Raw genomic sequence first — 222,537 nt, 5'->3', positions numbered from 1 at the left:
CCGGCGTGGTTCATCGGCGCGGGCATCAACATGGCCGTGGGCGTGATCAAGGCGGGGTACTCGGTGGCCGAGGAGCTGCCGATCTTCCTGATGATCTTCGCGGTGCCCGCCGTGGTGGCGGGGCTGCTGTGGTGGAAGTTCGGGCGCTAGTTCTTCGGTAGCGGCCTGAATATCCCCGTCCCGGCCCCGACATTCGGCCGGGGCACAATCCGCGGATGCTCATGTATCCGCAGATCAACCCCATCGCCCTGCAACTCGGGCCGGTGGCCATTCACTGGTACGGCCTGACCTACCTGGCCGCGTTTGCGCTCTTCTATTTTCTCGGCACGCGCCGGCTGCGGCATGAGCCGTATCGCTCGCTGGTGGGCGCGGGCGCATGGCAGCGCAGGGACATCGAAGACATTCTTTTCCTCGGCGTGATGGGCGTCATCGTCGGCGGGCGGCTGGGTTATTGCCTGTTCTACAAGCCCGAGTTCTATCTCACGCATCCGCTCGAAATCCTCTACGTGTGGCAGGGCGGCATGAGCTTCCACGGCGGGCTGCTCGGCGTGATTGGCGCAATGGTCTGGTTCTCGCATTCGCGCGCACGGCCGTTCTGGCAGGTGATGGATTTCGTTGCGCCCTGCGTGCCGACAGGTCTGGCTGCCGGTCGCGTGGGCAACTTCATCAACGGCGAGCTGTGGGGCCGCTTCAGCAGCCCCGATCTGCCTTGGGGCATGGTGTTTCCGCAGAGCGGATCGATGCTGCCGCGCCATCCCTCGCAGGTCTACCAGTTCCTGCTCGAAGGGCTGCTGCTCTTCGTGGTGATGTGGCTCTATGCGCGCAAGGAACGCAAGCAGGGGCAGGTGGCCGCGGTGTTCCTGATCGGCTACGGCGTGCTGCGCTTCGTGGCCGAGTACTTCCGCGAGCCTGACGATTTCCTCGGCCTGCGTGCACTCAACTTGAGCCAAGGGCAGTGGCTCAGCGTGCCGATGATGATTGCCGGCATTGCGCTGTGGTTCTGGTTCGGCCGCGCCGGCAGCAAGGCCGCCACCGCGCGCGCTTGAGCCTCTTGAATCGGAAGTTCGCAGGGTAAGTACCAGCCGCGTCGGATCGGGCGCAGGCTCAGAATTACGCGTAATTACAGGAAATTACGTCGCACTTGCTGCCCCGATCCGTATGCGCCTGGTCCCCAACTCCCTGCACGATGAAGTCGCCGCCACGCTGCGCGAGCAGATCTTCGACGGCACGCTGACTCCCGGCAGCTTCCTGGACGAGGCAGCCCTGTGCGAGCGGCTCTCCATCTCGCGCACGCCGCTGCGCGAGGCGCTCAAGGTGCTTACCGCCGAAGGCCTGCTGCGGCACGAGCCGCGGCGCGGCTGCTTCGTCAACGAGGTGACCGAGCGTGACCTCGACGAGATCTTTCCCGTCATCGCGCTGCTCGAAGGCCGTTGCGCCTACGAGGCCGCCCGCAACGCCAGCGACGCCGAGCTGCACGAACTCGACGCGCTGCACGAGCGGCTGGTGCGCCACGCCAAGGCGCGCCGCATCAACGACTACTACGCCACCAATCACATCATTCACGAGGCGATCATCAAGCTCGCTGACAACAAGTGGCTGGCGCAGGTGATCGGCGACCTGCGCAAGATCCTCAAGCTAGCGCGGCTGCAGCAGCTGCATGCGCCGGGGCGGCTCGACCAGAGCCTGTCGGAGCATCTGGCCGTGTTCGCCGCGCTCAAGGCGCGCGACAGCGAAGGCGCCGACGCCGCCATGCGCACGCACATGACCCGCCAGCGCGAGGCGCTGCGCGAAGTCATGAGCCATCAGAAATCAAGGGTGATGCCGTGACGATCACCCCCTCAAGCATTGGAGTCCCCCGATGAGTGCGACCGAATGGTTCCAGGCGCGGCTGCGTTCTGGCGAAAAGTCCAAGGTGCCCGTGGCGCCCGAAGCCGCTGCCAAGAGCGCGCCGAAGAATGCGCCCAAGCCCAGCGCACGCTCGACCGCCGAGCGCCTGCAGGTCACGCTGCGCAAGGCTGACGAAGCCCTGTCGCCGCGCGCGCTGCGCCGCGTGCTGGCCGACTTGCAGGCCGTGATCGACCCGCGCGTGAGCGAGGTCGAGGGCGGCCGCCGCGCCCACGCCATCGCGGATGCCTACCGTACTGCCACGGCCGAAGAGCGCCGCGACTACTGGGCGCTGATGAGCGAGCATTTCGCCGCCGATGCGCAAAAGCTCAAGACTGCCCGCGACCAGCACCAGGCGGCGGTCGGCACGCCCGACGAAGGCCAGGCCGAGCTGCGCCTGCGCCGCGCACTGGTGTCGCCGCGCATGCGCCTGCTGCAGCGCTTTGCGGTCGAGCCTGAAGGCATGCGCTTCCTGGTCGACCTGCGCGCCGACCTGCTTCCGTGCCTGAAGGCCGACAAGCGCCTGCTCGCGCTCGACGCCGAGCTGGAGCACCTCTTCTCCACCTGGTTCGACGTGGCCTTCCTCGAACTGCGCCGCATCGACTGGGATTCGCCCGCCTCGCTGATCGAAAAACTCATTCGCTATGAAGCGGTGCATGACATCAAGAGCTGGTCTGACGTGAAGAACCGGCTCGACGACAGCGACCGCCGCTGCTACGGCTTCTTCCATCCGCGCCTGCCCAACGAGCCGCTGATCTTTGTCGAAGTGGCGCTGGTCGATCGCATCAGCGACGGCATCACGCCGCTGCTCGACGAGGCCGCCGTGCCCGTGCTGCCGGCAAGGGCCACCACCGCGATCTTCTATTCGATCAGCAACACGCAGAACGGTCTGCGCGGCGTGAGCTTCGGCGATTCGCTCATCAAGCGCGTGGTCGAGACCCTGCAGGACGAGCTGCCGCGCCTGAAGACCTTCGCCACGCTCTCGCCGATTCCGGGCTTTCGCACCTGGCTCGCGAAGAACGCCGCCGACCTGCTGCCGCGCCTCGACGAGAAGCGCGAAGCCGAGCTCGGCCGCCTCGTCGGCTCATTGCCGCCGACCGCCGAGCGCCTGCTCGCCGCGGTCGACGCGGCCGCCACCCTCGACGCGAAGTCGCCGCTGCGCCAATGGCTGATGCAGGCCGCCGCCGAGTACCTCGGCCGCGCGCTGGTCGACGGCACGCCGGCCGACCCGGTCGCTCGCTTCCACCTGGGCAACGGCGCCCGCGTGGAGCGCCTGAACTGGGCCGGCGATCCGTCGCCCAAGGGGCACAGGCAGTCTTACGGGCTCATGGTCAACTACCTCTACGACCTCAAGCGCCTGGACAAGCATCGCACCTGGCTGGCGGATGGCAAGGTGGCAGTATCGGGAGACGTCGAAAGCCTGTACTTCAAAAAAGGCTGAAGTCCTTATCGGAAAGTCCCAAGCGCCGGCGCCACAAGCGCCTGCAACAGCCGCATGGTGCGGCAAGATCCACAACGACAGACTGGAGAAGAGACATATGAACCCAAGCTTTCAACGCCGCGACGTCCTGCGCGTGGCTGCCGCCGGTGCGGCCGTTCTCTGCGGCGCAGCGCGGGCCCAGCAGGGCTGGCCGACGAAGCCCGTGACGATGATCGTGCCGTTCCCGGCCGGCGGCGGGACCGACGCGTTCGCGCGGCCGCTGTCGGGGCAGTTCTCGCGGCTGACGAACCAGTCGCTCATCATCGACAACCGCGGCGGCGCTGGCGGCACGCTGGGTGCGAGCGTGGCCTCGAAGGCTTCGGCCGACGGCTACTCGCTGTTCATGGGCGCGGTGCACCATGCCATTGCGCCGTCCGTCTATCCCAGGCTCGACTACGACATCGAGAAAGACTTCGTGCCGCTGATGCTGCTGGCCAACGTGCCGCAGGTGGTGGTGGTCAATCCGCGCCGCGTGGCGGCCAACAACATCAAGGAATTCATCGCGCTTGCCAAGGCCAACCCCGGCAAGCTGAACTACGGCTCGGCCGGCGCCGGCACCTCGCACCACCTGGCCGGCGAGTTGTTCAAGATCCAGACCGGCACCTTCATCACGCACATTCCTTACCGTGGTGCCGGGCCGGCACTGGCGGACCTGATCGCCGGCAATGTCGACCTGATGTTCGATGGCCTCGGCTCCTCGGCCCAGTACATCAAGAGCGGCCGTATCAAGGCACTGATGGTGGCCGGTACCAAGCGCAACCCCGCGTTCCCCGACGTGCCGTGCGCCGCAGAGGTGGGCTTGCCCGACTACACCGTGACCACCTGGTACGGACTGTGGGCACCCCGGCGCACGCCTGCCGACGTGCAGCCGCAGATCGTCGCCGAGATGCAGAAGGTGCTGGCGGCCGACGACATCAAGAACATCTGGGCCCAGAACGGCTCGGAAATCCCGACCCTCACGGGCCCTGCCTACGGCAGCTTCGTGAGTTCCGAGATCAAGCGCTGGGCCACGGTGGTGAAGGCCTCGGGCGCAAAGATCGAATGACAGGCGGCAGCGGCATCTCGTTGCGCCAGGAAGGCGCCATCGCGTTCGTTACGTTGTCGAACGCGGGGCGCCTCAATGCCATGACGCGCGCCATGTGGCGCGAGCTGCGCGCCGTGTTCGACGGCCTGCGCAATGACGATGCTGGCCTGCGCTGCGTGGTCGTGCGCGGCGAGGGCGGGGCCTTCTGCGCGGGCGGCGATATTTCCGAGTACCCGTCGTTCCGCTTCGAAGAGCCCAGCCTGCGCGAGTTTCACGAGAACGAAGTGTGGGCCGCGCTGCAGGCCATGCTCGACTGCGCGCTGCCACTCGTCGCGCAGATCGAGGGTGCCTGCATGGGCGCGGGCATCGAGATCGCGAGCTGCTGCGACATCCGCCTGGCTGGCGCGTCCGCGAAGTTCGGCGCGCCCATCGCAAAGCTCGGTTTTCCGATGGCGCCGCGCGAAGCCGCGCTGGTGCATGGCGCCATTGGCGACGTGCTCGCGCGCGACATGCTGCTCGCCGCTGGCGTGCACGGCGCGCAGCGCCTGTACGACGCGGGCTTCCTGCTGCAGGTGCTGCCCGACAACGAAGTGGCGGCCGCCGTGCAGTTGCACGCCACGCGCATCGCCGCGCTCGCGCCGCAGGCCGCGCGCCTGCACAAGCAGACCTTTGCCGCACTGCGGGCCGGAGCCCCGTCGGCCCACGACCTGCTGGCCACCGCCTACGACTACGCCGACTCCGCCGAACACCGCGAGGGCATCGCCGCCTTTCTCGCCAAGCGCACCCCGAATTTCTGAAGATAAGAAACCGTCAGATGAAGAAGACCGCCAACGCCAACCTGTTCGCCGCCCTGCGCGCGGCTTTCCCCGCCGACCTCGACAGCATCGCCGTCGAAACCGACAACGGTCTGTTCTATTCCTGGCGCGATGTCGAGCGCGCCAGCGCCATGATCGCCAACCTGCTCGATGCGCTGAAGCTGGAGAAGGGCGCGCGCATCGCGGTGCAGGTCGAGAAATCTGTCGAGGCCATGCTGCTGTACCTCGCCACGCTGCGCGCGGGCTATGTGTTCCTGCCGCTCAACACCGCCTACCAGAGCGCCGAGATCGAATACTTCATCGGCAACGCCGAGCCGGCCGTGGTGGTGTGCACCAGCCGCAATGCGTCGTGGGTGGGGCCGATCGCCAACGCGGCGGGCACACAGCACGTCTTCACGCTGGACGACGACCGCACCGGCACGCTGCTCGAAATTGCCGCGCAATGCAGCGACAAGCACACCATGGCCCAGCGCAAGGCCGACGACATGGCCGCCATCCTCTACACCAGCGGCACCACCGGCCGCAGCAAGGGCGCGATGCTCACGCACGGCAACCTGCTGTCGAACGCCCAGGTGCTGAAGGACTACTGGGGCTGGACCGAAGGCGACGTGCTGATCCACGCGCTGCCCATCTTCCACGTACACGGCCTGTTCGTCGCGCTGCACGGCGCGCTGCTCAACGGCAGCAAGATGCTGTGGTTCTCGAAGTTCGACCCGAAGCGCGTCGTGCAGAAGCTGTCCGAAGCCACGGTGTTCATGGGCGTGCCCACCCTGTATGTGCGGCTGTTGGCCGAGCCGGGCCTCACGCGCGAGGCGGTGCGCAACATGCGCCTGTTCGTCGCGGGCTCGGCGCCGCTCTTGATTGAGACTTTCGACGAGTGGCGCGAGCGCACCGGCCACACCATTCTCGAACGCTACGGCATGAGCGAGACGGTCATGCTCACGTCGAACCCCTACACCGCCGCACAGGGCGAACGCCGCGGCGGCACTGTCGGCTTTGCGCTGCCGGGCGTGCAACTGCGCGTGCGCGACGACAGCGGCCGCGACTGCACCACCGACGAGATCGGCAACATCGAGGTCAGCGGCCCCAACGTGTTCGCGGGCTACTGGCGCATGCCCGAGAAGACGAAGGAAGAGTTCACCTCCGACGGCTTCTTCAAGACGGGTGATGTGGGCAAGATCGACGGCCTGGGCTACATCGTCATCGTCGGGCGCAGCAAGGACCTGATCATCAGCGGCGGCTACAACGTGTACCCGGCTGAGATCGAGGGCTACATCAACGAGATGGCCGGCGTGGCCGAGAGTGCCGTGGTCGGCGTGCCGCACCCCGACTTTGGCGAGGTGGGCGTGGCCATCGTCATCGCGAAGGCAGGTGCTTCGCTGGATGCCGAGGCCATCGTGGCCGACCTGAAGGCCAGGCTCGCGAACTTCAAGATTCCGAAGCGCTGCTTCGTCGTGCCGGAACTGCCGCGCAACGCGATGGGCAAGGTGCAGAAGGCGCTGCTGCGCGCGGAGCACAAGGCGCTGTTCGCGGCCTGATCGAATCGGCTCATGCAACGGGCGCCAGCCCGTTCATCAGCCCGCTGCGCGCGTGGCAGTTGATGTACTCGTAGCTCTGCTCATCGGCCTTGAGCACCGACACCTCGTGGTACACGCGCAGCTGCAGCTGAAAGTTCAGCGCCTGCACATAGCGCATGAAGCTGCCGAAGATTGCGACGTGCGTGGGGTGCGATTCGGCCCAGCGCTCCATGTCGGCCAGCGAACGCCAGTAGCTCAGGCCGAAGGACTTCTGCAGCGGTGTGCCTTTCGCGTCGAGGTGGTGCATGTAGCGGTTGCTGTAGCAGCCGATGCCCAAGCCTTGGTCGCGCAGGAAGTCCATGCCCTCGCGCAGCACCGGCTCCATGTCTTCCAGGTAGAGCGTACGCTCCTGCCCGGTGGTCTCGGTCCATTCCTGGCCGGAGCGGATCATCGCGATGTTCTCGTGGCCCGCGATGCGCACGCGCTGGCCCGGAGCCGGCGTGCCGGCGATCACTGCACGCGTGCCCGAAGGCGCCATCGCATCGGTCTGCGAGAGCGGGATGCGGTCGCGCATCGAACCCCAGTAGCCGTGCTCCTGCAGTTCGCCGCTGACCTCGCCCATGACCACGCCGACGCCCTCGAAGCGGTCGGGTGTGTTGAACATGGTTTCGAAGTGCTCGACGCGCGGCGACGCGATCTCGCGGAAGTAGCCGAGGCCTTCGTTGAGCCGATCGTCGGAGCGCCACCAGGCATCGATTGCGGGCGTGGCGCACCAGCGTGCGTAGGCCGCGGCGTCGCTCCAGTAGGCGATGGCGACCATGTTGTCGAAGCCGTCGGCATCGACGTAGTGCGTCAGGTCATGGTGGCCCGGGCCGTCGGGCAGGGCGAAGTCGCGGGCGATCTTCATCAGCGCGGCGCAGGCGCGGCCCTGTATTTCGGGGCCGCGCGATTGCACGCCGAAGTAGCCCATCACGACCTGCTTCACCGATGTTGGCGCACGGGCAGACCACACGGGGTAGGGCGGCGTGTAGTCGTCTTCCACGCGACGGTGCCGCGTGCGAGGGCACTTCAGATGCTCGGCAATGGCGGATTCCATGGCGTGCCTCCTTGGGTTCAGGCCGCGACCGGCTCGGGCACGCTGCTTTCAGGCTCGGGCGTGTGCTGCACCACCACGGGTTCGCGGCGCGTCTTGTTGAGCAGCAGCTGGGTGACGTCAGGCCGCGAGTAGTGGCCGCTGGGATCGGCCGCCGCCTTGGCGAGCGAGATCATGCCGAGGTCGATGTCGGCGATGATCAGACCCTCTTCGTCTTCCGCCAGCGGCGTGCCCAGTGGCGAACCGTCGGGCGCGTAGATGCGCGCAAAGCCGCCGCCAGTGCGCAGCATCTGCTGCTTGCCCGCGTCGGTGCACATCAGCTCGCTCATGGCCTTCGACACGGTGGCGCAGGGCGCGACCACGAAGCACTGGCCCTCGGCCGCATACACCTGGCTCGCGGCGTTGTTGACCTCGGGGCCCAGCGCGTAGGCCGCGCCGCGGTACAGCGAAAAGCTTGGCCATGCGCCGCAGTGGATCTGCTCGTTCTGCGAATACATCGCGTACTTGCTCAGCGGCTGCAGGTGCTCCCAGCATGAGAGCGAGCCGATGTTGCCGAGCGCCGTCTCGACCACGGCGAGGTCGGAGCCGTCGCCTTCGCCGAACACCGTGCGTTCCACGTGTGTGGGCTTGAGCTTGCGCCGCGTCTGCACCGTGTTGCCCTGGTCGTCGATGAGCGCCTGCGCAATGTAGAGACTGCCCGCCGCCTTCTCGCTGTAGCCGAGCGACACCCAGATCTTGAGCTTGCGCGCTGCCTCCCTGATGCGGTCGAACTCGGCCGAGCCTACGACCAGCGAGTTGTCGTGATAGCGCTGCACGAACTGCATGCCCCAGGCCGGCGAATCGAGCCAGATCCACCACGGATAGCCGGGCACCCAGGTTTCGGGAAAGGCGACGAGCTGCACGCCCTGTTTCGCGGCCTGCGCCATCAGGTCGATGGTCTTGTCGATGGTGCCGTCGAGGTCGAGGAACACGGGGGCGGCCTGCACGGCGGCAACGCGCAGCTTGGGGTGGACGGTGGTCGGCATGGTGGTTCTCCAGATGCAATGAAAGTAACGAGGCGTCTTCCGCACCTACGGCGCACCGGGTTTGCGCTGTGGCATGCGGGTTGCTTGAAGCGTAAATTCGCGCCGCCGGAACGCCTTGACCCGGATTGGCGGCGTTCTTGTTCCAGCGTTGCATGCCCTTGTTGCCAAGGCTTTCCGAGGACCCCCGATGACCCAGTTGCTCAGCACCGACGCCGTCCCGCGGGACCAGCGGCTTGCCTACTGGACCGACATGATCTGCAACGTCTACGTGCAACTGGGCTGCGATCCGGTGCGCGAAGGCGATACCTGCGATTTCGAAGGCAGCATCCGCCAGCACGCGCTGCCCGGGCTCGACGTGTCGGTCGTCACCTCGGGCCCGCAGAAGGTGATGCGCACGCCGGGGCACATCTCGCACTCCAGCGACGACTACTTTCTCGTGAGCATCCAGGCGCGCGGCCGTGGCGTGGTGCGGCAGGACGGCCGCGACGCCGTGCTCGCGGCCGGCGACTTCGCGCTGTACGACAGCACGCGGCCGTATCAGCTGCTGTTCGACGAGTCCTTCGAGCAGATCGTGCTCAAGCTGCCCGGCGAACGCCTGCGCAGCGAGCTGCGCGACACCGAGGCGCTGACGGCCACCACGGTGTCGGGGCGCGCGGGCGCGGGGCACCTGCTGCTGGGCATGATCCACACGCTGCGCGAAGACATCGATACGCTGCAGCCCGCGTCGGCGCTTGCGGTGGCCAACGGCGTTCAGAACATCCTGGTGGCGGGGCTGCAGACGCTGCCCGCGGCGAGTGCGCCGTCGCTCAGCAATCTCACGGCGTATCACCTCGCGCGCGTGAAGCGGCTCATCGACGAACAGCTGGCCGATCCCTCGCTGTCGGTGGGCACGCTGGCGGCGGGGCTGGGCGTGTCGGTGAGCCACATCCACCGCGTGTTCAGGAGCGAGCCGCTGACGCCGTCGCAGTACATCTGGGAGCGCAGGCTGGAGGCGTGCAGCCGCGACCTGCTGGAGCCCCGCCTCGCGGGCCGGCCGGTGGCCGAGATTGCCTATGGCCGCGGCTTCAACGACGCGGCGCATTTCAGCCGCGCGTTCCGCGAGCGCTTCGGCTGCTCGCCGCGCGAATGGCGGCAGCAGCGCATGCAGTAAGAAGGGCTACTGGACCAGCATCACCGTCGTGTTGGTTTCGGCGACCACCTTGGTGGCAACCGAGCCCATCAGCGCGCGGCCGAAGATGCCGTGGCCATGGGTGCCGAGCACGATCAGCCCGGCTTGTGCCGCCGCGGCCGACTTGAGGATTTCCTCGGCCACATGGCCGTGGCGCGAGTCGATCGTGTAGTTGCTCACGCCGCTCTCGGCGAACAGCGCCTTCACCGGGTCGAGCACCTTGGCGTTTTCCTCGGCGTAGTAGTCCGTCACCAATTCTTTGCTCAGGTGGCGCGCGACATGGCCCGAGATGCCGGTGCACACGTGCACCACCACCAGTTGGTGCCCGTCCACGAACATGGCGCGATTGGCAAGCAGGTAGTCGAGCGCCTTGCGGGTGTAGGCGCTGCCATCGACGGCGATGAGGATTTTCATGAAACCCTTATACGGCGCGGCTTCGCGCACCGCAACGGGGCGTACCTCAGGCCCGAAGGGCTTTGCCCGGCCAGATCAGCCGTGCAGGCCCTTCCAGAGCATGTAGGCCGCGAGCAGGTAAAGGATGCTCGCGAACACGCGCTTGAGCTTCTTCACCGGCAGGCTGTGCGCCGCCTTCGCGCCCAGCGGTGCAGTGAACACGCTGCACAGCGCGATCACGGCCAGCGCGGGCAGCCAGATGTAGCCGAAGGAGCCGGCCGGCAGGCCTTGCACCGACTGGCCGCTGACCGCATAGCCGAGCACGTTCGCTACCGCGATCGGGAAGCCCAGCGCCGCGCTGGTGGCCACCGCGTTGTGAATGGACACGTTGCACCACGTCATGAACGGCACGCTGATGAAGCCACCGCCCGCGCCCACGAGGCCCGAGATGAAGCCGATCGCGCCGCCCGCCGCGAGCTGGCCGCCCGTGCCCGGCATCTGCCGCGTGGGCGCGGGCTTCTTGTCGAGGAACATCTGCGTGGCCGAGAAGCCCACGAACAGCGCGAAGAAGATGGCCAGCGCCGTGCCCTTGAGCAGCGAGAACACGCCCAGGCTGCCAGCAAGGCTGCCGATGACGATGCCGGGTGCGAGCCGCCGCACGATGTCCCAGCGCACGGCGCCGCGCCGGTGGTGCGCGCGCACGCTGGACACCGAGGTGAAGATGATCGTCGCCATCGAGGTGGCGATTGCCATCTTCACCGCGAGGTCGGCCGGCACGCCGCGATGGCCCATGATGATCGTGATGAACGGCACCATCAGCATGCCGCCGCCGATGCCCAGCAGGCCCGCGAGAAAACCGGTGCCGAGGCCGAGGGCGGCGAGTTCGGCGATCAGGAGAGGGTCGAGCAGGGCAGCGATATTCACGGGAAAGTCACGCAAGAGAAGTGAGAGGCTGGAAAAAGCAACGGCCCCGAGCAATGGATGCAGGGGGCCGTGGCAGGAAAAGGTGTCTGCAGGTGATGTGCCGGACCCGCATCCTGAACCAGGGTTCAGGTGGGCGAGGGCAGCAGGACTTCGGGTTCATCTGACGCGAGATGATCACGCCCGTCGAGCGATGTACCAAGCCCGGCTCCGGAGAGCATTGGAACAAGGAAATATTAAGCCCGACACAGTCTGCAGACGGACTGGATTTTACGCCTCGTCCGTCTTCGTGCCAGCCTTATTCAGAGTAAATGTCCATCGCCAGCCAGGGCCTGATCGAGTTTCTGGATGAGCTGCGTGGCCTTCGCGTCGGTTTCGACGCTGTCTGCAGCCGAAGTGGCAACTGGTGCCGCGGGCGCTGCGACAACAGCGGCCTGCTGCGCGGCGAGGTCGAATGCCAGGTTCAGCGAAGCCAGCACCGCGATGCGGTCACGGGCCTTGACTTTTCCGGCATCGCGGATCTTGCACATGGCTGCGTCCACGCGTTCGACGGCTTCGCGCAGCTGCGCCTCGCCGCCATCGGGACAGCCGAGCAGATAGCTCTGGCCCATGATCTGTACTTCAATCTGCTTCATGCGGGGGAATCTTCGGAGGGTGGTTCAGCCGGCAACCGTTCGAGCAGGGCATCGAGGCGCGTGCGTGCCGCAACGAGCCGCGACTTCAGGGCGTCGCGTTCGCGCGTGAGCGCATCGACCTGCTCCTGCAGCAGCGCATTGGTGCGTTGCACCTCTTCGTGACGCACAAGCAGTCGTTCAACACGCTCGGCGATCTGATCGATAGGGCTGGAGGCGGGCATGGTTGGCGATTGTAGTTTCCCAAGGAAGCGGCCCCCAGGCGGTGCCTGGGCGTGGCATGGATTCTGCTGCCTTCCAGTTGCCTTTCAAACTCCAATAGCCAGTCAATGACCACGAAGAACAACACTTTATTCAGTCGGCGCGACCTGCTTACGCTCATCGGCAAGACCGCAGGGGGCGGCGCGATGTACCAGGCGATGACCTCGCTGGGCTTTGCCGCCGAATCCAACTACAGCGGACCACCGAAGCTCGATGGTGCAAAGAAGGGTGCGTCGGTGCTGGTTCTTGGCGCAGGCCTGGCCGGCATGGCCGCCGCGCTCGAACTGCGCAACGCAGGCTACTCGGTCAAGGTCCTCGAGTTCAGCAATCGCGCGGGCGGCCGGTGCTGGACGCTGCGCGGCGGCGACACCTTCACCGAGCTGGGTGGCGCCGTGCAGCAATGCGGCTTCGCCAAGGGCGAGTACTTCAATCCGGGGCCGTGGCGCATTCCCTATCACCACCATGCGGTGCTGGGCTACTGCAAGCGGCTGGGCGTGGCGCTGGAGCCTTTCATCCAGGTCAACTACAACGCGCTGGTGCATTCGAGCAAGGCCTACGGCGGCAAGCCGCAGCGCTACCGCCATGTGCAGGCCGACTACCAGGGCTACGTCGCCGAGCTGCTCGGCAAGGCCACGACGCAAGGCAACCTCGATGCGGCGCTGACGAAGGAAGACAAGGAGAAACTGCTCGAAGGCCTGCGCCGCTGGGGCGCGCTCGACACGCAGTTCCGCTATCTCGAAGGCACCGTCAGCAGCGACCGCCGCGGCTATGAAGTCGATGCGGGCGGCGGCCTCATGCCGTTGGCCAAACCGTCGAAGCCGCTCGACATGAGCGAGCTGCTGCAATCGAATCTTTGGCGTTACATCGCCAGCGGGCAAGACTACGAATTCCAGAGCGCGATCTTCCAGCCCGTGGGCGGCATGGACATGATCGCCAAGGCCTTCCAGAAAGAAGTGGGCAGTCTGATCCGCTACGGCGCCAAGGTCACGAAGATCGAGCAGAACGACCGCGGCGTAACGGTCACCTACACCGATGCATCAAAGGGCGGCGCGGTCACGCAGGCCAAGGCCGACTGGTGCCTGTGCACCATTCCGCTGTCGGTGCTCAGCCAGATCGACATCCAGGTGGGCTCGGCAATGCAGGAGGCCATCAACGCCGTGCCTTACGGTGCATCGGTGAAGGTGGGCCTGCAGTTCAAGCGCCGCTTCTGGGAAGAAGACGAGCACATCTACGGCGGCATCAGCTACACAGACCTGCCGATCTCGCGCATTTCGTATCCCTCGACGCGCTATGGCGCCAAGGGCAAGTCGGTGGTGCTGGGCGCCTACGTGTTCGACGGCCCGAACTCCTACGAATTCACCGCCATGGCGCCCGAGGAGCGCGTGCGCCGCGCGGTCGAGTTCGGCACGCAGCTGCATCCGCAGTACGCGAGCGAATTCGACAACGGCATTTCCGTGGGCTGGCACCGCGTGCCCGGCACGCACGGCTGCTACGGCATGTGGACCGACGAGACGCGCCAGAAGCACTACAAGAACCTGTGCCAGGTCGATGGCCGCATCGCGCTGGCTGGCGAGCACGCTTCCTACATTCCGGCCTGGCAGGAGGGCGCACTGCTCTCGTCGCTCGACGCCATCCAGCGGCTGCATGCCCGCGCCGTTGCGTGAAAGCCGAGTGAAGGACACACCCACCATGAACAACAACATCACGACCTTCAAGCGCGCGTTGCTCGGCCTTTCGCTGGGCGCGCTGGCCTCGGTGGCCGGCCAGGCTGCTTTCGCGCAGTCGCCGGAGCCCGTCTTTTCCGTCGGCCCCCGATTCCAGGAGAGCTCGGGCGAGGCGATCTACCGCGCGACCTGCCAGGGCTGCCACATGGCGCAGGGACAAGGGGCGAAGGGCGCAGGCGCCTATCCGGCGCTCGCCTCGAACCCGCGGCTCGCAAGCGCGGAATACCCGCTCTACGTGGTGATCAATGGGCAGAAAGGCATGCCCGCCTTTGGCAAGATGCTGAGCGACGAGCAGATCGCTTCCGTGGTCGGCTATGCGCGTACCCATTTCGGCAACCAGTATCCTGACGCCATTGCGGCGGAGAGCGTCAAGAAGCTGCGGCCTTGATCGGCCTTCTTCTTTCGATACCTGGCAGATCCTTTCTTCATCCATCCCAGCAGAGAGACAACACGCATGACCATGACCTCCATCACGAAGAAACTGGCGCTCGTCGCCGCACTGCTCGCAGCCGGCACCGGCGCCGCCCATGCGGCCGATGAAATCATTCGCCACCGCATTCCGAACTCCAGCTTCCCGATTTCGGCGGCGGTGGAAGTGCCATCCTCGTTCACCAACGTCTACCTCTCGGGCCAGGTGCCGCCGCTGCAGGACGCGACCGCGCCCAAGAACAGCGCGGCGGCCTATGGCGGCGACACCAAGGGCCAGACCGTCGGCGTGCTCAAGGCCATCGAGAAGAGCCTCACAGGCCTGGGCCTGACGATGGGCGACGTGGTGAAGATGCAGGTGTTTCTCGTCGGCGATCCGGCCAAGGACAACAAGATGGATTTCGCCGGCTTCATGGAGGGCTACACCCAGTTCTTCGGCACCACCGCCCAGCCCCGACTGCCGGTGCGCTCGGCGATGCAGGTGGCGGCGCTCGCCAACCCGGCCTACCTGGTCGAGATCGAGGTGATGGCGGTGCGTCCCGCCAAGTAAAAAAGCAGTACTGCGCTACTCGCTCAGCCGCACGTAGGTGGCGAGCAGCGCGCTCTTGGCAACAATCCCGAGCAGCACAGGGTTGCCGGCGCTCTCGATCACGGGCAGCCGTTCGCCCAGGTGATCGAGAAAGCGCTGCAGCGCCTCGCCCAGCCCGGTGTCGGCGGTGAGCGGCTGGATGGCCTGCGAGAGCAGGGCGCCCGCGGTCGTTTCCGCTGGCGCCGTGCCGAGCGACGAAAGCGGCACCACGCCGAGGTAGTGGTTGCCTGCATCCACCACGTACAGGTACTTCACCGGGTGCTGCAGGAAGAGCTTGCTCATGGCCTCGCGGTCCGCCTCCGGGCCCACCACCGTTTCGGCCGGCTGCACCAGGTCGCGCATGTGCAGCCCGCGCAGGCGCATCTGCGTGTCGCGCTGCTCGTTGCGGTGCAGGGTGATCTCGTACATCGAGCCGGCATTGGCCGAGCGCGCGACGAAATAAGCGATGACGCTCGCCGCCATCAGCGGCAGCATGACCTGGTAGCTCAGCGTCATCTCGAAGATCATCAGTATGGCCATCAGCGGCGCCTGCGTGGCGCCCGCCAGGAATGCTCCCATGCCGACGATGGCATAGGCGAACGGCGCCGAGGTGGCCGCTGGCCACAGCGCCTGCGCGCCAAGGCCGAACAGCGCACCGACCATGCAGCCGAAGAACAGCGCCGGCGTGAACACGCCGCCCACCGCACCCGAGCCGGCCGTGGCCATCGTGGCGACCGCCTTGGCGACCAGCACCATCGCGATCAGCGTCCATGGCCAGGGCGTGTGCAGCACCGAATTGACCACGCTGTAGCCGTTGCCCCAGACCTCGGGCATGGGCACCGACACTGCACCCATCACGAGCCCGCCCAATGCCAGCCGCCATGGCAACGCAACCGGCAAGCGCGAGAACAGCGCACGGCTGCCCTGCAGCGCGCGCAGGAAGCCGACCGCCGCAAAGCCCAGCAGCACGCCGAGCACGCAGAACAGCACGACCTCGGTGCCGTGGATTTCCGGGAACGCCGGCATCTTGTAAGGAGGCTGGTAGCCGGGCAGGGCGCGCATCGCGACGTTGGCGACCACCGAGGCAATGATGATCGGCCCCACGCTTTCCATCGCGATAGAGCCCAGCACGATCTCGGCGACGAAGAAGGCGCCGGCAATGGGTGCGTTGTAGGCGGCGGTCAGGCCGGCCGCCGCGCCGCAGGCCACCAGCAACCGCAGCCGCTCGACCGGAAAGCGGAACACCCGCCCCAGCAGAGACGACGCCAGCGCCGCCAGCTGCACCATCGAGCCCTCGCGCCCGATGGAACCACCGGTGCCGATGCTCACCAGCGACGAGGCGCTGCGCACCAGCGTCTGCGCCACCGGAATGCGCCCATTGCCGAGCACGATGGCTTCCATGTAGTCGGAGGCGGCGCTGCGCAAGGCGACGCGTTTCGCCAGCACCAGCAGGCTGCCGGCCACCAGTCCACCCAGCGTGGGGCAGGCGATGCGCGCCCACCACGGCAGGTGCTTCGCCATTGCCACCAGCCCTTCGCCGGGACCGAGCACCAGGTGCTCGAAGTGATAGAGCGCCGCGCGAAAGAGTTCGGTCGCCAGCGTGCCGAGCAAACCGGCCACGATGGACCACAGCAGCATCGACTGCCAGCCCGAGACACCGAAGACACGCTGCAGCGCCGAACGAAGATTGAGAACTACCGAGGCGGGCCGCATCATGGGCTGGGATGTTAGCTGCGAGCGCCGCCCAGGCGGGAACACCGAGGAACCGGCTTTGCCGGGCCTCAGGTGTTGCCCCCGGTAGGGGGAAGGAGAAGCGACACGAAGTGCGCGCAGCCTGGGGGCGAGCCAAGTCACTGGCATAAAATCCCGCCCGTTGGTGCCTGCGGCGTGGTTCACGCGCCGCGGTTCAACGGGAAGCAGGAGTGGAAGCCCCCGACCTCATCAGGACGGAACAAGGCCGAAGCCGCCTGCGCTGCCCCCGCAACGGTCAAGCAGACGGCGCCGCAAGGCGCCAACCCCTTTCCATCGAAGCCACTGGGTGCCCTGAAACAGGCGCCTGGGAAGGCGGTGAGGGGCCGTTCTGCCAGCCCGGATACCGGCCAACAAGGCGGCTGCCGCATGCGTGATCTGTGCATGGGGCGGCCATGGCGCCCAGGCGCCGGCGGGGAGGCCGGCGAGGGGTATTGACGTTCGTTCGGCTCATTCATGATTTCCCACGTTTGCTTTTCTCGCGGCCGCGCTCCTGCGCGCCGTCTCCGCCATGCCTGCCTGCCGTTGGCGCTGGCTTCCGCCTTCGGTGGCCTGGCCCATGCACAAGACGCCTCCACGCTGGGCGAAACGGTGGTCACTGCCAACCGCACGCCGCAGGCGCTGTCGGACCTGGTGGGCGACGTGTCCATCATCGACCGCAAGACCATCGAGCGCAGCGGCGCGACCGGCGTGGCCGACGTGCTGGCGCGCCTGCCCGGCATCGAGATCTCGCGCAGCGGCGGCGTGGGCAACACCACCAGCCTGTTCATTCGCGGCGCCGAAACGCGCTTCACGGCCGTGTACCTCGACGGTGTGCGCATCGACTCGCAATCGACCGGCGGCGCCGGCTGGGAAGGCATTCCGCTCTCGCAGATCGACCGCATCGAAGTGCTGCGCGGCCCGGCCGCCGCGGTGTACGGCTCCGACGCCGTGGGCGGCGTGATCCAGCTCTTCACCAAGCGCGGCGAAGAGGGCGTGTCGCCTTACGCGGGCATCGGCTTCGGCAGCAAGGGCCTGCGCAAGATCGAAGGCGGCGTGAGCGGCAAGTCGGGCCTGTTCGACTATTCGTTCGGCGTGGCGCACGAGGAAAGCAAGGGCTACAACGTGCAGCCCGCAAGCAAGCGCAACGTGGTGAAAGACGGCTACACCAGCCCCGACCGCGACGGCTACAACAGCACCTCGGGCAACGTGAAGCTGGGCTTCCAGATCACGCCGGACCAGCGCCTTGAGGCCACGCTGCTCACCAGCGACATCAAGGCTGGCTACGACGCCACCGTCTCTTACAGGACCAAGCCGCCGATCCTGTTCCGCGACGACGTGTCGAACAACACGCTGCGCACCGCCGGCCTGACCTGGTCGGCCAAGTGGAACGACATCTACAGCACCCGCGTGCAGGTGACCGATTCGCAGTCGGTCTACAAGACGCAGCCTTCGTTCTACCGCACTGAAACCAACCTGCGCGGCTACCTGTTCCAGAACGAATTCCGCTTCGGCCCGCACCTGGTGACGGCCACCCTCGAGCGCCGCGAAGACGCGCTCGAAAACGCGCCCACCACCTCGTCGAAGCTGCTGTCGCGCGACCGCTCGCAGGACGCCATTTCGCTCGGCTACGGCTTTGTGCAGGGCCCGCATTCGCTGCAGCTGCATGCACGCCACGACAGGGACAGCGAGTTCGGCGGCAAGACCACCGGCAGCGCGGCCTACGGCTATGCCATCACCCCGTCGCTGCGCTTCACGGCATCGGCTGGCACCGCCTTCCGCGTGCCCACGCTGTACCAGCGCTTCAGCGAGTACGGCGTGTCCACGCTGCGGCCCGAAAGCAGCCAGAACGTCGAGTTGGGCATGAACTACGCCAAGGACGGCACCACCGCCGGCATCGTGGTGTACCGCAACCGCGTGCGCAACCTGATCAACTTCGTCGGCACCGCCACGGGCTGTGCCTCGACGTTCGGCTGCTACACCAACGTGAACCGTGCCACCCTGCAGGGCGCCACGCTGTCGGCCAGCCAGCGCCTGGGCGACGTCACGCTGCGCGCCTCGCTCGACGTACAGGACCCGAAGGATGCCGACACCGGCAACCTGCTCGCGCGCCGCTCCAAGCGCCATGGCACCCTGGGCGCCGACTGGCGCGTGGCCGGCTGGACGCTGGGCGCCGAAGTGCAGTCCTCGAGCAAGCGCTACGACGACGCGGCCAACACCATCAAGCTCGGCGGCTACACCGTGCTGAACCTGTCGGCCAGCACGCAGATCACGCGAGACCTCAACCTCGTGGCCCGCGTCGACAATGTGGGCAACAAGGACTACCAGTTCGCGCGGCTGTACGCCAATGCCGGCCGCACCGCGTACGTCGGTCTCAAGTGGACGCCTCACTAAGCCAAGCTCCCCAACCAGGCGACACCGCCGGTGCCGCGGCAGTCTCGTGCGCCGCGGTGCTGGTGGCTGCCCCGGCTTCGGGGCAGGGCAAGACCACCGTTGCGGCGGCGCTCGCGCGGCTGCATGCGCGCCAGGGGCGGCGCGTGCGCGCCTTCAAGTGCGGGCCCGACTTTCTCGACCCGCACTGGCTGGCGCTGGCCACCGGCGCGCCGGTGCATTCGCTCGACCTCTGGATGACCGGCGAGGCCGATTGCCGCTCGCGCCTGCGCGCCGCAGCGGCCGAGTGCGACCTGGTGATCGTCGAAGGCGTGATGGGCCTGTTCGACGGCACGCCCAGCGCGGCCGACCTGGCAGAACGCTTCAGCCTGCCGGTGCTGGCGGTGATCGATGCGCACGCCATGGCGGGCACCTTCGGCGCGCTGGCCTACGGGCTGCAGAACTTCCGGCCCGGGTTGCCATGGGCCGGCGTGCTGGCGAACCGCGTGGCCAGCGAGAGGCACGCGGGCATGTTGAAAGACGCGCTGCGCGAACCCTCGCAGTGGCTTGGCGCCTTGCCGCGCGACGCGGGGTTTACGCTGCCCGAGCGGCACCTGGGGCTCGTCGCCACTACCGAACTCGGCGATGCGATGGCGCGGCTCGACGCGGCGGCCGACGTGCTGGCCGCCACACCGCTCGGGCAGATGCAGACCAGTCAACTGCCGCAGGTGCGTTTCGAGGCACCCGCATCTGGCGAGGCAGAAGCCGTGCCGCCGCTGCTGGCTGGCCGCACCATTGCCATTGCGCGCGATGCGGCCTTTTCATTCATCTACCCCGCGAACCTCGACGTGCTCACTACGCTGGGAGCGCGGCTGTCTTTTTTCTCGCCGCTCGCAGGCGATGCTTTGCCGGCATGCGACGCGGTCTGGCTGCCCGGCGGCTACCCCGAACTGCACGCCGAAGCGCTGGCCGCCTGCGCGCCGATGCGCGAATCGCTCGCCGCGCATGCCGCTGCGGGCAAGCCGATCTGGGCCGAGTGCGGCGGCATGATGGCGCTGTTCGACGAACTGGCCACGCAAGACGATGCGCAGGTCCACCGCCTCTGGGGCCTGCTGCCGGGCCGCGTGACCATGCAGAAGCGGCTCGCCGGCCTTGGTCCGCAACAGCTCACCCTCGGCAGCCACACCCTGCGCGGACACACCTTCCACTATTCGCGCTGCGAAACGCCACTGGCGCCCGCCGCGCACACTGCCAGGCCCGGCGCGACGCAGCCCGTGGGCGCACGCGGCGGCGAGGCGCTGTACGTGCACGGCCCGGTGCGCGCCAGTTACTTCCACGCGTGGTTTGCCTCCAGCCCGCAAGCCACGGCCCGCCTTTTCGGCGCCATGCCCATCGAGTTGGAGATCCATGCCGCAATCGAATAAGCCGAAGACCGTCGAGCACGAGTTCATCCTGGGCGGCCAGAAGAGCGGCAAGTCGCGCCGCGCCGAGCAGCGCGCGATCGACTGGTTCGCGGCCGATTCCCGCACGCACCGCGCCGTGCTGATCGCCACCGCGCAGGCCTACGACGACGAGATGCTGGAGCGCATCGTGCGCCACCAGGCCGACCGTGCCGAGCGGGTGCCCGGCATGCGCACCATCGAGGAGCCGATCGAACTCGCGCGCGCCGTCGTCACGCAGAGCACGCCCGAGACGCTGGTGGTGGTCGACTGCCTCACGCTGTGGCTCACCAACCTGCTGATGCCCTTGCACTCCGAAGACGCTCGCCCCGTGACGCGCACTCCGGCCACGCACATCGCCATGCTGCTGGTCGCGCTGCGCGAGGCGCGCGGGCCGGTGGTGCTGGTCGGCAACGAGATCGGCCTGGGCGTGATTCCGCTGGGCCGCGAGACGCGCGCTTTCGTCGACGCGCTCGGCCGCCTGAACCAGGACGTGGCCGCCGCCTGCGACCGCGTCACCCTGATGGCCGCAGGCCTGCCGTTGAGCCTGAAAGCGCCTTCTGCATGAAGAAGAAAAAGACGATCCGCACTCCGCTGGCCGCGCTCGGCCTGGCCCTGTTCGCGCTGGCCGCGCACGCCTTCGACGTGGTCGACGAGCGCGGCGTGTCCGTGAGCCTGCCGCAGCCGCCGCAGCGCATCGTCTCGCTGCTGCCGTCGCTTACCGAATCGATTTGTGCGCTCGGTGCCTGCGACCGGCTGGTGGGGGTCGACCGCTATTCCAACTCGCCCGAACAGGTGAAGGCGCTGCCGCAGCTCGGTGGCGGGATCGACCCGAACGTCGAGGCCATCGTCGCGCTCAAGCCCGACGCGGTGCTGCTCGCCAAGTCGTCGCGCGTCACGCAGCGGCTCGAGGCGCTGGGCCTGAAGGTGCTGGTGCTCGAACCCAAGAGCCATGCCGACGTGCAGCGCGTGCTCGACAAGCTCGACCAGGTGCTCGGTACGCACGAAGCGCCGAAGGTCTGGCGCGTGATCGATGCCAGCGTTTCGGCCGCCGCGCAGTCGGTGCCCGCGAACGCCAGGGGCATGCGCGTGTACTTCGAAGTGAACAGCGCGCCGTATGCGGCGGGCGAGTCGTCGTTCATCGGTGAAACGCTCACACGGCTCGGCGTGAGGAACATCGTGCCGGCTTCGCTCGGCCCGTTCCCCAAGCTCAACCCCGAGTACGTGGTGCGCGCGAACCCCGACCTCATCATGGTCAGCGTGCGCAGCGCGCAGGGGCTGGAGCAGCGCCCCGGCTGGGCCGGCATCCGTGCGGTGCGCGAGGGCCGCATCTGCCGCTTCAGCGCGGAACAGTCCGACGTGCTCGTGCGCCCCGGCCCGCGCATGGACGAGGCCGCGCGCCTGATGGCGCAGTGCCTTGCCGACAAGGGAGGCAAACGGTGAACGCAGCGCGAAGGCACACGGTCCATCTGCGCCGCGTCTTGCTGCTTGGCGCAGGCCTGCTGGTGGTGGGCGCTGCGCTGATGGTGCTGGGCCTGGGCATCGGCAGCACCGGTTTCGAAAGCCTGCTCGCGGCGCGGCACGACCCGGTGGCACTGCAGATCGTGTGGGACATCCGCCTGCCGCGCACGCTTGGCGCGTGGCTGGCGGGGGCGCTGCTGGGGCTGGCGGGCGCGGTGGCGCAGGGGCTGTTTCGCAATCCGCTGGCCGATCCGTACCTGCTGGGCAGCGCCTCGGGCGCCTCGCTGGGCGTGGCGCTGGCGCTGCTGATGTTCGGCGGCTCCGCCGCCAGCGCGCAGTGGGTGATGCGGCTCGGGCTCACGGGCGCGGCCTTTCTCGGCGCGGTGCTGGCGGTAATGCTCACGCTGATGCTGGCGCGGGGCGTGCAGCAGACGCTGCGGCTGCTGCTTGCCGGCGTGATCGTCGGCGTGGTGCTCGGCGCGGCGAAAGACCTCATCACCATCGCCTCGGCAGACATCCTGCAAGCCATTCAGGGCTTCATCCTCGGCAGCACCGGCCTCGTCGGCTGGAGCGCCTGCGCGGTGATGGCGATGGTCGGCGCGGTCTGCCTGCTGCTGGCCTGGGCGCTGGCGCCGGTGCTCGACGGGCTCGCGCTCGGCGAGGCCACCGCGCGCAGCCTCGGCCTGCCGCTGGGCGCGATGCGCGCGGCGCTGGTCGTGGTGCTGGCACTGGCTACCGGCGCAGCCGTGGCGCAGACCGGGTTGATCGCCTTCGTTGGCCTTGCGGCGCCGCACCTCGTGCGCTCGGCCATCAAGACCACGCACGCGCGGCTGATCCTGCTGTCGGCGCTGATGGGCGGGCTGCTGCTGATGGCGGCTGACCTGCTGGCGCGCTGGCTGATCGCGCCGCAGGAATTGCCGGTGGGCGTGCTCACGGCCGTGCTGGGCGGCAGCTACCTGCTGTGGCTGATGCACCGGCGCGGCGCGCGGAGTGGCGTGGCATGAGCAGCCGGCAGAACACACCCGCTCTCGAAGCACACAAGGTAAGTGCCACGCTCGGCGCAACCGAGGTGCTGCACGACATCGATCTCGCGTTGTCGTCCGCCCGCTGGACCAGCATCGTCGGCCCGAACGGCGCGGGCAAGTCGACGCTGCTCAAGGCACTCGCGGGACTGCTGGCGCACCGGGGCGAGGTGCGGCTCTTCGGCGAGGCGCAGAACAAGGTGCCGGCGCGCATCCGCGCCCAGCGCCTCTCGTGGCTCGGCCAGAGCGGCACGGGCGAGGGCAGCGCCGACGACCTGATGGTCTATGACGTCGCCATGCTTGGCCGCCTGCCGCACCAGCGCTGGCTGGCCGCCCCCAGCGAGGCTGACCGCGAGGCGGTGGAGCGTGCGCTGCGCAGTACGCAGGCTTGGGACTGGCGCGACCGCCCGCTGGGTCAGCTCTCTGGCGGCGAACGTCAGCGGGTGCTGCTGGCGCGCGCGCTCGCTGTCGAGGCCGAACTGCTGCTGATGGACGAGCCGCTCGCCAACCTCGATCCGCCGCACCAAGCCGACTGGATGCAGACTGCTCGTGCGCTGGTTGCCGAGGGCAAGACCGTGGTCAGTGTGCTGCACGAGCTGCCGATGGCACTGGCGGCCGACGAACTTGTCGTGATGGATCGCGGCCGAGTGGTGCACCACGGCGGCTGCAGCGACCCTGCCACGCACGCGGCGCTGGAACAGGTGTTCGACCATCGCATTCGGGTGCATCGGGTGGCTGAGCAATGGATTGCGCTGCCGTTATGAGATGCGCTGTGTTTTCGGTGCGTTGTTCGGGGCGCGCTCACGCCGACGGGGTACCTTGCTCCGCGAATGTCCCCCGGCCTTCGGCCTCCTCCTTTATTTCGCTGCGCAAGGTACCCCATCGACGTGATCGTCCAGCGCAGCGGTTGATCGGCCGGCACAACAGCCGCGTCCATGTGCGAATGGCATCGGGTGCTCCCCGCAGCGAAATAAAGGAGGAGGCCGCAGGCCGGGGGACATTCGCGGAGGGGAGTACCCGGTGTCATTCGCACGCACCCCGAAACAACAGCCCCGAAACTGAACTGGAAAAGCCATGCAAATAGAGACCCCCCCGAGCGAAAAGCCATACGAGAAACCAGAAGGCGAACGCCGAGGCCTCGTCATCGTCAACACAGGCGACGGCAAGGGCAAGAGCACCGCCGCCTTCGGCCTCGCGCTGCGCGCTCACGGCCGCGGCAAGGCCGTGAAGATCTACCAGTTCATGAAAGTGCCGACCGCGCGCTTCGGCGAACACCGGATGTTCGAGCAGATCGGCATTCCGATCGAAGGGCTCGGCGACGGCTTCAGCTGGAAGAGCCAGGACCTCGAACGCTCCGGGCAACTGGCGCGCGACGGCTGGGAGAAGGCCAAGGCCGCGATCCTGTCGGGCGAGTTCTTCCTGGTGGTGCTCGACGAGATCACTTATCCGCTGATCTACGGTTGGCTGCCTCTGGAAGGCGTGCTCGAAACGCTGCGCGCGCGGCCGAAGCATGTACACGTGGTGCTCACCGGCCGGCGCTGCCCGCCCGAGATCATCGAACTGGCCGACACCGTGACCGAGATGACGCTCGTCAAGCACGCCTTCAAGGCCGGCATTCCTGCACAACGCGGCATCGAAGATTGAGCGTGATGGCACATGCGTTCGCGGTCGACGAGGTGAGGGCGGTCTACCGCGCCATCCACGAGCGGCGCGATATGCGCCACTTCGCGGGCGGGCAGGTCGCGCCCGAGGTGCTGCGCCGGCTGCTCGATGCGGCGCACCACGCGCCCAGCGTCGGTTTCATGCAGCCGTGGCGCTTCATCCGCATTCGCGGTGAGGCGCTGCGCCAGCAACTGCACCGTGTCGTCGAGCACGAGCGCGTGCTGACCGCCCGCGCACTCGGCGAGCGCGAGGACGAGTTCATGCGCCTGAAGGTGCAGGGACTTCTCGATGCGGCTGAGCTGCTGGTGGTGACGCTGGCCGAGGGCCGCGAGAAGCACGTGTTCGGCCGCCGCACGTTGCCGCAGATGGACCTGGCCTCGGCCTCCTGTGCCATCCAGAACCTCTGGCTCGCGGCGCGCGCCGAGGGGCTGGGCATGGGGTGGGTGTCGCTGTTCGATCCGGCCGAGGTGTCGGTGCTGCTCGGCTTGCCTGAAGGCGCGGAGCCCATCGCCTTGCTGTGCCTGGGGCCCGTGCACAGCTTCTACGAAGAGCCGATGCTGCAGCGCGAACGCTGGGCGAAGCGCGAGCCGCTCGCGTCGCTGGTGTTCGACGAGGGCTGGGGTCGGCCTTCGGACCTTTTCGACCATCCGTCTCCCGTGGAGCCCACCTGATGCTGGCTTTCGACACCGTTCTCTTCGAGCTTGCGCGCCTGTTCCTCTGGCCGGTGACGCTGGGCGTGCTGCTGTCTTTCGTCTATGCCGTGTACTGCCTCGGCGCGTTCGGCATCGAATACTTGCAGCGCCGCCGCGACCCCTCGCGCGCGCTGGTGCTGCAGGGCCATGCGCAAGCCAGCCAGGAGCAGATGGAGCTGGTCGTGCTCAAGCAGCTCGAAGGTGTGCGCTTGTGCAGTCGCGTGGCGCCGATGCTGGGGCTGATCGCCACCATGATCCCGATGGGCCCCGCGCTCGTCGCCGTGGCCTCGGGCGAATCGCAGGGCGTGGCGCAGAGCCTGGCGCCCGCGTTCGCGAGCGTGATCGTGGCGCTGGCCTCGGCCTCGATCACCTTCGTGGTCTACACCGTGCGGCGCCGCTGGCTGATGCGCGAGCTGGTGTCGGTGCTCGATGCTCGGGACCGGCTTTCATGAGCCGCCGCCAGTTTTCCATTCTGAGCAGCTTGGACAGCGATGACGACGATCCGGTGCTCTCGACCATCAACCTGATCGACGTGTTCATGGTGGTGATCGGCATGCTGATGATCGCGGTCATAAACAACCCGATGAACCCGTTCGCGCAGGACAAGGTGACGATCATCCGCAACGAGGGCCAGCCGAACATGGAGATCGTCACGCGCGAGGGCCGCAAGATCACGCGCTTCAAGGCCAGCGGCGCGACGGGGCAGGGTGATGGCGAGAAGGCCGGCACTGCCTGGCGGTTGAAAGACGGCACGATGGTCTATGTGCCGGCGGATGCTGTTCCGGCGCAGGGCGGGAAGTGACGCGGGTTTTCTTCTTCTGGCTTTTGGTGGCGGTGCTGGGGTTTCTTGCGCCGGCACAGGCCCAGCCTGCGGGGGGACGTGTCGTTGTTTTGAGCACCTCGCTGGTTTCGCCGGCGCGGGTGGTTCGATTGGAGGCTGCGGCGCGTGAAGCCGGGTTGCCGTTGCAGGTGGTTTCGGCGTCGCAGGACTCGCCCGAGACGCTGACTGCTGCGCTCGAAGGGGCGCGTCTGCTCGTCATCGATGCACCGCACATCAGCGTCGCGCAAGCTGCTGCAGCGCGCTTCGGCGACACGATCTCGCGAAGCACTGCGCCGTATGTGCTGATCGGCGAATTCGCGCTGGTGGCCAAGGGGCAAGCCTCCACTGCCGCGCCGCTGGTGCCCGAGCGCGGCGTCGATGCCGCATGGGCACAGCGGCTGCGCGAGTACTGGCGCTTCTCGGGTGCGGCCAATCTCGGCGCGGCGATGAAGGCCCTGGCGCAACCCGGCAAGCTCGACGGCCTGCCCGACCCGGTGCCGCTGCCACTGGCCGGCCTCTATCACCCAAGCTGGCCGCGCATCGAAACCGACATCGCCGTCGTCGAACGGCTGCCCGGCAGCAGCGGCACGGTTGCCATTGCCATCAACAGCGCCACCGTGACGGGCGACGACACCGGCTGGCTCGATGCGCTGATCGCCTCGCTCGAATGGCGCGGCCTGCGCGCCTATGCCTTCTACGGCCCGCGCCAGCAGAAAGACCTGTTCTTTCGCATGACGCACGCCGACGAGCGGCGCGTGGCCGATGCGATCGTCAATGCCTCGCTGGTCTTCAGCCCGAACGAGCGCAAGGCGGAGCTTGAGCGCATCGGCGTGCCGGTGCTGCAGACATTGCCCTCGCTGGCCATGGACGCGACGCAATGGGCACGGAGTAAAGACGGCCTGTCGCAAACCGACATTGCTGCCTACTACAGCCCGAGCGAGCTGGCCGGCATGACCGACCCGATGCTCGTGAGCGCCCGCGACGCAGCGGCTGGCACGCTGCAGCCGTTGCCCGCGCAGATCGATGCTGTGGCAGACAAGGCGGCTGCGTTGTTGCGGCTTCAACGCACGCCGGCCGCGGACCGCCGTGTGGCGATGCTGGTCTACAACTACCCACCGGGCGAAGCCAACTTCGGCGCATCTTTCCTCAACGTGCCGCGCAGCGTGAGCAACATGCTCGCGGCAATGAAGTCCGCCGGCTACCGCACCGAACTGCCGGGCGCCGACGCGCTCATCGCGCAAGTGCAGGCGACGATGAGGGCCTACTACCCGACGGGGCAGGGCGACGAGCTGCAGCCGCTGCTCGACAAGAACCTGGCCGACGTGATGCCGCTGTCACGGTACCTCGCATGGTTCCGGTCGCTGCCGGTGGAAACGCAGCGCCGCATCGAGAGCTACTGGGGCCAGCCCGAGAAGTCGACCATGCTGCGCCCCGTCGCGGGCGAGTCGGCTTTCGTGATTCCGCGCGTGCAGTTCGGCAACGTCGTCGTGCTGCGCCAGCCGCCGCGCTTCGAGCCCGGCAGGCAGGTGGCGGACAAGGCTGAGCAGGTCTACCACCGCTCGGCCATTCCGCTGAGCCACGGCTACCTCGCCACCTACCTCTGGCTGCGCACGCAGTTCGGCGCGAGCGCCGTGGTGCACGTGGGCACGCATGGCACGGTCGAATGGTCGGCGGGCAAGGAGCGCGGGCTGTCGGTGCAAGACGATCCGCTGCTAGCGCTCGGCGATCTGCCGAATGTCTACCCGTACATCATGGACAACCTAGGCGAGGCCACGACAGCAAAGCGCCGCGGTCGCGCGACCATGGTGAGCCATTCGACGCCGATGTTCGCGCCCGCCGGTTTTCGACCCGGCGTGCAGGCGATGCACGAGCGCATGCACGACTGGGAGACGCTGTCGCCCGGCCCGGTGAAGACGGCGATGGAAAAGCAGCTGACGGCCGAGTTCGTGGAGCAGCACTACGACCGCGACCTGAACTGGACGCCCGCTCGGATTCGAGCGAACTTCGCCGGCTTCATCGCGGTGCTGCATCCGTACTTGGACGAACTCGCGCAGACCGCGCAGCCGCTGGGCCTGGCGACCTTCGGGCAGGCGCCCGATGCGCTGCGCCGGCGCATGACGATCCTGCAGATCCTCGGCAAGCCTTTGGTCGAGGCGCTGGGTGAAGACATCGACGAGGTTTTTCTGATCGATGCGAAGAGCGTTGCCGGCTCGCGGCCCGCGCGCTGGGTCGAACTCGCGCTTACCGATGCGCAGGCAGCGAGTGCCATGGGCAAAACCCCGGCCGAACAGCGGAGTCTGCTGTCGCTGGCCGAACGCGCGCAGAAGCTCGATGCCGTGCTTGCCCACAACGAAGAAATCGAAGGACTGCTCACGGCGCTCGACGGCCGCTACCTGAAGTCGAGTTACGGCGGCGACCCGGTGCGCAACCCCGACAGCCTGCCGACCGGCCGCAATCTTTACGGCTTCGACCCGAGCCGGGTGCCGACGCGTGCGGCCTGGGACGCAGGCGTTGCCGCGATGGACGCCTGGATCGCCGGACACGCGAAGACCCATGCCGGCAAGGCGCCGGAAAAGATCGCCTTCACCCTCTGGGCCGGCGAGGCCTCGCGCCACCAAGGCGTGCTGGAAAGCCAGGCCTTCTACGCCATGGGCGTGAAGCCGCGCTGGGACGAGGGCGGGCGCATGACGGGCATCGAGGTGATTTCCGCGTCGGTGCTGAAGCGGCCGCGCATGGACGCGCTGATCAGCGTCACCGGCTCCTACCGCGACCAGTTTCCCAACGTGATGCGCTGGCTCGACGAGGCGGTGCAGCAGGTGGCTGCCTTGCGAGAGCCCGGCAACGCCGTCGCGCAGCACAGCGAGGCGATGGCGCGCAGGCTGCGTTCGGAGGGCGCGTCGGTGCAGGAGGCGCAGCGCTGGTCCACAGCGCGCGTTTTCTCGAACGAGCAAGGCAGCTATGGCGCCGGGCTCGAGGAAGCCGCGCTCGCGAGCGACGTATGGAAGAACCAGCAACGCGGCGGCGGCGATGCGCAAATGGCGCAGCTCTACATGGATCGCATGGGCCACGCCTACGGCAAAGGCCTCGACGGCGCCGCACGGCCGGGCGCCTATGCGGGCAATCTCATGCAGGTCGATGCGGCGCTGATGGCGCGCAGCTCCAACCTGTATGGCGTGCTGACCAACGACGATCCGTTCCAGTACCTCGGCGGCATCGCGCAGGCCGTGCGCCAGCTCACTGGCAAGGACCCGGCGCTGTACGTGCAGAACCTGCGCGACGGCAGTGCGGTGCGCACCGACACGGCCGCAGGCGCCATTGCACGCGAGATGCAGACGCGCTACCTGCACCCGCAATGGATCGAGGCGCAGAAGGCCGAGGGCTACAGCGGCACGCTGCAGGTGCTCAAGACTGCGCAGTTTCTCTGGGGCTGGCAGGTCACGGCGCCGCAGGCCGTGCGGCAGGACCAGTGGCAGGCGCTGCACGACGTGTATGTGCGCGACAAATACAAGCTGGGCACGCGCGAGTGGCTGGAAGGCGATAACCGGGCGGCCTTCGCGCAGACGCTGGAGCGCATGCTCGACGCGGTGCGGCTGAACTACTGGAAGCCGGATGGCGCCACGCGACGCGAACTGGCACGGGCCTATGCGGAGGCGGTGCGCGGGACCGGGCTGCGCGAGCGGAATGCGGGTGTGCAGCGGTTCGTGCAGGCGGAGTTGTCGCCGCCTGCGCCTACGCACCAGCCGCGCCCGTCGGTCGAGCCCGTGGTCGCGGCAGCGCCCGTGCCACTTCCTACCCCGGCAGCCGAGCCAGCGCCGGACAGCCCCCAGCCCGTCAGCGGCCTCAAGCTCGAACCCACGCCCGCTGACGCCCCATCGCCCAAGGCCGAGACCATCGTCCTTCGGCTCTGGGTGGCGTTGGGGGCCGCGTTGCTTGTCGCACTCGGTGCGCTGATGCAGTGGCGCCGGGGCAGGGCGACTGCCTGATTCGCGAGAATGACGGCTCCCATGCTCCTCCAGAATCTCGAATACGCCATCGCTGTAGCCGCCGCGCTGTGGATCGCACTGGCCATCGACCGCTGGCTGGGTGAGCCGCCTGCGGCGTTGCATCCCGTCGTGTGGATGGGACGCTACCTCGGGCTCGGTTCGCGCATCGCGCCGCCTGCGTACCCCGCGAAGCCGGTGGATCTGCCGATGTTCTTCATTGGCGCGTTGGTGTGGTGCGTGGGGGGCGCGTGCGTCTGGGGCGTCGCCATGGCCTTGCAGACGCTCATGGTGCTGTCGCTGCCTGCATGGGCCGTAGCACTGCTGCTGAGCCTGCTGCTGAAGCCACTCTTTGCCTGGCGCATGCTGCGCGATGAAGTGCTCGCAGTCGAAGCCGCGCTGGCCGTTTCGCTCGATGCCGGCCGCAAGCAACTGGCACGCTTGGTGAGCCGCGATGTCTCCCGGCTCAGCGAGCGCGAAGTGCGCGAAAGCGCCATCGAATCGCTCGCGGAAAACCTCAACGACTCGCTCGTGGCCCCGGTGTTCTGGTTCGTGCTGTTCGGCCTGCCGGGTGCTGCGCTTTATCGTTTTGCCAACACCGCCGACGCGATGTGGGGCTACCGCGGCGAGCGCAACGGCCGTGATTGGACCTGGCTCGGCAAGTGGGCCGCGCGCGCAGACGACGTGCTCTCGTGGGTGCCGGCGCGCATCACCGTGGGGCTGCTGGCGCTGGCGGCGTGCCGCTGGCCCACGGGGCTGTCAGAAGAGGCGCGTCGCACGCCGTCGCCCAACAGCGGCTGGCCGATGGCGGCGATGGCGCTGCTGCTGGGCGTGCGGCTTGCGAAGCCGGGCGTGTATGCGCTGAATGCCGAGGGGCGTGCGCCTTCCGCGTTGGACATGCAACGCACCGCGCAACTGGGTGGCCGGGCCGCGTTGGCGGCGGGCGTGTTTGCGTCGCTGGTCATCGTGGCGACAGCCGGCTGGAGGTGGGTATGAGCACGGTGGTGCATGGCGGTCCTGATGCGGCTGGCGCCGCGCCGCACGACTTCTCGACCAATGCCAATGCCTGTGGCCCATGCCCCGAGGCTCTGGAGAGGGTCGGCGCTGCCGACGTCTCGCGGTATCCCGATCCGGCCTACACGGCATTGCGTGAGCAACTTGCGGTCATGCACGGCGTGGAAGCCTGGCGCATCGTGCTTGCAGCCGGGGCCAGCGAGTTCATCCGGCGCATCACCACCTGGGCGGCCCTGGAAGATCGCGGCGGCCATGGCGAGGTCGCGCTGCCGCCCATGTCTTACGGCGACTATGCGGCGGCCGCGCGAGCCCATGGGTTGCAGGTGGTGCGCGCACCGCATCCGGCGCGCCAATTGCGGCTCGCCTGGTGCTGCGATCCCTCCACGCCGCTGGGTCAGGCGCAGCAGGGCATTCTCGAGACAGTGGATGCCCTGCCCGAGGGCGTGCCCTGCGTGCTCGACCGCGCCTACGAGCCCTTGCGCCTGGAGGGCCGCCTTGCGCTGAGCCAGAGCCGCCTGGATCGCCTCTGGCAGATGTGGTCTCCCAACAAGGCGCTGGGGATGACAGGCGTACGTGCGGCCTATGTAATCGCTCCGTCAAACGCGCAGGATGCGGTGCGCGCCTTGCTGCGCCTGAGCGCCTCGTGGCCGGTGGGCTCGCACGGCGTGGCAATGCTCTCGGCCTGGACGCAGCCTGACGTGCAGGCCTGGCTTCGTGAAAGCCTCGGGACCTTGCGCGACTGGAAGGCGTCGCAGATGGCCATGTGCAGTGAGATCGGTTGGCACGTCTGGCCCAGCGACGCGAACTTTCATGTCGCCCAGCCCATGGTGGACGACTTTGCCGGTCTGCTGAAGCACCTGCGCGCCGAAGGCATCAAGCTGCGCGACTGCGCCTCCTTCGGCCTGCCGGGCCACGTGCGTCTCGGCGTGCTGCCGCCCGCCAGCCAGCAGGCGTTGAAAGAGGCCTGGACAAACGCGTCCTGAACACATACACCCGCACCCACAAGAAAAATGCTCTACGCCATCACCATGCTCTTTCTCTGCCAACTGGCCGGCGAACTGCTCGTGCAGTGGCTCGGCCTGCCCATTCCCGGTCCGCTGATCGGCATGGTGCTGCTGTTCATCGGCCTGCTGGTGCGCGGCGGCGTGCCGCAGGTGCTGACCGACACATCGGGCCATCTGCTGCGCAACCTGATGCTGCTGTTCATTCCGGCCGTGACCGGCGTCATGCTGCATTTCGAGCGGGTGGGGCGCGAGTGGCTGCCGTTTCTTGCGGCGGGCATCGTCGGCGCGGCCTTCACCATGACGGTCACGGCGCTCACGTTCCGCTGGATGATCCGCCTCACCGGCAAGGACGCGCAATGACCGCGCCGGCCAAGCTTTCTGAAATCTGGGTCTTCCTCGCGCAGTCGCCGCTGCTGTGGCTGTCGCTCACGCTGCTGGCCTACCTCGGCGCGTTGTGGGTGCACACACGCAGCGGGCGCAACCCGGTGGTCAACCCGGTGCTGATTTCGGTGATCGTCATCGTCGGCGTGCTGCTGCTCACGCGCACGCCCTACGACACGTATTTCGAAGGCGCGAAATTCGTGCATTTCCTGATCGGCCCCGCCACGGTGGCCCTTGCCGTGCCGCTGTACAGCCAGGTCGGCCGGCTGCGGCGGCTGTGGCTGCCCATCGGTGTGGCGCTGCTGGTGGGTTCGGTTGCGGCCATCGTGTCGGCCATCGGCATTGCTTGGGTGCTGGGCGGCTCGCACGAGTTGATGATGTCGCTTGCGCCCAAGTCGGCCACCATGCCCATCGCGATGGGCGTGGCCGAGAAGATCGGCGGGCTGCCTTCGCTGGCGGCGGTGGCCGCGGCCGTTGCGGGGATCTCGGGCGCGATCATGGCGACCGGGCTGCTGAACCTGCTGCGCATCAGGGAACCCGCGGTGCGCGGCTTTGCGGTCGGCATGGCGGCGCATGGCATCGGCACGGCGCGGGCCATCCAGGTGAATGAGACGGCGGGCGCGTTCTCCGCGCTGGCCATGGGGCTGAACGGCATCGCGACGGCGCTGCTGGTGCCGCTGATCGTCAGGCTGATGGGAGCATGAAACCATCCATGTCCAAGGCCGAGACCCGTCCGATGGAACTGGTCTGGCCCGCCAAGGCCTACCTGCCAAGCTATGTGTCGGCCCTGAACCGGGGCTGGGCGCGCGACGAGACGCGACCCGAATCGGGCTCCGAGGAGCGTGCCGCCATCAAGGCCAATGCCGACCGCTTCCTTGCCAGCCTGGTGGACCGCGAAGCCAAAGGCGGGCGCATCGTGATGCCCGACGGCTCCAAGGTGCGGCGCCTGCCGGGCTACAAGTGCTGGATGTGGGACGGCGAGTTCTGCGGCAGCATCGACCTGCGCTGGCAGCCCGGCACCGACGCCTTGCCTCTCTACTGCCTGGGTCACATCGGCTACAACGTCGTGCCTTGGAAGCAGCGCAAGGGCTATGCGACGCGTGCGCTCGGCGCCATGCTGACGCTGGCCGCAGGCGAGGGGCTGAGCCGCGTCGAGATCACGACCAGCCCGGACAACTTCGCGTCGCAGAAAGTGATCGCGGCCAATGGCGGCGTGCTGATCGAAACCTTCATCACCCTGCCGAGCCAGGGCAGCCTCACCAAGTTTCGCTACCGCATCGATCTCTGAAGGAAAATTGCGCATGGCTCACTACACCGCTGAAATCCTCTGGCTGCGCGGCGAGCAGGACTTTCTCGGCAACACCTACAGCAGAAGGCATTCGCTGCGCTTCGACGGCGGCGCGGAAGTGGCGGGCTCGTCGTCGCCGCACGTGGTGCCGCTGCCGATGTCCGATGCGTCAGCGGTCGATCCCGAAGAGATGTTCGTCGCCTCGCTGTCGAACTGCCACATGCTGTGGTTCCTCACGATGGCCGTGAAGCGCAAGTTCGTCGTCGACCGGTATTTCGATGCAGCCACCGGCGTGATGGAGAAGAACGCCGAGGGAAAGATGGCGATGACGGTGGTCACGCTGCGGCCGGAAGTGACCTTTTCCGGCGAGAACGTGCCGACGCGCGAGCAGATCGAGCAGATGCACCACCGGGCGCATGAAGAATGCTTCATTGCCAATTCGGTGAAGACCGAGGTGCGCTGCGAGCCGGTGTACTGACGCGCTCCCTGCCTTGGCTGCCCGCGCGGGCCGATTCAGCGGCGCTGCAGCCGCGGGTTCTTGGCAAACAGCTCCGCCGCCCAATCAACAAATGCCCGCACTTTCGCGCTCAGGTGCCGGTTGGGCGGGTACACCACGTGAATGGGCAGCGGATCGCGACTCCAGTCCGGCAGCACCTCGACCAGTTCGCCGCTTTCCAGCAGCGGCTCGGCCATGAAGGTGATGCACTGCGAAATGCCGAAGCCGCCGAGCACCGCCGTGATGTGCGCGTTGCTCTCGTTGACCGACACGCGGTAGTGCCCGTTGAGCTCGATGTGCTCGTCGCCCTTCTTGAACTCGTGGGGGTACACGCGTCGCGTGGTGCCCGAGAAATAGCTCACCACCACGTGGCGCTTCTCGATGTCGTTCGGGTGCTGCGGCACGCCGTAGCGCTTGATGTATGCCGGTGACGCCACGGTGACGAAGTGCAGGGTGCCGATGCGCCGTGCCACCAGCGACTGGTCGCTGAGGTCGCCCGCGCGGATCACGCAGTCGACGTTGTCGCTGATCAGGTCGACGGTGCGGTCGCTCACGCCCAGGTCGACCTGGATGTCGGGGTAGCGGTCGCAGAAGGTGGCCAGCGCGGGCAGGATGATCTGCCTCGCCACCGATGTGCCTATGTCGATGCGCAGCCGCCCCGTGGGGTTGGCCTGCGCATTCGTCATGCTCGCTTCCATGTCGTCGAAGTCGTTGAGCAGGCGCGCGGCGCGCTCGTAGTAGGCCGCGCCGTCGGGCGTGACGGTGACGCGGCGCGTGGTGCGGTTGAGCAGCTTCACGCGCAGGCGCGATTCGAGCGCCTGAATCTGCTTGGTGACCGTGCCCTTGGGCAGGGCGAGCGAGTCTGCCGCCCGGGTGAAGGTGCCGGCTTCCACGACGCGGACAAAGATCCGCATGGCCTGGATTTGATCCATCGAATGCCTGTTGTTGGTGCCCGGCCCACACCGGGGGGAGCGGATTCTCACACAAGGCGCCAAACCCTTGCGAAGCGCCGCGATTGTTGTCGGTTTGGAAACAGAGTAGGGGCGGCTTGCCTGTTTAACGTCACACTGGGCGACTTATATTTCAACCATCGCCCAATTCCCTGAGGTCGCCCATGTCACCCGTTCCATCGTCCCGTTCTGCCGAAGCCGCCGCCCGCGCTGCGGCGCAAGGCGTGGAAGCCGATCTGTCGATCGAGCTGCCCGGCCGCGAACCGGTCGGTGCCCGTGTGTACGGCCAGCGCGCCAAGGGTGACGTCGCACCGCTGGTGCTCCACTTCCACGGTGGCACCTTCGTCTGCGGCGACCTCGACAACGGCCGCAATGTGGCCCGGCTGCTGGCCGGCGCGGGTGCGGTGGTGGTGTCGGTGGCTTACCCGCTGGCGCCCCAGTCGCCGTTCCCGGAGCCGATCGAGGTGGGCTATGCCGCCCTCGAATGGCTCTACAAGCAGCGCACCAAGCTCGGCGGCAAGGGTGCGCAGGTGTACCTGGCCGGCGAAGAAGCCGGTGGCAACCTGGCGGCCGCGGTGGCACTCATCGCTCGCGACCGGGCACATCCGCCGGTGGCAGGCCAGATCCTGCTGTCGCCCATGCTCGATCCGTGCGCCGGTACCGCCTCGCTGCGCAACGCCACCAGCGACGAGCCCGAGTGCCGCTGGGCCAGCGGCTGGGAGAAGTACCTGAGCTGCCCCTCGAACGCCACGCACCCCTATGCGGTGCCTAGCGGTTCGCTGCGGCTGTCGTCACTGGCGCCCGCGCTGGTGCTGGTGGGTGCGGACGATGCCATGCGCGACGAGGCGCTGACCTTCGCGGGCCGCCTGCGTGCCGCCGGCATCGAGGTCACGAGCAGCGTGCTGCCCAGCGCCTCGAACTGGCCCAAGGCGCTGTACGACACCGAGAACACGGGTTGCGTGGCCTGTGAGGCCACGGTGCAGCAGCACTTCCGCGAGTTCTTCAGCGCGACCACACCGCCGACCACCGTGCCCACGGGTGCGGCGCCCAACCACCCCAGCTAGCTCCCGGCCAGCCACGGCTGCCTGATCGACACGCTGCCAGCGCGGCAGCGTGCGAGGGCCCTCTTTTTCCTGAATTCCGCCTCCTGGTGCCAAAAGCGCCGGGGTGGCCTGTTGCATCCCCAAAGTCATCGAGAAGGACGAACCATCATGTCGAACAACGAGAAAAAGCTGTCTTCCGTAGCCCGCAAGGGCCTGTGGCCCGCCGTGACCGGCATTACCGCACTGCTGGCGGTGGCCGCCGCGGTGGTTGGCATGTACAGCTTCAAGGCCGAAGCCAACAACGCCCCGGCCGCGCCGCAAGCCACGCCGGTTTCTGTCGCCACCGTGGCGTCGAGCGAGATCAACGCCTGGGACGAGTTCTCGGGCCGGCTCGAAGCCGTCGAGCGCGTCGACGTGCGCTCCCGCGTCGCGGGCGCCGTGCAATCGGTGCATTTCCGCGAAGGCGCGCTGGTGAAGCAGGGTGAGTTGCTGGTCACCATCGACCCCGCACCGTACGCGGCCGAAGTCGAGCGTGCCGAAGCGCAGGTGGCATCCGCGCAGGCCCGCCAGTCGTTCAGCCGCAGCGAGCAGGAGCGTGCCAAGCGCCTGTGGGACGACAAGGCCATTGCCCAGCGTGAATACGACGAGCGTGTGAACGCCGGCCGCGAAGCCGACGCCAACCTGCGTGCGGCGCAAGCCTCGCTGCAGTCGGCGCGCCTGAACCTGGGCTACACCCAGGTGCGGGCTCCGGTGTCGGGCCGCATCGGCCGGATCGAGGTGACGGTGGGCAACCTGGTGGCGGCCGGTCCGGGCGCTCCGGTGCTGACCACGCTGGTCTCGGTGAGCCCGATCTACGCGAGCTTCGATGCAGACGAACAGGTCATCACCCGTGCGCTGAAAGATCTGCCGAGCGGCTCCAGCGCCCGCGGCCAGATCGAGAGCATTCCCGTGCAGATGGGCACCGCCGGCCTCGACGGCACGCCCTTCACCGGCAAGCTGCAGCTGATCGACAACCAGGTCGACGCCCGCAGCGGCACGGTGCGTGTGCGTGCCTCGTTCGACAACAAGGACGGCGCGCTCATCCCCGGCCAGTTCGCCCGCATCCGCATGGGCCAGGCTCGCAACGACACCGCACTGCTGGTGAGCGAGCGTGCCATCGGCACCGACCAGAACAAGAAGTTCGTGATGGTCGTGGGCGAAGACAGCAAGGCCACTTACCGCGAAGTGACCCTGGGCACTTCCATCAACGGCCTGCGTGTCGTGAGCAAGGGCCTGAAGGCGGGCGATCGCGTCATCGTCAACGGCCTGCAGCACATCCGCCCGGGTGCGCTGGTGGCGCCGCAGCAAGTGACCATGGACGCCAAGGCGGACCCCAAGCAACAACAACCGGAACGCGTCGCGGAAGCGGCCAAGTCCTGATTTCGGAGGAGGGCGCACCCGCGCCCACCGGAGAACCATCATGAATCTCTCAAAATTCTTCATCGACCGGCCGATCTTTGCCGGCGTGCTGTCGCTATTGATGCTGATAGCCGGCCTGATCGCGCTGCGCGGGTTGCCGATCTCGGAGTACCCGGAAGTCGCGCCGCCCTCGGTGGTGGTGCGCGCCACGTACCCCGGCGCCAACCCCAAGGTGATCGCCGAAACCGTCGCCACACCGATCGAAGAGCAGATCAACGGCGTCGAGGGCATGCTCTACATGGGCAGCCAGGCAACCACCGACGGCGTGCTGACGCTCACCGTCACGTTCCGCCTCGGCACCGATCCCGACAAGGCACAGCAGCTCGTGCAGAACCGCGTCTCGCAAGCCGAGCCGCGCCTGCCCGAGGAAGTGCGCCGGCTCGGCATCACGACCGTCAAGAGCGCGCCTGACCTGACGATGGTGGTCCACCTCGTCTCGCCGAACAACCGCTACGACATCAACTACCTGCGCAACTACGCGGTGCTGAACGTGAAGGATCCGCTGGCGCGCATCGAAGGCGTGGGCCAGGTCCAGATCTTCGGCGGCGGCGACTACTCGATGCGCGTGTGGCTCGACCCGCAGAAGGTCGCGCAGCGCGGTCTCTCGGCCTCCGACGTGGTGGCCGCCATCCGTGGCCAGAACGTGCAGGCTGCGGCTGGCGTGGTCGGCGCATCGCCGGGCCTGTCGGGCGTGGACATGCAGCTGTCGATCAATGCGCAAGGGCGCCTGCAGAGCGAAGAAGAATTCGGCGACATCATCGTCAAGAGCGGCACCGACGGCGCCGTGACCCGTCTGCGCGACATCGGCCGCCTCGAAATGGGCGCCGCCGACTACTCGCTGCGTTCGCTGCTGAACAACGACCCGGCCGTCGGCATGGGTGTGTTCCAGGCACCGGGCTCCAACGCGCTCGACATCTCGTCGAACGTGCGCAAGACGATGGCCGAGCTCAACAAGAACATGCCCGAGGGCCTGGAATACCGCATCGCTTATGACCCGACGCAGTTCGTGCGCGCATCGATCGAATCGGTGATCCACACGCTGCTCGAAGCCATCATGCTGGTGGTGCTGGTCGTGATCCTGTTCCTGCAGACGTGGCGCGCTTCCATCATTCCGCTGCTGGCCGTGCCGGTGTCGGTGATCGGTACCTTCGCGGTGCTGCACATCCTCGGTTTCTCGATCAACGCGCTGAGCCTGTTCGGGCTGGTGCTGGCCATCGGCATCGTGGTGGACGACGCCATCGTGGTGGTGGAGAACGTCGAGCGCAACATCGAGGCGGGGCTCACGCCGCGTGAAGCAACCTACCGTGCGATGCGCGAAGTGTCGGGGCCCATCATCGCGATCGCGCTGGTGCTGGTGGCCGTGTTCGTGCCGCTGGCCTTCATCAGCGGTCTCACGGGCCAGTTCTACCGCCAGTTCGCGGTGACGATTGCGATCTCGACGGTGATCTCGGCGATCAACTCGCTCACGCTGTCGCCCGCGCTCGCCGCCTTGCTTCTGCGCGGCCACGATGCTCCCAAGGACGCGCTGACGCGCGGCATGGACAAGGCTTTCGGCTGGCTGTTCCGCGGCTTCAACAAGCTGTTCCATCGCGGCTCCGAGGCCTACAGCGGCGGCGTGAAGCGCGTGATCTCGCGCAAGGCGCTGATGCTGGCGATCTACGTCGCGCTCGTCGCGGTGACCTTCGGTCTCTTCAAGGCGGTGCCCGGCGGCTTCGTGCCGGCGCAGGACAAGCAGTACCTGATCGGTTTTGCCCAACTGCCCGACGGCGCCACGCTCGACCGCACGGAAGAGGTGATCACCCGCATGGGCGACATCATGAAGAAGAACCCGAACGTGGAAGACGCCATCGCCTTCCCGGGCCTGTCGATCAACGGCTTCACCAACAGCTCGAACTCGGGCATCGTGTTCGCAACGCTCAAGCCCTTCGACCAGCGCAAGCGCCCCGACCAGAGCGGCGGCGCGGTGGCCGGCCAGCTCAACGGTGCCTTCGCGGGCATCCAGGATGCATTCATCGTGATGTTCCCGCCGCCGCCGGTGGCGGGCCTGGGCACCACGGGCGGCTTCAAGCTGCAGCTGGAAGACCGTGCCTCGGTGGGCTACGACCAGATGGATGCGGCAGTGAAGGCCTTCATGGCCAAGGCACAGCAGGCGCCCGAACTGGCCGGCATGTTCACGAGCTGGCAGGTCAACGTGCCGCAGCTGTATGCCGACATCGACCGCACCAAGGCGCGCCAGCTCGGCGTGCCGGTGACGGACATCTTCGACACCATGCAGATCTACCTCGGCAGCCTGTATGCGAACGACTTCAACAAGTTCGGCCGCACGTACAGCGTGCGAGTGCAGGCCGATGCGCCTTACCGCGCCCGTGCCGAAGACGTGGGCCTGCTGAAGGTGCGCTCGACCACGGGCGAGATGGTGCCGTTGGCTGCGCTGATGAAGGTGAATTCGACCTTCGGCCCTGAACGCGCCATGCGCTACAACGGCTACCTGGCCGCCGACATCAACGGCGGCCCGGCACCGGGCTACTCGTCGGGCCAGGCGCAGGACGCGATCACCAAGATTGCGGCCGAGACGCTGCCCAAGGGCGTGAGCTTCGAGTGGACCGAGCTGACGTACCAGGAAATCCTGGCCGGCAACTCCGCCTTCCTGGTGTTCCCGCTGGCCATCTTGCTGGTGTTCCTGGTGCTGGCCGCCCAGTACGAAAGCCTGACGCTGCCGATCGCGATCATCCTGATCGTGCCCATGGGCATCATGGCTGCGATGACGGGCGTATGGATATCGGGGGGTGACAACAACGTCTTCACGCAGATCGGGTTGATCGTGCTGGTGGGGCTGAGTGCGAAGAACGCGATTCTTATCGTGGAGTTCGCACGGGAGCTCGAATTCGCCGGCCGCACACCGATACAAGCCGCCATCGAAGCCAGCCGCCTGCGCCTGCGCCCGATTCTGATGACCTCGCTGGCCTTCGTGATGGGCGTGCTGCCCCTCGTGCTGTCGACCGGCGCGGGCTCGGAGATGCGCAAGGCCATGGGCGTGGCGGTGTTCGCCGGGATGATCGGCGTGACGGCCTTCGGCCTGTTCCTGACGCCGGTGTTCTACGTGCTGCTGCGCCGCCTCGCGGGCAACCGGCCGCTCAAGCTGCATGGCGAAGTGCCGCATGGCGACGACTTCGTGTCGGCCGAGCATCCGGCTGCGCCGTCGCACGGTGGTTCGGGCGGTGGTGGGCTGCACCCGGTGCCTGCATCGCCGCGTCCCTCGCATGACGACTGATCAATAAGAAAGAGAAAGCTCATCATGAAATTCTCAGTTCAACCGCTGGTGAAGCCTTTTCGTACCGCCTTGCTGCCGCTGATGGCCGCCCTGGTGCTGGCCGGCTGTGCCACCGTGCCTTCGGGCCTGCCCGAGATCACGACCACGGCGCAGTTCAAGGAGCAAGGCCCGACGCCTCCCGCCGGCTTCACGCGCGCCGTGCCTTCCGAGGCACAGGCACGCGGCGCCTGGTGGCTGGCGTTCAATGACCCGACGCTGAATGCGCTGGTCGAGAAGGCCGACGTCAGCAACAACAACATCCAGGCCGCGGCTGCACGGCTGGCCGAGGCCCGCGCGCTGGCGCGCAGCGCCAACGCCGACCGCCTGCCGCAGATCGGCCTGAGCGCCGGCGCCAACCGCGGCGCGGGCCTGGACAAGGCCACGGCCAGCACCACGCCGGCCACGATGACCAACATCGGTGCCACGTTCTCGTACGAAGTCGACCTGTTCGGCCGCCTCTCGGGCGCCAGCAATGCGGCCAAGCTCGACGCGACCGGCCGCGAGGCGCTGCTGCAAAGCACCCGGCTCGCGGTGCAGGCCGAAGTGGCGCAGACCTACCTGCAGCTGCGCGCGCTCGATGCCGAACGCGCGCTGGTGCGCGAGCAGGTCGAGGCTTATCGCGACACGCTGCGCCTGTCGCAGCGCCGCGAACAGGCCGGCGACATCGCCGAGCTCGACGTGGCGCGCGTGCAGACCGAGGTGTCGTCGACCGAGTCGGACGCGCTCGCGCTCGACCGCCAGCGCGCCCAGGTGGAGCATGCGCTGGCAGTGCTGGTGGGCGACTCGGCTTCGAGCTTCGGCCTGCGCAGCGACGAGTGGTCGACCGCCTTGCCGTCGATCCCACCGGGCGTGCCGGCCACGGTGCTCACGCGCCGGCCCGACGTGTCGGCGGCGCAGAACGCTGTGCTCGCCGCGCAGGCCCGTGTCGGCGTGGCGCAGGCCGCGTGGTTCCCGGACATCTCGCTGACCGGCGCCGCCGGCTATGCCTCGCCCGAGGTCGGCGACCTCTTCAAGTGGTCGGCGCGCTCGTGGGGCGTGGGCGCGCTGCTGTCGCTGCCGATCTTCGACGGCGGCCGCCGCGAGGCCGGCGTGCAGGGCGCCAATGCCCAGCTCGATGGCGCGCTCGCGAGCTATCGCACGCAGGTGTTGGTGGCGTTCCAGGAGGTCGAAGACCAGCTGGCTGCCATACGCATCCTGCAGGAGCAATCGGTGGTGCAGGCGCAGGCCGTGACCTCGGCCCAGCGCGCTACCAGCCTGTCGGACACGCGCTACCGCAACGGCTACATCAGCCAGCTTGACCTGCTGGACGCACGCCGCAGCGAACTGCGCAATCGGCGGCAGGCGCTGCAGGTGAAGTCGGCGCAGTACCAGGCGGCCGTGGGGCTGATTCGCGCCATTGGCGGCGGATGGGAAGCTCCGGCGCCCGTGGCTGCGGCCGGCGCACAGACCAAGGTAGCCACGCGCTGAAAAGTGACGACCCAGACGACCCTGGATTGAAATTGACAGCCTGAACGCCGCAAGGCGGTCTTTGCGCCGTCGTGGGCTTAGCCGGCTTTGCCGGCGAGGTTCGCGGCGGCGCTTATTTTTTGCAGCTCCGCCGCGCCCATGGCCAGGGCGCTGGAATAGCTGGCCTGCGGCCTGGCCGCCGTCCGGTAGACCCGGTAGTCGAGGGTCTCGGAGGCTTCGTCGCCATGGCGGGCTTCGAGCAGGGTCCAGAAGAACTGGCCCGGTTCGCGTTCCTCCACGGTGAGCGCCAAATCGTTCAAGGCTGGCATGGGTCCCTGGGGTGCAGTGCGGTGTGTGATGTCGGGTGTACGCAAGAAAGGGACTGTTGGATTCACCGGATGCGTTTGCAACGCCTTGGGTGTGAAAAATGTCTCATTTCGTCGGCTTGGTTCTGTCTCGCTCGGTCTTTTTCGGGCCGGCGCGGTGCTCAACGACAATCCGCCGATGAGTTCAAAGGCGAAAAGCGGGCCGGCGCGGTGCGTCATGGTTCTGGGCACCACCAGCGGAGCCGGCAAGAGCTGGCTGGCCACGGCGCTGTGCCGCTGGTATGCGCGGCAAGGCCTGAAAGTGGCGCCCTTCAAGGCGCAGAACATGAGCAACAACGCCCGCGTGGTCGATGGCGGCGAGATCGGCAGCGCCCAGTATTTCCAGGCCCTGGCCGCGAATGCGCTGCCCGACGTGCGCATGAACCCGCTGCTGCTCAAGCCCGAGCGCGATACCCATAGCCAGGTGGTGCTGATGGGGCAGGTGAGCGAAGAACTCTCGGCCTTGCCCTGGCGTGGCCGCAGCGAGCGCGTCTGGCCGCAGATTGCGCAGGCGCTAGACGAACTGCGCGGCGACAACGACGTGGTCGTGATCGAAGGCGCCGGCTCGCCGGCCGAGATCAACCTGATGGCCAGCGACATCGTCAACATGCGCATCGCCCGGCATGCTGGCGCGCGCTGCCTCCTGGCGACCGACATCGACCGTGGCGGCGCCTTCGCCCACCTGTACGGCACCTGGGCGCTGCTGCCCGAGGCCGACCGGGCGCTGCTGCGCGGCTTCGTGCTCAACAAGTTCCGCGGCGATGCCTCGCTGCTCGCGCCCGCGCCGCAGCAACTGCAGGAACTGACTGGCGTGCCCACCGTGGCCACGCTGCCGATGTGGTGGCAGCACGGCCTGCCCGAGGAAGACGGCGTGTTCGACGACCGCAGCCGCGCCAGCGGCACCGTCACCCGCACCGTGGCGGTGGTGGCGTACCCGCGCATCAGCAACCTCGACGAATTCCAGGCGCTGAAGAACGTGCCGGGCGTGCGGCTGGTCTGGGCCCGCACGCCGGCCGACGTGGCTGGCGCCGACTGGATCGTGCTGCCCGGCTCCAAGCACACCAGCGGCGACCTGGCCTGGCTGCGCGCGCAGGGGCTGGACCGCGCCGTGGCCGCCCACGCCGAACGCGGCGGCGCGGTGCTGGGCATCTGCGGCGGGCTGCAGATGCTGGGCGAGGCGCTGGTCGATCCGCACGGCATCGACGGCAACGCGCCGGGGCTCGGCCTGCTGCCGCTGGTGACGGTGTTCGCGCGCGAGAAGACGGTGCGGCATCGCGCCGCGACCTTCGGCGAGCTGACCGGCATCTGGGGCCCGCTGTCGGGCGTGCCCGTTGTCGGCTACGAAATTCATCACGGCCAGACCGCCGCACACCCGCAGATGGCGCAGGACGGCCACGCCGTGATGCCTGACGGGCTGGCCTGGCAGAACGCGCGCGGCAACGTGCTCGGCATTTACCTTCACGGCCTGTTCGAAGACCCCGGCACGCTGCATGCATTGTTCGGTGCCTCCGTGCCCACGCTGGACGCCACCTTCGACGGCCTGGCCGACTTCATCGACACCCACTTCGACGCCGGCGTGCTCGCCGGACTGATTGCATGACCGAGACCATCCCCACCATTTCCGACATCACCGACGCCCAGCTTGCCGCCCGCCTGCACAGCGCGATCGACAACAAGACCAAGCCGCTCGGTGCGTTGGGCCGGCTCGAAGCGCTGGCCTTGCGCATCGGCAGCATCCTGGGCACTGAGAACCCGGTGCTAGAAGCCCCGCAAATGCTGGTCTGCGCGGGCGACCACGGGCTGGCGGCGCGCGGCGTCTCGGCGTTTCCTGGCGACGTGACCTGGCAGATGGTCGAGAACTTCCTCGCCGGCGGCGCCGCCGTGAGCGTGCTCGCGCGCCAGCACGGGCTGGCGCTGACGGTGGTCGATTGCGGCGTGCGGCGCGACTTCCAGCCCCGCCCGGGACTGGTGTCGCGCCGGATCGCCGAGGGCACGGCCGACGCCTCCACGGGCCCGGCCATGACGGCAGCCCAGTGTGCACAGGCCATCGTCAACGGGCGCGAAGTGGTGCGTGCGCTGCCGGGCAATGCGCTGCTGCTTGGTGAGATGGGCATCGGCAACAGCTCGTCTGCCGCGCTGCTGCTGTCGCGGCTGGGCGGGCTGGGCATCGACGTCTGCATCGGCGTCGGCACGGGCCTGGACGCGGCTGGGCTGGCGCGCAAGCGCGAGGTGCTGCGGCAGGTGCTTGCGTTGCACGCGGGTGCGACGGCGCCGCTGGACGCGCTGGCGGCCTTCGGCGGTTTCGAGATCGCCACGCTGGTCGGCGCGGTGCTGCAGGCGGCCGAGGAGCGGCGCGTGATCGTGGTCGACGGCTTCATTGCCAGCGCGGCGGTGCTGGTGGCACAGGCGCTGCAGCCCTGTGTGGTGCAGCGCTGCGTGGCCGCGCACTGCTCGGCCGAGCCCGGGCATCTGCTGCTGCTGGAGCGGCTGGGGCTGGACCCACTGCTGAATCTCGAACTGCGCCTGGGCGAGGGCTCGGGCGGTGCGTTGGCCTGGCCGCTGCTCGAATCGGCCTGCCGCATCCTGCGCGAGATGGCGAGCTTCGAGTCGGCCGGCGTGTCGCGCAAGGACGCCTGAAGCGGATGAACGGCGTTCGCCACTTCCTGCTCGCGCTGCAGTTCTTCACGCGTGTGCCGGTGACGGGGCCGCTGGCCGCATGGGTCGGCTTCAGCCCTCAGATGCTGCGAGCGAGCGCGGCCCATCTGCCCGGCATCGGATGGCTGGTGGGTGGGGTGGCGGCGCTGGTGTTCACGGGTGTCGGCATGGGGCTGCCCGGCGTCGCGGGCGCGCTGGCAGCGGCTTTGCTGAGCACCGTCGCCACCGTGATGCTGACTGGTGCCTTCCATGAAGACGGACTGGCTGACGTGGCCGATGGCTTGGGCGGTTCGGCCGACCGGGACCGGGCTCTGGAAATCATGAAGGACTCGCGCATCGGCGCCTTCGGTGCGATTGCGCTGGCGCTGGCGCTGGGCCTGAAGTGCGCGCTGCTCGCCGTGCTGGCCGGGCGTGGCCTGCAGACCGTGGCCATTGCCATCGTCGGCGCGCACGTGCTGTCGCGGCTGATGCCGCTGTTCCTGATCCGCTGGCTGCCTTATGTGGGCGACAGCGGGGCGAGCAAGGCCAAGCCGCTGGCGGATGCGATCAGTGGTGGAGCGCTGGTGATTGCGCTGGTGTGGACGGTTCCGGCGGTGGCGCTGCTGCTGTGTGCGAACGACGCCGTGCACGTCGGGGCGGCCGTGCTGGCGGCCGTTCTGGCCGCGGGCTGGATGGCGAGGCTGTTTCTTCGGCGGCTGCAAGGCTTCACCGGCGATGGCCTGGGCGCGACGCAGCAGGTCTGCGAGCTGGCGATCTACCTCGCGCTGGCGTGGCGTGCATGAGCACAAGCCGAAACCTCTGGCTCCAGCGTCATGCGCCCGTGGTGGCCGAGCCCGGCCTTTGCTACGGCGCCACGGACCTCGAAGCCCATGCGGACGCGACGCTCGAAGCCGCGCAGCGCATCGCGCCCTTGCTGCCTGCGGACATCACGTTGATCAGCTCGCCGCTGCGGCGTTGCGCCGGGCTGGCCGATGCCATCGTCACGCTGCGGCCCGATCTCCGGGTACAGCACGACGTCCGGCTCGCCGAAATGAACTTCGGCGGCTGGGAAGGGCGGCCGTGGTCCGCCATTCCGCGCGAAGATTTCGAAGCCTGGACCGGCAACTTCGCCGACGCGCCCGCGGGCGGCCATGGCGAAAGCGTGCGTGCCTTCATGCAGCGCGTGGCGGCCGCGCACGATGAATGGCTGGCGGGCAAGGGCGACGCGCTGTGGGTCACCCACGCTGGCGTGCTGCGCGCGATGACGCTGCTGCACCGGGGTGTGGGCTGTCCTGCAGCTGCTGCCGATTGGCCTGCCGGCGAGATTGCGTTCGGCAGCTGGCTGACTTTCGACAATTCACCCGCCATCTGACAGGCTCCCCGGCCAGTCAGCTCAGTTCTTCTGCCGCCACTGTTCGCGCCAGAGCTTTTCGAGCTGAGGCGCGAGCGCCGCCGGCGGTGAGCCCACGAGGCGGTTGCCGCCGTTGCGCTGCACCAGGCCGTAGATGCGGCCGGAGCCCTGGTCGTAGAGCGCGATCGCGTTGTTGTCGAAGCAGTCGTGCGGCTTGCAGAAGGCGTGCAGCAGGTAGCGCGTGCCCTCGACCGTCACCCATTGCGGCTCGGGTGCAGGGCCTTCGCGGCGCACCAGCCAGCGGTCGTTCTCGCGCACGCCCAGGGCGGCGCGCCAGGCCTTCTGCATGGCCGGGCCCTGCGCCAGCGCCGCCGGGCTGCCCGTGGGCGGGGGAGGCACCTTGGCCTTGGGCTCGGTGGGCGGGGGCTCGGCCCGCGCGGCGCCTTCGCAGCGCCAGTAGCGCTGCTTCATCAATTCGGGGCCCAGCTGGCCGGCGACCGGCTTGTCGGCGTCCAGCGTGATGTACTGGCCGCGCGCCGTGCGGTAGACGAGGAATGTCATCGAGCCGGCCTTGCCCGCGTCGCTCATCAGCGCCACGTCGAAACCTGCCGGCGGCGGACTGTTGCCGAAGAAGCTGTGGGCTGTCTGCGGCTCGCGGGTGACCACGCGGCGCTTGCCGCTCTCGGCGATCAGCTTGTCCTGAAGCACCTGCAGCGTCGGCGCCGAGGCGTCGGCGCAGTTCGTCGACCAGCGGCCGCCGTAGAGCGTCATGGCGTCGGGCGGCAGGCCTGCGGCCGGCTGCTGCGACCAGGCCGCGGCCGGGAGGAGGGCTGCCAGCAGCGCGGTAGCCAGCAGCGTCCGGGTGTCGTTCTTTCGTGTCGTCATTCTTCAGGCCGTTTTCGGGGAGGGCGTCTTTGGTTTATAGGCGCAGAAGGTGGCCACCGCACATTCCCAGCACCGCGGCTTGCGCGCCACGCAGATGTAGCGGCCATGCAGGATCAGCCAGTGGTGCGCATGCAGCCGGTATTCCGGCGGAACGCGCTTCTCGAGCTTGAGCTCCACTTCGAGCGGCGTCTTGCCGGGCGCGAGCCCGGTGCGGTTGCCCACGCGAAAGATGTGCGTGTCGACCGCGATCGTCGCCTCGCCGAAGGCCACGTTGAGCACCACGTTCGCCGTCTTGCGGCCGACGCCGGGCAGCGCCTCCAGCTCGGCGCGGGTGCGCGGCACCTCGCCGCCGTGCAGCTCCACCAGCATGCGGCAGGCCTCGATCAGGTGCTTGGCCTTGCTGCGGTACAGGCCGATGGTCTTGATGTATTCCTCCAGCCCCTCGACCCCCAGGTCGAGGATGGCCTGCGGCGTGTTCGCCACCGGAAACAGTTTGCGCGTGGCCTTGTTCACGCCCACGTCGGTGGCCTGCGCCGACAGCAGTACGGCTGCCAGCAGCTCGAAGGGGCTGTCGTATTCGAGCTCGGTCTCGGGTGTGGGGTTGGCCGCCTGCAGGGTGGCGAAGAAGAGGGGGATGTTGTCTTTTTTCATTGGGCTTCGTGAGAGCGGCTCGCGCAATATATCGTTGAAAGGCGATAGCCTTACGCAGCTTTATTGCCCGAGCTTTGGTGACAATGTCACCCAGAAAGTGAGACTGACCATGCAATTCGCCTCCCGCCTCGACAACGTCGAGACATCCGCCATCCGCGAACTCTTCAAGCTGCTGGGCAAGCCCGGCATCATCAGCTTCGCGGGCGGCTTCCCCGACAGCGCCATGTTCGACGTCGAGGGTCTCAAGGAGGCGAGCCAGAAGGCGCTCACCGAAGAACCCGGCGGCGCGCTGCAATACGGCGCCACCGAAGGCTACGAGCCGCTGCGCACCCAGCTCAGCGCTTTCATGAAGACCAAGGGCGTCGACGTCGACCCGAGCGGCCTGATCGTCACCACCGGCAGCCAGCAGGCGCTGGACCTGCTGGGCAAGACCATGATCTCGCCCGGCGACAAGGTGATCGTCGAGGGCCCGACCTTCCTGGCGACCATCCAGTGCTTTCGCCTTTATGGCGCGCAGCTCATCAGCGCGCCCATCGACGCCAACGGCGTGAAGACCGACGAGCTGGAGAAGCTCATCGCCGAGCACAAGCCCAAGTTCGTCTACCTGATCCCCACCTTCGGCAACCCCAGCGGCGCGATGCTGACGCTGGAGCGCCGCAAGAAGGTGCTCGAACTGGCCGTGAAGTACCAGACGCTGATCGTCGAGGACGACCCCTACGGCGACCTCTACTTCGGCGAAGCCCCGCCGCCGTCGATCCTTGCGCTGAGCAAGGACGTGCCGGGCAGCCGCGAGCTGCTGGCGCACTGCGGCAGCCTGAGCAAGGTGCTGAGCCCCGGCCTGCGCATCGGCTGGATGATTGCTCCGCCCGAGCTGCTGGCCAAGGCAACGATGTGCAAGCAGTTCAGCGACGCGCACACGAGCACCTTCTCGCAGGCCACGGCCGCCCAGTACCTCAAGAGCGGCCGCATGCCCGCCACGCTGGCGCATGTGCGCGAGGTGTACGGCCAGCGTGCGCAAGCCATGGGCGCAGCGCTGAAGCGCGAGCTGGGCGATGCGGTGAGCTTCACGCAGCCCAACGGCGGCCTGTTCTTCTGGGCGCGCCTCACGGGCGCCAACGGCAAGCTGGCCGATGCGAACGAACTGGCGAAGCGCGCGATCGAGAAGCTCGTGGCCTTCGTGCCCGGCGCGCCATTCTTTGCCGAGAAGCCCGATGTGGCGACGCTGCGTCTGAGCTTCGCAACGGCCGATGTGGCGAAGATCGAAGAGGGCGTGAAGCGCCTCGGTCAGGCGCTGTAAAGAGCGTTGCCGATCACGGCGAGCGGTGCAGCCGGGGCGCCGCAAGCAGCTCCAGGTTGTCCGCAATGGCCGCATCCACGTTCGGGTAGCGGCCTTTCATTTTCGAGAGCGTCATGATGGTCTGCAGCGCCTTCAGGTCCTTGACCGAGGGCGCGACCTTGATCTGCGCGATGGCGGCGGTGGGGTTGCCACCATTGATCAATGCCATCACCTTGCTTGCCCAGTCGTTTGCGCGCGCCATGTCTTTACCTGCTTCCATTCGAAGCGCCGACTGTACACAGCGCAGCGGCCGTCGCCGCCAAGACCATCACGCGATATCCGCGAATCCCCCGAAGAAGGCACTTGCATTGGCTTCCAGGCTCTCGAGGTGATAGCCGCCTTCCTGGACGATCAATGTCGGCAAGCCCAGCGCGCCAACAGCCTTGCCCAGGCGCCCGAAGCCCTCGGTCGTCACTGCGACCTGCGACTGCGGATCGTCCTTGTAGATGTCGAAGCCGAGGGCCAGCACCAGCGCGTCGGGCGCGAAGCGCCGCAGCGCCTCCGTGGCCTCGTCGAGCCGCTCGAAGAAGACTGCTTCCGGCGCGCCGTGCGGCATAGGGAAGTTGACGTTGAAGCCTTCGCCCTCGTCGGTCCCGCGCTCGTCTTCGTAGCCGGCCACTGCCGGGTAGAAGTTGGTCGGGTCACCGTGGATCGACACGTACATCACGTCGCTGCGGCCATAGAAGATTTCCTGCACGCCCTGGCCGTGGTGCATGTCGGTGTCGAGCACCGCCACGCGAGCGAAGCGCCCCCGCAGCGCCTGCGCGGCGATGGCGGCGTTGTTGAGGTAGCAGAAGCCGCCGGCGGCATCGACGCGTGCATGGTGGCCGGGAGGGCGGCACAGCGCATAGGCTGCGCGGGCGCCGTCGGTGATGGCCGCCGCGCCGGCCACCGCGCTCTGGGCCGACCAGTACGCCGAGCGCCAGGTCTCGGCCCCGACCGGGCAACTGCCGTCCGCAAGGTAGCGCGCCGCCTTCGCCAGGATGCCGCGCAGGCGATTGGGCTCGCGCACGTAGACGTTCGACATCACCTCGTCGCCCCAGTCGGGCGGCATCTGCTTCCATTCACCGTGTGCTTCTTCGAGAAAGCGCAGGTAGTCGTCGCTGTGCACGGCGGCCAATGGCGCCATGCCGGCATCGGCCGGTGTCTGGAGGTCGAAGCCGAGCGATTGCACGGCGGCGACGAGCCGCAGCGCGCGCTCGGGAATTTCCTGTGGGGTGCGCATCTGTCCGCGCGACAGATAGCTGCGCGGATGGTGCAGCAGCTGTTCCGGATGAAAAAAGGTCAGCATGGGTGGTTCGGCGTGGCCGCCGCGGGATTTGCCTGGCAACCATGGTAGCGAGCAAGATCGGTGCCCATCCAGGGCATCGGGCGGTGCCGGATTCGGTGGCTTTCACATTGGTTACGATCACCCATGAGAAAAACCTTTCAGCTTCAGGTCGAGGGCAAGCACCCCGACCGTCTCCTCGAAGCCATCAAGCACGAGATCCGCAAGTACATCAAGCGCGAGCGGCGGCGCGTATTGCCCGAAGGCGCGGACTTCTGGGACTTCGACTGCAAATTCGGCACCGAGGCCGAGAACGCCGAAGTCGTCCACCTGTCGGCCATCACCGGCCTCATCGACGGCGTGGTGAAAGAGGCCGGCAAGCAGTTCTATGTCGAGATCCTGGCCAAGCCCGGCCAGCGCAAGCCGCGCCCAGCGGGCGAAGCCGCACCGCCCCCCGACGCCGAAGACTGATCCTCGCTCAGACCAGCGCCTGCGCCAGCCGCAGGCCGTGGCGCTGCTCCGCATCGTGCAGCGAGCGCGCAATCGACGGGTGCAGCCGCACCCCGTTCTTCGACTGCGCTTCCCGACGCTTCAACCCGCCTTCGCCCGGCAGCCGCACAGGCTTGGCCGGGTCGATGGGCGTGTTGTCGCGGCACTTGGCCGCCACATGGTCCATCTGGTGCAGGAAGGCGTCCTTGCCGCCGAAGGCGTTCAGGTCGTGCAGCGTGATGTGCACCGTCGCGCCCCAGCCCTCGGGCGGATCGGCACGGCCATGGCCCGCGAGGCCGGCCGTGAGCGTCTCGACCAGCAGCGCCATTCCGTAGCCCTTGTGCCCGTGGCTCAGCCCGCCGACCGGCAGCAGCGTGCCGGGCGGCTGGTCGAACAGCACCTGCGGGTTGTTCGACGGCTTGCCGGTGGCGTCGATCAGCCATTCCTCGGCGAAGGTCTCGCCGGCCGCGCGCTTGCGGTTGCTCATGCCGTTGGTGGTGATGGAGGCCGAAATGTCGACCATCACGCCGCCCTGCGACAGCGGAAAGCCCATGGCCAGCGGGTTCGGCGTGAACACCGCCTGCGTGCCGCCGAAGGGCGCGACGCTGGCGGCATTGGGGTCGGAGCAGGCCAGCAGCATCAGCATGTCTTCCTGCAGCGCGCGCAGCATGTAGACGGCGAGGCAGGCGATGTGGTGGCTGCGGCGGATCACGAGCGAGGCCGTGCCCAGCTCGCGCGCACGCGGCACCAGCAGGTCCATGCCCTGGTCCATGAGCCAGGGGCCGGGCAGGCGCTTGCCGTCCCACAGCACGGCGGCGGGGCGGTCCGACAGCACCTCGGGGGCGCCGTCGCGCGTCATGCCGCCCGACTCGATTTCCTTCACATAGCCGGCCAGCAGTGCGAGGCCGTGCGTGTCATGGCCCAGCAGGTCGCCTTCGACCAGCGTGCGCGCCACGCTGTCGGCCATCGATGCGGCAAGGCCGGCTTTCTGCAGCAGGGCGCTGGCGTAGTCCCTGAGCGCGTCGGCGCCGTAGAGCGGAGCGGTGTCGGTCATTTCAATACCTCCAGCACGCGGTCGAGGCCGCCTTCGTTGATGGCCACCATGGCCTGCTCGCGCACCTTCGGCTTGGCGTGATACGCAACCGAGAGGCCGGCCTCGCCCATCATCGGCAGGTCGTTCGCGCCGTCGCCCACGGCGATGGTTTCCTGCGGCGAGATGCCCATGAGCGACGCCACTTCGAGCAGCGTGCGGCGCTTTTCGGCGCCGTCGCAGATGTCTCCCCAGCTCTGCGTGACCACCTGGCCGGTGAGCTTGCCGCCGGCTTCGTCGAGCAGGTTGGAGCGCGCGAAGTCGATGCCCAGCCGGTCCTTCACGCGGTTCGCGAAGAAGGTGAAGCCGCCCGAAACCAGCAGCACCTTGAGCCCGGCCGCCTTGCAGGCCGCCACCAGCTCGCTCGCGCCGGGGTTGAGCTTGAGCCGCTCGTCGTACACCTGCTGCAGCGCCTCGACCGGCACGCCCTGCAGCAGTGCCACGCGGCGGCGCAGGCTCTCCTTGAAGTCCTTGATCTCGCCGCGCATCGTGGCTTCGGTGATCGCGGCCACCTCGGCCTTCTTGCCGACCGCATCGGCGATCTCGTCGATGCATTCGATGTTGATCAGCGTCGAGTCCATGTCGAACGCGATCAGCTTGAAGTCGGCGAGCTTGAGCGGCGGCTTCACGCGCTGGATGACGAGGCCGGGGGAGATTTCTGTAGCGCTCATGCGGTGACGGTTTCCTTGACGATGGGTTGGCCCAGGCTGCGCAGCACGTCGCGCACCAGCTGGGCCCGGTCTTTGGGCTCTTTCAGTTCGCGCTCGATGCGCAGTTTTTCGTTGCCGGCGAGCTTGATGTGCTTGTTCTTCTGGATCAGCTGGATGATGGCCATGCCATCGACCGGCGCGTCCTTCTTGAAGGTGATGTTGATGATCCCCGGCGCCGCATCGACCTTCACCACGCCGTAGGGCCGTGCCAGCACGCGCAGGCGGTGCGTGTCGATCAGCGTCTGCGCCTGCGGCGGCAGCTTGCCGAAGCGGTCGACGATTTCTTCGAGCAGCGTGTCGATCTGGTCGGGCGTCTTCGCGGTGGCCAGCTTCTTGTAGAACGACAGCCGCAGGTGCACGTCGCCGCAGTAGTCGTCGGGCAGCAGGGCGGGTGCGTGCAGGTTGATTTCTGTCGTCACCGACAGCGGCGACAGCAGGTCGGGCTCCTGCCCGGCCTTGAGCGCACGCACGGCTTCGCTCAGCATCTCGTTGTAGAGCTGGAAGCCGATCTCCATCATGTTGCCGCTCTGGTTCTCGCCCAGCACCTCGCCGGTGCCGCGGATCTCCAGGTCGTGCATGGCCAGGTAGAAGCCGGAGCCCAGCTCTTCCATCTGCTGGATGGCGTCGAGCCGCTGCGCCGCATGCTTGGTCAGGCCTTCGGTGTCGGGCACCATGAGGTAGGCATAGGCTTGGTGGTGCGAGCGGCCGACGCGACCGCGCAGCTGGTGCAGCTGCGCCAGGCCGAACTTGTCGGCGCGGCTCATCACGATGGTGTTGGCGGTCGGCACGTCAATGCCGGTCTCGATGATGGTCGAGCACAGCAGCAGGTTGTAGCGCTGCGCCACGAAGTCGCGCATGACGCGCTCAAGCTCGCGCTCGGGCATCTGGCCGTGGGCCACGGCGATGCGGGCCTCGGGCAATATTTCTTCGAGCTTCTGGCGGCGGTTCTCGATGGTCTCGACCTCGTTGTGCAGGAAGTAGACCTGCCCGCCGCGCTTGAGCTCGCGCAGCACGGCTTCGCGGATCACGCCGGTGCCCTCGTTGCGCACGAATGTCTTGATGGCCAGCCGGCGCTGCGGCGCGGTGGCGATCACGCTCAGGTCGCGCAGGCCTTCGAGCGCCATGCCCAGCGTGCGGGGAATCGGCGTGGCCGTCAGCGTGAGCACGTCGACCTCGGCGCGCATGGCCTTCATCGCCTCTTTGTGGCGCACACCGAAGCGATGCTCCTCGTCGATGATGAGCAGGCCCAGGTTCTTGAACTTGACCGACTGCGAGAGCAGCTTGTGCGTGCCGACCACGATGTCGACCTGGCCCTCGGCCAGCCCCTTGGCTGCGGCGGTGATTTCCTTGGCCGAGCGGAAGCGGCTCATCTCGGCCACCCTCACGGGCCATTTGGCGAAGCGGTCGACCAGCGTCTGGTAGTGCTGCTCGGCCAGCAGCGTGGTGGGCGCGAGAAACGCCACCTGCTTGCCACCAGTCACAGCGATGAAGGCGGCGCGCAACGCAACTTCGGTCTTGCCGAAGCCCACGTCGCCGCACACGAGGCGGTCCATCGGCTGGGGCGAGATCATGTCCTGCACCACGGCGTGGATCGCGGCCTTCTGGTCGGCGGTTTCCTGGAAGCCGAAGTCGTTGGAGAACACCTCGTAGTCGGCCGGCGAGTAACGGAAGGCATGGCCTTCGCGTGCGGCGCGGCGAGCGTAGATGTTGAGCAGCTCGGCTGCCGAGTCGCGCACCTGCTCGGCGGCCTTGCGCTTGGCCTTTTCCCACTGGCCGGAGCCCAGCTTGTGCAGTGGGGCTTCGTCGGCGCTGACGCCGGTGTAGCGGCTGATCTGGTGCAACTGCGACACGGGCACGTAGAGCGTGGCCTTGTCGGCGTACTCCAGGTGCAGCATTTCCTGCAGCAGCGGCTTGCCTTCGGCGTCGGTGCCCTGGCCCAGGTCCATGTGGATCAGGCCGCGGTAACGGCCGATGCCGTGCGCGGTGTGGACCACCGGGTCGCCCACGTTGAGCTCGGACAGGTCCTTGATGAGCGCTTCGACGTCGCTGACCTGTTCCTGCTTCTTGTTGCGCCGGCGCGTGGTGGGCGCGGTGGCGAACAGCTCGGTTTCGGTGACGAGGTCGATGCCCTGTTCGCGCCAGGCGAAGCCCGAGGCCAGCGCCGCGGTGGCGATGCCGATTTTTTCGTCGGCGGAGGCTTCGAACTCGGCCAGCGAGTCGAAGGCCGGCGGGCTCACGCCGCTGGCGCGCAGGAAGTCGAGCAGGCTTTCGCGGCGGCCGTCGCTCTCGGCGATCAGCAGCACGCGGTGCGGCGTGGCGCGGATGTGGGCCTTCAGGCCGACCAGCGGGTCTTCGGCACCGCGCACCACGGCGAAGGGCGGCAGTTTGTCGAACTCGGCGTAGGGCGCGTCGGTAGGCACGTCACCGCGAATTGCGAGCTGCGCATGGGGCTTGGCGCGCTGGTAGAACTGCTCGGCGTTCAGGAACAGCGCCTCGGGCGGCAGGGCCGGGCGCTCGGGGTCGCCGCGCACCAGCCGGTAACGTTCGTTGGTGTCCTGCCAGAAATGCTGGAAGGCCGGTTCGAGATCGCCGTGCAGCACCACGGTGGCATCCGGCCCGAGGTAGTCGAACACCGTGGCCGTCTCGTCGAAGAACAGCGGCAGGTAGTACTCGATGCCGGCGGTGGCCACGCCGTTGCCCATGTCCTTGTAGATGCGGCTCTTGGTCGGGTCGCCTTCGAGCAGTTCGCGCCAGCGGCTGCGAAAGCGCCCGCGCGCGTCGTCGTCCATCGGGAACTCGCGGCCCGGCAGCAGCCGCACTTCGGGCACGGGGTAGAGGCTGCGCTGTGTGTCGGGGTCGAAGGTGCGGATGGAGTCGATCTCGTCGTCGAACAGGTCGACGCGGAAAGGCACCGGCGAGCCCATGGGGAACAGGTCGATCAGGCCGCCGCGCACCGCGTATTCGCCGGGGCTCACCACCTGGGTCACATGGGTGTAGCCGGCCAGCGTGAGCTGGGCCTTGAGCTTCGATTCCTCGAGCTTCTGCTTGGCCTTGAACTGGAAGGTGTAGCCGGCCAGGAAGGCAGGCGGCGCCAGCCGGTAGAGCGCGGTGGTGGCGGGCACCAGCACCACGTCGGCCTCTTTCTGGCTGATGCGCCAGAGGGTGGCGAGGCGCTCGCTGATCAGGTCCTGGTGGGGCGAGAAGCTGTCGTAGGGCAGCGTTTCCCAGTCGGGGAACAGGGCGCAGCGCAGGTCGGGCGCGAAGAAGGCGATCTCGTCGATCAGGCGCTGGGCATCGTTGGCATCGGCCGTGAACATCGCCGTGGCGCGCCCCGCGGCTTTTTCGCGCATGGCCAGCTGCGCCAGCAGCAAGGCATCGGCCGACAACGGGGGGCGCGGCAGCGTGAAACGCTTGCCCGCCGTGAGGTGGGGGAGGTCCATGGAACGCTTGGTGGAAATGCACAACACCCCGCGCCGGCTGGCGAGGGGTGTGCACAGCGGGCAATTCTAGAATGGCGGCCCCTTATTCGCTTGTCGGCCACCGCCGACGCCGGGCCCTCCCTCATGTCCTCTTCCCGACTCTTCGTGCTGATCCCGTGTGCCGGCTCCGGCTATCGCGCGGGGCATGCGCAGTCCACCCAGCCCAAGCAGTACCGGCGGCTGGCCGGCCTGCCGATGGTGGCCCACACGCTGGAGGCCTTCCGCGCGCTGGCGGGGCGCTTCGCCGGGCTGGCGCTGGTGGTGTCGCCGGACGACCGCGATGTGGATGCGGTGCTGCCGCGCTTTCCCGCCGAGAACGAATACCTGCTGCGCGTGGGCGGCGTGACCCGCGCGGCCACGGTGCGCAACGGCCTCGTGGCGCTGCGGCAGAAGGGCGCTGGCGCACACGACTGGGTGCTGGTGCACGACGCGGCGCGCTGCCTCATCACTTCGAGCCAGATCGAGGCGCTGATCGCGGCCTGCGAGCACGACGCCGTCGGTGGCCTGCTGGCGCAGCGGCTTGCGGACACGCTGAAGTCATCGACCACCGAGAGCCGCGTGGCCCAGACCCTGCCACGTGCCGACAAGTGGCTGGCGCAGACGCCGCAGATGTTCCGCATCGGCATGCTGCTCGACGCGCTGGAGCGCACGGGCGACACGGTGACCGACGAGGCCGGCGCCATCGAGGCCGTTGGCCTGTCGCCGCTGCTGGTGCCGGGCAGCGCGCAGAACTTCAAGGTGACCTTTCCCGAAGACTTTGCGCTGGCCGAAGCAGTTCTGCTTGGCCGCAAGAAGGGCCTGGCATGACGAGCGCTTTCAATATCCGCGTGGGCGAGGGCTGGGACGTTCACCAGCTGGTGGCAGGGCGCAAGCTGATCCTGGGCGGCATCGAGGTGCCGCACACCACCGGCCTGCTGGGCCATTCGGATGCCGACGTGCTGCTGCACGCCATTACCGATGCGCTGCTGGGCGGCGCGGGGCTGGGTGACATCGGCCGGCATTTTCCGGATACCGACCCGCAGTTTCGCGGCGCCGATTCGTCGGTGTTGCTGGCCGAGGCGGCACGTCGGGTGCGCGCGGCGGGCTGGGAGATCGGCAACGTCGACAGCACCGTGATCGCGCAGGCGCCCAAGCTCGCGCCGCACATTCCGCTCATGTGCCAGCGCATCGCCGACACGCTGGGTATTGCGATCGAGCAGGTGAACGTGAAGGCGAAGACGGCCGAGAAGCTCGGCCCGGTGGGCGAGGGCCGCGCGATGGAAGCCCGCGCGGCCGTGCTGCTGCACCGCTGACGCGGCCCCGGATCAGGCCGGCTTCTTGCCGCCGCCCTGCGGCTCGCCGGGCTTGGCGCTGCCGGGTGGCATCGCGCGCGGCATCCGGATGTGTGCCGCCAGGCCGCGGCCCGGCGTGCTGGTCAGCGCAAAGGTGCCGCCCATGCGCTCGATGTTCTTCGCCACGATTGACAGGCCCAGGCCTGCACCGGCGGCTGACGTGCGCGCCGCGTCGCCACGGAAGAAAGGCTTCGTCAACTGCGAGAGCAGGGCGGGCTCGACGCCCGCACCATGGTCGCGCACCTTGATCAGCACCGCGTCGTTGTTGGCCTGCGCCTGGATCGTCACGTCGGCCACGCCCGTGGAGGGCGACTTGCCGTAGCGCCGCGCGTTCTCGACCAGGTTGGAGATCACGCGAGTGAGCTCGACCTCGTCGCCCAGCACCCGCAGGTCGGGGGGCACCTCGACCTTGATGTTCATTTCCTCGTAGTCCTGCACGGCGTAGGTACAGGCATCGACCACGTCGCGCAGCAGTACCGGGCGCGGATCGACATGGTCGGGCCGCGCGTAGTCGAGGAACTTGTCGATGATCGCGTCGAGCTGGGCGATGTCGGCGGCCATGTGGTCGCGCGCGTCTTCGTCGGCCACGCTCATTTCGGTTTCGAGCCGCAGCCGGGCCAGCGGCGTGCGCAAGTCGTGCGAGATACCGGCCAGCATGATGGCGCGGTCCTGCTCGATCTTGGCGAGCTGGTCCGCCATCCGGTTGAAGCCGATATTGACCGCGCGAATCTCGTTGGTACGGGCGCGCTCGTCGAGCCGGTGCGCCTCGTACTCGCCCTCGCGCACCTGCATGGTCGCGCGCGACAGCTGCTTGAGCGGCAGGTTGATGAGCCGGGTGATCAGCGCCGCGCCAGCCAGCGACAGTGCCATGGCAGTGCTGAGCCACACCAGCCAGGTGCGCCCGCCCACGCGGCTGAAGCGCGTCGGGTCGAGCAGCAGCCAGTAGGTGTCGCTCTCGATGGTGAAGCCGATCCACAGGCCGGCTTCGTCGTTCACGCGGCTGGCCACCGTGGTGCCTTCGCCCAACTGGTCGATCAGCTCCTCGGTCACGCGCAGATCGAGCGCGCCGCTGGTGTAGGGCTGGAACCGGTCGTTGGGTTCGCGCGGCAGGATGCGCACGCCCTCCTGGTCGGCCAGCGTCTTGATCAGCGACACCCGGGTGATGGCGTCTGAATACACCAGCGCCGCGCGGGTGAGGTTCACGAGCGAGGCGATCTGGTGGGCGGTTTGAATGGCGCGCGGCTCGTATTCGAGCGAGCGGAAGGTCTGCAGCCAGGCGACGGTACAGCCGATCAGCAGCAGCGCCAGCAGGAAGAAAGTGCGCCAGAAAAGGCTGAAGCCCAGCTTGAGGCCGGGGCGTCGGTCACGTTGCGCGCTCGCTTCGAGCGGGCTCGGCATCGTGACCTGTGCGCCGTCCTCCTGAGCGGGGCCTGGTCTGGTGGATTGGCCGATGGCCACCTCTCAACGTGGCGTCAGGCCGTGCCGTCCGGCACGAACACGTAGCCCACGCCCCAGACGGTCTGGATGTAGCGCGGCGCTGCGGCGTCGGACTCGACCAGCTTGCGCAGGCGCGAGATCTGCACGTCCAGGCTGCGGTCGAAGGGCTCGAACTCGCGCCCGCGCGCCAGCTGGGCCAGCTTTTCGCGCGACAGCGGTTGACGCGGATGGCGCACCAGCGCCTTCAGCATCGCGAACTCGCCGGTGGTCAGCGAGAGCTCTTCGCCATCCTTTTTCAAGGTGCGCGAGCCGAGATCGAAGGCGAACGGGCCGAAAGTGACGGTCTCGTTCTCCGTGGAGGGGGCGCCCGGCGCTTCGAGCGGCGGACGGCGGCGCAGCACTGCGTGCACACGGGCCAGCAGTTCGCGCGGGTTGAAAGGCTTGCCGAGGTAGTCGTCTGCGCCGACTTCGAGACCGACGATGCGGTCCACGTCTTCGCCCTTGGCGGTGAGCATGATGATCGGCGTGCGGTCATTGGCGGCGCGCAGGCGTCGGCAGACCGAGAGGCCGTCTTCGCCAGGCATCATCAGGTCGAGCACGATCAGGTCGACCGTGTCGCGCAACAGGATGCGGTTGAGCGCCTTGCCGTCCTCGGCCACGATCACTTCAAAACCTTCCTGGGTCAGATAGCGGCGCAGGAGGTCGCGGATGCGGGCGTCGTCGTCGACGATCACGATCTTGTCGGTGCGAGCGGGAACTTGAGTCATTTCTACAACGATGAATTTGTAACAGGGCCGATTCTGAAGGCGTTGAGTGGTCGTTGAGCCGGATTTACTTATGGTTTGACACTAAGTTACAAAACTTGCGGACGCTCGCCGTCTGGTCATCTGACGTTAGCGCGGAGGTGGCAAAGTCGCTTTTCCTGATGACTTCCACTCAATGAGACGTCCTTTTTCAGCCCTCCCGTTCATCCTGGTTTTCGCCTGCGGCCCGTCGCTGGCGGTGTCTGGCGACTTTTTCAGGGTGGGCGAGGTGCGTCGCAGCGAGGTCCGGGACGCGGTGGCGGCCCATCGGGCCGCGCAGCGCGAGGAGGTCCGCCGCGAACAGGCGATCGCCGGCCGGCGTCTTACCGCCGCCGAACTGTTCGAGCTGCGGCAGCAGGTCCGTGGCCAATGGACCCCGCCCGCGGCGGGTGCTTTGATCAATTCGGCAGAATCGCAGCCGGCCGAGCGGATCGTGCCGGTGCCTCCGGCTGCGGACCGCCAGTCGCTGACCGCGCCGCGCAGCCAGCGCCGCTGACGCGCCGGCTGGCCTGCCTGCGAACGCGGGCCTGTTTTTCACACCAACAAAGGGAGTACTTCGCCTTGAAGAAAAAAATCAAACTGCTCGCGGCCTGCGCCGCCCTGGCTGCTGCCGGCAACGCACTGGCCCAGAATGTCGTCACACCCGCGCCACAGAACGTGCTGCAGCTGACGGCTTCCGGCACGATCGAAGTCCAGCAGGACATGCTGAGCATGACGCTCGTGACCACCCGCGACGCGACCGACGCAGCCACCGTGCAGACGCAACTGAAGGCTGCGCTCGACGCCGCACTGGCCGAAGCGAAGAAGAACGCGCAGGCGGGCCAGCTGGACGTGCGCACCGGTAACTTCAGCCTGTCGCCGCGCTACACGAAGGACGGCAAGATCAACGGCTGGCAGGGCTCGACCGAGCTGGTGCTCGAAGGCCGCGACTTCCCGCGCATCACCCAGACGGCCGGGCGCATCACCACGCTCAGCGTGGGCAACGTGGGCTTCGGCCTGAGCCGCGAACAGCGCGCCAAGACCGAGACCGAGGCGCAGAACATCGCCATCGAGAACTTCAAGCAGAAGGCCGGCGAGCTGGCCAAGGGCTTCGGCTTCGGTGGCTACACGCTGCGCGAGGTGTCGGTGAACGCGAGCGACAACGGCCCGATCCGTCCGCGCATGATGGCGGTGCAGGCCAAGTCGTTCTCGGCCGATTCGGCTGTGCCGGTCGAGGCCGGCAAGACCAGCGTGGTGGTGAGCGTGTCGGGCTCGGTGCAGCTCAAATAAGAGAAACCCGTACCGGCGGGCTACCCTTTACTGGGCAGTCCATCCGCCGTCCATGGCCCAGGCAACGCCCCGTACCTGGTCGGCCGCCGGCGAGCACAGGAAGACGGCGAGGCCACCCAGTTGCTCGACCGTGGTGAACTGCAGCGAAGGCTGCTTTTCGCCCAGCAGGTCGTTTTGCGCCTGCGCGGCCGTGATGCCTTCTCGTGCTGCGCGGTCGTCGATCTGCTTTTGCACCAGCTGGGTCAGCACCCAGCCCGGGCAAATTGCATTGGCGGTGACGCCGGTGGTCGCGGTTTCGAGCGCGACCGACTTGGTCAGGCCGACGATGCCGTGCTTGGCCGCCACATAGGCCGATTTCTGCGCCGACGCCACGAGGCCATGGGCCGACGCGATGTTGATGACGCGGCCCCAGTTGGCCTCGCGCATCGCGGGAATTGCCAGGCGCGTCGTATGAAAGGCGCTGGTGAGGTTGATTGCGATGATGGCGTCCCAACGTTCGGTGGGAAAGTCTTCGACCTTGGCCACATGCTGGATGCCGGCGTTGTTCACGAGGACGTCGACGCGGCCGAATTTCGAAGCGGCGAAGCTCATCATGTCTTCGATCTGGTCGGGCTTGCTCATGTCGGCGCCGTGGTACTCGGCGCGCACGCCGAGCGCTTCGATCTCGGCCTTGGGGACTTGGGCATCGCCGAAGCCGTTGAGCACGATGTTTGCTCCTTGTTGAGCGAGAGCCTTGGCGATGGCGAGGCCAATGCCGCTGGTGGACCCCGTGACAAGCGCGGTTTTGCCTTTGAGCATGAAGATCAATCTCCGGATGAATTAGGATGCGACGAGACAATTATCCGCACCAGGACGACTTCGTTTTCATGACCGAACCGACGCTTCATTACGTGGCGTGCGACGACGCCCAGGGCGGCCATCGCATGGCCTATTGGCAATGGGGCGACGCGCGCAGTACGCATGTCGTGATCTGCGTGCACGGGCTGACCCGGCAGGGTCGCGATTTCGACCTGCTGGCGCAAGCCATCGTGGCGCGCGCCAAAGGCAATGTGCGCGTGGTCTGCCCTGACGTGGTGGGCCGTGGGCGCAGCGACTGGTTGCGTGACCCGGCCTTCTATCAAGTGCCGGTGTATGCGGCCGACATGGTCGCGCTGATTGCGCAACTGCATCGCGAGCAGGCAATCGACACGCTCGACTACCTGGGCACCAGCATGGGCGGGCTGATCGGCTTCGTGCTTGCAGGCCACAAGGAACTGCCGCTGGCGCGGTCCATTCGCCGCTTCATTGCGAACGATGTCGGCCCGACGATCGAGCCGGCCGCGGTGCAGCGCATCGGTGCCTATGTAGGAAAGAACGGCAGCTACGAGAGCGTGCAGGCGGCGGCTGATGCCATGTGGGCGCTGTCGACCACCTTCGGCCCGCACACGCCGGCCCAGTGGCTGGCGCTGTCGCAACACATGGTGGTGCCTGCCTCGCAGCGCACGGCCGACGGTTCGGCCAAGGTCGAAGCGGGCAGTGATGATGAGGGCTCCTGGCTGCTTCACTACGATCCGGCCATCGGCGTGGCGCTGCGCGCCATCACCCCCGAGGCTGCGGCACAGGGTGGCGCGATCATGTGGAGCCTGTACGACGCGATCGAGGCGCGCACGCTCATCACGCGCGGCGCTGTGTCGGATCTGCTCTCTCGCGAAACTGCCCTGGCCATGACGCAGCGCGGCCCGCGTGCCAAGCTGGTCGAGTTCGAGGGCGTGGGCCATGCGCCGACCTTTGTCGACCCCGCACAGATCGCTGCCGTCACCGACTTCCTTTTCGACTGAGTGATTGAGTGAACGAAGCGTGAAGCGCGATTCTTCGAGCCTCCAGACGGCACCCATGTCCGACGCGGCCATGGTCGACTACCCGTTGTCCGCCGCAACGGCCGACCGCACGCCGGTGATGGAGAACATGCTGGCGCGCGCGCGTGCGTTCGCCGAGCCGCTGATCGCCGATGAAAAGCTCGACACGGGCGAGAACACGCTCGCACACGCCGACGCGGTGGCCACCATCGTCGCGAAGATGGGCGGCTCCGAGGCCATGCAGGCGGCGAGCTACCTGGTCTATTCGTGCCAGCACCTGAACCGCCCGCAGGAAGTGATCGCCAAGGTGTTCGGCGACAACTTCGCGGCGCTCGCGGTCGAGACGACCAAGCTGGTGCGTGTGCAGGAGCAGGCCCGCTCGGCTTCGCAGGGGCATCACGTCGAAGGCGCCGGCGCGCAGACCGAGAACGTGCGCAAGATGCTGCTGGCGTTCTCGCGCGACCTGCGCGTGGTGATGCTGCGGCTGGCCTCGCGCCTGCAGACGCTGCGGCATGCGGCTGCGAGCAAGCGGCCCGCACCCGAGGGCGTTGCCCGCGAGTCGCTGCAGGTGTTTGCGCCACTGGCCAACCGGCTGGGCATCTGGCAGGTGAAATGGGAGATCGAAGATCTCTCGTTCCGCTTCCTCGAGCCTGAAACCTACAAGCTGATCGCGCGCCTGCTCGACGAAAAGCGCATCGAGCGCGAAGGGCACGTCGAGCAATTGCGCTCGCAGCTGGAGAGCGAGCTGCAGGCCGAAGGCGTCAAGGCCGCGGTGCAGGGGCGGCCGAAGAACATCTACAGCATCGTCAAGAAGATGCGCGGCAAGTCGCTCGACTTCGAGCAGGTCTTCGACATCCTTGCTTTGCGCGTGGTGGTGCCCGACGTCAAGGACTGCTATGCGGCCCTGGCGTGGGTGCACTCGCATTTCCAGCCGATCGACGAAGAGTTCGACGACTACATCGCGCGGCCCAAGCCCAATGGCTACCAGTCGCTGCACACAGTGGTGCGCGAGCTGGTGGATGGCAAGGCAGGCAAGCCGATCGAGATCCAGATCCGCACCGAAGAGATGCACGACCACGCCGAGCATGGCGTGGCGGCGCACTGGGCCTACAAGGAAGCGGGCCACAAGGGCTATGCGGGCGTGTGGGCCAGCGGCGAGTACGACGCGAAGATCGCGGTGCTGCGGCAACTGCTGGCGTGGGAGCGCGATCTGTCGGGTGGTCTGCAGGGGCAGGGGCTGTTCGATGACCGCATCTATGTGCTGACGCCCGATGCTGCCATCGTCGAACTGCCGCAGGGTGCGACGCCAGTCGACTTTGCCTACACCGTGCACACCACGCTGGGCCATCGCTGCCGCGGGGCGCGTGTCGATGGCGCGATGGTGCCGTTGAACACGCCGCTATCGAACGGGCAGACGGTCGAGATCATCGCGGCCAAGGAGGGCGGGCCCTCGCGCGACTGGCTCAATGCCGAACTGGGCTACCTCGCCAGTCATCGTGCACGTGCGAAGGTGCGTGCATGGTTCAACGCACAGATCACGCACGAGACCGTGGCGCGCGGACGCGAAGCGGTCGAGAAGCTGCTTCAGCGCGAAGGCAAGACGGCCGTGCGGCTCGAAGACCTGGCGTCGCAGCTGGGCTTCAAGTCGGCGGACCATCTGTTCGAAGTGGTGGGCAAGGACGAATTCTCGCTGCGCAACATCGAGACGCTGCTGCGCCCACCGGAGCCCGCGCCGGGGCCCGACGACGGCGTGCTTATCAAGAAGGCGCGCGGCAGCGAGAAGTCGGGCAAGGGCGGCGTGCTCGTGGTGGGCGTGTCTTCGTTGATGACCCAGCTTGCCAAGTGCTGCAAGCCTGCGCCGCCCGATGCCATTCGCGGCTTCGTCACGCGAGGCCATGGTGTCAGCGTGCACCGCAGCGATTGCAGCAACTTCCGCACGATGGCCGCGAAGGATGGCGAGCGCGTCATCGACGTGGAGTGGGGTGTCGCGAAGAAGGGCGCCGACGCGCCCGTGTATGCGGTGGACGTGGCTGTGGAAGCGGCCGACCGCCAGGGCCTGCTGCGCGATATCTCCGATGTGTTCGCACGCGAGAAGATGAACGTGATCGGCGTGCAGACGCAGTCGATCAAGGGCACGGCGTGGATGACGTTCACCGTTGAAATCGCGGATGCCGCGCGGCTCACGCAGGTTCTTGGCATGGTCACGGCAGTGATTGGTGTTCGATCTGCACGTCGTCGCTGAAAAGCACGTTTTCTCCTGCTACAATAGCTGCTTCTCGGACACATCCTTAGGCGCGTAGCTCAGCTGGTTAGAGCACCACCTTGACATGGTGGGGGTCGTTGGTTCGAGTCCAATCGCGCCTACCAATTTCTGCTTCAGTCCCGGCCAACCACCGGATCAGCTGACAGAGCATGCACCGGGTTCCCCGGTGCACATATCGTCCCTAGTGGTGATGCAGGCAAAGACCTTGGCCATGTTGTTGTGCTACCTTGGCTGCTCTGCAATTCCATTCCACTTTTCTTGATAAGCGATCAGATGAATACGCGATCAACGCCTGTTGATCGGGCTCATGCCGACAAGCGCCTGGCCGCACTGTTGAGGCAGGCTCCTCTCGAGTTTGCGCGTGCTGTCTACGGCATCAACGACTATGCAGGTGGGCGCACCGACACCATGGCGGCACGCGAGGTGGTGCGTGCGCAACGCCAGGGCATGCCTCTGACCGAAGAGCGCGCCGAGCAACGCGCTCGCGCATATCTGCCGACCGTGGGACAAGAACATTGCCCGCGCTGCTGGGTGGTCTACGGGCAGAAAACCCCGCTGCGGTTTCGGGAGGCCGACGAAGAGCGACCCGAGACGGCTGCCTGCCATGCATGCGGCGCGGAGTACGCGACATCGCCGGATTGAGGAAAGTGCCGCGTCTGGTCAGGGTAAACCTTGTCGCGGCGCAGCAAAACCGCTCCCTAGAATCATCCGATGACATGGGCGTCCATGTGAAGGAGTCCGCAGTGCAGAGCAAGAAGTCCGGGGTCAAGCCGGTACAGCGTGTGATCAAGAAGTACCCCAACCGAAGGCTCTACGACACCGAGACATCCACGTACATCACGCTGACCGAGGTGAAGCAGCTGGTCATCCAGAGTGCCCAGTTCGTGGTGCGCGATGCCAAGACCGGCGACGACCTCACGCGCAGCATCCTGCTGCAGATCATTCTCGAAGAAGAGGCGGGCGGTGCGCCGATGTTCACCGAGCAGGTGCTGGCCAACATCATCCGTTTCTACGGGCAGGCGATGCAGGGCTACATGGGGCCGTACCTCGAGAAGAACATCCAGGCCATGACAGAGGTGCAGGCGCAACTGGCGGAAAAGGCCGAAGGCCTGACGCCCGAGATGTGGTCGCGCTTCATGACCATGCAGTCGCCGATGCTGCAGGGGCTGATGGGCAATTACGTCGAGCAATCGAAGAACGTTTTCCTGCAAATGCAGGAGCAGATGCAGAAAAACACCGAGCAGGTACTGGGGGCCTTTGGCATTAAGCGGCCCTGAATGTCCTGCCGTCACCGATAGCTGGGACAATAGAGGCATATGAGCGAAGTTGCCTCCCCCGAACGTACGGCCACGCCGACCGCCCCCAAGGTCGGTTTCGTGAGCCTGGGCTGCCCCAAGGCCCTGACCGATTCCGAACTGATCCTGACCCAGCTGAGTGCCGAGGGTTATCAAACCGCCAAGACTTTCGAAGGTGCCGATCTGGTGATCGTCAACACCTGCGGCTTCATCGACGATGCCGTGAAGGAGAGCCTGGACACCATTGGCGAAGCGCTGGCAGAAAATGGCCGTGTGATCGTCACCGGCTGTCTGGGCGCCAAGACCGGCGACCAGGGCGGCAATCTGGTGCGCCAGATGCACCCGAGCGTGCTGGCCGTGACCGGCCCGCACGCCACGCAGGAGGTGATGGATGCGGTGCATGCGAACCTGCCGAAGCCGCACGATCCCTTCATCGACCTGGTGCCGAATACTTTCGGTGTCGCCGGCCTCAAGCTGACGCCGCGCCACTATGCGTACCTGAAGATCAGCGAGGGCTGCAACCACCGCTGCACCTTCTGCATCATTCCCTCGATGCGCGGGGACCTCGTGTCGCGGCCGGTCGGCGATGTGTTGAGCGAGGCCAAGGCCTTGTTCGAAGGCGGCGTGAAAGAACTGCTGGTGATCAGCCAGGACACCTCGGCCTACGGCGTCGACGTGAAATACCGCACCGGGTTCTGGGACGGCAAGCCGGTCAAGACCCGCATGCTCGAACTGGTGCGCACGCTGGGCGAAATCGCCGAGCCATATGGCGCCTGGGTTCGCCTGCACTATGTGTATCCGTACCCGAGCGTTGACGAGATCATTCCGTTGATGGCGAGCGGCCAGGTGCTGCCGTATCTCGACGTGCCCTTGCAGCACAGTCATCCCGATGTGCTGAAGCGCATGAAGCGCCCGGCCAGCGGCGAGAAGAATCTGGAGCGGCTGGCGCGCTGGCGCGAGGTGTGTCCAGAGCTCGTGATTCGCAGCACCTTCATCGCCGGGTTCCCCGGCGAAACGGAGCAGGAATTCGAGCATCTGCTCGACTTCATCCGTGAGGCCGAGATCGACCGCGCCGGTTGCTTTGCCTACAGCCCGGTCCAAGGCGCCACCGCCAACGACATTCCGGGCATGCTGCCCGAAGCCGAGCGCGAGGCGCGTCGCGCGCGTTTCATGGAGGTGGCCGAGGCGGTGTCAATCGCCAAGCTGCAAAGGCGCGTCGGCTCGACGATGCAGGTGCTGGTCGATTCGGCGCCGGGCATGGGCCGCAAGGGCGGGGTGGGGCGCACGTATGCCGATGCGCCGGAAATCGACGGCACGGTTCGCCTGCTGCCGCCCGAGAAGATCAGCAAGACGCTGAAGGTGGGTGAGTTCACCCGCGCGCGCATCGTGGGTGCCGAGGGCCACGACCTGATCGCATTGCCTGTTTGATGCGGATTCGAATGGACAAGAAAAAAGCCACCGGAGGCCGGTGGCTTGAATCGAATGACCTGGTAAGGGTCTGCTTGAATTTGGTGCCCAGAAGAGGACTCGAACCTCCACGATGTTACTCGCTAGTACCTGAAACTAGTGCGTCTACCAATTCCGCCATCTGGGCTTGTTCTGCTTTTCAGCAAAGACCACGAGTATACACAATTTGGCCCGGCAATTCCGTCGTCTCGAAGCGAGTGGAGAAGCTCCAGCGTCTGCTTGGCCTCGCTTGTGAAGGCTGCATCGAGCGTTTGATGCGAATTCAAACGGCCATGAAAAAAGCCACCGGAGGCCGGTGGCTTGAATCGAATGACCTGGTAAAGGTCTGTTTAAACTTGGTGCCCAGAAGAGGACTCGAACCTCCACGATGTTACTCGCTAGTACCTGAAACTAGTGCGTCTACCAATTCCGCCATCTGGGCCCACAGAGCTGCCGAAGCAGCAATGTTTTGAATTTCAGGAAAGAAGGAGATCATATCAAAAATAATGTCACTTCCAGCGGCTTGCTGGATGAATTCGAAGGAACTGTTCAAGGACATCGCGATGGGCACGGCTTCGTGCAGCGCGACGACGGTGAAGCAGACATCTACCTGCCGCCGAACGAAATGCGCGCGGTGTTGCACAAGGACCGCGTCAAGGCGCGCGTCGTGCGCCAGGACCGCCGCGGTCGCCCCGAAGGGCGCGTGGTGGAAATCGTCGAGCGTCCCGAGCAGCCCATCATCGGCCGCCTGTTGCACGAAGGCGGCATCTGGCTCGTTGCACCGGAAGACAAGCGCTACGGCCAGGACGTCCTGATTCCCAAGGGCGCAACCGGTCCCGCGAAGGTGGGGCAGGTGGTTGTCGTGCAACTCACCGAGCCGCCGGCTCTGTTCGGCCAGCCCGTTGGCCGCGTGAAAGAAGTGCTGGGCGAGATCGACGACCCCGGCATGGAGATCGAGATCGCCGTGCGCAAGTACGGCGTGCCGCACGAGTTTTCCGCGGAGTGCCTGGCCGAAGCCAAGGCATTGCCCGAGAAGGTCCGTCCCGCCGACAAGAAGGGGCGCGTCGACCTTACCGACATTCCGCTCGTCACCATCGACGGTGAAGACGCGCGCGACTTCGACGATGCCGTGTACTGCGAACCCGCGAAGGTGGGCCGCGGCAAGGGCTGGCGCCTGCTGGTTGCCATTGCCGACGTCAGCGCCTATGTGCAGACCGGCTCGGGCATCGACATCGACGCCTACGACCGCGCCACCAGCGTGTACTTTCCGCGCCGCGTGATTCCGATGCTGCCTGAGAAGCTGTCGAACGGCCTGTGCTCGCTCAACCCCGAGGTCGAGCGCCTGTGCATGGTGTGCGACATGCTGGTCGCGGCCGACGGCGAGATCTACGCGTACCAGTTCTACCCGGCCGTGATGTTCAGCCATGCGCGCTTCACGTACACCGAGGTGGCTGCCATCCTCGGCAACACGCGTGGCCCCGAAGCTGCCAAGCGCAAGGACCGCATCAAGGACCTGCTGAACCTTGCCGACGTCTACAAGGCGCTGCTCAAGCAGCGCGGCAAGCGTGGCGCGGTCGACTTCGAAACTACCGAGACGCAGATCATCTGCGACGACGCCGGCCGCATCGAAAAGATCGTGCCGCGCACGCGCAACGAGGCGCACCGCCTGATCGAAGAGGCAATGCTCGCGGCCAACGTCTGCAGCGCCGACTTCATCGCCGAAGGCAAGCACCCGGGCCTGTACCGCGTGCACGAAGGCCCGACGCCCGAGAAGAAGGAAATCCTGCGCGGCTACCTGAAGGCGATGGGTGTCGGCCTGAGCATCACCGACGATCCCAAGCCGGGCGAGTTCCAGGCGATCGCCGATGCCACCAAGGAGCGCCCCGACGCGCAGCAGATCCACACCATGCTGCTGCGCTCGATGCAGCAGGCGATCTACACGCCGATCAACAGCGGCCACTTCGGCCTGGCCTACGAGGCCTACACGCACTTCACGAGCCCGATCCGGCGCTATCCGGATCTGCTGGTGCATCGCGTGATCAAGGCGATCCTGTCGAAGACGCGCTACCAGCTGCCGATGCTGCCCACGCCCGGCGAGGCGCATGCCAAGCTGGCCAAGCGGCTCGCGTCGCGCGTGAAAGCGCCAACCAGCAAGCCGCAGAAGGCCACTGTCGCTCCCACCAAGGAAGTGCTGGCATGGGAAGCCGCAGGCCTGCATTGCAGCGCCAACGAACGCCGCGCCGACGAGGCCAGCCGCGACGTCGAGGCCTGGCTCAAGTGCAAGTACATGCGCGAGCACCTCGGCGAGGAATACGGCGGCGTGGTCACCGCGGCCACCACCTTCGGCATCTTCGTCACGCTCGACGCGATGTACGTCGAGGGCCTGGTGCACATCACCGAGCTCGGCGGCGAGTACTTCAAGTTCGACGAGATGCGCCAGGAGCTGCGTGGCGAGCGCACCGGCATCCGCTATGCCATCGGCACGCGGGTGCGGGTGCAGGTGAGCCGCGTCGACCTGGACGGCCGCAAGATCGACTTCCGCCTCGTGCGCGAAGGCGAAGAGCTCACGGCCCGTGCCATGAAGGACAAGGGTGCGGCATCATCTGGCGTGCCGGTCAAGGCCTCGGCCAAGCGCAGCACGCGTCACAAGGCTGAGGCCGGCAACGCCGAGTCGCGCGCAGAGCGCGGCACCTCGGCCACGGCCGGGCCGCAGTCGGCGATGCAGGCCTTCAAGTCGGCGGTCAAGAAGGCCGCCAACAAGATGAAGGGGCGCAAGCCGCGCCGCTGAAGAAAGCCTCGCACGCCGCACGAACCATCGACAAACCGAAAAGAGAAAGAGACAGACAGCATGAGCGCTGAAGACAACAAGGGCCGCATCGCCATCGTCACGGGTGCGGGTTCCGGCATCGGCCGCGCCGCCGCGCTGGCGCTGCTGGGTGACGGCTGGAGCGTGGTTCTGGCGGGGCGCCGCCTGGAGCCGCTGGAGCAGGTGGCGCAAGAATCGGGCGCCGGTGCGCGCGCCTTTGCGGTGTCGACCGACGTGTCCAATGCGGACTCGGTGCAGGCCCTGTTCGCCGCCACCGTCGAGCGCTTCGGCCGCGTCGACCTGCTGTTCAACAACGCCGGCGTGGGCAATCCGCCGGGCCCGTTCGAGGACTGGACGCCCGAGCAATGGCAAGGTGTGGTCGACATCAACCTGACCGGCATGTTCTTCTGTATCCAGCAGGCGTTCCGCACAATGAAGGCGCAGACGCCGATGGGCGGCCGCATCATCAACAACGGCTCCATCTCGGCCACCGCGCCACGGCCGAACTCGGCCGCCTACACGGCGACCAAGCACGCGGTCGAAGGGCTGACCAAGACCGCGTCGCTCGACGGCCGCAAGTACGACATCGCCGTGGGGCAGGTGGACGTGGGCAATGCCATGACCGAACTGGCCGCGCGCATGGCCAAGGGCGTGCCGCAGGCCAACGGCGAACTCGCGATCGAGCCGCTGATCGACGTCAAGATCGTGGGCCAGTCGGTGCTCTACATGGCGAACCTGCCGCTGGAGGCCAACGTGCTGTTCCACACCATCATGGCGACGAAGATGCCCTTCGTCGGGCGCGGCTAAAAAGCTCGCGTCAGGCGGGCGTGCGGCGGGCCAGCGTGCCTGCCGTGAGCGGGGCCGCATCGGCCGGCCATGTGTCGGCGATGTGGCCGTGCTGCCAGACGGCTTCGCGCGCTGCTTCGAAAGCAGGCTGGCGCATGGCCAGCGCTGCGCCGATCATGCCGGCCAGCACGTCGCCGGTGCCTGCAGTCGCGAGGCTGGCATTGCCGGTCAAGTTGATGACTGGCAGGGTTTCGGCGGCGCCTGCAATGACGGTGCCCGAACCCTTGAGCACAACCACGACACCGAAGCGTGCGGCGAGTTGGCGGGCGGCGGTCAGCCTGTCGGCTTGGACATCGCCGACGGTGCAACCCAGCAGGCGTGCAGCCTCCAGCGGATGTGGCGTGATCACGGTGGGCGATCCGCTTTTCCCCCGGGACGTCAGCTGTGCTTGCAGCGCGCCATCGGTTGCGATGGCGTTGAGCGCGTCGGCATCGAGCACCAAAGCGGCCGCCGTCGAGAGCACGCGCGGCAGCAGTTCTTGCACCGCCTCTCCACCGCCGCAGCCGCACACCGCCGTCATGCCTGACAGGTCGAGCGTTCGGGCGTCGCGCAGCATCAGTTCGGGTTGCGCGGTGTCGACGGGGGCCGCGCTCGGGTCGAGCAAGCCGACGAACACGCGTCCCGCGCCGCCATGCAGTGCCGCCGAGCCGGCCAGCAAGGCGGCGCCCGCCATGCCGGACGCTCCGCCGATCACCGCGACATCGCCGTAGCTACCCTTGTGCGAGGCATGGGTGCGCGGCTGTGCATCGGGTGCTCCGGCGATTCGGGCCAGGGGTTGATCCTTGAACGCGCTGCAACCCAGATCGTCGAACCACACCGTGCCCGCCGCATCACGGCCCTGGGCTGTGAACAGGCCAGGCTTCAATGAAAGAAAGGTGATGCAGGTGCGGGCCGATGCTTGCGCGTGGTCGATGCCGTGGGGCAGGGTGCCGGTGTCCGCATTCAACCCCGATGGCACGTCGACGCAGAGCACGGGTTGGCCGCTCGCATGCATCTTCGCCAGCCACTCGGTCATCGTGCCTTCGGGCGGCCGAGTCGATCCGATGCCGAGCAGCGCGTCGATGGCCAGTTCGTAGGCTGAAGGCGGCGTCGATGCAAAGGTGACGCCCGCATCGCGGGCACGCTGCAGTGAAGCCTTGGCGTCCGGTGGCAAGCGGCTTTCATCTCCCAGGAACGTGACGACCGGAAAGAAGCCCCGGTGACGCAGCTGCGCGGCCGCCTCGAAACCATCGCCGCCGTTGTTTCCCGGCCCGCAAGCCACCCAGATCGTCCGCGCATGCGGCGCAATCGCCATCGCGAGCCGCGCTACCGCAAGGCCGGCGCGCCGCATCAGCGTGTGGGCGGGCAGGGCGGCCGCCGCGGCATGCTCGATTCGGCGCGTGGCGGCGATGTCGAACAACTCGGCAGCGGTGGCGGAGGTGATGCGTTGCATCGGCGCATTGTGCCGCCGTGCTGTCTCCCTATCATCCGGGGATGAGCTTCAAAGGCGTCGGTTGGCTGCTTGTCCTGCTTTTCGCAGCGCTTGTCTTTTTCCTCGCTGCGACGATGGCGTGGATTGCAGGGCTGGGATGGGTTCTGGGCCTGTTGTGCGCCGTATGGGGCGTCTTCCTGCTGGCAGAGCTGAAGCGGTGGGTGTCTCTGCGGGACGTGGCCTGGGCCGCCAATGTCGGCTTCGGCTGCAGCGTGATCCGGTGGTTCGACGTCCCGGGTGAAACGGCTTCCGGCCTGATGCGTCTGGCCCTGCTGGGTGCCGCTGCGCTGTGCCTGATTTTCTTTGCGCTGCTCAGCCCCGGACTGCTGGGGTGGATTGCGAGCAGGCTTCGCCCACCGCCGGAGCCCGCGCTGCCTGTAGAGCAGCCGGCGAGCCCCGAGGCCCTGCGCCGATGGGGTCCTAAAGACTGAGCCGTTCGACCCCGAGTCCTTCGAGGTCGATGCCCGGGTCCTGTCCAGCGATCAGGTCGCCCAGTACGCGCGCGCTGCCGCACGACAGCGCCCAGCCGCTCGACCCATGGCCGAGGTTGAGCCACACACCGGGAATGCCGCTGGCACCCAGCACCGGTGGACCGTCCGGCAGCATTGGCCGTGCGCCTTTCCATTGCTGGACGCCGGACTGCAGCGTGGCTGCGCCCGGGAACCAGTCGTGCAGCACCTTGTAGAGCGTTTGCACCGCGGCCGGGTTCATCGTGTCGAGCGAGCCGCCGATCTCGGCGCTGCCAGCCACCCGCACGCGCTGGCCCAGGCGGGAGATGGCGACCTTGTAGCGCTCGTCCATCACCGCGCTGCGCGGCGCGTTGAGCGGCTCGCGGATCGGCGCGCTCACCGAATGGCCGTAGACCGGGGCCATCGGGATGCGCAGGCCCAGCGGCCGCAGCAGCGCGGCCGAAGCCAGGCCGGCGCACACCACGACTGCGTCGTAGCGCACGGGGTCGGAGCCGCTCGCCAGCGACAGCGAGGTGGGTGCCGCGCGGCTCAGCGGCGCGATGTCGCAGTTGAAATGAAACTGCGCGCCGAACGACTCGGCCTCCCATTTGAGCAGCAGCGCGAACTGGCGGCAGTTGGCCACTTCGTCTTCGGGCAGGTGGATGGCGCCTGCCAGCGGGGTGTCGGGGTTGAGGGCAGGCTCGATCAGCCGGGCCTCGTCGGCGTCGATTTCCTTGAAGACGCTGCCCGCCGAGCGCAGCACCTCCAGCCCGGCTTGCGCCAGTTTCTTGTCGCGCTTGGAACGCAGCAGCACCAGGTAGCCGTCGCTGCGTTCGTAGCTGAGCTCGCGCGCCTCGGTCACCTCGTGCAGTCGATTGCGACTGTAGAAGGCCAGGCGCTGCATGCGGGCGCGGTTGGCCAGGTAGGTTTCGAGCTTGCAGGCTTTCTGCCAGCGCGACAGCCAGCCGAGATCGCGCGAGCCCAGCGGCCAGCGCAGCTTGATGGCGCCGTGCGAGGACAGCAGCGAGCGCAGCACCTTGCCGCGCATGCCGGGGGCAGCCCACGGCGTGACGGACCCGGGAGCGACCACGCCGGCGTTGGCGAAGCTGGCTTCTTCTGCGGCGGCGCCCCTGCGCTCGAACACGGTCACTTCATGGCCGTCGGAAACCAGTTCCCAGGCGGTGGTGACGCCAATGATGCCGGCGCCCACGATCGCGATTTTCATTGAATGTTCTGAATAAGAGAGATGGCTGACGCCCGTCAGGTGGGCCGTGTCAGCTGTTAATTTTGCAGCGCGCGCTCGGTCTGGAGTGCTACAGCAAGCACGGCGTCGTCGTGCAGCGCGGCATGCCACAACATCAGGCCAACCGGCAGTTCGCCGTCGGCGTGGCAGGGCAGCGAGATCGCGCAGCCGTCGAGCATATTGATGATCGACGGGTTGCGCAGCAGCAATGCATTGACGCGGAAGAATTCGTCGTCGCGTTGGGTGCCCGGCGCCACGCTGGCGATGGGCGGCGCGGTGATCGGCACTGTCGGCGACAGCACGGCGTCGAACGGGGCGAGCGCGGTTTCGACTCGGGCGATCCAGTCGCGACGGGCATTGATCAGGTCGATGTATTCATGCGCCTTCATCGCGGCGCCGCGCAGGATGCGCTGGGCCACGCGCGGGTCGTAGCCTGCGCCGCTGCGCTCCAGCAGCAGGCGGTGCCAGGCGTGCGACTCGGCGGCGGAGAAGCCGCCGGTGGCGTTGATGGTGGCCAACTCGGCGAGTTCGGGCAGTTCGATTTCCACGATGCGGGCGCCGGCTGCCCGGAGCGCCTTCAGCGAGCGCTCGAAGGCGGCGGCCACGTCGGGCTCGATGCCGTCGAAGAAGATGTTCTTCACCACGGCCAGCCTGTAGGCGGCCAGAGGGGCGTTGCCGGCGGTCACTCGCCGGGCCGCGAGGATCTCGTGCGCGGTGATGGCGTCGCGAACCGAGCGCGTCATGGCGCAGACAGTGTCCAGAGTGGTTGAGAGCGGCAGCGCGCCGTCGGCGGGCGTCAGCCGGGCCGTGTTCTTGAAGCCGACGATGCCGTTCAGCGCCGCCGGGATGCGGATCGAGCCGCCGGTGTCGGAGCCCAGGCCGATGAACGCGGCCCCGCTGGCCACCGAGATCGCGGCGCCGGACGACGAGCCGCCCGGAATGCGCGGCGTAGCGGCGTCGCTCACATTGGCCGGCGTGCCGTGGTGCGGGTTGACGCCGACGCCCGAGAAAGCGAATTCCGTCATGTTGGTGCGGCCGGTCAGCACGCCGCCCGCGGCGCGCAGCCGCACCACGGCAAGGGCATCGGCCCTGGCGACTGGTGCATGGGCCAGGACCACTGAGCCGGCGGGCGTTGGTTGGCCTTCGATGTCGAACAGGTCCTTGGCGGTGAAGGCGAGGCCCGAAAGCCGACTGTCGGAGTTCGACGCAGCGGCCGACTGGCGGGCTTCGTCGAACATGGTGCGGGTGAAGACGTGCGCGCAGACCGGGGACTGGGCGATGCCGATGGCGCGCTCCATTTCGGTGCGTGCATCGGAGCCACCTGCCAGAAGGTCGAGACGGGTGGCGTGAAGGTCGTTCATGAGTGGGGCAGAGGCTGTGCAAGCAGCTCGGGTTCAGGGAGGAGGGGCGACGGCCGTGCTATACTCTTTGGGTTTCGCTGGCTGAGCGACGGCTCCCGTTGCACCCAGTCAAACACATCCGCAAACCGGCCCAATCAAGGTGTTGTGACTCCATTCGAAAAGAGCACAAAACGGGCTGGATTTTAGACCCAACCTTTGGAGTAATTTCAATGTCTACCACCATGCGCGAAATGCTGGAAGCAGGTGTCCATTTCGGTCACCAAACCCGCTTCTGGAACCCCAAGATGGCCCCGTACATCTTTGGCCATCGCAACAAGATTCACATCATCAACCTGGAAAAGTCGCTCCCGATGTTCCAGGATGCGATGAAGTACGCCAAGCAGCTCACCGCCAACCGCGGCACGATCCTGATGGTCGGCACGAAGCGCCAGGCCCGTGAAATCGTGGCGGCAGAAGCCCGTCGCGCCGGCGTGCCCTTCGTCGACACCCGCTGGCTCGGCGGCATGCTGACCAACTTCAAGACCGTCAAGACCTCGATCAAGCGTCTGAAGGACATGAAGGCCCAGCAGGAAGCCGGCCTCGACTCGCTGAGCAAGAAGGAGCAGCTGACCTTCTCGCGCGAAATCGAGAAGCTCGAAAAGGACATCGGCGGCATCCAGGACATGGCCGCGCTGCCCGACGCCATCTTCGTGATCGACGTGGGCTTCCACAAGATCGCCGTGGCCGAAGCCAAGAAGCTCGGCATTCCGCTGATCGGCGTGGTTGACTCCAACCACTCGCCCGAAGGCATCGACTACGTGATCCCTGGCAACGACGACTCGTCGAAGGCTGTCACGCTGTACGCCCGCGGCATCGCCGACGCGATCATCGAAGGCCGCAACAGCGCCACCGGTGACGTGGTCAAGGCCATCGCCGAAGGCAATGGCGACGAATTCGTCGAAGTCGAAGAAGGCGCTTCGGCCTGATTGGCGCGCCTGCGAGCCTGAAGAAGGGGCTTTGGTGCCCCTTTTTTTTAACCTGATTTTTGGATTTACGGAGATACCACAAATGGCTGCAATCACCGCAAGCATGGTCGGCGAACTGCGCGCAAAGACCGACGCGCCGATGATGGAGTGCAAGAAGGCCCTGACGGAGGCCGACGGCAACATGGAAAAGGCCGAAGAGCTGCTGCGCATCAAGCTCGGCAACAAGGCTGGCAAGGCATCGGGTCGCATCACCGCTGAAGGCGTGGTCACGGCTTTTGTCGACGGCGCTGCCGGCGGCATGATCGAAATCAACTGCGAAACCGACTTCGTCACCAAGAACGACAGCTTCCTGGCCCTGGCCAACGCCGCCGCCATGCTGGTCGCGAAGAACAACCCCGCGGACATCGCTGCGCTGGGCGCACTCGCCTATGAGCAAGACGGCTTCGGCCCCACGCTCGAAGACGTGCGCAAGGGCCTGATCGGCAAGATCGGCGAGAACATGAGTTTCCGCCGCTTCAAGCACTTCGCTGGCAACGGCAAGCTGGCTTCGTACCTGCACGGCACGCGCATCGGCGTGATGGTCGAGTTCGAAGGCGACGACACGTCGGCCAAGGACGTGGCGATGCACATCGCCGCCATGAAGCCGGTCGCCATCCAGGCATCGGACGTGCCTGCCGACCTGATCGAAAAAGAGCGCGCAGTTGCCAAGGGCAAGGCCGACGAAGACCGCAAGACCGCCGAAGCCGAGGGCAAGAAGCCGCAGCCGGACGACATCGTTGCCAAGCGCATCGAAGGCGGCGTGCAGAAGTTCCTCAAGGAAGTCTCGCTGCACAACCAGCCGTTCGTGAAGAACGACAAGCAGACCGTCGAGCAGATGCTCAAGGCCGCCAGCACCACGATCAAGGGCTTCACCCTTTACGTGGTCGGCGAAGGCATTGAGAAGAAAGTTGACGACTTCGCAGCCGAGGTGGCCGCGCAAGTTGCAGCGGCCAAGGCTGCTGCTTAAGCCTTTAAGGCTCAACGGCGGTGCGCCCACGCGCGCCGCCGTTTTTTCATCGCTACGTTTTACACTCGTCCCAGTCCAACCAAAGGAAATTGCCCATGTCTGATGCCCGCCCAGCCCACAAGCGAATCTTGTTGAAGCTGTCGGGAGAGGCGTTGATGGGCGATGACGCCTTCGGCATCAACCGCGCGACCATCGTGCGAATGGTGCAGGAGGTGGCCGAGGTCGTGAACATGGGCGTGCAGGTGGCGGTCGTGATCGGTGGCGGCAACATCTTCCGCGGCGTCGCGGGGGGCTCGGTCGGCATGGACCGCGCCACGGCCGACTACATGGGCATGCTGGCCACGGTCATGAACTCGCTGGCGCTGGCCGATGCAATGGACAAACAGGGTCTCGTGGCTCGTGTGATGTCCGCCATTGCCATCGAGCAGGTGGTTGAGCCCTATGTGCGCCCCAAGGCCCTGCAGTACCTCGAAGAGGGCAAGGTCGTGGTGTTCGCAGCCGGCACGGGTAACCCGTTCTTCACCACCGACACGGCCGCTGCGCTGCGCGGTGCCGAGATCGGTGCCGAACTGGTGCTCAAGGCGACCAAGGTCGACGGCGTCTACACCGCCGATCCCAAGACCAACCCCGACGCAACGCGCTATGTCTCGCTCAGCTTCGACGAGGCGATCGCAAAGAATCTCGGCATCATGGACGCCACGGCTTTCGCGCTGTGCCGCGACCAGAAGCTGCCGATCAAGGTGTTCTCGATTCTCAAGAACGGCGCATTCAAGCGCGTCGTCATGGGCGAGGACGAGGGCACGCTGGTGCATGCCTAGGAGTATTTGAGATGACTATTGCAGATATCCGCAATGCGACCGACGCGAAGATGAATCAGTCGCTCGCCGCATTCCAGAACAACCTTACGAAGATCCGTACCGGCCGCGCCAACTCTGCGCTGCTCGACTCGATCCATGTCGAGTACTACGGCTCGCAGGTGCCGTTGAGCCAGGTGGCCAACGTGTCGGTGCTCGATTCGCGCACCATCAGCGTCCAGCCTTGGGAAAAGGGCATGGGCGCCAAGATCGAGAAGGCCATCCGCGAAAGCGACCTGGGCCTGAACCCCGCCTCGATGGGCGACCTGATCCGCGTGCCGCTGCCCGCCATGAGCGAAGAGCGCCGCAAGGAAATGACCAAGCTGGTCCGCAACGAAGGCGAAACCGCCAAGGTCGCCACGCGTAACCTGCGCCGCGATGCGAACGAGTCGGTCAAGAAGCTGGTCAAGGACAAGCTGGCGTCCGAAGACGACCAGAAGCGCGCCGAGGCCGAGATCCAGAAGGTCACCGACCGCCACATCGCGGAAATCGACCGCCTGGTCGCGGCCAAGGAAGCGGAGATCATGGCCGTTTGAGGCCTGTCATGGCCTCTTCAGCGCCACGCATTCCCCACCACGTTGCCATCGTCATGGACGGCAACGGCCGTTGGGCCACGCGGCGCTTCCTGCCCCGCGTCGCGGGGCACAAGCAGGGTGTCGAATCGCTGCGCCGCTGCGTCAGGGCCTGTGCCGACCGCGGCGTGGGCGTGCTCACGGTGTTCGCGTTTTCGTCCGAGAACTGGAACCGTCCCGTCGAGGAAGTCTCCGGCCTCATGGACCTGATGGTCGGTGCACTCGCCCGCGAGGTGCCCAAGCTCAGCGCCGATGGCGTGCGGCTGCATTTCGTCGGCGAACGGGCCGGCCTGTCGCCGAAAATGGTGAAGGGCCTGGTCGACGCCGAGCAGGCCACGGCGCACAACACGCGCATGGTGCTCAACGTCTGCTTCAACTACGGCGGCCGCTGGGACATCGCGCAGGCCGCCGCCAAGCTGGTGGCGCAGGGCGATGCGATCACCGAGGCGAGCCTCGACCGCGCCATGGCGCTGGCCCATGTGCCCGACCCCGACCTGTTCATCCGCACGGGCGGCGAGCAACGGTTGTCCAACTTCCTGCTCTGGCAGAGTGCCTACGCCGAGCTTTTCTTCAGCGACAAGCTGTGGCCCGAATTCGACGAAGCTGCGCTGGACGAGGCCATTGCCGCGTTCCAGGGCCGTGAGCGGCGCTTCGGCCAAACCTCGGCACAGGTCAAGACCGCCACGGCCTGAGGGCCTGACAACTTCCCGCATGCTCAAACAACGCATCCTCACGGCGATCGTGCTGCTCGCGATCCTGCTGCCAGCGCTGTTCTATCGAAACTACATCCCCTTCGCCTGCGTCATGCTGGTGTTGATCGGCGCTGGCGCCTGGGAGTGGGGGCGTCTGAATGGATACGGCCAGCGGCTGTCGGTGTTTCTCGGCGTTGAAACGGTGGTGCTGTGCGCGCTGTCCTGGTGGCTGGGGCTGCTGGAGCAGCCGTTGGTCCTGATGTGGACCCTGGCCAGTGCAGCTTGGGTGCTGGGCGGCGCAGCGCTGCTGCGAGTGGCGGTGCCGGGCTGGCCCCGTATTCCGCGTGGGCTGCGGTTGGTCGGTGGTTTGCTGGCGCTATGGGTGGCATGGCTTGCCGCAGTGCAGGCACGCATGATCGGCATCAACTTCCTGCTGTCGATCCTGGTGCTGGTGTGGGTGGCCGACGTGTTCGCCTATTTCGCCGGCCGCGCCTTCGGCCTGAAATTCACCCGCAACAAGCTCGCGCCCGCGATCAGTCCCGGCAAGAGCTGGGAAGGCGTGTGGGGCGGAATGATCGGCGTGGTGGTGCTGGCCTTTGCCTGGGTCTGGGCCGACAAGGCCACCGGCGCGACCGTGGCCAGCCTCTATACCCGTCTCAACGAGCGGGGCTGGTGGCTTTTGCTGCTCGCCGCGCTGTTCCTCGCGGCCATGAGCGTCGTGGGTGACCTCGTCGAATCTCTCATCAAGCGCAGCGCCGGCGCCAAGGACAGCAGCCGGCTGCTGCCCGGCCACGGCGGCGTCCTCGACCGCGTGGATGCCCTCTTGCCGGCGCTTCCCATTGCCATGATGCTGGCTTTCCTGTGAACACACCCAGAAGACAACGCGTCACGGTGCTCGGCTCGACCGGTTCGGTCGGGGTGAGCACGCTCGACGTCATTTCGCGGCACCCCGAGCGTTTCGAGGTGTTTGCCCTTTCGGCGGCTACCAAGGTCGATGAGTTGCTGGCGCAGTGCGCTCAGTTCTCGCCCCGGTTCGCCGTGATGGCCAGTGCGCCGCATGCTGCGTTGCTGGCTGAAAAATTGAAGCAAAACAGCCTGAAAACGGTTGTTCTGGCGAGCGATGACGCTCTCGAAACGATAGCGTCTCACGACGAAGTCGATGCCGTGATGGCCGCCATCGTCGGTGCGGCGGGCCTTGGCCCTTGCCTGGCTGCTGCGCGCGCTGGCAAGCGGCTGCTGCTGGCCAACAAGGAAGCGCTGGTCGTCGGCGGCGAACTCTTCATGCGTACCGTGCGCGAAGGCGGCGCGACGTTGCTGCCTATCGACAGCGAGCATTCGGCCATCTTCCAGTCGCTGCCTGAAGACCCGTCCACCTGGGCGCGGCGTATCGACAAGATCATCCTGACCGCATCGGGTGGCCCGTTCCGCACTCGTGCGCCGGAAACCCTGGGTACGGTGACGCCCGAACAGGCCTGCGCCCATCCGAACTGGGTCATGGGCCGCAAGATTTCGGTCGACTCGGCCACCATGATGAACAAGGCCCTCGAAGTGATCGAGGCACGTCACCTGTTCGGCGTCGCGCCTGATCAGATCGAGGTCGTCATTCATCCGCAGAGCGTGGTGCACTCGATGGTGCAGTTCACCGATGCTTCGGTCATCGCCCAGCTCGGTACGCCCGACATGCGGGTGCCGATCGCGGTGGGCCTGGCTTGGCCTGAGCGCATCGAGAGCGGTGCTGCGCGGCTCGACTTCCGCCAGATGGCCTCGCTGACCTTCGATGCGCCCGACGCAGCACTCTTTCCCGGACTGAGCCTGGCATGGCATGCACTGCGCGCCGCGCCGGGCACGACGGCGGTGCTCAATGCTGCCAACGAGGTCGCAGTTGAAGCTTTCCTGAACCGCCGCCTGCGTTTTGATTGCATACATGCGGTCAACATGGAAACTTTGGAAAGGGTCGCCCCCTCCAAGCCGGCATCGCTGGCCGACCTGCTGGCGATCGATGCCAGCGCCCGTGCGGCGGCCAATGCCGCGGCGCTGCGTTTCGCAGCCTGACCTGACGACCCTCCGTAGAGACCAAGGACCCCGATGCTGCTCACTGTCATAGCCTTTGTGGTCGCACTCGGTGTCCTGATCGCGGTGCACGAATACGGGCACTACCGCGTGGCTGTTGCCTGTGGAGTCAAAGTCGAGCGTTTCTCCGTGGGATTCGGCAAGGCGCTGCTGCGCTGGCAGCCCAAGCGCCAGCATCCGGGGCAACAGACCGAGTTCGTCATCGGTGCATTCCCGTTCGGCGGCTACGTCAAGATGCTCGACGAGCGCGAGGGGCCGGTCGCACCTGAAGAGCGCCATCGCGCCTTCAACACCCAGCCTTTGCGTTCCCGAGCGGCCATTGTTGCGGCGGGGCCGATCGCCAATCTGCTGCTGGCTGTCGTGCTTTACACGGCCGTCAACTGGATCGGCGTGCAGGAGCCGGTCGCCAAGCTCGCGCGGCCGGTGGCCGCCTCTCTGGCCGAAGTGGCGGGCCTGCGCGGCGGCGAGCACATCACGCAAGCGGGCTTCGATGGCGACCTGTCGCCGGTCCAGTCCTTCGAGGATCTGCGCTGGCGCATGACGCGTGGCGCGCTCGATGGCCATGACCTGACGCTCGAAGTCGCAGGGGAAGCCGGCCGGCCGGCGCGCCAGCTGGTACTGCCGCTGAGCCGCATGGAGACCAAGGACGCCGATCCGCAGATGTTCCGCAAGATCGGCGTGGTGGCACCCCTGACCCGGCCTGAGATCGGCGAAGTCATGGCGGGCAGTGCGGCGGAAAGCGCCGGCCTGCGCAATGGCGACGTGGTGCGCGCCATCGGCGACACGGCCATCGTCGACGGGCAGCAGCTGCGCGAGGTGATCCGGGCGTCGGTCGATGGTGACCAGCCGCGCACCCAGGCCTGGCAGGTCGAGCGCGGCGGCCAGCCGCTCAAGATCGACGTGAAGCCCGAGGTGCGGGAAGAGGGCGGCGTCAAGGTGGGACGCATCGGCGCCTATGTTGGTGCGCCGCCCGAAATGGTGACGGTGCGCCAGGGGCTGGTCGACGGTGTCTGGCGTGGTGTGGTGCGCACCTGGGAGGTGTCCGCCCTGACCGTGCGCATGATGGGCAAGATGGTCATCGGCGAGGCTTCGCTCAAGAACCTGAGCGGTCCACTCACGATTGCCGACTACGCTGGCAAGTCCGCAAGCCTCGGTTTTACTCAGTATCTGGTCTTCCTGGCGCTCATCAGCGTGAGCCTTGGAGTCCTCAATCTCATGCCGCTGCCGGTCCTCGATGGGGGACACCTGATGTATTATCTTTGGGAGGGCCTGACCGGCAAGAGCGTCTCCGACGCTTGGATGGAACGGCTTCAGCGCGGGGGTGTGGCCCTGCTGCTGGTCATGATGTCGGTCGCACTCTTCAACGACGTCACACGGCTCTTTGGTTAACTTTCTGCCCGGCCCTTTCCGTGCCGGCTCAATTCTCAGATGAACAAAAACTTCAGTCGCTTTCGCCTGCGTAGCGTTGCCGCGGTGGTTGCCAGTGCGCTTGCCGCCACGGCAGCCTGGGCCGTAGAGCCTTTCACGGTGCGCGACATTCGCGTCGAAGGTCTGCAACGCGTCGAAGCCGGTACGATCTTCGCGTCGCTGCCGCTGCGCGTGGGCGATACCTACAGCGACGAGCGCGGTTCTGCCGCCATCCGTGCGCTGTTCGACCTGGGGTTGTTCAAGGATGTGCGCATCGACGTGAACGGCAACGTGCTGGTGGTGATCGTCGAAGAGCGACCGACCATTGCAGACGTCGATTTCGTCGGCACCAAGGAATTCGACAAGGCCGCGCTGCAGAAGGCGCTGCGCGAAGTCGGCCTGACCGATGGCCGTCCCTACGACAAGGCACTGGCTGACCGCGCCGAGCAGGAGCTCAAGCGCCAGTACGTGAGCCGCAGTCTCTACAACGCGCAGGTCGTGACCACTGTCACGCCCATCGAGCGCAATCGCGTCAACCTGACCTTCACTGTGACCGAAGGCGAGTCGGCCCGTATCCGGGAAGTGCACGTGGTCGGCAACAAGGCCTTCAGCGAATCGACGCTGCTGAGCCTGTTCGATCAGGACAGCGGCGGCTTCATGAGCTGGTACACCAAGTCGAACCAGTATTCGCGCGCCAAGCTCAACGCCGACCTCGAAACGCTGCGCTCGTACTACATCACCCGCGGCTACCTCGAGTTCCGCATCGACTCGACCCAGGTCGCCATTTCGCCGGACCGCAAGGACCTGACGGTGACCGTGAACATCAGCGAAGGCGAGAAGTTCGTGGTGTCGAGCGTCAAGCTCGACGGCAACTACCTCGGCCGCGACGACGAGTTCAAGTCACTCATCACCATCAAGCCGGGCGAGCCCTACAACGGCGAGCAGGTCACCGAGACCACCAAGGCCTTCAACGACTATTTCGGCACCTTCGGCTATGCGTTCGCACGCGTGCAGGCGCGCCCCGACATCGACCGCGCGAACAACCGCGTGGCGCTCACGCTGCAGGCCGAGCCCTCGCGCCGCGTGTACGTGCGTCGCGTCTCGGTGGGCGGCAACAACAAGACCCGCGACGAAGTCATCCGTCGCGAGTTCCGCCAGTACGAAGCCTCCTGGTACGACGGCGACAAGATCAAGCTGTCGCGCGACCGCGTGGACCGCCTGGGCTTCTTCACTGAAGTGAACGTCGAAACGCAGGAAGTGCCCGGCTCGCCCGACCAGGTGGACCTGACCGTCAACGTGGCTGAAAAGCCCACCGGCAGCCTGCAACTCGGCGCCGGCTACTCGAGCGCCGAAAAGGTCGCGCTGACCTTCGGTATCTCGCAGGAAAACGTGTTCGGCTCGGGTAACTTCCTGGGCGTGCAGGTCAACACCAGCAAGTACAACCGGACGCTATCGGTGACCACGACCGACCCTTACTTCACGCCGGACGGCATCTCGCGCACGATCAGCCTCTACCACACCACGACGCGCCCGTATCAGACCTCCACCGATGGCGACTACAAACTGGTGAATCAGGGCGCTTCCATCCGCTTTGGCGTGCCGTTCAGCGAAGTCGATACCGTCTTCTTCGGCATCGGTCTCGAGCGCTATGCGTTCGATCCCAACAGTTCGACTGCATTCTCCGGCCTGTACACGCCGCCGTCTTACCTTGCCTATTTCCAGTGCCAGAAGGATGCCACGGGCCTGCTGGTGGTCAACTGCGACCAGAAGAGCGTCTGGGGTGTTCCGCTGAGCATCGGCTGGGGCCGTGACAGTCGCGACAGCGCGCTGATCCCGACCACGGGCCGTCTGCAGCGCGCCAACCTCGAAGTGGGCGCGGCCGGGGACATGAAGTACATCAAGACGAACTACCAATACCAGCAGTTCTTCGCGATCAGCAAGCAGTACACCTTCTCGATCAACGGCGAAGTCGGCTATGCCAAGGCGCTCGGCAACAAGGTCTACCCGATCTTCAAGAACTTCTATGCCGGTGGCCTGGGTTCCGTCCGTGGCTTCGAGCAGAACTCGCTGGGGCCGCGCGATGCCCCTCTGTTCCTCCAGAGCGAAGGTGCAGCCCTCGGTGGCACCAAGAAGGCAGTCTTCAATGCCGAACTGAGCACGCCGTTCCCGGGTGCCGGCAACGACCGCACGCTGCGCTTGTACGGCTTCTTCGACGCCGGCAACGTGTTCGGTACGCGTGCCGCTGGCGTGACTGACGAGCAATGGAAGGCCGAGAAGAAGTTGCGCGCGTCGGTCGGCCTGGGCGTCAGCTGGATTTCGCCGCTGGGCCCGCTGCGTCTTGCTTATGCCTTCCCAGTCAGGTCCCAGAAGGAAGTGGGGCAGCCGTTTACAGCCGGGTATATCCCGAAGGATAGAATTCAGCGCCTCCAATTCCAGATCGGAACGTCTTTCTAAATGAAGCATTTGATTCGCGCTGCGGCAGGCGCGTTGTTGATTCCCGCCCTCGCATTCGCTGCGGTGCCCGCCCAGGCGCAGGAAACCTTTCGCATCGGTTTCGTGAACCCGGACCGCGTGCTGCGTGAGGCGCAGCCGGCCAAGACTGCCCAGGCGAAGCTCGAAGCCGAATTCCTGAAGCGCGAGAAGGACCTGACCGCACAAGGCGACGCCCTGAAGGCGGCTTCTGAGAAGTTCGAGCGCGAGGCGCCCACCCTGTCGGAAAGCCAGCGGGTCACGCGCCAGCGCTCGCTGGTCGACCAGGACCGCGACTTCCAGCGCAAGCGCCGTGAATTCCAGGAAGACCTGAACGCGCGCAAGAACGAAGAGCTCCAGCAGGTCTACGAGCGCGCCAACCGCGTGGTGAAGCAGGTGGCCGAGGCCGAGAAGTACGACGCCATCCTGCAGGAAGCGATCTACATCAATCCGAAGCACGACATCACCGACAAGGTGATCAAGGCGCTGAACGCGTCGGTCGGCTCTCCTGCGCCCGCGGCCGGCAAGTAACGCCGCGAACCGGCGTGTCACTGCAGCTCGGAGCCATCGTTGACGCCCTTGGGGGCGAGCTTCATGGCGATGCGGCGCTGTCCATCGAGCGGCTTGCGCCGCTGCAGAATGCACAGCCCGATGCGCTCAGCTTCCTGAGCCATCCCAAATACCAGCAGGAACTGGCGGCCTCGAAGGCCGCCTGCGTGATCGTCTCGCCCGCCATGCGCGAGGCGGCCGCGGCGCGTGGCGCTTTCATCGTCACGCCCGATCCGTACTTCTACTTTGCCCGCCTGACGCAGCTCTGGAAGGCGCATCACGCGCGTCCGGAGGCCGACCGGATCCATCCCAGCGCGGTGATCCACGCCGAGGCGCAGGTCGACGCCACGGCGCGCATCGGTGCGCTGTGCGTGGTGGAGCGGGGCGCACGCATCGGCGCGGGCACGGTGCTGAAGTCGCGCGTGACGGTCAGTGAAGACTGCTTCATCGGCGAGCGCTGCCTGCTGCACCCTGGCGTGGTCATCGGCGCTGACGGCTTCGGCCTCGCGCCGCACGAGGGGCGCTGGGTCAAGATCGAGCAACTGGGTGCGGTGCGCATCGGCAACGACGTCGAAATCGGCGCCAACACCTGCATCGACCGCGGCGCGCTCGACGACACCGTGATCGAAGACGGCGTGAAGCTCGACAACCTGATCCAGATCGGCCACAACGTGCGCGTCGGCAAGAACACCGCCATGGCGGGTTGCGTCGGCGTGGCTGGCAGCGCCACCATTGGTGCCAATTGCACCTTTGGCGGCGGCGCCATCGTGCTGGGCCATCTGACAGTGGCCGACGGCGTGCACATATCCGCCGCGACCGTGGTCACCCGTTCAATTCACAAGGCCGGCCAGTACACCGGTATGTTTCCCATCGATGACAATGCGAGCTGGGAAAAAAATGCGGCAACGCTCAAGCAGTTGCACAGCCTGCGCGAACGACTGAAGGCGCTGGAGAAAGCTCCCTCGAAAAAATGACGACGATGCAGGAACAGAAAATCATGACGACGACGCTCGATATCCATCAAATCCTCAAGCTGCTGCCCCACCGATACCCGTTCCTGCTGGTGGACCGCGTGCTCGACATGGAAAAGGGCAAGCGAATCACCGCGCTCAAGAACGTGACGATGAACGAGCCGTTCTTCAATGGCCATTTCCCGCACCGCCCCGTGATGCCGGGCGTGCTGATGCTCGAAGCCATGGCCCAGGCCGCGGCCCTGCTGTCGTTCCATTCGCTCGACATCGTGCCGGACGACAACACCGTCTACTACTTTGCCGCCATCGACGGCGCGCGCTTCAAGCGCCCGGTGGAACCCGGCGACCAGCTGACGCTCGAAGTCGAAATCGAGCGTATGAAGGCGGGCATTTCCAAGTTCAAGGGCCGGGCCCTGGTGGGCAGCGAACTCGCCTGCGAGGCGACGCTGATGTGCGCCATGCGCCAGATCAGCTGACCCGGCCGCAGCCAGTCGTTTCACAAGGCATGACCCAGGTTCATTCGACAGCACTCGTCGACCCCAAGGCACAACTCGACGCCTCGGTGTCGGTCGGGCCCTATACCGTGATCGGCCCGCACGTGCGGGTGGGCGCGGGTACCACCATCGGTGCGCACTGCGTGATCGAAGGGCGCACGACCATCGGGCGCGACAACCGGATCTTCCAATTCTCGTCTCTCGGCGCCATACCGCAGGACAAGAAGTACGCCGGCGAGCCAACGGAGCTCGTCATCGGCGACCGCAACGTGATCCGCGAGTTCTGCACCTTCAACCTCGGCGTGCCGGGCGCGGGGGGCGTGACGCGCGTGGGCAGCGACAACTGGATCATGGCGTACACGCACATCGCGCACGACTGCCGTGTCGACAACCACACCACGCTGTCCAACAACACCACGCTGGCGGGGCATGTGCACCTGGCCGACTGGGTCACGGTCGGCGGGCTCACGGGCATTCACCAGTTCGTTTCGATCGGTGCCCACGCCATGCTTGGCTTTGCCAGCGCTGTCACGCAAGACGTGCCGCCCTTCATGCTGGTCGACGGTAATCCGCTGGCTGTGCGCGGCTTCAATGTCGTCGGCCTGCGTCGGCGCGACTTTTCCGCCGAGAGGCTCGCGGCGGTGAAGCAGATGCACCGCCTGCTGTATCGCCAGGGCAAGACGCTCGAAGAGGCGCGCGCCGGCATCGCCGCGCTCGCGACGGAAATGCCGGAAGCGGCAGGCGACGTCGCGCTGATGGAAGCCTTCCTCGCCAACTCGACGCGCGGCATCGCGCGCTGACGTGACGGCGATGCAGAAGGACGAACAGCGACGTTTCGCGCTGGTCGCAGGTGAAGCCTCCGGCGACCTGCTAGCGGGTCTGCTGCTCGACGGCCTCCAGGCCCGTTGGCCCGATCTCCAGACCGCCGGCATCGGCGGCCCCCGCATGCTGGCCCACGGCTTCCAGAGCTGGTGGCCCCAGGAAAAGCTCGCGGTGCGCGGCTACATCGAGGTGCTGCGGCATTACGCCGAGATCGCCGGCATTCGCCGCAAGCTCAAGGCCCGACTGCTGCAGGAGCGCCCCGAACTCTTCATCGGCGTCGACGCGCCCGATTTCAACCTCGACCTCGAGGCCGGCCTGCGCAGCCACGGCATGAAGACGGTGCACTTCGTCTGCCCGTCGATCTGGGCCTGGCGGCCGGAGCGCGTCGAGAAGATCCGGGCGGCCGCCGATCACGTCCTGTGCATCTTCCCGTTCGAGCCTGCATTGCTGGCGGAGCACGGCGTGGCCGCGAGCTATGTCGGCCATCCCATCGCCAACGTGATCCCGATGACGCCCGACCGTGCCGCCGCACGCGCCGCACTGGGCCTGGTGCCTGATGCGCAGGTCGTCGCCTTGCTGCCGGGCAGCCGCCGCTCGGAAATTCGCTACCTGGCCGCCCGTTTCTTCGCTGCAGCCGCACTGATGCAGAAGGTGCGCCCGGACCTCCAGTTCGTGGCCCCCATCCTGCCGGGCCTGCGCGCCGAGGTTGAGGCCCTGCTGCAGGCCAGCGGCATGGCCGGGCGCGTGAAGTTGCTCGATGGCCAGTCGCACGCCGCGCTGGCCGCCTGCGACGCCACGTTGATCGCCAGCGGCACCGCCACGCTCGAGGCTGCACTGTTCAAGCGGCCGATGGTCATCGCCTACAACATGAATGCGCTGTCGTGGCGTTTCATGCAACGCAAGCAGTTGCAGCCCTGGGTCGGCTTGCCCAACATCCTGTGTCGCGAGTTCGTGGTGCCGGAGTTGCTGCAGGAAGCCGCCACGCCCGAGGCACTGGCCCAGGCCACGCTGGCCTGGCTCGACGCGCCCGGGAAAACGCAAGCCTTGCAACAAAGATTTTCAGAGCTGCATGTGCAATTGCAGCGCGATACGCCGACACTTTGCGCCGATGCGATCCAGAAAGTTCTTGAAGGCTGAACAGGCCCCGCTGGTGTGGGACGCACCGGGGCTGATGGCGGGCGTCGACGAGGCGGGGCGTGGCCCCCTGGCCGGTCCGGTGGTGGCTGCTGCCGTGATCCTCGACGACCTGCGGCCGATTCGCGGCCTGGCCGATTCCAAGACTCTCACGGCCCTGCAGCGCGAACGCTTGCATGACCAGATCCTGGCGAAGGCGCTGTGCTGTTCCATCGCGCAGGCCACCGTCGAAGAGATCGACACCCACAATATCCTGCAGGCCACCATGCTCGCGATGCGTCGCGCGGTCGAGGGGCTGCGGCTGAAGCCCGTCAAGGTGCTGGTCGACGGCAATCGCCTGCCCACGCTCGACGTGCTGGCCGAAGCCATCGTCAAGGGCGATTCGCGGGTGAAGGCCATTTCCGCTGCGTCGATCCTGGCGAAAGTGCACCGCGACCGGCTGTGCGAGCAGTTGCATGCCGAATTTCCGCACTACGGCTTTGCCGGCCACAAGGGCTATGGCACACCCGAACACCTGGAAGCGCTGCAGCGCCATGGCGCGTGTGTGCACCACCGCAGGTCGTTCAGCCCGGTGGCCGCGGCGCTCGCCCGCACGGGCGGCGTCTTGAATGTGGTGCTGCCGGCCGAATCTGAGCAGCCGGCGATGATGATCGGCGCCGTCGAGGCCGTGCGCCTCGATGATCTCCGCGCTGCCCCCTGAACCTTCAATGACCTCCGACACCGGCGCCAGCCACATCAGCTCGCGCGACAACCCGCTGCTCAAGGATTTGCGCAAGCTCGCGCAGGACCCGGGTGCTTACCGCAAGCTCGGCCGCCTCTGGCTCGAAGGCGATCATCTGTGTCGGGCGGCGCTGGCGCGGGGCGTCAAGCCCGCGATCGCCGTGTTTTCGGAGTCTTTCTGGCCCCAAGCACCTGCTGAATGGGCGAGTAGCGCTATCAAAACCGTAGTGGTCACCGACGACCTGCTGCGTGGCGTCAGCGGGTTGGAATCGCCGGCGCCCATGGGCTTCGTGCTCGACCTGCCGTCCCGCCCGGAACTGATTCCCGACGCCCCCAGCGTCGTGCTCGACCGTCTGCAGGACGCCGGCAATGCGGGTTCCATCCTGCGCAGCGCCGCCGCCTTCGGCTTTACCCAGGTGATCGCGCTCAAGGGCACGGCCGCGCTGTGGGCCCCGAAGGTGCTGCGCGCCGGCATGGGTGCCCATTTCGGCCTGCGGCTGATCGAAGGCGTGGACGCCGACGTGCTCGACGGCCTGAAAGTGCCGCTGGTGGCGACCAGTTCGCACCACGGCGAGTGGCTCCACAAGGCCGAACTGCCGCATCCCTGCGCCTGGCTCATGGGCCACGAGGGGCAGGGCGTGTCGCCCGCGCTGGAAGCCCGGGCGACGCACCACATCCGCATTGCGCAGCCGGGCGGCGAGGAGTCGCTCAACGTGGCCGCTGCCGCCGCAATCTGCCTGCATGCGAGCGGAGCAGCCCTGCAGGCCAGATAACACACTCAGTCCGGGCTACAATCGGGGGCTTACTCGCAAATCAGCGTCGCCCGGCCGCCTTTAACGCCAAAATCCCCTTAAGCAGCAGCTCGCAGGCAACGCGCCTGGGGCTCCGGGCGACCGTAACCATCCGGAGAACCCAGTGCTTTTGTCTCTCAAGGGAAGTTTCCCGCCCGCCATCCTGGCGCTCGCAGACGGCACGGTCTTTCAAGGCAATTCGATCGGAGCCGCCGGCTCCACGACCGGTGAAGTGGTGTTCAACACCGCCATGACCGGTTACCAGGAAATCCTCACCGACCCGAGCTACTGCCAGCAGATCGTGACGCTCACGTATCCGCACATCGGCAACTACGGCGTCAACGGGGAAGACATCGAAGCCGACAAGATCCATGCCGCGGGCCTGATCATCAAGGACCTGCCCCTCGTCGCCTCCAACTTCCGCAAGACCGCCACGCTGACCGAATACCTCGTGTCCGGCAAGACGGTGGCCATCGCGAACATCGATACCCGCAAGCTCACGCGCCACCTGCGCACCCACGGCGCGCAGAACGGCTGCATCCTGGGCCTGGCCGAAGGCGAAGCCGTCACCCAGGCGCTGATCGACAAGGCCATCGCCGCCGCCAAGGCCGCGCCGAGCATGTCGGGCCTCGACCTCGCCAAGGTGGTGTCGGTCAAGCAGACCTACGAATGGACCGAAACCGAGTGGAAGCTGGGTGCGGGCTACGGCGTGCAGATCACGCCGAAGTTCCACGTCGTCGCCTTCGACTACGGCGTCAAGAAGAACATCCTGCGCATGATCGCCCAGCGCGGCGCGCGCATCACCGTGGTGCCGGCGCAGACGCCCGCGGCCGACGTGCTCAAGCTCAAGCCAGACGGCATCTTCCTGGCCAACGGCCCCGGCGACCCGGAGCCCTGCGACTACGCCATCAGCGCCGTCAAGGAACTGATCGAGACCGGCATTCCCACCTTCGGCATTTGCCTGGGCCACCAGATCATGGCGCTGGCCTCCGGCGCGAAGACCTTCAAGATGAAGTTCGGCCACCACGGCGCGAACCATCCGGTGAAGGACCTCGACAACGGCCGCGTGAGCATCACCAGCCAGAACCACGGCTTCGCGGTCGACGAGAAGTCGCTGCCGGCCAACCTGCGTCCCACGCACATCAGCCTGTTCGACAACACGCTGCAGGGCCTGGCGCGCACCGACAAGCCCGCGTTCTGCTTCCAGGGTCACCCTGAAGCCTCGCCGGGTCCGCACGACATCGGCTACCTGTTCGATCGCTTCACGGCACTCATGGAAAAGAACAAGACGGAAAAGACGGAGAAAGAGAATGCCTAAGCGCACAGACCTCAAATCGATCCTCATCATCGGCGCCGGCCCGATCATCATCGGCCAGGCCTGCGAGTTCGACTACTCCGGCGTGCAAGCCTGCAAGGCGCTGCGCGAAGAGGGCTACAAGGTCATCCTGATCAACAGCAACCCCGCGACGATCATGACCGACCCGGCCACGGCCGACGTCACCTACATCGAGCCCATCACCTGGCAGACGGTCGAGAAAATCATCGCCAAGGAGCGCCCCGACGCGATCCTGCCGACCATGGGCGGTCAGACCGCGCTGAACTGCGCGCTCGACCTCTGGCGCAACGGCGTGCTCGACAAGTACACCGGCGCGGCCACCAACAAGCCGGTCGAGCTGATCGGCGCCACGCCTGAAGCCATCGACAAGGCCGAAGACCGCCTGAAGTTCAAGGACGCGATGACCAAGATCGGACTGGGCTCGGCCCGCTCCGGCATCGCGCACTCGATGGACGAAGCCTGGGCCGTGCAGAAGTCGGTCGGCTTCCCGACCGTGATCCGCCCCAGCTTCACGCTCGGCGGCACCGGCGGCGGCATCGCCTACAACCCGGAAGAATTCGAGACCATCTGCAAGCGCGGCATCGAAGCCTCGCCGACCAACGAGCTGCTGATCGAAGAATCGCTGCTCGGCTGGAAAGAGTACGAGATGGAAGTCGTGCGCGACAAGGCCGACAACTGCATCATCGTCTGCTCGATCGAAAACCTCGACCCGATGGGCGTGCACACCGGCGACTCGATCACCGTGGCTCCCGCGCAGACGCTGAGCGACAAGGAATACCAGATCCTGCGCAACGCCTCGCTGGCTGTGCTGCGCGAGATCGGCGTCGATACCGGCGGCTCGAACGTGCAGTTCTCCATCAACCCGAAGGACGGCCGCATGGTCGTCATCGAGATGAACCCGCGCGTGTCGCGTTCGTCGGCGCTGGCCTCCAAGGCCACGGGCTTCCCGATCGCCAAGGTCGCGGCCAAGCTGGCCGTGGGCTACACGCTCGACGAGCTGCGCAACGAAATCACCGGCGGTGCCACGCCCGCGTCGTTCGAGCCGTCGATCGACTACGTGGTCACCAAGATCCCGCGTTTCGCGTTCGAGAAGTTCCCGCAGGCCGACTCGCGTCTCACGACGCAGATGAAGTCGGTGGGCGAGGTGATGGCCATGGGCCGCACCTTCCAGGAGTCGTTCCAGAAGGCCCTGCGCGGCCTCGAAGTCGGCGTGGACGGTCTCAACGAGAAGACGCAAGACCGCGAAGTGCTCGAGAAGGAACTGGGCGAGCCCGGCCCCGAGCGCATCTGGTACGTGGGCGATGCCTTTGCCATGGGCCTGAGCGTGGACGAAGTGTTCGCGCTGACCAAGATCGACCCCTGGTTCCTGGTGCAGATCGAAGAGATCGTGAAGATCGAACTCGAGCTCGAAACCAAGTCGCTCGACGACATCGACCGCGACACGCTGCTGGCGCTGAAGAAAAAGGGCTTCTCCGACCGCCGCCTCGCCAAACAGCTCAAGACCACCGACACGGCCATTCGCGAGAAGCGCCGCGCCCTGGGCGTGCGCCCCGTCTACAAGCGCGTGGACACCTGCGCGGCCGAGTTCGCGACCAACACGGCCTACATGTACTCGACCTACGAGGACGAGTGCGAAGCCGACCCGACGGACAAGAAGAAGATCATGGTGCTCGGCGGCGGTCCCAACCGCATCGGCCAGGGCATCGAGTTCGACTACTGCTGCGTGCACGCCGCGCTCGCCATGCGCGAGGACGGCTACGAGACCATCATGGTCAACTGCAATCCCGAGACCGTGTCGACCGACTACGACACCTCGGACCGTCTGTATTTCGAGCCGCTCACGCTCGAAGACGTGCTCGAGATCGTCGACAAGGAAAAGCCGCTCGGCGTGATCGTGCAGTACGGCGGCCAGACGCCTTTGAAGCTCGCGCTCGACCTCGAAGCGAATGGCGTGCCGATCATCGGCACCTCGCCCGACATGATCGACGCGGCCGAAGACCGCGAGCGCTTCCAGAAGCTGCTGCACGAGCTGGGCCTGCGCCAGCCGCCGAACGCCACCGCGCGCACCGAACCCGAAGCGCTCGAAAAGGCCGCGGCCCTGGGCTACCCGCTGGTGGTGCGCCCGAGCTACGTGCTCGGCGGCCGCGCGATGGAAATCGTGCACGAGCAGCGCGACCTCGAGCGCTACATGCGCGAAGCCGTCAAGGTCAGCAACGATTCGCCGGTGCTGCTCGACCGCTTCCTGAACGACGCCGTCGAGTGTGACGTCGACTGCATCCGCGACGCCGAAGGCGGCACGCTGATCGGCGGCGTGATGGAGCACATCGAACAAGCCGGCGTGCATTCGGGCGACTCCGCCTGTTCGCTGCCACCCTACAGCCTGAACGCCGACACGGTGGCCGAGCTGAAGCGCCAGAGCGCCGCGATGGCGGCCGCGCTCAACGTGGTCGGCCTGATGAACGTGCAGTTCGCGATCCAGCAGAAGGACGGCAAGGACGTCATCTACGTGCTCGAAGTGAACCCGCGTGCTTCGCGTACCGTGCCCTACGTGAGCAAGGCCACCGGCATCCAGCTCGCCAAGGTGGCGGCACGCTGCATGGCGGGCCAGTCGCTGAAGTCGCAAGGCATCACGAAGGAAGTGACGCCGCCGTACTTCAGCGTGAAGGAAGCCGTGTTCCCGTTCGTCAAGTTCCCGGGCGTGGACACCATCCTTGGCCCCGAGATGAAGTCGACCGGCGAAGTGATGGGCGTGGGCAAGACCTTTGGCGAAGCCTTTGTGAAGTCGCAACTGGGCGCCGGCACGCACCTGCCGAAGTCGGGCAAGGTCTTCATCTCGGTGAAGAACAATGACAAGGCGCGCGCGGTCGAAGTGGCGCGCGGCCTGGCGAAGCTGGGCTTCGAGCTGATTGCCACCAAGGGCACGGCCGCCGCCATCAGCGCCGCCGGCATCGAGTGCGCAACGGTGAACAAGGTGACCGAAGGCCGTCCGCACATTGTGGACATGATCAAGAACAACGAGATTGCGCTGGTCATCAACACGGTGGAAGAGCGCCGCAACGCCATCACCGACTCGCGGCAGATCCGCACCTCGGCACTGCTGGCGCGTGTGACTACCTTCACCACGATCTTCGGTGCCGAAGCCGCGGTCGAGGGCATGGGCTTCATGGACGAACTCGGCGTGATCTCGGTGCAGGAGATGCACGCGCAACTGGCCTCGGCCTGAGCGTCATCATGGAAACGCAGCTCGTCGAACTGGACCTGACGGACTGGAATGCAGCCACGCCCAACGAGGCGTGGATCGCGGAACTGGAAGCGGGCAAGGTGCTGTACTTTCCGCGCCTGGGCTTCGAGCTGCTGCCCGAGGAGCGCAGCCTGCTCACGCCCAGCCTGCTGTCGCCCGACGTGCGCAACATCAGCCTCGACGCCAACGGCAAGCTCAAGGGCGCGGTTGGCGACGAGGCGGTGCAGCGCATGGCGGCTGCAATGGTGGGGCGCTTTCGGGCGCAGGCCACGCAGCTGATTCACGGGCTGCTGCCGCACTACACGCCCGCCTTGCGGCTCGCACCTACCAGCTACCGGCCGGCGAAGGTCGAGACGCGGGTGCAGTCGTGGCGCGCCGACGACCGGCGTTTGCACGTCGATTCGTTCCCGTCGCGGCCGAACTACGGCGAGCGCATCCTGCGCGTCTTCACCAATGTCAACCCTGAAGGCGCGCCGCGCGTCTGGCGAGTGGGGGAGCCTTTCGAGGACATCGCCAAACGCTTCCTGCCGCGCGCCAAGCCCTACGCACGCTGGCAGGCCAAGCTGCTGCAGGCGCTGCACGTGACCAAGTCGTTCCGCAGCGAATACGACCACCTGATGCTGCAGCTGCACGACGGCATGAAGTCGGACATGGCGTACCAGGAAAACTCGCCGCAGGAAACCGCCAAGTTCCCGCCGGGTTCGGTGTGGGTGTGCTTCTCGGACCAGACCTCGCACGCCGTGATGGCGGGCCAATACATGCTCGAGCAGACCCTTCATCTGGCCGCTTCGAAGCAATACAATCCCGAATCGAGCCCGCTCGCCATCCTGAGCCGGCTGACCGGACGCACACTCGTCTGATCAATTCCCTCAATCGACCGCCGAACGGCAGCGTTCGGCGGTTTCGCTTTATGGAGAACCAACAACATGGCAACCATCCCCATCACCAAGCGCGGCGCTGAAAAACTGCGCGCCGAACTGCATCAGCTCAAGACGGTAGACCGTCCCTGGGTCATCAATGCAATTTCCGAAGCACGCGCCCAGGGCGACCTGAGCGAAAACGCCGAATATGAAGTCGCCAAGGACCGCCAGGGCTTCATCGAAGGCCGCATCCAGGAAGTCGAAGGCAAGCTGTCGGCCGCGCAGATCATCGACCCGAGCGAGCTCGATGCCGGCGGCAAGGTGGTGTTCGGCTCGACCGTCGAACTCGAGGAAGAGGAAAGCGGCGAAGCCGTGAAGTACCAGATCGTCGGCGAAGACGAAGCAGACCTGAAGCTCGGCCTCATCAACATTTCCAGCCCGATCGCGCGCGCGCTCATCGGCAAGGAAGAGGGCGACACCGCCGAAGTGCAGGCTCCTGGCGGCCTCAAGCGCTACGAGATCGTGGCCGTTCGCTACCTCTGATTCTTCGACCCATGAAAGACCGCGTTGCGCTGATGCTGGCCGCCTTCTGGTGGGGCAGCCTCACCACGATCGGTTTCCTGGTGGTGCCGCTGCTGTTCGCAAGGCTTGGCAACCCATCGGTGGCGGGCAACTTTGCCGGCCAACTGTTCGAGGCGCAGAGCTGGATCGCGATCGGCTGTGGGCTGATCCTGCTGATCCACTTCAGGGCCAAGGCCGACGATCGCATGAGCGGGCCAGCGATGACCGCCATCTTTTTCATCCTGGGAGCACTGCTGCTGGCGCTGCTTCAGCAGTACGCCGTGGCGCCTCGCATCCTGGCGCGCGAGAACCTCAAGCTGTGGCACGCCGTGGGCAGCGGCATGTACCTCGTGCAGTGGGTGTGCGTCGGCGTGCTGCTCTGGCGCATGGGCGAGCGCAAGCCGGGCTGATTCGAGGCGCGGAGGCGGCACGCGCCGCCTCTGCCATCACTCATTCTTTCCAGTACTTCGCAACCCAGCTTGCCGGCCGGATGAACCGGAAGGCGCGGTTGCGGCGGCCTGCCAGTGCGTCCGGCGGGTTGCATTCGCCATGGAACACCATGATGCGCGCTCCCTCGGGCACGAAGGGCTCTTCCCAGTAGTTGGTCGGCCAGGTCGGAATGCCGTGGTACTTGAAGCTCGGGCACCAGGCTGCGGGCCAGTAAGCCAGCTTGCCCTGCTTGTGGAGCATGTCCGACAGGTAGGCCTGCTCGTTGCGATATTGCGCCTGTACCTTGTCCAAGTTGGCGCGCAGGTAGGCCAGGATGTCGGCATGGGCGCCGATCTCGAAGCGGTAGACCGAAGAGTTGCCGGTGATGCGTTCGCGCCGCCAGGGGCGGGGATAGTCGTGAATGATCAGGAACTCTCCGGGCTGTTCGAAGAAGGCGTCGAGGCTGCCCACGACCACTACGTCGAGGTCGAGAAAGAGGGCGGTGCCTTGCAGACCGTACAGGTCTTTCTCGAAGGTCGTTAGCTTCTTCCAGCCGCCGTCGCGCTGGCCGGGAGCCAGGTTCAGGTTGAGCTGCGGAATCGGCAGGCAGGTCACTTCGGGGTGGATGCCGTTGCCGTCGTCCGTCAGGCACACGAACTTGAAGTCGCCGCTGAGGTTGCGGCGCACCATCGCGTAGAGCCTGTTGACGTACTCAGGGCCGTATTTCGTGCCCCACTTCATGCAGAGGATGTGGCGCTGTCCGCCTTGCGCTGCCACCGGCCTCAGTCCGACTGGTTGCGCTTCTTGGCCGACAGCGGCCGCTTGGCCTTGGCGCGCTTGATGGTGCCGCCGGGCGTGAGGCGCTGGTTGCCGAGCACGCGCAGCGTCTTGATTTCAGGACGTTGGCCGCCGCGCTTGCTGTACTTGACGATCTTCACGTCGCGCGGGCCGGGCATGCGGTCTTCATCGACCACGCGCTCCTTTTCGGGCTTCGGGCGCCACAGCACCAGCAGCTTGCCGATATGTTGAATGGGGGCGGCATCGAGCTCGTCGGACAGTTCGCGCAGCATGGCGTCGCGGGCGAGGCGGTCGTCGGAGAAGACGCGGATCTTGATCAGGCCATGGGCCTTGAGCGCCGCGTCGGCTTCTTTTTTCACGGCAGGGGTAAGCCCGTCTCCACCGACCATGACGATCGGATCCAGGTGGTGAGCTTCGGCGCGGTGCACCTTGCGCTCGGCAGGGGTAAGTTGAATGGCGGGCATCCCCGTATTATCGACGCGTACACGAAGACCCTCATGAGCACCAAAGCCAAAAGCAAAAAAGTCAATAAAGCGTGGCTTCACGACCATATCAACGACCCCTACGTGAAGCTCGCCACCAAGGAGGGTTATCGCGCACGCGCCGCCTACAAGCTCAAGGAAATCGACGAGTCGCTCGGTCTCGTCAAGCCGGGCCAGCTGGTGGTGGATCTCGGCTCCACTCCCGGCGCCTGGAGCCAGTACCTGCGCCGGCGCATGTCGCCCGGCGGCGCTGCGGCCGGCGAGTTGAATGGCACCATCGTTTCGCTCGACATCCTGCCGATGGAGCCCATCGAGGGCGTGACCTTCCTGCAGGGGGATTTCCGCGAAGATGCGCTGCTGCAACAGTTGCTGGGTGTTTTGGCAGGCCGCAAGGCCGACCTGGTGGTGTCGGACATGGCACCCAACCTGTCGGGCATCCATTCGGCCGACGCCGCCCGGGTGGCGCACCTGATCGAGCTTGCAATCGATTTTGCCCAGCACCACCTGAAGCCCGAGGGGGCGCTGGTGGCAAAGCTGTTCCACGGGAGCGGCTACGACGAGCTGGTGAAGCTCTTCAAGGCGAATTTCCGCATCGTGAAGCCCTTCAAGCCCAAGGCGTCGCGGGATAAATCAGCCGAGACTTTCCTGGTCGGCATGGGCCTGAAGGCCCCGGATACGCCTTGATACCTTGCCGCCGAGAGTGCGTTTGTGGCGCAAACCCTTGTCAGGCTATGGCTGCATTAGGGAAATGCCCGCTTTTCGTAGCTTGAAAAGCCTAAAATGGGGCGCAATTGCGTACCCACAGCGCGTTTTTTCATTTAACTGTCACGCGCTTTAGCCTGGAGCTTCGTTTGAACAATCAGTGGTTTTCCAAAGTTGCCGTATGGCTCGTCATTGCCATGGTGTTGTTCACTGTGTTCAAGCAGTTCGACACCCGCGGTGGCGTCGGCTCGGGGACAGTCAGCTACTCCGAGTTTCTGGACCAGGTCCGCAACAACCAGGTCAAGAGCGCCGTCATTCCTGAGGGCGCTGCCGGCGGCGAGATCGTCGCAGTCACCAATGACGATCGCAAGATCCGCACGACCGCCACGGTGCTCGACCGTGGCCTCGTGGGCGACCTGATCGACCACAACGTCAAGTTCGACGTCAAGCCGCGCGAAGAGAGCTCGCTGCTCATGACGCTGCTGGTCAGCTGGGGCCCGATGCTGCTGCTGATCGGCGTCTGGATCTACTTCATGCGGCAGATGCAGGGCGGCGGCAAGGGCGGGGCGTTCAGCTTCGGCAAGAGCAAGGCCCGCATGATGGATGAGAACAACAACACGGTCACTTTCGCCGATGTCGCGGGCTGTGACGAGGCCAAGGAAGAAGTCCGTGAAGTGGTCGACTTCCTGAAAGACCCGCAGCGCTTCCAGAAGCTCGGCGGCCGCATTCCCCGCGGTTTGCTGCTGGTTGGCCCTCCCGGCACCGGCAAGACGCTGCTGGCCAAGTCGATCGCCGGCGAAGCCAAGGTACCTTTCTTCTCGATTTCGGGTTCCGACTTCGTTGAAATGTTCGTCGGCGTGGGCGCGGCCCGTGTTCGCGACATGTTCGAGAACGCCAAGAAAAACGCGCCCTGCATCATCTTCATCGACGAAATCGATGCTGTGGGCCGTCAGCGCGGCGCCGGTCTCGGCGGCGGCAACGACGAACGCGAACAAACGCTCAACCAGATGCTGGTCGAGATGGATGGCTTCGAAACCAACCTCGGCGTGATCGTCGTGGCAGCCACCAACCGCCCCGACATCCTGGACGCCGCACTGCTGCGCCCCGGTCGCTTCGACCGTCAGGTGTACGTCACGCTGCCCGACATCCGCGGCCGCGAGCAGATTCTCGGCGTGCACATGCGCAAGGTTCCGCTGGGCCAGGACGTGAACCCGAGCGTGATCGCCCGTGGCACGCCCGGCATGTCCGGCGCCGATCTGGCCAATCTCTGCAACGAAGCCGCCCTGATGGCCGCCCGTCGCAATGCGCGCGTGGTCGAGATGCAGGACTTCGAGAAGGCCAAGGACAAGATCTTCATGGGCCCTGAGCGCAAGAGCATGGTCATGCCCGAGGAAGAGCGCCGCAACACGGCCTACCACGAGTCCGGCCACGCCCTCATCGGCAAGCTGCTGCCCAAGTGCGACCCGGTCCACAAGGTCACGATCATTCCGCGTGGCCGCGCCCTCGGCGTGACCATGAGCCTGCCTGCGCAAGACCGCTACAGCTACGACCGCGAATACATGCTGAACCAGATCAGCATGCTGTTCGGTGGCCGCATTGCCGAAGAAGTGTTCATGCACCAGATGACCACCGGCGCGAGCAACGACTTCGAGCGCGCGACCTCCATCGCCCGCGACATGGTCACGCGCTACGGCATGACCGACGCGCTGGGCCCGATGGTCTACGCCGAGAACGAAGGCGAAGTGTTCCTGGGCCGTTCGGTCACCAAGACCACGAACATGAGCGAGCAGACCATGGAAAAGGTCGACTCCGAAGTGCGCCGCATCATCGACGAGCAGTACGCCCTGGCGCGCCGCCTGATCGAGGAGAACAGCGACAAGATGCACGCCATGGCCAAGGCGCTGCTCGAATGGGAAACCATCGACAGCGAACAGCTCGACGACATCATGGCCGGCCGCGCACCGCGCCCGCCCAAGGACTGGACGCCGCGCATCCCGCCTTCGGGCAGTGGTGGCAGCGGCGGCACGCCGGCAGTCAACCCTGACCCGGCGCCCACTGCGGCCTGAGGTGGACTTGGCATCAAGCAACAACGGGGCCTCTGGCCCCGTTTTCCATGGGGCGCCATCCGGCGGGGTGTGGCAGACCTCGCGCTTTCGCATCGACCTCGCGCAGCCGCGCGTGATGGGCATCGTCAACGTCACGCCCGATTCGTTCTCGGACGGTGGTGCCCACGCTTCTACCCAGGCGGCGCTGCAGCACTGCGAGCAGTTGCTGAAAGAGGGCGCCGACATCCTCGACATCGGCGGCGAATCGACCCGCCCCGGCAGCCCCGCGGTGCCGCTCGACGCCGAACTGGCGCGTGTGCTGCCCGTGGTGCGCGAGGCGGTGAAGCTCAACGTGCCAATCTCCATCGACACCTACAAGCCGGAGGTGATGCGCGCGGTGCTCGACCTGGGCGCGGACATCGTCAACGACATCTGGGCGCTGCGGCAGCCGGGCGCGCGTGAAGCCGTTGCGGCACACCCTTCGTGCGGCGTCTGCCTGATGCATATGCACCGCGACCCGCAGACCATGCAGGCTGTGCCCATGGCGGGCGACGTGATCCCCGAGGTACTGTCTTTCCTCACGGCGCAGGTGCAACTTCTGCGCGCGCTGGGGGTCGACCATTCGCGCATCACGCTCGACCCCGGCGTGGGCTTCGGCAAGACGGTGGCGCAGAATTTCGCCTTGCTGGCACGCCAGCGCGAGCTGCTTGCCGCCCGCTATCCGCTGTTGCTGGGCTGGTCGCGCAAGTCGTCGATCGGCGCGGTCACCGGTATCGAGGCGGCGGGTGAGCGCATCGTGCCCAGCGTCGCTGCTGCCGTGCTGGCGGTAGACCGGGGCGCGGCCGTGGTGCGCGTGCATGACGTGCGTGACACGGTTGCCGCGCTCGCGGTATGGCGCGCCATGAAGGCGCAAGAGTCACAACAACAAACACAAGAGCAGACATCAACACCATGACTCGCAAATATTTCGGCACCGACGGCATCCGTGGCACTGTCGGCCAGGCGCCCATCACGCCAGACTTCGTACTGCGCCTAGCGCACGCCGTTGGCCGCGTGCTCAAGAAGACCCAGTCACGCCCTACGGTGCTGATCGGCAAGGACACGCGCATCTCGGGCTACATGCTCGAGTCGGCACTAGAGTCGGGCTTCAATTCGGCCGGTGTCGACGTGGTCCTGCTCGGCCCGCTGCCCACACCTGGCGTTGCGTACCTCACGCGCGCCCAGCGCGCGAGCCTCGGCGTGGTGATCAGTGCGAGCCACAACGCCTACCCCGACAACGGCATCAAGTTCTTCAGCGCGCAGGGCACCAAGCTCGACGACGCCTGGGAACTGGCCGTCGAAGCCGTACTGGAAGAAGCGCCGGTGTGGGTGGACTCCGCCAATCTCGGCAAGGCCCGCCGCCTCAACGACGCGCCGGGCCGCTACATCGAGTTCTGCAAGAGCACCTTCGCCAACGACCTGACCCTGCGCGACATGAAGCTGGTGGTCGATGCGGCGCACGGCGCGGCCTACCAGGTGGCGCCCAACGTGTTCCACGAGTTGGGCGCGGAAGTGACCAGCATCGGCGTCTCGCCCGACGGGCTCAACATCAACAAAGGCTTCGGCGCCACGCATCCCGAGGCCCTGGTAGCCGCGGTGACGACGCAGCGGGCGGACTACGGCATTGCCCTCGACGGCGACGCCGACCGCCTGCAGCTGGTCGATGCCAGCGGGCGGCTCTTCAACGGCGACGAACTGCTCTACCTCATGGTGACAGAGCGCATCGCGCGCGGCGAAAAGCCGGTGGGCGTGGTCGGCACGCTCATGACCAACAAGGCCGTCGAAGTCGCGCTGCGCGGGCATGGCATCGAGTTCGTGCGCGCCAAGGTCGGCGACCGCTATGTGCTCGAAGAACTCGACAAGCGCGGCTGGCTGCTGGGCGGCGAGGGCTCCGGCCACCTGCTGGCACTCGACCGCCACACCACGGGTGACGGCATCGTGAGCGCACTGCAGGTGCTGCAGGCTTGCGTACGCAGCGGCAAGACCGTGGCGCAGTTGCTCGAAGGCGTCACGCTGTTCCCGCAGACGCTGATCAACGTGCGCCTCGCGCCCGACCAGGACTGGAAAGCCAACAAGGCGCTCGCCAGCGAAACGCAGCGCATCGAGGCCGAACTCGGCGACAGCGGCCGCGTGCTGATCCGTGCGAGCGGCACCGAGCCGCTGGTGCGCGTGATGGTCGAGGCGCGCGATGCGAAGCAGTCCGAGTCGTGCGCCAGTCGCCTCGCCGCCACGCTGGAGCCGGCCAAATGAGCATCGAAACCTTCGTGGTTGACTACCGCGACGCCGCGCAGGCTGCCGCTCTGGTGGACCTTCTCGACGCCTATGCCAGCGACCCGGCCGGCGGCGGCACGCCGCTCGATGCGGATGTGCGCAAGAGCCTGCCTGCGGCGCTGGCGGCGCGCCCCCAGGCCTTCAGCGTGCTGGCTTACGACGGTGGGCAGCCCGTGGGCCTGGTCAACTGCATCGAGGGCTTCTCGACCTTCGCCTGCAAACCGCTGGTGAACGTGCACGACGTGGTCGTGCTGCCCAGCCACCGCGGGCAGCGCGTGGCGCAGAAGATGTTCGCGCAGGTGGAGCAGGAGGCGCGCAGGCGCGGTGCCTGCAAGCTCACGCTCGAAGTGCTGTCGGGCAACGCGCCCGCGCTGCGCGCCTACGAGCGCGAAGGGTTCATGGGCTACCAGCTCGATCCGGCGTTCGGGAGCGCCGTCTTCCTGCAGAAGAAGCTCTGAAAAGAAAAGGGGCCGAGACGAATTAATCGCCGTCGGCCCTCACCCCAGCCCTCTCCCCAAGGGGAGAGGGAGCAAGTCAAATCAGAAGCGCGTCACCGGCATTTCGGCGTCGGCCTTGTTCGGCGCGTACTTGCCCAGCTCCCACTTGGCGATCGCGTTGCGGTGCACTTCGTCCGGACCGTCTGCAAAGCGCAGCGTGCGCGCGCCGGCATAGGCGGCCGCCAGCGGGAAGTCGTCGCACATGCCGCCGCCGCCGTGGACCTGCATGGCCCAGTCGATCACCTGGCAGGCCATCGACGGTGCGACGACCTTGATCATGGCGATCTCGTTCTTGGCGACCTTGTTGCCGGCCACATCCATCAGCCAGGCGGCCTTGAGCGTGAGCAGGCGGGCCATGTCGATCTTGCAACGGGCTTCGGCGATGCGTTCCTGCGTCACGGTCTGCGAGGCCACGGTCTTGCCGAAGGCCACGCGCGACGAGGCGCGCTTGCACATCAGTTCGAGCGCGCGCTCGGCCAGGCCGATCAGGCGCATGCAGTGATGGATGCGTCCCGGGCCAAGGCGGCCTTGTGCAATTTCGAAGCCGCGGCCTTCGCCGAGCAGCATGTTGCCGGCCGGCACGCGCACGTTTTCGAAGTACATCTCGACGTGGCCGTGCGGCGCGTCGTCGTAGCCCATCACGTTCAGCGGGCGCACGATGCGGATGCCCTTGGCATCGGCCGGCACCACGATCATGCTTTGCTGCGAGTGGCGGGGCGCGTCGGGGTCGCTCTTGCCCATGGTGATGAAGACCGCGCAGCGCGGATCGGCCGCGCCGGAAATCCACCACTTGTGGCCATTGATGACGTACTCGTCGCCCTGGCGTTCGATGCGCGTGGAGATGTTGGTGGCGTCGCTCGATGCCACTTCGGGTTCGGTCATCGCGAAGGCCGAGCGGATCTGGCCTTCGAGCAGCGGCTTGAGCCAGCGTGCCTTGATCTCGTCCGAGCCGTAGCGCGCGATGGTTTCCATGTTGCCGGTGTCGGGCGCCGAGCAGTTGAAGGCTTCGCTCGCCCATGGCACCGCACCCATGATCTCGGCCAGCGGGGCGTATTCCTGGTTGGTCAGGCCCGCGCCTTCATAGCCCGAGGCGGCGGCGCTGTCGACCGGCAGGAACAGGTTCCACAGGCCCTGGGCCTTGGCCTTGTCCTTGAGCTTCTCGACCGTCTTGAGGGCCGACCAGCGCTTGCCGGCCACCGTGTTGGCGGCCAGTTCGGCGTGGTACTCGGCTTCGGCCGGATAGATGTGGTCGTCCATGAACGCCTTGACGCGTTTCTGCAGGTCTTTGGTCTTGGCCGAGTATTCGAAATCCATCTTCGTCTCCTGGTGGGTGTGGGGCGGCTTATGCCTTTTGGGCAAACTGCCAGGCCATTTCGGCCATGGGGCGGGCGCCGCGGGCCGAGGCCACGGCTTGTTCGCTCGACGCGGTGCCGGCCTCGACCCGCTTGGCAATGCCTTGCAGGATCGCGGCCATGCGGAACAGGTTGTAGGCCTGGTAGAAGTTCCAGTCGGGCGCCAGCGCCTCGGGCGTGCTGATGCGGGTGCGTTCGCAATAGCGGCGGATGTATTCGCTCTCGGTGGGAATGCCCAGCGAGACGAGATCTACACCACCGATGCCGCGCCCCGTGCTGGGCGGCATGTGCCAGGACATGCAGTGGTAGCTGAAGTCGGCCAGCGGATGGCCCAGCGTGGAGAGCTCCCAGTCGAGCACCGCGATGATGCGCGGCTCGGTGGCGTGAAACATCACGTTGTCGAGGCGGTAGTCGCCGTGGACGATCGACACCTTGCTTTCGTCGCGTGCGCTCGCCGGCATGTGGGCGGGCAGCCAGTCGATCAGCCGCTCCATGGCCTCGATGGGCTGCGAGAGCTCGCCGGCGCCGTCGGCCGAGGCCTTGTACTGCTTGCTCCAGCGGCCGATCTGGCGCTCGAAGTAGTTGCCGGGCTTGCCGTAGTCGGCCAGGCCGCGGGCGGCGAAGTCGACCGTGTGCAGCGCCGCGATCACGCGGTTCATCTCGTCGTAGTAAGCCGCGCGCTCGGCGTTGCTGAAGCCGGGCAGCGACTGGTCCCACAACACGCGGCCCTGCATGAACTCCATGACGTAGAAGGCGCGGCCGATGATGGCCTCGTCTTCGCACAGGCAGTACATGCGGGGCACGGGCACGTCTGTGCCGGCCAGGCCGCTCATGACCTTGAATTCGCGCTCCACCGCATGGGCCGAGGGCAGCAGCTTGGCGACCGGGCCCGGCTTGGCGCGCATCACATAGCTCTGTGAGGGCGTGACGAGCTTGTAGGTCGGGTTCGACTGGCCGCCCTTGAACATCTCGACCGTCAGCGGGCCCTTGAAACCGTCGAGGTTCTTCTCGAGCCAGGCCGCGAGCGCATCGACATCGAAAGCGTGCTGTTGCGAGACGGCACGGGTGCCGATGAAGTTGGAGAAATCCTGGCTCATGTCTGCTTTTTGGTTTGTCAGTGCTCTGCTTCGGAGACGCGCATCAAGGCTGCTCGGTCCAGAACCACAAGGCCGCCCGGCTCGATCCGGATGGTGCCCTCGCGTTCCATGGTCTTCAGTTCCTGGTTGACCCGCTGGCGCGACGCGCCCAGCAGCTGTGCCAGTTCTTCCTGCGCCAGTTGCAGGCCGATGCGCATCTGGCTGCCGTCTTCCAGGTTCGGCACGCCATAGCTGCGCACGAGGTGAATCAGCTGCTTGGCCAGCCGCGCCCGCAGGGGCAGGGTGTTGAGGTCTTCCACCAGCCCGAACAGCGTGCGGATGCGGCGCGCCTGCAGCCGCATCAGCGCTTCGTACAGTTCCACGTGCGAGGCAAGGATCTTCTGGAAGTCGGCCCGCGCCACGCACAGGATGGTGCTGTCGCCATGCGAGTAGGTGTCGTGCGTGCGCCGGTCCCCGTCGAACATCGCCACGTCGCCGAACCAGATGCCCGGCTCCACGTAGGTCAGCGTTACCTGCTTGCCCGAGACGGCCGTCGAACTCACGCGCACCGCGCCCTTGGCGCAGGCAATCCAGTGGTCGGGCGGGTCGCCGCGGGCAGCGATCAGGTCGCCGTCCTTGTAGCGTTTGACAAAGGCGCATCGGAGGATGTCGTGCCGTAGCGATGGAGAAAGAGAAGAAAACCAGCGACCACTGTTGATCGCTTCACGTTCTTCGATGGTAAGAATGGGGTCGTCCATTGGTCTGTCCTCTCGGCGACTGAAAAGCTGGGGGGTGTCACGGGAGCGACGCCGTTTGGCGTTACTCGTACTGCGGCGGCTTCTTCTCGAGGAACGCGGCGATGCCGATGCCCGCGTTCGCATGGTGCAGGTTGCGCACGAAGTGGTCGCGCTCCTGCGACAGCTGCGAAGCCAGCGTGGCGCCCCGTGCCTCGCTGAGCAGTTCCTTGATGCTGGCCAGCGAATTCGGCGCGCGCGCGTTGAGCTTGGCGGCCAGCGCCAGCGCACCCGCGAGCGCCTGGCCGTTTTCGGTGAGTTCGTTGACGAGGCCCAGCGCATGCAGGCGCGGCGCGCCGATGCGCTCGCCGTTCATCAGCCATTCGCTTGCCAACTGGCGAGGCAGCTGCTGCCCCAGGTGCCAGCTCAGGCCGCCGTCGGGCGACAGCGCCACGTTGCTGTATGAGGCCGCGAACACGGCGTCGCGCGCCGCAACCACGAAGTCGCAGGCCAGCGCGAGCGAGAAGCCTGCGCCCGCGGCAGCACCTTCGACCGCCGCGATGATCGGCTTGGGAAAGGTGCGGATCGAATCGATCCAGTTGTGCAGGCCCTCGATGCTTTCGGCCTGTACGGAGCGGTCGAGCTGCCGGTTGGCCAGAAGCCGCTGCAGCGAGCCGCCGGCGCAGAACCATGAGCCTTCGCCCACGATGACGACGCTGCGGATCTCGGCGCTGTTCTCGGCGCCGTTGAGCGCCTCGATGCCCGCGGCGTAGATTTCGGGGCCCAGTGCATTGCGCTGGGTGGGGTTGGCGATCGTCAGCACCATGGTGCTGCCTTCGCTCGTGCTTTTGAGTTCGGCGGTCATGGCTTGTTTTTATTCTTCTTCGTGCAGCAGGCTCAGGCCTAGCGCGCCGCGGCGGCGCAGCCACGGGCTCGGGCGATAGCGCGGGTCGCCGTAGACCGTCTGCAGGTTGAACAGCACTTCGAGCATGTTGGTCGGGCCGTAGAGGTTGCCCATGGCGAGCGGCCCGCGCGGATAGCCGAGACCCAGCTGCACCGCGGTTTCGAGGTCGGCCGGCGTGCACACGCGCTGCTGGCACATGTCGGTGGCGATGTTGACGATGGTGCCGATCACGCGCTGCGTGACGAAGCCGCCGCTGTCGCGGATCACGCTCACGGCCTTGCCGTCGCGCGCGAAGAGGGCGTGCGCGGCATCGCGGATGTCGCGGCGGGTGGCGGGGTTGGTGGCGAGCACGCGGCGCTTGGTGGCGGCGTCATCGATCAGCATGTCGATGCCGACGGTGCGCGTGGCGTCCAGGCGTTCGACCGCGGCGACCGTGGTCACGTCGAAGCCCAGCGGTGCGACCAGGATCAGCGAATGCGGCGCGGCCGTGGCACCGCTGTCGATCTGCGCGCCCAGCGTGTTCACCAGGCGCAGCAACTCGGCGCGGCGTGCTGCGCGCGGCGACACCCAGACCGAAGGCGTGCCCTCGACCACCGGCGGCGGCGGCTCGGGCGTCTGCTGCATCACGCCATCGTTGTAGCGGTAGAAGCCCTCGTTGGTCTTGCGGCCCAGGGCGCCGGCGGCCAGGCGCTGCGCGGTGATTACGCTTGGGCGGAAGCGCGGCTCCTCGAAGTACTGGTGGTAGATCGATTCCATCACCGGGTGCGACACGTCGAGCGCCGTCAGGTCCAGCAACTCGAACGGGCCGAGGCGAAAGCCGGCCTGGTCCTTGAGGATGCGGTCGACGGTCACGAAGTCGGTCACGCCTTCGCCGACGATGCGCAGCGCCTCGGTGCCGTAGCCGCGGCCCGCGTGGTTGACGATGAAGCCGGGTGTGTCCTGCGCCTGCACGGCGCTGTGGCCCATCTGCACCGCATAGTCGGCCAGTTGCTTGCAGACCTCGGGCGCGGTCTTGAAGCCCGCGACCACCTCGACCACCTTCATCAGCGGCACGGGGTTGAAGAAGTGGAAGCCCGCGATGCGCTCGGGCCGCTTGAGGCCGGCCGCGATGGCCGTCACCGAGAGCGAAGAAGTATTGGTGACCAGCGTGGCGGTCTCGGCCACCACGCCTTCGAGTTCGCGGAACAGCTTGCGCTTGACTTCCAGGTCTTCGACCACGGCTTCGATCACAAGGTCGCAGCCTGCCAGCGCCTGGATGGAATCGACGGCCTTGACGCGCGCAATCTGGGCATCGCGCGTGGCGGCGTCGATCTTGTTTTTCTCGTGCAGCTTGTTCCATTGGGCGACGAGGGCTTCGCGGCCGCGTTCTGCGGCGCCCGCGAAGCTGTCGAGCAGCAGCACTTCGCTGCCCGCCTGGGCGGCGATCTGCGCGATGCCGCGACCCATGGCGCCGGCGCCGATGACGCCGATTCGGGAGTAGTTCACTGTCATTTGCTGGAGATTTTCACTGGTTGGGTGGTTCCGGGCCTGCCGTGCAGGCGCCAATGCAGGTGTCGACGCAGGTGCCGCGCAGATGCTGCTGTCGAAGGCTTCGATTTTGCAGCCCCGTGCGGACGGGGCGTGACGGGTTTTACGCGGAGGCGTTTTCAGGCTGCGCGGCGCGGCTGCGGTCGATAGCCACGCTCAGCGAAATGGCGATCAGCACCAGGCCCAGGCCGGCCCAGCTCATCCAGGCGCCCGCATCGTTGGCGAGCAGCCAGCCGCCAAGCGCGGCGCCCACGGCCTGGCCGGTGTAGATGCCGGAGCTGTTGAGCGCTACCGAGCCCGGCGCGAGCGCGGGCGCCAGGCCCACCAGACGGGCCTGCTGGGCCGAATTGGTGGCGAAGCAACCCAGGCCCCAGGGAACGAGCACAACGGCCAGCCAGGCGAGCGTGGAGGCCAGTGGCCACACCAGAAGGCTCGAGGCGATCAGCACGGTCGTGATCAGCACCATGCGGCCGGCACCCACGCGGTCGATGTACCGGCTGACCACCATGTTGCCGATCAGCCCGCAAACGCCGAACAGCGCCCACATCACGCTCAGCGTGGTGGCGTCGGCGCCGAAGCTCTGCTTGAGGATCGGCCCGAAATAGCTGAACAACACGAACTGGCCGGCGCCCTGCAGCGCCGTGACGGACACGATGCCCATCAGCACCGGGCTGCGCAGCACACGCAACCATGCTTCGGCGGTCAGTGCGGCAGGGCGGATGCCGCTCGGCAAGGTGAGCCAGATCGATGTCGCGCTCGCGACACTGAGCGCCGCGATTGCCATGAATGCCATGCGCCAGCCCAGATGCCCACCGATCAGCGCGCCGATGGGCAAGCCCAGCACCGATGCCATCGACCAGCCGAGGAAGACGAAGGTGACGGCGCGTCCGCGATGCTCGGGCGGCACCAGCATGCCGGCGCAGGCCGCAGCCTGGGGCGTGAAGATGGCCGGCGCGATCACCGTGAGCATGCGCACCGGCAGCAGGGCGCCGAAGCTCGGCATCAGCGCACAGAGAACGTGGCCGGCGGCGTACCAGAGCAGGGTGATGGCCAGCAGCTGCCGACGGTCCCAGCCCGCGACCGCAGCGGCCAGCAACGGAGCGCCGATGCACATTACCGCCGCGGCAGCCGTGATCAGTTGCCCTGCGGTGGCGACCGTGACCGAGAGCGATGCGCTGATCTCGTTAAGGGTGCCGGGCACCACCATCACGCCCGTGCCGATCACGAAATTGCCGACGAGCAACGCCCAGAGCGCACCCTGTGGCGCCGGCCGGCTCACCGGCGGACCTGCAGCGCGCCGGGATTCACGATGTTCGTGGGGTTGCCGTTGATGTAGCTCACGACGTTGTCGAAGGCCTGCCCGAAATAGCTCTCGTAGCTTTCCTGCTCGACGTAGCCGATGTGCGGCGTGCAGATGCAGTTCTCGAGGCGCAGCAGCGCGTGGCCTTGCAACGGCGGTTCGCTTTCGAACACGTCGATGGCGGCCAGCCCGGGGCGGCCGCGGTTGAGTGCGGCGAGCAGGGCGTCGGCTTCGACCAGTTCGGCGCGCGAGGTGTTGACGAACAACGCTGTCGGCTTCATGCGCGAGAGGTCTTCCAGCGTGATGAGGCCGTTGGTTTCTTCGTTGAGCCGCAGATGCACCGACAGCACGTCTGCAGCGGCGAAGAACTCGTGGCGGTTCTGCGCGACCTGGAAGCCGTCGGAGCGGGCCTTGGCGCAGCTGGCTTCACGGCCCCAGATCACGACCTGCATTCCGAAGGCCTGCCCATAGCGCGCGACCAGCTGGCCGATGCGGCCATAGCCCCAGATGCACAGCGTCTTGCCCTTGAGTACCGAGCCGAGCCCGAAGTTGGGCGGCATCGAGGCCGACTTGAGGCCTGACTGTTGCCAAGCACCGTGCTTGAGGTTGCTGATGTACTGGGGCAGCCGGCGCATGGCAGCCATGATGAGCGCCCAGGTGAGCTCCGCAGGCGCCTGCGGAGAGCCCGAGCCTTCCGCCACCGCCACGCCGCGCTCGGTGCAGGCCGCGACGTCGATGTGCCCGGCGACGCGCCCGGTCTGCGAGATGAGCTTGAGCTTGGGCAGCTTCTCGATCAGCTGGCGCGAGATATGGGTGCGCTCGCGGATCAGCACGATCACGTCGGCATCCTTGAGGCGGACCGATAGTTGCCCGATGCCTTTCACCGTGTTGGTGTAGACCTTGGCCGCGTACGCGTCCAGCTTGGCGGCGCAGCGCAATTTGCGCACGGCGTCCTGGTAATCGTCGAGGATCACAATGTTCATAGCGTGCCATTGTGCCTCGCAGCATTGGAATGTCGTGCCCGTGAACGTTTGGATACCCGCCCCCACAGCCGCTCGCAGGGGTGTTCGGGCTCAATGCAGGCGTGTCGAGCGCGGGGCCGTGGCCATGGTTTCGGCGGTTTCGAGTGCTGCCAGCCGGTCGAGTTCGGCGCAAACGTCGGCCATGCGGCCAGAGATCACGACGCGGTTGCTGTGCTGCTGGCCCTTGCCGTCGACCACGCGGACTACGCGCAACGGGCGCGCCGGTGCTGTGGGCGTTGCAGTGCCGCTGGAGCGGGCAGTGCAGGCGGGGCGTACAGCCACATAACGCAATCCGGCCGAGGTTTCAGCTGCGTCGAGGTGATCCCTGCGGTGTGGGCGGCGTGCCGGCATCAGGCGGCTGGCCAGCGATTGCAGCGGCATCCAGAAATCAGCGATGGCGAGGAGGGCGATTCCCATGTGAACTCCAAAAAAGTATGAGGTTGAACACAGGCAGGATTTCTTGAATCGGCCGCGACAGGGTGATGGCGACTCTTCGCCATACGCCCGCCACCTGTTGCTGCCGGAGAGGGAGGTTGCGGAAAGCAGGCCTCGGGGCCTACATCAGCATGGTGTTGCGGATGAGCCCGACCGCGAGGCCTTCGATTTCGAAAGGCTCGCCGGGCTGGACGATGATGGTCGGGTAGTCGGGGTTCTCGGCGTGCAGCTCGATGACCTGCTTGTTGCGCTTCAGGCGCTTGACGGTCACTTCGTCACCCAGGCGCGCGACCACGATCTGGCCGTTGCGCGCTTCCTTGGTGGCTTGCACCGCGAGAAGGTCGCCATCCATGATGCCGGCGTCGCGCATCGACATGCCGCGCACCTTGAGCAGGTAGTCGGGCTGGCGCTGGAACAACGTGTTCTCGACGTAATAGGTCTGGTCGACGTGCTCTTGCGCGAGGATGGGGGAGCCGGCTGCGACGCGACCGATGAGCGGCAACGCCAGTTGGGCCATGCCGGGCAGCGAGAGCGAGAACTGGCCGCCCTCGCGGTGGCGCGTTTCATTGAGAGAGCGCAGGGCGTCGCCCTTGAGGCGGATGCCGCGGGAAGTGCCGCTCACCAGCTCGATGACGCCCTTGCGGGCTAGTGCCTGCAGGTGCTCTTCGGCGGCATTGGCCGACTTGAACCCGAGCTCATTGGCGATTTCGGCGCGCGTGGGTGGCGCACCAGTGCGTGCGATGGCGCTCTGGATGAGGTCCAGGATCTGCTGCTGGCGGGCTGTAAGCTTCACGGCGAACTGCATATGTGGTTCCTTGCGGCACTGGCTAGATATCCAGTACCTGTATTTTTAACCAGTTTTTAAAAGTTGACAAGCCATGGTCAATTCCTCTTCGCCTGAAGTGCGCCGTCGTGTGGTGGTTTTGGGAACGGGCGGCACCATTGCCGGCAGGGCAGCCAGCAGCGGCGACAACATCGGCTACACCGCCGGGCAGGTGGGCGTTGCCGATCTGCTGGGCGGGATCGAGGCGCCCGAGGGCGTCGCTCTGGAGGCAGAGCAGGTGGCGCAGGTCGACAGCAAGGACATGTCGTTCGACATCTGGCAGCAGTTGGCCCGACGCTGTGCACACTGGTTGGCGCAGGCCGACGTGGCGGGCGTGGTGATCACGCACGGCACCGACACGCTCGAAGAGACGGCGTTCTTCCTGCACTCGGTGCTGGCTCCGTCCAAGCCCGTGGTGCTCACCTGCGCGATGCGCCCGGCCACCGCACTGGCGCCCGACGGACCGCAGAACGTGCGCGACGCCATCAGCGTTGCCGCGACGGAAGGCGCACGGGGCGTGACCGTGGTGTGCGCCGGCGCAATCCACAGCGGCATCGACATCCAGAAAGTGCACACCTACCGACTCGATGCTTTTGCTTCAGGTGATGCGGGGCCGGTCGGCTACGTCGAGGAAGGAGAGGTACGCCGTGTCCGGGAGTGGCCTGAGGGATCGGCGTCGCAGGCGTCGAAGCTCTTCGAGGCGACCAGCGTGCAGTGGCCCCGCGTCGAGATCGTCATGAGCCATGCCGGCGCCAGCGGCGCGGTGATCGAAGCGCTACTGCAGCCCAATGCCGCCGATCCCGTGCGCGGGCTGGTCCTCGCCGCCACCGGCAACGGCACCCTGCACCATGCGTTGGAAGCGTCAGCGCTCAAGGCGCAGGACGCGGGCGTCGTGGTGGTTCGAGCTACTCGCTGCGCGAATGGACGCATCCTGCCGAAGGCCGGGGATCAGCTCCGCGATGCGGGTGCGCTGACGCCCGTGAAGGCGCGCATCGCGCTGATGCTGGAACTGCTGGGGTGAAAACAAAACCGCCCCGTTGAAGGGGCGGTTTCGGAAATCAGATCAGGATCAGCTGCTCAGTGCAGCCAGCGCACGCTGCGTGATCTCGTCAACCGTGCCCACGCCCTTGATGGCACGGTACTTCGGCGCGGCGGCCGGGTCGGTCTTGGCCCAGGCGGAGTAGTAGTCGACCAGCGGGCGTGTCTGCTGGCTGTACACGTCGAGCCGCTTGCGTACGGTTTCTTCCTTGTCGTCTTCGCGCTGGATCAGGTCTTCACCGGTCACGTCGTCCTTGCCTTCCACCTTGGGCGGATTGAACTTGACGTGGTAGGTGCGGCCCGATGCCGGGTGCGAGCGGCGGCCGCTCATGCGTTCGATGATGTCGCCGAAGGGCACGTCGATTTCGAGCACGTAGTCGAGCTTGACGCCAGCTGCCTTCATGGCGTCGGCCTGGGGGATGGTGCGCGGGAAACCGTCGAACAGGAAGCCGGCTGCGCAATCGGGCTGCGCAATGCGTTCCTTGACGAGATTGATGATCAGGTCGTCACTGACGAGGGCGCCTGCGTCCATGACGGCCTTGGCCTGTAGCCCGAGCGGCGTGCCGGCCTTGACGGCGGCGCGCAGCATGTCGCCGGTCGAAATCTGGGGAATGCTGTATTTCTGGCAAATGAAGGCCGCTTGCGTGCCTTTGCCCGCCCCGGGCGCGCCCAGCAAAATTAGTCTCATGGTGTCCTCGGACGGTTCTTAGATTTTGTGTCGCGCCGAGCGTCGGCCCGAGGGCTGGGCAAGGCGGAGTTGCGTCGAGGATAGCACGCGTGCCCTCGAAGAATTCCAGCCGCCCGCGCAGGCATGAGGGCGCCTCAGGCGGGGGGCGCGGCGGCGAAGACGGCGCGTACGCGCGCCAGGTCTTCGGGCGTGTCGATGCCCGGTCCGGGCGCGACATGGCTCACGTGTACCGCGATGCGATGGCCGTGCCACAGCGCGCGCAGCTGTTCGAGTGCCTCGGTCGCCTCGACGGGAGCCGGTGGCAGTGACGGAAACTGCCGCACGAAGCCCGCGCGATAACCGTAGATGCCGATGTGGCGCAGCGGGGCAGGGGTGGGCAGTACCGCAGGCGCCGCGCCGTTGGCGGAGCCGTCGCGCCACCACGGGATTGGTGCGCGGCTGAAGTACATGGCGTTGCCCTGTGCATCGAGCACGGTCTTCACCACGTTGGGGTTCATGAAGTCGCCGACAGAGTCGATCTCGTGGGCGGCCGTGCTCATCGCGGCTTCCGCATGGGTGGCGAGCGTGGATGCGACGGCGTCGATCAGCGCGGGGTCGATCAGCGGCTCGTCGCCTTGAACGTTGACGACGATATCGTCGCCGTCAAGGCCCAGCAGTTCGCAGGCCTCGGCCAGCCGGTCGGTGCCGCTGGGATGGTCTTGACGAGTGAGGATGGCCTCGACACCGTGCGCCTGGCATGCCGCAATGATGGAAGGATCGTCGCCGGCGACCACCACGCGCGCCGCGCCGGATTCGCTGGCGCGCTGCGCCACGCGCACCACCATGGGCACGCCGGCGATGTCGGCCAGGGGTTTGTTGGGAAGCCGTGTCGACGCCAGGCGCGCCGGCACCAGAACGGTGAAGCTCACAGCCCGAGCTCTTCGTCGGAGAGCGTGCGTGCTTCGTTTTCGAGCAGCACCGGAATGCCGTCGCGCACCGGATAGGCAAGGCGCGCGCTGCGCGAGCAGAGCTCCTGCTTCTCGGGGTTCCAGGTCAGCGGCCCCTTGGTGACGGGGCAGACGAGCAGTTCAAGCAGCTTGATATCCATCGAGCGATGATAGCTTTGCGTCGAGCGCGGCGAAGAAATCCGCGGAGGGCGCGAACTCCAGCGGCACGGCCAGCGCATCGGGCGCCTTGCGCCACAGTTTGATGGCGTCTTTTTCGGTGCAGATGAGGGTATGCGCAGTGCCAGCAGGGCGCTGCCAATCCTCGAAATCGAAGTGATCGGGCAATGCAATGGTGTCGGCGAGCGTCAGGCCGCGCGCGCGCAGCATGTCGAAGAAGGCCTCGGGCCGTGCGATCGCCGCCAGTGCGGTCACGGGCTGGCCCGCAAGGGCAGCCAATGGCACACGCTTCCCGTCACTGCCCAACGCATCGTGCGCGAGAGCCCGGGTGGCCGTATAGCCCCCGGCAAAGGCCGGCTGTGCCCCGCTGTGCAGCACCAGATCGCATCGGCGTGGCCAGGCTTCGCGCAACGGACCCGCGGGCAGCCGCCAGCCGTTGCCGATGCCCCGGTCGTCGAACACGCAGATCTCGATGTCGCGCGCGAGCGCCAGGTGCTGCAGCCCATCGTCGCTGACGATGACCTGCGTGGCCGGATGCCGCTCGAGCAGCGCCCGCGCAGCATCGATGCGCTGGCGTGCCACGAACACCGGCGCCCTTGTGGCATGGTGAATCAGCGCAGGCTCGTCGCCGACATCCTGCGGATCGCTGTCGCCGAGCACTTCGCGGCAGTCATCGGTGCGGCGGCCATAGCCGCGCGACACCACGCCGACCCGAAATCCCCGAGCTTGCAGATGCCGGACAACAGCCATGACGACCGGAGTCTTGCCGGCCCCGCCCGCAATCACATTGCCGACCACGATCACCGGGACGCGCACACGCTCAGTCCGCAGCCACCCCACGCGATAGAGCCAGCCACGCACAGCGAAAAGCGCAGCGTAGATGAGCGACAGCGGCCACAGCAGGCAAGCCAGAGGGCCGCGACGCAACCAGGCGTTCTGCAGCCGCGAAGCCGACGGCGAACCCGTGTTGCCGCTGCTGCTGTCGGAAGGCACTCAGTGCCCGGCTTGCGCCGTCGACTGTGCGGCGAAGGTGATCTGCATCAGGCCGGCGCGGCGCGCGGCCTCCATCACCGTCACCACCGCCTGGTGCGGGCTGGTCGCGTCGGCGCTGATGATCACCACGCTGTCCTTGCCGCCGGTGGCCGCGGCGGCGAGGGCGGCCGTCACGGTCTCAACGCTGCGGTCGGCCACCGGGGTCTTGTTGATCGAGTAGCGGCCGTCGGCCGATACCGCCACGATCACTTCCTTCGGGTAGTCGCGCTGCGCGTCGACGTCCGCCGTGGGCAGCCGCAGCTGCATCTCGGTGAATTTGCTGTAGGTGGTCGACAGCATCAGGAAGATCAGGATCACCAGCAGCACGTCGATGAACGGGATCAGGTTGATCTCCGGCTCGTCGCGAGCGCCGTGGCGGAACTGCATGCGGGCGCGGGTCATGACAAGCCTCCGCCGGGCCGCCCCAAGGAGGCGGCGGCCCCCTCGGGGGGCAGCGCAGCACACGCAGTGGCAAGCGTGGGGGTCATCATTTGCGCAGGGCGTTCAAATGGCGGGCGAAGCGCTCGCCTGAGAGTTCGAGATTCAGCAGGTACTCGTCGACCCGGCTGCGGAAGTAGCGCCAGAAGATCAGCGTCGGAATGGCGACGATCAGGCCGAAGGCGGTGTTGTAGAGCGCGATCGAGATGCCGTGCGCCAGTTGCGCCGGGTTGCCCGAGCCCACTGCGCCGCTGCCCGGCGACTGCGAGCCGAAGATCTCGATCATGCCGATTACCGTGCCCAGCAGCCCCAGCAGCGGGGCTGCCGAGGCGATGGTGGCCAGGGCAGGCAGGTAGCGCTCGAGCTTGTGCGCCACGGTGCGGCCGGAAGCTTCCATGGCGGCGCGCAGGTCGTCTTCAGTGCAGCGCGGATTGGCGTTCAGAGCGCGCAGGCCCGCGGCCAGCACCTGGCCGAGCATCGAGTTGCGTTCAAGTTTGGTCACGATGTCCGGGCCGGGAATGGCGCCGTGCGACACGGTGATGGTTTCGTCGAGCAGCTTCGGCGGCAGTACCCTCACGGTCTTGAGACTCGTGAAACGTTCTATAACCAGCGCGAGCGCAATGACTGAACAAGCGAGCAAGGGCCAGATTGGCCAACCCGCGGCAACTATGATGGAAAACAAGAAAATCCTCCGGCCCGTAGACTGCAAATGCGCGGCGATTATCCACTGAGCCCACCATCAGCACGCGCCTTGTTTTTGTGTCGGCAAGGACGCACAGATTCTGTGGATAACTTTGTGATTAACCTGCTGCGCAACTCATCCGGACCCGCATGGGGCGGCCTTTCTGCTAGATCGACTGAATTTTGAGCAGCACTTTTTTCAATGAAATCAATGGCTTGCACGAGAAACCGTGCGCCTGCCCCGCACCGGGGTCTGAAGACAGGGGGCGTGCGGCCCGTTGTGGAAGAGTGGCATTTGGCCGAGCGTGCATTTTGTGAACTTGCGTGAATCGAATTCCGCGCCCGGGCCACGCGTCTGGGCAGTCGGCGCGTTGTGCCACGCGGTGGCCGACGCGCTCGATGCGCGCTTCAATCCGGTGACCGTGCGCGGTGAGATCTCGGGTTTTTCGCGCGCGTCAAGTGGACATTGTTACTTCGCGCTCAAGGACGAGTCGGGCCAGCTGCGCTGCGCGATGTTCCGCCGGGCTGCCGGGTTGCTCGACTTTTCGCCCCGCGATGGCGATCAGGTCGAGGTGCGCGGGCGTCTTGCGGTGTACGAGCCACGCGGCGATCTTCAATTGGTTGTAGAGAGTCTGCGGCGAGCCGGGCAGGGCGCCTTGTTCGAGCAGTTCATGCAACGCAAGGCACGCCTGGAAGCCGAAGGACTCTTCGATCCGGCGCGCAAGCGAGCGCTCCCGGCCATGCCGCGCGCGGTCGGCGTCGTCACGTCGCTGGGCGCGGCCGCCTTGCACGACGTGGTGACGGCGCTGCGAAGACGCGTTCCACACATTCCGGTCGTGCTTGCGCCGGCGGCAGTGCAAGGAGCCAATGCGCCGGCCGAACTGGTGCGGGCACTGCAATCGCTCTATGACCTCGCCCCTGCGGTCGACGTGATCTTGCTGGTGCGTGGCGGTGGCTCCATCGAAGACCTCTGGGCCTTCAACGACGAGACCCTGGCGCGCACCATCGTGCAGAGCCCGGTCCCGTTGGTCAGTGGTGTGGGGCACGAAACCGACTTCACCATCGCCGATTTCTGCGCCGATCTGCGCGCGCCCACGCCAACCGCCGCGGCGGAATTGGTGAGTGCGCCGCGCGACATGTGGCTCGGTGCGCTCGATCTGCTCGACGAGCGTCTCGGCGATGCGCTGGGCGGGCGCCTCGACGCCCTCGGGCAGCGCGTCGACCAGGCGGCGGGGCGTCTCGGCCGACCCTCGAGCCTGGTGACGCGCCAGCAACTGCGCCTAGCGCACCATGTGCAGCGCCTTCGGTATGCGGTGCTGTCGAGACGGGAGCGCCTGTCGCAGGCGCCCCGGTCAATCGCCGCCGACTTTCCCTTGAAGCTGGGGCGTGCGCTGGTGCAGCGTCGCGAGCGCCTGGAACGCGTGGCCTTGCGCATGCGGCTGCTCGATCCGGCACTGGTCTTGCAGCGCGGCTATGCGTGGCTGACCGATACAGACGGTCATGCGATCGTCAGCGCAACGCAACTGGCGGCGGGCGACGCCGTCAAGGCGCGGCTCGCCGATGGCGAAGTCGACCTGACCGTCACTCCGGGCGACGCGACGGGAACGCGTCCGACGCTGCCTCAATAATTACTTCCTAGAATCCCTGATTCCCACAACCAACCCACGAGAAAAAACCATGGAACATGTGCTCCCACCCCTGCCGTACGCCCTCGACGCGCTGGCACCCGAGTATTCGAAGGAAACCCTCGAATACCACTACGGCAAGCACCACAACGCCTACGTGGTGAACCTCAACAACCTGCAAAAGGGCACCGAGTTCGAGTCGCTGACTCTCGAAGAGATCATCAAGAAGTCCAGCGGCGGCATCTACAACAACGCCGCGCAAATCTGGAACCACACCTTCTTCTGGAACTGCATGAAGCCCCAAGGCGGCGGCGCTCCCACCGGCGCGCTGGCCAAGGCCATCGAAGCCAAGTGGGGCAGCTACGACGCGTTCAAGGAAGCCTTCGTGAAGTCGGCCGTGGGCAACTTCGGTTCGGGCTGGACGTGGCTGGTGAAGAAGGCCGACGGTTCGGTGGACATCGTGAACACCGGCGCCGCCGGCACGCCGCTGACCACTGCAGACACCGCGCTGCTGACGGTGGACGTCTGGGAACACGCCTACTACATCGACTACCGCAACCTGCGCCCGAAGTTCGTCGAGACCTTCCTGGCCAAGCTGGTGAACTGGGACTTCGTCGCCAAGAACTTCGGCTGAGCCCGGGTTTCCCCAACAAAAAAGCCGACCCTCGGGTCGGCTTTTTTTGCGGGCTTCAGGCAGCAGAAGCTCAGCGCTTGGTGGCTGCGAACAGTTCGCCGCCGAGCTTCGCACCCTTCTTGATGTTCTTCTTGGCGAACCAGCCCTGGTTCATTTCGAGCACGTAGCGCACGGGCTCCAAAGAGCAGTGCGAATTCTCGGTCATGGGTTGCATGTCGACCAGATTGACGATGCGGCCATCGTCGGCCACGAAAGCGGCAGTCAGCGGAAGGATCGTGTTGCGCATCCAGAAGCACTGAGTGGCAGGCTGCTCGAACACGAAGATCATGCCTTCGGCCTGCGGCATTTCCTTGCGGAACATCAGGCCGATTTCGCGTTGCAGGGGTGTTTGCGCAATCTGCGCATCGATCTTGTACAGGCCGACCGACAACTGCGTGCGCGGCAGGTCAGTCTGGGGTTGCTGCTGGGCGTGCGCAGGCGTCATGAAGGACGCGGACGCGAGGAGCAGGGCGGCTAGACGCTGGAACATCGGGCAACTCTTTCAGGGCGGGGTCAGGGCCCGGCCTAAATCAAAAAAACGCCAATAAAAATGCCCGCTGATGCGGGCATTGCCGGTGAGCGTGAAAGCTTACACCTTCTTGGCAGCGGCCGTGTGGGCCTTGGCCACGTGGCTGACCTTGTGCTTCTTGGCAGCAGCGTGCTTCTTGGCGGGCGCGTGCTTGGCGGCCTTGGGAGCGGCTGCGGGAGCAGCGGTGGTGGGTTCGGCTTGTTGAGCGAAAGCACCGGCAGCGAAGAGACCAGCGACCAGGGCTGCGAGCAGCTTGTTCATGAACATATCCTTTGAAATTCGTTGATTTGGATTGCCCTCCCTGCGGAAGGTAGACATTCAACGGAGGCCGATTCCTGCGGTTGACAGCAGAACGCTTGCGGCAGGCGAAAAAAAAGCGCTCCGAAGAGCGCTCTTTTCTGGGGCTGGGCCGACTTACTTGGCGCCTGCCATGTCAGGCGTACCGCCTTGGGTCGACTTGCGCTTCACGCTGCCGTCCTTGTTGCGACGACGCTGGTCGCGGGTGCTTGCGCGCTTCTCGCCAGAGGCAGCAGCCTTGTCGGCACCGATGGCGCCGCCTTCGGGCGTCTTGGCTTCGTCGCCAGCGGCAGCCTTGACTTGGCCAGCGGGCTTGGCAGCCTTCTTGGCTTCGGCACGTTGCTGCGACTTGCTGTTGGTGGCGTTACCTTGCTCAGGCGTCGTACCGGCCGGGTTTTGGGCGTAGGCGCCAGCGGCGAACAGGCCAGCGATCATGACTGCGAGAATTTTGCTCATTGATGATTCCTCTATCGAGAATTGGTTGGAAACGCCTCCCGGCGAGCAGAAGGTCAGCCACTAACGAGCCCATTGGCTCGCCGGTTGACAAACGCTTGCTGATGGGTTGCGTCTAAAATGTACAGCGATTTGTTCGCGGGCTGTACAGCGAATCCACCCCGTGTCTGAATTCGCTGACAGTCGTCAAAATTACGTCAATCCCGGAGCCATCCCCCCTCATGACCAGTTATCAGCACATCAAAGTCCCGACCGAAGGTCAGAAGATCACGGTCAACGCCGACAACTCGCTGAATGTGCCTGACCAACCGATCATTCCCTTCATCGAAGGCGACGGGACTGGCCTGGACATCACGCCAGTGATGCTGAAGGTGGTGGACGCAGCGGTGGCCAAGGCCTACGGCGGCAAGAGGAAGATCCACTGGATGGAGGTCTATGCCGGCGAAAAGTCGACCAAGGTCTATGGTCCCGACGTCTGGCTCCCCGAGGAAACCCTGCACGCTGTGCGCGACTACGTGGTCTCCATCAAGGGCCCGCTGACCACGCCCGTTGGCGGTGGCATCCGCTCGCTGAACGTTGCGCTGCGCCAGGAACTCGACCTTTATGTCTGCCTGCGCCCCATCCAGTATTTCGAAGGCGTGCCGAGCCCGGTGCGCGAGCCGCACAAGACCAACATGGTGATCTTCCGCGAGAACTCGGAAGACATCTACGCGGGCATCGAGTTCGAAGCCGAGAGCGACAAGGCCAAGAAGCTCATCAAGTTCCTGCAGGACGAGATGGGTGTCAAGAAGATCCGTTTCCCCAACACCTCGGGCATCGGCGTCAAGCCCGTGTCGAGGGAAGGCACCGAGCGTCTCGTGCGCAAGGCATTCCAGTACGCCATCGACAACGACAAGCCCAGCGTCACCTTGGTGCACAAGGGCAACATCATGAAGTTCACCGAAGGTGGCTTCCGTGACTGGGGCTACGGCCTCGCAGCCAAGGAGTTCGGCGCTGAACTGATCGACGGTGGCCCATGGATGAAGTTCAAGAACCCGAAGACGGGCAAGGAAATCACCGTCAAGGACAGCATCGCCGATGCATTCCTCCAGCAGATCCTGCTGCGTCCCGCCGAGTACAGCGTGATTGCCACGCTCAACCTCAACGGCGACTACGTATCCGATGCGCTGGCCGCGCAGGTCGGTGGCATCGGCATCGCCCCGGGCGCGAACCTGAGCGACACCGTCGCCATGTTCGAAGCCACCCACGGCACGGCACCCAAGTACGCCGGCAAAGACTACGTGAACCCCGGTTCTGAAATCCTCTCGGCTGAAATGATGCTGCGCCACATGGGCTGGAAGGAAGCTGCCGACCTGATCATCAGCTCGATGGAAAAATCTATTGCCAGCAAGAAGGTCACCTATGACTTCGCCCGCCTGATGGACGGCGCGACGCAGGTAAGCTGCTCGGGCTTCGGCCAGGTGATGATCGACCACATGTAATTGCCGTGTGCTTCGACGTCTTTCGACGTCGTTGCAATGCAATGGGCCCTTGAACTTCCAGAAGGAATTCAAGGGCTTTTTATTGCCTCTTCGATCGGGCCGCGGCCATCCCTTTTTGCCTAAAACTCTCCGCAGGTGCGCTTCATCAAAAAAGCTGTCGCAACCGCCGCAATGCCCTTGAATTGTCGGATACGCGCCACCAAGTTTTTTTCGCCGGCACGGTGCTTGCACGCTCTATAGAATCTTTTTCATGGCAACGAGAATTCCCAAAACTCCCAGCACTCCGCCGGCCCAGAAGCCGGCCGGGGATGACGGAGATTCGGTCGTCCTGGAGCGCCGGCCGCAGAAAACCGCGCCGCCCCAGATGTACCAGGTGGTCATGCTGAACGACGACTACACCCCTATGGAGTTCGTGATCGTCGTGCTGCAGGAATATTTCAGCAAGGACCGAGAAACCGCGACCCAGATCATGTTGAAGATCCACCTCGATGGCCGCGGTGTCTGTGGGGTCTATTCCCGCGACATGGCGGCCACCAAGGTCAATCAGGTCATGGAAGCGGCGCAGCAGGCTGGGCACCCGCTGCAATGTGTCAGTGAGCCAGTTGCGTGAACCTGTTGAATTGCGCAAGCTCCAACCCATCTGAGAACTTATTTACAGCAAGGCAAAAGGAAATCACATGATTGCCCAGGAACTGGAAGTCAGCTTGCACATGGCCTTTGTCGAGGCCCGGCAGCAGCGCCACGAGTTCATCACCGTGGAGCATCTGCTGCTCGCTTTGCTGGACAACCCGAGCGCCGCAGAAGTTCTGCGCGCCTGCTCGGCGAACGTCGACGACCTTCGGGCGTCGCTCACCAACTTCATCAAGGACAACACGCCTCAGGTGGCGGGTACCGACGATGTAGACACCCAGCCGACCCTGGGTTTCCAGCGCGTCATCCAGCGCGCCATCATGCATGTGCAGTCCACCGGCAACGGCAAGAAGGAAGTCACCGGCGCCAACGTGCTGGTCGCGATCTTCGGCGAGAAGGACTCGCACGCCGTGTACTACCTGCACCAGCAGGGCGTCACCCGCCTCGACGTGGTCAACTTCATTGCCCACGGCATCAAGAAGAGCGATCCGCCGGAAGCCGTCAAGGGCAGCGGCGAAGCGCCTTCGGGCGAAGGCGAAGACGGTGGCGGCGAGCGCAACGAGAAGGCATCGCCGCTCGAGCAGTTCACGCAAAACCTCAACCAGATGGCCAAGGACGGCAAGATCGATCCGCTGATCGGCCGTGAGTACGAGGTCGAGCGCGTCATCCAGATCCTGTGCCGCCGGCGCAAGAACAACCCGCTGCTGGTGGGTGAAGCTGGCGTGGGCAAGACTGCCATCGCCGAAGGCCTCGCATGGCGCATCACGCAGGGTGACGTGCCGGAAATCCTGGCCGAGTCGAACGTGTTCTCGCTCGACATGGGCGCGCTGCTGGCCGGCACCAAGTACCGCGGCGACTTCGAACAGCGCCTGAAGGGCGTTCTCAAGTCGCTCAAGGACAAGCCGAACGCCATCCTGTTCATCGACGAAATCCACACCCTGATCGGTGCGGGCGCGGCCTCGGGCGGCACGCTCGACGCGTCGAACCTGCTCAAGCCGGCGCTCTCCAGCGGCCAGCTCAAGTGCATCGGCGCGACCACCTTCACGGAATACCGCGGCATCTTCGAAAAGGATGCGGCCCTGTCGCGTCGCTTCCAGAAGGTCGACGTGGTCGAGCCGTCGGTGCAGGAAACCGTCGACATCCTGAAGGGCCTGAAGTCGCGCTTCGAGGAACACCATGGCGTGAAGTACGCCGTGGCGGCCCTGCAGGCCGCGGCCGAGCTCAGCGCCAAGTACATCAATGACCGTCATCTGCCCGACAAGGCCATCGACGTCATCGACGAAGCTGGCGCCGCCCAGCGCATCCTGCCGCCGAGCAAGCGCAAGAAGACCATCAGCAAGACGGAAGTCGAGGAAATCGTGGCGAAGATCGCGCGCATTCCCCCGGCCAACGTCAGCAACGACGACCGCAGCAAGCTGCAGACCATCGAGCGCGACCTCAAGAGCGTGGTGTTCGGCCAGGACAAGGCACTCGAAGTACTGGCCTCCGCGGTCAAGATGGCACGCTCGGGCCTGGGCAAGGGCGACAAGCCGATCGGGTCGTTCCTGTTCTCCGGCCCCACGGGCGTCGGCAAGACCGAAGCGGCGAAGCAGCTGGCCTACATCATGGGCATCGAGCTGATCCGCTTCGACATGTCGGAGTACATGGAGCGTCACGCGGTGAGTCGCCTGATCGGCGCGCCTCCGGGCTACGTCGGTTTCGACCAGGGCGGCCTGCTGACCGAAGCCGTCACGAAGAAGCCGCACGCGGTGCTGCTGCTCGACGAAATCGAGAAGGCACACCCGGACATCTTCAACGTGCTGCTGCAGGTCATGGACCATGGCACGCTGACGGACAACAACGGGCGCAAGGCCGACTTCCGCAACGTCATCATCATCATGACGACGAATGCGGGTGCCGAGACCATGAACAAGGCGACCATCGGCTTCACCAACCCGCGCCAGGCGGGCGACGAAATGGGCGACATCAAGCGCCTGTTCTCGCCCGAGTTCCGCAACCGGCTGGATGCCATCGTCAACTTCAAGGCGCTCGATGAGAACATCATCCTGCGCGTGGTCGACAAGTTCCTGCTCCAGCTGGAAACGCAACTCAGCGAGAAGAAGGTGGAAGTCACCTTCAGCGACAAGCTGCGCAAGCACCTGGCGAAGAAGGGCTTCGATCCGTTGATGGGTGCACGCCCGATGCAGCGCCTGATCCAGGACACGATTCGTCGTGCGCTGGCCGACGAGCTGCTGTTCGGTCGCCTGACCGACGGCGGCCGCCTCGAAGTCGACCTCGACGACAAGGACGAAGTGCTGCTCGACATCCAGCCGCTTTCGAAGAAGGAAGGCAAGTCGAAGCCCGAAGCTGAAGAAGCTGCGACAGGTTGAAAGAACCGGGCAGTCCGCGGCCGATGAGGTTGCGGAACCGCCTCCAAAGGCCGGTAGCATCACGCTATCGGCCTTTGTCGTTTCTACGAGGGGAAACGACCGTGGCAGAGGGAAAAAGCTAGGCCAAAGCTAGGCGGGACGGGATTCTAGGCTTCGCTCTTGGCGATGCGGCGGCGCTTCGTGACCGGGCGCGGCGGCACCTTGGTCATGACTTCCTCGTATGCATCGGTCGTGATGACGAGGGACTGTCGAGCGGCGGCGAGTTCGCCGGGGCCTGCGACTTTCACGTAGTACAGGGCGTCGTCCTGTTTGAAGTAGATATAGCAGCTGATCGCCTGAGACTTTCCCTTGCCCTCGGTTGTCCATGCGGGACACTCGACGCCGTTCACTACAGCCTTGATTGGGGCTGATCGGGGCGCAGAGGTGTACTTGGTCGCGGGTAAGTTGCTAAGGCGCGTGGAAGAGGGCGCGCCAATGGTCAGGTTGAAATCGGTCATGGTTTGCTTTCCGTTGGTGACGATGCAATACGTTCGTCCGACAAGAAATTTTGAGGCGTGCACGCATTGGCCGTCTATGGCTGACCAGCTTGCAGGTTGAACATTTCAGACGAGCGGTAGTGCAACAGGGTTGCACCGACGTCAGTTGCTTCGCAAGCGCTGATGCAATTTGGCCTTTACCAAGTGTTGCACTCCACCCGCTCTGGACTTCAGCCCGTCTTCGGCTATACGATCTGTACATCGCGTCGAGAAATCGATGTGCTCGTTCTGTCGAAACTTTGAATTTCGGCAACCTCTCGGGATAGCGCCAGCAGGTGCCATCGGGAGCGGCTCAGGCCAGTGGCTGCAACGGTCACGAACAAGTCTTCCGCACTTATCCAAACCGAGGATCACATCATGACTAGCTCAGGTCAGAGGGAAGCCGCGTCTGCAGTTTCCCTCGTCGCAGCGCGGGCGCAGAGCCCCTACATGACCGTCAAGCAGACGGCGACCTACCTCAACACGACCGAGAACGCACTGCGCGTTGCGATGACTCGGCGCGCCAATCATCTTCCGACGCAGTACCGTTTCGGTCGCAGAGTCCTGTTCAAGAGGGCTGAGGTCGAGGCGTGTGTTCGGCCTGTAGAGCACTAACGATAGTCGGCCGCACGCGAGTATTTCGCTCGCTTTCGGCCCCCTCGATCCCTACGATAGGAGCTATTAGCCCGCGAGGGTTAACAGCTTTTGCCCCGGACCGCATGCCTGTGGCGGCCACCGGGGCACCCCTTCAAAGTTTCCAGCTCAACCTCCCGGTTGAGCTGCCGCATGGAGAGCTCAATGACCAATGCATCGCAACTGCCCGACCTCAGCAAAGTGCCGGTGGACGTGGCGAAGGCTGACGCAGCCTCGCCTTTACCGGGATTCGTCACCTTCGCTCATCTCGCCGCTCGCGTGGGGATCACGCCTAACCACCTGCGCGTGTCGCTGTCCGATGAAGACGCGCCGAAGCTGGTTCCATCATTTCGCATCGGTACCGCAAATCTGTACTCAGAACACGTCGCAGACCAGTGGTTTGCGAAATTCCAAGAGTGGCGCGATAGCGCAGCCCTTCGAGCCGCAACCAGGAAGCGTGAGCAAGAGCAACGCGTCCTGCGCAAGCTGGAAGAAGAACAGAAACAGCTCCGTGCCAAATCCGAAATTCTCGCGGCTCATCGTCAAGCGACAGAAGAATCACTAGCCGCAATCGAAGTCCAGCGCAAAGCAGATGACGAGACGCATCAGCGCATTGCTCGGCTGTCGGGCAGGGGGTGATCGTGCAAGATCAAGTCCTGCGCCGTCTCGGCGAGGTGAGGTACCACCGAGCAACAAACATGTGGAGCTTGGTCGCCGTCAATGGCGCGGTCAAAACCCTCACCCAGCACCGCATGCGGATGCATGTGCAGCGGCTGGTCAAAGAGGCGGCGGCGCGTGCGGCGGCAGAGACATACCCCGAAGCCTGTTTGCCACACGCTGAAGCGCGTCGGCGCGCTGCTGCGTTGATGAACGAAATCAAGGCCAGTCAAAAGAGGGCGACTGAAATGACCGAACCCATCCTCAAACGCGCCCTCGCGCAGCCCCCAGCGCCAACAGATCAAGACGCAGTGCCAAGGCTGGGCATGCTGGGCTACGCACCCAAAAATCAGCCGAAGAAGCCGCCAGTGCGCCGCGCGCCGGGGCAGCATGCTGGCCGGAATGGAGGTGCACCGTGAGCGCGTTATTCGCTATCGAAAATGCGGCCCTCACGTGGATGCAAGACGATCTGGCGAAGTCCGGGCTCAAGCCGGAGGACTTGGTGGCCGTCGCGGTCATGGGCGAAGGGCGCACGCCGTGGCCAGACGTTCAGATCATCGATGATGGTCAGAAAGACGCTCAGAATATGGCGGTCTGGGTGTCGATGCACTATGCGTTTCCGTACTGGAATCCAGACGGTACGCCGTGCGAGCAGGTCACGGTGCGCAAGCCGCGCTTCAAAGCGAGCACCCCTTACGAAATCAGCACCAAAAAGTACGTGCGCCCATCGAAGCGAACTGCTGGTTTTTTCGCGTCGATCCCGTACATGCATCCCGGTCGAGTCGATGGCACGCCTGCCGCGATCCTCGACATCCACGAGGGCGAGAAGAAGACCGCATGCGCCGTGCTTCACGGTAGCCAGTGCGCTATCGGTATACCTGGCTGCAACAACTGGGGCGACCCCGAGAACAAGGGCCAATTGCATCCGTGGATCGTCGGCGAAGTCGCCCGCATTCAAGCCGCATGTCCCGGTCAGCGTGTGAGGGTTCGGCTCTGGCCAGATGCTGATTACAAGACCAACACGAACGTGGGGCAGGCTTATTCGGCCTTCGCTGCCGCGTTGATGGTGCTCGACGTAGATGTGGTCATCATGGATCTGTCGGGCCTGCGCGTGGGTGCGAAGTTCGATGATCTGGTGGCCGAGCTCGGTTACGAGGCTGTGATGGGTGGAGTGATCGAACAATCGACATTAACCCTGCCCGAGAACCCGGAGGCATTGGCGCGCAAATACCAGTTGATCACCCAGTCGGTCGGACGGCGTGGCGAAGAACGGCAGCTGCCGCAGGCGATTGCTTACAACTTCGACCGGCTGCTGGAGTTCCATCCGGAGTTTCGCGGTCGGCTATGGCTTGATCGGGACCGCAGGCGCGCGATGTTCGGCGATGCGGAACTGGTCGAGAACGTGGGCGACAACAACATGCTGCACTTTTTTCAGAAGCAGCTTGGTTTCAACGGCAGTGGGCGCACGATCACGAGCCAAGCGATGCGGGAGGCTATTGCCAGCCGCATCGCTCGGGATCAGCGTTCCCCGTTCAATGACCGCGTGCGCGCGTCGGCGGATCGGTTGCGCGAGACGGGCACGGAGGCAATGCAGGCCGCTGACGACGCGCTCAACGCTTGGACGTTGCGATATTTGCGCGCGCCGGACACGCCGTGGAACCGACGCTGGGGCCGGAAGTTCTTGATGGCCGTGGTGGGGCGTGCGCTTCGCCCCGGGTGCCCGATGCGCACGGCGTTTTGTCTCGCCGGACCTCAGGGTATCGGCAAGACATTCTTCATGAATAGCATTGTTGGGCAGAGCAATGTCTCGCTTGTTTCCAAGGCGAACTCGGCGGGCAAAGACCTCGCGATGACCTACGGCTCGTGCCTAGTTGCGGTTCATGACGAAATGGCCGCGCTAAGCAGCAGCGGGATCGAACACGTTAAATCCGATATCAGCACCGCGGTCGACAACATCCGCATGCCCTACGGCCGCGTGAACGTCGACATGCCCCGCCGCTGCGTGTTCTATGTGCCCGTGGACAAGCCCGACTTCCTGTTTGAAGACTCGGCAGGCATGACGCGGTTCGCGGTGCTGGACTTGCTCGATGTGGATTTCATGGGGGGCAAGTTCGACTTCGCCGGCATGGAAGCGGCGGCTGACGATCTGCTCGGAGCGGCGCTCATCGCGGTCGAGTCCTGCGAGAAATTCGATGAGGTGGACGGGGCGGCCGAGAGCGCTATGCGGCACGTGAAGACCGACCTCAACATGGAGCAGATCATCGATGTGATCGAAGGCGCCAACTTCGCACCCCGGCTCCGCAGCGGCCCATACAAAGGGCGCGTTATCACCGGCTTCAAGCTCACCGATTTAACCGAACTGATGCCCCCGGGGTTTAAGCATGCGGGCGGTGGCGCGACGGCGCTGACAAACCCGCTACGCAAGCTCGGATTCGAGCAGGCGGACCCAAACAAGAATCCGCTGGGCGAGCGGCGGCTCTGGTTCATGGAAAAGACGAAGTTTGACGCGACGTTCTCCGTGAAGGCGAAGAAATATGACGCCTAGCGCGACCCCCCCTCAAAGCGGGCGGCGACCCCCCTTCAAGCGAGTCGGACCGGGGGTAGGAAAGCGCGCCGTTGGGCCGGTGTACCCCCTGTCAAACGATTCGGACCCCGGTTCGACCCCCTGTGCGGCGGAACTGGTGGAGGGGTCGCGGAAGCCCCGCCGCGTAAGGGTTTCGACGCGCTACCCCCTGTCACCCCCTGTTCTCTTTTTAGATTTAGGAGGGAGAGAAAAAGGGAGCGCTTTGTTGCAGGAAAAGGGGAGAAAACGAACCGGGAGAAAGTTTTAGAAAACGAGGGGGGGTAGGGGGGTGACAAAGCCCGCAGCCTCATCAGCATGAACCCGCATACAGGAGCGAATATGGAAGAACCACTCATTGAATATTGGACGCCTGAAGAATGCGCAGCTGGCGTCTGCACTGAGCTTGAGATCGGCAAACTCAAGCCGCCGATGGTCGAAGCGCGCCGGTTGGCGCAGCGGGCGACTCCGAAGGCCGTAAAGGCGCTCATCGACGTGATCGAACAGGGCGAAGACCTTCAAGCCAAGGTAAAGGCCGCGTCAGCCTTGTTGGATCGTGGATGGGGTAAGCCAGATCAGCACGTCAGCACCGACAACGTGCACCGGATTGATCAAATGCCGTGGCTTAGTGCGCAGCGACACGCATATCGTCTCGGCGCTGAGGCCACGAAGCTGATCGAGAGCGGGCTGGCAATTTCTGACGCGACCCCGAAAATTGCGCCGAGCGTAGAACCCGTTCATGACGATCCCCGCTTGCCAGGGGCTGGCAGAACGCGCGATTCCGGCGAGTAGCTACCCGAGTAGCCCCGGAGCGGATCGCGGCTCCTAGCGTCTCTATTCGCGCCGACCGATCCGCTGCTAGTCCATTTGCCTAGCTGCCGCCCGTAGGTCATTGACGCTCAAGGGATACCGCATAGCGATCCGGTATCCCGGCTTCGTGTGCGCCGGTCGTTCGGAGGACTTGCATTGCGCCGGGGGCTGCCGCGACGGGGAGGGTAGACGGTTTGAAGGCTGAGACCTGCTGTCGATGCCTCATGACCCAGCACGGCCAGCTATGACCCAAGAGCCTGCTTGTCATGGGCTGGGCTGCTCATGGCTTCACATGGATACCCATGAAGCGGCGGAGGGGGTGGGTGGCTGTACTGTGTTGAGCCCCCTTCGCAAACTGGCAGTCTAAATATGCATGCAGCGTGGCAGCAAAATCATGGATTTTTCCTAGGCGGGCGCAAAAGGCCAAGCTGTGGATTTAATGCCTCCTGCGCATCCCTTGCCGCGACCATGCCTAGATTCGCTTGAGAACGTAAGTCTGCCAATGCACTAATGTTTTTCATCGTCTCGCTAAGAGTTTTTCCGCTGCTCACAGCTCTAAGGATTTGTTCGTAGTCGACAGCCCGGGAAAGGGCTCCTTCGGATTGGTTGAGTTTTTTGACTTTTGATTGCAGCTCAGCAATGAGAGTTTGGGACTGTGCATCCTGCTCTTTCAATCCATCCAGTTCTTGAAGGGCCTTGCTCATTTCTCCAAGGATTTTGCCTTTCTCTTCTCCGGCTTCAATCAGATCTTTTTCGTTGCGCTCCAAGGTTTGTATTAGTCCTCGAACAAACGCACCCATTTCATCTGCGCTGCCTGCCATCCGATTGAAAATGGCGAGAAAGAATGCAACCAACTGATTGTCCGAGAAATTTGGGTATCGCACGTTGTGATCGATCTCACTCCAGCCTTCCTCAAAGATGGTCCGTACCTGTACCTCAGTGATGACCCTTCGCCCCACCGGCTGACTTGAGAAAACGTAGTGGATTGACCGATAACCCGCAGGATGATTTTTAATTTCAAATTTACATTCTCGGAGACGATCAGTTATCGGGCTTTGATCTCCATCACGAAGATAGGCGATTGGCTCCTCTTCCAGTTGCCAAGTTCCTCTCATCGGTCTGTCAATAATAAAACAATCTTCTTTGAATAGATGAAGTGCGCGTATTCCAATTAAGTCTGTAACTATCGTGAAGTAATTGCTTTTATTGATATCTGCGTATTTGGGCTCTCCTTTGGCGCGCTTGCGAACGATTTTTCCCATTAGGTGTTCTGGATTTTTGATCCTCCAGCGGACAGAGTGCACACCTTCAAATTTTTGAATTATTTTGGCGAACAGGACAGCGGTGTCTGCAAGCTGTTCAGCCTGATCGTTGTGGTCGATTCCAATCGCAAGCAGATCGCTGAAGTCGATTTTTGCCTTTTCCCAATCTTCGCTCGTGATGCGATTTCTGAGTAAAAATGTTTCGACATTGAGTTCACTAAGATTTATTGTATTTTGGGGTTCCATGATTTCTCAATTAGGGGTAAATCCTAATTCCCTCAATTAATGATTTTAATTTACCGATTTTCGTAATTCGAGGAGAATTAAATATTCTCAGGCAATTGCGAAATGAATCGGAATTCTTTGTCATCCGTTGATTCTGAAAGTAACGGGACGTGCCCCGATAGTGGCAGGGAGCCGCTTGTTAGGGAAGATCGTTTGTGCGAATCGTTGCGGGTTTATGAAGAGTGCGCGGGGAAGGCTCAGGCTGCGCTGCTCGACGCATTCAAGGCTGACCCAGCCGCCATGGCTGTGCGCTATCCCCACTTGCGCAAAGCCCACCTGCCGCCGCTGACGCCAAACCCATGCCTCCACTCCACGTCCACCACGATTGAAGCCGCACTCGCGCAGGCCGCGTTGCCGAAGAGTGCGGCGAGAACACCGGCGCGGATGCCAACGTTCTCGCCACACCATCCAGAACATGTGCCTCTCACTCTGGATGAGGAACTGCGCCCCTACGTTTGGAACAGTCCCGAGTCAGGGTTGATCGGGCTACAGCCAGCGCTGGCTGAGTACTACGGGGTCGCGGAGGCCGCGCGCGCAGCTGAACTGCGCCTTCGCGGTCAGGAAGCGCGCGCCACCACGTATCCGCGCGCTGCAGCAACTTCCCACGCTGGTCCGCAGCCGTGGAAACCAGCAACCCCTAGGAGCTGATATGCCCCCAAACATCCACCCGAACTATCTGGCCGACGATGAGATGGCGGTGCTATCGCGCCCCGGCATCCTCACGCATTTGAGGCTGCTGCGTGAATCCAACCCTGAGGCATACCAGCACTTCGTTCGGGACATTGAGCAGTTTCGGCGTGCCGAGAGCGGGGCGCGCGCTCGGCCTGACGCAATCAACAACTCCAGCGTGACCGCTGAGGACCGCAAGGCAAATCCAGCGTGGGCAGCGGGGCTTGCGATGCCGTTCGCTCCCCGAGACACGCACCGCCCCGACCGTGCCGCCAATCCGGAGGTGCTGAGCTATCTCCGTCAGGCCAACCAACGGCTGGAGGACGAGCAGTTGACGGCCGCCCTACAGCGACAAATGGGCACGGATGCAGATCGTCCGTTGCCGCCCGAGACGTTGCGCGATCACATTGAGGCTGCGGTGAGCCTCGTGGGCTCAGGCAACGAGTAACAGGAGCAAACCATGTCTTCAATGGACTACTACGGCGATGTTGACCAATTGCCCGCCAGTTTCGGCAACACCTCCCTGATCTTGCAACAGCATCGATTGCGTGATCGCGAAGCCGATCTCAAGGAACGGATGAAGGCTGCTCGGGAGAAAGCCGCGCCGCAAGGGCAGATGGTCTCGGGCTACTACGTGCCTCCGTCCAAGACACAGATGTTGACGCCGCTGGTCGAGCAGCTTACTCAAGCGTTGGAGAAGAAGGGCTTGGATGCCGACCAGACTGGGTACGACAAGTACGAAATGCAGGCCGTCAACCGGCACATGGCCGTTAAGCCTCCGGACGATGCCCCTCAAGCAACGAAGCTCGCGTGGGCCCAGCAGGGCGCCCAAATCCCTGCGCTGCGTTCGCTGATGGTGGACTACGCCAAAGATCAACTCGTTAACGAGCCCGAGCGGGTTGCTGTTCGCGCTGATCGGAAGGAGGCCCGTGCTCAGACCATCGCGGAGTCGCAGCGAAAGCAGCAGGAAGACCTGGAATACAAGCGCGACCACGATGCAAGCAATGAGCAATTGCGCCGCGATCTTGCTGGCGACTCCAATGACCTTCGGCGCACGCTTACCGCAGCTGTCCGGGCCAATGGTGGCGGTGGAGGCGGAGACAAGGCCAGTAACTACCAAATCATTCAGGACGCCCAAGGCAACGCGGTGCGCGTCAACAAGCTGACCGGTGAGCAGTTCCCCCTCGGCGGCATCGGGCGAGAAACAGCGTCGCTCACTGCGGACCGCACGAAGCAAGGGGAGAACAAGGCCAACGCTGCCAAGGCGCTGGAAGACCTGAATGAAGCCGAGTCCCTGCTGAAGACGGCCACTGGGTCCAAGGTCGGATCGCTTCGCGACACTATCGCCGGTGCGGCTGGCTTCTCGACGGACGGTGCAAAGGCTGCGGCCGCTCTTGAGACCGTTGCGAATGGCATCGTGGCGAACATTCCCCGCATGGCCGGCCAGGTGTCGGACGCTGACTTGGCGTTTCTCAAGAAGCAAGGCGGCGACCTCGCGAACAAGGAGTTGCCTACCGAGACGCGCCTTGCTGCGCTCAAGCAGGTGCGCAGGATCATGAATCGCGCTGCGAACGGCCCGGTGCCCGCGCAGCCGCCTGCTGGACCGTCGATCCGTGACGCCGTGAGGACCGCAGCCGATCAGCAACCCGCGTCCGCTCCCAAGATTCGCGTCTACAACCCCGCCACTGGGCGACTGGAATAGGCCATGGCGAAGCTCATCGCACTCCCGGACGGCTCCACGGGCTCGTTTCCGGACGATATGGACGACGATGCGATCACCGCAGTGCTTCGTAAGCAATTTCCGCCCAAGGAGCCGAGCAAGTATGAAGCCCTGAGCACAACGGAAAGGGTGCTCGAAGGAGCGAAGGGCGCGCTGCGCAGCGTCGTTCGCCCGATGGTGCCGACTGTCGATGGCGGCATGCTGGGCGGGGTTGACCCGTCAAAGATGGATGCTGAGGGTGCTTACTACAAGCAGCACAAGAGCGAACTGGGAACAGCCGGGACGGTCGGCGAGGTCGGTGCCGATGTTGCCGCCTCCCTTGCTCCGGTCGGTGCGGCGAATCGGGCCGTGAGCGTGCTCACCAAGACCATGAATGGCCTTGCCGGCAAGTCTCTTCGTGTCGCTGGCGATGTTGGCGCCAACGCTGGATATGCCGCTGCAACCGCCGATCCAGATGAGCGCGGTTCGGCGGCGCTGGCTGGCGGGGCTGGGGCCGCTGGCGGTCGGATTCTGACTCGCACGCTCGGCGGTCTGGTTCGGCCATTCATTTCCAAGGAGGCCCAAGCGCTCATCGACGCGGGCGTGCGGCCGACTCCGGGGCAGTTGTTCGGGGACGGCCCCATTGGCAGCGCCATTCGCGGCATCGAGGACAGCGCCACGTCGATTCCCCTCGTGGGCAGCGTCATCAAATACGCCCGAGGCCGCTCCATCAGTGAATACGGCAACGCTGAAATCAACGCTGCTCTCAAGCCACTTGGTGTCATGGTCAGAGGCTCCGGTGCAGAAGCCGTCGAGCAGGCCAGCAAAGCTGTCTCCGATGCATACGACCGCGTGCTTCCGCAGACCTTCATCCAGCCGAAAAATGTGAAAACGGCGCTGTCGAGTGCCCTCGTGTCCATCGACAAAATCCCGCTCATCACGGACGAGCAGAAGGGCGCGATCATGAAATATGCCGCCCAGAAGATCATGCCGGCGATCAGCGAAGCTGCGCAGCGGGGTGGCCCGATCAGCGGTGACGTGGCGAAGGGCATTGATTCCGAAATTGGTTTTCTCGCACGCAAGCACACCAGTTCCATGAACCCGGCAGACCACCCGTTGGGCGAGGCTCTGTACCAGCTTCAAGCGTCGTTGCGAGACACAGTCGAGGGCGTGACGCCGGAGGCGATCAAGGTGCTCGGTGCTGCCCGTAGCGCATATCGCAACCTGCTGCCGGTCGTCAGCGCGGCTGATAAGAGCGCGACCGGCCAGTTCACCCCCCGCCAACTCAACCGTGCCATCGGCCAATACAACCAGACGCCCGGCGCTCTCAATCGGGCCGGTCAGAGCGTGCTGCCGAACACCGTACCCGACAGTGGGACGGCGGGCCGGGCTCTGCTGGGGGCGGCGGCTGCGGGTGGGGTATCGCTGGGCGGGCCCGCAGCCGGGGCTACGCTCGCTGCAGCGCTGTACTCTGGCCCCGGCATGTCGTTCCTGGTGAATGGTCTGCGCGGTGTCGTGCCTGACAGGTTCATTCGCCAGATTGCGTCGCTTCCACCAGCGGCTCAGCGCACAGCGCTCGAACACCTTGCCGCACAAGTGCCCGCGGTGGGGGATCGGTTGCGAGAACTAGTGCCGCAGGTGGCACGAGCCTTGTCTACCCAGCAGCCTGCGATTCAGGAGGCGCAATGACATTCATGGACCCAAATTCGATGCCGTTTGCAGGACGGCCGCACTACGAGCTGTCACCCGAGCAACTGCGGCAACGGCAGCAATGGATGGCCGACGAAGCCAACCGACTGATTGAGGCGCGACGCTCGACAGTTCGACCGAATCCTCCCGCAACCATCATGGGGCAAACGGGCTCTCCATCCGCCACGATGGGTTCGCAGGATGAATCGCAAGACGCTATCGCGGCTCAACTAATAGCTCGGCTCGCCCAACGTGATGGGAATCCCCGTGGCTTCTAACCCTCTCCAGCATGTCGCGTACCTCGGCACCCTTGCCATCGAGGACCACGTCTATATCGGCCACCTATTCGACCATCCGGAGGCCGGCCCCGATGCCTATTCGATGAGCGTGCGGTCCATAGACGCAGGGGGCAATCAGATGGTCGCCAGCATGCGAGGGCGGTTCGGGCGGCTCGACACAGCCGTCACGTGGGCGCTGCTTCAGATGCTGGAGTACATGCTCTCAGTCGGCATCGACATCGGCGATCTGGTCACGATCCACCCCGCGTCGGCGGCGGGCATCGACCAGGACCAGGTGTGCCTCGCCATCGTTGCCGAGGCGCAGCGGATTCGTGAAGAGAGCGCTGGAGCCACCAAGCACTAAGGGGCGAATGGTGGATTCAACGCCGTTCTGCACAAATGTAGAGGCGCTTTCGGACGGGAGCCCGCGAGTTTCGCCCGTAGCACCCCCCGATTCATGCGTCGTGCAAGCTGGCAGATCGTCGCTGGCAGCGACGGCGGGCGGGGAGGGTAGTCGGGTATCGTCCGGGCCGGTCGGCGCGTTTACGGGGCTCGATCTTCCGAAGGCGATTCTAGACAAGGGACCGGTCGGCCCGAACCTCCCGCCGCTGCGCCCCGGCCTGCCGTACACGCCCATCGAGGCATGCCAAGAACTGATGCTCGCCATCGTCGCTCAGGGGCTTGCTGACGACGACCTCGCCTATGTCGTGAGCCCCACGTTCATCCACCATCTTCTGTACGTGGGACTCGACCCTGATGCAGCGCTTAACATCAAGATCAAGTACCTGCGAGGCGAGATTAACGGGCGCAGCCTGAAAGCGGCATTGTGCTGCTGACCCTTGGGTGGTGACGCTCGAAGAAGGCGATATTGCTTTCAACGCGGATCAGATCCAGACGAGCGCGCGCGATCTGATTTATTAGCGCCGCCTCCATCTTCCTATGCTCCTCAATGAGAGCATTGAAGATTTGCGCTTGAGATGGCATAGACATAAGTGACCCTTGATGGAGCGATTGAGGGCCCTCGATCTTCAAGCGGCGGTGAGGCGGCGTCCACCGAGATCGCTTTTGTTGCTAGCAGTCTCTGCTAATAGCAGTTGCTATAGTTTTAGCGGCTGAATCCGAGCACAAAAGTTCCGACCATCATGGTGGATTCATCTGCCCCACGGATGTCGGAATACGCAGTTTCAGACCAATAGAACCGTCCCGTTTTCTTCATAAGGTGGACGAGACTGATCCCGCTGAAATACACCGGATTCCGAAGAACCGTGATGTATTGGTCGTCCTTCAGCACTTCAAGCTCTATGACATTGGTGCCGCCAGGGTTCACGCCAAACCACTTTCCCCGCACTTCCTTGAGTTCAGTGACGGGTTGGTCGGATTTTTTGCAAGGAAATGTTCGTTTGGCCGAGTCGTAGCTGCATGTCTGGTCGAATGTCAGCTTGTAGTCGAACGCGAATGCTGACGTAGCCGCACAGGCCAGCAAGGCACAGATTACTTTCTTCATGATCTCTTTCCTCCGTTGGTTTGGTTTTCAACCTCTGACCCTATCGAGTTGCTCGCGGAGGTATTTCGGGCTGTAGACGCCGTAGTGCTTCTCGGTGGTGGCGACATTGCTGTGGCCGAGCATCTTCGACACGGCGGGCATCGGCACTCCCTGTTCGAGCAGGATCGAGCCGAAGCTGCGCCGCAAATCGTGGGGCGTCAGGCGCTCGGTGATTCCAGCGAGCTTGAGAACCGCCTTCCACGACAGCATCGGATCGATCAGGTGGGTGCGCTTGCCGTCCCGCATTGCGCCGTTGGGGGAGGGAAACACCCATTCGTCGCTCTGGCCCTTCTGGCCCTCGAACAGTTCGACGGCCTCTTCACGCAGATGGAGTTCCATGACATGACCCGCCTTGCTCTTTTCGGCGGGAATGATCCATGTCCTGTTTTTGAGGTCAATGTTCTCCCAGCGCGCGGCGGCTAGGTTCGACCACCGCACGCCGGTGAGCATGAGCAGCCGGAAGAATGGGTAGACGTGGGGCCGAAATTGCGGGGACCTCAGCGCCTCCATGATTCGAGCTTGCTCGTCGCCGACCATGACGCGCTGCCGGGGCTTCGCCGCCTCGACCTCGATCAGTTGCGCGACGTTTTTGCCCTCGTACATGTCCTTTTTGATCGCATAGGCATACACCGTGCGCAACGCTTGAATCGACATGCTGGCCGCCCCTTTGCCGCGTTTGGGCTTCTCTCCAGTGCCGAAGGCAATTTCCCGATATCGCTCGTCCAGCTTGGCAAAGGTGATCTTGCTCAGGGGTAGTTTCAGCCAGTCGCTGAATGAACGGTTGATATGCCGCTCTGCCCAGTACCACTGGCGCGCACCCTTTTGCTTGGCCTCGACCGTGTACGCCTTGACGACACTCTCCAATGTGCCCTCGACGACCTTGTTGGATCTGCGGAGATCGGCACCTTTTTCCAGTTCCAGGGCGAGCCGCGCAGCCTCTTGCCGAGCGACCTTTACGTTCATCGAGGTGACGTTTCCGATCTTCTTGCGCACAGCCTGATTGCGCGCGCCCGACCATTTGTAGAGGGTCCATGTGCGGGCTCCCTTTGGCGAGACATACAGCCGTAACGCTGGTTGCTTTGCGTCTTGGTATTCTCCGGGCGCCTTTGTCGATGCGGTCGCGTCCGTGAAATTGATCGGCGCGTTCTTCCGCGCACGCGAGTGTGAGGAGGGGGTGGGCAGTTGAGTCATAGCTAGGAAAAAGCTAGAGAGAGGGCTAAGAACAAGTAAGAAGGCGAGTAGTAAATTCAATGGCCTCGCCGGGTATCCCCCAATGAAAACGCGATGAAAGCAAGCTAGCGAAATCTCACGAAATACCAGCTCGCTTTACCATCACGCTGCCGGCCTTTTTCTTTGGGCCGCCGAAATCACGAAGCCTCCTCGCCTTGATCCTCCCCGAACTCAGCCACGAATGGAAAACCGGCCTCTCCCTGGCGTGGAGCGGCTACATCGCGGTGTTGTCGATCTGGATCGTGATGCAGAAGCGCGCGCCGGTGTCCACGATGAGCTGGATCCTGTCGCTGGCGCTGCTGCCGTTCGCGGGCTTCGTCATCTACTACTTTCTCGGGCCGCAGCGCCTGCGAAAACAGCGGCTCAAGCGCCTGCGCAGCCGCGCCGGCGCCTCCGCCCAGGCCGACGTGGCGCGGCTGCGCGATGCGGCGCAGAACGCCCCACCGGCGCTGCAGCAGATGGCCAAACTGGGCACCGCGACCTGTGGGCTGCCAGTGTCGAGCGCCGTTGATGTCGAGTTGCTCTCGGGCGGCGCGCGCACTTTCGACGCAATCTTCGAGGCCGTGCGCGCCGCGCAGAACCACATCCACCTCGAGTACTACATCTTCGAGCCTGACAAGATCGGCACTGCCTTGCGCGACCTGCTGATCGAGCGCGCGAAGCAGGGCGTGGCGGTGCGGCTGCTGATCGACGCACTGGGCTCCAAGCGCATCGGCCGCAATTTCATGGCGCCGATGCTTGAGGCGGGCGTGAAGGTCGCGCTGTTCCACGACACCAAGATCGGCCGCCGCCTGCGCCCGGTGACCAACTACCGCACACACCGCAAGATCGTTGTGTGCGATGGTCGCATCGGCTTCACGGGCGGCGTGAACATCACCGACGAGGAAGACAAGCGCACCAACCCCGACGCCTACCACGATGTGCACCTGCGCATCGAAGGCAGCGCGGTGCGCTGGCTGCAGACCACCTTCCTCGAAGACTGGACCTACGCCACCGGCGAAGACCCGCGCGGCATGGACGACACCCTGAACGCCATGCTGCCGCAGCTGGAAGCCGGCGACATTCCCGTGCAGATCGTCACCAGCGGCCCCGACAACGCGATGGAAGCCATTCACCGAATGCACGTCGAGGCCATTCACTCGGCCACGCATCGCGCCTGGCTCACCACGCCGTACTTCGTGCCCGGCGAGCCGGCGCTGATGGCGCTCACCAGTGCCGCGCTGCGTGGCGTCGACGTGCGTCTGCTGGTGCCGCGCCGCAGCGATTCGGCCATCGTGAGCGCCGCCGCGCGCTCGTACTTCGACGAGCTCATCGCCGCCGGCGTGAAGGTCTGGGAGTACAAGGCGCGCATGCTGCATTCCAAGACCTTGGTGGTCGACGACCATTGCGCGATGATCGGCACCGCGAATTTCGACAACCGCAGCTTCCGCCTCAACTTCGAGGTGTGTGCGGTGGTTTATGGTCCGGAACTCGCCCGGCCGCTGGCGGCGCAGTTCGAGACCGACCTGCAGAGTTCCGGCGCGGTGCGCGGCAACCGGCACCAGAGTTTCTGGCGCCGCCTCGGCGACGCCATTGCGCGCTTGTTTTCACCCTTGCTCTGAATGAACCACACCTTTCTCTGGCACGACTACGAAACCTTCGGCGCAGTGCCGCGTCGCGATCGTCCCTCTCAGTTCGCCGCCATCCGCACCGACGCCGAGCTCAACGAAGTCGGCGAGCCGCTGATGATTTATTGCAAGCCCGCGCCGGACTACCTGCCCAGCCCCGAGGCCTGCCTGATCACCGGCATCACGCCGCAGGTGTGCCTGGAGCGCGGCATCCCCGAGCATGAATTCGCCGCGCACATCGAGCGCGCCTTCTCGCAGCCCGGCACGATCGGCGTCGGCTACAACACCATTCGCTTCGACGACGAGGTCACGCGCTTCCTGTTCTGGCGCAACCTGATCGACCCCTATGCGCGCGAATGGCAGAACGACTGCGGCCGCTGGGACCTGCTCGACGTGGTGCGCCTGACGTACGCGCTGCGCCCCGACGGCATCGAGTGGCCGAAGAAGGAAGACGGCAAGCCCAGCTTCAAGCTCGAAGACCTGGCGCGCGCCAACGGCCTGCTGCACGAGTCGGCGCACGATGCGCTCTCCGACGTGCGCGCCACCATCGCACTGGCACGCCTGATCCGCGACAAGCAGCCCAAGCTGTTCGACTTCGCATTCGGCCTGCACAAGAAGGACCGTGTCGCCAGCGAACTCGGCCTGCCCGCGATGCGCGAAACCGCGAAGCCCTTCCTGCATGTCTCGGGCATGTTCCCGGTCGAGCGCGGCTGCCTGGCCGTGATGTGGCCGCTGGCCAGCCATCCGACCAACAAGAACGAGCTGCTCGCCTGGGACCTTGCGTATGACCCGAGCGAGCTGCGCGACATCGACGTCGACACGCTGCGGCTGCGCCTGTTCACCCGCACGGCCGACCTGCCCGAAGGCGTGGTGCGGCTGCCCGTGAAGGGCGTGCACCTGAACAAGTCGCCGATGGTGGTCGGCAACCTGCGCACGCTGGCGCCGGCCATGGCCGAGCGCTGGGGCGTCGACCTCGACACGGCCATGCGGCATGCCGCCATCGCACGCGACCTGCCCGACATGAGCGCCATCTGGTCGCAGGTGTATGCCCGGCCAAAGGAGGCAACGCCTGACGTCGATGAAGACCTCTACGGCGGCTTCGTCGGCAACGCCGACCGCCGACGGCTGAACCAGCTGCGCGGCCTGTCGCCCGAGGAGCTGGCCAAAGACCGCACCGGCTTCGACGACGGACGGCTCGACGAGATCCTGTTCCGCTACCGCGCACGCAACTGGCCCGAACTGCTCAATGAGGACGAGGCCGAACGCTGGGAAGCCTTGCGCGTGGCAAAGCTCTTCAAGGGCGAGGGCGGGGCGCGCACCATCGAGATGTTGTTCAGCGAGGTCGATGCGCTGTCCGAGAACGCCGACGAGCGTGGCGAGGAAATCCTCGGCGCGCTCTACGAATACGCCGAGGCCATCGCGCCCGAGGCTTGATCCGCGTCGCCCATGAGCCTCTCGATCAACGCTGAACTGTCGAAGGGGCTCGAAAGCTACGGGCTGTTCCTGTCGGAAGGCTCGCTGCTGCCAACGCCATTCCGCTTCGAGACACCGGTGCGCGTGTGGCATGCCGTGCAGATGCACGGCGGGTGCTCCGTGGGCGCGTATTCGAGCATCTCGCCCGGTGCGCTGCTCGTGGACGTGCGCATGGGGCGCTATTGCTCGATCGGCGACGGTGTGCAGACCCTGTCGGATCATCCCGCCGGCTGGCTCACGACGCACATGCTGGCCTATGCGCCGAATTTTCCGGAGCCCTACCGGCACCAGTCAGTCGGTCAGTTCCCGTCGCACTCTCCAGTCGTGATCGGCAATGACGTGTGGATTGGCTCCAGGGTGAGCCTCAAGAGCGGCATCACCGTCGGCGACGGCGCAGTGATCGGAGCGGGCGCTGTGGTGACCCGCGATGTGGCGCCTTTCACCGTCGTTGGCGGCGTGCCGGCCAGGGTGATCCGCCAGCGTTTTCCCGATGCGCTCATCGAACGTATCCAGGCCTGCCCCTGGTGGGACTGGGACTTGCGCACGTTGGCGCTCGATTGGCAGCATCCTGAAAAAGCCCAGTCGACACTGGAGGCCGCCGTTGCAGAAGGTCGTCTGTCGCGCTGGAATCCCGGCTGGCGCCTGCTCGACCACGGTACGCCGCCCGCCGAGGGCCAGCCTGCGCCGCTGGTCTTTCTGCCGGGTTGATCACGCATGGAGGTATTTCGCATGACTACAGGTATTTCGCCCCTTGTCCGCACCGCGCTGGCAGCCGTCGCGATGGCCGCGGTGCTCGCCGGATGCAGCGCCTTGCCATCGGCGCCTGGTGCGGCGAAAGCCTGCGGGAGCAGCTTCGAGACCTTCGAGCGCGACACGCTCTATTTCGGCCGGGCCATTCCCTCGGGCGGCCAGGTGTCGGATGCCGAGTGGACGGGCTTTCTCGACACCACCATGACGCCGGCTTTTCCGCAGGGCCTGACGGTGATCGATGCCGCCGGCCAGTGGCGCGGCGTGTCGGGCGACGTGGTGCGCGAGCGCTCCAAGCTGGTGGTGCTGCTGCATCCGCGCAGCGACAAGGACGACGCCGCCATCGCCAGCATCATCGGCACTTACCGCCAGCGCTTCGCGCAAGAGGCGGTGCTGCAGGAGCGGCAATCCGTCTGCGTCCGCTTCTGAGGCTGCCGCGCTCAGGAGGGTTGTCCGTCGATGGCCGGCAGCCCACTCAGGTCTTCCGACCACGCCAGCGCGGAGCGGCACCAGATACGGCGACGCGGGGGCAGCAATGCGCGCTGCGCCAGTGCTCCCACGCGCAGCGCATAGCTTGGCGGTGTGTCGCTGTCCGCGGCGGCCCAGATTGGCGAGCCGCAGTTCGCGCAGAAGCCGTGTCGTCGCCGCGCGCCGCTGTCTGCCGTCTTCACGTAGGTCTTCGGCGTGCCGGTCAGCAGCCGGAAGCTGGAGGCCGGCACAGGCACCGACACGCGGTAGGCGGAGCCCGACAGCACCTGGCAGTCGCTGCAATTGCACAGCGAAACCTTCTCCGGATCGAGGTCGGCTTCGAAGGTGATCTGGCCGCAGTGACAGGCGCCTTGTACTTGCATGCGAATTCCTTTTTTCGGGGGAAGTGGGCATCGTAGGAAGAGCGGCCTGCGGGCGCAATGGCTGGCTATTTCCCCGGCCGCGCAGCCTCTGGCGCGGCCACGTATGCTCCCCGGATGGACGCCAATTCCACCGCGCTCGCCGACTTCGCCACCCGCCACCGCAAGCTCTTCGTGCTCACCGGCGCGGGGTGCAGCACCGAATCGGGCATTCCCGACTACCGGGACGTCGAGGGCGAATGGAAGCGCCCGTCGCCCGTCACCTACCAGGCCTTCATGGGCGAGGAGTCCACGCGACAGCGCTACTGGGCGCGCAGCCTGATCGGCTGGCCGACCATGGCCGGCGCCCGTCCGGGTGCGGCGCATCGCGCGCTGGCGCGGCTGGAGGCGGCGGGCCGCGTGGGCTTGCTGCTCACGCAGAACGTCGATGGCTTGCACGAAGCGGCCGGCAGCCGCGGCGCCATCGACCTGCACGGGCGCATCGACACCGTGCGCTGCATGGTCTGCGAGCGGCGCACGCCGCGCGCGGCGCTGCAACTCGAATTGAGGCAGCGCAATCCGAGTTGGGCCGAACTCGAAGCCCGTGCCGCGCCAGACGGCGACGCCGATCTCCAGGGCCATGATTTCTCCGCCTTCGACGTGCCCGCGTGCACGCACTGCGGTGGCCTGCTCAAGCCCGACGTCGTGTTCTTCGGCGAAAGCGTGCCGAAGGAGCGCGTCACGGCCGCCTTCGCGGCGCTGGAAGAAGCCGACGCGGTGCTCGTGGCCGGTTCGTCGCTGATGGTGTATTCGGGCTTTCGCTTCGTGCAAGCGGCCGCCGCGGCGGGCAAGCCCGTGGCGGCGGTGAACCTGGGGCGCACACGGGCCGATGCGCTGCTCTCGCTGAAGGTCGAACGGCCGGTGGGCGAGGCGCTGGAGGCGCTTGCGCAGCAACTGGCGCCCGAGCCGCAGCCGGATCGCGTGGCCTAGCGTTCGCCCGGCGCCTTGCGCAGTGACCGGATGAACGCGTCCACCGACGCCGTGTAGGCACCGGGCAGGCCCAGTTCACCGTCGATCTGCGCGTGCGTGAGGTCTTCAGTCACTACCTCCGCGCGGCCACCAATTGCCGTGACCCGAGTCGCGAACTGATTCGCCTGCGTGCACGAGCCATCGCGCCGCTGGGTCGAGCACACCAGCAGCATCGGTGGTGCACCAGGCGCAAGAGTGTCGGTGGGCGATACGGTGCGCCAGTAGGCGGGGTCGTCGCCGAACACGCGGTCGTAGAAGGGCATGTGGCGACGTCGCATCAGTGCCGCAGTGTCCAGCGCCGCGCTGTCGAGTGCCACGGTGCCGAGCCACGGGCGTGCGCCTTGCTGCCGCGCGATGCCGGGCGATGCACTGATCAGCGCAACAAGGTGCGCGCCGGCCGAATGGCCCATGAGCACGAAGCGGCCCGCATCGCCGCCCCACGAAGGCGCGCTTGCCTGCGCAGTGGCCACCGCGCGCGCCACGTCCTGGGCCTGCTGCATCACGTCGACCTGCGGCACGAAGCGGTAGCCCACCGACACCAGGATGAAGCCCTGGTCGCGCACCCAGTGCTCGATCTTCACGTCGACCACCGAGGCGGCTGCCTTGTTGCCGAACATCCACGCGCCGCCGTGGACCATCACGAGCACCAGGGCGTTGCGTGCGTTCGGTGGCAGATAGACGTCCATGCGCTGGCGTGCATCGGGGCCGTAGGGCACGTCGGCAAGCCGTTGCACGCCGCTGGCGGCGACCGGCGCGCCAACTTGCTGTGCCATCGCCGGAAAGAAGAGCAGCATGCCCAGCCAGGCCGCGCAAATCCGCAGCAAATGTGTCATGACGAAGCTCCCGGAGGACCGAAGAGGGTCGAGATTTTCGCGCGCCAGCCGTCGGCCTTCCAGAGGTCGCGGCCCAGGTTCACCCACTCGTGGAAGGCGATGCGCAACGGGTTGTGGGTGCGCAGCGGCGTGGTGAGGCCGTAGCGCAGTGTCACGTCCTTGCGTTCGGCAGCGAAGGTGCCGAACATCCGGTCGAACACGATCAGCACGCCGCCGTAGTTGCGGTCGAGGTATTCCGGGTTCGACGCGTGATGCACCTTGTGGTGCGTCGGCGTGTTCAGTACCCATTCGAGCGGCCCCAGGCGCGGCATCCACGGCGCGTGCAGCCAGAACTGGTAGAGCAGGTTGGCCGCCAGCGTGGCCACCACCGCCAGCGGCGGAAAGCCCAGCCACACCAGCGGCGCGAAGAACAGGGCCGTGCCGGTGAGCTTGCCCGTCCAGCCCAGGCGCAGCGCGGCAGCCAGCGTGAGCTCGTTGGGCGAGTGGTGCACCGCGTGCGTGGCCCAGAACCAGCGCACGCGGTGCGCCGCGCGGTGATACCAGTAGTAGCAGAACTCCTGCCCTACGAAGAGCAGTGCGAAGGCCGCGGGCGTCGACAGTGAAATGGTGTCGACCCGGTGCGCGTGCGCCCAGGCCAGCACCGGCGCGGCAATCGACAGGCCCAGCGCATCGACCGCGCGCCGGCCTACCGCGTCGGCCAGCGAGGCGCCGTAGGCGCGCCAGTCGTAGGCCTGGCGCCGCACGAAGCTCTGCACCAGGCCTTCGAGCGTGGCTGCGGCCAGCACGAAGACGAGCAGGCCGGTCAGCCACAGCGCGATGCCCGGCCCCATCGATTCGCGGATCAGGTCGAAGGACATGCTATTTCTGCCGGCTGCTGCGTTGCTGGGTCACGGCATAGGCCTCGATCTGCGCCATCGTCACCGAGCCTGCGTGAGCGCTGTCGATGGCGTCGAAGTTGCGGTAGACCCACGGCATCTTGCCGCGTGCTTCGTCGCGTGTGAGACGGCCGTCGACGTTGGTGTCGGCGGCGCCGAAGCGCTTGTGCAGCTCGGCGCGCATCTGTTCGGCGCGGCCGGCATCGGGCGCCTGGGCGCAGGCGGCAAAGGACACGGCTGCGAGCAGCAGCGGCAGGACGTGGCGGGTTGTCATGGGCACGCTCCCTTGCATCAACGGCAGGGAATGACCGCGCCGGCCGCGCTGTAGCAGGTGGCGCTGTGCGTCAGGCCGGTGGCGCTGTTGTAGCTCGTGCTGCTCTGCACGCTGTTGCCGGTGGCGGCGCTGGTGGCGGTGGTGCTGCGGCTCTGGGTCACGTTGCCCGATGCGTCGCGGCTCGCGCTGCCGCTGCTTTCTGCGCTGCCGCGCGTGCCGGCTGCAGCGAAGCCACTGCGGTGGCTGGCCGAGCCGTCGGGGTTGACCGAGGTCGTGCCGGCGCGGGCTGCATAGCCTCCGCCGGGCCCGCGTACCGCGCGCATGTTCGTGGCGGTGGTGCCACCCGCGGCGTTGGGCCGCACGACATGCCGGCTGGCCGCGCCAGCTTGGGTGGCCGTGAAGGCCGCCGCCAGCAGCACGCCGGCCAGCGCGGCGGAAGTGGACAGGGAAAGAACGCGCTTCATGTTCAAGACTCCTTGCGGTGCCGGCTGCGCACCTCGCGAAGCCGTGAAAGCGACTGTGGCCGCGAGATGTGAGCCAGCCATGGCGCAGCGCGGTGCGTTCATGACAATCCGTGAGCGCCCGTCCGGGGCTCTGTCATCGTTTGTCATGAATTCCCGCGCGACCGGGCAAGGCAGCCGCCGTTACGATTCGCCGCATGACCGAAGCGCTGGCCCGCATCCTGATTGCCGACGACGAAGCCGACCTGCGCGCGCTGCTGCAGCGCTACCTCGGCGACCAGGGCTATGCCGTGCGCACCGTCGAGAGCGCCCAGCCGCTCGACAAGCTGCTCGCGCGCGAGCGCTTCGACGTGCTGGTGCTCGACGTCATGATGCCCGGCGAAGACGGACTGGCTGTGTGCCGCCGGCTGCGCGCACAGGGCGAGACCATTCCCATCCTGATGCTGACTGCGCGCGGCGACCCGGTCGACCGCATCGTCGGCCTCGAGATGGGCGCCGACGACTACCTGCCGAAGCCCTTTAACCCGCGCGAGTTGCTGGCACGCATTCAGGCGCTGGTGCGGCGCCAGCGCATGCTGGGCGCGCACACCGGGCCGGCGCCGGTGCAGGAAAGCGTGCGCTTCGGCACCTTCACGCTGCACCTTGGCGAGCGACGCCTCGAGCGCGAGGTGGAGGGCGCGAAAGAAGACATCCCCCTGACCACCGGTGAGTTTTCGCTGCTCCAGGCGCTGGCGCTCAACGCCAACCGGCCGTTGGGCCGCGAGCGCCTGATCGAACTGGCCCACGGCCGCGAGCACGAGGCCACCGACCGCAGCATCGACGTGCAGGTCATGCGCCTGCGCAAGCTCATCGAGGCCGATTCCGCGCAACCGCGCCACATCCGCACGGTCTGGGGCGTGGGTTACCTGTTCGTGCCATGAAGCTCTTTCCACGCAGCCTGTTCGGGCGCAACGCGCTGCTGCTCGTGCTGCTCATCGCGCTGGGCCAGATTGGCGGCGGGTTGCTGTTGCGCGAGATGGTCATCAAGCCACGGCTCGACCAGATTGCCGAGAGCGTGGCGCGCAACGTGGCAGCCATCCGCGCGGGCATGCTGGCACTGCCGCCGGCCCAGCGGCCGGCATTCGTGGACGGGTTCAACCAGCAGGCGACGGCTGGCCGCGCCGACAAGGCGCGCGGCCCGCGCGTGCTGCTCACTCCGCTGGAGCGCGGCTTCGTGCGCTCGGTGTCGGCGCGCATCGCGAGCCAGGGCGTGGAGGCCGTGTGGCGCCGCGAGCCCGACGGCGGCCTGGCGCTGCGGCTCACGCTCGATGGAAGCGATCACTGGGTCGTGATGCCCGGCCTCTTGCCCGCGCGCGAATTCACGGGTGCGCTGGTGGCGGTATCTGTAGGCAGCGCGTTGCTCGCGCTGGCGGGTGCGCTTTGGTTCCAGCGCCGGCTCAACCGGCCGCTGGTGCGCGTGGTGGAGGCCGCGCACACGCTGGCGGCGGGCCGCGAGCCCATGCCGCTGCCCGAAGACGGTCCCACCGAAGTCGCGACCGTGAGCCGCAGCTTCAATCAACTGGTTGGCAGCCTGCGCCAGACCGAGCGCGAGCGCGCCCTGATGTTGGCCGGCATCTCGCACGACCTGCGCACGCCGCTCACCAAGCTGCGCCTGGGCGTGGAAATATTGCGCGACCGCATGGAGCCCGAGCTCGTGAGCAGCATGACGCGCAGCGTGGAAGAAATGGACGCCATCGTCGGCCAGTTCCTCGACTTTGCGCGCGGCGACGGTGACGAGCTGCCGGTGCCGACATCGCTCGACGACATGGCCCGGGCGCTGGGCGCGGCCAGCGCCGACCATGGCCGGCCCATGGCGCTGCAGCTGGGCGGCGCGCCCACGCTGCCGCTGCGCCAGCAGGCCATGCAGCGCGCCATCGGCAACCTGATCGAGAACGCCTGGCGCCACGGCCGGGCGCCGGTCACGCTGTCGACGCGCGTGGTAGGGCAGGAGGCGATTGTCGAAGTCGCCGACCACGGCGACGGCATCGACCCGGCCGAGGCGGATGCTCTCAAGCAGGCGTTCCGCCGTGGCAATGCGGATCGCGGCGGGACGGCAGGTGCGGGGCTCGGCCTGGCCATCGTGCAGCGCATCGCGCAGGCGCATGGCGGTCGGCTCGAACTGGAGACACCCGCGGGCGAGGGCCTGCATGCACGCCTGCGGCTGCCGTTGCCGCCGGGCTGACGGCCTCGTTCAGCCGGCGCGCTTCGGTGCCATCCAGCTCGTTGCGGCGTCGCGTCCCGTGAGGTGCAGGCTCGCAGTGGCAGCAGGCGTTTCGGCCACCAAGCGCCCCTTGCGGAACACCTTGAGTCGCGTGGCGCGCAGGCGGATCGCCTCGACCGGATCGCGCGCCTGCAGCAGCACGAAGCTCGCGTCGCAGCCCGCCTCGATGCCGTAACCCTGCAGGTGCATCACGCGCGCCGCATTCGTCGTCACCGCCTCGAAGCACTGGCGGATGCCGGCCTGGCTGGTCATCTGCGCCACGTGCAGGCCCATGTGCGCCACTTCGAGCATGTCGCCCGAGCCCATGCCGTACCACGGGTCCATCACGCAGTCGTGGCCGAAGGCCACGTTCACGCCGGCGGCCATCAGCTCGGGCACGCGCGTCATGCCGCGGCGTTTGGGGTAGGTGTCGTGGCGGCCCTGCAGCGTGATGTTGATGAGCGGGTTTGCGATGACGGCCACGCCGCTCTGCGCGATCAGCGGCAGCAGCTTGCTCACGTAGTAGTTGTCCATCGAGTGCATCGATGTGCAGTGCGAGCCCGTCACTCGGCCTTGCATGCCGAGGCGCTGCGCCTCGAAGGCCAGCGTCTCGATGTGGCGCGAGAGCGGGTCGTCGGACTCGTCGCAATGCATGTCGACCAGCTTGCCCCGCCCGGCTGCGATTTCGCACAGCAGCTTCACGCTGGCCGCGCCATCGGCCATGGTGCGCTCGAAATGCGGAATGCCGCCGACCACGTCCACGCCCTTGTCGAGCGCGCGCTCCAGGTTCTCGATGCCGCCCGGGGAGCGCAACACGCCGTCCTGCGGAAAGGCGACCAACTGCAGATCGAGGTAGGGCGCCACCTGGCGCTTGACCTCGAGCAGCGCGTCGACCGCCAGCAGGCTCGGGTCGCTGGTGTCCACATGGGAGCGCACGGCCAGCAGTCCCTTGGCCACGGCCCAGTCGCAGTAGGCCAGCGCGCGTTCGATCAACGCATCGGCCGTGAGCAGCGGCTTCAGCTCGCCCCACAGCGCAATGCCTTCGAGCAGCGTGCCGCTTTCATTGACGCGCGGCAGGCCGTAGCTGAGCGTGGCGTCCATGTGGAAATGCGGGTCGACGAAGTGGGGGGCGAGCAGCAGGCCTTGCGCATCGAGCGTTTCGCGCGCCGGGGCGACGAGGCCGTCGGTCACTTCGGCGATACGGCCGCCCTCGACGGCAATCGACATGCCGGTGCGGCCGTCAGGGAGGGTGGCGTTGGTGATGAGGAGGTCGAGCATCGTGGGACCCTGTGATCGGTTGAACGGTATTTTCGGCCGCTTTGAGCGCCGCCGGAGAGCCGCTTCAGCGCGTGCTCTGCGCCCGGTACCGGTACTGCCCCGGCGCAGGCCCGACCTCGATGGTCACGCGGCGCAGCTTCTCGTCGTGCCCCGAGTCGGCCTTGGCCGTCACCACGATGCCGCGCGGCGTGGCGCGGCAGGTGAGGTCGGACAGCGAGATTTCCGCATGGTCGTTGTCGAGCTCGGCGATCGCCACCGTGTGCTCGGCGCGCAGGCTGCCGTTGGCGTCGCGCGTCATCCATTGCACGTAGAGGAAGGACTGGGCGTACTGCTCGGCGTGCACCACCCGGTAGGTGCCCTGGTGGTCCTTGCCCCAGGTGCCGCACATCTGCACCCAGGTCACGGCGTCGGCGGTGCTGAAGGCCTCGTAGCCGTAGTTCATGCCAAGTGCATGCGCACCGTTGCCGCCCAGCGCCAGCAGCGCCAGCAGCGCCGCGAGCAGGGCGCCTCGCGCGGCGGTGGCGGTCCGGGTGGTCATCATCAGCGTTCCCCCTTGCGGTACGGTTTCATCAGCGCCTGCGGATAGCTCGCCTTGCGAGCCACCAGCACCAGCGCCAGGATCGACAGCAGGTAGGGCAGCATCAGGTACAGCTGGTAAGGCAGCACTGCATCGCCCGATTGTTGCAGCCGCAGCTGCAGCGCGTCGAAGAATGCGAACAGCAGCGCGCCGATCAGCGCCTTGCCCGGCCGCCACGAAGCGAACACCACCAGTGCCACGCAGATCCAGCCGCGGCCGTTCACCATGTTGAAGAAGAAGGCGTTGAAGGCCGACAACGTGAGGAACGAGCCCGCCACGCCCATCAGCGCGGAGCCCGCGACGATGGCGCCGGTGCGCGTTGCCGCGACCGACACGCCCTGGCTCTCGGCCGCCTGAGGGTTCTCGCCGACCATGCGCAGCGCGAGGCCGAGCGGCGTGCGGTACAGCACCCAGCCCACCACGGGCACCAGCAGCAGCGCGAACAGCGTGAGCGCGGTCTGCGCATTCAGGATCGGCACCGGCAGCCAGTCCATCGGTGCAAACGGCGTGATGGTCGGTGGCGAGCTCACTTTCGGAAAGCTCACGCGGTAGCCGAAGTAGCTGAGCGCGGTGGCAAGCAGCGTGATGCCCAGCCCCGACACATGCTGCGACAGCGCAAGCCCGACGGTCAGAAAGGCATGCAGCAGCCCGAACACCATGCCCGTGAGCGCAGCCACGCCCACGCCCATCCACAGTGGCGCGCCCGCATACACCGCGAGCCAGCCGGTGAAGGCGCCCGCGACCATGATCCCTTCGATGCCGAGGTTGAGCACGCCCGCGCGCTCGCACAGCAGCACGCCGAGCGTGCCCAGAATCAGCGGCGTGGCGATGCGCAGCACCGCGACCCAGAAGGCGGGGTTGGCGAGGATGTCGAGGAAGTCCGTCATTTCTTCATCCGCACCCGGTATTGCGTCAGCAATGTCGCCACCAGCACCGCGATCAGCGATGCGGCGACGATCACGTCGGCGATGTACGTGGGCACGCCGACCGCGCGGCTCATGGTGTCGGCACCGACCAGCACGCCCGCAACGAACACGGCAGCCGCAATCACGCCCAGCGGATGCAGCCCTGCCAGCATCGCAATCACGATGCCCGTGTAGCCATAGCCCGGCGACATGTCGAGCGTGACGTAGCTCGTGCGGCCCGCCACCTCGATCGCGCCCGCCAGCCCGGCCAGCGCGCCCGAGAGCAGCGCCACCATCACCACGGTGCGCGTCACCGGCACGCCAGCGAAGGCCGCGGCACGCGCATTCGCACCCACGGCACGGATGTCGAAGCCCAGCACCGTGTACTTGAAGACCGCCCACACCATCACCGCGAGCGATACGGCCCATAGCAGCCCGGTGTGCACGCGCGTCTGCGCGATGAGCTTGCCGAGTTCGAGATCGGACTGCAGCGACACGCTCTGTGGCCAGCCCATGGCGCTGGGGTCTTTCATCGGCCCGTCGAGCAGCGCCGACACGCCCAGCAGCACGATGAAGTTGATCAGCAGCGTGGTGACGACTTCGTCCACGCCGAGCTTGTTCTTCATCAGCGCCGGACCCAGCAGCATCAGCGCACCCGCCACGGCGGCGGCCAGCATCATCAGCGGGAACAGCAGCCACGGCGACAGCTCGAAGCCCGTGCCGCCATGCATGCCGCCCACGGCGACGGCCGCCAGCGCGCCGGCATAGAGCTGCCCCTCGGCGCCGATGTTGAAGAGCCGCGCCTTGAAGGCGACCGTGGCGGCCAGCCCGGTGAGGATCAGCGGGATCGCGCGGGTCAGCGTCTCGCTCCATGCGAACACCGAGCCGAAGCCGCCCTGCAGCAGCAGCGCGTAGGTGCGGCCGACCGGCGCACCGGCCCACAGCACGAGCAGCGCGCTGACTGCCATGGTGAAGACGACCGCACCGATGGGCGCAAGCACCAGCGCCGTGCGCGAGGTTTCGTGGCGCCGTTCGAGCCGCATCATGGCGTGGCTCCCTTGGCGTGGGCAGCCGTCGCGCCGGCCATGGCCAGCCCGATGGCTTCGCGTGTCCAGGCCGCGGCCGGGCGGGCTTCGCCCAGATGGCCGCCGTGCATCACGGCCACGCGGTCGCCGAGCGCGAGCACTTCGTCGAGATCGTCGGAAATCACCAGCACCGCCGCGCCAGCATCGCGCGCGGCAATGAGCTGCTGCTGCACATAGGCCACCGCGCCGATGTCGAGACCCCAGGTCGGCTGGTGCGCGACGATCAGGCGCGGCGCGCGGTTCGGGTACTTCTTGTTGTCGTCGCCCTTGGCCGCTTCGGGCTGCTCGGGCGCCAGCAGGGCGCGGCCCAGAATCAGTTTCTGCATGTTCCCGCCGGAGAGCGAACGGGCCGGCGCCATCAGGCCGGCGCCGCGCACGTCGAATGCCTTTTCGATGCGTCGCGCATGCAGGCGGGCGGCCGCGCGCTTCACGATCCACGACCAGCGCGAGAACACCGGGCTGCGCAGGCGCTCCGACACAGCGTTCTCCCACACCGGCAGGTCGCCGACCACGCCGACGGCATGCCGGTCTTCCGGAATGCGCGCGACACCGCGCTGCACCAGCCGGGCGGGCGAGGGCGGCAAGGCGCGGCCCATCAGTTGAGCCGTGCCAGACGTGGCGCGGCGCGTGCCGCACAGCAGCTCGGCCAGCGCCACCTGCCCGTTGCCGGAAACACCGGCGATGGCGGTGATCTCGCCGGCGCGCAGCGTCAGCGACACCTCGCGCAGCCGGTCTTGCCCGCCGTTCTTGTCTGACGCGGTGCTCACGTGGTCGAGAACGCAGACGGCATCGCCCACCGACTTGGCTGGCCGCCGCTGCGGCGCATCGACCGCATGCCCGACCATCCACAGCGCCAGCTGCGCCTGCGTGGTATCGGCCGTGCGCGCTTCGGCCACGAGCTTGCCGCCGCGCAGCACTGCGATGCGATGCGACACGCGCAGCACCTCGCCGAGCTTGTGGCTGATGAAGATCACCGACAGCCCTTGTGCCACCATCTGCGCGAGCGTGGCGAACAGTGCCTCGCTTTCCTGTGGCGTCAGCACGGCGGTCGGCTCGTCGAGGATCAGGATGCGCGCGCCGCGATACAGCGCCTTGAGAATTTCCACCCGCTGGCGCTCGCCGACCGACAGGCTGCCGATCTGCGCGTCAGGCTGCACCGGCAGGCCGAAGCGCTGGGCCACGCCGAGAAGCCGGGCGCGTGCGGCCGCGCGGCGCGACACCGGGCGCCACAGCGGCTCGGTGCCCATCATCACGTTGTCGAGCACGCTGAGGTTGTCGGCCAGCGTGAAGTGCTGGTGCACCATGCCCACGCCGGCAGTGAGCGCGGCCTTGGGGTTGCCTGGCGGCAGCGGTGCGCCGAAGACTTCGATGCTGCCTTCGTCGGCGACGTAGTGGCCGAACAGAATCGACATCAGCGTCGACTTGCCCGCGCCGTTCTCGCCGAGCAGCGCCAGCACTTCGCCGGCCTGCAGGTCGAGGGAAATGGCGTCGTTGGCGACGAGGCTGCCGAAGCGCTTGGTGATGCCCTGGAGGCGCAGGACGGTGGCGTCGCTTCCTCCCTCCGTGGGAGGGAGAGAAGACTGGGTCACTTCCACGCAGCCAGGAAAGCCAGCATGACCTTGGCGGAGTTGTCCGCCGCGATGCCCATGAAGGTGCCCATCTCGTTCTCGCCGTCGCCGCCGCCTGCGAGGTCGCTGAGCGAGCGGAAGGCGATGTACGGCACGCCGTTGCTGTAGGCGACCATGCCCACGGCCGCGGTTTCCATGTCGAGCACGTTGGCCTGGAAGGTCTTGTAGGTGTATTCGCGGTAGGCCTTGTTGTCCATGAAGGCCTGGCCCGAGACGCCGTTGCCGCCAACTACCAGTTGGGGCTTGCGCGGCAGGCACTTGCCGGCGCTGCAGTTGGCCAGGTCGACGTTGCGGATGCTGCGTGCCACCTCGAGCATCTTCGGATCGGCCTCGAACCAGAACTTGCGCTGGATCTCCGGACGCGCGGCCGAGCGCACCTCCACCGGGCGCGGGAACATCATGCCGAAGTTGGGCAGCGTGGCGTCGGTGATGAAGGGTGGCGCGGCGTACTTGCCGGGCGCGGTTTCGCGCGCCATCAGCACTTCGAGGTACTGGCCCCATTGCGCCGGCACCGTGACGTCGCCCACATGCAGAGACGGATTCACGCCACCCGCGATGCCGCTGAACACGATGTTCGTCACGCGGAAGCGATTGAGCACGAGCTGCGTGTTCATCGTCGCGTTCGTCATGCTGATGCCCGACAGGAACAGCACCACGGGCTTGCCTTCGAGCGTGCCGGTGGTGAACTCCACGCCGTTCACGCTGTGCTTCGCCGGGCCTTGCAGGCGCGTGAGCAACAGCTTGAGCTCGGGCTCGAAGGCCGACAGCACCGCGATGCGCGGCGTGTCGTCGAGGCGCGTGCTGCTGTTGATGCTGACGCCAGTGCCCTTGTAGACGCCGACGCAGCCCGCGAGGCCAAGGGCCAGCACGCCGGCCGCGAGAAGGGAAACCCAGCGGATCTTCATCGGTGCGCTCACTTTGCGGTGGACTTCGGTTGCGCGTCGTCCACCTTCACCGTGAACTTGCCCGAGAGGATGTCCGCCTGCTTGGCTTTCACCTTGGCGACGATGTCGGCAGGCACCTTCTTCTCGAAGGTGCCCAGTGGCGCCAGCTCTGAACCCTTGTGCTTCATCTGCGCGTACACGCCGTAGTCTTCGGCCGCGAACTTGCCTTCCTTCACGAGCTTGATCGCGCGGTCGGCCGCGGGCTCGAAATTCCACAGGGCCGAGGCGACCACCGTGTCGGGGTACTGGCTCTGGGTGTCGATCACGTTGCCGATGGCGAGCTTGCCCTTTTCCTTGGCTGCGTCAGAGACGCCGAAGCGCTCGGCGTACATCACGTCCGCGCCCTTGTCGATCATGGCGAAGGCCGCTTCCTTGGCCTTCGGCGGGTCGAACCAGCTGTTGATGAAGCTCACGCTGAACTCGACCTTCGGATTCGTTTCCTTCGCGCCGGCCATGAACGCGTTCATCAGCCGGTTGACCTCCGGAATCGGGAAGCCGCCGACCATGCCGATGCGATTGCTCTTCGTCATGCCGCCGGCCACCATGCCGCTCAGGTAGGCCGGCTCCTGGATGTAGTTGTCGAACACGCTGAAGTTGGGCGCCTGCGGCTTGAGCGACGAGCCCATCAGGAAGGCGACCTTCGGAAAGTCTTTCGCGACCTTGCGTGCCGCAGCTTCCACGCCGAAGACCTCGCCCAGGATCAGCTGGTTGCCGGCCGTGGCGTACTCGCGCATCACGCGTTCGTAGTCGGCGTTGCTGACGTTCTCGGTGGCCTTGTATTCGATCTCGCCGCGCGCCTCGGCCGCCTTCAGCGCCTTGTGGATGCGGCCCACCCATTGCTGCTCGAACGGCACGGTGTACACCGCCGCCACCTTCAGCTTGGCCTGCGCGAGCGCAAGGCCGGGCGCGCCGGCCGCAAGTGCTGTGGCAATGGCGACGGAACGGATGATCAACTGGCGGCGTGCTGTCACGGTGCTTCTCCTCGAGGTATGGAAATCTTCTTGTCGCCGCCCGGGGGCAGCGCGGCGCCCTTCGATCGGACGCCGGGGCGTTACTTGGTGCCGAAGATGCGATCGCCTGCGTCGCCCAGACCCGGCAGGATGTAGCCGTGGCTGTTCAACTCGCGGTCGATCGCGGCGGTGTAGATCGGCACATCCGGGTGGGCCTTCTGCATCGTCGCCACGCCTTCGGGGCAGGTCAGCAGGCAGACGAACTTGATCGACTTGGGGTTGAGCTCCTTCAGGCGCTCGACCGCGGCCACGGCCGAGTTGCCGGTGGCCAGCATCGGGTCGACCACGATCACGTCGCGGTTCTCCATCTCGCCGGGCATCTTGAAGTAGTACTCGACAGCCGTCAGCGTCTTCGGGTCGCGGTACAGGCCGATGTGGCCGACGCGGGCGCCGGGCACCACTGTCAGCATGCCGTCCAGGATGCCGGTGCCGGCGCGAAGAATGGATACCAGCACCAGCTTCTTGCCGTCGATGACCTTGGCCTGCATGGTCTCGAGCGGGGTTTCGACCTCGATGTCCTGCATCGGCATGTCGCGCGTGACCTCGTAGGCCATCAGCATGCTGATTTCGTTGAGGAGCCGGCGGAAGCTGTTGGTGGACGCATCCTTGCGGCGCATCAGCGTGAGCTTGTGCTGGACGAGGGGGTGGTTGACGAGGTGGACGTTGCTCATTGGAATTTTTTCTATCGTTGCTGCTGAACCCGGGAGTCTAAAAGACGGTGCCGTCGCTCTCGATCAGCAGAGGCGGAGCACCGTCACGCAAGCGTTGTGCCAGCGCCCGGCCCGCGGCCCAGGTGCCGCCTTCGAGCACGCAGGCCAGCGGGAGCTCTTCCTCGGTGCGGTCGAGAACCTTGCGCACGCGCGGCGCCACTTCGTCGAGCAGCGCCACGGTGAGCGCGCGCCATTCGACGATGAATTCGTCGCTCGCCTTCCAGCGGCGGGTGAGAAACGCCGGGTCCTTCGGCACGATCACCCCGCTGTCGATCAGCAGGCCGCCGTTGCGGTACTCGGGCAGGGCGGTGAGCGCGTCGAGGTGGCGCACCTTCACGCCGGCCCATTCGAAGGGTTCGAGCAGCGAATACGTGAGCCACTGCGAGAGCTTGTGAAACGGCATCCAGCCGTTGGTGAGGCCGGGGCCGCGCACCGCGCTGTGGCGCCAGCAGTCGCCCAGCGCCAGCGCCGGGTCGCCGGAGCCGATGCCGCCCGCGCTGTCGCTGCCGTCGGCCGCGATGCTGTCGACGGCATTGGCCGAGGGCCAGATGCGCGACAGTGTTTCGAGCAGCAGCGAGAGGATCTGGTGCGCGGTGATCTCCGCAGTGGGCGGCGCGGCCGGGCCGTAGGGGCCGACCAGCGCGTCGAACAGGCCCCCGGGCCGGCCGTCGTCGCCGAAGGTCTCGGGCTGCTCGCTCATGGCTTCTCCGAGCCGGCGCAGCAGTGTGGTGCGGCCCGCCAGGCCGACCAGCGGATTCACCTCGCTGACCTGGAAGGCGTCGCCGAGCCGGTCGGTGACCAGGCCGCGCAGGCCGGCCGCATCGGCCTGGTAGGGATGGTTTGGGTCGGACGAGAAAAGCCCGCTCATGAACGCGTGGTAGCTCGCCACGCCCAGCCCTTCGGAACGCGTGAAGCGCTCGCCGGTGGCCGATTCGGTGTAGTGCCAGTCGGGGCCGGCGCCGGCGTCGAGCAGCACGCTCACCAGCACCAGGTCGATGTGGGCCCGGGCGCGCTGGCGGGCGTCGCATTCGCCCAGCAATGCGTCGAGTTCTTCAAGGCGATTGACGCCGCCGGCCTCGAAATGGCGCCAGCGGCTGTGGTACGGGATGGTGTCCCACGGATAGCGCTCGCGCGTGACCTCGGCGACGGTGCGCGCCGCGTCTTCGAGCGTGTTGTCGCTGCCGATGCGGAACCACTGCGATTCGCCCCGGCGCGCGCGTGCCAGCAGGGCGCCTGCGCGCTGGCGGATGGCGGCGGTGGTGCGCAGCAGGCTGGCCGCGCCGGCCGGGTGCGCGGTGTCGGCAGTGAATTCGATGGACGGATCGACCTTGCCCGCGCCCCCCGGCGGCAGGCTGCCGGAGCCGTCGACGGGCATGTTCTTGTCGTCGCTGTTGCGGTTGCTCATTCGCTCAATCCCCGGCCCTTGGCCTTCTTCAGTTCCTCGGCGTCCGGCACCGGGCCGGGCGTGAAATAGCCGGCGGCCATCTTGGCGTCCATCTCGACGCGGGCGTCGGCCGGAATCAGCGCGTCGGGAATGTTCACGCGTTCGCCGATCTCGATGCCCGAGCCGGTGATCGCGTCGAACTTCATGTTGCTCATCGACACGAGCCGATGGATCTTCTTGATGCCCAGCCAGTGGAAGACGTCGGGCATCAGCTCCTGGAAGCGCATGTCCTGCACGCCGGCCACGCATTCGGTGCGCGCGAAGTACTGGTCGGCCGTGTCGCCGCCCACCTGGCGTTTGCGCGCGTTGTAGACCAGGAACTTGGTGACTTCGCCGAGCGCGCGGCCTTCCTTGCGCGAATAGGCGATGAGGCCGACGCCGCCGCGCTGCGCGCCCTGGATGCACTCCTCGATGGCATGCGTCAGGTAGGGCCGGCAGGTGCAGATGTCGGAGCCGAACACGTCCGAGCCGTTGCACTCGTCGTGGATGCGCGCGGTGAGCTCGACTTCGGGGTTGGCCAGGTCGCGCGGGTTGCCGAAGATGTAGAGCGTTTGCCCGCCGATGGGCGGCAGGAACACTTCGAGGTCGGAGCGCGTGACCAGCTCGGGGTACATGCCGCCGGTTTCCTCGAAGAGCGTGCGGCGCAGGTCGGTCTCGGAGCAGCCGAAGCGGCGCGCCACCTCGGGCAGGTACCACACGGGCTCGATGGCGGCCTTGGTCACCATCGCGGCGCCGCCGGTGGTGAGGAAATGGCCGTCGGCCTTCAGGCGGCCGCTTTGCAGCGCCTCGATCACCTCGGGCAGGATCACGTGCGCCTTGGTGATCGCGATGGTCGGGCGGATGTCGTAGCCCGCCGCCAGCTCGGTGGAGAACACGTCCGCCACCAGCGCGCCCCACGGGTCCAGCGACACGATGCGCCCCGGCTCGCTCCACTGCGGGTAGGGCCCGATCACGTCGGTGGGCGCGGTGTTGGTGAGGTCGGCCTTGTGCTCGCGCTTGAGCGCCCCGGCCGCCACTGCCAGCGCGCGGTACACGCTGTAGGAGCCGCTGTGCGTGCCGATCACGTTGCGATGCGCCCGCTTGGTGGTGGTGCCGACTACCGGTCCGCGCTCGGTTGCAGTGGCCGCGCCCCAGTGAATGGGCAGCGCGCCGAAGCCGCCGGCGTGCGAAGTCAGCCGGATGTGGCCGGTCGACGACGAGGGATGAAGCGGGGGGAGGGGCGTGACACCGCCCGGGGTGGAAGGGATCGTTGTGCTGTCTGCAGACATTGGTAGCCCTCAAAAAATGCAATGTACCGATCACTTGTGCGGCTGGCAAGCGAGGGCGCGCCCTTGGTTGCAGCGCGTTTCGGCGGTCCGCGGATGTTGAACAACAATGCGCGTGGACGGACCGCACCCACAACATCTTTTGCTGGAGGAAATCAATGCGCACGCTTCTCTGTGTATTTCTCGCCTTGAGCCTGTCTGCCTGCGACAAGGCCACCGAAGGCTTCTCGCAAGGTTTCGATTCCGCCTTCAAGACCAACTTCAGGACGAGCTTCATCGACAGCTGCGTCAAGAGCGCCGGATCGCGCGGGAACAAATCGCAGGAGGAACTCACCAAGCTGTGCACCTGCGCGGCCGATGGCGTCATGAAGGACGCCACTGTGTCGGATCTGCAGGACGTGGACAAGATCAGGAGCAAGAGCGGCCCGATCATCGAACAGTGCGTGAAGGAGGCCGTCGGCCTCGTGGTGGATACGCCGGCGCGGGTGTCTTGAGGCTCCGGTCCGGGGCCGGCCGCCGCTCGCGGCACAATCCACCGGAACTTTTTTCGACAAGGCTGTAACCAGCCAGCCCGATGGAACGAAACACCGTAGGCAGCAGGACGAACCCGAGCGACGCGGAAGCGGCGCTGCGCAGCCTGTTCCTTCGCGGCCTCGACGGCGACGCGAAGGCCTACCGCGACTTCCTGCAGCGACTCAGCGCGCACCTGCGCGCCTTTCTGGGCAAGCGCCTTTTTGGCTGGCCCGATGAAGTGGAAGACCTCGTCCAGGAATGCCTGCTCGCCATGCACAACCAGCGCCACACCTACCAGAGCGACCAGCCGCTGACGGCCTGGGTGCATGCGATTGCGCGCTACAAGATGATCGATCTGCTGCGCGCCAAGTCGGTCCGCGAAGACCTGCATGATCCGCTGGACGACGACCTGGCCGTGTTCGCCGAATCAGCCGAAGAGGCCAGCGATGCGAAGCGCGACCTCGGCGGCCTGCTCGAAACCCTGCCCGAGCGCCAGCGGCTGCCGATCGTGCACGTGAAGATCGAAGGCCTGTCGGTTGCCGAGACCGCGAGCCTGACAGGCATGTCGGAGTCGGCGGTCAAGGTCGGCATTCACCGGGGGCTCAAGGCGCTGGCCGCCCGGTTCGGCAACAGCTGGGGAGGTGCGGCATGAAGACCGACGATCTGGTCGCGATGCTAGCGAGCGGCGAGGTGGCCGTGCCGCGCCGCCGTGCCAGCCGACGCATCTGGCTGGCGGTGCTGCTGGGTTTGCCGTTCTCGCTCCTGATCCTGTTCGGCGAGTACGGCATGCGGCGCGACATCGTGCAGGCCATGTTCTGGCCGATGTTCTGGGTCAAGGTGCTGTTTCCCTTGTGCATCGCAGCGGCTGGCTTCGTGGCCGTGGAGCGGCTTGCGCGGCCGGGCGTCGAGCCGCGGCGCACCTGGGTGGGCGCGGTGCTGCCCGTGCTCGCGGTGTGGGTGCTGGCGGTGATCGCCTGGTTCACCGTGCCGGCAGAGGAGCGCATGCCTTCGCTGATGGGGCAGTCATGGCGCGTCTGCGCACTGAGCATCGGGCTGATGGCGCTGCCGGTGTTCGCGGCCACGATGGTGGCGCTCAAGGGAATGGCGCCCACGCGGCCGGCGCTGGCCGGGGCTGCGGCAGGGGCGCTTGCCGGGGGCATTGGCGCGGCGGTCTACGCGCTGCACTGCATGGAACTGACCGCGCCGTTCCTTGCGGTCTGGTATGTGAGCGGGATCGCTGTGCCGGTGCTGGTTGGTGCCGCGCTCGGGCCACGCCTGCTGCGCTGGTAGCGCGCCGGCAGAGGCCCTGGGCCGGTCAAGTCAACGCTTCTTCGAGCCGAAGATCCCGCCGAGCACACCGCGCAGGATTTCCTTGCCAACAGACGTACCCATGGTGCGCACCGCCGACTTGGCCATGGTCTGCACCAGGCCGTCGTGCTTCGCGCCGCGCGGGCCGGTGGTGCCGAAGAGCATGTCGTTGAGCACGCCGCCCATGCCGGAGCCGGAGGCCTCCGCCGCATCCTTGCCGCCGGGCAGCGTCGCTGCCGGTGCGTCGGGTGCGCTGTCGGCGCGGCCCTTGAGCTTTTCGTAGGCCGATTCGCGGTCTACCGTCTTCTCGTAGACGCCGGCGACGAGCGAGCCGGCGATCAGTGCCTTGCGCTGGTCGGGCGTGATGGGGCCGAGCTGGCTGCCGGGCGGCAGCACGAACACGCGCTCGGTCACGCTCGGGCGGCCCTTTTCGTCGAGGAAGCTCACCAGCGCCTCGCCAACCGCGAGCTCGGTGATGGCCGTCTCGATGTCGAGGCCCGGCTTCTGGCGCATGGTGCTGGCGGCCGCCTTCACGGCCTTCTGGTCGCGCGGCGTGAAGGCGCGCAGCGCGTGCTGCACGCGGTTGCCCAGCTGGGCCAGCACCGTGTCAGGGATGTCCAGCGGGTTCTGCGTAACGAAATACACGCCCACGCCCTTGGAGCGCACCAGCCGCACCACCAGCTCGATGCGTTCCACCAACGCCTTGGGCGCCTCGTTGAACAGCAGGTGGGCCTCGTCGAAGAAAAAGGCCAGCTTGGGCTGCTCGGGGTCGCCGATTTCGGGCAGCTGCTCGAACAGCTCGGACAGCATCCACAGCAGGAAGGTGGCGTACAGGCGCGGCGAGTTCATGAGCTTGTCGGCCGCGAGGATGTTGACGACCCCCTTGCCGCCCACGGTCTGCATGAAGTCGGCGATGTTGAGCATCGGCTCGCCGAAGAACTTGTCGCCGCCCTGGGTTTCGATCTGCAACAGGCCGCGCTGGATGGCGCCCACGCTGGCGGCGCTGATGTTGCCGTACTGGGTGGTGAACTGGCTGCTGTTTTCGCCCACGTACTGCAGCATGGCGCGCAGGTCTTTCAGGTCGAGCAGCAGCAGGCCGTTGTCGTCGGCGATCTTGAACACCAGGTTCAGCACGCCGGCCTGTGTTTCGTTCACGTCGAGCATGCGGCCCAGCAGCAGCGGGCCCATGTCGGAGACGGTGGCGCGCACCGGGTGGCCCTGTTCGCCGAACACGTCCCACACCGTGACGGGGCAGGCGGAGGGCTCGGGCACCTCGATGCCGCGTTCCTTGAGGGTGGCTGCCAGCTTGCCGCCGATGGCACCCTTTTGGCTGATACCGGTCAGGTCGCCCTTGACGTCGGCCATGAACACCGGCACGCCGATGGCGGAGAGCTTTTCGGCGATGGTCTGCAGGGTGACTGTCTTGCCGGTGCCGGTGGCGCCGGTGATAAGGCCATGGCGATTGGCCAGGCTGGGGAGAAGGCTGCACTCGATGGCGTCGTGCCGTGCGATCAGAAGTGGGTCGGCCATGGGGCGCTCCGGTCGTATCGAAGCGGGCAGTCTAATCAAGCGGCACTCCTATAATCCACGGCCCGCACGGTAGTTCAGGAAAAAGTTTTAGGAGGTTTTTTTGTCATCGACTGCTCAGCCCCCCATTCCCGCCACTGGCGATGCCTCCGAACAGTCGCCGATCGAAAAAGAGCTGGCCGTGCTGCTCGTGAACGCGCTGAATCTCGAAGTGGCCCCCGAGGACATCGTGCCGACCGACCCGCTCTATGGCGAAGGCCTCGGGCTCGATTCGATCGACATCCTCGAAGTAGCGCTCGAAGTCTCGCGCCGCTATGGTTTCCAGCTGCGTTCTGACGACGAACGCAACCAGCAGATTTTCCAGTCGCTGCGTACGCTCGCGACCCACGTCGCCCAGCATCGCGTGGCTTCCTGATCCCATGTCGCGATGGCGAATAGCACTCCTTCTGGTGGCAGGCGTGGCGTATGCCGGCCTGTCCCACTGGATGACGCTGTTCCATGCCACGGAACCGTGGGCGGTCGTGGTGTTGCTCGGGCCGCTCTGGCTCGCTGCCATGGGCCTTGCCGCCAGCTGGTTCGGTCGCTGGGGCCTTGCCGCCGTGGCCGTCCTGGGCGTGGGCGGCTTCTCGCTCGTCTTCCTGGGTGAGGCGGGCGATCCCAATCGCTTGTACGTGCTGCAGCACGTGGCCATCAACGCCGCGCTGTGCGGCTGGTTCGGCTCCACGCTGCGCGGCCGGGGCCTGCCGCTGATCACGCAGTTCGCGCAGCGGGTGCACCCGCTCAAGGGGCACATGCTGTCCTACACCACGCAGCTCACGCGCATCTGGACCGGCTTCTTCGCGCTGACGGTGCTGGCGTCGATCCTCATCTACCTGACACGGCCGTTCTCCGACTGGTCGCTGTTCGCCAATGTGCTGTCGCCCGTGATGGTGACGCTGCTCTTTGTGGGCGAGCACTTTGTGCGCTATCGGCTGCATCCCGAATTCGAACGCACGCGCCTCGTGGATGCGGTGCGCGCGTTCTATGGCACATCGTCGGTGGACACCAGCCCCGGCGGCCAATGACACAGGCGCCGCCCGCGTGACGACAGATACTCGTTTCCTGCCACTGCTCACCGACCGAGACCCAGATTCCATCCTGGCCTGGCGCGCCGGCGTGCTCGTGAGCACGCGGCAGTTCCTGGCCGACGTGGCCCGCTTCGCGCCTGAGCTTCCGGGCGAGGGCTCCGCCGTCAATCTCTGCGTCGACCGCTATGCCTTTGCCGTGAGCCTGGGTGCGGCGCTGGTGCGCGGCCATGCCAGCCTGCTGCCGCCCGACGCGCGGCCCGACACGCTCGCGCGCCTGCTCGAGTCCGGTGGCTCACGTCTTTTTGCGCTCACCGACGATCTGAAGCAGCAAACGCCAGGCATGCAGCGCGTGCTGATCGAGAACAGCCAGAACCGCGCGAGCTCTGAGGCCCCCGTGCCGCAGATCGACGCAGCCATGCACGCCGCCAGCCTGCTGACCTCCGGCTCGACCGGCGTGCCGCAGCCGCACGCCAAGACCTGGGGCACGCTGGTGGGCGACGTCGCGGTGGCCGTGAAGCGGCTGTGCCGTGTGCTCGAACGTCCCACGCTGGAAGGCCTGACGCTGGTCGCGACCGTGCCGGTGCAGCACAGCTACGGGCTCGAGTCGTCGGTGCTGCTGGCAATGCTCGGCGGCGCGGCCTTCGAAAGCGGCCGGCCGTTTTTCCCGGCCGATGTAGCGAAGACGCTGGCCTCGGTGCCGCGACCCCGCGCGCTGGTGACCACGCCGTTCCATCTCAAGACATTGCTGCTCTCGGGCATCGAGCTGCCGCCGGTCGACCTGATCCTGTCGGCCACCGCGCCGCTTTCGCCGCAGCTCGCGCAGCAAGCCGAGCAGGCCATGGGCGGCGTGCTGCTCGAAATCTACGGCAGCACCGAGTCGGGGCAGGTCGCCACGCGCCGCACCACCGACAACGAGATCTGGGAGACCTTCGGCGAGATCCGCGTGCACGCCGAGCCTTCGGCGGACGGTAGCCCCGAGCGCTTCATCTTCAGCGGCGACTTCATTCCCGAGCCCACGCCCATGGCCGACGTGCTCGAACTGCTGGACGAGCGCCGCTTTCGCCTGTTCGGCCGGGCCAACGACCTGATCCACGTGGCAGGCCGGCGCAGTTCGCTCGCGCACCTGAACTTTCATCTCAACAGCATTCCCGGCGTGGACGACGGCGCCTTCTGGCTGCCCGACGAGGTGGCCGACGGTGTCGTACGGCCGGTGGCCTTCGTGGTCGCGCCCACGCTGTCGGCGGGCGACATCATCGCGGCCCTGCGGCAGCGGCTCGAACCCGTGTTCGTGCCGCGCCGCGTGGTGCAGGTCAAGGCCTTCCCGCGCGAAGGCACGGGCAAGCTCACCGTGCGGGCGCTGCGCGAATTTGCGCTGGCCCAGCTAGCGGAAGACGACACACCGGTGCAGATGGCCCACGTGGTGCCAGCTGACCATCCCGTGTTTGCCGGTCATTTCCCCGGCCAGCCGCTGCTGCCGGGCGCGCTGGTGCTGGCCGAGGTCATGGAGGCCATTCGCCGCGTGCCGGCCCTGGTGGCTCGGCTGGGCGCCCATCCCACGCTCGCCGCGGCCAAGTTCCTGGCGCCCGTGCGGCCCGGCGCCGCGCTGTCCATCGAGCTGCATCCGGAAGCCGGGCCTGGTCGCGGCGTGCGTTTCGACGTGCGTTGCGACGGCGTGGTGGCTGTCACGGGCCGCTGGACGGCCGTGCAAGAGTCCGCGTGATGAAGCACACCGATGTCGAGGCGCGCGCCGTGAAAGAGGCAACCAGGGCAGGGCAGGCGGCACCGAAAGGCGAGCGTGGCGAAAGCGGCGACTGGGCCCGTGCGCCCGAGCGCAGCAACATGCTGGCGCTGCGGTTCATCGTTTTCATGGCGCTGGTGTGCGGACGCCACGTCACGCGCCTCCTGCTGCCGCCGATTGCCCTGTACTTCCTGCTGTTCGCGCCGGCGCAGCGCCGGCACATCAAGCGCTACCTGTTCCGGGCCATCGGTCCGCAGGCGGGTTGGGTCGACGGCTTCCGCCTGCTGCACGCCTTTGCCTCGACGGTGCTCGATCGCGTGTATTTCCTGCGTGGGCGCCTGGACCTGTTCAAGGTCAGCATCGAGGGCAATGCACCGATCGATGCCGAGATCGCGCGAGGGCGGGGCGCCTTTCTGCTCGGCGCCCACATCGGCAGCTTCGAGGCGCTCGGCGCCTGCAAGCAGCAGACGCACCAGTGCAACCTGCGCCTGGCGATGCTGATGTACCCGGACAACGCGCAGCGCATCACGGCTGTCCTCAACACCATTGCCGTGTCCGAGCTGCGGCCGCACGTCATCGCGTTGGGCCGGCCGCATTCGATGCTGGCCCTGCGCGACTGGCTCGACGGCGGCGGCCTGGGCGGCATGCTGGCCGACCGCACGCTGCCGGGCAGCGAAGACCAGCCCGCGCACCAGCGCGGCAACAACATCGTGCTGCCGTTCCTCGGGCAGCCCGCAGTTTTCAACGATGGTCCTTTCCGCCTGGCGGCCTTGCTGCGTCGCAAGGTGTTCTTCATGGCCGGGCTCTACAGCGGCGGTGCCCGCTATGACGTGCGATTCGACCCGCTGGCCGACTTCGGCGAGCCGGCTTGCAGCCCCGCGGAGCGCGAAGCGCGCATTCGTGCTGCCGTCGAAGCCTATGTGGCACGCCTCGAAGCGCTGTGCCGCGCGTATCCCTACAACTGGTTCAATTTCCATGATTTCTGGCTCGAAGATGCGGCTTGACTGGCTTTGCAGGGCATGCGTGCTCGCACTGGCCTTTTGCGCCGTGCCGGCCTGGGCGGCGTTCGACCTGCCCGAACTGATGACGCTGCTGGCCAAGCAGAAGAGCGGGGAGGCCCGCTTCACCGAACAGCGCTTCGTGCACGGCCTGGAAGGCCCGCTCGACGCCAGCGGCACGCTGAGCTTCGATGCGCCCGACAAGCTGGTGCGCCGCACGCTGTCGCCGCGCGTCGAGACCATGGCGGTCGAGGGCAACACGCTGACGTTGTCGCGCGGCGGCCGCAACCGCACGCTGGCGCTCGACAGCATGCCCGAGCTGCTCGGCCTGGTCGAAGCCATGCGTGGCACGCTGACCGGCGACGGCGCCACGCTGCAGCGCTATTTCCGCAGCACCGTGTCGGGCTCCGCTGCCAAGTGGACGCTCGACCTCGTGCCGATGGACAGCCGGCTGGCCGCGCAGGTGCGCAGCATCCGCATCAGCGGCCGCGCGAGCGACGTGCTGGGGCTCGAGATGGAGTTCGTCGGCGGTGACCGATCGGCCATGAACATCACGCCGGGCGCGACAGCACCCGCGCCAGCCAACGCGGCTCCGTCCGGCGCCACCGGACGCACCACGCCGTGACGCCACAGCAGCAGGCGGGCGGCCCGCCGGGCTGGCGGCGCAGGGCGGTCGTGCTGCTGGCGTGGCTGCTGGTGCTGGTGTGCGGAGCCGTGGTCATCGCGCGCACGCAGATCGGCGCCGACCTCTCGGCCTTTCTGCCCAAGAGCCCGGATGTGCGCCAGCGCGTGCTGATCGAGCAGCTGCAAAGCGGCGTCGCCTCGCGCACGCTGATGCTGGGCATCGAAGGCGGCAGTGCCGAGCAGCGCGCCGCGGTGTCGCGCGCGGTCGCAAAGGACATGCGCGAGAGCAAGCTCTTCGACCTGATCCAGAACGGCGACGTCGGCGACTGGAGCGAGGCGGGAAACTGGGTACTCCAACACCGCTACCAGCTGTCGCCCGGCGTCACGCCCGGGCAGTTCACTGCCGAGGGCTTGCGCGACGCGATCAATGAAACGCTGTCGATGCTGGGCACGCCTGCCGGCAACGTGATCAAGCCCCTCCTTGATCGCGACCCGACCGGCGAGACACAGCGCATTGCCATGGAGCTGACGCCCGCCAGCGCGCCGCGCAGCGAGGACGGCGTGTGGATGTCGCGCACCGCGCCGCGCGCGCTGATGGTCGCCACCACGCGCGCTGCCGGCAGCGACCTCGACGCGCAGGCCATCGCCATTGCGCGCGTGCACGCCGCCTACGCGGCCGCGACGCGCGACATGGGCGCAACCGCGCCCAAGCTGCTGCTGAGCGGTCCGCCCGTGTTCTCGGTGATGAGCCGCGACAAGATCAAGACCGAAGCGATCCACCTCGCGGTGGTGGGCGGCATCGTGATGGGCGGGCTGCTGTTGCTGGCCTTTGCATCGCCGCGCGCGCTGGTCATCGCCTTCCTGCCCGTGGCCACGGGCGTGGTGATCGGCACCGCGAGCGTGAGCCTCGTGTTCGGCTCGGTGCACGGCCTCACGCTGGGCTTCGGCAGCACGCTGATCGGAGAAACGGTCGACTACGCCATCTACTACCTCATCCAGGCGCGTGGCGCCGCCGTGGCCGGCGCCGGCTGGCAGCGCTGGCGCGACCTGAACTGGCCGACCGTTCGGCTCGGGCTGTTGACCTCGGTGTGCGGCTTTGCGGCGCTGGTGTTTTCGGGCTTTCCGGGGCTGGCGCAGCTGGGCGTTTTCTCCATCGCCGGCCTTGTTGCGGCGGCGCTGGCTACGCGTTACGTGCTGCCGATGCTCGCGCCCGACGGTGCCACCGGCATGGGCATGCGCAAGTACATGGCGCAGATGGCCGGCGCGCTGGTGCGCGGCCTGCCGCGCCTGCGCTGGCCTCTGGCCGCGCTGGGGGTGGCGGCACTGGCATTGGTGCTGTGGCAGGGCGGCCATCTGTGGCGCGCCGATCTTGGCGCGATGAGCCCGGTGCCCAAGGCAGCCCAGCAGCTGGACGAAATGCTGCGCAACGACATCGGCGCGAGCGACGGTGGCGTGCTGGTGGTCGCCTATGGCGACGACGAGCAGGCCGCGCTGCGCAACACCGAGGCGGCGGCGCAGCGGCTCGATGCGCTGGTGGATCAGGGCGAACTCGTCGGCTACGAAACGGTCACCCGCGTGCTGCCCAGCGTGGAAGTGCAGACCGCGCGCATCGCAGCCCTGCCGGACGCCGAAACGCTGCGCGCCAACCTGGCAGAGGCAACCAAGGGCATGCCGCTGCCGGCTTCGCGGCTCGGACCGTTCCTGGCCGACATCGAGGCTGCGCGCAGGCTGCCACTGGTGCAGCGCGCCGAACTGGCCGCCGGGCCGCTCGGCTCGGTCCTGAACACGCTGATGTACCAGCGTCCGGGCGGCGGCTGGGGCACGCTGGTCGTGCTGCATCCGGGCGCCAAGTTCGACCAGGGCCGTCTGGAAGCGGCGCTGGCCGGCCTGCCTGAAGTGCAGGTGGTCGACGTCGGCCGCGAACTTGCGAGCCTGTACCAGCGCTACCTGCACGAGGCTTTCGTGCAGGTGCTGCTCGGCGCGCTGGCGGTGGTGCTGTTGCTCGGCATCTACCTGCGTTCGTGGCGCCGGCTGCTGGCCGTGTGCCAGCCGCTGGTGTTCGCGGTGGTGCTCACGCTTGGGGGCATGGCCGTGCTGCAGGCGGCGCTGGGCATCCTGCATCTGGTGGGGCTGCTGCTGATCGTGGCGGTGGGATCCAACTACGCGCTGTTCTTCGACCAACTGCGCACCACCGGGCGGGCCGACGAGGACACGCTGGCGTCGCTGATGCTGGCCAACCTGACGACCGTGGTGTCGTTCGGGCTGATCGCGATTTCGGACATTCCGGCACTGTCGTCCATCGGCCGCGTGGTTGCGCCCGGGGCGCTGCTGGCGCTGTTGCTTTCGGCAGCATTCGCACGCAGCGTGGGGCCTTCGCAGGCTTCGCGCGGCTGACGGGGGAAAATCCGGCCTCATGTCCATCGCTCCCGCACCTACCGAATCCTGGCCCTGGCCGCCGGCCATCCGCGCCAGCGCGGCGTGGCACGTCGCGGCCATCGGTGCGGGCGTGCTGGTGCCGGGCGCGTTGCCGTGGGCCATCGGCGCGATCGTGCTGAACCATGCGTTGATCACCGGTGCCGGCCTGACGCCGCGCAGCAGCCTGCTGGGCCCTAATGTCACGCGGCTGCCCGAAGCGGCCGCGGCGCGGCGCGAAGTGGCGATCACCATCGACGACGGGCCGGAGCCCGAGGTAACGCCGCGTGTGCTCGACCTGCTTGACGCGCACGGCCAGCGCGCCACCTTCTTCTGCATTGCCGAGCGCGTGCTGGCGCACCCCGAACTGGCGCGCGAGATCGTGGCGCGCGGCCACAGCATCCAGAACCACACGGCGCGGCACCGGCACAATTTTTCCTTTCTCGGGCCGCGCGGTTTCGCCGCCGAGATCGCGCGGGCGCAGGACATCCTGAGCGACGTCACCGGCCAGCGCCCGACCTGTTTCCGCGCGCCCGCCGGCCTGCGCAACCCGTTTCTCGAACCCGTGCTGCACCGCCTCGGCCTCTCGCTCGTGAGCTGGACACGGCGCGGCTTCGACACGCGCGAAGGCGACGCCGCCAAGGTGATGGCGCGCTTGAGCCACAACCTGCAGGCGCGCGACATCCTGTTGCTGCACGACGGCAATGCCGCGCGCACCGTTGCTGGACAACCTGTTTTGCTGGAGGTACTGCCCTTGTTGCTCGAACGCCTGCGCGCCGATGGATTGCGCTCCGTGACCCTGCCTGAAGGATTGAAGTCATGAGCGCCGCCCGGCCGCCCGAAGGCGCTCGCACCGCAGCGCGAAGCGCGGAGGTTTCCGAATGAGCGCCGTGATGTTGTCGACCGATAGGGCGTGGCGCGAGCTGCATGAAGCCGCGACCATTCCCTACAAAAAAGGCGGCAGCTTCGCCTGGCACTTCGCACGCGGCAAGCTGGGGCGCGACCCGGTGTTTCGCGGGCTGCTCGAACGCGGGCTGTTTGGCGCGCCGCACCAGCGCGTGGTCGACATCGGCTGTGGGCAGGGCCTGTTCGCGAGCCTGCTGGCATCGATGAGCGCAATGCAGAAGCAGGGCCGCTGGCCATCAGCGTGGCTCGCCACGCCGCACAGCGCCGACTACACCGGCATCGAGCTGATGCCGAAGGACGTGGCGCGCGCCGAGGCCTCCATTGGCCATCTGGAGCCCACGCCCAGGCTCGTCTGCGCCGACATGTGCTCGGCTGCCTTGCCGGACTGCGACCTCGTCGTGATCCTCGACGTGCTGCACTACGTGAACCTCGAAGCGCAGGAAGGTGTGCTCCAGCGCGTGCGCGACGCGCTGCGCCGTGGCGGCAATCCGCACGCACGGCTGCTGCTGCGCGTGGGCGATGCGTCGAGTCGCCGCGGCTTCGCAATCAGCCAGTGGGTCGACCGCACCGTGACACGCATTCGCGGCCACAAGGTTTCGCCGACCTGGGGCCGTCCGCTGGCCGACTGGACCGCGCTGCTGCAGCGCCTGGGCTTCCGGGTGCAGAGCATCCCGATGAGCGAAGGCACCCCGTTTGCCAACGTACTGCTGGTCGCCGACCTGGAGGCCGCAGCTTGACTGCACCGCAGACGCTCGACCGCGCAGGCATTGCGCAGCGCATTCCGCACAGCGGCAGCATGTGCCTGCTCGAGCGGCTCGAAAGCTGGGACGCCGACGCGATCCACTGCAGCACCACGACCCATGCGCAAGCGGGCAACCCGCTGCGCACGGAAGGCGGCCTGCTCGCACCGAACGCAATCGAATACGCGGCGCAGGCCATGGCGCTGCATGGCGGCTTGCTGGCCACCGAGGGCAGCGCGCCATCGGCCGGTTTCCTGGCAAGCGCGCGCAATGTGAAGCTGGCGGTGGCACGCCTCGACGACGTGCCCGGCGCCTTGCAGGTGGGCGCCCGGCGCCTGTCGGGTGACGATCGTCAGATCCTCTATGAATTCACCGTCAAGGCCGACGACGGCCGCATGCTGGCCGAAGGCCGTGCCGTCGTGGTCCTGAACACGCCGCTCGCAACAGAACAACAAGAAAGCACGACATCGCCATGAGCCTCGAAGGAAAACGCGCACTGATCACGGGCGCAAGCGGCGCACTCGGCGCCGCCATGGCCGAACGCCTGGCACGGGACGGCGCCACGGTGCTGCTGCATGCCAATTCGCGGCCCGAGGCGGTCGAGCAACTGGCGGCGTCGATCACGGCTGCAGGCGGCAAGGCGGAATGCCACCTGTTCGACCTGCGCAGCGACGAGGCGTCGGCGGCGGCATGCGCGCGCATCCTGGAGGGCGGGGCGGTGCAGATCCTCGTCAACAACGCGGGCGTGCACGACGACGCCGTGCTGCCGGGCATGCGCGCCGAGCAGTGGCACAAGGTGATCGACGTGTCGCTCAACGGCTTCTTCCGCGTCACGCAGCCCTTGCTGCTGCCGATGATGCGCACGCGGTGGGGCCGCATTTTGAACATCTCGTCGGTGGCCGCGATTGCGGGCAACCGGGGGCAGGTCAACTACGCCGCTGCCAAGGGCGCGCTGAACAGTGCGACCAAGGCGCTGTCGCTCGAAGTGGCGTCGCGCGGCGTGACGGTGAATGCGATCGCGCCCGGGATCATCGCCTCGCCGATGGCGGATGCAGTGTTCGACCAGGCGGTGATCAACCAGATGGTGCCGGTGAAGCGGGCGGGAACGCCGCAGGAAGTGGCGTCGCTGGCGGCGTTCCTGGCCAGCGACGAGGCGGCCTACATCACGGGGCAGGTGATCTCGATCAATGGCGGGATGATCTAGGGGCGCTGGTCGCCGTGGGGCACGGCGGTGAGTGCTGTGTCCTTGGGTGGCCCCAATAAAACCTACAACGGCAGCGTGTCGAACGCGGCGTAAACGGTAGCCAGCCAAGACTTCACGCGCTGGCGCTCCAGCAGCCCCAGCGCATGCGGCCCTTCGCGGTCGTTCACGGCCTTCCAGAAACTGGTGTTCTGCGCATCGATCTTGCGCATGCTCGCGTCATGCAAACGCGGTAGCGCAATCACGCGAGCGCCATTGGCCGTGGCCTTCGAAAGCGATTGCGAACCCAGCAGCATCCCGAAGTCGCTGCCACGCCCGTAGTTCTGCACCACGATGTAGTTGGGCCGGTTGCCGAAGGTGTCGATCAGCGAGCCGAGCAGGTCGGTCGAGTCCTTGCCGTCGTCCAGCACGTGCCAGAAATTGACCGTGACGCCAATCTCGGCGAACACGTCGAACAGGTCCGACTCCTTGATCCAGCGCGACAGTGGCGCCAGCGTCTGGGCCGCGAGGTCGACGATCACGCTTTGCTGCGGGTTGGTCTCGAAGCCGTTGACGACCGTGTCGAGTCCTTCGAAGCTGTCGACCACCACGGGCGAGGCAAAGCCTTCGTAGAAACGGGTGAACGAGCTGTGCGAGCGGTCGGTGTCGAAGCCGGTGAAGGGGCGGCTGTGGTCGATGAAGTACTGCGCCAGCACGCGCGCGGTGACCGACTTGCCGACACCGCCTTTTTCGCCGCCGATGAAATTGATGGAGCTCATGAGTTGATGCTGCCTCGAATGGGTTGAGGAGGGGTGGAGGGCGGATTCATTCTAGGGGGCTGCTTTTTCTTTTTGTTTGCCACCTTTTGAAATGGCTTGCAGCAAGGGGTGTGCCTGCAATCGCTGCTGCAGCCGTTTCTTCCACGGGGCCGGCAGCGCCGAGGCTTCGATCATTGCGGGCCACTTGTCGCGCGCGAGCCGCGCGGTGTCGGCGATCACACGGCGCACCAGCGGCTCGTGCAGCCCGGTCGAGAAGCAGAAGGCGCGCACGCTGGCGGGTGTGAACAGGGCCGTGCGCCTGGCCGCGCCGGCGGCTGCGGGCAGCAATGGCAAGGCGTGGCCGTCGACACCTTGCAGCGCAGCGTAGGCGACGATGTCGTAGGCCGGGGCAAAGCGCGGCGCGATGCCATCGGGGTACAGCACGCCGAAGTTCTTCAGATGCGCATCGGGGTTGCCGAGGAGGTCGTTCACCGCAAGGCGCCGCACGAACTCGAGCACCGCTTCGTCGCCCAGCGACGGAAAGGCACGCATTGCGAGCGCCATGTCGAGGTAGCTCCCGCTGTACTTGCGCATCGGGTCGATTGCCAGCACCTGCGCGAAATCTTCGAAGTGGATGCGGCGCGCACCGTCGCGGTCGAAACGCGTCACTGCCAGAAACTCGGGTTCGTCGGGCAGCGCATAGCTGTGCTCTGCGGCAATGGCTGAGAGCGGTGCGAGTTCGGCATGGCAAACCTCGACGCCCGCCGCGCTTGCCATCTGCAGCGACAGCATTTCGAGCTGCGGCATGTGCGGCCGGCCGGCCACCGGCAGCTTGGCGATGACCCGGGTGCTCGCACCGGCCCGTGTGCGGGCAACATACCGTCCGCCCTGGCGGCGCAGGCCCAGCTTGGGCTGCACGCCGGAGACCGAAATGCCCTGCGGCATCGGCAGCTCGACCACCGACATCTCCAGCGCGTCCTGGTCCTGCGTGATGAGTCGCTGCAGCGTGCCGCGGTCCACCGACACGGGCCTGGCGCTCACGGCGCCGGGCAGGTCGCCGCCACAGGCCGCGAGCAGCTCGAAATAGTCGTTCTCGCGGCAGCCGCGAAGCTGCGCGATGTGGCTGCGCAGCACGCCTTCGGGCAGCAGGTTCTGGAAAAAGCTGGGCAGCAGGCCGCTCTGGGCGTTGAACAACGGGTTCTTGACGTCGCTCCACAGCGCCGACTGAGTGGGCGGATCGCTCGCCACCATCGAGAGCGACAGCACTTCGGGCGGTGGGCTGGCGACCAGCTCGGGTTCCGCCACGAAGCGGCACAGGTCGGCGTACTGGAACAGCTTGCCGAAGCGGCGTGCGCCGAGCGAAATCTCCAGGATCTTGACGTTCATGGCGGTGAGCGGCGCTTGACGTAGGGCGGGGCGGGCGCCTGCGCCACGGCATGGCCGACGCGCGTGGTCACGGGGCGGTAGCCGGCATCGGTTGCCGTCGTTTCACCGAAGCCCTTGGGCGCAAGCTGCAACTCGAGCCCCAGCGCATCGACCAGCGCAAGCAGGGACGACAGCTGCGGATTGCCCCGCAGGCTCAACGCGTTGCGCACGGAGCGCTCGGTGAGCCCAGAGCGCAGCGCGATCTCGGCATTCGAGATGCCGGCGGCCTCGCGGCGGGCAGTCAGGGTGGTGATGAGTTCCTGCTTGTTCACGGAAACATATTACCGCAGATGCAGATTTGGGAAATATCTTTCCTATGCTGCATTCCCCCGCGACCTCACTTGGGCAGCAGCGTGAAGAAGGGCATGACCACGCCCATCACCCAGTTCTGGCCGAAGTCGAGCGCCGCCCGGCGGTATTTCTCGTCGGCCTGGGCGGCCAGCAGATCAAGCCGCGCCACCACCTTCGACAGTTCGCGGTCGGCCACGAGGTTGCGGCCGCGGTCGCTGATTTCGGTGGCCAGCAGCAGCGGCTGGCCGTCGGGGCCGGTCTTGGAGGAAATGAGCCAGAGCGAGATCTCGAAGTTGCGTGCGGCCCGGAAGCTGTTTTCGGCGTTGACGCCGTCGATCATGGTCTGGTCCCAGGTGTCGCCGTTGGCCTGCTTGAGCATGGTGGCCCAGCCAACCACCAGTGCCGCGACGCGGTCGCCCTGGTAGCCCTGCGGCCCGGTGTCGAAGGCCATGCGGATCGCGTCGATGCCGGTGGCGCCCTTCAACTCGGGCAGGGGCGGGCCTTTGAGCACGGCGTCCCAGGCGCGCTGGGTGGCCTCGTCCATGCTGGCTGCCGACTTGCGCCATTCGCGCGGGTTGCGCTTGTACAGCGTGCTCTGAACCCGTCGCACCGACTGCAGGTTGTCGCGCAGCGACAGGTTGGCGATGCGGTTGGCGCCGGACTGCAGCCACTCCTGGTTGTTGTAGGGTTCGGCGCGCTGGGTGTCGCGTACCGACGAGCAGCCGGCAAGACCGAGCAGGGCGGCCGTGCCCGCCAGCAGCCAGGTTCGTCTTACGGCAAGGGGTGAAACCGGGGAATCGCTCATGCCCTGACGTTATCATCCACGGCTGGGGCGGCGGCCTGCATCAAGCTGCGGGCCCGTGCAATTTTCCTTACAAATCAATACCTTGGCGCTACAGCCAAGGCAGGCCGACAAGTCGTGCGTCTTAATTCCATCAAGCTTTCGGGCTTCAAGTCGTTCGCCGAACCCACCAACTTCCTGCTGCCGGGCCAACTGGTGGGTGTTGTCGGGCCCAACGGTTGCGGCAAGTCGAACATCATGGACGCGGTGCGCTGGGTGCTCGGCGAGTCGCGCGCGTCGGAGTTGCGCGGCGAATCGATGCAGGACGTGATCTTCAACGGCACGACCACGCGCAAGCAGGCCAGCCGCTCGAGCGTGGAACTGGTGTTCGACAACGCCGACCACCGCGCCGGCGGCCAGTGGAACCAGTTCGGCGAAATCGCCGTGCGCCGCGTGCTCACCCGCGACGGCACCAGCAGCTACTACATCAACAACCAGCCGGTGCGTCGCCGCGACGTGCAGGACGTGTTCCTGGGCACGGGCCTCGGCCCCCGCGCCTACGCCATCATCGGCCAGGGCACGATCAGCCGGATCATCGAATCGAAGCCCGAGGAACTGCGCCTGTTCCTCGAAGAAGCCGCGGGTGTTTCCAAGTACAAAGAGCGCCGCCGCGAAACCGAAAACCGCCTGGGCGACACGCGCGAGAACCTCACGCGGGTCGAAGACATTCTTCGCGAACTCAACGCCAACCTCGAAAAGCTCGAAAAGCAGGCCGAGGTGGCCGCGCGCTACAACACGCTGCAGGGCGACGCCACGAAGAAGCAGCACCAGCTGTGGTTCCTGAAGCGCAGCGAAAGCAACGCCGACCAGTCCAAGATCAAGGCCGATTCCGAAAAGGCCATCAACGACCTCGAATCGCGTACGGCAGACCTGCGCCACATCGAGGCCGAGCTCGAAACCGTGCGCCAGGCCCACTACGGGGCCGGTGACCAGGTCAACCAGGCGCAGGGCAAGCTCTACGAGGCCAGCGCCGAAGTTGGCCGGCTCGAAGGCGAGATCCGCTTCGTGGTCGAAGGCCGCCAGCGCGTCGAGCAGCGTCTTGTGCAACTGCGCGAGCAAATGGGCCAGTGGGGCCGTCGCCGCGAAGAAGCCGAAACCGAGATCGAAACCCTGGCCGGTGCCGGCGTGGACGCTGAAGAGCAGGCCATCATGCTGGCCGCCCAGCTCGAAGAGCACGACGCGCGCATGCCCGACCTCGAAGAGGCCGTGCAACGCGCCCAGGACGAGGCCAACACCCAGCGCACGACCGTGTCGCAGGTGCAGCAGCAGATCCAGGTGCTGGCCGCCGACCAGCGCAACATCGAAGAACAAAGCCGCCAGCTCACGCAGCGCAGCGAACGCCTGCGCGCCGACCAGAACGCGCTGGCCGCGCCCGACGAAGCCCGCCTGCTCGACATGCAGGAGCAGCACGCCATGGCGCAGGAAGCCGCCAGCGAAGCCGAAGCGCGCCTGCACGAGCTGCAGGAAGCCGTGCCGCAGCTCGACGACGACCGCCGCGCCAAGCAGCAGGCCGTCAACACCGAGGGCGCCCGCCACGCCGAGTACTCGGCCCGCCTCGAAGCGCTGCGGGCGCTGCAGGAAAAGGTCAAGACCGACGGCAAGCTGGCCCCCTGGCTCGCCAAGCATGGCCTCGACGGCTTGCAGGGCCTGTGGAGCCGCATCCACATCGAACAGGGCTGGGAAAGCGCGCTCGAAGCCGCACTGCGCGAACGCCTGGGCGCGCTCGAAGTCAGCCGCCTGGAGATGGTGCGCGCCTTCGGCAACGACGCGCCGCCCGCCAAGCTCGCCTTCTACAGTCCGCCGGCCGCCGGAGCACCCGAAGGCACGGCCGCGCTGCCGCGCCTGTCGAGCCTGCTGCGCCTGAACGACGCGGGGCAACAGGCCTTGCTGAACGACTGGCTGCACGGCTGCTACACCGCCGCGAGCTTCGAGGAAGCGCTGGCCCAGCGTGCCACGCTGCAGCCGGGCGAAGTCATCTACGTGCAGAGCGGCCATGCCGTGTCCTCGCACAGCGTCAATTTCTACGCACCTGATTCCGAGCAGGCTGGCTTGCTGGCCCGCCAGCAGGAAATGGAAAACCTGGAGCGCCAGCTGCGCGCCCAGACGCTCATCAACGAAGAAGCGCGCACCGCGCTGGTCCGCGCCGAAGCGGCCTATGCCGACGCTGCGCAGCGCCTCGTGACCGCGCGGCGCGAAGCCGCCGAAACCCAGTCGCGCGCGCACGAATTGCAGGTCGAGACCCTGCGCATGACGCAGCTCGCCGAGCAGACCCGCGCCCGCAGCCAGCAGCTGGCGGCCGACCTCGGCGAAGTCGATGCGCAGCTCGAAGAACTGCAAGAAAAACGCATCGCTGCCGAAGGCCGCTTCGAAGAGCTCGACATGCAACTGGCAGACAGCCAGGAGCGCCACGCCGAACTCGACGAACGCGTGATCGAGGCCGGCCGCGCGCTGGCCGCGAGCCGCGAGCAGCATCGCAGCCTTGAACGCCAGGCACAGGAGGCGACCTTCTCGCAACGCACGCTCGAAGCCCGTCGTGCGGAGCTCAACCGCTCCATCGAAACCGCTGCGCAGCAGACCGTGGCGCTGACCGACGAAGACGAGCGCGCCCGCGCCGAGTTGAGCCGCCTGTCAGACGCCGCCGCGCAAGCCGGCCTGCAGGATGCGCTGGCCCTCAAGCTCGAGCGCGAAGCTGCGCTCGGTTCGGCGCGCAGCCAGTACGACGACCTCACTCTCAAGCTGCGCGCCAGCGACGAGCGCCGCCTGCAGCTCGAACGCGAACTCGACCCGCTGCGCCAGCGCATTACCGAATTCCAGCTGAAGGAGCAGGCCGCGCGCCTGGGCGTCGAGCAATACCAGCAACTGCTGGACGACGCCGGCGCCGACCTCGAAGCCATCGAGCAGTCGATCGAAACCGACAAGGTCAAGCTCACCGGCCTGCAAAGCGAAATCGACCGCCTCAACCGCGAAGTGGTCGCGCTCGGTGCGGTAAACCTGGCCGCGCTCGACGAACTTGCCATTGCGAGCGAACGCAAGACCTTCCTCGACGCCCAGTCGGCTGACCTGAACGAAGCCATCGGCACGCTCGAAGACGCCATCCGCAAGATCGACGCCGAAACGCGCGACCTGCTCGGCGGCACCTTCAAGATCGTCAACGAGCACTTCAGCCGCATGTTCCCGGAGCTGTTCGGCGGCGGCAATGCCAAGCTCATGATGACCGGCGACGAAATCCTCGACTCCGGCGTGCAGGTGATGGCCCAGCCCCCGGGCAAGAAGAACCAGACCATTCACCTGCTCTCGGGCGGCGAGAAGGCGCTCACGGCCATTGCGCTCGTGTTCGCCATCTTCCAGCTGAACCCGGCGCCGTTCTGTCTGCTCGACGAAGTGGATGCGCCGCTGGACGACGCGAACACCGAGCGCTATGCCAAACTCGTCACCGCCATGAGCCGTGAAACCCAGTTCCTCTTCATCAGCCACAACAAGATCGCCATGGAAATGGCCGAGCAACTGATCGGCGTGACGATGCAGGAGCAGGGCGTGTCGCGCATCGTCGCGGTCGACATGGAGTCGGCGGTCTCGATGGTCGAAGCCGCGTAAGCCGAGCGGCACCCATGACCAATCTCACTCTCGCCCTGGCCATCCTCGGCGGTCTCGTTCTCGCGGCCGTCGTTGCCTACAACACGCTGATGTCGCGCCGCAATGCGCCGCGCCAGCCCGATGCGGTCGACCTCGCGCTGGCCGATGCAGAGCGCGCAATGTCGGGCTCGCCCGACGGCGCGGAGCCGATGCTGCACGTCGACCCGTACCAGGTGCAGCAGGGCGCCGACCGCCACGAGCCCCTGTTCGACCCCGACCTGCCGGCGCCCAGCGGCGTGCCCGTGCCGACCGGCGAGCGCCGCGGCGGGCTCGATCCGCTGATCGACGTGATCGCGCCAATCTCGCTCGACGGGCTCGCGTCCGGTGACGCCGCCATTGCCGCCATGCCGTCGACGCGGCGCGCGGGCAGCAAGCCGGTGGCCATCGAGGGCCTGAACGAACACAACGGCCAATGGGAGCCGCCCGTGCCCGGTCAGCGCTACAGCGCCTTCCAGGTCGGCGTGCAGCTGGCCAATCGCACGGGCGCGCTCAACGAAATCGAGTACTCCGAATTCGTGGTCAAGGCGCAGGCATTTGCCGACGCGGTCAACGGCGCGCCCGAGTTCCCCGAGATGCTCGACGAAGTGGCACGCGCCCGCGAGCTCGACCAGTTCGCCAGCGCGCACGACGCGCAGCTGGGCTTTGTTCTGCGCGCATTGCATGCGGCCTGGAGCCCGGGCTATGTGCAGCAGAACGCGGCGCGGCTCGGCTTCGTGGCCGGCATCATCCCGGGGCGCATGGTGCTGCCGACCAGCGAAGTTGGTTTGCCGCCGATCCTCGGGCTGGCCTTCGACACGCAGGCCGCGCTGGCCGACGACCCGGCCCAATCGGCCATTCGCGAACTCAGCCTGAGCCTCGATGTGCCGCAGGTCGACCGCGGCGAAGAGCCGTTCCGCCGCATGCGCGAAGCCGCCGCAACGCTGGCACGCGAAATGGACGGCGTGGTCACCGACAGCGACGGCCAGCTGCTGCGCGACGAGACGATGGACGTGATCGGCGCCGACCTCGAGCAGCTCTACGACACGCTCGATGCGCGCGACCTCGCTGCGGGTTCTCCGCTGGCGCGACGCCTCTTCAGCTAACAACTCCGACCTTCGGGAGACACCCCATGACGACGCGCGACGAAGCGGCACGCGAAGCCGCCGCACTGAGCGAACAGCTTCACCGGCACGCCCACCTCTACTACGTGCTCGACACGCCCGAGCTGCCGGACGCGGAGTACGACAAGCTCTTCCAGCGCCTGCAGGCCATCGAGGCCGAGTACCCCGACCTGCGCACGCCCGATTCGCCGACGCAGCGCGTGGGCGGCAAGGTGCTCGACGGTTTCGTCAAGGTGCGCCACAAGGTGCCGATGCTGTCGATCCGTACCGAGACCGACATCACGCCCGGCGGCGCGAGCGCCTTCGATGCGCGCGTGCGCAAGGAACTGGGCTTGCCCGAGGACGGGCCGCAGGTCAGCTATGTCTGCGAGCTGAAGTTCGATGGCCTAGCCATGAACCTGCGCTACGAGAACGGCGTGCTGGTGCAGGCTGCCACGCGCGGCGACGGCGAGGTGGGGGAAGACGTCACGCAGAACATCCGCACCGTGCGCGAGATCCCTCTGCGGCTCAACGGCACGGCGCCGCCCGTGGTCGAAGTGCGCGGCGAGGTCTACATGAAGCGTGCCGATTTCGACGCGCTCAACGAGCGCCAGCGCCAGAAGATTGCGGACGGGCAGAAGAACGAGAAGGTGTTCGTCAATCCACGCAACGCCGCGGCTGGCGCGGTGCGTCAGCTCGATCCGGCGATTGCCGCGGCGCGGCCCCTGAGCTTCTTTGCCTACGGGCTGGGCGAGGTCACGCCGGCGGCCGAAGGCGGGCCAGATTGCCCGACGCAGTTCGACTGGCTGCAGCAGTTCCACGCATGGGGCTTCCCTGTGGCGACGCAGACGGCACGAGCTACGGGTGCTATCGAACTCATAGCATTCCACGAAAACATCGGGCGCCAGCGCGATGCCTTGCCCTACGACATCGACGGCGTTGTCTACAAGGTCGACAGCATCGAGTTGCAGCGGCAACTGGGCTTTGTCTCACGCGAGCCGCGCTGGGCCGTGGCCCACAAGTACCCGGCCCAGGAGCAGCTGACCGAAGTGGTCGGCATCGAGATCCAGGTCGGGCGCACCGGCAAGCTCACGCCGGTGGCCAAGCTCGCGCCGGTATTCGTCGGCGGCGTGACCGTGACGAACGCCACGCTGCACAACGAAGACGAAGCGCGCCGCAAGGATGTGCGCGTAGGCGACACGGTGATCGTGCGTCGCGCCGGCGACGTGATTCCCGAAGTGGTCGGGGTGGTGCCCGAAAGCCTCGCAAAGCCCGAGGGCGAGCGCGGTGCGCAGTTCACCATGCCGCACAAATGTCCTGTGTGCGATTCGGAGGCCGTGCGCGAAGAGGGCGAGGTCGACTACCGCTGCACTGGCGGCCTGTTCTGTGCGGCGCAGCGCAAGGAAGCCATCCTGCACTTCGCGGCGCGGCGTGCGGTCGACGTCGACGGCCTTGGCGACAAGCTGGTCGAGCAACTGGTCGATGCCAACCTGATCCGCACCTTGCCCGATCTCTACAAGCTGGGCTTCACCACGCTGGCCGGGCTGGAGCGCATGGCCGAGAAGTCGGCGAAGAACCTCGTCGATGCGCTCGAAGCCTCGAAGAAGACCACGCTGCCGCGCTTCCTGTTCGGCCTTGGCATTCGCCACGTGGGCGAGACCACCGCGAAAGACCTGGCCAAGCACTTCGGCAAGCTCGACGCGATCATGGACGCGACCGAAGAGCAATTGCTCGAAGTGAATGACGTTGGCCCGGTGGTGGCGCAAAGCCTGCGCACCTTCTTCGACCAGCCGCACAACCGCGAAGTGGTCGAGCAGCTGCGCGCCTGCGGACTGACATGGGAAGAGGGCGAGCCGGCCACGCGTGCCCCGAAGCCTTTGGCGGGCCTGACCTTCGTCATCACCGGTACCCTTCCTACGCTGAGCCGCGACGAAGCGAAGGATAAATTGGAGGCGGCCGGTGCCAAGGTTTCCGGCTCCGTCAGCAAGAAAACCCATTACCTCGTGGCCGGGGAAGAGGCCGGGAGCAAGCTCGACAAGGCACGTGAGAACGGAGTCGAGATCATCGACGAGGCGCGTATGCTGGAGATACTCGCCAACGGTGTCCCGGCAGAAGACGCGGGCGAGTGAGCGGGGAAACGTGACGGCAGATCCTCTTTACCGGCCGTTACGCGACTTCATCGCAGCGCAGTCAACAGGGTCTACAACCTGGCGTTGAAAGCTAATTGAAGGCCACAAGGAGAGTCCCTCATGCAAAAAATTCGAGTTCTCGGTGCCTGTGTTGCACTCGGCGGCGTTGCGCTGCTGAGCGGCTGCGTGGGCGTGCCTGCCGATCCCTACTACGGCGGGGGCTATTCGTCGGGGCCTTACTACAGCGAGCCTGCGCCCGTGGTCGTGGCGCCTGCGCCGGTCTACATCAACGGTGGCGGCTACTACGAGCGCCGTCCGTATTACGACGGTGGTCGTCCTTATTACGGCCGCCCGGCTTATCCGGCCGTGCGTCCGGGCTATCCGGCGGCGCGTCCGCCGAACTGGGGCGGTGGCCGGCCTCCGGCCGTGGTGCGACCGCCGATTGCAGGTGGCGGTCCCGGCTCCATCCCGACTCAGCCGCGCGGCAATGCGCGCTTCTGGACCTCGCCGGACTCCAAGACGCAAAGCCCTCCCTGACCCCGCCAGGGACGAACGAAGGCGCGAGGCTGTCGCGATAATCCCGCCATGGCCATCCGCGAAATCCTTAAGATGGGCGACCCCCGGCTGCTGCGCATCGCGCAGCCGGTAGCTGCCTTCGACACCGACGAACTGCACCTGCTGGTGCGCGACATGTTCGAGACCATGCATGCGGTCAACGGTGCCGGCCTAGCTGCGCCGCAGATCGGCGTGGACCAGCAGCTCGTGATCTTCGGCACCGATGTCGTGAACCCCCGTTATCCCGATGCGCCGCCGGTGCCGCGCACCGTGCTGCTCAATCCCGTCATCACGCCGCTGGACGACGAGGAAGAAGAGGGCTGGGAAGGGTGCCTGTCGGTGCCGGGCCTGCGCGGCGTGGTGCCGCGCTTTGCCAACATCCGCTATACCGGGTTCGACCCGTACGGCGACCCGATCGACCGGGTCGCCACCGGCTTTCATGCGCGCGTGGTGCAGCATGAAGTCGATCACCTGCTGGGCAAGCTCTACCCGATGCGGGTGCGCGATTTCTCGCGCTTCGGCTACACCGAGGTCCTGTTTCCGGGCCTCGATGCAGCCGACGACGACTGATTGAACCTGATCAGTTGTATTTGCTGCTGAGCGCGAAGCGGCCACCGCCCATGAAGGCGAGAGCCAGCGCCGCGAACAGGAACATGCCTTGCAGTTCCAGCGCCCAGCCGCCTTGCTTGCCGAGCGAGGTCAGGTCCTTCATGTGGACCAGCGCGAATGCCACCAGCATGTTGATGACCACGATCCACGCCGCAGGACGCGTGTAGAGGCCGATGATCAGCAGCACGGGCGCCACCACCTCACCGATGTAGACCAGATAGGCCAGCGCGCCCGGCAGCCCGTGCTGGGCCAGCATGCCGGAGATGAAGCCGACGCCGCCTTGCAGCTTGGCGATGCCGTGCAGCAGGATCAGGACGCCAAGCGAAACGCGCAGGATGAACTTGCCGGTGTCGTCGGATTTGACCATTTGTGTGGATTCCATTGGAGTGGTTGATTGGAGGGCCGTATGGTAGTGAACCTGCGACGCTTCGAGCCAGCTTTTGCGGCGCATATGCATCCAACCCGGAGTTCTTTGGCAGAGTCTGGTGTCGGCCCGTACACTGCCTTTTGCCTACTGTTGAGGAGAACACACCAATGAACAATCGATTCCGCCCGGCCCTGCTCGCAGCCGCCTCTGTCATCGCCTTGGCCGCGGCCGCACCGGCCTTCGCCGGCAAGACGCTCGACGCGGTCAAGCAGCGCGGCACCGTCAAGTGCGGCGTGACCAACGGCGTGGCGGGCTTTTCCGCACCGGACACGCAGGGCAACTGGTCGGGCCTCGACGTCGACACCTGCCGCGCCATCGCAGCCGCCGTGCTCGGCGACGGCAAGAAGGTCGACTTCGTGCCGCTCAACTCGCAGCAGCGCTTCTCGGCCCTGCAGGCCGGCGAGATCGACATCCTCGCGCGCAACACCACCTGGACGCTCACGCGCGACGCCTCGCTGGGCTTCAACTTCACCACCATCACTTACTACGACGGCCAGGGCTTCCTGGTGCCGAAGAAGCTCAAGGTGACGAGCGCCAAGCAGCTCAAGAACGCGACCATCTGCACGCAGTCGGGCACCACCAACGAGAAGAACGTTTCCGACTACTTCCGTGCCCAGAACATCCCGGTGAAGACGGTCGTCTTCGAAAGCTTCGAAGCCTCGTTCAAGGCCTTCTTCTCGGGTCGCTGCCAGGCCTTCACGACCGACGCCTCTGCGTTGGCCGGCCTGCGCAACAAGGAAGCGCCGAACCCCGACGACTACATCATCCTGCCCGAGCTGATCTCCAAGGAGCCCCTGGCGCCGCTGGTGCGCCGCGGCGACGACGAGTGGTTCGCCATTGCCAAGTGGGTGCCCAACGCGCTCATCGAGGCCGAGGAATTCGGCGTCACCCAGGCCAATGCCGACGAGCTCAAGGCCGGCAGCAAGGATCCGGCGCAGCAGCGCCTGGTCGGCACCGGTGAAGACCTCGGCAAGCTGCTGGGCCTGGATAAGGACTGGTCGTTCCGCGCAATCAAGGCCGTGGGTAACTACGGCGAGATGTTCGAGCGCAACGTCGGTCCCAAGTCGGTGCTGAAGCTGCCGCGCGGCTCCAACAACCTCTGGAGCAAGGGCGGTCTGATCTACGCACCCCCGGTTCGATGAACGGCGGGGCCTCGCGCCGCGGGGTCTGGCTGGCGTGGGCCGTCCAGGCACTGCTGGTGCTGGCCGTGGTGGCCGGCGCGGTCTGGGTGGTGCACCATGCGCTCGAGGTGCTTCGCGCGCGCGGGGTTCGCTCGGGCTTTGACTTTCTCACCGAGCCCGCGGGCTTTTCGATCAGCGAAGGTTGGCTCGATTTCGATGCGAGCCAGCCGTTCTGGCGCGCCTTTCTCGCGGGCCTGATCAACACGGTGCGCGCGGCCGTGCCGGCGGCGATCTTCTCGGTCGTGCTCGGCACGCTCATCGGCATCGGACGGCTCGCGCCGCACGTGCTGCTGCGCGGCATCTGCACCGCGTACGTCGAACTGCTGCGCAACGTGCCGCTGCTGGTGCAACTGCTGATGCTGGCCTTTGCCATGGCCAACCTGCTGCCCGACCCGACCGAGCCGGTTCGGCTGCTGCCGGGTGTGTGGCTGAGCAAGGGCGGGCTCAGCGTGCCGTGGCCCATGGTGGGCGAGGGTGGTCTGCATTTCGAGTTTCCCGAGCGCGGTGACTTCGGCGTGAGCGGCGGCGCGGCGCTGAGCCCCGAGTACGTGACCATCGTCGCGGGCCTGAGCTTCTATTCGGCCGCCTTCGTGGCGGAAATCGTGCGCGCGGGCATCCTGTCGGTGTCGCAGGGACAGGTGCTCGCGGGGCAGGCGCTGGGGCTGTCGCCGGTGCAGCAACTGCGCATCGTCGTGCTGCCGCAGGCGCTGCGGGTGATCGTGCCTTCGCTCACCAACCAGCTGTTGAGCCTTACCAAGAATTCGTCGCTGGCAGTGGCCGTGGGCTATCCGGAACTGGTGTCGGTGGCCAACACCACCATCGGCTCGAACGGCCGTGCCTTCGAGTGCATCGCGATCATCATGGCGGTCTACCTGCTGCTGTCGCTGCTGATCTCCTTCGGCATGAATCGCTACAACGCGCGCGTTGCATTGCGAGGCTGGCGATGAGAAACGTTGCACAAGGCCCCATCGCATGGCGCAGCGAACTCTGGGGTTCGCCGCTGCGCTCGCTTGCCACGGTGCTGCTGCTGGCGCTGCTGGCGTGGGGCGGCTTCCACGTCATTGAATGGGGCATCGTGCATGCGGTGTTCCGGGCCGACGCCGAGGCCTGCCGTGCTGTTCAACATGGCGCCTGCTGGGGCGTGGTAGCCGAGAAATGGCGGCCGATGTTGTTCGGGCGCTTTCCGTATGAGGAGCAGTGGCGGCCTGCGATCGCGGTGGTCGTGCTGTCCGCCGTCACGATGCTCAGTGCGTGGCCGCGCAGCTGGCGCTGGTGGCTGGTGCCGCTGTGGGCCGTCGCATTGCTGCTGTTCGTGCTGTTGATGCGCGGCGGCGTGCTCGGCCTGGCCCAGGTGCCGACGAGCCGCTGGGGCGGCCTGCCGTTGACCATCGGGCTCGCGGTGGTGGGGCTGGCGCTGGCCTTTCCGCTGGCCTTGCTGCTGGCGCTGGGGCGTCGCTCGGGCTGGCCCGTGGTGCGCACGCTGAGTGCGAGCTACATCGAGCTGGTGCGCGGCGTGCCGCTGATCTCGGTGCTGTTCATGGCCTCGTTCCTGCTGCCGCTGCTGTGGCCGGCCGGATGGCAGCCCGACGTGCTGGTGCGGGTGCTCGCGGGCCTCGTGCTGTTCGTGGCTGCCTATCTGGCGGAAATCATCCGCGGTGGCCTGCAGGCCGTACCGCGCGGACAGACCGAAGTGGCCATGGCGCTGGGCTTCGGCCGCTGGCCGGTGCAGCGCGACATCGTGCTGCCGCAGGCGCTGCGCCTCGTCGTGCCCGCGCTCACCAACAGCGTGGTCGGCACGTTGAAAGACACCTCGCTCGTCACCGTGGTCGGCCTGTTCGAGCTGACCGGCGCGCTGGGGCTGGCGCTCGGCGGCGATCCGACGTGGCGGCCGTTCTACCTCGAGGGCTATCTCTTCATCGCGGCCGTGTACTGGGTGCTGTGCTTCGGGCTCTCGCGCTACAGCGTGTGGCTCGAAAAACGGCTCTCGGCCGCGCCCTGAGCCGGACGCCGCCGGGCTCCTGTACACTCCGGGCCTTCATGTCGAGCCACAACTCCCACTCCGCATCCAACGCAGCCCTGATGGCTCGCATGATGCCGCCTGCCTCCGCGCAGGCGATGGTTGTTGCTCGAATGATTACCACCATTACCACCGCGGTCACCTGACACGCGCAGGTGGCCGTTCCGGCAGCCACCTGGTGTATCGCTCTCTCCCCGAACGAATGAACCCAGCTCTGGCAGCTGGGTTTTGTTTTTTCGTCTGGAGATGTCCATGTACCGCGATCCCGTTGAATCCCTCGAGCCCCTGCACAGCCGCCCTGCGGCCATTCGTACCCTGCGCGTGGGGATGATTGGCATCGGCACCGTGGGCTCCGGCACCTTCCGCGTGCTGGCGCGCAACCGGGCCGACATCGCGGCGCGGGCCGGCCGTTCGATCGAGCTTGTGATCGTCGCCGCGCGCAACCTGCAGCGGGCCGCCGGCATCGTGGGAGAGGGCGTTCCGCTCACGGCCGACGCGATGCATGTGGCCACGCACCCCGATGTCGACGTGGTGGTGGAAGTGGCAGGCGGTACCGGCCCGGCGCGAGACTGGGTGCTGGCTGCCATCGCACACGGCAAGCACGTGGTGACGGCCAACAAGGCCCTGCTGGCAGTGCACGGCACCGAGATCTTTGCGGCCGCGCGGGAGAAAGGCGTGGTCGTGGCCTACGAAGGGGCGGTGGCCGTGAGCATCCCCATCATTAAGGCGCTGCGCGAAGGCCTTGCGGCCAACCGCATCGAATGGGTGGCGGGCATCATCAACGGCACCACCAACTTCATTCTGAGCAAGATGCGCGACGAGGGCCTCGACTTCGCCGCCGCGCTCGCGCAAGCACAGGCGCTGGGCTACGCGGAAGCCGACCCGACTTTCGACATCGAAGGCATCGACGCCGCCCACAAACTGACCCTGCTCGCGGCCAACGCTTTCGGCATGCCGCTGCGCTTTGCCGACGCGCAGGTGGAAGGCATCACCGCCCTGCAAGGGCTGGACGTGGCTTGTGCCGAACAGCTCGGCTACCGCATCAAGCTGCTGGGCGTGGCGCGGCGGCAAGCATCTGGCGTCGAACTGCGCGTGCAGCCCGCGCTAGTACCCGCAGACCACCTGATGGCGCACGTGAAGGGCTCGATGAACGCCGTCATGGTCAAGAGCGACGCGGCTGGCCTCACGATGTACTACGGTGCGGGCGCTGGCTCGGAGCAGACAGCTTCGGCCGTGATCGCCGACCTCGTGGACGTGGCGCGGCTCGATGGCGTCGACGCCTCGCAGCACGTGCCGCACCTGGGCGTTCACGCGCATGCGACGAATGCCTTGTCGGTGCTGCCGCGCGCGGCCGTCGATACCTCGCACTACCTGCGCGTGCCGGTGCACGCGGTCGGCCAGATCCAGGCGGTCACGGCCTGTCTCGCAGCGCAGAAGGTGCCCGTGCGGCAAGTCGCGCTGGCGGCCGAGTGCACCGGCGCGGGACCGCAGGTGCTGGTGCTGACCGGGCCGGTGGTGCAGGGCGCGCTCGACCTCGCGGTGCATGCGCTCCAGGCGCGGAACGAAGTGGCCGGCCCGGTGGTCACGCTGCGCGTGGAAGCGTTGGAAGGCTGATCAAGCCGCCCGGATCTGCAACCCCAGCGCGACCGCATCGCGCTGCGGCGCCCGGGTGGCCAGGCTCACCACCACGACCACGGCCGCATTGATCGCCATCGCGATCAGCCCAGCTTCCCACTGCGGCACCGCGGTCGCCCAGAACTTCGCCGCGAACGGCGCCAGCAGCGCGACGAAGCCCGCGACCAGGCCGGCCAGCACGCCGATGGCGCTCGTGCGCTTCCACAGGAACCCGAGGAACACACCCGGCGCGAGCATGCCGATGGCCGAATAGGCGTCGAGCAGGATCTTCACCAGCGAGCCCTTCTGGCTGATCGACAGCCACACCGCAATCGCCGCGAACACCACCAGCGAGCCGCGCGAGAGGGCCAGCGACCCGCGCTCGCCCAGCCCCGGGCGAAACGGCCGCACCACGTTGCGCGTGAAGATCGAGCCCGCCGTCAGCAGCAGCAGCGAACCCGGCGCCAGCGCCAGCAAAAAACCCGTGCCCGCCAGCAGCCCGACCGTCCAGGCCGGGTAGCGGTCCGACACGAACTGCAGCAGCGCCGCGTTCAGGTTGCCGCCCGGCGGTTGCGTGTTCGCCAGCAGGGCCGCGAAGCCGAGCAGGATGATGAAGAAGTAGGCCAGCGAATACAGCGGCTGCCAGATCGCGTTGCGCCGGATGGCGGTGGCGCTGTGCGCCGTGTACGACATCTGGAACAGGTGCGGAAAGACCCAGTTGCCCAGCGCGATGTTGATGGCCGAGGTCATGAGCCAGATCGCCGTGGTGGGGGAGGTGGCGTCCAGCCCCGGGAACTTGCCGATGCCCGGGTGCTTGGCTTCCGCCATCGAGAACAGGTCCATCAGCGAGGCCGCGCCGACCTTGCTGGCCACCGTCACGCTCAGCAGCACCACGACGACGACCATGAGGATGTCTTTCACGCCGGCTGCGAAGGCGGCGGAGCGCACGCCGGCCGCGAACACGAAGGCGATCATCAGCGCGCCCGCGCCGATGGTTGCGGCTTCGCTCGAGATGCTGTTGCCCAGCGTGAGCTGCACGATCAGCCCGAGGCTCACGAGCTGGATCTGCACATACACGACCAGTGACGCGATGCCCACAACGCCGGTCAGCACGCCGAGCCAGGGCGCGTCGTAGCGCGCGGCGAAGAAGTCCGATTGCGTGAGCAGCCCGCGCAGTCGTCCCGCGCGCCAGATCTTCGGCATCAACCAGTAGCCGACCGCGTAGCTCATCGAGACGGAACAGAACGCGAGGTACGCGGGAGCTCCCAGCGCCCAGGCGTAGCCCGAGATGCCGAGCACCGCGAAGGTCGTGTAGACCTCGCCCGCATTCATGAACCAGAACACGAGCGTGCCGAGGCTGCGGCCGCCGACGGCCCAGTCCGCAAAGCTCTTGCCGTGGCGCGTGCGGCGGCCGTAGGCCATGGCGCCTGCCACGGTGGCGAGCAGGATGGCGAGGACGATTGCGAGTTTCATGCCGCGCCATCCTTGTCGTTCTTGCCAGCGTCTTCGGCCTTCAGGCTCCTGTCGAGGAAGTCGGCCTCTTCGGTCTCGACGCCGGCCCGGGCGTCGAGACCGAAGACGATCGCGATCACCACGCTCGTGAGCACGATGCCCGCCATCTGCCAGAACATGGGAAAGGGCATGCCGAAAGGCCTGGCCGCGATGTCGTTCACCGCCGGCGCGAGGCAGGCCTGCCAGACGAAGGGGAAGACCAGCAACCATCGATGGCCGAGGCGGGGTGAATCGCTGCTGCGCGCGGGAGGGGTGTCGACCATCTCTCTGCTCCTGTAAAGTGATACTGCACAAAAACTGGCTGGAGTGTGCAATCGGATTGTCAAAAAGCGCAAGCTAGATTTCAGCCATTGCCCGAAGAAATGCCAATGCACGAATGTGACGCGAGTGCACCATTGACGTGCAGTCACACAGCACATACCATCGCCACCCAATGAAGCCACACTGCACAGACAACGGAGCGATCGGATGATCGGCGAGCGATTGAAAGAGCTACGGACCGTGCGCGGCCTGTCCTTGCGCGAGCTCGCGGCCCAGGCCGGTGTGTCGGCCACGCTGCTCAGCCAGATCGAGCGCTCGGTCACCGACCCGAGCCTCGAAACCATGCGCCGCCTGGCCGGCGTGTTCGGCGAATCGGTCTCGTCGTTGTTCTCCGAGCCCGCGCCGCCCTCGGTGTGGATCAGCCGTCCGGGCGAACGCTCGCTGCTCACCGCGCCCAAGGGGCAGGTCGGGTACGAGCGCCTGACAGCCGGCAATGGCCAGCTCGAAGTGCTGCGTGCCGTGCTGCAGCCGGGCCAGGTGTCGGCGGACGAACCGCGTGGCCATGCATCGACTGAGTGCGTGTACGTGGTCGCGGGCGCGCTGGTGGCGCAGATCGCGGGCGTCGACTATCCGGTGCTGGCGGGCGAGAGCATCTCGTTCGACTCGCGCCTGCCGCATCGCTACCTGAACCAGTCGCAGGCCCCGACCGAAATCATCCTGTCGGTGACACCGCCCAACCCCTGAGCACCCGAGGCACATGATGAACCCCGACCCCAGTTTCACGCTCCACGACCTGCGCGTCGAAGTCGTCGCACCGGAAGGCGCCCGCATCTACTGCGGCGCCAAGGTGGGCGACTATTTCGAGCTGCGCGGCGAGATGCTGCATCTGCCCGAGGGGCAGGGCTTCTCGATCTATTCGCTGGGCGCCTTGTTGCCGCTGCTGGCCGCCAAGCAGCGGCCGACCGACGCGAACGACTGGATGAGCACCGACGCCGAGGTGGCCTGCCCTGATCCGAACTGCCCCTCGCGCTTTCGCATCACCCGCATGGGGCTGCGCACTTTTCGCCACGCCGACACCACGGCGGTTGTCCATCCATCGAACGAGTCTTCATGAATCCCTTGCAGCATTCGCACCATCGCATCGAGCTCGCGCCCGGCTATGAAATTTCCCGCCTGCTGAAGGGCGGATGGCAGCTGGCCGGTGGCCACGGCGACGTGGATCACGCAGGTGCCATCGCCGACATGGCGGCCTACTACGACGCCGGCATCACCACCTTCGATTGCGCCGACATCTACACCGGCGTGGAAGAAATGATCGGCGAGTTCCGCGCCGACTACCTGCAGCGCCACGGCCCCGACAGCCTCTCGCAGCTGCGCGTGCACACCAAGTTCGTGCCCGACCTCGCCATCCTGCCGACCATCGACAAGCGCCAGGTCGAGCAGATCATCGATCGCTCACTCAAGCGCCTGCGCATGGAGCGGCTCGACCTCGTGCAGTTCCACTGGTGGGACTATGGCGTGCCGCGCTATCTCGAGGTTGCACACTGGCTCCTGGAACTGCAGCGCGCCGGCAAGATCGACCGCGTGGGCGGTACCAATTTCGACACGGCGCATGTGCGTGAACTGGCCGACGCCGGCGTACCGCTCTTCAGCATGCAGGTGCAGTATTCGCTGCTCGACCAGCGGCCCTTGCCGCTGATGACGCCGTACTGCGAGCAATCAGGCATGAAGCTGCTGTGCTACGGCAGCGTGGCCGGCGGCTTCCTCTCGGAGCGCTGGCTCGGCGTGAGCAATCCGGGCCAGTCGTTCGAGAACCGCTCGCTGGTCAAGTACAAGCTCATCATCGACGACTTCGGCGGCTGGGACCTGTTCCAGCAACTGCTGGTGCAACTGAAGCAGATCGCGCTGCGGCATGGCGTGTCGATTTCGACCGTGGCGATGCGCTGGGTGCTGCAGCAGCCGTCCGTCGCGGCAGTGATCGTCGGCGTGCGGCGCGGCGACCACCTGGCGGATCACCTGAAGGTGCTTGACCTGCAACTCGACGCGGCCGACCTTGCGTCGCTGGATGCGGTGCTCTCGCAGCGCAGCGCGCCGAGCGGCGACGTCTACGCCGTAGAGCGCGACCTCGAAGGCCGCCATGGCCGGATCATGAAGTACGACCTGAACGACAAACCGCATTGAGTTCGGCGTAGCCGGTGAGCGGGTCGTGCGTGCGCGCGAACTGCCAGTCGGGCAGCACGGCGACGAGGATTTCCGCCGTGGTGCGCACTGTGCATCCGGGCGCTGCATGGCCGCCGAAAACTCGGCCCTCGGCATCCGACACGCTGATGTGAAGATGCGAGCCGTCCGGCGACAGGCTGCCCGCCAGCGTGAGGATTTCCAGGTCGCCTTCGATGCGCGCCGCGTTCTCTGCGCCTGCAAACCGGATGCTCGCGCCGCTCAGGCTGCCGATGCCCGAGACCACGAACGCTGCGTCGGCACCGCCTTGCTTCAACGCCGAATCGAGCGAGGAGCGCAGGTCGTCGCCGGGGTTCAGCCGCAGCACCAGCGTCTGCATGCGTTCAGGCTCCCGAGAGCGCCCCGTCCACCACCTGTTGGGCCTCTTCGAGGATGCGCGCGAGGTGTTCCTTGCCCTTGAAGCTCTCGCCGTAGATCTTGTAGATGTTCTCCGTGCCCGAGGGCCGCGCGGCGAACCAGCCGTTGTCGGTCACGACCTTCACGCCGCCGATGGCCGCGCCGTTGCCCGGCGCATGGCTCAGCACATTGACGATCTTGTCGCCCGCCAGCTCGGTCGAACGGATCTGTTCCGGCGAGAGGCTCGACAGCCGCTTCTTCTGCTCGACAGTGGCCGCCGCATCCACGCGGTCTGACACCGGCTGGCCCAGCGCCTGCGTCAGCTCGGTGTAGCGCTCGCCCGGGTCACGCCCGGTGCGCGCGGCGATCTCGGCCGAGAGCAGGGCGGGCACCAGGCCGTCCTTGTCCGTGGTCCACACCGAGCCGTCCTTGCGCAGAAAGGTCGCGCCCGCGCTTTCCTCGCCGCCGAAGGCCAGCGAGGCATCGACCAGCCCGTCTACGAACCACTTGAAGCCCACCGGCACCTCGTACAGCCTGCGGCCGAGCCGTGCGGTGACGCGGTCGATCATCTGGCTGCTCACCACCGTCTTGCCGACAGCCGCCTGCGCCGGCCATTGCGGGCGGTGCGTGTAGAGGTAGTCGATCATCACCGCGAGGTAGCTGTTGGGTTGCATCAACCCGGTGCTGCCCGAGACGATGCCGTGGCGGTCGTGGTCGGTGTCGCAGGCGAAGGCGATGCCGAAGCGGTCCTTCAGTTCGATCAGCTTGTGCATGGCGTCGGGCGACGACGGGTCCATGCGGATGCGGCCGTCCCAGTCCAGAGACATGAAGCGGAAGGTCGGGTCGACTTCCTGGCTCAGCACGTTCAGGCGCGTGAGCTTGTAGCGCTCGGCAATCGCGGGCCAGTAGCGCACGCCCGCGCCGCCCAGCGGGTCGACACCCAGGTCGAGGTTCACGTCGCGGATCGCGTCCATGTCGAGCACCTGCGCCAGGTCTTCGACGTAGGTGTTCAGATAGTCGTGCCGGTGCGTGGTCGATGCGCGCAGCGCCTGCGCGAGCGGCATGCGCTTCACGCCTTCGAGCTTGTTGGCCAGCATCTTGTTGGCCGCGGCCTCGACGGCCGAGGTGATGTCGGTGCCGGCCGGTCCGCCGTTCGGCGGGTTGTACTTGAAGCCGCCGCTCTCGGGCGGGTTGTGCGAGGGCGTGATGACGATGCCGTCGGCCAGCCCGCTTGTGCGTCCACGGTTGTAGACCAGGATGGCGTGCGACACGGCCGGCGTCGGCGTGTATTCGTCGCCCTTAGAGATCATCAGCTCGACGCCGTTGGCCGCGAGTACTTCCACCGCGCTGCTGAAGGCCGGCGTGGACAGCGCATGCGTGTCGATGCCGAGGAAGAGCGGACCGTCGATGCCTTTCTGCTTGCGGTAGTCGCAGATGGCCTGGCTGATTGCCAGCACGTGCCATTCGTTGAATGCATCGTCGAAGGAGGAGCCGCGATGCCCCGAGGTGCCGAAGGCCACGCGTTGGCTCGGCACCGACGGGTCTGGCAGGCCGGTGTAGTAAGCCGAGATCAGGCGCGGCACGTTGACCAGCAGTTCGAGAGGGGCGGGCTTTCCCGCGAGAGGGTTGGTTGCTTGGCTCATGTCGATGGAAAGTCAAAGTTGATCAGGTCGCCGATGCGTTCGACGGTGATGTCGGCAGGGGCGTAGGCGGCAATGGCCTGCTCATCAAGTGCATAGTGCCCTTGCCGCACGAAGACCGTCGTCAGACGAGGCCCCCAGATGGCCTTCATGGCCGAAAGAATGCGCAGCTTGTCGTCCACCATCACGTAGTGCTGGGCGGGGTGGCACTGCTCGATGGTGTCGAGCATCTGTTCCTTGTGCACGTAGATCAGCACGCGGCCCTCGGTGGCCTCCCACAGGCCCGAGCGCTGCACCTTGCGCGGCTGGAACACCACGTCGCCGTCGGACAGGATCACCGTGGGCCCGTGCCGGCGCAGATGCTTCAGTGCTTCCAGCGCGCCGGGGTAGAGCCGTTCGGCAAAGGGGTAGTCGATGAGAAAGCTCGACATCAGCAGCAGCCGCGAATCGCTCATGCCGCGGCGGCTCTCTTCGGCGCGGTAGCGCTGCAGGGCGCCGAGGTAGTCGACGTAGCCGAGCTCGCTGCGCAATTGCTCGAAGGCCACCCAGTAGCGGCCGGCGCTTTCGGCGCCGAAGGCCTGTTCGAGATGGGCGCGAAGATCGGCCACGACGCGGTCGTTGTCGAGCAGGGTGTTGTCGACGTCGATCAGGAAAACGGTGGCGGGAGGAGGTGTCATGGGTGTGCGGCCAAAGTGCCTGAACTTGGGGGCCCGAACTGCGCGTGTCGCGGCCAGCATACGCCTTGAATGGCCCTGAATGCGACGCCAGACAGCCGTCGCGTGAATTGGTCGCCACTTTGCGGACCATCGACTTAATCCCTGCCGCGGGAGTGTCCCCGGAGTCGAATAAGCTTCCGCCCAGATTGAAGAAGAAGGAGCAAGACAGATGCGCATCACGAACGGTCGACTCCGGGCCGGCTTGCCGGCTGTGGCCCTGGGCCTCTTGCTGGCTGGCTGCCAGACACCTCCGGCCGACCGGCCCCTGACATCGGAAGTGCCTGAACCCCCGAGCTTCGTTACGCCGCCGGAAACCTGCCAAGCCACGGCCGTGCGCTTCGGCCTGGGGTTGCGCATCAGCCAGCAACTGCTGGAAGAAATGCGCCAGCGCTCCGGCGCCCGCGTGGCACGCACCGTGCTGGCCACCGAAGCCGCCGACCCGGCGCAAGACATGACGCGGCTCAACGTGCAGGTCGAGCCCACCGGGCGCGTGGTGGGTGCCTATTGCGGCTAGCCACACTGTATGCACGAGTGTTGTTCGTACACCTCGTCTGTAACAAAATCTCACTGCAAGGTGTGGAACGGCCCGGATTGGGAGAACAATAGCCCGCGACTTTCGGAGCCCCAGTCTTTTGTCGAACCAGCAACCCACAGTCTCCTTGCCGTCGTACTACGACGGGTCGGCACGTCTTCCGCCGGATGAAGTGCTGCGCCCGTTGATGGCCGACTGGGCCCGCGCCGGCAAACGCCTGGCTGCCGTCTGCTACATCGACGTCGACCGCTTTGCCGAGCTGAACGATCACCTCGGCATGGTCGCGGGCAACGCCGCCCTCGAAGAGGTGGCCCGCCGCATCAAGGCCCAGCTGCCGCGCGAGAGCGTGATGGCCCGCGTGGGCGGCGACGAGTTCGCAGCCCTGTTCGCTGGCATCGGAACCTCGCAGTGCACCCAGGTGCTCGAGCGCATCCAGGCCTCGCTCGGCGAGCCCTGGAGCTGGCGCGACCAGACAGCCAGCATCGACGCGAGCATCGGCGCCATGCTGCTCGACAGCAACGGCCCGCCACCAGAGACAGCCCTGCGCCAAGCGCAGCACGCGGCCTTCTTTGCCAAGCGCGCGGCCGACGGCAAGGTGCATTACTTCGACGCGCCCCAGGCGCGCGCCGACGAGCAGGTGGTGCGCGAGCGCCAGCGCATCCAGGAAGGCCTGCTGCAGGGCGAGTTCTTCCTGGTCTACCAGCCCAAGGTCGACATGCGGCGCGGCGTGGTGGCCGGTGTCGAGGCGCTGATCCGCTGGCAGCACCCCGAGCGCGGCCTGCTGCCGCCGGCGCAGTTCGTGCCGCTGATCGAAGACGACCAACTGGTCGAGCAGGTGGGCGACTGGGCCATTGCCACAGCCCTGTGGCAGGCGCACCAGTGGCGCCTGGCGGGCCTTCAGATTTCGGTGAGCGTGAACGTGGCGCCGCGCCACATGATGCGCTGGGACTTCGTCGAACGGCTCGCGCGGCACCTGGCGCAGTTTCCGAAGATGGGCGTGGGCATGCTCGAGCTCGAAATCCTCGAGACCACGGCGATCAGCCAGTTTGCGAACGTCGCGTTGTTCGTCGAGGCCTGCAAGATGCTGGGCGTGGGCGTCACCATCGACGACTTCGGCACCGGGTATTCGTCGCTCACCTACCTGCGGCAATTGCCGGTGTCGACCGTGAAGATCGACCAGTCCTTCGTGCGCGGCATGCTCGACAACGACCAGGACCGCGCCATCGTGCAGGGCATCGTCGCGCTGCTCCACGCGCTTGGCCTCACGGCCGTGGCCGAGGGGGTTGAAACGGTGAAGCAGGGCGAAGCGCTGCTTGCGCTGGGCTGCACGCTGGGCCAGGGCTACGGCATCGCGATGCCGATGGCGGCCAAGGACGTCGTGCAATGGGTGGCGCAGTATGAGCAGGCTCCCCTGTGGGGCGCCGATACGGCGGCGCTGCCTGCCACCTCGTCCGTTTAGTCGCGTTCAGTCAGACAGGGCTTCCCCGGCGTCGCGGACCATGCCGCGGCGGCTGTGCTTGACGGCGTACATGGCGGCATCTGCCTGCCGCAGGGCTTCCTCGGCAGAGGTGGTGCGCGGGTCGACCGCCACTACGCCGACGCTGGCGCCTGCGTAGTCGATCGTCATGCGCTTCAGCCGCAGCTCGCCGATGGTGTTTTCTGCCAGGCGGTCGGCCAGCGCCCGCGCCCCGGTGCGCGGCGATTCGCCCAGCGCGGGCCCCAGGCCGATCACCACGAACTCGTCGGAGCCGAAGCGCGCCAGCATGTCGCTTGCGCGCACCGAGTTCGCGAGCTGTTTTGCCATGGCCGCGAGGAATTCGTCGCCGATAGCGTGGCCGTGCGCGTCGTTGATCTTCTTGAAGTCGTCCAGGTCGACGAAACCGACCAGCACGCTCTGGCCGCTGCGCGCACCTTGCGCCAGCATGCGCTGCAGCGCGTCGACGAGCACGCGGCGGTTGGGCAGGCCGGTGAGGGCGTCGATGGCGGCGTGCGTGGCGAGTTCGGCATTGGCCTTCCTGAGCTTCTCGACCAGCAGTTCGCGCTCCACCTGCTGCCCGATCAGCCGCGCGAACAGCCGCAGCACTGGCTCCGCTTGTGGCGGCAAGGGCATTTGCTGTGCGCTGGCGGCGCACAGGGCGCCGAAGAGCTCGCCGCTGTCGGTTTTTACCGGGGCACTCACGCAGGTCTGGATGCCGAGCTCGCGGGCGGCATCGGCGTCGCCCCAGCAGCCGCCGGCGTCGTCGGTGTAGGTGCGGTCTTCTTCGAGGGCGTGCCGGCAGAGCGTGTTGGCCCAGGGCACGAAGGCTCCCTCGGGAATGGTCAGCAGCTCGCCGGTGTTGTGGGCGAAGAGGATGTGCTGGCGGCCCTTGTCCGGGTCGACGCTCACGAGGTAGGCCGACTCCAGCCCCGTGGCCGCCTCGAGCATTTCGAGCATCGGGCGGGCGAGGTCTTCCAGCGTCTTGGCGGAGGAGACGCAGTCGGATAGCTGTTCGATCAGGGATTCCATGGCCGACATTCTGAGGGGATAGGTTGTTTTCAGGAGGCCAGGGCTTCCATGAGTTCGGTCTCGATGGCCAGCTGCGTCTTCTGGCCCTGCAATTCAGGGCCGCTGATCAGGAAGGTGTCTTCCACCCGCTCGCCCAGCGTCGTCACCTTGGCGAGCTGCAGATTCAGGTGATGGCGCGCCAGCACCCGGGCCACCGAATACAGCAGGCCGGCGCGGTCGCTCGCCGAGATGTTGAGCAGCCAGCGCTGCGCCTTGTCGTCGGGCAGCAGGCTGATGCGCGGCTTGATCGGAAAGCTGCGCACCCGGCGCGATACCCGGCCCATGCTGGGCGGGGGCAGGGCGCCGGCTTCGGTGAGCGTTTGCGCCAGGCCCGACTCGACCATGCTGATCAGGTCGCGGTAGTGGTCCGGCAGGAAGGTGGTCACCACCTGGAAGGTGTCGAGCGCGTAGCCGTTGCTCGTGGTGTGCACCTTGGCGTCGAGGATGCTGAAGGACGACTGGTCGAAGTAGCCGCAGATGCGCGCGAAAAGGTCGGGCTGGTCGGGCGTGTAGACGACCACCTGCAGGCCTTCGCCCACCGGCGACAGGTGCGCGCGCACGATGGGCGGTGCCTTCGGGTCGATCGGCACGTTGGGCGGCGGTACGAAGCGCGAGAGCTGCTTGGCGTGCCAGGCGATCTCGGTGGCGTCGTGGCGCATGAAGTAGCCGACGTCGAGCGTGTCCCACAGGGCCTTGTGCGCTTCGAAGCGCTGGGCGTGCAGGGCCAGCTGCACCAGCGCCTCGCGCTTGCGCGACTCGACTTCGGCGTCCGGGTCGGGCATGCGGCCGCCCAGCGCGCGCAGGGTGTAGCGGTACAGATCTTCGAGCAGCTTGCCCTTCCAGGCATTCCACACGCGCGGCGAGGTGCCGCGGATGTCGGCGATGGTCAGCAGGTAGAGCGCGGTCAGGTAGCGCTCGTTGCCCACGCGCTTGGCGAATGCGCCGATGACTTCGGGATCGCTCAGGTCCTGCTTCTGGGCGACCTGGCTCATCACCAGGTGCTCGGCCACCAGGAATTCGATGAGCTTCGCATCTTCGCGGGCAACGGCGTGCTGCTTGCAGAAGCGCTGCACGTCGCGTGCGCCCAGCGTCGAATGGTCGCCGCCGCGGCCCTTGGCAATGTCGTGGAAGAGGGCGGCCACGTACAGGATCCAGGGCTTGTCCCAGCCGGCCGCCAGCTGCGAGCAGAACGGGTACTCGTGCGCATGCTCGGCAATGAAGAAGCGCCGCACGTTGCGCAGCACCATCAGGATGTGCTGGTCCACCGTGTACACGTGGAACAGGTCGTGCTGCATCTGCCCCACGATGCTGCGGAACACCCGCAGGTAGCGCCCCAGCACCGAGGTCTGGTTCATCAGCCTGAAGGCATGCGTGATGCCGTAGGGCTGCAGCAGGATCCGCATGAAGGTCTCGTGGTTGACCGGGTCGTTGCGGAACTTGCTGTCCATGACGTGGCGCGCGTTGTAGAGCGCGCGCAGCGTGCGCGCCGACAGGCCCTTCACGCCGATGGTCTTCTGGTACAGCAGGAAGGTTTCGAGCACCGCGTGAGGCTCGCGCTCGTAGAGGTCGTCGCTCGCAATCTCGATCAGGCCGGCGCGCTCGTAGAAGCGCTCGTTGACGGGCGTGTGCTGCTCGTCGCTCGGCTGCAGACGCTCGGAAATGTTGAGCAGCAGGATCTGGTTGAGCTGCGAGACCGCCTTGGCGGCCCAGTAGTAGCGCCGCATCAGCGCCTCGCTCGACTTGCGCTGCGATTCGCTTTCGTAGCCGAAGCTGGCTGCCACGGCGGTCTGCAGGTCGAACACCAGGCGGTCTTCGCGGCGGTTGGCAATCACGTGAAGCCGCGCGCGGATGAGCGAGAGCAGCGCTTCGTTGCGCTTGATCTGCTGCGCCTCGAAGGAGGTGGCCAGGCCGTTCTTGGCGAGGTCGTCCCAGCGGCTGCCGTAGCCGGCCGCCTTGGTCATCCAGAGGATGGTCTGCAGGTCGCGCAGGCCGCCCGGTGACTCTTTGCAGTTGGGTTCCAGCGCGTAGGGCGTGTTGTCGTACTTCTGGTGACGGTGCCGCATTTCCTGCGACTTGGCCACGAAGAAGGCCTGCGGGTCGATCGCGCGGGTGAAGCGGCGGCGAAAGGCCGTGAAGAGCTTTTTGTCGCCTGCGATCAGCCTCGCTTCGAGCAGCGAGGTCTGGACGGTGACGTCTTTCTCGGCCTCGGCCAGGCATTCATCGACCGTGCGCACGCTGGAGCCGATTTCCAGGCCCGCGTCCCAGCAATGGCCGATGAAAGCCTCGATGCGGGCGGGGTCGATGGCGTTTTCGTGGTCTTCGGGCGGCAGCAGCAGCAGCACGTCGACGTCGGAATACGGAAACAGCTCGCCGCGTCCGAAGCCGCCCACGGCGGCCAGCGAGAACGAGTCACCGAAGCCGGCGTCGCGCCACAGCGTGCAGAGCGTTTCGTCGGCCAGTGCCGAGAGCTGGCGCAGCACCGTGTGCACGCTGCGGGTTGGGGCGCGCGCGAAGCGCAGGGTGTCGAACAGGGCGAGCTTTTTCGCGCGATAGGCTTCGCGCAGCGTCGCCACGTCGATGTTGGCTGCTTCGATCACGGCGGGGAGACGCGTTGCCGCGTCAGGTCTTGGTCGAGGTGACGAAGGAGGGCAGCGGCGGGCTGCCTGCGGAGAGCGTCAGCACTTCGTAGCCGGTCTCGGTGACGAGCACCGTGTGCTCCCACTGGGCCGACAGCGAATGGTCGCGCGTGACGATGGTCCAGCCGTCGTACTGGCCGCCCTTGAAGTCTTCCTTCACGTCGCGCTTGCCGGCGTTGATCATCGGCTCGATGGTGAAGATCATGCCGGGCTTGAGTTCTTCCATGGTGCCGGGGCGGCCGTAGTGCAGCACCTGGGGTTCTTCGTGGAAGCGCTGGCCCACGCCGTGGCCGCAGAACTCGCGCACCACCGAGAAGCCCTGGCCTTCGGCGAACTTCTGGATCGCGTGGCCCACGTCGCCCAGGTGCGCGCCGGGGCGCACCTGCAGGATGCCGTGCCACATGGCTTCGAAGGTGATGCTGCACAGGCGCTTGGCTGCGATGGAGGCGTCGCCGATCACGTACATGCGGCTGTTGTCGCCGAACCAGCCGTCCTTGATGACGGTCACGTCGACGTTCATGATGTCGCCCTTCTTCAGGGGCTTGTCATTTGGAATGCCGTGGCACACCACGTGGTTCACCGAGGTGCACAGCGACTTCGGGTACGGGACGCTGCTCGCGCCCATGTATCCCACCGTGGCCGAGGTGGTGCCCTGCTTGACCATGTACTCGGCGGCCAGCCGGTCGACATCGTTGGTCGTGATGCCGGGCTTGATGAGGGGCGTGAGGTAATCCAGCACCTCGGAAGCCAGGCGGCAGGCGACCCGCATGGCTTCGATGCCCGCAGCGTCTTTGTAGTTAATGCTCATCCCCGAATTATCCCATTCGGCAAGCTAAAATTCCGGGCTAACGCGGATGGCCCCAGTCAGCGGCCATCTGCCTCGATTCCTTGATTTCCAACGCGGCCCCCGAGGCCCCATCGACCGTGACGCAGCCCGCACCTCAAGCCCTTCCCGTCGTAACCATGTTCGAGGGCGGCAGCGCGCTCAGCGACTTCCGCGCACGCCAGCTGCTGCCGAAGCTCCAGGCCATCGAGCCGCGCATCGAGGGCATTTCAGCCCGTTTCGTGCACCTCGTGGTCACCGATGCGGCGCTGGATTCAGCCGGCCGCGAGCGCTTTGCGGCGCTGCTGACCTACGGCGAACCCTTCGAGGCACCGGCTAAGGCGGGCACCTCGGTGGTGGTCACGCCCCGCCTGGGCACGGTGTCGCCCTGGGCCTCCAAGGCCACCGATATTGCCCATAACTGCGGCCTGGCCTTGCGCCGGGTCGAGCGCGTGACCCAGTATCACCTGAAGCTCAAGGCCCCGCTGATCGGCAAGGCCCCCGTGATCGAAGGCGACACGCTGGCCGCCGTGGCCGGCCCGCTGCACGACCGCATGACCGAGTCGGTGCTGGCCACCGTCGATCAGGCCGCCAGCCTGTTCAGCGAACTGCCTGCCCAGCCGATGGCGCAGGTCGACGTGCTGGCCGGCGGCCGTACGGCGCTGGTGGCAGCCAACACCGGTTTCGGCCTGGCGCTGGCCGAGGACGAAATCGACTATCTGGTCGACGCCTTCACCCGACTGGGCCGCAACCCCAGCGACGTCGAACTGATGATGTTCGCGCAGGCCAACAGCGAGCACTGCCGCCACAAGATCTTCAACGCCGACTTCACCATCGACGGCAAGGCGCAGCCGCAAAGCCTGTTCTCGATGATCCGCCACACCGAGAAGCAGAACCCGCAGCACACGGTGATTGCCTATGCGGACAACGCCTCGGTCATGGAAGGCGCGACCATCGAGCGCTTCATTCCCGCGACCGGCTCGCAGAGCTATCAAAAAGATAGCGCCCTGAGCCATGTGCTGATGAAGGTCGAAACGCACAACCACCCGACCGCCATTTCGCCGTTCCCGGGCGCATCGACCGGCGCAGGCGGCGAAATTCGCGACGAAGGCGCCACCGGCCGTGGCTCCAAGCCCAAGGCCGGCCTGACCGGCTTCACCGTGTCGAAGCTCTGGCCTGAAGAGGGCCACTACGGCAAGCCCGAGCACATCGCCAGCCCGCTGCAGATCATGACCGAGGGCCCGCTCGGCGGCGCCGCGTTCAACAACGAGTTCGGCCGTCCCAACCTGCTGGGCTACTTCCGCGAATACGAGCAGACCGTGGCGAGCAACCTCGACACCGTGCAGCGCGGCTACCACAAGCCCATCATGATCGCGGGCGGCTTGGGGCAAATCGACGCCACGCAGACCAAGAAGATCCGCTTTCCGGCCGGCTCGCTGCTGATCCAGCTCGGCGGCCCCGGCATGCGCATCGGCATGGGCGGCAGCGCCGCCAGCTCGATGGCCACCGGCGCCAATGCGGCCGAGCTCGACTTCGACTCGGTGCAGCGTGGCAACCCCGAAATCGAGCGCCGTGCGCAAGAGGTCATCAACCACTGCTGGCAGCAGGGCGCGGCCAACCCGATCCTGGCGATCCACGACGTGGGCGCCGGCGGCCTGAGCAACGCCTTCCCCGAGCTGACCAACGACGCCGGCCGCGGCGCGCGCTTCGACCTGCGCGCCGTGCCGCTCGAAGAGTCGGGCATGGCGCCGAAGGAAATCTGGTGCAACGAAAGCCAGGAGCGCTACGTGCTGGCCATCGCGCCGGAATCGCTCGACCAGTTCAAGTCCTTCTGCGAGCGCGAGCGCTGCCCGTTCTCGGTGGTCGGCGTGGCGACCGAAGAACGCCAGCTGCTGGTGGCCGACGAGGGCGCACAGGTGCAGCCGGTCGACATGCCCATGGACGTGCTGCTCGGCAAGCCGCCCAAGATGCACCGCGACGTCAAGACCGTGGCCCGCAGCTTCAAGCCGCTCGACCTCACGGGCGTCGACCTGCAGAAGGCCGCCATCGACGTGCTCGCGAATCCGACCGTGGCGTCGAAGCGCTTCCTCATCACCATCGGCGACCGCACCGTGGGCGGCCTGAGCCACCGCGACCAGATGGTCGGCCCGTGGCAGGTGCCCGTGGCCGACTGCGCCGTGACGCTGGCCGACTACAAGGGCTTTGCCGGGGAAGCCATGAGCATGGGCGAGCGCACGCCGCTGGCCGCGCTCGACGCACCGGCCTCGGGCCGCATGGCCGTAGCCGAGGCCATCACCAACCTGCTGGCCGCGCCGATCGAACTCTCGCGCGTGAAGCTCTCGGCCAACTGGATGGCCGCCTGCGGCGAGCCCGGCGAAGACGCCGCGCTGTACGAGACCGTCAAGGCCGTTGGACTGGAGCTGTGCCCGGCGCTGGGCGTGTCGATTCCGGTCGGCAAGGATTCGCTGTCGATGCGCACGCAATGGAAGGACGGCGCGGAGGCCAAGAAGGTCACCTCGCCCGTGAGCCTGATCGTCACCGCCTTCGCCTCGCTGGCCGATGTGCGCGGCACGCTCACGCCGCAGCTCGACGCCGAAGAGGCCGACACCACGCTGGTGCTGATCGACCTGGGCCAGGGCAAGCACCGCATGGCCGGCAGCATCCTGGCGCAAACGCTGGGCCAGAGCGGCGACACCGTGCCTGACCTCGACGACCCGGCGCAGCTCGTGGCGCTGGTCAACGCCGTGAACGCGCTGCGCGCCGACGGCAAGATCCTCGCGATGCACGACCGCAGCGACGGCGGCCTGTTCGCCACAGCCTGCGAAATGGCCTTTGCGGGCCACGTTGGCGTGGCGCTGAACGTCGACATGCTGGTTACCGAAGGCGACGGCATTTCCGACAGCCGCATGGAAACCGGCGACGCCAAGAACTGGGCGCAGCAGGTCAGCGCGCGGCGCGAAGAACTCACGCTCAAGGCGCTGTTCAACGAAGAGCTGGGCATGGTGCTGCAGGTGCGCACCGCCGAGCGCAACGACGTCATGCAAGTGCTGCGCGCTCACGGCCTCAGCACGCACAGCCACTTCATCGGCAAGACGCGCCCTGCCAGCTCCACCATGGATGCGGGCAAGGGCAAGGTCGAAGTCTGGCGCGACGCCAAGTCGGTGTTCAGTGCCAGCCTGCACGACCTGCAACAGGTGTGGGACTCGGTCAGCTGGAAGATCGCCCGCGAGCGCGACAACCCAGCCTGTGCCGATGCCGAGCACGCCGCAGCCGGCGTGCCGAGCGATCCGGGTATGCACGTGTTCCTGCCGAATGCGCAGCCTGCCGCGCCGGCCATCCTGCAGTCGCGCCCCAAGGTCGCCATCCTGCGCGAGCAGGGCGTCAATTCGCACGTCGAGATGGCCTACGCCTTCACCGAAGCCGGCTTCGAAGCCTTCGACGTCCACATGACCGACCTGCAGACGGGCAGGGCGGACCTCGCCAACTTCAAGGGCGTGGTCGCCTGCGGCGGCTTCAGCTACGGCGACACACTGGGCGCTGGCATCGGCTGGGCGCGCAGCATCACCTTCAACCCGAAGCTGGCCGAGCAGTTCAAGACCTTCTTCGGCCGCACCGACACCTTCGGCCTGGGCGTGTGCAACGGCTGCCAGATGTTCGCCGAGCTGGCCGACATCATTCCGGGCGCCGAGGCCTGGCCGCGCTTCACCACCAACCAGAGCGAGCGCTTCGAGGCGCGCCTGTCGATGGTCGAAGTGCTCGAATCGCCGAGCATCTTCTTCGCGGGCATGGCCGGCAGCCGCCTGCCGATCGCGGTGGCGCACGGCGAGGGCTATGCCAACTTCAAGCACCGTGGCGACGCCGCCAAGGCCATCGGCGCGATGCGCTTCGTGGACAACCACGGCCAGCCCACCGAGCAGTACCCGTTCAACCCGAACGGCAGCGCGGGCGGCCTGACCTCGGTGACGACGCCTGATGGCCGCTTCACCGCGGTGATGCCGCACCCCGAGCGTGTGTTCCGCAACATCCAGATGAGCTGGACCTCGGGTGACAAAAGCGAGCTGAGCCCGTGGATGCAGATCTGGCGCAATGCCCGCCGCTGGGTGGGCTGATCGACACAAACCCGCCACGCGGCGGGCAACAAAAAAGCGGCCCGCGGGCCGCTTTTTTCATGGGGCTGCAAGGCTCCGGTCTTACTCGACCTTGGCCTTGGCGCGCAGATCCTCTTGGTACTTCTGCAGGCGCTGCTGCTGCAGTTGCTGCGTGATCTGCGGCTTCACTTCTTCCAGCTTCGGCAGTTGGGCCTGGCGGATGTCGTCGACGCGGATGATGTGATAACCGAACTGGGTCTTGACCGGAGCGGGGGTGGTTTCGCCCTTCTTGAGCTTGATCATCGCTTCCGAGAACTCGGGCACGAAGCTCGCGGGGTTGGCCCAGTCGAGGTCGCCGCCGTTGGCGCCCGAACCCGGGTCCTTGCTCTGCTTCTTGGCGATGTCTTCGAACTTGGCACCCTTCTTCAGGTCGGCCATGATCTTCTTGGCCTGGTCCTCGGTCTCGACCAGGATGTGGCGAGCCTTGTATTCCTTGCCGCCATTGGCCGCCACGAACTTGTCGTACTCGGCCTTCACGTCGGCGTCCGAGACCGGGTTGGTCTTGCGGTAGTTCTCGAACAGTGCGCGGATCAGGATGGCCTGGCGGGCGAGTTCGAGCTGGTTCTTGTAGTCGTCGCTGGCGTCCAGGCCCTGCTTTTGCGCTTCCTGCATGAACACTTCGCGCGCCACGATTTCCTCGCGCAGCTGGCTCTGCATTTCAGGCGTCACCGGGCGGCCTGCCGCTGCCAGTTGCTGGGCCAGAACGTCCATGCGGGCCTTGGGCACCGGCTTGCCGTTCACGATGGCTGCGTTCTGCGCCAGAGCCGCCATGGACGTGGCACTGAGCAGCACTGCGGCCGCGACGGCCTGCAAGATTTGTTTTTTCATGGAATGAATATCGAGCTGGAAAGGAAATGCGCGTGTAGGAAAAGGCGCGGGAAAGAAAGCAGGGATAGGGAAGAAAACAAGGAGAGCAACGGCCGGTGCAAACGCGGCGTGCGATCCGGTGGACGACTCAGAGCACCTCGATGGCGATGGCGTGCAGACCCTGTGCGATAAAAACCTGGAGGGCATCATACACAAGCCGATGTCGCGCCACGCGGGGCTTCCCTTCGAACAGAGGGGAGGCGATGCGCACGCGGAAATGGGTGCCGCGGCCTTCCGCGTTGGCGCCCGAATGGCCTGCGTGGGCGGCGCTCTCGTCGATCACTTCGAGCTGCGTGGGGCTAAGCGCCTCGCGCAGCGCGGCTTCGATGTCGGCAGCTGTGGGCAGCAGTGTGGTGCTCGTCGTCATGCCGTCGGCTTGTCTTCGTTCTTCAGGTGCGGCGCGATGTACAGGCCCTGCGCCACCAGGAAGACGATGGGGAACACATAGCCCCAGAGCTTGAAGTTGACCCAGGCCTCGGTCGTGAAGTACGCCGCCACGTAGCCGTTGATGATGGCCATGAACAGGCAGTAACCGATCCACGCCACATTGAGCCGGCCCCAGATGCGGTCGGGCAGCTCGAGCTGCGAGCCCAGCAGCATCTTCAAAAAGTTCTTCTTCAGCGCCCAGAGCGCCACGGCCAGCGCAATGGCCATTGCGCCGTACAGCACCGTCGGCTTCCACTTGATGAAGCGGTCGTCGTGCAGAGCCAGCGTGAGCGTGCCGAACAGCAGGATCAGCACCAGCGTGGCTTTCTGCATGGCCTGCAGCTTGCGCTCGGTGGCGTAGATGATCGCCATCTGCACGACAGTGGCGGCCATCAGCACGCCGGTGGCGATGTAGATGTCGCCGAGCTTGTAGGCGCCGAAGAACAGCAGGATCGGGAAGAAGTCGAGGAGCAGTTTCATTTTTTCTGGAAGTCGAGCGACGCCGAGTTCATGCAGTAGCGCAGGCCGGTTTCGGTAGGGCCGTCGGGGAACACGTGGCCCAGGTGGGCGCCGCAATTGGCGCAGACGTTCTCGGTGCGCACCATGCCGTGCGAGCGGTCGACGATGTTGCGGATGGCACCGGGCACGGCTTCTTCCGAGAAGCTGGGCCAGCCGCAGCCCGCGTCGAACTTGGTCGTCGACTCGAACAGCTTGGCGCCGCAGCACACGCAGTGATACGTGCCGTCGTCCCAGTGCGCTTCGTACTTGCCGGTGAAGGGGCGTTCGGTGGCGGCGTGGCGCGTTACCTCGAAGGCCGCGGGCTCGGCGCCTTTTTCAGCGAGCAGGGCTTTCCATTCGGCGTCGGTTTTCTGTACGGGAGTGGTCATGATGAGCAGCTGATTTCGATCGTGGAGGCCCAGTCGGGCGGGAAGCCGGCCAGTGCGTCGGCGTCGGGATGTTCTTCAAATGGGGACTGGAGCACAGCCAGCAAGGTTGCCACAGCCGAGTGGTCCTTTTGCTGACTTGCTTCGATGGCTTGCTGTCCCAGGTGGTTCCGCAGCACGAATCTGGGATTCGATTTGAGCATCAGATCGGCGGCTTGCGCGCGCCCAGTGGGCGTATGGCGCTCCGAAAACGCTAGCGCCCATGCATCGAAACCCTCGCGGTCCAGGAACAGGTCGCGCACCGGCTCGACGTTGCCGTCGGCCATGTAGTTCGAGAGCCGTCGCCAGAAGATCGTGTAGTCGACCTTGCCCGCGGCCAGCAGCTTGAGCACACCCTCGATGAGCGCGCGGTCGCTTTCGGCCGCCTCGGCAAGGCCCAGCTTGGCGCGCATGCGGCCTTCGAACTCGTTCGGGAACACCGTCTTGTAAGACTCAAGCGCGGCCACCGCCACTTCCTGGTCGCCGATCAGCGGCAGCAGCGCCTGCGCTAGGCAGAACAGGTTCCAGTAGGCGACGTTGGGCTGCTGGTTGAAGGCATAGCGCCCGTTGGTGTCGCTGTGGTTGCAGATGTGGCGCGGATCGAAGCCGTCGAGGAACTGGAACGGGCCGTAGTCGATGGTGAGCCCGAGGATGCTCATGTTGTCGGTGTTCATTACCCCGTGGCAGAAGCCCACGGCCTGCCATCGGGCGAGCAGGGCGGCGGTGCGCTCGCTCACGGCTTCGAGCAAGGCTGCGTACGCGTTGCCGTTGAAGCGGTCGGTGGTGCGGCACGCCGGGTAGTAGCGGTCGATGACGTAGTCGGCCAGCGCGCGCAACTCGTCTTCACGCTGGTTGGCCGCGAAGTGCTCGAAGTGGCCGAATCGGATGAAGCTGGGCGCCACGCGGGTCACGACGGCCGAGCTTTCGGGCTCCTCGCGGTACACGCGGGCGTCGGAGCCGGTCACGCAGAGTGCGCGGGTGGTCGGGATGCCGAGGCCGTGCATGGCCTCGCTGCAGAGAAACTCGCGGATGCTGGAGCGCAGCACCGCGCGGCCGTCGCCGCCACGCGAGTAAGGCGTGCGGCCCGCGCCCTTCAATTGCACTTCGAGCCCGCTTTCGGTTTCGCCGATCATGATGGCGCGCCCGTCGCCCAGCTGGCCGGCCCATACGCCGAACTGATGGCCGCTGTAGACCGTGGCAAAGGGGCGTGTGCCGGCGATGGGCAGGCTGCCTGTCAGGGCCGCCAGCGTTGCATCCGACGAATGCCAATCAGGCGGCAGGCCCAGCTCGCGGGCGACGGCTTCGCTGCGGCCCACCCAGTACGGATCGGGCAGCGGCGTCGGCCGCAATTCGGTGAGAAAGGCCGGGCCAAGGGTGGCAAAACCGGGTTTCCAGCGCAGCCCAAGGTCCGCGACCTCGGTGTCTTCAGCAAGCAAGCTCATTGGCGGATTGTCCGGCACAGCGCGTAACCCCTTGCCAAGCGGGCCATCGCGGCCCCAGCACGAGGCTTGGGAAGCTCAGGCGGCTAGCGGTGCGGGGCTGTCCCAGATGCGAGCCCGGTACTGCGCCGGCGGCACGCCGAACCAGCGCTTGCAGGCGCGAAAGAAGTTGCTGGTGTCCACGAAGCCCAGCATGTCAGCCACGTCGGTCAGTGTATGCCGGTCTTCCGCAAGGTACTGCTGCGCCAGCTCGCGGCGGGTGCGGTCCAGCAGGCCCTGGAACGACACCGACTCTTCCTGCAGCCGTCGCTGCAGCGTGCGCTCGGCCAGTCCCAGGCCCGAGGCCACGTCCTGGCGGCGCGGCTCGCCGTGCTGGAGCCGGCGCGCGATTTCGGCGCACACCAGGCTGCTGGTGGTGGTCTGGCCCAGCAGATTGAGTTGATCGTCGAGCAGGTGCTCCTGCATCTCGCCGAGCACCGGGTGGAAGGTGGGCAGCGGCATCGTCATATCGGCCGTCGACAGCAGCAGCCGGTTGGCGACGGCGTTGAAGCGCACTTCGCAGCCGAAGGCCTCGCGGTGCAGCCGGTCGTTGGCCGGCGCGGGGTACACGAACTCCATGGCCAGCGGCTGCAGCTCGCGCCGCGTGAGCCACTGGCACTGCATGAACACGGTCAGCAGGGCGTATTCGACGCGCTGGCGCGGAATCGGCAGGCTGCCGCCGGTGTGCTCCATCACCATCCAGCAGCCGCGCGGCTCGGGGTGCATCGAGAAGGCGGTCGCGTCCGAGATCACCGCCATGTAGCGCGTCAGCCGTGTGAGCGCAGCGCCCAGGTCGGGGCTGCAGGCCATGGCGTGACCGACCGTGCCCAGCTTGCTGTGCGTGGCGGCCAGGTCGCGGTGCAGGCCCAGCGTGGGCTTGCCGGCGCGCGCCACCGCGAGCTGCCAAAGCACCGAGATCTCGTCGACCGGGATGCGCGTGTTCTGGCGGTGCAGCGAATCGGGGTCGAAGCCGGCATCGCGCAACAGCGAAGGCACGTCCAGCCCCTCGGCCTCGAACATCGACAGCACGCCCTCTAGCCACGCGGCCGAGCTGGTGCGCAGCTCCGGCTGCGGCATGCCGCCGGCCCGTCGCTGCGGCCCGCGTTGGCGGTGCGACAGGGAGGCTCCTGAAGTCATTCGTTTGGCTTCCTTGCGATAGCGGTGAAAACGACGCCGGTTTCTAGAATTTTTTGCGTGCTCGGCGGCCCGGAGTATGGGTGCCGCGCACCAGGCCAGGAATTCCGATTAACCCGGTGTGGAGACAAAAACATGAAGACAGAGACGACGGCACAAAACCAGGGTGCAGCAAGAAAAACGGCGGTGGGCAAGGCCATCGCCACCATGGCGGCAGCGGCGGCCCTTGCGGCCCTCTCGGCCTGCGGAGGCGGTTCATCCGGTTCGTCCGGCTTCACCTTCCTGCCGAGTGCGCCCCCACCGGCGCCAGCGCCCCCGGCTCCGCCTCCAGCCGACGGCCCGATGGTGCGCCAGACCACGGCCGGCAAGATCGAAGGCGTGGACGACGGCGCCACCTCGGGCACCTACTACTGGAAGGGCGTCCCGTTCGCCCAGCCGCCCGTGGGCGCGCTGCGCTGGCGCGCACCGGTCGCGCCCGAAGCTTGGAGCGATATTCGCCAGACAACCAAGTTCGGCAATGCCTGCCTGCAGATCGGCCGCATCTTCAGCCCGGGCCTCAACAACACATACGACGCCACCATCGGCACCAACCTCGGCAAACCGGTCGGCAGCGAAGACTGCCTGTTCGTCAACATCTGGCGCCCGGCGACGGACGAGAAGAACCTGCCCGTGCTGCTGTTCGTGCATGGCGGCAGCAATATCTCGGGCTACACGGCCGACCCGCTGTACGACGGCGCCAAGCTGGCGAAGACCGCCAACGCGGTGGTCATCACCGCCAGCTACCGCCTCGGCATCCTGGGCTTCCTGAACATGCCGCAGCTGCGGCCGGGCGGCACCGCGGGAGACGACTCCGGCAACTTCGCGCTGCTCGACAACATGGCGGCGCTACGGTTCATCCAGAACAACGTTGCCAACTTCGGCGGCGATCCGGGCAACGTCACGCTGTCGGGCGAGTCGGCGGGCGCCACCAACCTGCTGTCGGTCATGACCTCGCCGATGGCCAAGGGCCTGTTCCACAAGGCCTTCGAGATGAGCGGCGGCATTTCGCTCGCGAGCAACCTGCCGCCTGGTACGCTGCCTTCGCTGTCGCCGGCCTCTGCTTCGCTCGCGCAGGGCGCAGCCATCCTGGAGAAGCTGCTCGTTGCAGACGGCACCGCCGCCGACGCGATCGCTGCCAAGGCCTACATCGCCACCCGCACGCCGGCCCAGATCGCCGAGTACCTGCGCGCGCAGGACGGCGGCAAGATGTTGGGCACCGTGGTCTCCACGGGGCTGGGCTCGGTCGGGCCCATTCCCGACGGCACCGTGATCCCGACCGACCCCATCGGCGCCATCGCGGCCGACCAGTACGTGAAGGTGCCCATGCTTGCCGGCAACACGCGCGACGAGGGCAAGCTCTTTGCCTCGCTGCTGGGGACCATCGGTTTTCCGACCTCGGGCTGGATCGTCAACGACGCCCAGCGCTTCTCGCTGATGTTCAACTTCGACCCCGATGCCGCGCCCACGCTCACCGTGAACGACATCATCGACCCGTTCTACCTTCCGGTAGACAAGCCCGGCACCGGCTACAACGCAGCCACCGCGCTCGTCACGAAGGGGCTGTTCGAGGCCAATCGCAGCAACCTGCTCGACACGATGAAGACGCGCCAGTCGAACATCTGGCACTACCGTCTCGACTGGTCGCAGGAGGCTGCACCGTGGAATGACGTGTATGGCGCCTCGCACGCCTTCGACCTGCCGTTCGTGTTCGGCAATTTCGGCCCCTCGGTGCTGTCGAACGTCATGGGCGGCAAGGCCAACGAGAAGGGGCGGCTGGCGCTGTCGAACGCCGTCATGGCCAGCATCGGCGCCTTCATGCGCAAGGGAGATCCGAACACGCCCGAACTTGGTGCGACCTGGGCGCCGTGGCCCGCGCAATTGCTGCTCGACGCCACGCCGCTGGCGGCCAAGATCACGCCGGTGCAATGAGCCGCTTCGTTCAATCGTGCAGTGCGGGTTTGTGTCATTGTGGAAGTGGCCGAAGCTTGCGTGAATCCGTTGTCCGCAGGTTTTCATGAAGTCATTTCACATAGGAGTTCGTAGATGCTGGGTTTGATGCAAGACCAACCGCTTTTGATCTCGTCGCTGATCGAGTTCGTCGAGCGCCACAACGGCGACGGCGAGATCGTCTCGCGCCGTGTCGAAGGCGACATCCACCGCTGCACATGGAGCGACATCGCATCGCGCGCCAGGCAGGTGGCCAACGCACTGGACGGCGAGCAGTTGCTGTTCAGCGACCGCATCGCCACCCTGGCCTGGAACGGCTATCGCCACCTGGAGCTGTACTACGGTGCGAGCGGCAGCGGCCGCGTGCTGCACACCATCAACCCGCGCCTGCACCCCGACCAGATCGCGTGGATCGCCAACCATGCCGAAGACCAGATCCTGTGCTTCGACCTCACGTTCCTGCCGCTGGTGCAGGCCGTACATGCGCGCTGTCCCACGATCCGGAAATGGGTTGCACTGTGTGATGCGGACAAGCTCCCCGCCGACAGCGGCGTGCCCAACCTCGTGAGCTACGAAAGCTGGATGGGCGCGCAGTCCACCGACTACGAATGGCCCAGCTTCGACGAGAACTCCGCCTCGAGCATGTGCTACACGAGCGGCACCACGGGCAACCCGAAGGCCGCGCTCTACAGCCACCGCTCGACCATGCTGCATGCCTACGCCGCGGCCTTGCCCGACGTCATGCGCCTGTCGGCACGCGACTCGGTGCTGCCGGTGGTGCCGATGTTCCACGTCAACGCCTGGGGTATTCCGTACTCGGCGGCGCTGGTGGGCTGCAAGCTCGTGTTCCCCGGCCCGGCGCTGGACGGCAAGTCGGTGTTCGAGCTGATCGAAGGCGAGGGCGTGACCTTCGCGGCGGGCGTACCCACCGTGTGGCAGATGATGCTCGGCCACATGCAGGCAAACGGGCTGAAGTTCAGCAAGCTCAATCGCACCGTCATCGGCGGCTCGGCCTGCCCGCCGGCCATGATCAAGGCGTTCCAGGAGAACTACAACGTCGAGGTGCTGCACGCCTGGGGCATGACCGAGATGAGCCCGCTGGGCACGCTGTGCACGCTGAAGAACAAGCACCTGTCGCTGCCGGCCGACGCGCAGCTGCAGATCCGCATGAAGCAGGGCCGCGCCATCTTCGGCGTCGACATGAAGATCATCGACGGCGACGGCAAGGAACTGCCGTGGGACGGCAAGGCCTATGGCGACCTGCTGGTCAAGGGCCCGTGGATCGTCAAGGAATACTTCAAGGGCGAGGGCGGCAATCCGCTGATTCCCGACGAGCAGAACCGCGGCTGGTTCCCCACCGGCGACGTGGCCACCATCGACGCCGAGGGCTATCTGCAGATCACCGACCGCAGCAAGGACGTGATCAAGTCAGGCGGCGAGTGGATCAGCTCCATCGAGATCGAGAACATCGCCGTCGCGCATCCGGCCGTGGCCATGGCCGCGTGCATCGGCGTGTTCCATCCGAAGTGGGACGAGCGGCCGATCATCGCGGTTGTGAAGAAGCCCGGCGCCGAAGTCACGCGCGAAGAGCTGTTGAAGTTCTACGAGGGCAAGACTGCCAAGTGGCAGATCCCGGACGACGTGGTGTTCGTCGAGGCCATTCCGATCGGCGCCACCGGAAAGATCCTCAAGACCAAGCTGCGCGAGCTGCTGAAGGACTACAAGCTGCCGACCCTCTGAAGACAAGGACACGAGCCAAGCCCACCCGCACTGTCGCCTACGCGATAGGAAAGCCGCCCCGGCGGCCTTCCTTCCGGGCATTCCCTGTGCGGCGAAGAAAAGGGCGCTTGTACGCTGGCATTCCGCCTTTCACACTGGAGACTCTTCATGCAATTTGCTATCAAGTCAGTAGCTGCCTGTGCAATGTTGGTGAGCGCTGCCGCCGCATTCGCTCAGAAGGGCGAGACCGTCAAGATCGCCTGGCTCGACCCGCTGTCGGGCCTCATGGCCGCGGTCGGCACCAACCAGCTCAAGACCACGCAATTCCTTGCTGAAGAGTTCAACAAGAAGAACCAGTCGGGCGTGAAGTTCGAGATCATCGCGCTCGACAACAAGCTCAGCCCGCAAGAGACCACCGCCGCGCTGCGTTCCGCGCAAGACCAGGGCGCGCGCTACATCATGCAGGGCAACGGCTCCGGCCCCGCGCTCGCGATCATCGACGCCGTCGAGAAGAACAACGCGCGCAATCCGGGCAAGGAGCTGCTGTACATGAACTACGCGGCGGTCGACCCCGACCTGACCAACAGCAAGTGCAGCTACTGGCACTTCCGGCTGGACGCCGACACCTCCATGAAGATGGAGGCGCTGACCACCTGGATGAAGGACCAGCCCGACATCAAGAAGGTCTACATCCTCGGCCAGAACTACGCCCACGGAGTGCAGGTGTCCAAGTTCGCCAAGGAAGACCTGAAGGTGAAGCGCCCCGACATCCAGATCGTGGGCGACGACTTGCATCCGCTCGCGCAGGTGCGCGACTTCTCTCCGTACATCGCCAAGATCAAGGCTTCGGGCGCCGACACCGTCATCACCGGCAACTGGGGCTCCGACCTGTCGCTGCTCATCAAGGCCGCCAACGACTCGGGCCTGAACGTCAAGTTCCTGACCTACTACGCGCCGGGTGCGGGCACGCCCACGGCCATGGGCGCCACTTCCGACGGCAAGGTCTACACCGTCGCCTACGCCCACTACAACATGGGCGGAGAAATCCAGCAGCTGCTCGCCGGCTACAAGAAGCGCATGAACGACGACCTCACGCAGTCGTCGATCTATCACGTGTTCGCACTGCTCGATGCCGCCTTCGCCAAGACCAAGTCGACCGACCCGGTCAAGGTGGCCGCGGCGCTGGAGGGAATGAAGATCAAGAGCTTCAACGGCGAGGTCGAGATGCGCAAGGCCGACCACCAGCTGCAGCAGGGCCTGTACATCTCGCGCTGGGAAAAGGCCAGCGCCAAGTACCCCTATGACGCGGAGAACACCGGCTACACGAACGTTCCCGTGAAGTACTACGAATCGTACGTGGCGAGCACGCCCACGTCGTGCCAGATGAAGCGCCCCTAGGCGTCTTTGTGAACGCGTTTCCTACCCATTGGTAGCAGCTGTCTACCAACGGGTAGCAAATTGGAGAAACGCGGTGTCGCATGCGCGATAGAAACGGGCCTTTGCAGCCCCCCTCTTACGGGCATTCCCTGAGGGGAGGGGCTGCAAACGCTTGTACTCTCGTGCGGCGTTTTGAATCGGTTTGACCAGGAGATATAGATTGAAGTTCGCTCTGAAAATCGCTACCGCGGCCGTCATCGCGGCAACCGCCACCGGCGCCCTTGCCCAGAAGGGTGAAACCGTCAAGATCGCATGGCTCGACCCGTTGTCGGGCCTCATGGCCGCGGTCGGGACGAACCAGCTCAAGACCTTCCAGTTCTTTGCCGAAGAGTTCAACAAGAAGAATGCGGCAGGCGTGAAGTTCGAGATCATCGGCATCGACAACAAGCTCAGCCCGCAAGAGACCACCAGCGCACTGCGTTCGGCCCTCGACCAGGGCGCGCGCTACATCGTGCAGGGCAACGGCTCCGGCCCTGCGCTGGCCATCATCGACGCGCTCGAGAAGAACAACGCGCGCAATCCCGGCAAGGAAGCGCTGTACCTGAACTACGCCGCCGTCGACCCTGACCTGACCAACAGCAAGTGCAGCTACTGGCAGTACCGCTTCGACGCCGACACGTCGATGAAGATGGAAGCGCTGACCACCTACATGAAGGACCAGCCGGAAATCAAGAAGGTCTACCTGCTCAACCAGAACTACGCGCACGGCCAGCAGGTCTCCAAGTTCGCCAAGGAAAACCTCAAGAACAAGCGCCCCGACGTGCAGATCGTTGGCGACGACCTGCATCCGCTGGCCCAGGTGCGCGACTTCGCGCCGTACATCGCCAAGATCAAGGCCTCGGGCGCTGACACCGTCATCACCGGCAACTGGGGCTCCGACCTCGCGCTGCTGATCAAGTCGGCCAACGACTCGGGCCTGAACGTCAAGTTCTACACCTACTACGCCGTGACCAGCGGCACGCCGACCGCCATGGGCGCAGCGTCCGACGGCAAGGTGTACCAGGTCGGCTATGCCCACTACAACATGGGCGGCGACATGCAGAAGTACGCCGAAGAGTTCAAGAAGAAGTTCAACGACGACCTCTACACCACCGACGTCTACACGGTGTTCCAGGCGCTGACCGAAGCCTTCGTGAAGACCAAGTCGACCGACCCCGTCAAGGTGGCCGCCGCCATGGAAGGCATGAAGTTCAAGAGCTTCAACGGCGAGATCGAACTGCGCAAGGCCGACCACCAGGCACAGCAGGGCCTGTACATCGCCAAGTGGGAGAAGGCCAGCGCCAAGTACCCGTACAGCCCGGAGAACACCGGCTACACGCTGGCCCCGGTGAAGTACTACGACGCCTACGTGGCCAGCACGCCTACCTCCTGCCAGATGAAGCGGCCCGGCGGCGCCTCCTGATCGCTGTCTGATCGCCACCTGACAGGTCGAGGCCCGACTTCAACACTCGGGCCTTTTTCTTTTTTACCTGACACGAAAGACCGATGAACGTCGAATTCTTCGTCATCTCGCTGCTCAACGGCGTGAGCTACGGCTTGCTGTTGTTCATGCTGAGCTCTGGCCTCACGCTGATCTTCAGCATGATGGGCGTGCTCAATTTCGCGCACGCCAGCTTCTACATGCTGGGCGCCTATTTCGCCTACACGCTGTCGGGCGTCGTCGGTTTCTGGCCGGCGCTCTTCATCGCGCCGCTGCTGGTGTTCGCGCTGGGCGCGGCCTTCGAGCGCTACTGCCTGCGCCGGGTCCACAAGTTCGGCCACGTGCCCGAGCTGCTGGTGACCTTCGGTCTTTCGTACCTGATCCTTGAACTCGTGCAACTGGTGTGGGGCCGCTCCACGGTGCCGTACGGCCTGCCGTCGGCGCTGCAGGGCCCGCTCTTCTCGCTCTACGGCACGCAGTTTCCCAAGTCGCGCTCATTCATCATGCTGGTGGCGGTGCTGATGCTGGTGTCGGTGTGGCTGCTGCTCACGCGCACGCGCATCGGCCTGGTCATCCAGGCGGCGCTGAAGCACCCCGACATGGTCGAGGCGCTGGGCCACAACGTGCCGCGCGTGTTCATGCTGGTGTTCGGCGGCGGCGCCGCGCTGGCGGGCCTCGCGGGCGTGGTCGGCGGCAACACCTACGTCACCGAGCCGGCCATGGCGGGTTCGGTCGGCTCCATCATCTTCGTGGTGGTGGTGGTCGGCGGCATGGGCTCGCTGGCAGGGGCTTTCCTGGCCTCGCTGATCATCGGCGTGGTGCAGACCTTCGCCGTGGCCATGGACCAGTCGCTTGCCACCGGCCTGCAGGCGCTCGGCGTGGCGGTGAGCGACCAGACCTTCGGCTATGAGCTGCTGAAGCTCACGATCTCGCAGGTGGCACCGATCCTGCCGTACCTGTTCCTGGTGCTGATCCTCATCTTCAGGCCCAAGGGTCTTCTCGGAACGCGGGAGGACTGACGCCATGAACACTGCAACCACCACAACCACGCCAGCCGCTTCGGCCAACAAGGCGCCGACGCAGTACTACCGCTTCAAGCCGCTGAACATCGGCCGCATCCTGATCTGGTCTTTCTTCGCGCTGCTGCTGATCGTGGCGCCGATGATCTTCACCAGCAGCCTGGCTCTCACCATGCTGTCGCAGATCGGCTACCTCATCATCATCTGCCTGAGCTACAACATGCTGCTGGGGCAGGGCGGCATGCTCAGCTTCGGGCATGCGGTGTACGTGGGCCTGGGCTCGTTCATCGCCATCCACGCGATGAACCTGGCCAGCGCCGGCAAGCTGCCGATTCCGCTGGTGCTCATCCCGCTCGTGGGTGGCCTGGGCGGCATGTTCTTCGCCGTGGTGTTCGGCTACGTGTCGACCAAGAAGTCGGGCACCACCTTCGCGATGATCACGCTCGGCCTCGGCGAGCTTGTCGCCGCCATGGCGCTGATGTTCCCGAGCTTCTTCGGCGGCGAGGGCGGCATCACCACCAACCGCGTGTACGG

213 protein-coding genes, 3 tRNA genes and 1 riboswitch (2 of these 217 running past the window's edge) are annotated in these 222,537 nt (G+C 66.3%); of the genes, 133 read left to right on the top strand and 83 right to left on the bottom strand.

What is annotated here, in order from left to right:
- The 7 genes from ACTG4X_RS19895 to ACTG4X_RS19865 all read left to right on the top strand — a co-directional run.
- Positions 1 to 150 carry the 3' portion of a hypothetical protein gene (locus ACTG4X_RS19895; protein WP_440531708.1) on the top strand. 120 nt of this gene lie to the left of the window's left edge, so the window shows 150 of its 270 coding nt (coding positions 121-270); the start codon falls outside the window, past its left edge; it ends in the stop codon at positions 148 to 150.
- A gap of 65 nt (positions 151 to 215) precedes the next feature.
- Complete coding sequence (gene lgt / locus ACTG4X_RS19890) at positions 216 to 1,046, top strand: prolipoprotein diacylglyceryl transferase (RefSeq protein WP_440531707.1); 831 nt, start codon at positions 216 to 218, stop codon at positions 1,044 to 1,046.
- A gap of 112 nt (positions 1,047 to 1,158) precedes the next feature.
- On the top strand, positions 1,159 to 1,827 hold the full coding sequence (locus tag ACTG4X_RS19885; protein WP_093073782.1) for a GntR family transcriptional regulator: 669 nt from the start codon (positions 1,159 to 1,161) through the stop codon (positions 1,825 to 1,827).
- A 31-nt stretch (positions 1,828 to 1,858) separates the two neighbouring features.
- On the top strand, positions 1,859 to 3,325 hold the full coding sequence (locus tag ACTG4X_RS19880; protein ID WP_440531706.1) for a malonyl-CoA decarboxylase: 1,467 nt from the start codon (positions 1,859 to 1,861) through the stop codon (positions 3,323 to 3,325).
- A gap of 97 nt (positions 3,326 to 3,422) precedes the next feature.
- Positions 3,423 to 4,409 (top strand): Bug family tripartite tricarboxylate transporter substrate binding protein, encoded by a 987-nt coding sequence (locus ACTG4X_RS19875; RefSeq protein ID WP_093056482.1) that lies wholly within the window; start codon positions 3,423 to 3,425, stop codon positions 4,407 to 4,409.
- A complete protein-coding gene (locus tag ACTG4X_RS19870; protein WP_440531705.1) occupies positions 4,406 to 5,185 on the top strand; it encodes an enoyl-CoA hydratase/isomerase family protein in 780 nt (259 codons plus the stop codon). The genes ACTG4X_RS19875 and ACTG4X_RS19870 overlap by 4 nt, the downstream gene beginning before the upstream one ends.
- Before the next feature lie 17 nt (positions 5,186 to 5,202).
- Positions 5,203 to 6,741, top strand: a complete 1,539-nt coding sequence (locus ACTG4X_RS19865; RefSeq protein ID WP_440531704.1) for a malonate--CoA ligase — start codon at positions 5,203 to 5,205, stop codon at positions 6,739 to 6,741.
- 10 nt (positions 6,742 to 6,751) lie between these two features.
- Here ACTG4X_RS19865 and ACTG4X_RS19860 read toward each other — a convergent pair whose 3' ends face one another.
- The gene (locus ACTG4X_RS19860; protein ID WP_440531703.1) at positions 6,752 to 7,816 is read right to left on the bottom strand and encodes a phenylacetaldoxime dehydratase family protein; all 1,065 of its coding nucleotides are present in this window, start codon (positions 7,814 to 7,816) and stop codon (positions 6,752 to 6,754) included.
- 17 nt (positions 7,817 to 7,833) lie between these two features.
- Positions 7,834 to 8,838: a carbon-nitrogen hydrolase family protein gene (locus ACTG4X_RS19855; protein WP_440531702.1), complete on the bottom strand. Its 1,005-nt coding sequence runs from the start codon at positions 8,836 to 8,838 to the stop codon at positions 7,834 to 7,836.
- A gap of 187 nt (positions 8,839 to 9,025) precedes the next feature.
- Between ACTG4X_RS19855 and ACTG4X_RS19850 the strand changes: the two genes are divergently transcribed.
- Positions 9,026 to 9,988 (top strand): helix-turn-helix domain-containing protein, encoded by a 963-nt coding sequence (locus ACTG4X_RS19850; protein ID WP_097199104.1) that lies wholly within the window; start codon positions 9,026 to 9,028, stop codon positions 9,986 to 9,988.
- 6 nt (positions 9,989 to 9,994) lie between these two features.
- Here ACTG4X_RS19850 and ACTG4X_RS19845 read toward each other — a convergent pair whose 3' ends face one another.
- The 4 genes from ACTG4X_RS19845 to ACTG4X_RS19830 all read right to left on the bottom strand — a co-directional run bounded on the left by ACTG4X_RS19845 (position 9,995) and on the right by ACTG4X_RS19830 (position 12,176).
- Complete coding sequence (locus ACTG4X_RS19845) at positions 9,995 to 10,420, bottom strand: universal stress protein (RefSeq protein ID WP_093056488.1); 426 nt, start codon at positions 10,418 to 10,420, stop codon at positions 9,995 to 9,997.
- 75 nt (positions 10,421 to 10,495) lie between these two features.
- The gene (locus ACTG4X_RS19840; protein WP_093056586.1) at positions 10,496 to 11,317 is read right to left on the bottom strand and encodes a sulfite exporter TauE/SafE family protein; all 822 of its coding nucleotides are present in this window, start codon (positions 11,315 to 11,317) and stop codon (positions 10,496 to 10,498) included.
- 305 nt (positions 11,318 to 11,622) lie between these two features.
- On the bottom strand, positions 11,623 to 11,955 hold the full coding sequence (locus ACTG4X_RS19835) for a cell division protein ZapA (protein ID WP_093073796.1): 333 nt from the start codon (positions 11,953 to 11,955) through the stop codon (positions 11,623 to 11,625).
- Positions 11,952 to 12,176 carry a hypothetical protein gene (locus ACTG4X_RS19830; RefSeq protein ID WP_019652365.1) on the bottom strand — a complete coding sequence of 75 codons (225 nt, stop codon included), beginning with the start codon at positions 12,174 to 12,176 and terminating at the stop codon, positions 11,952 to 11,954. The genes ACTG4X_RS19835 and ACTG4X_RS19830 overlap by 4 nt, the downstream gene beginning before the upstream one ends.
- 105 nt (positions 12,177 to 12,281) lie before the next feature.
- Between ACTG4X_RS19830 and ACTG4X_RS19825 the strand changes: the two genes are divergently transcribed.
- The 3 genes from ACTG4X_RS19825 (at position 12,282) to ACTG4X_RS19815 (ending at position 14,913) form a co-directional block, all read left to right on the top strand.
- Positions 12,282 to 13,877, top strand: coding sequence for a flavin monoamine oxidase family protein (locus ACTG4X_RS19825; protein ID WP_440531701.1), 1,596 nt, complete (start codon positions 12,282 to 12,284; stop codon positions 13,875 to 13,877).
- 25 nt (positions 13,878 to 13,902) lie between these two features.
- Positions 13,903 to 14,325, top strand: a complete 423-nt coding sequence (locus tag ACTG4X_RS19820; protein WP_256216624.1) for a c-type cytochrome — start codon at positions 13,903 to 13,905, stop codon at positions 14,323 to 14,325.
- A 66-nt stretch (positions 14,326 to 14,391) separates the two neighbouring features.
- Entirely contained in the window at positions 14,392 to 14,913 is a 522-nt protein-coding gene (locus ACTG4X_RS19815) for a RidA family protein (protein WP_218149736.1), read from the top strand.
- 15 nt (positions 14,914 to 14,928) lie between these two features.
- Here the strand turns inward: ACTG4X_RS19815 and ACTG4X_RS19810 are convergent, their stop codons facing one another.
- Positions 14,929 to 16,647, bottom strand: a complete 1,719-nt coding sequence (locus ACTG4X_RS19810; protein WP_440531700.1) for a ClcB-like voltage-gated chloride channel protein — start codon at positions 16,645 to 16,647, stop codon at positions 14,929 to 14,931.
- Between the two features lie 142 nt (positions 16,648 to 16,789).
- Positions 16,790 to 17,049, top strand: a riboswitch (cobalamin riboswitch).
- Positions 17,050 to 17,136: 87 nt separating this feature from the next.
- Here ACTG4X_RS19810 and ACTG4X_RS19805 point away from each other — a divergent pair.
- The 17 genes from ACTG4X_RS19805 (at position 17,137) to ACTG4X_RS19725 (ending at position 34,270) form a co-directional block, all read left to right on the top strand.
- Positions 17,137 to 19,053 (top strand): TonB-dependent receptor domain-containing protein, encoded by a 1,917-nt coding sequence (locus ACTG4X_RS19805; RefSeq protein ID WP_440531699.1) that lies wholly within the window; start codon positions 17,137 to 17,139, stop codon positions 19,051 to 19,053.
- Complete coding sequence (locus ACTG4X_RS19800; RefSeq protein WP_440531698.1) at positions 19,038 to 20,453, top strand: cobyrinate a,c-diamide synthase; 1,416 nt, start codon at positions 19,038 to 19,040, stop codon at positions 20,451 to 20,453. The genes ACTG4X_RS19805 and ACTG4X_RS19800 overlap by 16 nt, the downstream gene beginning before the upstream one ends.
- Complete coding sequence (locus ACTG4X_RS19795) at positions 20,437 to 21,036, top strand: bifunctional adenosylcobinamide kinase/adenosylcobinamide-phosphate guanylyltransferase (RefSeq protein WP_440531697.1); 600 nt, start codon at positions 20,437 to 20,439, stop codon at positions 21,034 to 21,036. Before ACTG4X_RS19800 ends, ACTG4X_RS19795 begins: the two co-directional genes overlap by 17 nt.
- On the top strand, positions 21,033 to 21,911 hold the full coding sequence (locus ACTG4X_RS19790) for an ABC transporter substrate-binding protein (RefSeq protein WP_440531696.1): 879 nt from the start codon (positions 21,033 to 21,035) through the stop codon (positions 21,909 to 21,911). Before ACTG4X_RS19795 ends, ACTG4X_RS19790 begins: the two co-directional genes overlap by 4 nt.
- Entirely contained in the window at positions 21,908 to 22,933 is a 1,026-nt protein-coding gene (locus ACTG4X_RS19785) for a FecCD family ABC transporter permease (RefSeq protein WP_440531695.1), read from the top strand. Before ACTG4X_RS19790 ends, ACTG4X_RS19785 begins: the two co-directional genes overlap by 4 nt.
- Complete coding sequence (locus tag ACTG4X_RS19780; protein ID WP_440531694.1) at positions 22,930 to 23,715, top strand: ABC transporter ATP-binding protein; 786 nt, start codon at positions 22,930 to 22,932, stop codon at positions 23,713 to 23,715. Before ACTG4X_RS19785 ends, ACTG4X_RS19780 begins: the two co-directional genes overlap by 4 nt.
- Before the next feature lie 310 nt (positions 23,716 to 24,025).
- Entirely contained in the window at positions 24,026 to 24,595 is a 570-nt protein-coding gene (cobO, locus tag ACTG4X_RS19775) for a cob(I)yrinic acid a,c-diamide adenosyltransferase (RefSeq protein ID WP_093056498.1), read from the top strand.
- Positions 24,596 to 24,600: 5 nt separating this feature from the next.
- Positions 24,601 to 25,284: a 5,6-dimethylbenzimidazole synthase gene (bluB, locus tag ACTG4X_RS19770; RefSeq protein ID WP_093073813.1), complete on the top strand. Its 684-nt coding sequence runs from the start codon at positions 24,601 to 24,603 to the stop codon at positions 25,282 to 25,284.
- On the top strand, positions 25,284 to 25,757 hold the full coding sequence (locus tag ACTG4X_RS19765; RefSeq protein ID WP_093073815.1) for a MotA/TolQ/ExbB proton channel family protein: 474 nt from the start codon (positions 25,284 to 25,286) through the stop codon (positions 25,755 to 25,757). Before bluB ends, ACTG4X_RS19765 begins: the two co-directional genes overlap by 1 nt.
- Positions 25,754 to 26,107, top strand: coding sequence for a DUF2149 domain-containing protein (locus tag ACTG4X_RS19760; protein WP_093073817.1), 354 nt, complete (start codon positions 25,754 to 25,756; stop codon positions 26,105 to 26,107). Before ACTG4X_RS19765 ends, ACTG4X_RS19760 begins: the two co-directional genes overlap by 4 nt.
- Positions 26,104 to 30,108 (top strand): cobaltochelatase subunit CobN, encoded by a 4,005-nt coding sequence (gene cobN / locus ACTG4X_RS19755; RefSeq protein ID WP_440531693.1) that lies wholly within the window; start codon positions 26,104 to 26,106, stop codon positions 30,106 to 30,108. The genes ACTG4X_RS19760 and cobN overlap by 4 nt, the downstream gene beginning before the upstream one ends.
- 21 nt (positions 30,109 to 30,129) lie before the next feature.
- Positions 30,130 to 31,101 (top strand): adenosylcobinamide-phosphate synthase CbiB, encoded by a 972-nt coding sequence (gene cbiB / locus ACTG4X_RS19750; protein WP_440531692.1) that lies wholly within the window; start codon positions 30,130 to 30,132, stop codon positions 31,099 to 31,101.
- Positions 31,098 to 32,102: an aminotransferase class I/II-fold pyridoxal phosphate-dependent enzyme gene (locus tag ACTG4X_RS19745; protein ID WP_307615170.1), complete on the top strand. Its 1,005-nt coding sequence runs from the start codon at positions 31,098 to 31,100 to the stop codon at positions 32,100 to 32,102. The genes cbiB and ACTG4X_RS19745 overlap by 4 nt, the downstream gene beginning before the upstream one ends.
- A 27-nt stretch (positions 32,103 to 32,129) precedes the next feature.
- Entirely contained in the window at positions 32,130 to 32,483 is a 354-nt protein-coding gene (locus tag ACTG4X_RS19740) for a CidA/LrgA family protein (protein ID WP_440531691.1), read from the top strand.
- Entirely contained in the window at positions 32,480 to 33,208 is a 729-nt protein-coding gene (locus ACTG4X_RS19735) for an LrgB family protein (RefSeq protein ID WP_440531690.1), read from the top strand. Before ACTG4X_RS19740 ends, ACTG4X_RS19735 begins: the two co-directional genes overlap by 4 nt.
- Positions 33,205 to 33,792 (top strand): GNAT family N-acetyltransferase, encoded by a 588-nt coding sequence (locus ACTG4X_RS19730; RefSeq protein ID WP_440531689.1) that lies wholly within the window; start codon positions 33,205 to 33,207, stop codon positions 33,790 to 33,792. Before ACTG4X_RS19735 ends, ACTG4X_RS19730 begins: the two co-directional genes overlap by 4 nt.
- A 13-nt stretch (positions 33,793 to 33,805) precedes the next feature.
- A complete protein-coding gene (locus tag ACTG4X_RS19725) occupies positions 33,806 to 34,270 on the top strand; it encodes an OsmC family protein (protein ID WP_093056508.1) in 465 nt (154 codons plus the stop codon).
- A 35-nt stretch (positions 34,271 to 34,305) separates the two neighbouring features.
- Here the strand turns inward: ACTG4X_RS19725 and ACTG4X_RS19720 are convergent, their stop codons facing one another.
- Positions 34,306 to 35,220, bottom strand: a complete 915-nt coding sequence (locus tag ACTG4X_RS19720; protein WP_093056509.1) for a LysR family transcriptional regulator — start codon at positions 35,218 to 35,220, stop codon at positions 34,306 to 34,308.
- 182 nt (positions 35,221 to 35,402) lie between these two features.
- Between ACTG4X_RS19720 and ACTG4X_RS19715 the strand changes: the two genes are divergently transcribed.
- The 4 genes from ACTG4X_RS19715 to ACTG4X_RS19700 all read left to right on the top strand — a co-directional run bounded on the left by ACTG4X_RS19715 (position 35,403) and on the right by ACTG4X_RS19700 (position 42,516).
- Complete coding sequence (locus ACTG4X_RS19715) at positions 35,403 to 36,302, top strand: alpha/beta hydrolase (protein WP_093056510.1); 900 nt, start codon at positions 35,403 to 35,405, stop codon at positions 36,300 to 36,302.
- A gap of 147 nt (positions 36,303 to 36,449) precedes the next feature.
- Positions 36,450 to 37,700 carry an efflux RND transporter periplasmic adaptor subunit gene (locus ACTG4X_RS19710; protein WP_354336290.1) on the top strand — a complete coding sequence of 417 codons (1,251 nt, stop codon included), beginning with the start codon at positions 36,450 to 36,452 and terminating at the stop codon, positions 37,698 to 37,700.
- Positions 37,701 to 37,740: 40 nt separating this feature from the next.
- Entirely contained in the window at positions 37,741 to 41,010 is a 3,270-nt protein-coding gene (locus tag ACTG4X_RS19705) for an efflux RND transporter permease subunit (protein WP_440531688.1), read from the top strand.
- Between the two features lie 24 nt (positions 41,011 to 41,034).
- Positions 41,035 to 42,516: an efflux transporter outer membrane subunit gene (locus ACTG4X_RS19700; RefSeq protein ID WP_440531687.1), complete on the top strand. Its 1,482-nt coding sequence runs from the start codon at positions 41,035 to 41,037 to the stop codon at positions 42,514 to 42,516.
- Between the two features lie 77 nt (positions 42,517 to 42,593).
- On the opposite strand, the gene ACTG4X_RS19695 is transcribed toward ACTG4X_RS19700, so the two are convergent.
- Positions 42,594 to 42,824 (bottom strand): hypothetical protein, encoded by a 231-nt coding sequence (locus ACTG4X_RS19695; RefSeq protein ID WP_093073835.1) that lies wholly within the window; start codon positions 42,822 to 42,824, stop codon positions 42,594 to 42,596.
- A 175-nt stretch (positions 42,825 to 42,999) separates the two neighbouring features.
- Here ACTG4X_RS19695 and ACTG4X_RS19690 point away from each other — a divergent pair, with 175 nt between their 5' ends.
- From ACTG4X_RS19690 to ACTG4X_RS19675, 4 genes are read left to right on the top strand one after another with little or no spacing between them, the layout of a single operon-like run.
- Positions 43,000 to 44,460: a cobyric acid synthase gene (locus tag ACTG4X_RS19690; protein ID WP_440531686.1), complete on the top strand. Its 1,461-nt coding sequence runs from the start codon at positions 43,000 to 43,002 to the stop codon at positions 44,458 to 44,460.
- Positions 44,457 to 45,497: a nicotinate-nucleotide--dimethylbenzimidazole phosphoribosyltransferase gene (gene cobT / locus ACTG4X_RS19685; protein ID WP_440531685.1), complete on the top strand. Its 1,041-nt coding sequence runs from the start codon at positions 44,457 to 44,459 to the stop codon at positions 45,495 to 45,497. The genes ACTG4X_RS19690 and cobT overlap by 4 nt, the downstream gene beginning before the upstream one ends.
- Before the next feature lie 5 nt (positions 45,498 to 45,502).
- Positions 45,503 to 46,297 carry an adenosylcobinamide-GDP ribazoletransferase gene (locus tag ACTG4X_RS19680; RefSeq protein WP_440531684.1) on the top strand — a complete coding sequence of 265 codons (795 nt, stop codon included), beginning with the start codon at positions 45,503 to 45,505 and terminating at the stop codon, positions 46,295 to 46,297.
- Positions 46,294 to 46,866 (top strand): histidine phosphatase family protein, encoded by a 573-nt coding sequence (locus ACTG4X_RS19675; RefSeq protein ID WP_440531683.1) that lies wholly within the window; start codon positions 46,294 to 46,296, stop codon positions 46,864 to 46,866. The genes ACTG4X_RS19680 and ACTG4X_RS19675 overlap by 4 nt, the downstream gene beginning before the upstream one ends.
- Before the next feature lie 21 nt (positions 46,867 to 46,887).
- Here ACTG4X_RS19675 and ACTG4X_RS19670 read toward each other — a convergent pair whose 3' ends face one another.
- Positions 46,888 to 47,730, bottom strand: a complete 843-nt coding sequence (locus ACTG4X_RS19670) for an Ivy family c-type lysozyme inhibitor (protein WP_440531682.1) — start codon at positions 47,728 to 47,730, stop codon at positions 46,888 to 46,890.
- A 3-nt stretch (positions 47,731 to 47,733) separates the two neighbouring features.
- Positions 47,734 to 48,381: an endonuclease III gene (nth, locus tag ACTG4X_RS19665; RefSeq protein WP_093056519.1), complete on the bottom strand. Its 648-nt coding sequence runs from the start codon at positions 48,379 to 48,381 to the stop codon at positions 47,734 to 47,736.
- A 109-nt stretch (positions 48,382 to 48,490) separates the two neighbouring features.
- Here nth and ACTG4X_RS19660 point away from each other — a divergent pair, with 109 nt between their 5' ends.
- A complete protein-coding gene (locus ACTG4X_RS19660; protein ID WP_097199122.1) occupies positions 48,491 to 49,678 on the top strand; it encodes an aminotransferase-like domain-containing protein in 1,188 nt (395 codons plus the stop codon).
- 13 nt (positions 49,679 to 49,691) lie between these two features.
- On the opposite strand, the gene ACTG4X_RS19655 is transcribed toward ACTG4X_RS19660, so the two are convergent.
- Positions 49,692 to 49,919, bottom strand: coding sequence for a hypothetical protein (locus ACTG4X_RS19655; protein WP_081267286.1), 228 nt, complete (start codon positions 49,917 to 49,919; stop codon positions 49,692 to 49,694).
- Positions 49,920 to 49,985: 66 nt separating this feature from the next.
- The gene (locus ACTG4X_RS19650) at positions 49,986 to 51,008 is read right to left on the bottom strand and encodes a histone deacetylase family protein (RefSeq protein ID WP_440531681.1); all 1,023 of its coding nucleotides are present in this window, start codon (positions 51,006 to 51,008) and stop codon (positions 49,986 to 49,988) included.
- A 123-nt stretch (positions 51,009 to 51,131) separates the two neighbouring features.
- On the opposite strand from ACTG4X_RS19650, the gene ACTG4X_RS19645 reads away from it, so the two are divergent.
- A complete protein-coding gene (locus ACTG4X_RS19645) occupies positions 51,132 to 51,455 on the top strand; it encodes a DUF6172 family protein (RefSeq protein ID WP_307615157.1) in 324 nt (107 codons plus the stop codon).
- Positions 51,456 to 51,462: 7 nt separating this feature from the next.
- Here ACTG4X_RS19645 and ACTG4X_RS19640 read toward each other — a convergent pair whose 3' ends face one another.
- From ACTG4X_RS19640 to mfd, 3 genes are read right to left on the bottom strand one after another with little or no spacing between them, the layout of a single operon-like run.
- Complete coding sequence (locus ACTG4X_RS19640; protein WP_435464671.1) at positions 51,463 to 52,527, bottom strand: Ldh family oxidoreductase; 1,065 nt, start codon at positions 52,525 to 52,527, stop codon at positions 51,463 to 51,465.
- Positions 52,524 to 53,234 (bottom strand): phosphoserine phosphatase SerB, encoded by a 711-nt coding sequence (serB, locus tag ACTG4X_RS19635; RefSeq protein WP_093175764.1) that lies wholly within the window; start codon positions 53,232 to 53,234, stop codon positions 52,524 to 52,526. Before serB ends, ACTG4X_RS19640 begins: the two co-directional genes overlap by 4 nt.
- A complete protein-coding gene (gene mfd, locus ACTG4X_RS19630) occupies positions 53,231 to 56,713 on the bottom strand; it encodes a transcription-repair coupling factor (protein ID WP_440531680.1) in 3,483 nt (1,160 codons plus the stop codon). Before mfd ends, serB begins: the two co-directional genes overlap by 4 nt.
- A gap of 123 nt (positions 56,714 to 56,836) precedes the next feature.
- Here mfd and ispD point away from each other — a divergent pair, with 123 nt between their 5' ends.
- Complete coding sequence (ispD, locus tag ACTG4X_RS19625) at positions 56,837 to 57,559, top strand: 2-C-methyl-D-erythritol 4-phosphate cytidylyltransferase (protein ID WP_093056590.1); 723 nt, start codon at positions 56,837 to 56,839, stop codon at positions 57,557 to 57,559.
- Positions 57,556 to 58,044 carry a 2-C-methyl-D-erythritol 2,4-cyclodiphosphate synthase gene (gene ispF / locus ACTG4X_RS19620; RefSeq protein WP_435458370.1) on the top strand — a complete coding sequence of 163 codons (489 nt, stop codon included), beginning with the start codon at positions 57,556 to 57,558 and terminating at the stop codon, positions 58,042 to 58,044. The genes ispD and ispF overlap by 4 nt, the downstream gene beginning before the upstream one ends.
- Positions 58,045 to 58,056: 12 nt before the next feature.
- On the opposite strand, the gene ACTG4X_RS19615 is transcribed toward ispF, so the two are convergent.
- Both ACTG4X_RS19615 and ompR (ACTG4X_RS19610) read right to left on the bottom strand, forming a co-directional pair.
- A complete protein-coding gene (locus ACTG4X_RS19615) occupies positions 58,057 to 59,481 on the bottom strand; it encodes a sensor histidine kinase (RefSeq protein ID WP_093056528.1) in 1,425 nt (474 codons plus the stop codon).
- Between the two features lie 74 nt (positions 59,482 to 59,555).
- Positions 59,556 to 60,287: an osmolarity response regulator transcription factor OmpR gene (gene ompR / locus ACTG4X_RS19610; RefSeq protein WP_007837017.1), complete on the bottom strand. Its 732-nt coding sequence runs from the start codon at positions 60,285 to 60,287 to the stop codon at positions 59,556 to 59,558.
- A 172-nt stretch (positions 60,288 to 60,459) separates the two neighbouring features.
- Here ompR (ACTG4X_RS19610) and ACTG4X_RS19605 point away from each other — a divergent pair, with 172 nt between their 5' ends.
- Together ACTG4X_RS19605 and ACTG4X_RS19600 are read left to right on the top strand one after the other, a co-directional pair.
- A complete protein-coding gene (locus ACTG4X_RS19605) occupies positions 60,460 to 60,819 on the top strand; it encodes a hypothetical protein (RefSeq protein ID WP_093056529.1) in 360 nt (119 codons plus the stop codon).
- A gap of 65 nt (positions 60,820 to 60,884) precedes the next feature.
- Positions 60,885 to 61,592, top strand: a complete 708-nt coding sequence (locus ACTG4X_RS19600; RefSeq protein WP_093073855.1) for an SIMPL domain-containing protein — start codon at positions 60,885 to 60,887, stop codon at positions 61,590 to 61,592.
- A gap of 27 nt (positions 61,593 to 61,619) precedes the next feature.
- Here ACTG4X_RS19600 and ACTG4X_RS19595 read toward each other — a convergent pair whose 3' ends face one another.
- On the bottom strand, positions 61,620 to 62,390 hold the full coding sequence (locus tag ACTG4X_RS19595) for a 3-hydroxybutyrate dehydrogenase (protein ID WP_440531679.1): 771 nt from the start codon (positions 62,388 to 62,390) through the stop codon (positions 61,620 to 61,622).
- Positions 62,391 to 62,416: 26 nt separating this feature from the next.
- On the opposite strand from ACTG4X_RS19595, the gene ACTG4X_RS19590 reads away from it, so the two are divergent.
- The 6 genes from ACTG4X_RS19590 to rimO all read left to right on the top strand — a co-directional run bounded on the left by ACTG4X_RS19590 (position 62,417) and on the right by rimO (position 68,413).
- Complete coding sequence (locus ACTG4X_RS19590) at positions 62,417 to 63,409, top strand: alpha/beta fold hydrolase (RefSeq protein ID WP_440531678.1); 993 nt, start codon at positions 62,417 to 62,419, stop codon at positions 63,407 to 63,409.
- A gap of 55 nt (positions 63,410 to 63,464) precedes the next feature.
- The gene (locus ACTG4X_RS19585; RefSeq protein WP_371127378.1) at positions 63,465 to 65,669 is read left to right on the top strand and encodes a RelA/SpoT family protein; all 2,205 of its coding nucleotides are present in this window, start codon (positions 63,465 to 63,467) and stop codon (positions 65,667 to 65,669) included.
- A gap of 48 nt (positions 65,670 to 65,717) precedes the next feature.
- Positions 65,718 to 65,794: transfer RNA gene (locus ACTG4X_RS19580), tRNA-Val, on the top strand.
- Between the two features lie 169 nt (positions 65,795 to 65,963).
- Positions 65,964 to 66,332, top strand: coding sequence for a hypothetical protein (locus ACTG4X_RS19575; protein WP_093056533.1), 369 nt, complete (start codon positions 65,964 to 65,966; stop codon positions 66,330 to 66,332).
- Positions 66,333 to 66,406: 74 nt separating this feature from the next.
- Positions 66,407 to 66,967, top strand: coding sequence for a polyhydroxyalkanoate synthesis repressor PhaR (phaR, locus tag ACTG4X_RS19570; RefSeq protein ID WP_093073861.1), 561 nt, complete (start codon positions 66,407 to 66,409; stop codon positions 66,965 to 66,967).
- 39 nt (positions 66,968 to 67,006) lie between these two features.
- Complete coding sequence (gene rimO, locus ACTG4X_RS19565; protein WP_097199129.1) at positions 67,007 to 68,413, top strand: 30S ribosomal protein S12 methylthiotransferase RimO; 1,407 nt, start codon at positions 67,007 to 67,009, stop codon at positions 68,411 to 68,413.
- A gap of 81 nt (positions 68,414 to 68,494) precedes the next feature.
- On the opposite strand, the gene ACTG4X_RS19560 is transcribed toward rimO, so the two are convergent.
- Positions 68,495 to 68,579, bottom strand: a tRNA-Leu gene (locus ACTG4X_RS19560).
- Between the two features lie 209 nt (positions 68,580 to 68,788).
- Positions 68,789 to 68,873 (bottom strand) — tRNA-Leu (locus ACTG4X_RS19555).
- 81 nt (positions 68,874 to 68,954) lie between these two features.
- Here ACTG4X_RS19555 and rnr point away from each other — a divergent pair.
- Entirely contained in the window at positions 68,955 to 71,219 is a 2,265-nt protein-coding gene (rnr, locus tag ACTG4X_RS19550) for a ribonuclease R (RefSeq protein WP_440531677.1), read from the top strand.
- A gap of 60 nt (positions 71,220 to 71,279) precedes the next feature.
- Positions 71,280 to 72,044: an SDR family oxidoreductase gene (locus ACTG4X_RS19545; RefSeq protein ID WP_093056536.1), complete on the top strand. Its 765-nt coding sequence runs from the start codon at positions 71,280 to 71,282 to the stop codon at positions 72,042 to 72,044.
- Positions 72,045 to 72,054: 10 nt separating this feature from the next.
- Here the strand turns inward: ACTG4X_RS19545 and ACTG4X_RS19540 are convergent, their stop codons facing one another.
- Positions 72,055 to 73,515, bottom strand: coding sequence for an NAD(P)H-hydrate dehydratase (locus ACTG4X_RS19540; protein ID WP_440531676.1), 1,461 nt, complete (start codon positions 73,513 to 73,515; stop codon positions 72,055 to 72,057).
- Between the two features lie 41 nt (positions 73,516 to 73,556).
- Here ACTG4X_RS19540 and ACTG4X_RS19535 point away from each other — a divergent pair, with 41 nt between their 5' ends.
- On the top strand, positions 73,557 to 73,985 hold the full coding sequence (locus ACTG4X_RS19535) for a hypothetical protein (RefSeq protein WP_093056538.1): 429 nt from the start codon (positions 73,557 to 73,559) through the stop codon (positions 73,983 to 73,985).
- On the opposite strand, the gene ACTG4X_RS19530 is transcribed toward ACTG4X_RS19535, so the two are convergent.
- Both ACTG4X_RS19530 and ACTG4X_RS19525 read right to left on the bottom strand, forming a co-directional pair.
- A complete protein-coding gene (locus ACTG4X_RS19530) occupies positions 73,975 to 75,228 on the bottom strand; it encodes a D-amino acid dehydrogenase (RefSeq protein WP_440531675.1) in 1,254 nt (417 codons plus the stop codon). The genes ACTG4X_RS19535 and ACTG4X_RS19530 overlap by 11 nt on opposite strands.
- Positions 75,229 to 75,284: 56 nt before the next feature.
- Positions 75,285 to 76,607 carry an amidase gene (locus ACTG4X_RS19525; RefSeq protein WP_440531674.1) on the bottom strand — a complete coding sequence of 441 codons (1,323 nt, stop codon included), beginning with the start codon at positions 76,605 to 76,607 and terminating at the stop codon, positions 75,285 to 75,287.
- A gap of 209 nt (positions 76,608 to 76,816) precedes the next feature.
- Between ACTG4X_RS19525 and rpsB the strand changes: the two genes are divergently transcribed.
- The 21 genes from rpsB to ACTG4X_RS19420 all read left to right on the top strand — a co-directional run bounded on the left by rpsB (position 76,817) and on the right by ACTG4X_RS19420 (position 98,531).
- Entirely contained in the window at positions 76,817 to 77,572 is a 756-nt protein-coding gene (gene rpsB / locus ACTG4X_RS19520; RefSeq protein ID WP_093056541.1) for a 30S ribosomal protein S2, read from the top strand.
- An 82-nt stretch (positions 77,573 to 77,654) separates the two neighbouring features.
- On the top strand, positions 77,655 to 78,578 hold the full coding sequence (gene tsf, locus ACTG4X_RS19515) for a translation elongation factor Ts (protein ID WP_093056542.1): 924 nt from the start codon (positions 77,655 to 77,657) through the stop codon (positions 78,576 to 78,578).
- A 95-nt stretch (positions 78,579 to 78,673) separates the two neighbouring features.
- Positions 78,674 to 79,396 carry a UMP kinase gene (pyrH, locus tag ACTG4X_RS19510; RefSeq protein WP_093056543.1) on the top strand — a complete coding sequence of 241 codons (723 nt, stop codon included), beginning with the start codon at positions 78,674 to 78,676 and terminating at the stop codon, positions 79,394 to 79,396.
- Between the two features lie 11 nt (positions 79,397 to 79,407).
- Positions 79,408 to 79,968 (top strand): ribosome recycling factor, encoded by a 561-nt coding sequence (gene frr / locus ACTG4X_RS19505; protein ID WP_093056544.1) that lies wholly within the window; start codon positions 79,408 to 79,410, stop codon positions 79,966 to 79,968.
- An 8-nt stretch (positions 79,969 to 79,976) separates the two neighbouring features.
- Complete coding sequence (gene uppS / locus ACTG4X_RS19500; RefSeq protein WP_440531673.1) at positions 79,977 to 80,696, top strand: polyprenyl diphosphate synthase; 720 nt, start codon at positions 79,977 to 79,979, stop codon at positions 80,694 to 80,696.
- A 19-nt stretch (positions 80,697 to 80,715) separates the two neighbouring features.
- A complete protein-coding gene (locus ACTG4X_RS19495; protein ID WP_093056546.1) occupies positions 80,716 to 81,561 on the top strand; it encodes a phosphatidate cytidylyltransferase in 846 nt (281 codons plus the stop codon).
- Entirely contained in the window at positions 81,558 to 82,748 is a 1,191-nt protein-coding gene (gene ispC, locus ACTG4X_RS19490) for a 1-deoxy-D-xylulose-5-phosphate reductoisomerase (RefSeq protein ID WP_440531672.1), read from the top strand. Before ACTG4X_RS19495 ends, ispC begins: the two co-directional genes overlap by 4 nt.
- Before the next feature lie 33 nt (positions 82,749 to 82,781).
- A complete protein-coding gene (gene rseP, locus ACTG4X_RS19485; RefSeq protein WP_440531671.1) occupies positions 82,782 to 84,155 on the top strand; it encodes an RIP metalloprotease RseP in 1,374 nt (457 codons plus the stop codon).
- Between the two features lie 39 nt (positions 84,156 to 84,194).
- The gene (gene bamA, locus ACTG4X_RS19480) at positions 84,195 to 86,627 is read left to right on the top strand and encodes an outer membrane protein assembly factor BamA (RefSeq protein ID WP_093056549.1); all 2,433 of its coding nucleotides are present in this window, start codon (positions 84,195 to 84,197) and stop codon (positions 86,625 to 86,627) included.
- A complete protein-coding gene (locus ACTG4X_RS19475) occupies positions 86,628 to 87,173 on the top strand; it encodes an OmpH family outer membrane protein (RefSeq protein ID WP_440531670.1) in 546 nt (181 codons plus the stop codon).
- 14 nt (positions 87,174 to 87,187) lie between these two features.
- On the top strand, positions 87,188 to 88,165 hold the full coding sequence (gene lpxD / locus ACTG4X_RS19470; RefSeq protein ID WP_093073881.1) for a UDP-3-O-(3-hydroxymyristoyl)glucosamine N-acyltransferase: 978 nt from the start codon (positions 87,188 to 87,190) through the stop codon (positions 88,163 to 88,165).
- A 23-nt stretch (positions 88,166 to 88,188) separates the two neighbouring features.
- The gene (gene fabZ, locus ACTG4X_RS19465) at positions 88,189 to 88,638 is read left to right on the top strand and encodes a 3-hydroxyacyl-ACP dehydratase FabZ (protein ID WP_013541729.1); all 450 of its coding nucleotides are present in this window, start codon (positions 88,189 to 88,191) and stop codon (positions 88,636 to 88,638) included.
- Between the two features lie 29 nt (positions 88,639 to 88,667).
- Positions 88,668 to 89,456 (top strand): acyl-ACP--UDP-N-acetylglucosamine O-acyltransferase, encoded by a 789-nt coding sequence (gene lpxA, locus ACTG4X_RS19460; protein ID WP_093073883.1) that lies wholly within the window; start codon positions 88,668 to 88,670, stop codon positions 89,454 to 89,456.
- Positions 89,457 to 89,466: 10 nt separating this feature from the next.
- Complete coding sequence (lpxB, locus tag ACTG4X_RS19455; RefSeq protein WP_440531669.1) at positions 89,467 to 90,615, top strand: lipid-A-disaccharide synthase; 1,149 nt, start codon at positions 89,467 to 89,469, stop codon at positions 90,613 to 90,615.
- Entirely contained in the window at positions 90,587 to 91,312 is a 726-nt protein-coding gene (rnhB, locus tag ACTG4X_RS19450) for a ribonuclease HII (protein WP_093075158.1), read from the top strand. Before lpxB ends, rnhB begins: the two co-directional genes overlap by 29 nt.
- A 7-nt stretch (positions 91,313 to 91,319) precedes the next feature.
- Positions 91,320 to 92,105: a TrmH family RNA methyltransferase gene (locus ACTG4X_RS19445; RefSeq protein WP_440531668.1), complete on the top strand. Its 786-nt coding sequence runs from the start codon at positions 91,320 to 91,322 to the stop codon at positions 92,103 to 92,105.
- A gap of 142 nt (positions 92,106 to 92,247) precedes the next feature.
- On the top strand, positions 92,248 to 93,441 hold the full coding sequence (carA, locus tag ACTG4X_RS19440; RefSeq protein WP_093175725.1) for a glutamine-hydrolyzing carbamoyl-phosphate synthase small subunit: 1,194 nt from the start codon (positions 92,248 to 92,250) through the stop codon (positions 93,439 to 93,441).
- A complete protein-coding gene (gene carB, locus ACTG4X_RS19435; protein ID WP_093056555.1) occupies positions 93,434 to 96,682 on the top strand; it encodes a carbamoyl-phosphate synthase large subunit in 3,249 nt (1,082 codons plus the stop codon). The genes carA and carB overlap by 8 nt, the downstream gene beginning before the upstream one ends.
- Before the next feature lie 8 nt (positions 96,683 to 96,690).
- Complete coding sequence (locus ACTG4X_RS19430) at positions 96,691 to 97,560, top strand: Kdo hydroxylase family protein (protein ID WP_440531667.1); 870 nt, start codon at positions 96,691 to 96,693, stop codon at positions 97,558 to 97,560.
- A gap of 66 nt (positions 97,561 to 97,626) precedes the next feature.
- Complete coding sequence (gene greA / locus ACTG4X_RS19425) at positions 97,627 to 98,103, top strand: transcription elongation factor GreA (RefSeq protein ID WP_056581276.1); 477 nt, start codon at positions 97,627 to 97,629, stop codon at positions 98,101 to 98,103.
- 11 nt (positions 98,104 to 98,114) lie between these two features.
- Positions 98,115 to 98,531 carry a DUF4149 domain-containing protein gene (locus ACTG4X_RS19420; protein WP_440531666.1) on the top strand — a complete coding sequence of 139 codons (417 nt, stop codon included), beginning with the start codon at positions 98,115 to 98,117 and terminating at the stop codon, positions 98,529 to 98,531.
- 40 nt (positions 98,532 to 98,571) lie between these two features.
- On the opposite strand, the gene ACTG4X_RS19415 is transcribed toward ACTG4X_RS19420, so the two are convergent.
- Positions 98,572 to 99,291 carry a glycosyltransferase gene (locus ACTG4X_RS19415; RefSeq protein WP_097199137.1) on the bottom strand — a complete coding sequence of 240 codons (720 nt, stop codon included), beginning with the start codon at positions 99,289 to 99,291 and terminating at the stop codon, positions 98,572 to 98,574.
- Positions 99,292 to 99,332: 41 nt separating this feature from the next.
- Positions 99,333 to 99,812, bottom strand: a complete 480-nt coding sequence (locus ACTG4X_RS19410) for a YhbY family RNA-binding protein (RefSeq protein ID WP_097199138.1) — start codon at positions 99,810 to 99,812, stop codon at positions 99,333 to 99,335.
- A gap of 33 nt (positions 99,813 to 99,845) precedes the next feature.
- Here ACTG4X_RS19410 and ACTG4X_RS19405 point away from each other — a divergent pair, with 33 nt between their 5' ends.
- The 5 genes from ACTG4X_RS19405 (at position 99,846) to ACTG4X_RS19385 (ending at position 105,345) form a co-directional block, all read left to right on the top strand.
- A complete protein-coding gene (locus ACTG4X_RS19405; RefSeq protein ID WP_093056560.1) occupies positions 99,846 to 100,514 on the top strand; it encodes an RlmE family RNA methyltransferase in 669 nt (222 codons plus the stop codon).
- A gap of 167 nt (positions 100,515 to 100,681) precedes the next feature.
- Complete coding sequence (gene ftsH, locus ACTG4X_RS19400; RefSeq protein WP_093056561.1) at positions 100,682 to 102,598, top strand: ATP-dependent zinc metalloprotease FtsH; 1,917 nt, start codon at positions 100,682 to 100,684, stop codon at positions 102,596 to 102,598.
- A gap of 115 nt (positions 102,599 to 102,713) precedes the next feature.
- Positions 102,714 to 103,532: a dihydropteroate synthase gene (folP, locus tag ACTG4X_RS19395; RefSeq protein WP_440534409.1), complete on the top strand. Its 819-nt coding sequence runs from the start codon at positions 102,714 to 102,716 to the stop codon at positions 103,530 to 103,532.
- Entirely contained in the window at positions 103,529 to 104,866 is a 1,338-nt protein-coding gene (gene glmM / locus ACTG4X_RS19390; RefSeq protein ID WP_440531665.1) for a phosphoglucosamine mutase, read from the top strand. Before folP ends, glmM begins: the two co-directional genes overlap by 4 nt.
- Positions 104,863 to 105,345 carry a GNAT family N-acetyltransferase gene (locus ACTG4X_RS19385; RefSeq protein ID WP_093073897.1) on the top strand — a complete coding sequence of 161 codons (483 nt, stop codon included), beginning with the start codon at positions 104,863 to 104,865 and terminating at the stop codon, positions 105,343 to 105,345. Before glmM ends, ACTG4X_RS19385 begins: the two co-directional genes overlap by 4 nt.
- Positions 105,346 to 105,426: 81 nt before the next feature.
- Here the strand turns inward: ACTG4X_RS19385 and ACTG4X_RS19380 are convergent, their stop codons facing one another.
- The 9 genes from ACTG4X_RS19380 to lexA form a co-directional block, all read right to left on the bottom strand.
- Complete coding sequence (locus ACTG4X_RS19380) at positions 105,427 to 106,698, bottom strand: acyl-CoA dehydrogenase family protein (protein WP_093175711.1); 1,272 nt, start codon at positions 106,696 to 106,698, stop codon at positions 105,427 to 105,429.
- Between the two features lie 28 nt (positions 106,699 to 106,726).
- Entirely contained in the window at positions 106,727 to 107,833 is a 1,107-nt protein-coding gene (locus ACTG4X_RS19375) for a phosphotransferase (RefSeq protein ID WP_093056565.1), read from the bottom strand.
- Between the two features lie 17 nt (positions 107,834 to 107,850).
- Positions 107,851 to 108,570, bottom strand: coding sequence for a Crp/Fnr family transcriptional regulator (locus ACTG4X_RS19370; protein WP_093056566.1), 720 nt, complete (start codon positions 108,568 to 108,570; stop codon positions 107,851 to 107,853).
- A gap of 61 nt (positions 108,571 to 108,631) precedes the next feature.
- A complete protein-coding gene (locus ACTG4X_RS19365) occupies positions 108,632 to 109,411 on the bottom strand; it encodes an oxepin-CoA hydrolase, alternative type (RefSeq protein ID WP_093056567.1) in 780 nt (259 codons plus the stop codon).
- A 9-nt stretch (positions 109,412 to 109,420) separates the two neighbouring features.
- Complete coding sequence (locus tag ACTG4X_RS19360) at positions 109,421 to 110,941, bottom strand: 3-hydroxyacyl-CoA dehydrogenase (protein WP_440531664.1); 1,521 nt, start codon at positions 110,939 to 110,941, stop codon at positions 109,421 to 109,423.
- Positions 110,942 to 111,080: 139 nt separating this feature from the next.
- Positions 111,081 to 112,256, bottom strand: a complete 1,176-nt coding sequence (locus ACTG4X_RS19355; protein ID WP_440531663.1) for an MFS transporter — start codon at positions 112,254 to 112,256, stop codon at positions 111,081 to 111,083.
- Positions 112,253 to 113,260: a D-2-hydroxyacid dehydrogenase family protein gene (locus ACTG4X_RS19350; RefSeq protein WP_093056570.1), complete on the bottom strand. Its 1,008-nt coding sequence runs from the start codon at positions 113,258 to 113,260 to the stop codon at positions 112,253 to 112,255. Before ACTG4X_RS19350 ends, ACTG4X_RS19355 begins: the two co-directional genes overlap by 4 nt.
- Before the next feature lie 90 nt (positions 113,261 to 113,350).
- A complete protein-coding gene (locus tag ACTG4X_RS19345; RefSeq protein ID WP_093056571.1) occupies positions 113,351 to 113,716 on the bottom strand; it encodes a hypothetical protein in 366 nt (121 codons plus the stop codon).
- A 139-nt stretch (positions 113,717 to 113,855) separates the two neighbouring features.
- Complete coding sequence (gene lexA, locus ACTG4X_RS19340; RefSeq protein ID WP_013541704.1) at positions 113,856 to 114,539, bottom strand: transcriptional repressor LexA; 684 nt, start codon at positions 114,537 to 114,539, stop codon at positions 113,856 to 113,858.
- 73 nt (positions 114,540 to 114,612) lie between these two features.
- Between lexA and ACTG4X_RS19335 the strand changes: the two genes are divergently transcribed.
- Positions 114,613 to 115,578 carry an asparaginase gene (locus tag ACTG4X_RS19335; RefSeq protein ID WP_440531662.1) on the top strand — a complete coding sequence of 322 codons (966 nt, stop codon included), beginning with the start codon at positions 114,613 to 114,615 and terminating at the stop codon, positions 115,576 to 115,578.
- Positions 115,579 to 115,626: 48 nt separating this feature from the next.
- Here ACTG4X_RS19335 and adk read toward each other — a convergent pair whose 3' ends face one another.
- The 6 genes from adk to ACTG4X_RS19305 form a co-directional block, all read right to left on the bottom strand.
- The gene (adk, locus tag ACTG4X_RS19330) at positions 115,627 to 116,283 is read right to left on the bottom strand and encodes an adenylate kinase (RefSeq protein WP_093056573.1); all 657 of its coding nucleotides are present in this window, start codon (positions 116,281 to 116,283) and stop codon (positions 115,627 to 115,629) included.
- A 134-nt stretch (positions 116,284 to 116,417) separates the two neighbouring features.
- Complete coding sequence (gene kdsB / locus ACTG4X_RS19325) at positions 116,418 to 117,191, bottom strand: 3-deoxy-manno-octulosonate cytidylyltransferase (protein WP_093175699.1); 774 nt, start codon at positions 117,189 to 117,191, stop codon at positions 116,418 to 116,420.
- On the bottom strand, positions 117,188 to 117,370 hold the full coding sequence (locus ACTG4X_RS19320) for a Trm112 family protein (protein WP_093056575.1): 183 nt from the start codon (positions 117,368 to 117,370) through the stop codon (positions 117,188 to 117,190). Before ACTG4X_RS19320 ends, kdsB begins: the two co-directional genes overlap by 4 nt.
- Positions 117,351 to 118,379 (bottom strand): tetraacyldisaccharide 4'-kinase, encoded by a 1,029-nt coding sequence (gene lpxK / locus ACTG4X_RS19315; protein WP_440531661.1) that lies wholly within the window; start codon positions 118,377 to 118,379, stop codon positions 117,351 to 117,353. Before lpxK ends, ACTG4X_RS19320 begins: the two co-directional genes overlap by 20 nt.
- A complete protein-coding gene (locus ACTG4X_RS19310) occupies positions 118,380 to 118,805 on the bottom strand; it encodes an ExbD/TolR family protein (RefSeq protein WP_056519147.1) in 426 nt (141 codons plus the stop codon).
- 100 nt (positions 118,806 to 118,905) lie between these two features.
- Positions 118,906 to 119,538 (bottom strand): MotA/TolQ/ExbB proton channel family protein, encoded by a 633-nt coding sequence (locus tag ACTG4X_RS19305; RefSeq protein ID WP_042674017.1) that lies wholly within the window; start codon positions 119,536 to 119,538, stop codon positions 118,906 to 118,908.
- A 313-nt stretch (positions 119,539 to 119,851) separates the two neighbouring features.
- On the opposite strand from ACTG4X_RS19305, the gene xseA reads away from it, so the two are divergent.
- A complete protein-coding gene (xseA, locus tag ACTG4X_RS19300; RefSeq protein ID WP_440534408.1) occupies positions 119,852 to 121,165 on the top strand; it encodes an exodeoxyribonuclease VII large subunit in 1,314 nt (437 codons plus the stop codon).
- A 49-nt stretch (positions 121,166 to 121,214) separates the two neighbouring features.
- On the top strand, positions 121,215 to 121,796 hold the full coding sequence (locus ACTG4X_RS19295; protein WP_097199148.1) for a superoxide dismutase: 582 nt from the start codon (positions 121,215 to 121,217) through the stop codon (positions 121,794 to 121,796).
- Positions 121,797 to 121,866: 70 nt separating this feature from the next.
- Here the strand turns inward: ACTG4X_RS19295 and ACTG4X_RS19290 are convergent, their stop codons facing one another.
- The 3 genes from ACTG4X_RS19290 to ACTG4X_RS19280 form a co-directional block, all read right to left on the bottom strand.
- Complete coding sequence (locus ACTG4X_RS19290) at positions 121,867 to 122,325, bottom strand: DUF192 domain-containing protein (RefSeq protein WP_440531660.1); 459 nt, start codon at positions 122,323 to 122,325, stop codon at positions 121,867 to 121,869.
- Between the two features lie 99 nt (positions 122,326 to 122,424).
- Complete coding sequence (locus tag ACTG4X_RS19285) at positions 122,425 to 122,625, bottom strand: hypothetical protein (RefSeq protein ID WP_093075170.1); 201 nt, start codon at positions 122,623 to 122,625, stop codon at positions 122,425 to 122,427.
- Between the two features lie 153 nt (positions 122,626 to 122,778).
- Positions 122,779 to 123,117, bottom strand: a complete 339-nt coding sequence (locus ACTG4X_RS19280; protein WP_093056973.1) for a cell envelope biogenesis protein TolA — start codon at positions 123,115 to 123,117, stop codon at positions 122,779 to 122,781.
- A 218-nt stretch (positions 123,118 to 123,335) separates the two neighbouring features.
- Here ACTG4X_RS19280 and icd point away from each other — a divergent pair, with 218 nt between their 5' ends.
- The 3 genes from icd (at position 123,336) to clpA (ending at position 127,594) form a co-directional block, all read left to right on the top strand.
- On the top strand, positions 123,336 to 124,595 hold the full coding sequence (gene icd / locus ACTG4X_RS19275) for an NADP-dependent isocitrate dehydrogenase (protein WP_440531659.1): 1,260 nt from the start codon (positions 123,336 to 123,338) through the stop codon (positions 124,593 to 124,595).
- Between the two features lie 250 nt (positions 124,596 to 124,845).
- Positions 124,846 to 125,205: an ATP-dependent Clp protease adapter ClpS gene (clpS, locus tag ACTG4X_RS19270; protein WP_042674481.1), complete on the top strand. Its 360-nt coding sequence runs from the start codon at positions 124,846 to 124,848 to the stop codon at positions 125,203 to 125,205.
- Positions 125,206 to 125,272: 67 nt separating this feature from the next.
- Complete coding sequence (gene clpA, locus ACTG4X_RS19265; protein WP_093056971.1) at positions 125,273 to 127,594, top strand: ATP-dependent Clp protease ATP-binding subunit ClpA; 2,322 nt, start codon at positions 125,273 to 125,275, stop codon at positions 127,592 to 127,594.
- 146 nt (positions 127,595 to 127,740) lie between these two features.
- On the opposite strand, the gene ACTG4X_RS19260 is transcribed toward clpA, so the two are convergent.
- On the bottom strand, positions 127,741 to 128,091 hold the full coding sequence (locus ACTG4X_RS19260) for a hypothetical protein (RefSeq protein WP_440531658.1): 351 nt from the start codon (positions 128,089 to 128,091) through the stop codon (positions 127,741 to 127,743).
- An 816-nt stretch (positions 128,092 to 128,907) separates the two neighbouring features.
- Between ACTG4X_RS19260 and ACTG4X_RS19255 the strand changes: the two genes are divergently transcribed.
- The 4 genes from ACTG4X_RS19255 (at position 128,908) to ACTG4X_RS19240 (ending at position 132,751) form a co-directional block, all read left to right on the top strand.
- A complete protein-coding gene (locus tag ACTG4X_RS19255; RefSeq protein WP_440531657.1) occupies positions 128,908 to 129,381 on the top strand; it encodes a hypothetical protein in 474 nt (157 codons plus the stop codon).
- A gap of 59 nt (positions 129,382 to 129,440) precedes the next feature.
- The gene (locus ACTG4X_RS19250) at positions 129,441 to 129,818 is read left to right on the top strand and encodes a hypothetical protein (RefSeq protein WP_440531656.1); all 378 of its coding nucleotides are present in this window, start codon (positions 129,441 to 129,443) and stop codon (positions 129,816 to 129,818) included.
- Positions 129,815 to 131,944: a VapE domain-containing protein gene (locus ACTG4X_RS19245; protein WP_440531655.1), complete on the top strand. Its 2,130-nt coding sequence runs from the start codon at positions 129,815 to 129,817 to the stop codon at positions 131,942 to 131,944. The genes ACTG4X_RS19250 and ACTG4X_RS19245 overlap by 4 nt, the downstream gene beginning before the upstream one ends.
- Positions 131,945 to 132,301: 357 nt before the next feature.
- Entirely contained in the window at positions 132,302 to 132,751 is a 450-nt protein-coding gene (locus ACTG4X_RS19240) for a hypothetical protein (protein WP_440531654.1), read from the top strand.
- A 410-nt stretch (positions 132,752 to 133,161) separates the two neighbouring features.
- On the opposite strand, the gene ACTG4X_RS19235 is transcribed toward ACTG4X_RS19240, so the two are convergent.
- Positions 133,162 to 134,277, bottom strand: coding sequence for a hypothetical protein (locus ACTG4X_RS19235; RefSeq protein ID WP_440531653.1), 1,116 nt, complete (start codon positions 134,275 to 134,277; stop codon positions 133,162 to 133,164).
- A gap of 688 nt (positions 134,278 to 134,965) precedes the next feature.
- Between ACTG4X_RS19235 and ACTG4X_RS19230 the strand changes: the two genes are divergently transcribed.
- From ACTG4X_RS19230 to ACTG4X_RS19210, 5 genes are all read left to right on the top strand, one after another.
- Positions 134,966 to 135,433, top strand: coding sequence for a hypothetical protein (locus tag ACTG4X_RS19230; protein ID WP_440531652.1), 468 nt, complete (start codon positions 134,966 to 134,968; stop codon positions 135,431 to 135,433).
- Positions 135,434 to 135,445: 12 nt separating this feature from the next.
- Complete coding sequence (locus ACTG4X_RS19225) at positions 135,446 to 136,687, top strand: hypothetical protein (protein WP_440531651.1); 1,242 nt, start codon at positions 135,446 to 135,448, stop codon at positions 136,685 to 136,687.
- A 3-nt stretch (positions 136,688 to 136,690) separates the two neighbouring features.
- Positions 136,691 to 138,373 carry a hypothetical protein gene (locus tag ACTG4X_RS19220; RefSeq protein ID WP_440531650.1) on the top strand — a complete coding sequence of 561 codons (1,683 nt, stop codon included), beginning with the start codon at positions 136,691 to 136,693 and terminating at the stop codon, positions 138,371 to 138,373.
- A 267-nt stretch (positions 138,374 to 138,640) separates the two neighbouring features.
- Complete coding sequence (locus tag ACTG4X_RS19215) at positions 138,641 to 139,015, top strand: hypothetical protein (protein WP_440531649.1); 375 nt, start codon at positions 138,641 to 138,643, stop codon at positions 139,013 to 139,015.
- A gap of 100 nt (positions 139,016 to 139,115) precedes the next feature.
- Positions 139,116 to 139,487 carry a hypothetical protein gene (locus ACTG4X_RS19210; RefSeq protein WP_440531648.1) on the top strand — a complete coding sequence of 124 codons (372 nt, stop codon included), beginning with the start codon at positions 139,116 to 139,118 and terminating at the stop codon, positions 139,485 to 139,487.
- 269 nt (positions 139,488 to 139,756) lie between these two features.
- Here the strand turns inward: ACTG4X_RS19210 and ACTG4X_RS19205 are convergent, their stop codons facing one another.
- Positions 139,757 to 140,155: a hypothetical protein gene (locus tag ACTG4X_RS19205; RefSeq protein ID WP_440531647.1), complete on the bottom strand. Its 399-nt coding sequence runs from the start codon at positions 140,153 to 140,155 to the stop codon at positions 139,757 to 139,759.
- A gap of 27 nt (positions 140,156 to 140,182) precedes the next feature.
- Positions 140,183 to 141,385 (bottom strand): tyrosine-type recombinase/integrase, encoded by a 1,203-nt coding sequence (locus ACTG4X_RS19200; protein WP_440531646.1) that lies wholly within the window; start codon positions 141,383 to 141,385, stop codon positions 140,183 to 140,185.
- Between the two features lie 194 nt (positions 141,386 to 141,579).
- On the opposite strand from ACTG4X_RS19200, the gene cls reads away from it, so the two are divergent.
- Genes cls through ACTG4X_RS19180 form a run of 4 tightly spaced genes read left to right on the top strand, consistent with a single transcriptional unit; the run spans position 141,580 to position 145,680 of the window.
- Complete coding sequence (gene cls, locus ACTG4X_RS19195) at positions 141,580 to 143,025, top strand: cardiolipin synthase (protein WP_097199149.1); 1,446 nt, start codon at positions 141,580 to 141,582, stop codon at positions 143,023 to 143,025.
- Entirely contained in the window at positions 143,026 to 144,465 is a 1,440-nt protein-coding gene (gene sbcB, locus ACTG4X_RS19190) for an exodeoxyribonuclease I (RefSeq protein WP_093056969.1), read from the top strand.
- Positions 144,466 to 144,477: 12 nt separating this feature from the next.
- Entirely contained in the window at positions 144,478 to 145,212 is a 735-nt protein-coding gene (locus ACTG4X_RS19185) for a CatB-related O-acetyltransferase (protein ID WP_440531645.1), read from the top strand.
- A 21-nt stretch (positions 145,213 to 145,233) separates the two neighbouring features.
- Positions 145,234 to 145,680, top strand: coding sequence for a DUF3574 domain-containing protein (locus tag ACTG4X_RS19180; protein WP_440531644.1), 447 nt, complete (start codon positions 145,234 to 145,236; stop codon positions 145,678 to 145,680).
- 11 nt (positions 145,681 to 145,691) lie between these two features.
- Here the strand turns inward: ACTG4X_RS19180 and ACTG4X_RS19175 are convergent, their stop codons facing one another.
- Complete coding sequence (locus ACTG4X_RS19175; protein ID WP_093056967.1) at positions 145,692 to 146,102, bottom strand: GFA family protein; 411 nt, start codon at positions 146,100 to 146,102, stop codon at positions 145,692 to 145,694.
- A gap of 114 nt (positions 146,103 to 146,216) precedes the next feature.
- Here ACTG4X_RS19175 and ACTG4X_RS19170 point away from each other — a divergent pair, with 114 nt between their 5' ends.
- On the top strand, positions 146,217 to 147,068 hold the full coding sequence (locus ACTG4X_RS19170; RefSeq protein WP_440531643.1) for an NAD-dependent protein deacetylase: 852 nt from the start codon (positions 146,217 to 146,219) through the stop codon (positions 147,066 to 147,068).
- Here ACTG4X_RS19170 and ACTG4X_RS19165 read toward each other — a convergent pair.
- Genes ACTG4X_RS19165 through ACTG4X_RS19150 form a run of 4 tightly spaced genes read right to left on the bottom strand, consistent with a single transcriptional unit; the run spans position 147,065 to position 149,553 of the window.
- A complete protein-coding gene (locus tag ACTG4X_RS19165) occupies positions 147,065 to 147,940 on the bottom strand; it encodes an alpha/beta hydrolase (RefSeq protein WP_440531642.1) in 876 nt (291 codons plus the stop codon). The two genes, ACTG4X_RS19170 and ACTG4X_RS19165, sit on opposite strands and share 4 nt — an antisense overlap.
- On the bottom strand, positions 147,937 to 148,797 hold the full coding sequence (locus tag ACTG4X_RS19160) for a sterol desaturase family protein (RefSeq protein WP_093056964.1): 861 nt from the start codon (positions 148,795 to 148,797) through the stop codon (positions 147,937 to 147,939). Before ACTG4X_RS19160 ends, ACTG4X_RS19165 begins: the two co-directional genes overlap by 4 nt.
- A gap of 1 nt (position 148,798) precedes the next feature.
- Positions 148,799 to 149,089 (bottom strand): hypothetical protein, encoded by a 291-nt coding sequence (locus tag ACTG4X_RS19155; RefSeq protein ID WP_093056963.1) that lies wholly within the window; start codon positions 149,087 to 149,089, stop codon positions 148,799 to 148,801.
- 17 nt (positions 149,090 to 149,106) lie between these two features.
- A complete protein-coding gene (locus ACTG4X_RS19150; RefSeq protein WP_307615125.1) occupies positions 149,107 to 149,553 on the bottom strand; it encodes a hypothetical protein in 447 nt (148 codons plus the stop codon).
- A 194-nt stretch (positions 149,554 to 149,747) separates the two neighbouring features.
- Here ACTG4X_RS19150 and ompR (ACTG4X_RS19145) point away from each other — a divergent pair, with 194 nt between their 5' ends.
- Both ompR (ACTG4X_RS19145) and ACTG4X_RS19140 read left to right on the top strand, forming a co-directional pair.
- Positions 149,748 to 150,470 carry an osmolarity response regulator transcription factor OmpR gene (gene ompR, locus ACTG4X_RS19145; RefSeq protein ID WP_097199155.1) on the top strand — a complete coding sequence of 241 codons (723 nt, stop codon included), beginning with the start codon at positions 149,748 to 149,750 and terminating at the stop codon, positions 150,468 to 150,470.
- Positions 150,467 to 151,771 carry an ATP-binding protein gene (locus ACTG4X_RS19140; RefSeq protein WP_440531641.1) on the top strand — a complete coding sequence of 435 codons (1,305 nt, stop codon included), beginning with the start codon at positions 150,467 to 150,469 and terminating at the stop codon, positions 151,769 to 151,771. The genes ompR (ACTG4X_RS19145) and ACTG4X_RS19140 overlap by 4 nt, the downstream gene beginning before the upstream one ends.
- A 9-nt stretch (positions 151,772 to 151,780) precedes the next feature.
- Here the strand turns inward: ACTG4X_RS19140 and ACTG4X_RS19135 are convergent, their stop codons facing one another.
- The 10 genes from ACTG4X_RS19135 to ACTG4X_RS19090 all read right to left on the bottom strand — a co-directional run bounded on the left by ACTG4X_RS19135 (position 151,781) and on the right by ACTG4X_RS19090 (position 162,638).
- Positions 151,781 to 153,067: an amidohydrolase family protein gene (locus tag ACTG4X_RS19135; RefSeq protein WP_440531640.1), complete on the bottom strand. Its 1,287-nt coding sequence runs from the start codon at positions 153,065 to 153,067 to the stop codon at positions 151,781 to 151,783.
- 64 nt (positions 153,068 to 153,131) lie between these two features.
- Complete coding sequence (locus tag ACTG4X_RS19130) at positions 153,132 to 153,605, bottom strand: hypothetical protein (RefSeq protein ID WP_440534407.1); 474 nt, start codon at positions 153,603 to 153,605, stop codon at positions 153,132 to 153,134.
- A gap of 2 nt (positions 153,606 to 153,607) precedes the next feature.
- On the bottom strand, positions 153,608 to 154,531 hold the full coding sequence (locus tag ACTG4X_RS19125) for an ABC transporter permease (RefSeq protein WP_440531639.1): 924 nt from the start codon (positions 154,529 to 154,531) through the stop codon (positions 153,608 to 153,610).
- Positions 154,528 to 155,592, bottom strand: coding sequence for an ABC transporter permease (locus tag ACTG4X_RS19120; protein WP_440534406.1), 1,065 nt, complete (start codon positions 155,590 to 155,592; stop codon positions 154,528 to 154,530). Before ACTG4X_RS19120 ends, ACTG4X_RS19125 begins: the two co-directional genes overlap by 4 nt.
- Positions 155,592 to 157,223, bottom strand: a complete 1,632-nt coding sequence (locus ACTG4X_RS19115; protein ID WP_440531638.1) for an ABC transporter ATP-binding protein — start codon at positions 157,221 to 157,223, stop codon at positions 155,592 to 155,594. The genes ACTG4X_RS19120 and ACTG4X_RS19115 overlap by 1 nt, the downstream gene beginning before the upstream one ends.
- Entirely contained in the window at positions 157,220 to 158,167 is a 948-nt protein-coding gene (locus ACTG4X_RS19110) for a 5'-methylthioadenosine/S-adenosylhomocysteine nucleosidase (protein WP_097199160.1), read from the bottom strand. Before ACTG4X_RS19110 ends, ACTG4X_RS19115 begins: the two co-directional genes overlap by 4 nt.
- 8 nt (positions 158,168 to 158,175) lie before the next feature.
- The gene (locus ACTG4X_RS19105; protein ID WP_440531637.1) at positions 158,176 to 159,177 is read right to left on the bottom strand and encodes a BMP family protein; all 1,002 of its coding nucleotides are present in this window, start codon (positions 159,175 to 159,177) and stop codon (positions 158,176 to 158,178) included.
- Between the two features lie 80 nt (positions 159,178 to 159,257).
- The gene (upp, locus tag ACTG4X_RS19100; RefSeq protein WP_007837874.1) at positions 159,258 to 159,887 is read right to left on the bottom strand and encodes a uracil phosphoribosyltransferase; all 630 of its coding nucleotides are present in this window, start codon (positions 159,885 to 159,887) and stop codon (positions 159,258 to 159,260) included.
- Positions 159,888 to 159,924: 37 nt separating this feature from the next.
- On the bottom strand, positions 159,925 to 161,331 hold the full coding sequence (locus ACTG4X_RS19095) for a URC4/urg3 family protein (RefSeq protein WP_097199162.1): 1,407 nt from the start codon (positions 161,329 to 161,331) through the stop codon (positions 159,925 to 159,927).
- Positions 161,328 to 162,638 (bottom strand): GTP cyclohydrolase II, encoded by a 1,311-nt coding sequence (locus ACTG4X_RS19090; protein ID WP_093056954.1) that lies wholly within the window; start codon positions 162,636 to 162,638, stop codon positions 161,328 to 161,330. Before ACTG4X_RS19090 ends, ACTG4X_RS19095 begins: the two co-directional genes overlap by 4 nt.
- 155 nt (positions 162,639 to 162,793) lie before the next feature.
- On the opposite strand from ACTG4X_RS19090, the gene ACTG4X_RS19085 reads away from it, so the two are divergent.
- The 3 genes from ACTG4X_RS19085 (at position 162,794) to ACTG4X_RS19075 (ending at position 164,438) form a co-directional block, all read left to right on the top strand.
- Complete coding sequence (locus ACTG4X_RS19085) at positions 162,794 to 163,129, top strand: hypothetical protein (protein ID WP_143042606.1); 336 nt, start codon at positions 162,794 to 162,796, stop codon at positions 163,127 to 163,129.
- Between the two features lie 80 nt (positions 163,130 to 163,209).
- Entirely contained in the window at positions 163,210 to 163,800 is a 591-nt protein-coding gene (locus ACTG4X_RS19080; protein ID WP_093056952.1) for a sigma-70 family RNA polymerase sigma factor, read from the top strand.
- Positions 163,797 to 164,438 (top strand): NrsF family protein, encoded by a 642-nt coding sequence (locus ACTG4X_RS19075; protein WP_093173316.1) that lies wholly within the window; start codon positions 163,797 to 163,799, stop codon positions 164,436 to 164,438. The genes ACTG4X_RS19080 and ACTG4X_RS19075 overlap by 4 nt, the downstream gene beginning before the upstream one ends.
- Before the next feature lie 30 nt (positions 164,439 to 164,468).
- On the opposite strand, the gene ACTG4X_RS19070 is transcribed toward ACTG4X_RS19075, so the two are convergent.
- Positions 164,469 to 165,986 carry a helicase HerA-like domain-containing protein gene (locus ACTG4X_RS19070; protein ID WP_440531636.1) on the bottom strand — a complete coding sequence of 506 codons (1,518 nt, stop codon included), beginning with the start codon at positions 165,984 to 165,986 and terminating at the stop codon, positions 164,469 to 164,471.
- A 100-nt stretch (positions 165,987 to 166,086) separates the two neighbouring features.
- Between ACTG4X_RS19070 and ACTG4X_RS19065 the strand changes: the two genes are divergently transcribed.
- Genes ACTG4X_RS19065 through fabG form a run of 10 tightly spaced genes read left to right on the top strand, consistent with a single transcriptional unit; the run spans position 166,087 to position 175,672 of the window.
- Positions 166,087 to 166,398, top strand: coding sequence for a phosphopantetheine-binding protein (locus ACTG4X_RS19065; protein ID WP_093056949.1), 312 nt, complete (start codon positions 166,087 to 166,089; stop codon positions 166,396 to 166,398).
- A 4-nt stretch (positions 166,399 to 166,402) separates the two neighbouring features.
- Positions 166,403 to 167,047, top strand: coding sequence for a hypothetical protein (locus ACTG4X_RS19060; protein ID WP_093073957.1), 645 nt, complete (start codon positions 166,403 to 166,405; stop codon positions 167,045 to 167,047).
- Between the two features lie 16 nt (positions 167,048 to 167,063).
- Entirely contained in the window at positions 167,064 to 168,770 is a 1,707-nt protein-coding gene (locus tag ACTG4X_RS19055; RefSeq protein WP_440531635.1) for an AMP-binding protein, read from the top strand.
- Positions 168,770 to 169,792 (top strand): acyl-CoA synthetase, encoded by a 1,023-nt coding sequence (locus ACTG4X_RS19050; protein WP_440531634.1) that lies wholly within the window; start codon positions 168,770 to 168,772, stop codon positions 169,790 to 169,792. The genes ACTG4X_RS19055 and ACTG4X_RS19050 overlap by 1 nt, the downstream gene beginning before the upstream one ends.
- A complete protein-coding gene (locus ACTG4X_RS19045) occupies positions 169,782 to 170,411 on the top strand; it encodes a LolA-related protein (protein ID WP_176928838.1) in 630 nt (209 codons plus the stop codon). The genes ACTG4X_RS19050 and ACTG4X_RS19045 overlap by 11 nt, the downstream gene beginning before the upstream one ends.
- Entirely contained in the window at positions 170,408 to 172,804 is a 2,397-nt protein-coding gene (locus tag ACTG4X_RS19040) for an MMPL family transporter (RefSeq protein WP_440531633.1), read from the top strand. Before ACTG4X_RS19045 ends, ACTG4X_RS19040 begins: the two co-directional genes overlap by 4 nt.
- A 19-nt stretch (positions 172,805 to 172,823) precedes the next feature.
- Positions 172,824 to 173,645: a polysaccharide deacetylase family protein gene (locus ACTG4X_RS19035; protein WP_093056943.1), complete on the top strand. Its 822-nt coding sequence runs from the start codon at positions 172,824 to 172,826 to the stop codon at positions 173,643 to 173,645.
- A 58-nt stretch (positions 173,646 to 173,703) separates the two neighbouring features.
- Positions 173,704 to 174,465 (top strand): class I SAM-dependent methyltransferase, encoded by a 762-nt coding sequence (locus tag ACTG4X_RS19030; RefSeq protein ID WP_440531632.1) that lies wholly within the window; start codon positions 173,704 to 173,706, stop codon positions 174,463 to 174,465.
- Entirely contained in the window at positions 174,462 to 174,944 is a 483-nt protein-coding gene (locus ACTG4X_RS19025; protein WP_093173326.1) for a hydroxymyristoyl-ACP dehydratase, read from the top strand. The genes ACTG4X_RS19030 and ACTG4X_RS19025 overlap by 4 nt, the downstream gene beginning before the upstream one ends.
- Entirely contained in the window at positions 174,941 to 175,672 is a 732-nt protein-coding gene (fabG, locus tag ACTG4X_RS19020; RefSeq protein ID WP_440531631.1) for a 3-oxoacyl-ACP reductase FabG, read from the top strand. The genes ACTG4X_RS19025 and fabG overlap by 4 nt, the downstream gene beginning before the upstream one ends.
- Positions 175,673 to 175,734: 62 nt before the next feature.
- Here the strand turns inward: fabG and ACTG4X_RS19015 are convergent, their stop codons facing one another.
- From ACTG4X_RS19015 to ACTG4X_RS19000, 4 genes are all read right to left on the bottom strand, one after another.
- On the bottom strand, positions 175,735 to 176,427 hold the full coding sequence (locus tag ACTG4X_RS19015; RefSeq protein ID WP_093056939.1) for a mobilization protein: 693 nt from the start codon (positions 176,425 to 176,427) through the stop codon (positions 175,735 to 175,737).
- A 51-nt stretch (positions 176,428 to 176,478) separates the two neighbouring features.
- Positions 176,479 to 177,792 carry a type II toxin-antitoxin system HipA family toxin gene (locus tag ACTG4X_RS19010; RefSeq protein ID WP_440531630.1) on the bottom strand — a complete coding sequence of 438 codons (1,314 nt, stop codon included), beginning with the start codon at positions 177,790 to 177,792 and terminating at the stop codon, positions 176,479 to 176,481.
- Positions 177,789 to 178,103 (bottom strand): helix-turn-helix domain-containing protein, encoded by a 315-nt coding sequence (locus ACTG4X_RS19005; RefSeq protein ID WP_097199169.1) that lies wholly within the window; start codon positions 178,101 to 178,103, stop codon positions 177,789 to 177,791. Before ACTG4X_RS19005 ends, ACTG4X_RS19010 begins: the two co-directional genes overlap by 4 nt.
- Before the next feature lie 65 nt (positions 178,104 to 178,168).
- The gene (locus ACTG4X_RS19000) at positions 178,169 to 178,927 is read right to left on the bottom strand and encodes a hypothetical protein (RefSeq protein ID WP_093073975.1); all 759 of its coding nucleotides are present in this window, start codon (positions 178,925 to 178,927) and stop codon (positions 178,169 to 178,171) included.
- A gap of 114 nt (positions 178,928 to 179,041) precedes the next feature.
- Between ACTG4X_RS19000 and smc the strand changes: the two genes are divergently transcribed.
- The 5 genes from smc (at position 179,042) to def (ending at position 186,929) form a co-directional block, all read left to right on the top strand.
- On the top strand, positions 179,042 to 182,557 hold the full coding sequence (gene smc, locus ACTG4X_RS18995) for a chromosome segregation protein SMC (protein ID WP_093173335.1): 3,516 nt from the start codon (positions 179,042 to 179,044) through the stop codon (positions 182,555 to 182,557).
- 14 nt (positions 182,558 to 182,571) lie between these two features.
- Complete coding sequence (locus ACTG4X_RS18990) at positions 182,572 to 183,678, top strand: cell division protein ZipA C-terminal FtsZ-binding domain-containing protein (RefSeq protein WP_093056934.1); 1,107 nt, start codon at positions 182,572 to 182,574, stop codon at positions 183,676 to 183,678.
- 26 nt (positions 183,679 to 183,704) lie between these two features.
- Positions 183,705 to 185,804, top strand: coding sequence for an NAD-dependent DNA ligase LigA (gene ligA / locus ACTG4X_RS18985; RefSeq protein ID WP_440531629.1), 2,100 nt, complete (start codon positions 183,705 to 183,707; stop codon positions 185,802 to 185,804).
- Between the two features lie 120 nt (positions 185,805 to 185,924).
- Positions 185,925 to 186,341: a hypothetical protein gene (locus ACTG4X_RS18980; RefSeq protein WP_093056932.1), complete on the top strand. Its 417-nt coding sequence runs from the start codon at positions 185,925 to 185,927 to the stop codon at positions 186,339 to 186,341.
- A gap of 48 nt (positions 186,342 to 186,389) precedes the next feature.
- Positions 186,390 to 186,929: a peptide deformylase gene (gene def / locus ACTG4X_RS18975; RefSeq protein WP_056590568.1), complete on the top strand. Its 540-nt coding sequence runs from the start codon at positions 186,390 to 186,392 to the stop codon at positions 186,927 to 186,929.
- 10 nt (positions 186,930 to 186,939) lie between these two features.
- On the opposite strand, the gene ACTG4X_RS18970 is transcribed toward def, so the two are convergent.
- Positions 186,940 to 187,335 carry a DoxX family protein gene (locus tag ACTG4X_RS18970; protein ID WP_093073981.1) on the bottom strand — a complete coding sequence of 132 codons (396 nt, stop codon included), beginning with the start codon at positions 187,333 to 187,335 and terminating at the stop codon, positions 186,940 to 186,942.
- A gap of 167 nt (positions 187,336 to 187,502) precedes the next feature.
- Between ACTG4X_RS18970 and ACTG4X_RS18965 the strand changes: the two genes are divergently transcribed.
- The 4 genes from ACTG4X_RS18965 to ACTG4X_RS18950 all read left to right on the top strand — a co-directional run bounded on the left by ACTG4X_RS18965 (position 187,503) and on the right by ACTG4X_RS18950 (position 192,207).
- A complete protein-coding gene (locus tag ACTG4X_RS18965) occupies positions 187,503 to 188,537 on the top strand; it encodes an amino acid ABC transporter substrate-binding protein (RefSeq protein ID WP_093173339.1) in 1,035 nt (344 codons plus the stop codon).
- Entirely contained in the window at positions 188,534 to 189,523 is a 990-nt protein-coding gene (locus ACTG4X_RS18960; RefSeq protein WP_093056928.1) for an amino acid ABC transporter permease, read from the top strand. Before ACTG4X_RS18965 ends, ACTG4X_RS18960 begins: the two co-directional genes overlap by 4 nt.
- On the top strand, positions 189,520 to 190,575 hold the full coding sequence (locus tag ACTG4X_RS18955) for an amino acid ABC transporter permease (protein ID WP_097199174.1): 1,056 nt from the start codon (positions 189,520 to 189,522) through the stop codon (positions 190,573 to 190,575). The genes ACTG4X_RS18960 and ACTG4X_RS18955 overlap by 4 nt, the downstream gene beginning before the upstream one ends.
- Positions 190,576 to 190,845: 270 nt before the next feature.
- Positions 190,846 to 192,207, top strand: coding sequence for a homoserine dehydrogenase (locus ACTG4X_RS18950; RefSeq protein ID WP_440531628.1), 1,362 nt, complete (start codon positions 190,846 to 190,848; stop codon positions 192,205 to 192,207).
- Here the strand turns inward: ACTG4X_RS18950 and ACTG4X_RS18945 are convergent, their stop codons facing one another.
- Both ACTG4X_RS18945 and ACTG4X_RS18940 read right to left on the bottom strand, forming a co-directional pair.
- A complete protein-coding gene (locus tag ACTG4X_RS18945) occupies positions 192,208 to 193,680 on the bottom strand; it encodes a sodium:solute symporter family protein (protein ID WP_093056925.1) in 1,473 nt (490 codons plus the stop codon). It abuts the gene before it with no gap.
- Positions 193,677 to 193,982 (bottom strand): DUF3311 domain-containing protein, encoded by a 306-nt coding sequence (locus ACTG4X_RS18940; protein ID WP_440531627.1) that lies wholly within the window; start codon positions 193,980 to 193,982, stop codon positions 193,677 to 193,679. Before ACTG4X_RS18940 ends, ACTG4X_RS18945 begins: the two co-directional genes overlap by 4 nt.
- A 205-nt stretch (positions 193,983 to 194,187) precedes the next feature.
- Between ACTG4X_RS18940 and ACTG4X_RS18935 the strand changes: the two genes are divergently transcribed.
- From ACTG4X_RS18935 to ACTG4X_RS18925, 3 genes are read left to right on the top strand one after another with little or no spacing between them, the layout of a single operon-like run.
- Complete coding sequence (locus ACTG4X_RS18935; RefSeq protein WP_093056923.1) at positions 194,188 to 194,724, top strand: cupin domain-containing protein; 537 nt, start codon at positions 194,188 to 194,190, stop codon at positions 194,722 to 194,724.
- 13 nt (positions 194,725 to 194,737) lie between these two features.
- Entirely contained in the window at positions 194,738 to 195,094 is a 357-nt protein-coding gene (locus ACTG4X_RS18930; protein WP_093056922.1) for a TIGR04076 family protein, read from the top strand.
- Positions 195,091 to 196,161: an aldo/keto reductase gene (locus ACTG4X_RS18925; protein WP_440531626.1), complete on the top strand. Its 1,071-nt coding sequence runs from the start codon at positions 195,091 to 195,093 to the stop codon at positions 196,159 to 196,161. The genes ACTG4X_RS18930 and ACTG4X_RS18925 overlap by 4 nt, the downstream gene beginning before the upstream one ends.
- On the opposite strand, the gene ACTG4X_RS18920 is transcribed toward ACTG4X_RS18925, so the two are convergent.
- The 3 genes from ACTG4X_RS18920 to ACTG4X_RS18910 are packed head-to-tail and all read right to left on the bottom strand — an operon-like array spanning position 196,127 to position 198,871.
- Positions 196,127 to 196,537, bottom strand: a complete 411-nt coding sequence (locus ACTG4X_RS18920) for a PPC domain-containing DNA-binding protein (RefSeq protein WP_440531625.1) — start codon at positions 196,535 to 196,537, stop codon at positions 196,127 to 196,129. The two genes, ACTG4X_RS18925 and ACTG4X_RS18920, sit on opposite strands and share 35 nt — an antisense overlap.
- A 4-nt stretch (positions 196,538 to 196,541) precedes the next feature.
- Complete coding sequence (gene pgm, locus ACTG4X_RS18915) at positions 196,542 to 198,197, bottom strand: phosphoglucomutase (alpha-D-glucose-1,6-bisphosphate-dependent) (protein ID WP_440531624.1); 1,656 nt, start codon at positions 198,195 to 198,197, stop codon at positions 196,542 to 196,544.
- Positions 198,194 to 198,871, bottom strand: coding sequence for an HAD family hydrolase (locus tag ACTG4X_RS18910; protein ID WP_093074001.1), 678 nt, complete (start codon positions 198,869 to 198,871; stop codon positions 198,194 to 198,196). Before ACTG4X_RS18910 ends, pgm begins: the two co-directional genes overlap by 4 nt.
- Before the next feature lie 208 nt (positions 198,872 to 199,079).
- Here ACTG4X_RS18910 and ACTG4X_RS18905 point away from each other — a divergent pair, with 208 nt between their 5' ends.
- Together ACTG4X_RS18905 and ACTG4X_RS18900 are read left to right on the top strand one after the other, a co-directional pair.
- Positions 199,080 to 199,424 carry a hypothetical protein gene (locus ACTG4X_RS18905; protein ID WP_093173357.1) on the top strand — a complete coding sequence of 115 codons (345 nt, stop codon included), beginning with the start codon at positions 199,080 to 199,082 and terminating at the stop codon, positions 199,422 to 199,424.
- A gap of 118 nt (positions 199,425 to 199,542) precedes the next feature.
- A complete protein-coding gene (locus tag ACTG4X_RS18900) occupies positions 199,543 to 200,901 on the top strand; it encodes a putative bifunctional diguanylate cyclase/phosphodiesterase (RefSeq protein WP_093074005.1) in 1,359 nt (452 codons plus the stop codon).
- A gap of 6 nt (positions 200,902 to 200,907) precedes the next feature.
- On the opposite strand, the gene ACTG4X_RS18895 is transcribed toward ACTG4X_RS18900, so the two are convergent.
- The 3 genes from ACTG4X_RS18895 to map are packed head-to-tail and all read right to left on the bottom strand — an operon-like array spanning position 200,908 to position 205,431.
- Positions 200,908 to 201,948: a sensor domain-containing diguanylate cyclase gene (locus tag ACTG4X_RS18895; RefSeq protein WP_440531623.1), complete on the bottom strand. Its 1,041-nt coding sequence runs from the start codon at positions 201,946 to 201,948 to the stop codon at positions 200,908 to 200,910.
- A gap of 29 nt (positions 201,949 to 201,977) precedes the next feature.
- Positions 201,978 to 204,584 carry a [protein-PII] uridylyltransferase gene (locus ACTG4X_RS18890; protein WP_307615101.1) on the bottom strand — a complete coding sequence of 869 codons (2,607 nt, stop codon included), beginning with the start codon at positions 204,582 to 204,584 and terminating at the stop codon, positions 201,978 to 201,980.
- A 22-nt stretch (positions 204,585 to 204,606) separates the two neighbouring features.
- A complete protein-coding gene (map, locus tag ACTG4X_RS18885) occupies positions 204,607 to 205,431 on the bottom strand; it encodes a type I methionyl aminopeptidase (RefSeq protein ID WP_093056906.1) in 825 nt (274 codons plus the stop codon).
- A gap of 155 nt (positions 205,432 to 205,586) precedes the next feature.
- Between map and purL the strand changes: the two genes are divergently transcribed.
- Positions 205,587 to 209,555: a phosphoribosylformylglycinamidine synthase gene (gene purL, locus ACTG4X_RS18880; protein ID WP_440534405.1), complete on the top strand. Its 3,969-nt coding sequence runs from the start codon at positions 205,587 to 205,589 to the stop codon at positions 209,553 to 209,555.
- Positions 209,556 to 209,636: 81 nt separating this feature from the next.
- On the opposite strand, the gene ACTG4X_RS18875 is transcribed toward purL, so the two are convergent.
- The 6 genes from ACTG4X_RS18875 to ACTG4X_RS18850 form a co-directional block, all read right to left on the bottom strand.
- Entirely contained in the window at positions 209,637 to 210,422 is a 786-nt protein-coding gene (locus tag ACTG4X_RS18875) for a peptidylprolyl isomerase (protein ID WP_440531622.1), read from the bottom strand.
- A gap of 127 nt (positions 210,423 to 210,549) precedes the next feature.
- On the bottom strand, positions 210,550 to 210,828 hold the full coding sequence (locus ACTG4X_RS18870) for a BolA family protein (protein ID WP_093056903.1): 279 nt from the start codon (positions 210,826 to 210,828) through the stop codon (positions 210,550 to 210,552).
- Positions 210,825 to 211,367: a septation protein A gene (locus tag ACTG4X_RS18865; protein WP_440531621.1), complete on the bottom strand. Its 543-nt coding sequence runs from the start codon at positions 211,365 to 211,367 to the stop codon at positions 210,825 to 210,827. The genes ACTG4X_RS18870 and ACTG4X_RS18865 overlap by 4 nt, the downstream gene beginning before the upstream one ends.
- A complete protein-coding gene (gene msrB / locus ACTG4X_RS18860; RefSeq protein WP_093056901.1) occupies positions 211,364 to 211,774 on the bottom strand; it encodes a peptide-methionine (R)-S-oxide reductase MsrB in 411 nt (136 codons plus the stop codon). The genes ACTG4X_RS18865 and msrB overlap by 4 nt, the downstream gene beginning before the upstream one ends.
- Complete coding sequence (locus ACTG4X_RS18855) at positions 211,771 to 213,252, bottom strand: protein adenylyltransferase SelO (RefSeq protein ID WP_440531620.1); 1,482 nt, start codon at positions 213,250 to 213,252, stop codon at positions 211,771 to 211,773. Before ACTG4X_RS18855 ends, msrB begins: the two co-directional genes overlap by 4 nt.
- A 75-nt stretch (positions 213,253 to 213,327) precedes the next feature.
- Positions 213,328 to 214,407 (bottom strand): AraC family transcriptional regulator, encoded by a 1,080-nt coding sequence (locus ACTG4X_RS18850; RefSeq protein WP_093056983.1) that lies wholly within the window; start codon positions 214,405 to 214,407, stop codon positions 213,328 to 213,330.
- A 222-nt stretch (positions 214,408 to 214,629) separates the two neighbouring features.
- Between ACTG4X_RS18850 and ACTG4X_RS18845 the strand changes: the two genes are divergently transcribed.
- From ACTG4X_RS18845 to ACTG4X_RS18820, 6 genes are all read left to right on the top strand, one after another.
- Positions 214,630 to 216,390, top strand: a complete 1,761-nt coding sequence (locus tag ACTG4X_RS18845; RefSeq protein ID WP_440534404.1) for a carboxylesterase/lipase family protein — start codon at positions 214,630 to 214,632, stop codon at positions 216,388 to 216,390.
- Positions 216,391 to 216,504: 114 nt separating this feature from the next.
- Positions 216,505 to 218,148 (top strand): 3-(methylthio)propionyl-CoA ligase, encoded by a 1,644-nt coding sequence (locus ACTG4X_RS18840; protein WP_093056899.1) that lies wholly within the window; start codon positions 216,505 to 216,507, stop codon positions 218,146 to 218,148.
- Between the two features lie 147 nt (positions 218,149 to 218,295).
- Positions 218,296 to 219,525: a branched-chain amino acid ABC transporter substrate-binding protein gene (locus ACTG4X_RS18835; protein WP_093056898.1), complete on the top strand. Its 1,230-nt coding sequence runs from the start codon at positions 218,296 to 218,298 to the stop codon at positions 219,523 to 219,525.
- 199 nt (positions 219,526 to 219,724) lie between these two features.
- Positions 219,725 to 220,966 carry a branched-chain amino acid ABC transporter substrate-binding protein gene (locus ACTG4X_RS18830; protein WP_440531619.1) on the top strand — a complete coding sequence of 414 codons (1,242 nt, stop codon included), beginning with the start codon at positions 219,725 to 219,727 and terminating at the stop codon, positions 220,964 to 220,966.
- An 83-nt stretch (positions 220,967 to 221,049) separates the two neighbouring features.
- Positions 221,050 to 222,003, top strand: a complete 954-nt coding sequence (locus ACTG4X_RS18825; RefSeq protein ID WP_093056896.1) for a branched-chain amino acid ABC transporter permease — start codon at positions 221,050 to 221,052, stop codon at positions 222,001 to 222,003.
- Between the two features lie 4 nt (positions 222,004 to 222,007).
- Positions 222,008 to 222,537: the start of a branched-chain amino acid ABC transporter permease gene (locus ACTG4X_RS18820; protein WP_093074021.1), read on the top strand. 814 nt of this gene lie beyond the right edge of the window; only the first 530 of its 1,344 coding nucleotides appear in the window; it begins with the start codon at positions 222,008 to 222,010; its stop codon lies off the right edge, out of view.

Source organism: Variovorax sp. YR566, from assembly GCF_051992195.1.
GTDB lineage: Bacteria > Pseudomonadota > Gammaproteobacteria > Burkholderiales > Burkholderiaceae_C > Variovorax.
This window is presented reverse-complemented; position numbering and strand designations above follow the sequence as displayed.

What these genes read in the sequence shown, in the direction of transcription:
- lgt (WP_440531707.1), top strand. Translation starts at nt 216, where the DNA reads ATGCTCATGTATCCGCAGATCAACCCCATCGCCCTGCAACTCGGGCCG.
- ACTG4X_RS19885 (WP_093073782.1), top strand. Translation starts at nt 1,159, where the DNA reads ATGCGCCTGGTCCCCAACTCCCTGCACGATGAAGTCGCCGCCACGCTG.
- ACTG4X_RS19880 (WP_440531706.1), top strand. Translation starts at nt 1,859, where the DNA reads ATGAGTGCGACCGAATGGTTCCAGGCGCGGCTGCGTTCTGGCGAAAAG.
- ACTG4X_RS19875 (WP_093056482.1), top strand. Translation starts at nt 3,423, where the DNA reads ATGAACCCAAGCTTTCAACGCCGCGACGTCCTGCGCGTGGCTGCCGCC.
- ACTG4X_RS19870 (WP_440531705.1), top strand. Translation starts at nt 4,406, where the DNA reads ATGACAGGCGGCAGCGGCATCTCGTTGCGCCAGGAAGGCGCCATCGCG.
- ACTG4X_RS19865 (WP_440531704.1), top strand. Translation starts at nt 5,203, where the DNA reads ATGAAGAAGACCGCCAACGCCAACCTGTTCGCCGCCCTGCGCGCGGCT.
- ACTG4X_RS19860 (WP_440531703.1), bottom strand. Translation starts at nt 7,816, where the DNA reads ATGGAATCCGCCATTGCCGAGCATCTGAAGTGCCCTCGCACGCGGCAC.
- ACTG4X_RS19855 (WP_440531702.1), bottom strand. Translation starts at nt 8,838, where the DNA reads ATGCCGACCACCGTCCACCCCAAGCTGCGCGTTGCCGCCGTGCAGGCC.
- ACTG4X_RS19850 (WP_097199104.1), top strand. Translation starts at nt 9,026, where the DNA reads ATGACCCAGTTGCTCAGCACCGACGCCGTCCCGCGGGACCAGCGGCTT.
- ACTG4X_RS19845 (WP_093056488.1), bottom strand. Translation starts at nt 10,420, where the DNA reads ATGAAAATCCTCATCGCCGTCGATGGCAGCGCCTACACCCGCAAGGCG.
- ACTG4X_RS19835 (WP_093073796.1), bottom strand. Translation starts at nt 11,955, where the DNA reads ATGAAGCAGATTGAAGTACAGATCATGGGCCAGAGCTATCTGCTCGGC.
- ACTG4X_RS19830 (WP_019652365.1), bottom strand. Translation starts at nt 12,176, where the DNA reads ATGCCCGCCTCCAGCCCTATCGATCAGATCGCCGAGCGTGTTGAACGA.
- ACTG4X_RS19825 (WP_440531701.1), top strand. Translation starts at nt 12,282, where the DNA reads ATGACCACGAAGAACAACACTTTATTCAGTCGGCGCGACCTGCTTACG.
- ACTG4X_RS19820 (WP_256216624.1), top strand. Translation starts at nt 13,903, where the DNA reads ATGAACAACAACATCACGACCTTCAAGCGCGCGTTGCTCGGCCTTTCG.
- ACTG4X_RS19815 (WP_218149736.1), top strand. Translation starts at nt 14,392, where the DNA reads ATGACCATGACCTCCATCACGAAGAAACTGGCGCTCGTCGCCGCACTG.
- ACTG4X_RS19810 (WP_440531700.1), bottom strand. Translation starts at nt 16,647, where the DNA reads ATGATGCGGCCCGCCTCGGTAGTTCTCAATCTTCGTTCGGCGCTGCAG.
- ACTG4X_RS19805 (WP_440531699.1), top strand. Translation starts at nt 17,137, where the DNA reads ATGATTTCCCACGTTTGCTTTTCTCGCGGCCGCGCTCCTGCGCGCCGT.
- ACTG4X_RS19795 (WP_440531697.1), top strand. Translation starts at nt 20,437, where the DNA reads ATGCCGCAATCGAATAAGCCGAAGACCGTCGAGCACGAGTTCATCCTG.
- ACTG4X_RS19790 (WP_440531696.1), top strand. Translation starts at nt 21,033, where the DNA reads ATGAAGAAGAAAAAGACGATCCGCACTCCGCTGGCCGCGCTCGGCCTG.
- ACTG4X_RS19780 (WP_440531694.1), top strand. Translation starts at nt 22,930, where the DNA reads ATGAGCAGCCGGCAGAACACACCCGCTCTCGAAGCACACAAGGTAAGT.
- cobO (WP_093056498.1), top strand. Translation starts at nt 24,026, where the DNA reads ATGCAAATAGAGACCCCCCCGAGCGAAAAGCCATACGAGAAACCAGAA.
- bluB (WP_093073813.1), top strand. Translation starts at nt 24,601, where the DNA reads ATGGCACATGCGTTCGCGGTCGACGAGGTGAGGGCGGTCTACCGCGCC.
- ACTG4X_RS19765 (WP_093073815.1), top strand. Translation starts at nt 25,284, where the DNA reads ATGCTGGCTTTCGACACCGTTCTCTTCGAGCTTGCGCGCCTGTTCCTC.
- ACTG4X_RS19760 (WP_093073817.1), top strand. Translation starts at nt 25,754, where the DNA reads ATGAGCCGCCGCCAGTTTTCCATTCTGAGCAGCTTGGACAGCGATGAC.
- cbiB (WP_440531692.1), top strand. Translation starts at nt 30,130, where the DNA reads ATGCTCCTCCAGAATCTCGAATACGCCATCGCTGTAGCCGCCGCGCTG.
- ACTG4X_RS19745 (WP_307615170.1), top strand. Translation starts at nt 31,098, where the DNA reads ATGAGCACGGTGGTGCATGGCGGTCCTGATGCGGCTGGCGCCGCGCCG.
- ACTG4X_RS19740 (WP_440531691.1), top strand. Translation starts at nt 32,130, where the DNA reads ATGCTCTACGCCATCACCATGCTCTTTCTCTGCCAACTGGCCGGCGAA.
- ACTG4X_RS19735 (WP_440531690.1), top strand. Translation starts at nt 32,480, where the DNA reads ATGACCGCGCCGGCCAAGCTTTCTGAAATCTGGGTCTTCCTCGCGCAG.
- ACTG4X_RS19730 (WP_440531689.1), top strand. Translation starts at nt 33,205, where the DNA reads ATGAAACCATCCATGTCCAAGGCCGAGACCCGTCCGATGGAACTGGTC.
- ACTG4X_RS19725 (WP_093056508.1), top strand. Translation starts at nt 33,806, where the DNA reads ATGGCTCACTACACCGCTGAAATCCTCTGGCTGCGCGGCGAGCAGGAC.
- ACTG4X_RS19720 (WP_093056509.1), bottom strand. Translation starts at nt 35,220, where the DNA reads ATGGATCAAATCCAGGCCATGCGGATCTTTGTCCGCGTCGTGGAAGCC.
- ACTG4X_RS19715 (WP_093056510.1), top strand. Translation starts at nt 35,403, where the DNA reads ATGTCACCCGTTCCATCGTCCCGTTCTGCCGAAGCCGCCGCCCGCGCT.
- ACTG4X_RS19710 (WP_354336290.1), top strand. Translation starts at nt 36,450, where the DNA reads ATGTCGAACAACGAGAAAAAGCTGTCTTCCGTAGCCCGCAAGGGCCTG.
- ACTG4X_RS19705 (WP_440531688.1), top strand. Translation starts at nt 37,741, where the DNA reads ATGAATCTCTCAAAATTCTTCATCGACCGGCCGATCTTTGCCGGCGTG.
- ACTG4X_RS19700 (WP_440531687.1), top strand. Translation starts at nt 41,035, where the DNA reads ATGAAATTCTCAGTTCAACCGCTGGTGAAGCCTTTTCGTACCGCCTTG.
- ACTG4X_RS19695 (WP_093073835.1), bottom strand. Translation starts at nt 42,824, where the DNA reads ATGCCAGCCTTGAACGATTTGGCGCTCACCGTGGAGGAACGCGAACCG.
- ACTG4X_RS19690 (WP_440531686.1), top strand. Translation starts at nt 43,000, where the DNA reads ATGAGTTCAAAGGCGAAAAGCGGGCCGGCGCGGTGCGTCATGGTTCTG.
- cobT (WP_440531685.1), top strand. Translation starts at nt 44,457, where the DNA reads ATGACCGAGACCATCCCCACCATTTCCGACATCACCGACGCCCAGCTT.
- ACTG4X_RS19680 (WP_440531684.1), top strand. Translation starts at nt 45,503, where the DNA reads ATGAACGGCGTTCGCCACTTCCTGCTCGCGCTGCAGTTCTTCACGCGT.
- ACTG4X_RS19675 (WP_440531683.1), top strand. Translation starts at nt 46,294, where the DNA reads ATGAGCACAAGCCGAAACCTCTGGCTCCAGCGTCATGCGCCCGTGGTG.
- ACTG4X_RS19670 (WP_440531682.1), bottom strand. Translation starts at nt 47,730, where the DNA reads ATGACGACACGAAAGAACGACACCCGGACGCTGCTGGCTACCGCGCTG.
- nth (WP_093056519.1), bottom strand. Translation starts at nt 48,381, where the DNA reads ATGAAAAAAGACAACATCCCCCTCTTCTTCGCCACCCTGCAGGCGGCC.
- ACTG4X_RS19660 (WP_097199122.1), top strand. Translation starts at nt 48,491, where the DNA reads ATGCAATTCGCCTCCCGCCTCGACAACGTCGAGACATCCGCCATCCGC.
- ACTG4X_RS19655 (WP_081267286.1), bottom strand. Translation starts at nt 49,919, where the DNA reads ATGGCGCGCGCAAACGACTGGGCAAGCAAGGTGATGGCATTGATCAAT.
- ACTG4X_RS19650 (WP_440531681.1), bottom strand. Translation starts at nt 51,008, where the DNA reads ATGCTGACCTTTTTTCATCCGGAACAGCTGCTGCACCATCCGCGCAGC.
- ACTG4X_RS19645 (WP_307615157.1), top strand. Translation starts at nt 51,132, where the DNA reads ATGAGAAAAACCTTTCAGCTTCAGGTCGAGGGCAAGCACCCCGACCGT.
- ACTG4X_RS19640 (WP_435464671.1), bottom strand. Translation starts at nt 52,527, where the DNA reads ATGACCGACACCGCTCCGCTCTACGGCGCCGACGCGCTCAGGGACTAC.
- serB (WP_093175764.1), bottom strand. Translation starts at nt 53,234, where the DNA reads ATGAGCGCTACAGAAATCTCCCCCGGCCTCGTCATCCAGCGCGTGAAG.
- mfd (WP_440531680.1), bottom strand. Translation starts at nt 56,713, where the DNA reads ATGGACCTCCCCCACCTCACGGCGGGCAAGCGTTTCACGCTGCCGCGC.
- ispD (WP_093056590.1), top strand. Translation starts at nt 56,837, where the DNA reads ATGTCCTCTTCCCGACTCTTCGTGCTGATCCCGTGTGCCGGCTCCGGC.
- ispF (WP_435458370.1), top strand. Translation starts at nt 57,556, where the DNA reads ATGACGAGCGCTTTCAATATCCGCGTGGGCGAGGGCTGGGACGTTCAC.
- ACTG4X_RS19615 (WP_093056528.1), bottom strand. Translation starts at nt 59,481, where the DNA reads ATGCCGAGCCCGCTCGAAGCGAGCGCGCAACGTGACCGACGCCCCGGC.
- ompR (WP_007837017.1), bottom strand. Translation starts at nt 60,287, where the DNA reads ATGACTCAAGTTCCCGCTCGCACCGACAAGATCGTGATCGTCGACGAC.
- ACTG4X_RS19605 (WP_093056529.1), top strand. Translation starts at nt 60,460, where the DNA reads ATGAGACGTCCTTTTTCAGCCCTCCCGTTCATCCTGGTTTTCGCCTGC.
- ACTG4X_RS19595 (WP_440531679.1), bottom strand. Translation starts at nt 62,390, where the DNA reads ATGCTCAAAGGCAAAACCGCGCTTGTCACGGGGTCCACCAGCGGCATT.
- ACTG4X_RS19590 (WP_440531678.1), top strand. Translation starts at nt 62,417, where the DNA reads ATGCGACGAGACAATTATCCGCACCAGGACGACTTCGTTTTCATGACC.
- ACTG4X_RS19585 (WP_371127378.1), top strand. Translation starts at nt 63,465, where the DNA reads ATGTCCGACGCGGCCATGGTCGACTACCCGTTGTCCGCCGCAACGGCC.
- ACTG4X_RS19575 (WP_093056533.1), top strand. Translation starts at nt 65,964, where the DNA reads ATGAATACGCGATCAACGCCTGTTGATCGGGCTCATGCCGACAAGCGC.
- phaR (WP_093073861.1), top strand. Translation starts at nt 66,407, where the DNA reads ATGGGCGTCCATGTGAAGGAGTCCGCAGTGCAGAGCAAGAAGTCCGGG.
- rimO (WP_097199129.1), top strand. Translation starts at nt 67,007, where the DNA reads ATGAGCGAAGTTGCCTCCCCCGAACGTACGGCCACGCCGACCGCCCCC.
- ACTG4X_RS19545 (WP_093056536.1), top strand. Translation starts at nt 71,280, where the DNA reads ATGAGCGCTGAAGACAACAAGGGCCGCATCGCCATCGTCACGGGTGCG.
- ACTG4X_RS19540 (WP_440531676.1), bottom strand. Translation starts at nt 73,515, where the DNA reads ATGCAACGCATCACCTCCGCCACCGCTGCCGAGTTGTTCGACATCGCC.
- ACTG4X_RS19535 (WP_093056538.1), top strand. Translation starts at nt 73,557, where the DNA reads ATGAGCTTCAAAGGCGTCGGTTGGCTGCTTGTCCTGCTTTTCGCAGCG.
- ACTG4X_RS19530 (WP_440531675.1), bottom strand. Translation starts at nt 75,228, where the DNA reads ATGAAAATCGCGATCGTGGGCGCCGGCATCATTGGCGTCACCACCGCC.
- ACTG4X_RS19525 (WP_440531674.1), bottom strand. Translation starts at nt 76,607, where the DNA reads ATGAACGACCTTCACGCCACCCGTCTCGACCTTCTGGCAGGTGGCTCC.
- rpsB (WP_093056541.1), top strand. Translation starts at nt 76,817, where the DNA reads ATGTCTACCACCATGCGCGAAATGCTGGAAGCAGGTGTCCATTTCGGT.
- tsf (WP_093056542.1), top strand. Translation starts at nt 77,655, where the DNA reads ATGGCTGCAATCACCGCAAGCATGGTCGGCGAACTGCGCGCAAAGACC.
- pyrH (WP_093056543.1), top strand. Translation starts at nt 78,674, where the DNA reads ATGTCTGATGCCCGCCCAGCCCACAAGCGAATCTTGTTGAAGCTGTCG.
- frr (WP_093056544.1), top strand. Translation starts at nt 79,408, where the DNA reads ATGACTATTGCAGATATCCGCAATGCGACCGACGCGAAGATGAATCAG.
- uppS (WP_440531673.1), top strand. Translation starts at nt 79,977, where the DNA reads ATGGCCTCTTCAGCGCCACGCATTCCCCACCACGTTGCCATCGTCATG.
- ACTG4X_RS19495 (WP_093056546.1), top strand. Translation starts at nt 80,716, where the DNA reads ATGCTCAAACAACGCATCCTCACGGCGATCGTGCTGCTCGCGATCCTG.
- rseP (WP_440531671.1), top strand. Translation starts at nt 82,782, where the DNA reads ATGCTGCTCACTGTCATAGCCTTTGTGGTCGCACTCGGTGTCCTGATC.
- bamA (WP_093056549.1), top strand. Translation starts at nt 84,195, where the DNA reads ATGAACAAAAACTTCAGTCGCTTTCGCCTGCGTAGCGTTGCCGCGGTG.
- ACTG4X_RS19475 (WP_440531670.1), top strand. Translation starts at nt 86,628, where the DNA reads ATGAAGCATTTGATTCGCGCTGCGGCAGGCGCGTTGTTGATTCCCGCC.
- fabZ (WP_013541729.1), top strand. Translation starts at nt 88,189, where the DNA reads ATGACGACGACGCTCGATATCCATCAAATCCTCAAGCTGCTGCCCCAC.
- lpxA (WP_093073883.1), top strand. Translation starts at nt 88,668, where the DNA reads ATGACCCAGGTTCATTCGACAGCACTCGTCGACCCCAAGGCACAACTC.
- lpxB (WP_440531669.1), top strand. Translation starts at nt 89,467, where the DNA reads ATGCAGAAGGACGAACAGCGACGTTTCGCGCTGGTCGCAGGTGAAGCC.
- rnhB (WP_093075158.1), top strand. Translation starts at nt 90,587, where the DNA reads ATGCGATCCAGAAAGTTCTTGAAGGCTGAACAGGCCCCGCTGGTGTGG.
- ACTG4X_RS19445 (WP_440531668.1), top strand. Translation starts at nt 91,320, where the DNA reads ATGACCTCCGACACCGGCGCCAGCCACATCAGCTCGCGCGACAACCCG.
- carB (WP_093056555.1), top strand. Translation starts at nt 93,434, where the DNA reads ATGCCTAAGCGCACAGACCTCAAATCGATCCTCATCATCGGCGCCGGC.
- ACTG4X_RS19430 (WP_440531667.1), top strand. Translation starts at nt 96,691, where the DNA reads ATGGAAACGCAGCTCGTCGAACTGGACCTGACGGACTGGAATGCAGCC.
- greA (WP_056581276.1), top strand. Translation starts at nt 97,627, where the DNA reads ATGGCAACCATCCCCATCACCAAGCGCGGCGCTGAAAAACTGCGCGCC.
- ACTG4X_RS19420 (WP_440531666.1), top strand. Translation starts at nt 98,115, where the DNA reads ATGAAAGACCGCGTTGCGCTGATGCTGGCCGCCTTCTGGTGGGGCAGC.
- ACTG4X_RS19415 (WP_097199137.1), bottom strand. Translation starts at nt 99,291, where the DNA reads ATGAAGTGGGGCACGAAATACGGCCCTGAGTACGTCAACAGGCTCTAC.
- ACTG4X_RS19410 (WP_097199138.1), bottom strand. Translation starts at nt 99,812, where the DNA reads ATGCCCGCCATTCAACTTACCCCTGCCGAGCGCAAGGTGCACCGCGCC.
- ACTG4X_RS19405 (WP_093056560.1), top strand. Translation starts at nt 99,846, where the DNA reads ATGAGCACCAAAGCCAAAAGCAAAAAAGTCAATAAAGCGTGGCTTCAC.
- folP (WP_440534409.1), top strand. Translation starts at nt 102,714, where the DNA reads ATGGGCATCGTCAACGTCACGCCCGATTCGTTCTCGGACGGTGGTGCC.
- glmM (WP_440531665.1), top strand. Translation starts at nt 103,529, where the DNA reads ATGACTCGCAAATATTTCGGCACCGACGGCATCCGTGGCACTGTCGGC.
- ACTG4X_RS19385 (WP_093073897.1), top strand. Translation starts at nt 104,863, where the DNA reads ATGAGCATCGAAACCTTCGTGGTTGACTACCGCGACGCCGCGCAGGCT.
- ACTG4X_RS19380 (WP_093175711.1), bottom strand. Translation starts at nt 106,698, where the DNA reads ATGGATTTCGAATACTCGGCCAAGACCAAAGACCTGCAGAAACGCGTC.
- ACTG4X_RS19375 (WP_093056565.1), bottom strand. Translation starts at nt 107,833, where the DNA reads ATGAGCCAGGATTTCTCCAACTTCATCGGCACCCGTGCCGTCTCGCAA.
- ACTG4X_RS19370 (WP_093056566.1), bottom strand. Translation starts at nt 108,570, where the DNA reads ATGGACGACCCCATTCTTACCATCGAAGAACGTGAAGCGATCAACAGT.
- ACTG4X_RS19365 (WP_093056567.1), bottom strand. Translation starts at nt 109,411, where the DNA reads ATGACCGCCGAACTCAAAAGCACGAGCGAAGGCAGCACCATGGTGCTG.
- ACTG4X_RS19360 (WP_440531664.1), bottom strand. Translation starts at nt 110,941, where the DNA reads ATGACAGTGAACTACTCCCGAATCGGCGTCATCGGCGCCGGCGCCATG.
- ACTG4X_RS19350 (WP_093056570.1), bottom strand. Translation starts at nt 113,260, where the DNA reads ATGAACATTGTGATCCTCGACGATTACCAGGACGCCGTGCGCAAATTG.
- ACTG4X_RS19345 (WP_093056571.1), bottom strand. Translation starts at nt 113,716, where the DNA reads ATGGGAATCGCCCTCCTCGCCATCGCTGATTTCTGGATGCCGCTGCAA.
- lexA (WP_013541704.1), bottom strand. Translation starts at nt 114,539, where the DNA reads ATGCAGTTCGCCGTGAAGCTTACAGCCCGCCAGCAGCAGATCCTGGAC.
- ACTG4X_RS19335 (WP_440531662.1), top strand. Translation starts at nt 114,613, where the DNA reads ATGGTCAATTCCTCTTCGCCTGAAGTGCGCCGTCGTGTGGTGGTTTTG.
- adk (WP_093056573.1), bottom strand. Translation starts at nt 116,283, where the DNA reads ATGAGACTAATTTTGCTGGGCGCGCCCGGGGCGGGCAAAGGCACGCAA.
- ACTG4X_RS19320 (WP_093056575.1), bottom strand. Translation starts at nt 117,370, where the DNA reads ATGGATATCAAGCTGCTTGAACTGCTCGTCTGCCCCGTCACCAAGGGG.
- ACTG4X_RS19310 (WP_056519147.1), bottom strand. Translation starts at nt 118,805, where the DNA reads ATGCAGTTCCGCCACGGCGCTCGCGACGAGCCGGAGATCAACCTGATC.
- ACTG4X_RS19295 (WP_097199148.1), top strand. Translation starts at nt 121,215, where the DNA reads ATGGAACATGTGCTCCCACCCCTGCCGTACGCCCTCGACGCGCTGGCA.
- ACTG4X_RS19290 (WP_440531660.1), bottom strand. Translation starts at nt 122,325, where the DNA reads ATGTTCCAGCGTCTAGCCGCCCTGCTCCTCGCGTCCGCGTCCTTCATG.
- ACTG4X_RS19285 (WP_093075170.1), bottom strand. Translation starts at nt 122,625, where the DNA reads ATGAACAAGCTGCTCGCAGCCCTGGTCGCTGGTCTCTTCGCTGCCGGT.
- ACTG4X_RS19280 (WP_093056973.1), bottom strand. Translation starts at nt 123,117, where the DNA reads ATGAGCAAAATTCTCGCAGTCATGATCGCTGGCCTGTTCGCCGCTGGC.
- icd (WP_440531659.1), top strand. Translation starts at nt 123,336, where the DNA reads ATGACCAGTTATCAGCACATCAAAGTCCCGACCGAAGGTCAGAAGATC.
- clpS (WP_042674481.1), top strand. Translation starts at nt 124,846, where the DNA reads ATGGCAACGAGAATTCCCAAAACTCCCAGCACTCCGCCGGCCCAGAAG.
- clpA (WP_093056971.1), top strand. Translation starts at nt 125,273, where the DNA reads ATGATTGCCCAGGAACTGGAAGTCAGCTTGCACATGGCCTTTGTCGAG.
- ACTG4X_RS19260 (WP_440531658.1), bottom strand. Translation starts at nt 128,091, where the DNA reads ATGACCGATTTCAACCTGACCATTGGCGCGCCCTCTTCCACGCGCCTT.
- ACTG4X_RS19255 (WP_440531657.1), top strand. Translation starts at nt 128,908, where the DNA reads ATGACCAATGCATCGCAACTGCCCGACCTCAGCAAAGTGCCGGTGGAC.
- ACTG4X_RS19250 (WP_440531656.1), top strand. Translation starts at nt 129,441, where the DNA reads ATGTGGAGCTTGGTCGCCGTCAATGGCGCGGTCAAAACCCTCACCCAG.
- ACTG4X_RS19240 (WP_440531654.1), top strand. Translation starts at nt 132,302, where the DNA reads ATGGAAGAACCACTCATTGAATATTGGACGCCTGAAGAATGCGCAGCT.
- ACTG4X_RS19235 (WP_440531653.1), bottom strand. Translation starts at nt 134,277, where the DNA reads ATGGAACCCCAAAATACAATAAATCTTAGTGAACTCAATGTCGAAACA.
- ACTG4X_RS19230 (WP_440531652.1), top strand. Translation starts at nt 134,966, where the DNA reads ATGCCCCCAAACATCCACCCGAACTATCTGGCCGACGATGAGATGGCG.
- ACTG4X_RS19225 (WP_440531651.1), top strand. Translation starts at nt 135,446, where the DNA reads ATGTCTTCAATGGACTACTACGGCGATGTTGACCAATTGCCCGCCAGT.
- ACTG4X_RS19220 (WP_440531650.1), top strand. Translation starts at nt 136,691, where the DNA reads ATGGCGAAGCTCATCGCACTCCCGGACGGCTCCACGGGCTCGTTTCCG.
- ACTG4X_RS19205 (WP_440531647.1), bottom strand. Translation starts at nt 140,155, where the DNA reads ATGAAGAAAGTAATCTGTGCCTTGCTGGCCTGTGCGGCTACGTCAGCA.
- ACTG4X_RS19200 (WP_440531646.1), bottom strand. Translation starts at nt 141,385, where the DNA reads ATGACTCAACTGCCCACCCCCTCCTCACACTCGCGTGCGCGGAAGAAC.
- sbcB (WP_093056969.1), top strand. Translation starts at nt 143,026, where the DNA reads ATGAACCACACCTTTCTCTGGCACGACTACGAAACCTTCGGCGCAGTG.
- ACTG4X_RS19185 (WP_440531645.1), top strand. Translation starts at nt 144,478, where the DNA reads ATGAGCCTCTCGATCAACGCTGAACTGTCGAAGGGGCTCGAAAGCTAC.
- ACTG4X_RS19180 (WP_440531644.1), top strand. Translation starts at nt 145,234, where the DNA reads ATGACTACAGGTATTTCGCCCCTTGTCCGCACCGCGCTGGCAGCCGTC.
- ACTG4X_RS19175 (WP_093056967.1), bottom strand. Translation starts at nt 146,102, where the DNA reads ATGCAAGTACAAGGCGCCTGTCACTGCGGCCAGATCACCTTCGAAGCC.
- ACTG4X_RS19170 (WP_440531643.1), top strand. Translation starts at nt 146,217, where the DNA reads ATGGACGCCAATTCCACCGCGCTCGCCGACTTCGCCACCCGCCACCGC.
- ACTG4X_RS19165 (WP_440531642.1), bottom strand. Translation starts at nt 147,940, where the DNA reads ATGACACATTTGCTGCGGATTTGCGCGGCCTGGCTGGGCATGCTGCTC.
- ACTG4X_RS19160 (WP_093056964.1), bottom strand. Translation starts at nt 148,797, where the DNA reads ATGTCCTTCGACCTGATCCGCGAATCGATGGGGCCGGGCATCGCGCTG.
- ACTG4X_RS19155 (WP_093056963.1), bottom strand. Translation starts at nt 149,089, where the DNA reads ATGACAACCCGCCACGTCCTGCCGCTGCTGCTCGCAGCCGTGTCCTTT.
- ACTG4X_RS19150 (WP_307615125.1), bottom strand. Translation starts at nt 149,553, where the DNA reads ATGAAGCGCGTTCTTTCCCTGTCCACTTCCGCCGCGCTGGCCGGCGTG.
- ompR (WP_097199155.1), top strand. Translation starts at nt 149,748, where the DNA reads ATGACCGAAGCGCTGGCCCGCATCCTGATTGCCGACGACGAAGCCGAC.
- ACTG4X_RS19140 (WP_440531641.1), top strand. Translation starts at nt 150,467, where the DNA reads ATGAAGCTCTTTCCACGCAGCCTGTTCGGGCGCAACGCGCTGCTGCTC.
- ACTG4X_RS19135 (WP_440531640.1), bottom strand. Translation starts at nt 153,067, where the DNA reads ATGCTCGACCTCCTCATCACCAACGCCACCCTCCCTGACGGCCGCACC.
- ACTG4X_RS19130 (WP_440534407.1), bottom strand. Translation starts at nt 153,605, where the DNA reads ATGACCACCCGGACCGCCACCGCCGCGCGAGGCGCCCTGCTCGCGGCG.
- ACTG4X_RS19125 (WP_440531639.1), bottom strand. Translation starts at nt 154,531, where the DNA reads ATGACGGACTTCCTCGACATCCTCGCCAACCCCGCCTTCTGGGTCGCG.
- ACTG4X_RS19120 (WP_440534406.1), bottom strand. Translation starts at nt 155,592, where the DNA reads ATGCGGCTCGAACGGCGCCACGAAACCTCGCGCACGGCGCTGGTGCTT.
- ACTG4X_RS19110 (WP_097199160.1), bottom strand. Translation starts at nt 158,167, where the DNA reads ATGAAGATCCGCTGGGTTTCCCTTCTCGCGGCCGGCGTGCTGGCCCTT.
- upp (WP_007837874.1), bottom strand. Translation starts at nt 159,887, where the DNA reads ATGAGCAACGTCCACCTCGTCAACCACCCCCTCGTCCAGCACAAGCTC.
- ACTG4X_RS19095 (WP_097199162.1), bottom strand. Translation starts at nt 161,331, where the DNA reads ATGAGCAACCGCAACAGCGACGACAAGAACATGCCCGTCGACGGCTCC.
- ACTG4X_RS19090 (WP_093056954.1), bottom strand. Translation starts at nt 162,638, where the DNA reads ATGTCTGCAGACAGCACAACGATCCCTTCCACCCCGGGCGGTGTCACG.
- ACTG4X_RS19085 (WP_143042606.1), top strand. Translation starts at nt 162,794, where the DNA reads ATGCGCACGCTTCTCTGTGTATTTCTCGCCTTGAGCCTGTCTGCCTGC.
- ACTG4X_RS19080 (WP_093056952.1), top strand. Translation starts at nt 163,210, where the DNA reads ATGGAACGAAACACCGTAGGCAGCAGGACGAACCCGAGCGACGCGGAA.
- ACTG4X_RS19075 (WP_093173316.1), top strand. Translation starts at nt 163,797, where the DNA reads ATGAAGACCGACGATCTGGTCGCGATGCTAGCGAGCGGCGAGGTGGCC.
- ACTG4X_RS19070 (WP_440531636.1), bottom strand. Translation starts at nt 165,986, where the DNA reads ATGGCCGACCCACTTCTGATCGCACGGCACGACGCCATCGAGTGCAGC.
- ACTG4X_RS19060 (WP_093073957.1), top strand. Translation starts at nt 166,403, where the DNA reads ATGTCGCGATGGCGAATAGCACTCCTTCTGGTGGCAGGCGTGGCGTAT.
- ACTG4X_RS19050 (WP_440531634.1), top strand. Translation starts at nt 168,770, where the DNA reads ATGAAGCACACCGATGTCGAGGCGCGCGCCGTGAAAGAGGCAACCAGG.
- ACTG4X_RS19045 (WP_176928838.1), top strand. Translation starts at nt 169,782, where the DNA reads ATGCGGCTTGACTGGCTTTGCAGGGCATGCGTGCTCGCACTGGCCTTT.
- ACTG4X_RS19035 (WP_093056943.1), top strand. Translation starts at nt 172,824, where the DNA reads ATGTCCATCGCTCCCGCACCTACCGAATCCTGGCCCTGGCCGCCGGCC.
- ACTG4X_RS19030 (WP_440531632.1), top strand. Translation starts at nt 173,704, where the DNA reads ATGAGCGCCGTGATGTTGTCGACCGATAGGGCGTGGCGCGAGCTGCAT.
- fabG (WP_440531631.1), top strand. Translation starts at nt 174,941, where the DNA reads ATGAGCCTCGAAGGAAAACGCGCACTGATCACGGGCGCAAGCGGCGCA.
- ACTG4X_RS19015 (WP_093056939.1), bottom strand. Translation starts at nt 176,427, where the DNA reads ATGAGCTCCATCAATTTCATCGGCGGCGAAAAAGGCGGTGTCGGCAAG.
- ACTG4X_RS19010 (WP_440531630.1), bottom strand. Translation starts at nt 177,792, where the DNA reads ATGAACGTCAAGATCCTGGAGATTTCGCTCGGCGCACGCCGCTTCGGC.
- ACTG4X_RS19000 (WP_093073975.1), bottom strand. Translation starts at nt 178,927, where the DNA reads ATGAGCGATTCCCCGGTTTCACCCCTTGCCGTAAGACGAACCTGGCTG.
- ACTG4X_RS18990 (WP_093056934.1), top strand. Translation starts at nt 182,572, where the DNA reads ATGACCAATCTCACTCTCGCCCTGGCCATCCTCGGCGGTCTCGTTCTC.
- ligA (WP_440531629.1), top strand. Translation starts at nt 183,705, where the DNA reads ATGACGACGCGCGACGAAGCGGCACGCGAAGCCGCCGCACTGAGCGAA.
- ACTG4X_RS18980 (WP_093056932.1), top strand. Translation starts at nt 185,925, where the DNA reads ATGCAAAAAATTCGAGTTCTCGGTGCCTGTGTTGCACTCGGCGGCGTT.
- def (WP_056590568.1), top strand. Translation starts at nt 186,390, where the DNA reads ATGGCCATCCGCGAAATCCTTAAGATGGGCGACCCCCGGCTGCTGCGC.
- ACTG4X_RS18970 (WP_093073981.1), bottom strand. Translation starts at nt 187,335, where the DNA reads ATGGTCAAATCCGACGACACCGGCAAGTTCATCCTGCGCGTTTCGCTT.
- ACTG4X_RS18965 (WP_093173339.1), top strand. Translation starts at nt 187,503, where the DNA reads ATGAACAATCGATTCCGCCCGGCCCTGCTCGCAGCCGCCTCTGTCATC.
- ACTG4X_RS18960 (WP_093056928.1), top strand. Translation starts at nt 188,534, where the DNA reads ATGAACGGCGGGGCCTCGCGCCGCGGGGTCTGGCTGGCGTGGGCCGTC.
- ACTG4X_RS18955 (WP_097199174.1), top strand. Translation starts at nt 189,520, where the DNA reads ATGAGAAACGTTGCACAAGGCCCCATCGCATGGCGCAGCGAACTCTGG.
- ACTG4X_RS18950 (WP_440531628.1), top strand. Translation starts at nt 190,846, where the DNA reads ATGTACCGCGATCCCGTTGAATCCCTCGAGCCCCTGCACAGCCGCCCT.
- ACTG4X_RS18945 (WP_093056925.1), bottom strand. Translation starts at nt 193,680, where the DNA reads ATGAAACTCGCAATCGTCCTCGCCATCCTGCTCGCCACCGTGGCAGGC.
- ACTG4X_RS18940 (WP_440531627.1), bottom strand. Translation starts at nt 193,982, where the DNA reads ATGGTCGACACCCCTCCCGCGCGCAGCAGCGATTCACCCCGCCTCGGC.
- ACTG4X_RS18935 (WP_093056923.1), top strand. Translation starts at nt 194,188, where the DNA reads ATGATCGGCGAGCGATTGAAAGAGCTACGGACCGTGCGCGGCCTGTCC.
- ACTG4X_RS18930 (WP_093056922.1), top strand. Translation starts at nt 194,738, where the DNA reads ATGATGAACCCCGACCCCAGTTTCACGCTCCACGACCTGCGCGTCGAA.
- ACTG4X_RS18925 (WP_440531626.1), top strand. Translation starts at nt 195,091, where the DNA reads ATGAATCCCTTGCAGCATTCGCACCATCGCATCGAGCTCGCGCCCGGC.
- ACTG4X_RS18920 (WP_440531625.1), bottom strand. Translation starts at nt 196,537, where the DNA reads ATGCAGACGCTGGTGCTGCGGCTGAACCCCGGCGACGACCTGCGCTCC.
- pgm (WP_440531624.1), bottom strand. Translation starts at nt 198,197, where the DNA reads ATGAGCCAAGCAACCAACCCTCTCGCGGGAAAGCCCGCCCCTCTCGAA.
- ACTG4X_RS18910 (WP_093074001.1), bottom strand. Translation starts at nt 198,871, where the DNA reads ATGACACCTCCTCCCGCCACCGTTTTCCTGATCGACGTCGACAACACC.
- ACTG4X_RS18905 (WP_093173357.1), top strand. Translation starts at nt 199,080, where the DNA reads ATGCGCATCACGAACGGTCGACTCCGGGCCGGCTTGCCGGCTGTGGCC.
- ACTG4X_RS18895 (WP_440531623.1), bottom strand. Translation starts at nt 201,948, where the DNA reads ATGGAATCCCTGATCGAACAGCTATCCGACTGCGTCTCCTCCGCCAAG.
- map (WP_093056906.1), bottom strand. Translation starts at nt 205,431, where the DNA reads ATGAGCATTAACTACAAAGACGCTGCGGGCATCGAAGCCATGCGGGTC.
- purL (WP_440534405.1), top strand. Translation starts at nt 205,587, where the DNA reads ATGTTCGAGGGCGGCAGCGCGCTCAGCGACTTCCGCGCACGCCAGCTG.
- ACTG4X_RS18875 (WP_440531622.1), bottom strand. Translation starts at nt 210,422, where the DNA reads ATGAAAAAACAAATCTTGCAGGCCGTCGCGGCCGCAGTGCTGCTCAGT.
- ACTG4X_RS18870 (WP_093056903.1), bottom strand. Translation starts at nt 210,828, where the DNA reads ATGACGACGAGCACCACACTGCTGCCCACAGCTGCCGACATCGAAGCC.
- ACTG4X_RS18865 (WP_440531621.1), bottom strand. Translation starts at nt 211,367, where the DNA reads ATGAAACTGCTCCTCGACTTCTTCCCGATCCTGCTGTTCTTCGGCGCC.
- msrB (WP_093056901.1), bottom strand. Translation starts at nt 211,774, where the DNA reads ATGACCACTCCCGTACAGAAAACCGACGCCGAATGGAAAGCCCTGCTC.
- ACTG4X_RS18855 (WP_440531620.1), bottom strand. Translation starts at nt 213,252, where the DNA reads ATGAGCTTGCTTGCTGAAGACACCGAGGTCGCGGACCTTGGGCTGCGC.
- ACTG4X_RS18845 (WP_440534404.1), top strand. Translation starts at nt 214,630, where the DNA reads ATGGCGGCAGCGGCGGCCCTTGCGGCCCTCTCGGCCTGCGGAGGCGGT.
- ACTG4X_RS18840 (WP_093056899.1), top strand. Translation starts at nt 216,505, where the DNA reads ATGCTGGGTTTGATGCAAGACCAACCGCTTTTGATCTCGTCGCTGATC.
- ACTG4X_RS18835 (WP_093056898.1), top strand. Translation starts at nt 218,296, where the DNA reads ATGCAATTTGCTATCAAGTCAGTAGCTGCCTGTGCAATGTTGGTGAGC.
- ACTG4X_RS18825 (WP_093056896.1), top strand. Translation starts at nt 221,050, where the DNA reads ATGAACGTCGAATTCTTCGTCATCTCGCTGCTCAACGGCGTGAGCTAC.